222 protein-coding genes, 2 tRNA genes, 1 other RNA gene, 1 pseudogene and 1 other annotated feature (2 of these 227 running past the window's edge) are annotated in these 230,686 nt (G+C 35.0%); of the genes and pseudogenes, 53 read left to right on the top strand and 173 right to left on the bottom strand.

Annotated elements, in window-relative coordinates:
- The 3 genes from cas1 to E5Z56_RS09820 form a co-directional block, all read right to left on the bottom strand.
- Positions 1-422: the start of a type II CRISPR-associated endonuclease Cas1 gene (gene cas1, locus E5Z56_RS09830; protein ID WP_138157629.1), read on the bottom strand. It extends 454 nt beyond the left edge of the window; the window shows 422 of its 876 coding nt (coding positions 1-422); the start codon lies at positions 420-422; the stop codon falls past the left edge of the window.
- Positions 423-445: 23 nt separating this feature from the next.
- Positions 446-4,426: a type II CRISPR RNA-guided endonuclease Cas9 gene (cas9, locus tag E5Z56_RS09825; RefSeq protein ID WP_138157628.1), complete on the bottom strand. Its 3,981-nt coding sequence runs from the start codon at positions 4,424-4,426 to the stop codon at positions 446-448.
- 391 nt (positions 4,427-4,817) lie between these two features.
- The gene (locus tag E5Z56_RS09820) at positions 4,818-5,144 is read right to left on the bottom strand and encodes a winged helix-turn-helix transcriptional regulator (protein ID WP_138157627.1); all 327 of its coding nucleotides are present in this window, start codon (positions 5,142-5,144) and stop codon (positions 4,818-4,820) included.
- A gap of 291 nt (positions 5,145-5,435) precedes the next feature.
- Here E5Z56_RS09820 and E5Z56_RS09815 point away from each other — a divergent pair.
- The 14 genes and pseudogenes from E5Z56_RS09815 (at position 5,436) to E5Z56_RS09755 (ending at position 16,799) form a co-directional block, all read left to right on the top strand.
- Positions 5,436-6,610 (top strand): annotated as a pseudogene (locus E5Z56_RS09815) (IS110 family RNA-guided transposase).
- A 288-nt stretch (positions 6,611-6,898) separates the two neighbouring features.
- On the top strand, positions 6,899-7,276 hold the full coding sequence (locus tag E5Z56_RS12085; protein ID WP_332870307.1) for a pyridoxamine 5'-phosphate oxidase family protein: 378 nt from the start codon (positions 6,899-6,901) through the stop codon (positions 7,274-7,276).
- Positions 7,203-7,502, top strand: coding sequence for a 4Fe-4S binding protein (locus E5Z56_RS12080; protein WP_332870306.1), 300 nt, complete (start codon positions 7,203-7,205; stop codon positions 7,500-7,502). The genes E5Z56_RS12085 and E5Z56_RS12080 overlap by 74 nt, the downstream gene beginning before the upstream one ends.
- Before the next feature lie 19 nt (positions 7,503-7,521).
- Positions 7,522-9,060, top strand: a complete 1,539-nt coding sequence (locus E5Z56_RS09805; RefSeq protein WP_138157626.1) for an ABC transporter permease/substrate-binding protein — start codon at positions 7,522-7,524, stop codon at positions 9,058-9,060.
- 10 nt (positions 9,061-9,070) lie between these two features.
- Positions 9,071-9,868 carry an ABC transporter ATP-binding protein gene (locus E5Z56_RS09800; protein WP_138157625.1) on the top strand — a complete coding sequence of 266 codons (798 nt, stop codon included), beginning with the start codon at positions 9,071-9,073 and terminating at the stop codon, positions 9,866-9,868.
- Between the two features lie 8 nt (positions 9,869-9,876).
- Positions 9,877-10,650 (top strand): protein-ADP-ribose hydrolase, encoded by a 774-nt coding sequence (locus tag E5Z56_RS09795; RefSeq protein ID WP_138157624.1) that lies wholly within the window; start codon positions 9,877-9,879, stop codon positions 10,648-10,650.
- Positions 10,622-11,470: an SIR2 family NAD-dependent protein deacylase gene (locus E5Z56_RS09790; RefSeq protein WP_138157623.1), complete on the top strand. Its 849-nt coding sequence runs from the start codon at positions 10,622-10,624 to the stop codon at positions 11,468-11,470. The genes E5Z56_RS09795 and E5Z56_RS09790 overlap by 29 nt, the downstream gene beginning before the upstream one ends.
- A 227-nt stretch (positions 11,471-11,697) precedes the next feature.
- Entirely contained in the window at positions 11,698-12,030 is a 333-nt protein-coding gene (tnpA, locus tag E5Z56_RS09785) for an IS66 family insertion sequence element accessory protein TnpA (RefSeq protein WP_138157622.1), read from the top strand.
- Positions 12,023-12,379, top strand: coding sequence for an IS66 family insertion sequence element accessory protein TnpB (gene tnpB, locus E5Z56_RS09780; RefSeq protein ID WP_138156313.1), 357 nt, complete (start codon positions 12,023-12,025; stop codon positions 12,377-12,379). Before tnpA ends, tnpB begins: the two co-directional genes overlap by 8 nt.
- A gap of 49 nt (positions 12,380-12,428) precedes the next feature.
- Entirely contained in the window at positions 12,429-12,710 is a 282-nt protein-coding gene (locus E5Z56_RS09775) for an IS66 family transposase zinc-finger binding domain-containing protein (RefSeq protein WP_138157621.1), read from the top strand.
- A complete protein-coding gene (tnpC, locus tag E5Z56_RS09770; protein WP_138157620.1) occupies positions 12,710-13,741 on the top strand; it encodes an IS66 family transposase in 1,032 nt (343 codons plus the stop codon). Before E5Z56_RS09775 ends, tnpC begins: the two co-directional genes overlap by 1 nt.
- Before the next feature lie 649 nt (positions 13,742-14,390).
- The gene (locus E5Z56_RS09765) at positions 14,391-14,966 is read left to right on the top strand and encodes a TetR/AcrR family transcriptional regulator (RefSeq protein WP_138157619.1); all 576 of its coding nucleotides are present in this window, start codon (positions 14,391-14,393) and stop codon (positions 14,964-14,966) included.
- A complete protein-coding gene (locus E5Z56_RS09760; RefSeq protein ID WP_138157618.1) occupies positions 14,966-15,658 on the top strand; it encodes an ABC transporter ATP-binding protein in 693 nt (230 codons plus the stop codon). The genes E5Z56_RS09765 and E5Z56_RS09760 overlap by 1 nt, the downstream gene beginning before the upstream one ends.
- Positions 15,659-15,662: 4 nt before the next feature.
- A complete protein-coding gene (locus tag E5Z56_RS09755; RefSeq protein ID WP_138157617.1) occupies positions 15,663-16,799 on the top strand; it encodes an FtsX-like permease family protein in 1,137 nt (378 codons plus the stop codon).
- A 46-nt stretch (positions 16,800-16,845) separates the two neighbouring features.
- On the opposite strand, the gene E5Z56_RS09750 is transcribed toward E5Z56_RS09755, so the two are convergent.
- Positions 16,846-17,208 carry a TnpV protein gene (locus E5Z56_RS09750; RefSeq protein ID WP_138157616.1) on the bottom strand — a complete coding sequence of 121 codons (363 nt, stop codon included), beginning with the start codon at positions 17,206-17,208 and terminating at the stop codon, positions 16,846-16,848.
- A 319-nt stretch (positions 17,209-17,527) separates the two neighbouring features.
- On the opposite strand from E5Z56_RS09750, the gene E5Z56_RS09745 reads away from it, so the two are divergent.
- From E5Z56_RS09745 to E5Z56_RS12030, 13 genes are all read left to right on the top strand, one after another.
- Positions 17,528-18,202, top strand: coding sequence for a CPBP family intramembrane glutamic endopeptidase (locus E5Z56_RS09745; protein ID WP_232842431.1), 675 nt, complete (start codon positions 17,528-17,530; stop codon positions 18,200-18,202).
- A gap of 141 nt (positions 18,203-18,343) precedes the next feature.
- Positions 18,344-18,658 (top strand): TfoX/Sxy family protein, encoded by a 315-nt coding sequence (locus E5Z56_RS09740; RefSeq protein ID WP_138157615.1) that lies wholly within the window; start codon positions 18,344-18,346, stop codon positions 18,656-18,658.
- Positions 18,659-18,807: 149 nt separating this feature from the next.
- Complete coding sequence (locus E5Z56_RS09735; protein ID WP_232842430.1) at positions 18,808-19,326, top strand: flavodoxin domain-containing protein; 519 nt, start codon at positions 18,808-18,810, stop codon at positions 19,324-19,326.
- Between the two features lie 144 nt (positions 19,327-19,470).
- Positions 19,471-19,956, top strand: a complete 486-nt coding sequence (locus E5Z56_RS09730) for a hypothetical protein (protein ID WP_092965553.1) — start codon at positions 19,471-19,473, stop codon at positions 19,954-19,956.
- Positions 19,957-20,229: 273 nt separating this feature from the next.
- Positions 20,230-20,742 carry a GNAT family N-acetyltransferase gene (locus E5Z56_RS09725; protein WP_138157613.1) on the top strand — a complete coding sequence of 171 codons (513 nt, stop codon included), beginning with the start codon at positions 20,230-20,232 and terminating at the stop codon, positions 20,740-20,742.
- 23 nt (positions 20,743-20,765) lie between these two features.
- A complete protein-coding gene (locus tag E5Z56_RS09720) occupies positions 20,766-21,200 on the top strand; it encodes a C-GCAxxG-C-C family protein (protein WP_092965555.1) in 435 nt (144 codons plus the stop codon).
- Between the two features lie 91 nt (positions 21,201-21,291).
- Complete coding sequence (locus tag E5Z56_RS09715; RefSeq protein WP_138157612.1) at positions 21,292-21,945, top strand: nitroreductase family protein; 654 nt, start codon at positions 21,292-21,294, stop codon at positions 21,943-21,945.
- A 309-nt stretch (positions 21,946-22,254) separates the two neighbouring features.
- The gene (locus E5Z56_RS09710; protein ID WP_138157611.1) at positions 22,255-22,506 is read left to right on the top strand and encodes an MATE family efflux transporter; all 252 of its coding nucleotides are present in this window, start codon (positions 22,255-22,257) and stop codon (positions 22,504-22,506) included.
- The gene (locus tag E5Z56_RS12230) at positions 22,445-22,699 is read left to right on the top strand and encodes a histidine kinase dimerization/phospho-acceptor domain-containing protein (RefSeq protein WP_138157610.1); all 255 of its coding nucleotides are present in this window, start codon (positions 22,445-22,447) and stop codon (positions 22,697-22,699) included. Before E5Z56_RS09710 ends, E5Z56_RS12230 begins: the two co-directional genes overlap by 62 nt.
- A 131-nt stretch (positions 22,700-22,830) precedes the next feature.
- Positions 22,831-23,196 (top strand): ATP-binding protein, encoded by a 366-nt coding sequence (locus E5Z56_RS09700; protein ID WP_138157609.1) that lies wholly within the window; start codon positions 22,831-22,833, stop codon positions 23,194-23,196.
- Positions 23,197-23,516: 320 nt separating this feature from the next.
- Positions 23,517-23,717, top strand: a complete 201-nt coding sequence (locus E5Z56_RS09695; protein WP_138157608.1) for an AbrB/MazE/SpoVT family DNA-binding domain-containing protein — start codon at positions 23,517-23,519, stop codon at positions 23,715-23,717.
- A gap of 17 nt (positions 23,718-23,734) precedes the next feature.
- Positions 23,735-24,682, top strand: a complete 948-nt coding sequence (locus E5Z56_RS12035; protein WP_138157607.1) for an amidohydrolase family protein — start codon at positions 23,735-23,737, stop codon at positions 24,680-24,682.
- Positions 24,672-25,691, top strand: coding sequence for an amidohydrolase family protein (locus tag E5Z56_RS12030; RefSeq protein WP_138157606.1), 1,020 nt, complete (start codon positions 24,672-24,674; stop codon positions 25,689-25,691). The genes E5Z56_RS12035 and E5Z56_RS12030 overlap by 11 nt, the downstream gene beginning before the upstream one ends.
- 237 nt (positions 25,692-25,928) lie before the next feature.
- Here E5Z56_RS12030 and E5Z56_RS12225 read toward each other — a convergent pair whose 3' ends face one another.
- The 7 genes from E5Z56_RS12225 to E5Z56_RS09650 all read right to left on the bottom strand — a co-directional run bounded on the left by E5Z56_RS12225 (position 25,929) and on the right by E5Z56_RS09650 (position 30,734).
- Complete coding sequence (locus E5Z56_RS12225) at positions 25,929-26,126, bottom strand: DUF3021 family protein (RefSeq protein WP_408638893.1); 198 nt, start codon at positions 26,124-26,126, stop codon at positions 25,929-25,931.
- A gap of 28 nt (positions 26,127-26,154) precedes the next feature.
- Positions 26,155-26,532 carry a TnpV protein gene (locus E5Z56_RS09675; RefSeq protein WP_138157605.1) on the bottom strand — a complete coding sequence of 126 codons (378 nt, stop codon included), beginning with the start codon at positions 26,530-26,532 and terminating at the stop codon, positions 26,155-26,157.
- Positions 26,533-26,556: 24 nt separating this feature from the next.
- Entirely contained in the window at positions 26,557-27,711 is a 1,155-nt protein-coding gene (locus E5Z56_RS09670) for a plasmid recombination protein (RefSeq protein ID WP_175405448.1), read from the bottom strand.
- Between the two features lie 293 nt (positions 27,712-28,004).
- On the bottom strand, positions 28,005-29,126 hold the full coding sequence (locus tag E5Z56_RS09665) for a helicase RepA family protein (protein ID WP_138157604.1): 1,122 nt from the start codon (positions 29,124-29,126) through the stop codon (positions 28,005-28,007).
- A 2-nt stretch (positions 29,127-29,128) separates the two neighbouring features.
- The gene (locus E5Z56_RS09660; protein WP_138157603.1) at positions 29,129-29,449 is read right to left on the bottom strand and encodes a plasmid mobilization protein; all 321 of its coding nucleotides are present in this window, start codon (positions 29,447-29,449) and stop codon (positions 29,129-29,131) included.
- A 3-nt stretch (positions 29,450-29,452) separates the two neighbouring features.
- Positions 29,453-30,529, bottom strand: a complete 1,077-nt coding sequence (locus tag E5Z56_RS09655) for a site-specific integrase (protein WP_138157602.1) — start codon at positions 30,527-30,529, stop codon at positions 29,453-29,455.
- Between the two features lie 7 nt (positions 30,530-30,536).
- The gene (locus E5Z56_RS09650) at positions 30,537-30,734 is read right to left on the bottom strand and encodes a helix-turn-helix transcriptional regulator (RefSeq protein ID WP_138157601.1); all 198 of its coding nucleotides are present in this window, start codon (positions 30,732-30,734) and stop codon (positions 30,537-30,539) included.
- Between the two features lie 273 nt (positions 30,735-31,007).
- On the opposite strand from E5Z56_RS09650, the gene E5Z56_RS09645 reads away from it, so the two are divergent.
- The gene (locus E5Z56_RS09645; protein WP_138157600.1) at positions 31,008-31,520 is read left to right on the top strand and encodes a helix-turn-helix domain-containing protein; all 513 of its coding nucleotides are present in this window, start codon (positions 31,008-31,010) and stop codon (positions 31,518-31,520) included.
- Between the two features lie 186 nt (positions 31,521-31,706).
- Here the strand turns inward: E5Z56_RS09645 and guaA are convergent, their stop codons facing one another.
- Genes guaA through purC form a run of 5 tightly spaced genes read right to left on the bottom strand, consistent with a single transcriptional unit; the run spans position 31,707 to position 38,225 of the window.
- Positions 31,707-33,251: a glutamine-hydrolyzing GMP synthase gene (gene guaA, locus E5Z56_RS09640; RefSeq protein ID WP_138157599.1), complete on the bottom strand. Its 1,545-nt coding sequence runs from the start codon at positions 33,249-33,251 to the stop codon at positions 31,707-31,709.
- A gap of 14 nt (positions 33,252-33,265) precedes the next feature.
- Complete coding sequence (locus E5Z56_RS09635) at positions 33,266-34,546, bottom strand: adenylosuccinate synthase (protein ID WP_022505167.1); 1,281 nt, start codon at positions 34,544-34,546, stop codon at positions 33,266-33,268.
- A 44-nt stretch (positions 34,547-34,590) separates the two neighbouring features.
- Positions 34,591-36,024: an adenylosuccinate lyase gene (gene purB / locus E5Z56_RS09630; protein ID WP_138157598.1), complete on the bottom strand. Its 1,434-nt coding sequence runs from the start codon at positions 36,022-36,024 to the stop codon at positions 34,591-34,593.
- The gene (gene purF, locus E5Z56_RS09625) at positions 36,024-37,499 is read right to left on the bottom strand and encodes an amidophosphoribosyltransferase (protein ID WP_138157597.1); all 1,476 of its coding nucleotides are present in this window, start codon (positions 37,497-37,499) and stop codon (positions 36,024-36,026) included. Before purF ends, purB begins: the two co-directional genes overlap by 1 nt.
- An 18-nt stretch (positions 37,500-37,517) precedes the next feature.
- A complete protein-coding gene (gene purC / locus E5Z56_RS09620) occupies positions 37,518-38,225 on the bottom strand; it encodes a phosphoribosylaminoimidazolesuccinocarboxamide synthase (protein WP_022505170.1) in 708 nt (235 codons plus the stop codon).
- A 241-nt stretch (positions 38,226-38,466) separates the two neighbouring features.
- Between purC and E5Z56_RS09615 the strand changes: the two genes are divergently transcribed.
- Together E5Z56_RS09615 and pyrB are read left to right on the top strand one after the other, a co-directional pair.
- Positions 38,467-38,553, top strand: a tRNA-Leu gene (locus E5Z56_RS09615).
- Positions 38,554-38,581: 28 nt separating this feature from the next.
- The gene (gene pyrB, locus E5Z56_RS09610) at positions 38,582-39,652 is read left to right on the top strand and encodes an aspartate carbamoyltransferase (RefSeq protein WP_138157596.1); all 1,071 of its coding nucleotides are present in this window, start codon (positions 38,582-38,584) and stop codon (positions 39,650-39,652) included.
- Between the two features lie 55 nt (positions 39,653-39,707).
- Here pyrB and E5Z56_RS09605 read toward each other — a convergent pair whose 3' ends face one another.
- Positions 39,708-40,793, bottom strand: a complete 1,086-nt coding sequence (locus tag E5Z56_RS09605) for a YeiH family protein (RefSeq protein ID WP_138157595.1) — start codon at positions 40,791-40,793, stop codon at positions 39,708-39,710.
- A 101-nt stretch (positions 40,794-40,894) separates the two neighbouring features.
- Between E5Z56_RS09605 and E5Z56_RS09600 the strand changes: the two genes are divergently transcribed.
- Positions 40,895-41,749: a LysR family transcriptional regulator gene (locus E5Z56_RS09600; protein WP_138157594.1), complete on the top strand. Its 855-nt coding sequence runs from the start codon at positions 40,895-40,897 to the stop codon at positions 41,747-41,749.
- 65 nt (positions 41,750-41,814) lie between these two features.
- Here E5Z56_RS09600 and upp read toward each other — a convergent pair whose 3' ends face one another.
- The 5 genes from upp to E5Z56_RS09575 are packed head-to-tail and all read right to left on the bottom strand — an operon-like array spanning position 41,815 to position 45,713.
- Positions 41,815-42,447 (bottom strand): uracil phosphoribosyltransferase, encoded by a 633-nt coding sequence (gene upp, locus E5Z56_RS09595; protein WP_138157593.1) that lies wholly within the window; start codon positions 42,445-42,447, stop codon positions 41,815-41,817.
- 21 nt (positions 42,448-42,468) lie between these two features.
- Positions 42,469-42,921, bottom strand: a complete 453-nt coding sequence (gene rpiB / locus E5Z56_RS09590; RefSeq protein ID WP_022505173.1) for a ribose 5-phosphate isomerase B — start codon at positions 42,919-42,921, stop codon at positions 42,469-42,471.
- Positions 42,921-43,625 (bottom strand): tRNA (adenosine(37)-N6)-threonylcarbamoyltransferase complex dimerization subunit type 1 TsaB, encoded by a 705-nt coding sequence (gene tsaB, locus E5Z56_RS09585; protein ID WP_138157592.1) that lies wholly within the window; start codon positions 43,623-43,625, stop codon positions 42,921-42,923. The genes rpiB and tsaB overlap by 1 nt, the downstream gene beginning before the upstream one ends.
- Positions 43,625-44,044, bottom strand: a complete 420-nt coding sequence (gene tsaE / locus E5Z56_RS09580) for a tRNA (adenosine(37)-N6)-threonylcarbamoyltransferase complex ATPase subunit type 1 TsaE (protein ID WP_138157591.1) — start codon at positions 44,042-44,044, stop codon at positions 43,625-43,627. The genes tsaB and tsaE overlap by 1 nt, the downstream gene beginning before the upstream one ends.
- A 1-nt stretch (position 44,045) precedes the next feature.
- Positions 44,046-45,713, bottom strand: a complete 1,668-nt coding sequence (locus E5Z56_RS09575) for a formate--tetrahydrofolate ligase (protein ID WP_138157590.1) — start codon at positions 45,711-45,713, stop codon at positions 44,046-44,048.
- 157 nt (positions 45,714-45,870) lie between these two features.
- Between E5Z56_RS09575 and E5Z56_RS09570 the strand changes: the two genes are divergently transcribed.
- The gene (locus E5Z56_RS09570; RefSeq protein ID WP_175405447.1) at positions 45,871-47,058 is read left to right on the top strand and encodes an FtsW/RodA/SpoVE family cell cycle protein; all 1,188 of its coding nucleotides are present in this window, start codon (positions 45,871-45,873) and stop codon (positions 47,056-47,058) included.
- 39 nt (positions 47,059-47,097) lie between these two features.
- On the opposite strand, the gene E5Z56_RS09565 is transcribed toward E5Z56_RS09570, so the two are convergent.
- The 18 genes from E5Z56_RS09565 to E5Z56_RS09480 all read right to left on the bottom strand — a co-directional run bounded on the left by E5Z56_RS09565 (position 47,098) and on the right by E5Z56_RS09480 (position 66,231).
- The gene (locus E5Z56_RS09565; protein WP_138157588.1) at positions 47,098-48,273 is read right to left on the bottom strand and encodes an isochorismatase family protein; all 1,176 of its coding nucleotides are present in this window, start codon (positions 48,271-48,273) and stop codon (positions 47,098-47,100) included.
- 13 nt (positions 48,274-48,286) lie between these two features.
- Positions 48,287-49,159 (bottom strand): DMT family transporter, encoded by an 873-nt coding sequence (locus tag E5Z56_RS09560; protein ID WP_138157587.1) that lies wholly within the window; start codon positions 49,157-49,159, stop codon positions 48,287-48,289.
- Positions 49,160-49,244: 85 nt separating this feature from the next.
- Positions 49,245-51,416, bottom strand: coding sequence for a cytosine permease (locus E5Z56_RS11710; RefSeq protein WP_175405446.1), 2,172 nt, complete (start codon positions 51,414-51,416; stop codon positions 49,245-49,247).
- A gap of 66 nt (positions 51,417-51,482) precedes the next feature.
- A complete protein-coding gene (locus E5Z56_RS09550) occupies positions 51,483-53,264 on the bottom strand; it encodes a hydantoinase B/oxoprolinase family protein (protein WP_207668585.1) in 1,782 nt (593 codons plus the stop codon).
- A gap of 33 nt (positions 53,265-53,297) precedes the next feature.
- Complete coding sequence (locus E5Z56_RS09545; RefSeq protein ID WP_138157586.1) at positions 53,298-55,376, bottom strand: hydantoinase/oxoprolinase family protein; 2,079 nt, start codon at positions 55,374-55,376, stop codon at positions 53,298-53,300.
- Positions 55,377-55,479: 103 nt separating this feature from the next.
- A complete protein-coding gene (locus tag E5Z56_RS09540; RefSeq protein ID WP_138157585.1) occupies positions 55,480-56,214 on the bottom strand; it encodes an isochorismatase family protein in 735 nt (244 codons plus the stop codon).
- A gap of 353 nt (positions 56,215-56,567) precedes the next feature.
- Entirely contained in the window at positions 56,568-58,259 is a 1,692-nt protein-coding gene (locus tag E5Z56_RS09535) for a sulfate adenylyltransferase subunit 1 (protein ID WP_138157584.1), read from the bottom strand.
- Positions 58,259-59,158 (bottom strand): sulfate adenylyltransferase subunit CysD, encoded by a 900-nt coding sequence (gene cysD, locus E5Z56_RS09530; protein WP_022504949.1) that lies wholly within the window; start codon positions 59,156-59,158, stop codon positions 58,259-58,261. The genes E5Z56_RS09535 and cysD overlap by 1 nt, the downstream gene beginning before the upstream one ends.
- Positions 59,159-59,178: 20 nt before the next feature.
- Positions 59,179-59,493, bottom strand: a complete 315-nt coding sequence (locus E5Z56_RS09525) for a 4Fe-4S dicluster domain-containing protein (RefSeq protein WP_022504950.1) — start codon at positions 59,491-59,493, stop codon at positions 59,179-59,181.
- Complete coding sequence (locus E5Z56_RS09520; RefSeq protein WP_138157583.1) at positions 59,477-61,156, bottom strand: adenylyl-sulfate reductase subunit alpha; 1,680 nt, start codon at positions 61,154-61,156, stop codon at positions 59,477-59,479. Before E5Z56_RS09520 ends, E5Z56_RS09525 begins: the two co-directional genes overlap by 17 nt.
- Before the next feature lie 23 nt (positions 61,157-61,179).
- Complete coding sequence (locus tag E5Z56_RS09515; RefSeq protein WP_138157582.1) at positions 61,180-62,091, bottom strand: NAD(P)/FAD-dependent oxidoreductase; 912 nt, start codon at positions 62,089-62,091, stop codon at positions 61,180-61,182.
- Positions 62,092-62,102: 11 nt separating this feature from the next.
- Positions 62,103-62,513: a M67 family metallopeptidase gene (locus tag E5Z56_RS09510; RefSeq protein ID WP_138157581.1), complete on the bottom strand. Its 411-nt coding sequence runs from the start codon at positions 62,511-62,513 to the stop codon at positions 62,103-62,105.
- Between the two features lie 21 nt (positions 62,514-62,534).
- Positions 62,535-63,344 carry a thiazole biosynthesis adenylyltransferase ThiF gene (gene thiF / locus E5Z56_RS09505; protein WP_138157580.1) on the bottom strand — a complete coding sequence of 270 codons (810 nt, stop codon included), beginning with the start codon at positions 63,342-63,344 and terminating at the stop codon, positions 62,535-62,537.
- On the bottom strand, positions 63,344-63,550 hold the full coding sequence (thiS, locus tag E5Z56_RS09500; protein WP_138157579.1) for a sulfur carrier protein ThiS: 207 nt from the start codon (positions 63,548-63,550) through the stop codon (positions 63,344-63,346). Before thiS ends, thiF begins: the two co-directional genes overlap by 1 nt.
- A gap of 14 nt (positions 63,551-63,564) precedes the next feature.
- Positions 63,565-63,882, bottom strand: coding sequence for a thioredoxin family protein (locus E5Z56_RS09495; protein ID WP_138157578.1), 318 nt, complete (start codon positions 63,880-63,882; stop codon positions 63,565-63,567).
- A gap of 1 nt (position 63,883) precedes the next feature.
- Positions 63,884-64,129: a sulfurtransferase TusA family protein gene (locus tag E5Z56_RS09490; protein WP_022504957.1), complete on the bottom strand. Its 246-nt coding sequence runs from the start codon at positions 64,127-64,129 to the stop codon at positions 63,884-63,886.
- Positions 64,122-64,982, bottom strand: a complete 861-nt coding sequence (locus E5Z56_RS09485; RefSeq protein ID WP_138157577.1) for a 4Fe-4S binding protein — start codon at positions 64,980-64,982, stop codon at positions 64,122-64,124. Before E5Z56_RS09485 ends, E5Z56_RS09490 begins: the two co-directional genes overlap by 8 nt.
- A 22-nt stretch (positions 64,983-65,004) precedes the next feature.
- Positions 65,005-66,231 carry an O-acetylhomoserine aminocarboxypropyltransferase/cysteine synthase family protein gene (locus tag E5Z56_RS09480; protein ID WP_138157576.1) on the bottom strand — a complete coding sequence of 409 codons (1,227 nt, stop codon included), beginning with the start codon at positions 66,229-66,231 and terminating at the stop codon, positions 65,005-65,007.
- 243 nt (positions 66,232-66,474) lie between these two features.
- Here E5Z56_RS09480 and E5Z56_RS09475 point away from each other — a divergent pair, with 243 nt between their 5' ends.
- Positions 66,475-66,927 (top strand): RrF2 family transcriptional regulator, encoded by a 453-nt coding sequence (locus E5Z56_RS09475; RefSeq protein ID WP_022505594.1) that lies wholly within the window; start codon positions 66,475-66,477, stop codon positions 66,925-66,927.
- A gap of 76 nt (positions 66,928-67,003) precedes the next feature.
- Here the strand turns inward: E5Z56_RS09475 and hemL are convergent, their stop codons facing one another.
- The 17 genes from hemL to E5Z56_RS09390 form a co-directional block, all read right to left on the bottom strand.
- Complete coding sequence (gene hemL / locus E5Z56_RS09470; protein WP_138157575.1) at positions 67,004-68,266, bottom strand: glutamate-1-semialdehyde 2,1-aminomutase; 1,263 nt, start codon at positions 68,264-68,266, stop codon at positions 67,004-67,006.
- A 1-nt stretch (position 68,267) separates the two neighbouring features.
- Positions 68,268-69,236: a porphobilinogen synthase gene (gene hemB, locus E5Z56_RS09465; RefSeq protein WP_138157574.1), complete on the bottom strand. Its 969-nt coding sequence runs from the start codon at positions 69,234-69,236 to the stop codon at positions 68,268-68,270.
- Between the two features lie 11 nt (positions 69,237-69,247).
- Positions 69,248-70,720, bottom strand: a complete 1,473-nt coding sequence (gene cobA / locus E5Z56_RS09460; RefSeq protein ID WP_138157573.1) for a uroporphyrinogen-III C-methyltransferase — start codon at positions 70,718-70,720, stop codon at positions 69,248-69,250.
- On the bottom strand, positions 70,720-71,574 hold the full coding sequence (gene hemC / locus E5Z56_RS09455) for a hydroxymethylbilane synthase (RefSeq protein ID WP_138157572.1): 855 nt from the start codon (positions 71,572-71,574) through the stop codon (positions 70,720-70,722). The genes cobA and hemC overlap by 1 nt, the downstream gene beginning before the upstream one ends.
- Positions 71,571-72,179, bottom strand: coding sequence for a precorrin-2 dehydrogenase/sirohydrochlorin ferrochelatase family protein (locus tag E5Z56_RS09450; protein ID WP_175405445.1), 609 nt, complete (start codon positions 72,177-72,179; stop codon positions 71,571-71,573). Before E5Z56_RS09450 ends, hemC begins: the two co-directional genes overlap by 4 nt.
- A gap of 1 nt (position 72,180) precedes the next feature.
- The gene (gene hemA / locus E5Z56_RS09445; RefSeq protein WP_175405444.1) at positions 72,181-73,293 is read right to left on the bottom strand and encodes a glutamyl-tRNA reductase; all 1,113 of its coding nucleotides are present in this window, start codon (positions 73,291-73,293) and stop codon (positions 72,181-72,183) included.
- A 61-nt stretch (positions 73,294-73,354) separates the two neighbouring features.
- A complete protein-coding gene (locus tag E5Z56_RS09440) occupies positions 73,355-74,413 on the bottom strand; it encodes a sulfate/molybdate ABC transporter ATP-binding protein (protein ID WP_138157569.1) in 1,059 nt (352 codons plus the stop codon).
- 1 nt (position 74,414) lies between these two features.
- Positions 74,415-75,236 carry a sulfate ABC transporter permease subunit CysW gene (gene cysW, locus E5Z56_RS09435; RefSeq protein ID WP_138157568.1) on the bottom strand — a complete coding sequence of 274 codons (822 nt, stop codon included), beginning with the start codon at positions 75,234-75,236 and terminating at the stop codon, positions 74,415-74,417.
- Position 75,237: 1 nt separating this feature from the next.
- The gene (cysT, locus tag E5Z56_RS09430) at positions 75,238-76,074 is read right to left on the bottom strand and encodes a sulfate ABC transporter permease subunit CysT (protein ID WP_138157567.1); all 837 of its coding nucleotides are present in this window, start codon (positions 76,072-76,074) and stop codon (positions 75,238-75,240) included.
- 37 nt (positions 76,075-76,111) lie between these two features.
- Positions 76,112-77,149 (bottom strand): sulfate ABC transporter substrate-binding protein, encoded by a 1,038-nt coding sequence (locus E5Z56_RS09425; protein ID WP_138157566.1) that lies wholly within the window; start codon positions 77,147-77,149, stop codon positions 76,112-76,114.
- 232 nt (positions 77,150-77,381) lie between these two features.
- Positions 77,382-78,296 carry a TIGR01212 family radical SAM protein gene (locus tag E5Z56_RS09420; protein ID WP_138157984.1) on the bottom strand — a complete coding sequence of 305 codons (915 nt, stop codon included), beginning with the start codon at positions 78,294-78,296 and terminating at the stop codon, positions 77,382-77,384.
- Positions 78,296-78,958, bottom strand: a complete 663-nt coding sequence (locus E5Z56_RS09415; protein WP_175405443.1) for a TIGR03936 family radical SAM-associated protein — start codon at positions 78,956-78,958, stop codon at positions 78,296-78,298. The genes E5Z56_RS09420 and E5Z56_RS09415 overlap by 1 nt, the downstream gene beginning before the upstream one ends.
- Entirely contained in the window at positions 78,945-80,795 is a 1,851-nt protein-coding gene (locus E5Z56_RS09410; RefSeq protein WP_138157564.1) for a TIGR03960 family B12-binding radical SAM protein, read from the bottom strand. The genes E5Z56_RS09415 and E5Z56_RS09410 overlap by 14 nt, the downstream gene beginning before the upstream one ends.
- On the bottom strand, positions 80,788-81,384 hold the full coding sequence (locus tag E5Z56_RS09405) for a site-2 protease family protein (RefSeq protein ID WP_138157563.1): 597 nt from the start codon (positions 81,382-81,384) through the stop codon (positions 80,788-80,790). The genes E5Z56_RS09410 and E5Z56_RS09405 overlap by 8 nt, the downstream gene beginning before the upstream one ends.
- Entirely contained in the window at positions 81,377-81,706 is a 330-nt protein-coding gene (locus E5Z56_RS09400) for a hypothetical protein (RefSeq protein ID WP_138157562.1), read from the bottom strand. Before E5Z56_RS09400 ends, E5Z56_RS09405 begins: the two co-directional genes overlap by 8 nt.
- Positions 81,707-81,742: 36 nt before the next feature.
- Positions 81,743-83,128, bottom strand: a complete 1,386-nt coding sequence (locus E5Z56_RS09395) for an MATE family efflux transporter (protein ID WP_138157561.1) — start codon at positions 83,126-83,128, stop codon at positions 81,743-81,745.
- Complete coding sequence (locus E5Z56_RS09390; protein WP_138157560.1) at positions 83,115-83,597, bottom strand: VanZ family protein; 483 nt, start codon at positions 83,595-83,597, stop codon at positions 83,115-83,117. Before E5Z56_RS09390 ends, E5Z56_RS09395 begins: the two co-directional genes overlap by 14 nt.
- Positions 83,598-83,722: 125 nt before the next feature.
- On the opposite strand from E5Z56_RS09390, the gene E5Z56_RS09385 reads away from it, so the two are divergent.
- The 3 genes from E5Z56_RS09385 to E5Z56_RS09375 all read left to right on the top strand — a co-directional run bounded on the left by E5Z56_RS09385 (position 83,723) and on the right by E5Z56_RS09375 (position 87,175).
- Entirely contained in the window at positions 83,723-84,328 is a 606-nt protein-coding gene (locus E5Z56_RS09385; RefSeq protein ID WP_138157559.1) for a COG2426 family protein, read from the top strand.
- A 61-nt stretch (positions 84,329-84,389) separates the two neighbouring features.
- The gene (locus E5Z56_RS09380; protein WP_175405442.1) at positions 84,390-85,583 is read left to right on the top strand and encodes an aminoacetone oxidase family FAD-binding enzyme; all 1,194 of its coding nucleotides are present in this window, start codon (positions 84,390-84,392) and stop codon (positions 85,581-85,583) included.
- Complete coding sequence (locus tag E5Z56_RS09375) at positions 85,580-87,175, top strand: NAD(P)/FAD-dependent oxidoreductase (protein ID WP_138157557.1); 1,596 nt, start codon at positions 85,580-85,582, stop codon at positions 87,173-87,175. The genes E5Z56_RS09380 and E5Z56_RS09375 overlap by 4 nt, the downstream gene beginning before the upstream one ends.
- 613 nt (positions 87,176-87,788) lie before the next feature.
- Here E5Z56_RS09375 and E5Z56_RS09370 read toward each other — a convergent pair.
- The 12 genes from E5Z56_RS09370 to E5Z56_RS09315 form a co-directional block, all read right to left on the bottom strand.
- Positions 87,789-88,328 (bottom strand): flavodoxin family protein, encoded by a 540-nt coding sequence (locus tag E5Z56_RS09370; protein ID WP_138157556.1) that lies wholly within the window; start codon positions 88,326-88,328, stop codon positions 87,789-87,791.
- 64 nt (positions 88,329-88,392) lie between these two features.
- A complete protein-coding gene (locus E5Z56_RS09365; protein WP_232842428.1) occupies positions 88,393-89,379 on the bottom strand; it encodes a helix-turn-helix transcriptional regulator in 987 nt (328 codons plus the stop codon).
- Between the two features lie 29 nt (positions 89,380-89,408).
- Positions 89,409-90,224 carry an oxidoreductase gene (locus E5Z56_RS09360; protein ID WP_232842427.1) on the bottom strand — a complete coding sequence of 272 codons (816 nt, stop codon included), beginning with the start codon at positions 90,222-90,224 and terminating at the stop codon, positions 89,409-89,411.
- Positions 90,225-90,320: 96 nt separating this feature from the next.
- Positions 90,321-93,866, bottom strand: a complete 3,546-nt coding sequence (gene addA, locus E5Z56_RS09355; RefSeq protein WP_138157554.1) for a helicase-exonuclease AddAB subunit AddA — start codon at positions 93,864-93,866, stop codon at positions 90,321-90,323.
- Positions 93,859-97,215, bottom strand: coding sequence for a PD-(D/E)XK nuclease family protein (locus E5Z56_RS09350; RefSeq protein WP_175405441.1), 3,357 nt, complete (start codon positions 97,213-97,215; stop codon positions 93,859-93,861). Before E5Z56_RS09350 ends, addA begins: the two co-directional genes overlap by 8 nt.
- Before the next feature lie 71 nt (positions 97,216-97,286).
- Positions 97,287-97,880 (bottom strand): stage II sporulation protein R, encoded by a 594-nt coding sequence (locus E5Z56_RS09345; protein WP_138157552.1) that lies wholly within the window; start codon positions 97,878-97,880, stop codon positions 97,287-97,289.
- Positions 97,881-97,927: 47 nt separating this feature from the next.
- Positions 97,928-98,803, bottom strand: a complete 876-nt coding sequence (gene ispE / locus E5Z56_RS09340) for a 4-(cytidine 5'-diphospho)-2-C-methyl-D-erythritol kinase (RefSeq protein ID WP_138157551.1) — start codon at positions 98,801-98,803, stop codon at positions 97,928-97,930.
- Positions 98,787-99,971: an aminotransferase class I/II-fold pyridoxal phosphate-dependent enzyme gene (locus tag E5Z56_RS09335; protein WP_175405440.1), complete on the bottom strand. Its 1,185-nt coding sequence runs from the start codon at positions 99,969-99,971 to the stop codon at positions 98,787-98,789. The genes ispE and E5Z56_RS09335 overlap by 17 nt, the downstream gene beginning before the upstream one ends.
- Positions 99,971-100,453, bottom strand: a complete 483-nt coding sequence (locus E5Z56_RS09330) for an Lrp/AsnC family transcriptional regulator (protein ID WP_138157549.1) — start codon at positions 100,451-100,453, stop codon at positions 99,971-99,973. The genes E5Z56_RS09335 and E5Z56_RS09330 overlap by 1 nt, the downstream gene beginning before the upstream one ends.
- A gap of 9 nt (positions 100,454-100,462) precedes the next feature.
- Complete coding sequence (locus E5Z56_RS09325) at positions 100,463-100,951, bottom strand: LURP-one-related/scramblase family protein (protein ID WP_138157548.1); 489 nt, start codon at positions 100,949-100,951, stop codon at positions 100,463-100,465.
- 22 nt (positions 100,952-100,973) lie between these two features.
- Positions 100,974-102,269, bottom strand: a complete 1,296-nt coding sequence (locus E5Z56_RS09320) for an O-antigen ligase family protein (RefSeq protein WP_138157547.1) — start codon at positions 102,267-102,269, stop codon at positions 100,974-100,976.
- Positions 102,270-102,453: 184 nt separating this feature from the next.
- Complete coding sequence (locus E5Z56_RS09315; RefSeq protein WP_138157546.1) at positions 102,454-103,143, bottom strand: sugar transferase; 690 nt, start codon at positions 103,141-103,143, stop codon at positions 102,454-102,456.
- A gap of 188 nt (positions 103,144-103,331) precedes the next feature.
- On the opposite strand from E5Z56_RS09315, the gene E5Z56_RS09310 reads away from it, so the two are divergent.
- From E5Z56_RS09310 to E5Z56_RS09300, 3 genes are all read left to right on the top strand, one after another.
- Positions 103,332-103,634 carry a DUF1292 domain-containing protein gene (locus E5Z56_RS09310; protein WP_138157545.1) on the top strand — a complete coding sequence of 101 codons (303 nt, stop codon included), beginning with the start codon at positions 103,332-103,334 and terminating at the stop codon, positions 103,632-103,634.
- 10 nt (positions 103,635-103,644) lie between these two features.
- A non-coding RNA gene (gene ssrS, locus E5Z56_RS09305) (6S RNA) lies at positions 103,645-103,829 on the top strand.
- Positions 103,830-103,862: 33 nt separating this feature from the next.
- A complete protein-coding gene (locus E5Z56_RS09300; RefSeq protein WP_138157544.1) occupies positions 103,863-104,825 on the top strand; it encodes an NAD(P)H-dependent glycerol-3-phosphate dehydrogenase in 963 nt (320 codons plus the stop codon).
- 56 nt (positions 104,826-104,881) lie between these two features.
- Here the strand turns inward: E5Z56_RS09300 and E5Z56_RS09295 are convergent, their stop codons facing one another.
- From E5Z56_RS09295 to E5Z56_RS09135, 33 genes are all read right to left on the bottom strand, one after another.
- Positions 104,882-105,469 (bottom strand): VanZ family protein, encoded by a 588-nt coding sequence (locus tag E5Z56_RS09295; protein ID WP_138157543.1) that lies wholly within the window; start codon positions 105,467-105,469, stop codon positions 104,882-104,884.
- 195 nt (positions 105,470-105,664) lie between these two features.
- Positions 105,665-107,293, bottom strand: a complete 1,629-nt coding sequence (groL, locus tag E5Z56_RS09290; RefSeq protein ID WP_138157542.1) for a chaperonin GroEL — start codon at positions 107,291-107,293, stop codon at positions 105,665-105,667.
- A 19-nt stretch (positions 107,294-107,312) separates the two neighbouring features.
- Positions 107,313-107,597 (bottom strand): co-chaperone GroES, encoded by a 285-nt coding sequence (locus tag E5Z56_RS09285; RefSeq protein ID WP_022506180.1) that lies wholly within the window; start codon positions 107,595-107,597, stop codon positions 107,313-107,315.
- A 172-nt stretch (positions 107,598-107,769) separates the two neighbouring features.
- Complete coding sequence (locus E5Z56_RS09280; protein ID WP_138157541.1) at positions 107,770-108,894, bottom strand: THUMP domain-containing class I SAM-dependent RNA methyltransferase; 1,125 nt, start codon at positions 108,892-108,894, stop codon at positions 107,770-107,772.
- 61 nt (positions 108,895-108,955) lie between these two features.
- On the bottom strand, positions 108,956-109,486 hold the full coding sequence (hpf, locus tag E5Z56_RS09275) for a ribosome hibernation-promoting factor, HPF/YfiA family (RefSeq protein WP_138157540.1): 531 nt from the start codon (positions 109,484-109,486) through the stop codon (positions 108,956-108,958).
- A 17-nt stretch (positions 109,487-109,503) separates the two neighbouring features.
- A complete protein-coding gene (locus E5Z56_RS09270; protein ID WP_138157539.1) occupies positions 109,504-109,959 on the bottom strand; it encodes a S1 RNA-binding domain-containing protein in 456 nt (151 codons plus the stop codon).
- Positions 109,960-109,981: 22 nt separating this feature from the next.
- Complete coding sequence (locus tag E5Z56_RS09265) at positions 109,982-110,350, bottom strand: FtsB family cell division protein (protein ID WP_138157538.1); 369 nt, start codon at positions 110,348-110,350, stop codon at positions 109,982-109,984.
- A gap of 87 nt (positions 110,351-110,437) precedes the next feature.
- A complete protein-coding gene (gene yabQ, locus E5Z56_RS12220) occupies positions 110,438-110,794 on the bottom strand; it encodes a spore cortex biosynthesis protein YabQ (protein ID WP_138157537.1) in 357 nt (118 codons plus the stop codon).
- Positions 110,794-111,048: a sporulation protein YabP gene (gene yabP / locus E5Z56_RS09255; RefSeq protein ID WP_022506186.1), complete on the bottom strand. Its 255-nt coding sequence runs from the start codon at positions 111,046-111,048 to the stop codon at positions 110,794-110,796. Before yabP ends, yabQ begins: the two co-directional genes overlap by 1 nt.
- Before the next feature lie 54 nt (positions 111,049-111,102).
- Complete coding sequence (locus E5Z56_RS09250; RefSeq protein ID WP_022506187.1) at positions 111,103-111,345, bottom strand: S4 domain-containing protein; 243 nt, start codon at positions 111,343-111,345, stop codon at positions 111,103-111,105.
- Between the two features lie 61 nt (positions 111,346-111,406).
- Complete coding sequence (locus tag E5Z56_RS09245) at positions 111,407-111,682, bottom strand: HU family DNA-binding protein (protein WP_138157536.1); 276 nt, start codon at positions 111,680-111,682, stop codon at positions 111,407-111,409.
- A 20-nt stretch (positions 111,683-111,702) separates the two neighbouring features.
- Positions 111,703-112,488 (bottom strand): nucleoside triphosphate pyrophosphohydrolase, encoded by a 786-nt coding sequence (gene mazG / locus E5Z56_RS09240; RefSeq protein ID WP_138157535.1) that lies wholly within the window; start codon positions 112,486-112,488, stop codon positions 111,703-111,705.
- Between the two features lie 45 nt (positions 112,489-112,533).
- Complete coding sequence (locus E5Z56_RS09235) at positions 112,534-114,306, bottom strand: putative polysaccharide biosynthesis protein (RefSeq protein ID WP_138157534.1); 1,773 nt, start codon at positions 114,304-114,306, stop codon at positions 112,534-112,536.
- Positions 114,307-114,393: 87 nt separating this feature from the next.
- The gene (locus E5Z56_RS09230; RefSeq protein ID WP_138157533.1) at positions 114,394-114,903 is read right to left on the bottom strand and encodes a zinc ribbon domain-containing protein; all 510 of its coding nucleotides are present in this window, start codon (positions 114,901-114,903) and stop codon (positions 114,394-114,396) included.
- Positions 114,904-115,021: 118 nt separating this feature from the next.
- The gene (hemZ, locus tag E5Z56_RS09225) at positions 115,022-116,479 is read right to left on the bottom strand and encodes a coproporphyrinogen dehydrogenase HemZ (protein WP_138157532.1); all 1,458 of its coding nucleotides are present in this window, start codon (positions 116,477-116,479) and stop codon (positions 115,022-115,024) included.
- Positions 116,463-117,107: an MBL fold metallo-hydrolase gene (locus tag E5Z56_RS09220; RefSeq protein WP_138157531.1), complete on the bottom strand. Its 645-nt coding sequence runs from the start codon at positions 117,105-117,107 to the stop codon at positions 116,463-116,465. Before E5Z56_RS09220 ends, hemZ begins: the two co-directional genes overlap by 17 nt.
- Positions 117,104-117,559 carry a D-aminoacyl-tRNA deacylase gene (gene dtd, locus E5Z56_RS09215; protein WP_138157530.1) on the bottom strand — a complete coding sequence of 152 codons (456 nt, stop codon included), beginning with the start codon at positions 117,557-117,559 and terminating at the stop codon, positions 117,104-117,106. The genes E5Z56_RS09220 and dtd overlap by 4 nt, the downstream gene beginning before the upstream one ends.
- 15 nt (positions 117,560-117,574) lie before the next feature.
- Positions 117,575-119,767: a RelA/SpoT family protein gene (locus E5Z56_RS09210; RefSeq protein WP_138157529.1), complete on the bottom strand. Its 2,193-nt coding sequence runs from the start codon at positions 119,765-119,767 to the stop codon at positions 117,575-117,577.
- Positions 119,768-121,816 (bottom strand): single-stranded-DNA-specific exonuclease RecJ, encoded by a 2,049-nt coding sequence (gene recJ, locus E5Z56_RS09205; RefSeq protein ID WP_138157528.1) that lies wholly within the window; start codon positions 121,814-121,816, stop codon positions 119,768-119,770.
- Positions 121,817-121,823: 7 nt separating this feature from the next.
- A complete protein-coding gene (gene recN, locus E5Z56_RS09200; protein ID WP_138157527.1) occupies positions 121,824-123,482 on the bottom strand; it encodes a DNA repair protein RecN in 1,659 nt (552 codons plus the stop codon).
- Between the two features lie 15 nt (positions 123,483-123,497).
- Entirely contained in the window at positions 123,498-123,944 is a 447-nt protein-coding gene (argR, locus tag E5Z56_RS09195; RefSeq protein ID WP_022506198.1) for an arginine repressor, read from the bottom strand.
- Entirely contained in the window at positions 123,944-124,804 is an 861-nt protein-coding gene (locus E5Z56_RS09190) for an NAD(+)/NADH kinase (protein ID WP_138157526.1), read from the bottom strand. Before E5Z56_RS09190 ends, argR begins: the two co-directional genes overlap by 1 nt.
- Before the next feature lie 18 nt (positions 124,805-124,822).
- Positions 124,823-125,626 (bottom strand): TlyA family RNA methyltransferase, encoded by an 804-nt coding sequence (locus tag E5Z56_RS09185; RefSeq protein ID WP_138157525.1) that lies wholly within the window; start codon positions 125,624-125,626, stop codon positions 124,823-124,825.
- Positions 125,623-127,482 carry a 1-deoxy-D-xylulose-5-phosphate synthase gene (gene dxs / locus E5Z56_RS09180; protein WP_138157524.1) on the bottom strand — a complete coding sequence of 620 codons (1,860 nt, stop codon included), beginning with the start codon at positions 127,480-127,482 and terminating at the stop codon, positions 125,623-125,625. The genes E5Z56_RS09185 and dxs overlap by 4 nt, the downstream gene beginning before the upstream one ends.
- A gap of 27 nt (positions 127,483-127,509) precedes the next feature.
- Positions 127,510-128,391 carry a polyprenyl synthetase family protein gene (locus tag E5Z56_RS09175; protein WP_138157523.1) on the bottom strand — a complete coding sequence of 294 codons (882 nt, stop codon included), beginning with the start codon at positions 128,389-128,391 and terminating at the stop codon, positions 127,510-127,512.
- Positions 128,391-128,612: an exodeoxyribonuclease VII small subunit gene (xseB, locus tag E5Z56_RS09170; protein WP_175405439.1), complete on the bottom strand. Its 222-nt coding sequence runs from the start codon at positions 128,610-128,612 to the stop codon at positions 128,391-128,393. Before xseB ends, E5Z56_RS09175 begins: the two co-directional genes overlap by 1 nt.
- Position 128,613: 1 nt before the next feature.
- The gene (whiA, locus tag E5Z56_RS09165; protein ID WP_138157521.1) at positions 128,614-129,534 is read right to left on the bottom strand and encodes a DNA-binding protein WhiA; all 921 of its coding nucleotides are present in this window, start codon (positions 129,532-129,534) and stop codon (positions 128,614-128,616) included.
- 12 nt (positions 129,535-129,546) lie between these two features.
- A complete protein-coding gene (rapZ, locus tag E5Z56_RS09160; RefSeq protein ID WP_138157520.1) occupies positions 129,547-130,413 on the bottom strand; it encodes an RNase adapter RapZ in 867 nt (288 codons plus the stop codon).
- Entirely contained in the window at positions 130,413-131,306 is an 894-nt protein-coding gene (gene murB, locus E5Z56_RS09155) for a UDP-N-acetylmuramate dehydrogenase (RefSeq protein ID WP_232842426.1), read from the bottom strand. Before murB ends, rapZ begins: the two co-directional genes overlap by 1 nt.
- A 33-nt stretch (positions 131,307-131,339) precedes the next feature.
- Complete coding sequence (hprK, locus tag E5Z56_RS09150; protein WP_138157518.1) at positions 131,340-132,311, bottom strand: HPr(Ser) kinase/phosphatase; 972 nt, start codon at positions 132,309-132,311, stop codon at positions 131,340-131,342.
- Between the two features lie 140 nt (positions 132,312-132,451).
- Entirely contained in the window at positions 132,452-132,991 is a 540-nt protein-coding gene (locus E5Z56_RS09145) for a Ger(x)C family spore germination protein (RefSeq protein WP_138157517.1), read from the bottom strand.
- A complete protein-coding gene (locus E5Z56_RS09140) occupies positions 132,984-133,958 on the bottom strand; it encodes a hypothetical protein (RefSeq protein ID WP_138157516.1) in 975 nt (324 codons plus the stop codon). Before E5Z56_RS09140 ends, E5Z56_RS09145 begins: the two co-directional genes overlap by 8 nt.
- Positions 133,939-135,390 (bottom strand): spore germination protein, encoded by a 1,452-nt coding sequence (locus E5Z56_RS09135; RefSeq protein WP_138157515.1) that lies wholly within the window; start codon positions 135,388-135,390, stop codon positions 133,939-133,941. The genes E5Z56_RS09140 and E5Z56_RS09135 overlap by 20 nt, the downstream gene beginning before the upstream one ends.
- A gap of 92 nt (positions 135,391-135,482) precedes the next feature.
- Here E5Z56_RS09135 and E5Z56_RS09130 point away from each other — a divergent pair, with 92 nt between their 5' ends.
- Positions 135,483-136,151: a DUF421 domain-containing protein gene (locus E5Z56_RS09130; RefSeq protein WP_138157514.1), complete on the top strand. Its 669-nt coding sequence runs from the start codon at positions 135,483-135,485 to the stop codon at positions 136,149-136,151.
- Positions 136,152-136,532 (top strand): DUF4363 family protein, encoded by a 381-nt coding sequence (locus tag E5Z56_RS09125; protein WP_138157513.1) that lies wholly within the window; start codon positions 136,152-136,154, stop codon positions 136,530-136,532.
- Between the two features lie 35 nt (positions 136,533-136,567).
- On the opposite strand, the gene E5Z56_RS09120 is transcribed toward E5Z56_RS09125, so the two are convergent.
- From E5Z56_RS09120 to pgeF, 17 genes are all read right to left on the bottom strand, one after another.
- Positions 136,568-137,377, bottom strand: coding sequence for a metal ABC transporter permease (locus tag E5Z56_RS09120; protein ID WP_138157512.1), 810 nt, complete (start codon positions 137,375-137,377; stop codon positions 136,568-136,570).
- A complete protein-coding gene (locus tag E5Z56_RS09115) occupies positions 137,377-138,123 on the bottom strand; it encodes a metal ABC transporter ATP-binding protein (protein ID WP_138157511.1) in 747 nt (248 codons plus the stop codon). Before E5Z56_RS09115 ends, E5Z56_RS09120 begins: the two co-directional genes overlap by 1 nt.
- Positions 138,110-139,036 carry a metal ABC transporter substrate-binding protein gene (locus E5Z56_RS09110; RefSeq protein WP_175405438.1) on the bottom strand — a complete coding sequence of 309 codons (927 nt, stop codon included), beginning with the start codon at positions 139,034-139,036 and terminating at the stop codon, positions 138,110-138,112. The genes E5Z56_RS09115 and E5Z56_RS09110 overlap by 14 nt, the downstream gene beginning before the upstream one ends.
- Positions 139,037-139,113: 77 nt before the next feature.
- Positions 139,114-140,064: a protein translocase subunit SecF gene (gene secF / locus E5Z56_RS09105; protein WP_138157509.1), complete on the bottom strand. Its 951-nt coding sequence runs from the start codon at positions 140,062-140,064 to the stop codon at positions 139,114-139,116.
- On the bottom strand, positions 140,054-141,460 hold the full coding sequence (secD, locus tag E5Z56_RS09100; protein WP_138157508.1) for a protein translocase subunit SecD: 1,407 nt from the start codon (positions 141,458-141,460) through the stop codon (positions 140,054-140,056). Before secD ends, secF begins: the two co-directional genes overlap by 11 nt.
- A gap of 235 nt (positions 141,461-141,695) precedes the next feature.
- Positions 141,696-142,979: an aminotransferase class I/II-fold pyridoxal phosphate-dependent enzyme gene (locus E5Z56_RS09095; protein ID WP_138157507.1), complete on the bottom strand. Its 1,284-nt coding sequence runs from the start codon at positions 142,977-142,979 to the stop codon at positions 141,696-141,698.
- A gap of 145 nt (positions 142,980-143,124) precedes the next feature.
- Positions 143,125-143,907: a CpsD/CapB family tyrosine-protein kinase gene (locus E5Z56_RS09090; protein WP_175405437.1), complete on the bottom strand. Its 783-nt coding sequence runs from the start codon at positions 143,905-143,907 to the stop codon at positions 143,125-143,127.
- Complete coding sequence (locus E5Z56_RS09085) at positions 143,891-144,688, bottom strand: YveK family protein (RefSeq protein WP_138157505.1); 798 nt, start codon at positions 144,686-144,688, stop codon at positions 143,891-143,893. The genes E5Z56_RS09090 and E5Z56_RS09085 overlap by 17 nt, the downstream gene beginning before the upstream one ends.
- Before the next feature lie 189 nt (positions 144,689-144,877).
- On the bottom strand, positions 144,878-146,128 hold the full coding sequence (locus E5Z56_RS09080) for a sodium ion-translocating decarboxylase subunit beta (protein WP_138157504.1): 1,251 nt from the start codon (positions 146,126-146,128) through the stop codon (positions 144,878-144,880).
- Between the two features lie 20 nt (positions 146,129-146,148).
- The gene (locus tag E5Z56_RS09075; RefSeq protein ID WP_138157503.1) at positions 146,149-146,574 is read right to left on the bottom strand and encodes an OadG family transporter subunit; all 426 of its coding nucleotides are present in this window, start codon (positions 146,572-146,574) and stop codon (positions 146,149-146,151) included.
- 144 nt (positions 146,575-146,718) lie between these two features.
- Positions 146,719-148,197 carry a stage IV sporulation protein A gene (gene spoIVA / locus E5Z56_RS09070; RefSeq protein WP_138157502.1) on the bottom strand — a complete coding sequence of 493 codons (1,479 nt, stop codon included), beginning with the start codon at positions 148,195-148,197 and terminating at the stop codon, positions 146,719-146,721.
- A 112-nt stretch (positions 148,198-148,309) separates the two neighbouring features.
- The gene (locus tag E5Z56_RS09065; RefSeq protein ID WP_138157501.1) at positions 148,310-149,824 is read right to left on the bottom strand and encodes a DUF3794 domain-containing protein; all 1,515 of its coding nucleotides are present in this window, start codon (positions 149,822-149,824) and stop codon (positions 148,310-148,312) included.
- Positions 149,825-150,617: 793 nt separating this feature from the next.
- Positions 150,618-151,220 carry a protein adenylyltransferase Fic gene (gene fic / locus E5Z56_RS09060; protein WP_138157500.1) on the bottom strand — a complete coding sequence of 201 codons (603 nt, stop codon included), beginning with the start codon at positions 151,218-151,220 and terminating at the stop codon, positions 150,618-150,620.
- A 133-nt stretch (positions 151,221-151,353) separates the two neighbouring features.
- Complete coding sequence (locus tag E5Z56_RS09055) at positions 151,354-153,300, bottom strand: starch-binding protein (protein WP_138157499.1); 1,947 nt, start codon at positions 153,298-153,300, stop codon at positions 151,354-151,356.
- Positions 153,301-153,453: 153 nt separating this feature from the next.
- Positions 153,454-153,546 carry a stage V sporulation protein SpoVM gene (gene spoVM / locus E5Z56_RS09050; protein ID WP_138157498.1) on the bottom strand — a complete coding sequence of 31 codons (93 nt, stop codon included), beginning with the start codon at positions 153,544-153,546 and terminating at the stop codon, positions 153,454-153,456.
- A gap of 195 nt (positions 153,547-153,741) precedes the next feature.
- The gene (locus E5Z56_RS09045) at positions 153,742-154,695 is read right to left on the bottom strand and encodes an RluA family pseudouridine synthase (protein WP_138157497.1); all 954 of its coding nucleotides are present in this window, start codon (positions 154,693-154,695) and stop codon (positions 153,742-153,744) included.
- A 2-nt stretch (positions 154,696-154,697) separates the two neighbouring features.
- Positions 154,698-155,531 (bottom strand): peptidoglycan editing factor PgeF, encoded by an 834-nt coding sequence (gene pgeF / locus E5Z56_RS09040; protein WP_138157496.1) that lies wholly within the window; start codon positions 155,529-155,531, stop codon positions 154,698-154,700.
- Positions 155,532-155,636: 105 nt separating this feature from the next.
- On the opposite strand from pgeF, the gene E5Z56_RS09035 reads away from it, so the two are divergent.
- The gene (locus E5Z56_RS09035; RefSeq protein ID WP_138157495.1) at positions 155,637-155,837 is read left to right on the top strand and encodes a hypothetical protein; all 201 of its coding nucleotides are present in this window, start codon (positions 155,637-155,639) and stop codon (positions 155,835-155,837) included.
- 55 nt (positions 155,838-155,892) lie between these two features.
- On the opposite strand, the gene E5Z56_RS09030 is transcribed toward E5Z56_RS09035, so the two are convergent.
- From E5Z56_RS09030 to typA, 7 genes are all read right to left on the bottom strand, one after another.
- Positions 155,893-156,183: a sigma factor-like helix-turn-helix DNA-binding protein gene (locus E5Z56_RS09030; RefSeq protein WP_138157494.1), complete on the bottom strand. Its 291-nt coding sequence runs from the start codon at positions 156,181-156,183 to the stop codon at positions 155,893-155,895.
- Positions 156,176-156,409 (bottom strand): hypothetical protein, encoded by a 234-nt coding sequence (locus E5Z56_RS09025; RefSeq protein ID WP_138157493.1) that lies wholly within the window; start codon positions 156,407-156,409, stop codon positions 156,176-156,178. The genes E5Z56_RS09030 and E5Z56_RS09025 overlap by 8 nt, the downstream gene beginning before the upstream one ends.
- A gap of 248 nt (positions 156,410-156,657) precedes the next feature.
- Positions 156,658-157,401 (bottom strand): amino acid ABC transporter ATP-binding protein, encoded by a 744-nt coding sequence (locus tag E5Z56_RS09020; RefSeq protein WP_138157492.1) that lies wholly within the window; start codon positions 157,399-157,401, stop codon positions 156,658-156,660.
- On the bottom strand, positions 157,391-158,122 hold the full coding sequence (locus tag E5Z56_RS09015; RefSeq protein ID WP_232842425.1) for an amino acid ABC transporter permease: 732 nt from the start codon (positions 158,120-158,122) through the stop codon (positions 157,391-157,393). The genes E5Z56_RS09020 and E5Z56_RS09015 overlap by 11 nt, the downstream gene beginning before the upstream one ends.
- 74 nt (positions 158,123-158,196) lie before the next feature.
- Positions 158,197-158,970, bottom strand: coding sequence for a basic amino acid ABC transporter substrate-binding protein (locus E5Z56_RS09010; RefSeq protein WP_138157491.1), 774 nt, complete (start codon positions 158,968-158,970; stop codon positions 158,197-158,199).
- A 106-nt stretch (positions 158,971-159,076) separates the two neighbouring features.
- Entirely contained in the window at positions 159,077-159,970 is an 894-nt protein-coding gene (locus E5Z56_RS09005; RefSeq protein ID WP_138157490.1) for a 3'-5' exonuclease, read from the bottom strand.
- Positions 159,970-161,790, bottom strand: coding sequence for a translational GTPase TypA (gene typA / locus E5Z56_RS09000; protein WP_138157489.1), 1,821 nt, complete (start codon positions 161,788-161,790; stop codon positions 159,970-159,972). Before typA ends, E5Z56_RS09005 begins: the two co-directional genes overlap by 1 nt.
- Before the next feature lie 289 nt (positions 161,791-162,079).
- On the opposite strand from typA, the gene E5Z56_RS08995 reads away from it, so the two are divergent.
- The 3 genes from E5Z56_RS08995 (at position 162,080) to E5Z56_RS08985 (ending at position 165,980) form a co-directional block, all read left to right on the top strand.
- Positions 162,080-164,011, top strand: a complete 1,932-nt coding sequence (locus tag E5Z56_RS08995; RefSeq protein WP_138157488.1) for an aconitate hydratase — start codon at positions 162,080-162,082, stop codon at positions 164,009-164,011.
- A gap of 81 nt (positions 164,012-164,092) precedes the next feature.
- Positions 164,093-165,301, top strand: coding sequence for an NADP-dependent isocitrate dehydrogenase (locus tag E5Z56_RS08990; RefSeq protein WP_138157487.1), 1,209 nt, complete (start codon positions 164,093-164,095; stop codon positions 165,299-165,301).
- A gap of 19 nt (positions 165,302-165,320) precedes the next feature.
- Positions 165,321-165,980, top strand: a complete 660-nt coding sequence (locus E5Z56_RS08985) for a redox-sensing transcriptional repressor Rex (protein WP_138157486.1) — start codon at positions 165,321-165,323, stop codon at positions 165,978-165,980.
- 81 nt (positions 165,981-166,061) lie between these two features.
- On the opposite strand, the gene E5Z56_RS08980 is transcribed toward E5Z56_RS08985, so the two are convergent.
- The 26 genes from E5Z56_RS08980 to yfmF all read right to left on the bottom strand — a co-directional run bounded on the left by E5Z56_RS08980 (position 166,062) and on the right by yfmF (position 194,818).
- Entirely contained in the window at positions 166,062-167,816 is a 1,755-nt protein-coding gene (locus tag E5Z56_RS08980) for a leucine-rich repeat domain-containing protein (RefSeq protein WP_138157485.1), read from the bottom strand.
- Positions 167,817-167,983: 167 nt separating this feature from the next.
- Entirely contained in the window at positions 167,984-169,738 is a 1,755-nt protein-coding gene (locus tag E5Z56_RS08975; protein ID WP_175405436.1) for a leucine-rich repeat domain-containing protein, read from the bottom strand.
- A gap of 247 nt (positions 169,739-169,985) precedes the next feature.
- Positions 169,986-171,359: a uracil-xanthine permease family protein gene (locus tag E5Z56_RS08970; protein WP_207668584.1), complete on the bottom strand. Its 1,374-nt coding sequence runs from the start codon at positions 171,357-171,359 to the stop codon at positions 169,986-169,988.
- Positions 171,360-171,454: 95 nt separating this feature from the next.
- Positions 171,455-171,835 (bottom strand): aspartate 1-decarboxylase, encoded by a 381-nt coding sequence (panD, locus tag E5Z56_RS08965; RefSeq protein ID WP_138157482.1) that lies wholly within the window; start codon positions 171,833-171,835, stop codon positions 171,455-171,457.
- Positions 171,836-171,919: 84 nt separating this feature from the next.
- A complete protein-coding gene (locus tag E5Z56_RS08960) occupies positions 171,920-173,104 on the bottom strand; it encodes a nucleotidyltransferase family protein (protein WP_175405435.1) in 1,185 nt (394 codons plus the stop codon).
- A complete protein-coding gene (locus E5Z56_RS08955; protein ID WP_138157480.1) occupies positions 173,064-174,818 on the bottom strand; it encodes an ABC transporter ATP-binding protein in 1,755 nt (584 codons plus the stop codon). Before E5Z56_RS08955 ends, E5Z56_RS08960 begins: the two co-directional genes overlap by 41 nt.
- Complete coding sequence (locus tag E5Z56_RS08950) at positions 174,815-175,285, bottom strand: S24/S26 family peptidase (RefSeq protein WP_138157479.1); 471 nt, start codon at positions 175,283-175,285, stop codon at positions 174,815-174,817. Before E5Z56_RS08950 ends, E5Z56_RS08955 begins: the two co-directional genes overlap by 4 nt.
- Positions 175,278-175,541 (bottom strand): PqqD family protein, encoded by a 264-nt coding sequence (locus E5Z56_RS08945; RefSeq protein WP_022506073.1) that lies wholly within the window; start codon positions 175,539-175,541, stop codon positions 175,278-175,280. The genes E5Z56_RS08950 and E5Z56_RS08945 overlap by 8 nt, the downstream gene beginning before the upstream one ends.
- Position 175,542: 1 nt before the next feature.
- Entirely contained in the window at positions 175,543-176,256 is a 714-nt protein-coding gene (locus E5Z56_RS08940; protein WP_138157477.1) for a hypothetical protein, read from the bottom strand.
- Positions 176,257-176,412: 156 nt separating this feature from the next.
- Positions 176,413-177,291, bottom strand: coding sequence for a leucine-rich repeat protein (locus tag E5Z56_RS08935; RefSeq protein ID WP_138157476.1), 879 nt, complete (start codon positions 177,289-177,291; stop codon positions 176,413-176,415).
- Positions 177,292-177,352: 61 nt separating this feature from the next.
- Positions 177,353-183,802 (bottom strand): hypothetical protein, encoded by a 6,450-nt coding sequence (locus E5Z56_RS08930; protein ID WP_138157475.1) that lies wholly within the window; start codon positions 183,800-183,802, stop codon positions 177,353-177,355.
- A gap of 321 nt (positions 183,803-184,123) precedes the next feature.
- On the bottom strand, positions 184,124-184,324 hold the full coding sequence (locus E5Z56_RS08925; RefSeq protein ID WP_138157474.1) for a hypothetical protein: 201 nt from the start codon (positions 184,322-184,324) through the stop codon (positions 184,124-184,126).
- Between the two features lie 269 nt (positions 184,325-184,593).
- Complete coding sequence (locus E5Z56_RS08920; protein WP_138157473.1) at positions 184,594-186,102, bottom strand: 4Fe-4S dicluster domain-containing protein; 1,509 nt, start codon at positions 186,100-186,102, stop codon at positions 184,594-184,596.
- Positions 186,103-186,263: 161 nt separating this feature from the next.
- Positions 186,264-186,500: a 30S ribosomal protein S18 gene (gene rpsR, locus E5Z56_RS08915; protein ID WP_022505004.1), complete on the bottom strand. Its 237-nt coding sequence runs from the start codon at positions 186,498-186,500 to the stop codon at positions 186,264-186,266.
- 45 nt (positions 186,501-186,545) lie between these two features.
- Positions 186,546-187,037, bottom strand: coding sequence for a single-stranded DNA-binding protein (locus tag E5Z56_RS08910; protein ID WP_138157472.1), 492 nt, complete (start codon positions 187,035-187,037; stop codon positions 186,546-186,548).
- 51 nt (positions 187,038-187,088) lie between these two features.
- Positions 187,089-187,385 carry a 30S ribosomal protein S6 gene (gene rpsF / locus E5Z56_RS08905; protein WP_022505002.1) on the bottom strand — a complete coding sequence of 99 codons (297 nt, stop codon included), beginning with the start codon at positions 187,383-187,385 and terminating at the stop codon, positions 187,089-187,091.
- 129 nt (positions 187,386-187,514) lie between these two features.
- Positions 187,515-187,913, bottom strand: a complete 399-nt coding sequence (locus E5Z56_RS08900; RefSeq protein WP_138157471.1) for a Mini-ribonuclease 3 — start codon at positions 187,911-187,913, stop codon at positions 187,515-187,517.
- A gap of 8 nt (positions 187,914-187,921) precedes the next feature.
- Positions 187,922-189,193, bottom strand: a complete 1,272-nt coding sequence (gene obgE, locus E5Z56_RS08895; protein WP_022505000.1) for a GTPase ObgE — start codon at positions 189,191-189,193, stop codon at positions 187,922-187,924.
- Positions 189,194-189,196: 3 nt separating this feature from the next.
- The gene (locus E5Z56_RS08890) at positions 189,197-189,520 is read right to left on the bottom strand and encodes a hypothetical protein (RefSeq protein ID WP_138157470.1); all 324 of its coding nucleotides are present in this window, start codon (positions 189,518-189,520) and stop codon (positions 189,197-189,199) included.
- 60 nt (positions 189,521-189,580) lie between these two features.
- Positions 189,581-189,865: a 50S ribosomal protein L27 gene (rpmA, locus tag E5Z56_RS08885; RefSeq protein ID WP_022504998.1), complete on the bottom strand. Its 285-nt coding sequence runs from the start codon at positions 189,863-189,865 to the stop codon at positions 189,581-189,583.
- Position 189,866: 1 nt separating this feature from the next.
- Positions 189,867-190,184, bottom strand: a complete 318-nt coding sequence (locus tag E5Z56_RS08880; protein ID WP_138157469.1) for a ribosomal-processing cysteine protease Prp — start codon at positions 190,182-190,184, stop codon at positions 189,867-189,869.
- Positions 190,184-190,480: a 50S ribosomal protein L21 gene (gene rplU, locus E5Z56_RS08875; RefSeq protein ID WP_022504996.1), complete on the bottom strand. Its 297-nt coding sequence runs from the start codon at positions 190,478-190,480 to the stop codon at positions 190,184-190,186. The genes E5Z56_RS08880 and rplU overlap by 1 nt, the downstream gene beginning before the upstream one ends.
- Before the next feature lie 13 nt (positions 190,481-190,493).
- Positions 190,494-190,569: a sequence feature (ribosomal protein L21 leader region), on the bottom strand.
- Between the two features lie 58 nt (positions 190,570-190,627).
- Positions 190,628-191,479 (bottom strand): bifunctional methylenetetrahydrofolate dehydrogenase/methenyltetrahydrofolate cyclohydrolase FolD, encoded by an 852-nt coding sequence (gene folD, locus E5Z56_RS08870; protein ID WP_138157468.1) that lies wholly within the window; start codon positions 191,477-191,479, stop codon positions 190,628-190,630.
- Positions 191,463-192,281: a prolipoprotein diacylglyceryl transferase gene (lgt, locus tag E5Z56_RS08865; protein WP_138157467.1), complete on the bottom strand. Its 819-nt coding sequence runs from the start codon at positions 192,279-192,281 to the stop codon at positions 191,463-191,465. Before lgt ends, folD begins: the two co-directional genes overlap by 17 nt.
- A gap of 9 nt (positions 192,282-192,290) precedes the next feature.
- Complete coding sequence (yfmH, locus tag E5Z56_RS08860) at positions 192,291-193,553, bottom strand: EF-P 5-aminopentanol modification-associated protein YfmH (RefSeq protein ID WP_138157466.1); 1,263 nt, start codon at positions 193,551-193,553, stop codon at positions 192,291-192,293.
- Positions 193,550-194,818, bottom strand: a complete 1,269-nt coding sequence (gene yfmF / locus E5Z56_RS08855; RefSeq protein WP_175405434.1) for an EF-P 5-aminopentanol modification-associated protein YfmF — start codon at positions 194,816-194,818, stop codon at positions 193,550-193,552. Before yfmF ends, yfmH begins: the two co-directional genes overlap by 4 nt.
- 136 nt (positions 194,819-194,954) lie before the next feature.
- Here yfmF and E5Z56_RS08850 point away from each other — a divergent pair.
- The 3 genes from E5Z56_RS08850 (at position 194,955) to E5Z56_RS08835 (ending at position 196,185) form a co-directional block, all read left to right on the top strand.
- Positions 194,955-195,038: transfer RNA gene (locus E5Z56_RS08850), tRNA-Leu, on the top strand.
- A gap of 302 nt (positions 195,039-195,340) precedes the next feature.
- Positions 195,341-195,649 carry a DUF6809 family protein gene (locus tag E5Z56_RS08845; protein ID WP_138157464.1) on the top strand — a complete coding sequence of 103 codons (309 nt, stop codon included), beginning with the start codon at positions 195,341-195,343 and terminating at the stop codon, positions 195,647-195,649.
- Positions 195,650-195,828: 179 nt separating this feature from the next.
- Complete coding sequence (locus tag E5Z56_RS08835) at positions 195,829-196,185, top strand: TnpV protein (protein WP_138157462.1); 357 nt, start codon at positions 195,829-195,831, stop codon at positions 196,183-196,185.
- Positions 196,186-196,263: 78 nt separating this feature from the next.
- On the opposite strand, the gene E5Z56_RS08830 is transcribed toward E5Z56_RS08835, so the two are convergent.
- From E5Z56_RS08830 to xerA, 5 genes are read right to left on the bottom strand one after another with little or no spacing between them, the layout of a single operon-like run.
- Entirely contained in the window at positions 196,264-198,108 is a 1,845-nt protein-coding gene (locus E5Z56_RS08830) for a DUF262 domain-containing protein (protein ID WP_138157461.1), read from the bottom strand.
- A 35-nt stretch (positions 198,109-198,143) separates the two neighbouring features.
- The gene (locus E5Z56_RS08825) at positions 198,144-201,200 is read right to left on the bottom strand and encodes a type I restriction endonuclease subunit R (RefSeq protein WP_138157460.1); all 3,057 of its coding nucleotides are present in this window, start codon (positions 201,198-201,200) and stop codon (positions 198,144-198,146) included.
- A gap of 11 nt (positions 201,201-201,211) precedes the next feature.
- Entirely contained in the window at positions 201,212-201,709 is a 498-nt protein-coding gene (locus tag E5Z56_RS08820; RefSeq protein WP_138157459.1) for a hypothetical protein, read from the bottom strand.
- A gap of 35 nt (positions 201,710-201,744) precedes the next feature.
- Positions 201,745-202,959, bottom strand: coding sequence for a restriction endonuclease subunit S (locus E5Z56_RS08815; RefSeq protein WP_138157458.1), 1,215 nt, complete (start codon positions 202,957-202,959; stop codon positions 201,745-201,747).
- 10 nt (positions 202,960-202,969) lie between these two features.
- Positions 202,970-203,956: a site-specific tyrosine recombinase/integron integrase gene (gene xerA / locus E5Z56_RS08810; RefSeq protein ID WP_138157457.1), complete on the bottom strand. Its 987-nt coding sequence runs from the start codon at positions 203,954-203,956 to the stop codon at positions 202,970-202,972.
- A 139-nt stretch (positions 203,957-204,095) separates the two neighbouring features.
- Here xerA and E5Z56_RS08805 point away from each other — a divergent pair, with 139 nt between their 5' ends.
- On the top strand, positions 204,096-204,716 hold the full coding sequence (locus tag E5Z56_RS08805) for a restriction endonuclease subunit S (RefSeq protein ID WP_207668583.1): 621 nt from the start codon (positions 204,096-204,098) through the stop codon (positions 204,714-204,716).
- Here the strand turns inward: E5Z56_RS08805 and E5Z56_RS08800 are convergent.
- From E5Z56_RS08800 to E5Z56_RS08785, 4 genes are all read right to left on the bottom strand, one after another.
- Complete coding sequence (locus E5Z56_RS08800) at positions 204,713-205,288, bottom strand: restriction endonuclease subunit S (RefSeq protein ID WP_232842423.1); 576 nt, start codon at positions 205,286-205,288, stop codon at positions 204,713-204,715. The two genes, E5Z56_RS08805 and E5Z56_RS08800, sit on opposite strands and share 4 nt — an antisense overlap.
- Complete coding sequence (locus tag E5Z56_RS08795; RefSeq protein ID WP_138157454.1) at positions 205,278-206,783, bottom strand: type I restriction-modification system subunit M; 1,506 nt, start codon at positions 206,781-206,783, stop codon at positions 205,278-205,280. Before E5Z56_RS08795 ends, E5Z56_RS08800 begins: the two co-directional genes overlap by 11 nt.
- A 412-nt stretch (positions 206,784-207,195) precedes the next feature.
- Complete coding sequence (locus E5Z56_RS08790; protein WP_138157453.1) at positions 207,196-208,239, bottom strand: HipA domain-containing protein; 1,044 nt, start codon at positions 208,237-208,239, stop codon at positions 207,196-207,198.
- Between the two features lie 9 nt (positions 208,240-208,248).
- Positions 208,249-209,565 (bottom strand): ATP-binding protein, encoded by a 1,317-nt coding sequence (locus tag E5Z56_RS08785; RefSeq protein WP_138157452.1) that lies wholly within the window; start codon positions 209,563-209,565, stop codon positions 208,249-208,251.
- Positions 209,566-210,202: 637 nt separating this feature from the next.
- On the opposite strand from E5Z56_RS08785, the gene E5Z56_RS08780 reads away from it, so the two are divergent.
- The 3 genes from E5Z56_RS08780 (at position 210,203) to E5Z56_RS08770 (ending at position 212,451) form a co-directional block, all read left to right on the top strand.
- Positions 210,203-210,985: a replication initiator protein A gene (locus tag E5Z56_RS08780; RefSeq protein ID WP_138157451.1), complete on the top strand. Its 783-nt coding sequence runs from the start codon at positions 210,203-210,205 to the stop codon at positions 210,983-210,985.
- 12 nt (positions 210,986-210,997) lie between these two features.
- Positions 210,998-211,174, top strand: a complete 177-nt coding sequence (locus E5Z56_RS08775; RefSeq protein WP_138157450.1) for a helix-turn-helix domain-containing protein — start codon at positions 210,998-211,000, stop codon at positions 211,172-211,174.
- 104 nt (positions 211,175-211,278) lie between these two features.
- Positions 211,279-212,451 (top strand): tyrosine-type recombinase/integrase, encoded by a 1,173-nt coding sequence (locus E5Z56_RS08770; protein WP_138157449.1) that lies wholly within the window; start codon positions 211,279-211,281, stop codon positions 212,449-212,451.
- 1,297 nt (positions 212,452-213,748) lie between these two features.
- On the opposite strand, the gene E5Z56_RS08765 is transcribed toward E5Z56_RS08770, so the two are convergent.
- The 5 genes from E5Z56_RS08765 to E5Z56_RS08745 form a co-directional block, all read right to left on the bottom strand.
- Positions 213,749-215,074: a hypothetical protein gene (locus E5Z56_RS08765; RefSeq protein ID WP_138157448.1), complete on the bottom strand. Its 1,326-nt coding sequence runs from the start codon at positions 215,072-215,074 to the stop codon at positions 213,749-213,751.
- A 45-nt stretch (positions 215,075-215,119) separates the two neighbouring features.
- Positions 215,120-216,424 carry a hypothetical protein gene (locus E5Z56_RS08760; RefSeq protein ID WP_138157447.1) on the bottom strand — a complete coding sequence of 435 codons (1,305 nt, stop codon included), beginning with the start codon at positions 216,422-216,424 and terminating at the stop codon, positions 215,120-215,122.
- 271 nt (positions 216,425-216,695) lie between these two features.
- A complete protein-coding gene (locus E5Z56_RS08755; protein WP_138157446.1) occupies positions 216,696-217,946 on the bottom strand; it encodes a hypothetical protein in 1,251 nt (416 codons plus the stop codon).
- A gap of 328 nt (positions 217,947-218,274) precedes the next feature.
- Positions 218,275-218,748, bottom strand: a complete 474-nt coding sequence (locus E5Z56_RS08750; protein WP_138157445.1) for a hypothetical protein — start codon at positions 218,746-218,748, stop codon at positions 218,275-218,277.
- Positions 218,749-218,983: 235 nt separating this feature from the next.
- On the bottom strand, positions 218,984-219,955 hold the full coding sequence (locus E5Z56_RS08745; RefSeq protein ID WP_138157444.1) for an Ig-like domain-containing protein: 972 nt from the start codon (positions 219,953-219,955) through the stop codon (positions 218,984-218,986).
- Between the two features lie 187 nt (positions 219,956-220,142).
- Between E5Z56_RS08745 and E5Z56_RS08740 the strand changes: the two genes are divergently transcribed.
- Positions 220,143-220,364 carry an RDAC family protein gene (locus tag E5Z56_RS08740; RefSeq protein WP_138157443.1) on the top strand — a complete coding sequence of 74 codons (222 nt, stop codon included), beginning with the start codon at positions 220,143-220,145 and terminating at the stop codon, positions 220,362-220,364.
- A 48-nt stretch (positions 220,365-220,412) separates the two neighbouring features.
- Here the strand turns inward: E5Z56_RS08740 and E5Z56_RS08735 are convergent, their stop codons facing one another.
- The 7 genes from E5Z56_RS08735 to E5Z56_RS08705 form a co-directional block, all read right to left on the bottom strand.
- Positions 220,413-220,910 carry a superoxide dismutase family protein gene (locus tag E5Z56_RS08735; RefSeq protein WP_138157442.1) on the bottom strand — a complete coding sequence of 166 codons (498 nt, stop codon included), beginning with the start codon at positions 220,908-220,910 and terminating at the stop codon, positions 220,413-220,415.
- A gap of 97 nt (positions 220,911-221,007) precedes the next feature.
- Positions 221,008-221,394, bottom strand: coding sequence for a DUF2752 domain-containing protein (locus E5Z56_RS08730; protein ID WP_138157441.1), 387 nt, complete (start codon positions 221,392-221,394; stop codon positions 221,008-221,010).
- 5 nt (positions 221,395-221,399) lie between these two features.
- Complete coding sequence (locus E5Z56_RS08725; RefSeq protein WP_138157440.1) at positions 221,400-221,945, bottom strand: DUF4234 domain-containing protein; 546 nt, start codon at positions 221,943-221,945, stop codon at positions 221,400-221,402.
- Positions 221,946-222,083: 138 nt separating this feature from the next.
- Positions 222,084-225,122 (bottom strand): CDP-glycerol glycerophosphotransferase family protein, encoded by a 3,039-nt coding sequence (locus E5Z56_RS08720; RefSeq protein WP_138157439.1) that lies wholly within the window; start codon positions 225,120-225,122, stop codon positions 222,084-222,086.
- A gap of 202 nt (positions 225,123-225,324) precedes the next feature.
- A complete protein-coding gene (locus E5Z56_RS08715) occupies positions 225,325-228,405 on the bottom strand; it encodes a CDP-glycerol glycerophosphotransferase family protein (protein WP_138157438.1) in 3,081 nt (1,026 codons plus the stop codon).
- Between the two features lie 82 nt (positions 228,406-228,487).
- Positions 228,488-230,215, bottom strand: a complete 1,728-nt coding sequence (locus tag E5Z56_RS08710; protein ID WP_138157437.1) for an ABC transporter ATP-binding protein — start codon at positions 230,213-230,215, stop codon at positions 228,488-228,490.
- Positions 230,215-230,686, bottom strand: the final stretch of a protein-coding gene (locus E5Z56_RS08705) for an ABC transporter ATP-binding protein (RefSeq protein ID WP_138157436.1). It continues 1,238 nt past the right edge of the window; only the last 472 of its 1,710 coding nucleotides appear in the window; its start codon lies off the right edge, out of view; it ends in the stop codon at positions 230,215-230,217. Before E5Z56_RS08705 ends, E5Z56_RS08710 begins: the two co-directional genes overlap by 1 nt.

Here is a 230,686-nt window from a genome sequence, read left to right as displayed (position 1 = left end):
TTAAACTCAATTTCATCAATATATTGCAATAATTGAGTATATTGAGTCAACTGAAATTGCTTTAATACTTTTGCTTGATTACTGATTTTTTCTGCGACAATATTTGTCCATATATATTGTTTGATGTGGTCATCCCAATCAATCTGTTGTTTCAGTTTCAGGCTAGACTTACAACTATCATAATATGGGGTTAATTCAAATGATGGACTATGCTTTTCATCACAAAAAATAACTTTGACACTTTTCTTGGTTAATTCGTTTAGGAGAGCAACAGTTACTGCCACAGATGTACTCTCAACAATTAACATACTAATTTCGCTAATATGTATCTTTGCAGTTTTTTCAACATCACGAACAACCAGATAACCCATAGAATAATCCAGTTTACATGTTTTTGTTATTACAACTGTTCTCCAGCTCATAGTTACTCTCCTAAATAATAAATTTACATATTCAACAAGTCAATTTTGTTTTCAAATAATCCTGTTACTGACTGATTAACAAGATAAATAGATTTTACATTCTTAATATCTGTTAATACAGAATTAGAAGTAAGTGCACCAGATTTTTTAGCCAGACCTATTTTCGATAAATCTCCCATTAAAACATTACAATGTAATATTTTTAAAATTTCATTTAAAACAAAACATTGTGTTCTTAAATCAAGAGAAACAAATACATCTCTCTTTTGATTAATCTTTTTTCCCATATCTGAATATTTTACTTTTAAAATTGTATTACACATTTTGTTCACTAAAGTATCAAATAAAGCGATGTTTTCATCAATAGAAACACCATCAAATTCAGTGATAGTATGTTCTTCAGGGCTTTCAAGTAATTTTGTAATATTTCTTACATACAACTCACCTTGGTAACCCAAAACAAGAGGCATTGCTGATTTATATACTATTGTCTTACCACCATTTGACTTACTGCTAATATTCATTCTAAATCCATCAATCTCGATACAAGCATTGTACTTCACAACCGGAATAAGAATTTTCGGATTAACTAGACCTAATCTTTCTGTTAAATACTGAATAGGATTATCCTCATATTCTTTTCTTAAGTAGCTGTCAATAGGAACAAGTTGACGACTTTTCTTTCCTTTCTTACCTTCATATTCAACATATGAGAAGTAAGAAGATGTTGGCTTATCATAGCCACCGTACTTGTTAATATCAGAAAGTGGTGAATTTCCCTTTAATGGTGCTTGTCCTTTACCCTTTTTAAGAGGTAAAACTTTAAAGAGTGCTCCATGTTGAACAAAAGCGTATCTCCTGTAGATAGGATTATTCTTATTCATTGTTTTCTTTACAATATTCAAAGAATAATTATCTTCAGCAATCCATGCATTTTTAACATCATAGCTAAACATTTTGTTCATACTATATTTCTTAGTTTGCAAACCCTTTATAAAGTTAATCTTATTATGTGTAAATCTTTCGTTATACACATTACCAACAACAATATTAAGGTACGAATCCTTTGCATGGTGCATATCATTGACTGTTCTACATTTTAGCATTTTATATTCTTGCTTATTTCTAATGTCAGAAACATATCTAGCTTTAACATAGACAATTTCAGTATTTGGGTACAAAACCTTAAGAATATTAGCAACAGCTTTGGTTGACTGTGAAGTTTCTACAAGTTGACGAGCAATAAAGTCAGAAAGCTCACTGTCTGTTAAGCTTGTTGACCTTGTAAGTCTTTCAAACTTTTTCTTACTGATCAACTCTTTAGAATAAAGTACATACCAAAAAGATTTCATCTTATCTCTAATAGACTTATCTAAAGGATAGTCATTATCCTTATGAGAGTTCACTGTTCTCTTAACTAATACACGGTTATCAAGGCTATCATCTTTTACCTTTGATCTAGGAAAAATGTGGTCAATATCGTAGATATTTTTATTAAACAAATCTGAAATATCTATACTTTCTCCTGTGTACATACATTTTCCAAATTGAGTGTAGTACAAATACAACTTGTCCTGTTGAAATTCATTGTCAGGTGTTTTCTCTAGACTTTCCCAAAGTTCACCGGAATCTTCTTTGCAATTTTTGTAAAGTTCTTCAAGACGCTTTTTACGAGAGTGTTTGCGTCCTTTATCTCCTTTAACACCATCACTACGAGTCATTTCCACAAATATTTTCTTAGGCTGGCTCTTTTGAATCTTCTCAATTTCTTTCATAATAAGTAAAGACTGATAAATAGGTCTTTTTATCTTTGGAGATACATATAATGCTTCAACCATTTTTCTAATTGAATTACCTTGCTGAATTCCCTTGTTGGCACTTTCGATACTCTTTTGGAAATTATATTTTGAACCTAAAAGTTCCATAAAGTTATCATTCGTATTCCAAAGGGAATTAATGATATTATCCTTTACTTCACCGGTATTTTCATCAAAATCATAAATTTCAGTTAATAATTCTTTAGAAAATCTTCCCCAATCTTTATATTTTAACTTGCTTATCTTCTTAATATCATCATTTGATAACTTATCTACAAAGTTTTTCTTCAATCTCTTTTTTAGTAACTTTTTATCGTCACCAAAAATGGTAATAGAAGAAATAATTACTTCCTTTTCTTCTAAAGATAAATCATAAGAAGAAAGTTCAATAGCTGAACGCATACTTGTTTTGAAGTCACCATCAATTCCTGTAATGTCAGGTGTTTCACCTGTCTTTGCTTTGATATAGTTTACAAGACTCTTTCTTGTCACTTTTTTGTGATGCATAAAAAGGTCATTAAATATATCTTGCTTAAACTGAACATCAGGTTTCTCACCATCAAGACGCAAATTATTAAGTTCATTAAGAACCATAAACTTGCTATATAAAATTGAGTTCTTAGGAATAACATCTTTATCAAACAGATATGTACACTTGCTTGTTAGATTTGTAATAAAAGCCTCTGCTGACTTTTCAACATCTACAACCTTATCAAAATTCCAAGGATAAATTTTTTCTTTACCTCTAATAAGCCAAGACTTATCACTATGAGTATTTAAAGGACCAACATAGTAAGGAATTCTAAACTGAAAAATCATTAGAATTTTATCAATAACTGTAACTCCGTCACAATCCTTTTCACTTAGAAAAGGAAGGTATTTAGAAGCATTTTTAAGAATCATCTTTACTTCTTTTTCGTTAACCTGCATCGGAATAACACCATTATCTTTTACCACAATCTTAGGCATAAATGTGTTATTCTCAATTTTTAGAAACATATCTTCATAACCAGAATGGTCAAAATTTTTAAAGGACTTCAATAGGTATGAACAAAATTCTTCCTGTGTTGCTTTGCTCTTTCGTGGTAAAACTCCTGTTTTACCGTCTTCCTTATACTTTCCACTATATGATGTGTAATTTGGAATATCAGATGATACCCTAAAAATTTCATCATACATATCAAAACATCTTTCTTTAACATAATCCTTCAACATTTTCAAATCATTCTTATGTTCTTCATATGTTTTAACCTTTGCAAAAGATATATAAGATTCACCGTTTAGAATATCAGCTAAAACAGCCCAATCATAAATTGCTTTTACTTTTTCAATAAGTTCATATCTGTCTTGCAATATAGCAATGTAATCGTCTTCATTTTCATCAAAACTGTTATCAAAAACAATTTTATTTTTTTCGGCCTCGTCCAAAGTTTTATCACTAAAAATAGTAGATAAAGTTCCTTTCAATCCACAAAGCAAAGTAATAATCTCAAATTCCTGGGGGTTGTACTTCTTAGTAATTTGAAAATAATTACTAAGTTCTTTTCTCTTATCACTTCTACTCTTGCTTTTATCCTTGAGAATATCAGCAACTTTTGAAGAATCAATACATTCAAGTATAATACCCATTTCTTCTTTTAAATAAGTAACCAAATCGTCATAAAGAAAATCAAAAGAAGAATCACTGTCATAATCAGAATTAAGATTATCAAACAAAAAGTGACCTCTATTCTTAATTAGATGGTGCAATGCAAGATAAACCAATCTAACATCATGTGGGTCCTCACTTTCAATAAGCTCTTTTCTAAGGTGATAAATTGTAGGATAATTCTTATGATAATCAACATCAGTATAATCTTTATCAGCAAATACTGCATAAGGCACATTGGTTGATTTATCTTCAAGATAAAGATTACTTTCTTTTAGTCTTTGAAAAAAAGCAATATCTACTTTAGAAATTTCCTCATTAAACAACATTTGTAACCATGCAATTCTTTGTTTCTTTCTATCAATTCTTTTTCTTGAATTTCTAAAGGTTCTCCTATCAACAGCAGTATTACATTCATCAAAAAGCTCATAGCCCCACATAGACTTACCATGAAATTTACATAGATTGTAGTAAAAATCAGACACTGCCCATCCTACTGATTCAGTACCAATGTCAAAACCAACATAATAATCTTTCATAAAATTTCTCCTTTTGTATTGACAATAAAAAAATTTAAGTATATAATTAAGACAATCTTAAAACCTTATGAGATTACACTACGAGTTCAAATAAAAATTTATTCAACTCGTTGCATTAATTTGCAACCGTCACGTTGTGTGATTTAAGACCTGCTAAAGCAGGTCTTTTTTTTATTTTACTGTCCCATTTATGGGACTTATCTTTTGTAATTTCACACAGATAATATATTGTATATAATTATTTTTTATATAATTTTAACAATTTAGTGATATTATATCATAGTACAATAAACATTTCAATATGTATTTGCATTTTTTTAATTATATATTGAATTATATTCACAATTCATATATAAAAAAGACTCAAGTATTAAAAATTCTTGAGTCTTTTTTATTCCAAACTTTTCTTATACTCTGTTCCCCATTTTTCCATTGCATCCATAATTGGTCGCATAGATTCACCTAATGGTGAAAGAGCATATTCTACTCTTGGTGGGACTTCTGCATACACAGTACGGGTAACAATTCCGTCATCTTCCATTGAACGCAAACTATCGGTAAGGACCTTTTGGCTTATGCCATCAAGGTCTTTTTTTAATTCATTAAATCTCCAAGGTCGGACCAATAGGTTACGCATAATTAATATTTTCCATTTACTTCCTATGAGTGAAACTGTTGTTGCAACAGGACATGCAGGTAATTCTTCTTTTGTTTTCATTCTTATATTAGTAGTAATAGTTTATAAAGCTATACTACATTCTCCTCGTATAATAAAGTAGTAGTATTTATAGACCCTCCAAGGTCTGTGTGCTATAATGATAGAGATACTGTGGATTGTTTACAATCTCCTACCACTTGATGGTTTTTGAAAGGCTACAACCACAGTCTCTTTGTATATTTGTTAATTAGTTAGATACCGCATGACGGTTTATTTAGAACGAGGTTACAATCGCAAGGAGTACCAGTGGTCTAAACAGTATCAAAAATACACTCACAAGGAGTTTTCATTATGATTTATATTGGAATTGATGTTGCTAAAGATAAACACGACTGTTTTATTACCAATTCAGATGGTGAAGTCTTATTTAAATCTTTTACTATCTCTAACAATCGTGAAGGCTTTGAAACCTTATTTCAGAAAGTACAATCCATTTCAGATGATTTAACAAAAGTAAAAGTAGGACTTGAAGCCACCGGACACTATAGTTACAATCTTCTGGGATTCCTTCTTGATAAAGGTTTGCCGACCTACATTATCAATCCATTACATACAAATCTATACAGAAAAAGTTTAAGTCTTAGAAAGACGAAAACAGATAAAGTTGATGCCCGTACAATTGCTTCTATGATTATGTCTGATGTAAACTTAAAGTCCTACTCAGATACATCATACCACAATGAGGAGCTAAAGTCACTAACTAGATACCGTTTTGATAAAGTAAAAGAAAGAGCAAAATTAAAATCTTCTATTTCTAGACTTGTATGTATCCTTTTTCCTGAATTAGAAAAACTCGTTCCTACACTTCATATGGCTTCAGTTTATGCCTTATTATCTGAATTTCCATCTGCTAATGCTATTGCATCTTCACACCTTACCAGACTTACCAATTTGCTATCTGAAAATTCACATGGACGATATGGTAAAGATACAGCCAATCTAATTCGTAATGCTGCCAGAAATTCTATTGGTTCACATATGCCGCAAAATCCTTAGAACTAAAACACACTATTAAGCTTATCAAAGAATTAACTACTGAAATTAATGAAATTGAAACAGAAATCAAATCTATTATGGATAAAATTGATTCTCCAATACTTACAATCCCAGGTATCGGTTATAATACAGGAGCTATGATTATCGCTGAAATTGGAGATTTCAATCGCTTTGATTCAGCTGATAAAATACTTGCATATGCAGGTATGTCACCTTCTACCTACCAATCCGGTCAATTAGAGAACTGCCATTCTCATATGGAAAAGCGTGGTTCAAGGTACTTACGATACGCTCTGTACAATGCAACAAAATATGTTTGTTACTGGGATGAATCTTTCGGTGTATATCTTGGTAAGAAACGCTCAGAAGGCAAACATTACAATGTTGCATTATCCCATGCAACAAAGAAACTTGTTCGCTTAATTTTTGCAATGGAGAAATCTAAACAACCATACCAACCAACAGTTTAATTCTATTTTTGAGCACCATTTATGATGCTCTTTTGTCATGCTATTTTTACGATTCCAATACGATCTAAAGGATTTTTTTGATTAATTCAAAATATCTTCATTATAGCCTTGACTTTTAATAGTTAGTCTTTATTTGACACTATAATTCATTCTATATTCAATTATATACTATTAAGCAAAGCAAATCAATAGGTTACTTTTAAGTAACTATGTAATAAAAAAGTGCGTACTTGTTACATAGTTTAACTTCAATTAAAATGAAACTAGAAACTTAAAGGAGAGTTAAATATGAACGCTGAAAAATGTTTACAGATACTAAGAGAAATTAAGGATGTTGCTTTTGCTACTGTTGATGAAAGTGGCAAACCACAAATTAGAATTATTGATATTATGCTTGTTGACAGTGAGAAACTTTATTTTTGTACTGCAAGAGGAAAAAGTTTTTATCATCAGTTAATGAAAGGCAGTAATGTTGCCATTACCGGAATGAACAAAGATTATCAAATGATTAGGCTTAACGGTAAAGCACATAAACTTGATGAACAAAAAGTTTGGATTGACCGTATATTCAAGGAAAATCCTTCAATGAATAATGTTTATCCTAATGATAGCAGATATGTACTTGAAGCTTTTTGTATTGATAATGGTGAAGTTGAATTTTTTTGATTTAGGTAAAGAACCGATTGTCAGAGAGGTTTTTCCTTTAGGTAATAGCGAAGTTATTAAAAATGGTTATGAGATAACTGACAAATGTATTAAGTGCAAAAAATGTGAGAAAATATGCCCTCAAAAATGTATTAATGATTTTAAAATCAATCAAACTCATTGCTTACATTGTGGTCTTTGCTATGAAAAATGTCCTGTAAATGCAATTAGGAAATTAGGTAATTAAATAATAAGGAGGAAGAAAAATGATAAAAGAAATGTGGGTTTTATTAATTGATAAGAAAGATTTTTTCTTTAACTTACTTTTAGAACATATAGAAATTTCACTACTTGCAATTTTTATTGCAATAATCTTTGGTGGTACAGTAGGTATTTTAATCAGTGAATATGAGAAGTCATCTAAGCCTACTCTTGGTGTAATCAATTTCTTATATACCATTCCCTCAATATCAATGCTTGGTTTTTTAATTCCATTTTCAGGTGTTGGTAACGTTACTGCTGTAATAGCTTTAACAATTTATGCACTACTGCCTATGGTGAGAAGTACATACACAGGTATAACTAATGTTGATAAAAACATTCTTGAGGCTGCAAAAGGTATGGGTAGTACAAAACTGCAAATTCTATTTAAAATCAAATTGCCACTTGCAATGCCTGTTATACTTTCAGGTATTAGAAATATGGTAACTATGACAATTGCACTTGCCGGTATTGCCTCTTTCATTGGAGCCGGTGGACTTGGTGTTGCTATTTACAGAGGTATCACTACTAACAACACTGCAATGACTATGGTTGGTAGTTTGCTTATTGCTATACTTGCTTTGGTATTTGATTTTATCCTTGGATTTATTGAAAAGAGAATTTCTAAAAGAAGTATTAAAGCTAAGAAAACTAACAAAATTATGGGCATTGTTGCTATTATTCTTGTTGCTGTAATTACAATAGTTTCTATTGTTCCAAGTGGCAAAAAAGAAACAATCAATATTGCAACTAAGCCTATGACAGAACAATATATCCTTGGTGAAATGATGGACATTCTTATTGAACAAGATACTGACTTGAATGTTGAAATTACACAAGGTGTTGGTGGTGGAACATCAAACATTGAACCTGCTATGGAAAAAGGTGAATTTGACATTTATCCTGAATATACAGGTACTGCATGGAATATGGTACTAAAAAAAGATGGACTATATACAGAGGACCTATTCCCTACGCTGGAAAAGCAATATAATGATAAGTTAAAAATGAGTTGGGTTGGAATGTATGGTTTTAACAACACATATGGTTTAGTTGTTAGAAAAGAAATTGCTAATAAATACAATATTAAAACTTATTCTGACTTAAAGGCTATATCTAACAAATTAAATTTTGGTGCTGAATATGATTTCTTTGAAAGAGAAGACGGTTATGATGCACTATGTAAAACATATGGTTTTGACTTTAAGAAAACTATGGATATGGACATTGGGTTAAAGTATCAGGCAATTAACCAAGGTAAAATTGATGTTATGGTTATCTTTACTACTGATGGTCAACTTTCTGTGTCTGATGTAACAGTTCTTAAAGATGATAAAAACTTTTATCCATCATATTTATGTGGCAATGTTGTTAGAAATGAAGTTATTGAAAATCATCCTGAAATTAAAGATGAATTAGAAAAACTAACTAACACAATCACAGACAGTGATATGGCAAAAATGAACTATGAAGTTGAAACAAATAAAAAAGAACCTAGGGATGTTGCAAAAGACTTTTTGAGCAACAAAGGACTTTTAAAGTGAGGTGCTAAAAATGAGTAATGCTATTGAATTCAAAAATGTAAAAAAGTGTTATAATGATAAGGTAGTTATTGATAACCTTAATCTTGCAGTTGATAAAGGTGAATTTGTCACAATAGTTGGTTCTTCAGGTTGTGGCAAAACTACTGCACTAAAGATGATTAATGGACTTATTGATGTAACAAGTGGTGATATTTTTGTTAATGGTGAAAATATCAAAAATAAAGACCTTATTCAGTTGCGTAGGAATATTGGTTATTCTATTCAAGGAAGTGTATTATTTCCTCACCTTACTGTTGAAAAGAATATTTCATATGTTCCTAATTTACTGAACAAAAAGGACAAGGCAAAAACTAAATCTGCAGTATCTAAATGGATGATGATAGTTGGTCTTAATGAGGATATTAAGAATAGGTATCCTAATGAACTTTCAGGTGGTCAACAACAAAGAGTTGGCATTGCCAGAGCATTGGCAGCATCACCGGCAATTCTGTTAATGGATGAACCATTTGGTGCAGTTGATGAAATTACAAGAAGTCAACTGCAAGAAGAAATTAAGAGAATTCACAAGGAAACAAACATCACCATTATGTTTGTAACTCATGATATTTCTGAGGCACTAAAACTTGGAACTAAGGTTCTTGTAATGAACAATGGCAACATTGAACAATATGATAAACCAAGTGAAATTCTACAAAATCCGTCTACTGATTTTGTAAAGCAACTTGTATATAGGCAAAGACACATTTGTAATCTACCTGATGACAAGTTAAATGGCTGTGAATTTAGCAATGTTGCACAGATTAAATAGGAGAAATTATGACACAAGAAGAAAGAAGATTATACTTAATCAATGAACTTATTAAGGAAAATTCTAGGTATTCAGATATAGTTATACCTAAGAATAAAGTTGAACAAAAGGCATTATTGAGAGGTTTACTGAATGTTCGTATGCCTAATGAAATAAGCAAGGAATTTTTACAAATTCAAGATGAATATTTAAAAGAAGAATGCAAATCAAAAGGTATAACTGATTTAAAGGACTTAGAGCCAATTGAAAATGACATTTATTTATGGCAAGGTGACATTACAACACTAAAATGTGATGCCATAGTAAATGCTTGTAACTGTGATTTATTAGGTTGTTTCTATCCTAACCACAAGTGCATTGACAATGCTATTCACACTTTTTCAGGTATTCAACTTAGGTTAGCTTGTAATGATATTATGGTTAAACAAGGTCGCAAAGAAGAAACAGGAATGGCTAAAATCACTTTTGCTTTTAACTTACCTTGTAAATATGTTATTCACACAGTTGGTCCTATTGTTAGAGGTAAACTGACTGAAAAAGATTGTGATTTACTGAAAAGTTGCTACCTTTCTTCCCTAGAAATTGCAGAGAAAAATCACCTAAACAGTATTGCATTTTGTTGCATATCTACCGGTGAATTTCACTTTCCTAATGATAAGGCAAGTGAAATTGCAATTAACACAGTTAAGGAATACAAAGAAAAAACACATAGTAAAATCAAGGTGATATTCAATGTTTTCAAGGATAAAGACTATGAAATTTACAGAAAGTTACTTAAATAATATAAAAAAGTTAAAAGAAGAATTTAACACAGCTGATGCAATTTTGATTGGTGCAGGTGCAGGTCTTTCAGCATCTGCCGGATTTGATTATAGTGGTGAAAGATTTGAAAAATATTTTTCTGATTTTAAAGAGAAATACGGCATTACTGATATGTATTCCGGTGGGTTTTATGATTTTGATACACTTGAGGAATATTGGGCTTGGTGGTCAAGGCACATACTGATTAACCGTTATGATTGTGAAGTTGGTAAGCCTTATAAGGATTTATTCTCTATTGTTAAGGATAAAAATTACTTTGTGCTGACAACTAATGTTGACCATCAATTTCAAAGAGGAGGTTTTGACAAGAAGAGATTGTTCTACACTCAAGGTGACTATGGATTATTCCAATGCAGTAATGGTTGTCACAATAAAACTTATGACAATGAAGAACTTGTTAGAAAGATGGTTACTCAGCAAAAGGATATGAAAATATCTACTGAATTAATACCTAGATGTCCTAAGTGCAACAAGCCTATGACTATGAATTTAAGATGTGATGACTTATTTGTACAAGATGAGGGTTGGTACTTAGCATGTAACAGGTATCAAGACTTTATCAGAAGAAATGGAAATTCACATATTCTTTACCTTGAATTAGGTGTTGGTATGAACACACCAAGTATTATTAAATATTCATTTTGGCAAATGACTGCTAAAAATAAAAATGCAGTCTATTGCTCTGTAAATTCAGAATTGTCCTATGTCCCAAATGAAATTCAAAATCAATCTGTTGTTATTAAGAGTGATATAGCAATGGTTTTGGAGGGGTGTGTATAAAAATCATCTTGTTCCATTGGGTCAAGATTGGGACAAGTAAAATAATCACTATAAAACAGGTAGTAGAATATTCTGCTACCTGATTAATTGTATAACGAAAAGAGCGTAACCGTCAAATAAGCCAGCGTCTTGAAGCGGATTTGAAAACATGCGAAAATATCCAAGTAAATAAGTTGTAGACGAACATCTACAATAGACTACAACAAAAAACGATTGGAGAGTTTCGTATGAACAAAGGTATCAGAACATTAAGACAAGAACAGAACCTGGCTCTTTGGGCAAACCAAGTAGAGAAATGCAACAACAGTGGGTTAAGTGTTGCGCAGTGGTGCAGAAATAACAATATTCCTGTAAGTACATTTTGGAGCAGACAGAAAAAGGTATACGAAGCCTACACTCAAAAAAACAGACCTCAATTCATAGAAGTGTCAGTAGAACCAGAAGTAAACGCTAACTCACCTATGATTTCTATCAAAAGAAATGATTTCACAGTAGAAATCAATAATGGTGCTGACGAAGCTACAATAACAGCTGTGTTGAGGGCAATGGAAAATGCTTAATGATTTTAATTGTAATTGCCCGATATACCTTGCAAGTGGATATACTGATCTACGCAGAGGAATAGACGGACTTGCAACAATAATAGAAAAGCAGTTTAAGCTTGAGTCTTGTACAAATGCTTTGTTTCTCTTCTGTGGACGAAGAACGGATAGAATTAAAGGTTTGTATTGGGAAGGTGACGGATTTCTGCTTCTGTATAAAAGGCTTGAAAAAGGTAAGTTTCAATGGCCTCGAAAATCTGAAGAATGTGTCACAATAACACCTCAGCAATATCGTTGGTTAATGGAGGGACTTAATATAATCCAGCCTAAGTCAACACAAAAAATAAGTGGAATAAAGTTCTCATAAAATGGCTTAAATACTGTACTTTTGCCTTGTTTTGTGGTATAATATAGGTATGATAATCAAGGATAAAAAAAAGAAAGAAGCTACTCTTGACAAATTACCAGAAAACATCAAGACAGTTGTTGTAGAGCATACTCTTCCCGAAGAAGAAAAGGTATGTCCTAACTGTAATGAACAGCTTGAGGTTATTGGTAAGGAAGTAAAGAAAACATTAAAAATCAAACCTGCTGAGGTGATTATTCAGGAGGATGTATATTACACCTACGCCTGCAAGAATTGTGAGAAAAACGGTATTGAGACCCCAATAGTAAAACACCACAGGAAAAGCCAGTAATCAAAGGCAGCTTTGCTTCACCAGAAGCAGTGGCTCACATTATGACACAGAAGTTTGTGATGTACTCACCACTCTATAGACAAGAACAAGACCTGAAAAGGCAAGGTGTTGAATTAACAAGACAGACAATGTCTAACTGGATACTTAAAGCGAGTCAGCTGTGGTTAGAACCAATATATGAGAAGTTAAGAGAGCTTCTCATAAAAGAGGAAGTAATCCATGCAGATGAAACAACACTGCAGGTACTGAAAACCAAAGAGAAGCCTACTCCAAAGAAAGCATATATGTGGCTGTACAGAACGAGTGGATGCTCTGAAAAGAATATCGTACTGTATGATTACAAACCAAACAGAAAGATTGAAAATGCGGAGAACTTTCTTGAAGGTTTTAATGGCTACATACACGCAGATGGTTATCAGGGATATCACAAACTTGGAGATAACTTCACAGTTGTTGGTTGCTGGGCGCATTGCAGAAGAAAATTTGCTGAAGCATTAGAAATGATAAGCAAGGACGAACGAGCAAACTCAACAGCTGGAATTGCTTTAGATTACTGCAATCAGCTATATGCAATAGAAAAAGAAATAGCTGATAAAAGCTATGAAGAAATACTAAAGGTGCGACAAGAAAAATCAAAGCCAATTCTTGACGCTTTTTTGTGCTGGGCTGAAAAGCAAAGCATAGCATTTAAAAGCAAACTTGGTGGTGCGTTTACCTATCTTAAGAATAACGAGAAATATCTCAGAAGATATTTAGAGGACGGCAGATTAGAAATTGACAATAACCGAGCCGAAAGAAGCATTAAGCCTTTTGTGATGGGCAGAAAGAATTTCCTGTTTGCCAATACTGAGTCAGGAGCTACTGGCAGTGCTGTTATGTACAGCATAATCGAAACAGCCAAAGAGAACAATCTGAATCCGTTTAGATATCTGACCTATATCTTCAAAAAGTTCCCTAATATTAAGGAAAATGAAACGGCTGATATTCTACTGCCTTGGAATGCACCAGAGGAGTGCAAAGTTAAAATTTGATACATATGTGGAAATCCCTGCGAGAACAAACTCGCAGGGATTTTTTAGGATGATTTGACGGTTACAAAAGAGCTATCTAACTTCTCTAACAAAGTTTAGATAGCTCTTAATTCTTAAAGAATCTTAAATGTTATTATTTTATTGCTAAGAAGCAAGACCTAGGCACAAAAGTCCCATAATTCTAAGGCTTTTCAAGCCTTTATGGAATCATTCCCACTCGATAGCACTTAAACAATTTCGTGTAGGTGTTATTATCTGTACTATCTGTGGTTCTTTTGATTATTTGATATATCCATATTCTCCTGCCTATATCCCCTCTTGTTATCATTTTGTTATCAGCGTTGATAACAGAGTAGGGATTTAGCTGTGTTGGATAAACTTTTCTGTACGGTTATTATATCGCATTTTAGCTTTGTTTTCAATAGGATTTTTTCATTATTCGTATCTTTATTGCCATCGAAATAGTGTAACGCTTTTCAGCTTCAAAAATCACTGTTTATTCGCTTTCCGGGGAGTAATTCTTGGTAAGTAGGGTATTTTCATTTCATTGCGAGTTTGGGCGTTACAAATCCAGCTATTGACAAAACGATTATTATACTTTATAATAAAACAAATGATTTAAAACGCTGGTTTTAGAAAGGAGCTTATTATGCCCCCTAAAGCAAAATTTACAAAAGAAGACATTATCGACGCAGGCTTAGCAATTCTGCGTGAGCGTGACATTTCTGCCGTTACTGCAAGAGAAATCGGCAATTATCTTGGCAGCTCGGCAAGACCGATATTTACCGTTTTTGATAATATGGGCGAGGTGCTTAACGGGATTGAAGCAAAAGCTCGTGAGATATATTCCGAATATGTTGAGCAAGGATTACAGCAAACCCCTGCCTTTAAGGGCGTTGGTCAGTCATATATTCAGTTTGCAATAGATGAGCCGAAGCTGTTTCAACTTTTGTTTATGCGAAAAACATCCGGTAATATAGGCGTAAATAGAATACTCCCCGAAATTGATGACAACTATACCGATATTCTAAAATCAATTACCGATGGATATCCTGTATCGGCAGATGACGCTGTAATATTGTACAGACACCTGTGGATATATTCTCACGGCATTGCCACCCTTTGCGCAACATCTATGTGTCGTTTTACGGAAGATGAGATCGGCATAATGCTGACGGAAGTTTTCAAAGCATTGCTGACAGAAAGACTGAAAGGAAAATCATAATGATAGAGATAAATGATTTAACAAAGTATTACGGAAAAGGCGAAAGTCGCTTTAAAGCGCTGGATGGTGTTTCCGTTCGCATTAATGATGGTGAGTTTATCGTAATTCTCGGCGCTTCGGGTTCGGGAAAATCAACCTTTCTCAATGTCATTTCGGGCTTGGAAACTCCGGACGGCGGTTGTGTTGCTTATGACAGCCAAGAACTCGGCAATATGAGCGAAAAGGATCTGACGAAATTCCGACGTGAGAACACGGCTTATATCTTTCAGCAATACTATTTGCTCCCACATCTAAATGTAGAAAAGAATGTAAGGATGGGCGCTGACCTCGACAATAACAAGGATTATCTGAAATATATCGAAGCGGTCGGCTTATCTGATAAGCGCAGAAAATTCCCATCAGAACTCAGCGGCGGCGAACAACAGCGTGTAGCGATAGCAAGAGCGCTCGCAAAGAATCCGAAGGTACTTTTTCTTGACGAGCCGACAGGAGCATTAGACGAAGAAACAGGCAGACAGGTACTCGACTATATCATCAGGCTGCACGAGGAACAGGGCTTTACGATGATTATGGTAACGCACAACAGCAATATAGCCGAAACCGCCGACAGAATCATTAAGATGAACAGCGGCAAAATCGTCAGCGTTACCGAAAACACGGATAAAAAGACGGCTTACGAGATCGGGTGGTGACGGTATGATTGTCAGTATCAAGGACAGCGTAAAGTTGTTCGGAATTTCCATTATGACCTGCTGTGCGGTAACCGTCTGCAATATGTTTTTAAACTATTATTTGGATTTAACTGCGATAGCAGGTCTGATTGACAACCCCTACGCGCAGATGTTCTACGACGCACAGATTATGACTTCAAAGGTCGTTTGCGCCGTCAGCGGCGGCTGCTTGGCGATCACTACCGTTGTGATGCTGTTTTTCTATATCAAGCATTACATAGACAGCCATTCAAAGGAAATCGGGATATTAAAGGCTCTCGGTTATTCTGATTTCAAAATTGCAAAGGGTTTTTCTGTTTTCGGCTTGAGTGTATTTCTTGGCTGTTTCGTCGGTTATTTGCTGTCATTTGCGTTAATGCCGCAGTTTTATGAGTTACAAAATAAAGACGGTTATTTGCCGGAGCTTTCTATTGGTTATCATTGGATATTATTCGTCCTGCTGGTAATTGCTCCCACTTTGGTCTTTGCTTTGATTGCAGTATGCAACAGCCTGTTAAAGCTTCGCCAGCCTTGCGTCAATCTATTGAAGGGTATTGTAAAGGTAAAGGGGAAAACCAAAAACACAAAAGATAAAAAGACCTTTGTTGCCGAAATGAGGAGCTCTGTATTAAGAAGCCGCAAAACATTGGTGTTCTTCATCGCTTTTTCCTCGTTCTGCTTCTCAGCTATGATACAAATGTCGGCAAGTATGAAGGATTTGTCAAGTGAAATGATGGGCTTGATGATGTTGATTATCGGCGTTGTTTTGGCGTTTACCACGCTGTATATTGCCGTGACCACTGTCATTCGCTCCAACCAAAAGAATATTGCTATGATGCGTGTATTCGGCTATGATAGCGCTGATTGCAAGCGTTCTGTTCTCGACGGTTACCGCCCGGCGGCGTATATCGGCTTTATCATCGGTTCTGTGTATCAGTATGCATTATTGAGAATTATGGTTGATATTGTTTTTTCGGGCGTCGAGGGTATTCCCGAATATGAGTTTGATTTTCTGATGTTCTTTATAACGCTTGCTGTTTTTATCGTTGTATATGAAGGCGTTATGTTTGCTTATGGTCAGTCAATGAAAAAAATATCGTTAAAACAAATTATGAGCGAATAAAAAGATAATCGAGCGAAGATGAATAATTCACCTTCGCTCGATTTTATTATACATAAATCAACTCTGCATTAACGATTTCCGTTGCACGATTTCGGATATTGTTCATTCGCTGTACCCACAGCATTTGATTTTCTGCTTTGAACTGCTCAGTCGCACCTTCCTTTTCGGCAAGTTGTTTTACCAACCGAAAGAACATCTCCTCTGCCTGCTCATCGATGTCGGCGAGATATGCGGTGAGCTTACAGCTTGTCAGCAGATCGGTATAGCGGATTTTGTGGTGCTGCTTGATGTACCGTAAATGCCGTTTGCCCCATATTCCAATCTCAACCTTCGGCTGTTCGGGTAATCTCAGGTCGGGCAGAAGATAATCGCCCTGTTGTGTATAGCTAATTTCAAAATTGTGTTTCATTATAGAATCCTCCAAAAATATATTCATACATATATCACAGCACCTTGATTGCCACATTTTGTTATAGCTTATTATCAGTTTTTCTTTCCCTCATCTTTGCCCTTACGAGCCGTCGGGAACGATATAATAAAATGTGAAATCATATGTCCGCATAAGGTAAGCAAACTGCGATAAATCCACTGTTTATCAGGCTTTTGGAGGACTTTACTAACAACCTATGATATGCTATAATATCCATAGATTATTTCAAATTCAAATCGGAATTTGTCTAATAGGTTATTGAGAGAAATTTAGAATTAAACACTTAGGAGATATTTTAATGGAACAAGCAAACAAGCGAAACGCTCTGATTAGTTTGATTATAGCTATTGCAGGAGCCATAGCAGGACTGTTTGGTGTCACGGCATTCAATCAATATGTTTTAATGAACCTGCCGCTTGCGGCGAGAATGGTATCAGCGATTGTCACATATTGGTTGATAGCTATTATTCCGATAATTATAATGTTTGTTTCTAAGGACAGATTACTTGATTACGGATTTGAGAAGGATAAAATAGGTATTCAGCTTGCTATCGGTGTAGGTCTGGGTATCGCAATGTCTTTGATACTTACGCTGATACCCCATTTAGTTGGATTTGGCAATTATGTGGATAGCGGGAAAAGATATGAATACTTGTGGCAATTCATATATGAATTTGTTTATTGCATACTTGCTGTCGGAGCGGTTGAGGAATTTGTCTTCCGAGGCCTTATATATACTAAGGCAAAGCAGATTATCCAGAAGGATTGGTTTGCTGCTGTTATATCATCAGTTTTGTTCGGCATTTTTCACATTCTTAGAGGAGATGCTGTGCAGATGATAATGACAGTACTTATGGGAGCTTTGTTTTGTCTATTTCGGTTAAAAATAAAAAGATGCTCAACACTTTCTCTCATAATTGCACATGGCGTTTATGATGCGCTTATTACAGTCTGGGTGTCATTATTGCTGTAAATTCTGATATATCGCATTTACTATTATTGCAATCGCAGGCAGCCTTATGTGAGGTCGCCTGTTTTATTTGGGGATAGACAAAATCAGGCTGAAATGATATAATGATAGAAAGATAAATCAGAATTTGTGGAGGTAATCACAGTGAATGAATTTAACGAATATATTCGTGAGGTTTTTTCAGCAGCCGGTGATATTGTCATAAAATCCATGATGGGCGGATATCTTGTATACTTCAACGGTAAGCTGATAGGTGACGTTTGCGATAATGAACTGTTTTTGAAAAGAACGCCGACGTCGGACAGGCTGCTTGCAGATTCCGAACTGCGTTATCCGTATGAAGGCTCAAAGACGCTGATGCATGTATTTGATAGATTTGAAGATACGGCGCTTGTTTTGGAACTTCTGGACGGTTTGTATAAAGAGCTTCCGGAAAAGAAACTCGCAAAAGGCAGATAAGAAAGACAAACTGGGATTTACAGCATTAATCTATACTATAGCAGGCAGCCTTATATGAGGTTGCTTGTTTTATTTGGGGTATAGACAAAATCAGACTGAAATGATATAATTTCAAAAAGACAAATCGGAAAATATAGGAGCGCAGAATTATGAAAGGTATTATTCTTTATCAATCCAAATACGGTGCTACAAAAAAATACGCCGATTGGATATCGGAAGCTACGGGATTTGAATGTGTCGAAACGAAAAAAGCGAATATAAAAGAAGTCGAAAAATATGACATCATCGTATTAGGCGGTGGAATATATGCAATGGGTATAGCCGGTCTTTCTTTTTTGAAAAGGAATATCGATGTATTATCCAATAAGAAGATAATCGTGTTTTTCTGCTGTGCGTCCCCATATGACGAAGATGCTCATAAGCAGATCAGAAGTCATAATATGAAGGATAAACTATCTGATATTCCGATTTTTTATTGCCGTGGTGCATGGGATATGGATTCAATGTCGTTCAAGGACAAGACCCTGTGTAAAATGCTGAGAAAAGCAGTAAGCAAAAAGGATCCTGCCGATTATGAAATATGGGAGAAAGCAATAATGGATGCCGGAGAAAACAAGTGTGATTGGACTGATAAAAAATATATCGATCCAATTCTCGAATGTATTTAGCAACTTGTACTGACGCATATTTAATGAATTTGACCTTGATGGATTCGTTTTCATCAAGGTCTTTTTTGTTTGACGGATAGACAAAATCAGGCTGAAATGATATAATGATAGAAAGATAAATCGGAATTTGTTGAGGTGAAGGTTATGCATTTTGGCTTTTCTTATATTGGTTTGATTTTTCTTTTAATGCTGTTTATACCTAATTTCTTCTGGACAAAAAACAAGCCTAAGGACTATGACGAATATGCAAAGTGTGAAAACAAGGTGTTATTGATTTTAGAACGAATAGGAGAAGTAGCTGTTTCATGTCTTATTTTGATTTTCAGCGACTTTAACCCGCAAGGACTCTCAATTTGGCTTCTTTGGCTTTTTGCTTCGTTTGGTTGCATGATTCTTTATGAACTATACTGGATTCGCTACTTCAGAAGTGAAAAAACGATGAAAGATTTTTACAGCAGTTATTTAGGTATCCCTGTGGCAGGCGCAACCCTGCCTGTTTTATCAGTCTTATTTATTGCGGTTTATGGGAAAAATCCTTTTCTTTTTGCAGCCGGTATCATTTTAGGAATCGGGCACATCGGTATTCACCTGATGCACAAAAAGGAAATTACCAGTCGGGAAAAGCGATAACACAAATTCTGATTTACAGCATTAATCTATACTATAGCAGGCAGCCTTATGTGAGGTTGCCTGATTTTTTATGCCCAAGAACGAATCGCAAACTTCGATTTTCTCCTGTTTCTCATATAATATAGGTAAGATAAACAATCGCATATTTTAATGAATTTGACCTTGATGGATTCGTTTTCATCAAGGTCTTTTTTTGTTTGACGGATAGACAAAATCAGGCTGAAATGATATAATGATAGAAAGATAAATCGGAATTTTGAAAGTAGGCTGAAAATGATAATACGATATTTACAACAAAAGGATGATCTCCTTGAAATAAGCAATATATATGAATGCAGTTGGAAATACGCATATAGAGACATTATTCCGCAAGATTATCTCAACAGCATACCCAAAGGTCGCTGGGCAAACACCGTTACCAAAACAGGACTTCATACACTTGTATTAATAGAGAATGAAATGATAATCGGAACTGCAAGTTTCTGCAAATCCAGATGGGAAAAGTTCAGCGAATATGGAGAGATCGTTTCAATCTATTTTCTGCCTGATTATATAGGTAAAGGCTATGGTAATCATCTTTTGAGAAAATGTATAGAAGAATTAAACTTGCTTGGATTTACGAAACTTTTGCTGTGGGTTTTAGAGGATAATTGGAGTGCAAGAAGGTTCTATGAAAAAAATGGTTTTTGGTGTTCTAATGAATACATGACTGATAATATCGGTGGAAAAGATCTTCGGGAAATAATGTATACTTTTCCTGTTCAAAATTCTGATTTACAGCATTAATCTATACTAAGGAGAGGATTTAAATGACACACGAAGAAAAAGCGTTATCCTATTTCAAAGATAAATTTCATTGCTCACAGTCTGTTCTTGCCGCATATGCCGACGAGCTCGGATTAACGGAAGAACAAGCGTTGAAAATCGCCGCCTGCTTTAACGCAGGAATGAGAAAAGGCGAGGTGTGCGGAGCTTGTTCGGGAGCGTTGATGGTGCTCGGAATGATGTACGGTCAAGCCGATAAGGACGATCTCGACAGTCGAAACAAAACCAATCAGATGACTAACCGTTTTCTGGATCGCTTTAAGGAACTAAACGGAACATATATCTGCAATGAGATACTCGGCTGTGATATTACCACGCAGGAGGGAGTAGAATACGCTGTAAAGCACGAATTATTCACCACGACCTGCAGAGATATGGTAGCGCTTGCCGTTCGGGTTCTTGAGGAAATCATTGAATGAAAATGATATAATAATCAAAAGAAAAATCGGGATTTGTAGGAATATTCATTTCTCTTATAAACAGGCACCGAGGTGCGAGGAGGTAAATAACATGGATATGAAGCAGGCAATGAAAGAACGTCATATGGTTCGAAAGTACACTGATGAACCTATTCTGGAGGATATCGTAGAAAAGTTGAATCGTCGGGTAAGAGAGAATAATGAGCAGTATGGACTATCTATCAAATTGATGACCAATGATGATAGTGCTGTTCCCGGTGTGATCAAACTGATCCTCGCTAAGGGGGTCAACAATTTCTTTATCATGGCCGGGCCTGATGGTGCAGATGAACTGTGTGGATACTGTGGAGCTGATCTGATGCTTTACGCACAGACGCTGGGACTGAATACATGGTGGGTCGGCGGTACCTATAATCGAAAAGGAGCACAGAAAAAAATCGAAGGTGCAAAGCCTGTAGGAATCATCGCTGTTGGTTATGGCCAGACACAAGGTGTTCCACATAAGACAAAGACAGCAGAACAGGTCAGTTCATACGACGGAGAAGCACCACAGTGGTTTAAGAACGGCATTGAAGCAGCACTCTTGGCACCTACCGCACTGGCAAAACAGGCATTCACCATCAAAGGTAAAGGAAATAAGGTATCTATCTCCTGCGATAACGGCATCTTTACCGGTGTGGATACAGGTCTTGTGAAATACCACTTTGAACTTGGAGCGGGTAAGGATTGTTTTGAATGGGTGTGATCCCTATGGGTGAGCATTACAAAAGCATTTTTCTGTCTGTAATTATTATCTGACAAATTCTGATTTAGCGACCGGACGGTAATACAAATAAAGAACAGCTACTTGATATTTGTTTGCTTTTATGCTATAATGCAATTTAGTTAATTGAATAGTTGTCATCGGAGGATAGAGCATCGCAATGCTACGGGTTAGCAATAACCCTAATCAGAAGAAGATGTCGAGTGCGCTCGGTTATTCATACAGAATAACCGGGCGCTTTTTATTAACAGAGAAGACTTGTTGTAATCTGACAAACAGGAGGCTAACAATATGGAAAATTCAAGAGTAAAAAATGCTTGGAAGTATGTTCTTCCCGCAATGCTGAGCCACATTTGCTTTTCATTGTTTTCAATCGTAGACGGTGTTTTTATCGGCAACAGTATAGGCACAAACGCTCTTGGGGCGATCGGTCTTGTTATGCCGTTTGTAAATGCAATCGTTGCAATAATGATGTTAATCAATGTCGGCAGCGCAACTATATTTGCTGTTCAAGTGGGCAAGGAGGACACAGAGAAGACTTGATTTTACCAATATGCTGGCGCACGATATCAAAACGCCTGTTTTTGTCATCAGCGGATACGCTTACAGCCTTAAGGAAGATATTGATATATCCGAGCGAAATTTTTATCTTGACAACATCATTGAGGAAGCGGATGAAATCACGATCTTGTGCAAAAAATGCTCAATTTCAGCAAGCTCGATTCCTATTCGATGAAGCTCAATAAAACGGAATTTGATTTGTTTAAGGCTGTTCAAAAGACAGCCGAAAAATATACCCTGTCTGAGAACAAAACCATTGCTCTCACGCAAAGCGGCGACAATATGATATGAGCGGACAGAGAATTGATGGAAACCGTTATTCAAAATCTGATCGACAACGCGGTAAAGTATTCTCTGCCGGATACCGAAATAATGATAGATGTAAACGGTAAAACACTTTCCGTCAGCAATCAAACGGAACCACTCACAAAATCCGAGCTCAAACAGATGTGGCAGCCTTATTTTCGCAAGGACAAAAGCCGAAGTCAAAAGGGAAACGGCTTGGGCTTGTCGATCGTTAAATCAATTTTGGACTTGCACGAAGCTAAGTACAGTGTTGAAATGACTGGAAACATTTTGGCGATTACAGTTAAGCCTGAGACATCGCAGAAAAAACGGAGTGACGTACAGTCAGTTGATGAAGGCGGCAGGTTACAGCAGCGCGAACGATAGAATAGAACAGGAAATCCGCGAGAGTACAGAGGCAGTAGTTGCAGCGATATCCGAATTCTATCCTAAAGAAAAGCAGAAAGTGAATATCCGACCCGAACAGCCGCACCACGAAAGTGCTTGAGCTGAGGTGTTTAAGGAGTTTCTGTATATTTTTGTTTGAGATAAAAAATCAAGAAAATATAATTTTAAGCGGACGAAGATAAGATTGATCATCTTCGTCCGTTTTCTTTTATGTGTTTTTCACTTGACAAGTTATGTATTATCCGTTATATTAAGTAAGTAAAGTATGAAAAAACATACTTTTGAAAGGAGCGTTTTTTATGGCAAGACCTGAAGGCAAGTACGCGTGGACGGTTACCGTCGGCACAAAAGGACAGATTGTTCTTCCAAAGGAAGCGAGAGATGTTTTTGACATCAAACCCGGTGATACCTTGATTATTTTAGGTGACAAGGATCAGGGAATGGCGATACCGCCCAAAAATCAATTTTCCGATTTCTTCGGAAAAATTTTCGGCAAATAATTAAGGAGTGAAATGTTATGCCAAGTATATTAGGTATTCCGCTTATCGGATTTGTTCAAATGGTTCTCGGAACCGGGATTATAGTTTTTTTATTGATCAAATTCCTGACCCGTCCCAAAAAGAACAAAAAGGACGAGTATATCATCAATGACGTTCACGTCATCGTCGGTGACGGAACAAAGCAGGAGCATCAGAACGTCTATATCAAAAACGGCTTGATCACGGAAATCTCCGCGCAGCCCATTCAAAAGAAAAACGTGCAGATGATTGACGGCGCGGGCAAAACGCTGATGCCCGGTCTGATTGACAGCCATATTCATATTCAGGGCGGCTTTTCCTGTCACAATGAAGATGAAAGCGACGTTTTTCTGGGCGAAAAAATGCCGCAGATTTTCAATGAGAATGTGCTGCCGTATGGCATAACAACTATTAAGGATTTAGACGCGCCGAAGCATTTTATCTATAAGCTCCGTGATAAAATCAGATCGGGAGAAATTCAGGGTCCCGACTTATTGATAGTAGGTCCGAACTTTACGGCTCCCGACGGGCATCCTGCCAATACGCTCGGCTCCAACAGCGAATGGGCAAGGTCTGAGATGGCGATTGAGGTCAATACTCCCGAGCAGGTTTCCGCGGGAATTAAAGAGCTCAAAGAAGCGGGTGTTGATTTTTTGAAATTCACCTATCAAGGCGGCGACTACTGGTATTTTGATAATAAGCTGACAATCCAGAAGATAGACAAGGAGTTAATGAAGCAGATTATCCGCGAGGGTAAGGAAAACGGACTGAACTCTACCGCTCACGTTTTTTATTATGACGACGTAAAGGAACTGCTTGAAGCGGGCATATACGGCATAGAACACGGCATTCTTGACAGAGATATTGAACCCGACGACCCGATCATCACTCTTTGGAAAAAAATCGGGCGCGCACTTTGTTCCGACCGTCAACGCCATGACATATGAGAAAGACCCGACAAGAATGGAGCACAGCATACACAATCTCAAGGTGCTGTACGACGCGGGAATTCCGATTGCTATGGGTACAGACAATATGCTTGAGCAGATGTCGGGCGAGGTCGAGCACAAGGAGCTTGCTTACTATGTCGAAGCAGGACTGACGCCAATGCAGGCTATCGTGCTTGCCACCAAAAACGGCGCGGAATATTTAGGCATTGCCGACAGAAAAGGACAGATAAAGGCAGGTATGGAAGCGGATTTGATTCTGCTTGATAAGAACCCTGCCGAGAACATCTCTAACATTCAGTTTATCGACAGAGTGTTCTTAAAAGGTAAGGTTGTATATTCTCAGAAGCCGATTCAGTCCTTTGATATACCCGACTACACATATCCCGAGGGATTACTATCTGCCGAGTATGTAAGCACAGACGGCAAACAGCGTCGTGTTATCAATTATGACCGTTACGAGAGCGAGCAAATTATTACCCAAATCACTTTTAAGGACGGTAAAAAATGGGCGGAGGAAGAATTCACGGTTGACCGCAGCCTTTCGGCAACAAAATGGGTATATAACCGTCCGTCAGACAATACCGAAATCAATGCGGTTAAGGAAAACGGCGTAATAAAGTTGAGCGGCAGCTTCAAAGGCAAACCGCAGGACAAGAGCTTCCAGATTGGCGAAGGCTTATGGTATCAGATGATGGATATGTGCTTCCCTGCTTTTGCTAATTCAAAGCTTGACGAGATCCTGTTCTATCCGATTGGCACAGGTGATAACCGCGGCGCTATGTCGCTCGGTGAATTTGCCGCCAAGAAAATCGGCACGGAGAACGTGAGCATTGACGGCAAAACCTACTCTTGCGTCAAAATCAGCATGGTGCTCACCATGTTCTCGTGGGCATGGACGGGGCTTTTCTGGGTCGATACCGCAACCGGGCAGTTAGTTCAAAGCGGTGTAAAAAAAGGAAATAAAGAAAAACCGGAATGGCAGTTAAAGGAATTGACCTATAAATAATAATATCACGCCGCCTGAGAGAATCAAAAAGCCGCTGTTTTATCTTGTGCTCGGCGCGGTAATTGCTGTCATATATGTTCTTACTATGGTGATGATGTGGCTGCAAAAGGTTCAGCAATCCAAAAAGCTCACCGAACAGCTTCAAAATCTTCAGAATAATTTGGCAAAGAAAATATTAATCAATAAAAGAAATCGCCGTCAAGCAGGAGATTATCCCGCTTGGCGGCTGAATTCTTTTCAGTTGTTCACAGAATCTGATTTGACTTTGTTGTTAAACTCCTGAATTCTTTTCTTCATAGCGAAATACTGGCTGAACCAGATGAAGAAATAAATAAAGAAGAAGATAGCAATGTAGCCCGCAATACCCCAAAAGTTATGCGGCATCCAGTACATACAATAAGTGGTTATTGGTAAAAAAACAGAGCCGCCAAACAGGAGATGATCCCACTTGGCGGCATTGTCTTTAGGTATAAATCAACTCTGCATTAACAATCTCCGTTGCACGGTTACGGATATTGTTCATTTGCCGTACCCACAGCATTTGATTTTCTGCTTTGAGCTGTTCGGTTACACCTTCCTTTTCGGAAAGTTGGTTTACCAACCGAAAGAACATCTCCTCTGCCTGTTTGTCAATGTCAGCGAGGTAGGCGGTGAGCTTGCAGCTTGTCAGCAGATTGGTATAGCGGATTTTGTGGTGCTGCTTGATGTACCGCAAATGCCGCTTGCCCCAAATGCCGATTTCTACCTTTGGCTGTTCGGGGAGCGTCAGGCACGGCAGATAATAATCGCCTTGCAGCTCGTAGTAAATCCCTGTCTGCTTGTCGTAAATTCTTTTCTCCATTGTCCATCAACCTTTCTGTATTTATTAGCGTGCGTCACGCTGTTTTGACTTTTTGAAACCTCTCGCCTGCTCGATAATCTCATTGAGCTTGTGCTTTCCGAAAACCTTTTCCAACAAGCGATAGGCTTTGTTTTGTTCACGGAGCATACCGTTGACCTCTTTGAGCTTGGTGTTTTCATATTTCAGATGTTCGTTCTCACGGTGCAATCTGCCGTTCAGATTATTGATACGGTGGTAATTCTCCCAACCCTCATAGCTTCTGGCGAGGACTGTTCGAACAAGTTTTTTCAGCCGGTTAATCAGCGGTTCTACAAACTTTTTCTTGTAGCTCTTTGCCGTCATCAAGCCTTGCGGCTCAGGGAGTTGCAGCTGCGGATCTTCGTCAAGCTGTTTTTCGACGTCGCCGAGAAGCTCCTTTGCTTCCTCGATTTTCTCAACCGTAGCTTTCAGACCTTTGACCTCAAGCTGCTTTTCTTCAATCTCCCTGTCAAGCTCGGCAACCTCTTTTACTCGCTCCTGCTTTTTGTAATCAAGGACAGACAGGTGCTGCTCGTGAGTATCCTTCTGCTCCCATTCGATACCGTGCCGCTCCATAATCTGAGCGAGGACTTTCTTTTCGGAAAGTATCCAGCGATTCAGTTCGTTGTCGCTCCTGCCCTCGCCTTTGAAGCCCATATTGAGCAGAGCCTGTTTCAGCGAAACTCGTGTTTCCAAACCTCGATTGCTGCCGGTGGTGAACGGTACAAAGTCGATATGGATATGCGGCGTCGCTTCGTCCATATGAAGGTGCGCCGAGAACACTCTCAGGTAGGGATTGCGCTCTTGGAAGCCCTGGTAGTATTCGTCGAGGACTTTCCTCGCAAGCTCGGCGTGCTCTCCCGTTGCTGACATATCGTCCTTGTTGCCAATTTGGAAGATGATCTCGTGGAACAGCTTTTCCTGCTTTCCGGACTCGATGTGCTTGTAGTAATCTGGAATTATTCTATCCTTGCGTTTCTGCTTATCGTTGTACTGTTTCAGAGCTTCATCAAACATTTCGTGATACACTTTCTTGATTGGCTCGTTACAGTAATCTATATTGAGGTGGGTACGCTCGCTGTCCACATTCTCAGCCGTAAACGTTCGGCTGTTATGTGTCACGGAGCCTTTACCCACCATTGCGCTAATCGTTCTCTTCATTTATCTACCTCAAATCTATATTAAAATATTGTTATCTCACTGAATTATCACTAACTCGGGTTCTGTTACTCTTGCCAAGAGTAACGCAAAAGCACTTTTGACAGCAGGGCTATCAAAAATGCAACCTGCAAGCAGGTTTTGCGCTCTTCGAGGAGCAGGGCATCCCTTTGAAAAGGGCTCCCTGCACCCCGCCTAAACTTTAGTGCGTGACGATCCGTGACGGTGGTGACGATGTTTTTGACACAGCGCTATCTCTAAAAGACCGTCACGGTCGTCGCACATCGTCACGCCGATTAAACTTCCGCTTGCTGTTCACGGTGAAGCGTGATTACCCTGCCGCTATGAGTATGTCTGTTTGAATAGCGGATACCATATTCATTGAACAGCCTTGCGGCATTGATATTCAGCTTTAGCGACAAAGCGTTTGGTTTCATATCTACGCCGAGCCAACTGACAAGCTCTGTCGGTGAGCCTTGCCAAGCAGGACTGTTCTCAGAAAACTTCTGAGAGATAACTTGGAGCAACGGCTCCGGCGGCTCTTTCCATAATTCGGTTTCCGTCCTCTCGAGCTCCCATATCAGATTATCGGGATTGCGATTAAGGTATAGCTTCTGATCCTGTTGGTCTCTGCCGGATATTTCAAGCGTAGCTGCGTTTGCAGTCCGCTTTTCTTTTTGCAGAACAAACGCTCCGTCGGCTGCGCCGAGCAAGCCATTGGTTCCCGAAATCATATCAAAGCTGTCATCAGACTTTTGCTTGCGTGTATGATGAACGAGTATCATACAGATTTTGTTATTGTCGGCAAACCTTTTTAGCCTGCTGATAATCTCATAATCATTCGAGTAGCTGTAATCAGAGCTTACCTCACGCACCTTTTGCAAAGTGTCGATGATTATGAGATTGGTGTCGGTGTGCTTCGTGATAAAACTTTCCAACTGCTTGTCCAAGCCGTCATTCAACTGACTTGCCGAAACGGATAAGTACAGATTGTCGGCGCTGTCGGTACCAAACATCTGATACAACCGCTTCTGCAAGCGACTGTAATCATCTTCAAGGGCAAGGTAAAGCACCGTACCTTTGCTGACCTTGTAATTCCAAATCGGCGTTCCGGTGCTGATATGATAAGCAAGCTGCGCCATCAAAAAGCTCTTGCCGATTTTCGGCGAGCCGACAAACAGATACAGTCCGCTGTACAGCAGACCGTCAATGATCGGCGGTCTGTTTTCATATACAGTGTCGTACAACTCAGTCATAGAAACGGTGTGCAGATAATTTTCGTCAAAACAATTTAAGTCCAAACTATTGAAATCAGACAAATCATCTGCTATACTTGTATCAAGATATTTTGTTGATGACTGCTCATCACCTGCTCCAACAGGTGTGCTATGAGCGGTCATTTCATTTTCACAACTCATTTTCATTCCCCCTTCATTCCGCCGAGGGTAACAGCAATCAGGTTGAGCGTATCGAGTATTTCATCTGAAACCGCTCCGCCATTGCTGATACGCCGCAGCTCCCCGTAAATATCTTGCATTTGATTTTTGAGAGCCTTATACACTCTCGGATTACCCTGCACGATAATATCACGCTGCAAAGTGCGCTCAATGAGGTAATCTTGCTTGGATAAGCCTGACAGAGCGACGATTTTTTCAAAATGCTCCCATTCTTCCGGCGATACTCTGAACGCCACTGTCTTACTGCGCCAGCGGTTGTGGCGGTCTAAATTTTTAGCTGACATATTTTAACCTGCCTTTCCGAGATCATTAAGCCTATCTGCCATATCCTTTTGCTTGGACGGGAACAAGTGTGCATAGCGATAAGTAACATCTATGCTTTCGTGTCCCAACCTATCGGCAATGGCTAAAGCTGAAAAGCCCATTTCAATCAACAAAGAAACGTGTGAATGTCTAAGGTCGTGTATTCTGATACGCTTAACCCCGGCTTGCTTCGCTCCTCTGTCCATCTCGTGATGAAGATAGCTTTTTGAAATCGGGAATATACGATCGTCTTCGCCACGGCTGTAAAACATTGATAAATAGTCCTGCATTTCTTCACAAAGGAAATCAGGCATATTTATCGTGCGATTGCTCTTTTTGGTTTTCGGTGACGTAATAATGTCCTTACCTGCCAAATGCTGAAATGATTTGTTGATGGTGACGGTTTGAGCTTTGAAATCAAAATCCGCCGGTGTGAGAGCTAACAACTCACCCAATCGAATACCCGTCCAATACAGCATCTCAAACGCATAGTATGAAACAGTCTTGTCCATCATCGCTTCCGAGAAGATTTTATATTCTTCAAGCGTCCAAAACTTCATCTCCTTGCTTTCCTTTTCACCCATATTTCCTGCGATGGACGCAGGATTGGTACGCAAGCCGTAATAACGCACAGCGTGATTGAACATAGCGCTGAGCTGATTGTGAACGGTACGGAGATACGTCTTGGAATATAGCTTCCCGTGCTTATTTTTGAGTGTCCTTATCTCGTTTTGCCATTCAATCACGTCCGTTGCGGATATGTCACAGAGCTTTCTATCCTTGAAATAAGGAATAATTTTACCCTCGATGATGTTTTCCTTTGTCTGCCAAGTGTTTTCTTTGAGCCGAGGCTTTATATCCTTTTTATATAGCTCATAGAAGCTGCCAAAGGACATTGTTACATCCGTTTGTTTCTGCAATAGGAACTCACGTTCCCACTCCAGCGCTTCGTGCTTTGTTGCAAACCCACGCTTAAGCTTTTGTTGGCGCTTACCCTGCCAATCTGTATAGCGGAATTGAACATACCAGCTTCCGCTTTTCTTATCTTTAAATGCGCCCATTTACACATCACTCCTTTTCACTATTTGTTCTGGTCGCATAAATATGATCGTGAAAGAATTTACGGTCAATTCTTCCCGGAAGTGTAAGGCATCCGGTTGCCTTCAGTTCTTTATTCAGCTTTTGAATGAGTTTATATGCGTAAGATTCGGAAACGCCCAATTCCTCCGCAACTTCACTCACTCGCATAAACATAGTTCCTGACATAGACAAACCCCCTTTCATAGTAAATTTCAATTTATTTCGTGTCGGAATACTTTCTGACCGCCAACCGATTCGCCCGGGCGGACATACCTTTACTGTGATATGTGACAGATAACTAAACTATATTGCTTAGTCTATTTCTATTATACTAAACATATATAGTTAAGTCAAGCGGATTGAGTTAGAAAAAATAAAACTTTTTTGTTTAATTTTTGTTGACAAGCACTAAACATATATGCTATACTATGTGTATCATATTATTTGAGGTGATTTGAAATGGCTATCGGCGAAAGAATCAAATACATTCGTAACTTAAAGAATTTCACACAAAAGTATCTCGGTCAGCTTATCGGATTTCCCGAAAAAACTGCTGACATTAGAATCGCTCAGTATGAATCGGGCACAAGAACTCCGAAAGCAGATATTACAAAGGAGCTTGCAAAAGCGTTAGATGTTTCACCTCTTGCGTTGGATGTTCCCGACATTGACTCAGAGCTTGGGTTAATGCATACCTTATTCGCACTTGAGGATATCTACGGTTTACAAGCCGAAGAAAAGGACGGAGAAACCAAGCTGAGTTTTTCAAACGCTTCTGTTCTTCGGGCGGTAAAGGCGTGGGCAGAGCAAAGCGCCAAATTGAAAGCCGGAGAAATAACCAAGGAAGAGTATGACGAGTGGCGTTATAACTATCCTAAATATGACACTGACAGCGAATATGTAAAGCTGCTGTCAGATGACCTGAATAACGCTATGTTGGAAGCATTTGAGGACAAACTGAAAAATCAATAAAAGCAAAAAAGGCATTACCGACTGCAACAAGTCAGTAATGCCTAAACTTTTATTATATAATTGTACCTGCAAACCGGAATAAACCTTAGAATAAAGGTGCTTTTGAGGGTGCTATCATTTTGCTATCATTCTTAACGCTAACCACTCAAAAAGCCACTGTTTATGCGGTTCCCTCTCGATTTTGCCTTATTCCCACTCGATTGTGCCGGGTGGTTTTGATGTAATATCGTAAACTACACGATTGATATGTTCGCACTCATTAACGATACGGTTAGAGACTCTTGCAAGGACATCATAAGGGATTCTTGCAAAGTCGGCAGTCATAAAGTCATCGGTTGTAACTGCACGAATTGCTACAAGGTGGTCATATGTTCTATGGTCACCCATAACACCAACTGTTCTAACATCCGGTAGTACACAGAAGAACTGGCTTAAATCCTGAGCGATACCACTCTTTGCAATTTCATCTCTGAAAACTGCATCGGCATCTTGAAGAATTTTAATCTTTTCTTCTGTGATTTCGCCAATAATTCTAACACCTAAACCAGGGCCTGGGAATGGTTGTCTCCAAACAAGTTCCTTGGGGATACCCAGTTTTTCGCCAACTACTCTAACTTCATCCTTAAACAGGTCGCAAAGTGGTTCAACAACATCATCAAACTTAATATCTTCAGGCATTGCAACCTTATTGTGGTGAGTTTTGATTTTATCTGCGTTACCCTTACCACTTTCGATACAGTCAGGATAAATTGTACCTTGAGCAAAGAAACCACCATCAGCTTCTTCTCTGATTTTATCCCAGAATACTTTATAGAATTCTGTACCGATAATCTTTCTCTTATCTTCAGGATCTGTTGCACCCTTTAGTTTTGAGATAAATTCGTGGCCACAGTTTACACGAACAAAGTTCATATCAAATAACTTTGTGAAAGTTTCTTCAACAAAGTCACCTTCATTTTTACGCATTAAACCTTGGTCAACAAATACACAAGTTAACTGCTTACCTACTGCCTTACTTAGAAGTGCAGCAGCAACAGAACTGTCAACACCACCGGAAAGACCTAGGACAACCTTTTTGTCACCAATCTTTTCTCTTAGTGCATTAACTGTATTGTCGATAAAGCTATCCATCTGCCAGTCACCTGAACAATGGCAAACTTCATAAAGAAAGTTCTTTAGAATAACATTACCATATTCTGAGTGAGTAACTTCAGGATGGAACTGTACTGCGTATAGGTTCTTATCTACATTTTCAAAAGCTGCACAAGGACAGTCCTTTGATGATGCAGTAACTTCAAAACCTTTTGGAATTTCACTAACATAGTCAGTGTGGCTCATCCAAACAATATTTTCCTTAGGAACATCCTTAAACAGTTTGCTCTCAGACTTTGAAATATCAATTTGGATTTTACCGTATTCGCTATTAATAGCTGATTCAACCTTACCGTCACACATCCATGTGATTAGCTGACAACCATAGCAAATACCAAGAACCGGAATACCTAGTTCAAGGATTTCTTTTGAATAATGAGGTGAACTCATATCATAAACTGAGTTTGGTCCACCTGTGAAAATAATGCCCTTATAATTTTCGGCCTTAATTTCTTCTATATCTGTAGTGTACTGCTTAATTTCAGCATATACATGGTGATCACGAACTCGTCTTGCAATAAGCTGGTTGTACTGACCACCAAAATCAAGAACAAGAACTTTTTCTTTTGCTTTCGCCATTACACACCTCAAAATTATCTGTAAATAATATCTTCTCTTGCAGGACCGTTAGAAACCATAGTAATTGGCACACCGATTTCTTTTTCTGCAAATTCAATATAGTTACGGCAGTTCTCAGGTAGGTCTTCATAATTCTTAATGCCACTAATGTCGCACTTCCAACCTGGAAGTTTCTTAAGAATTGGCTTACATCTCTTTAGCTTTGTTGTTGATGGGAAGTAGTCGATTTCTTCACCGTCTAGTTCGTAACCAACACAAACAGGGATTTCGTCAAGATAACCAAGAACATCAAGAACAGTAAATGCAACCTGAGTAGCACCCTGTACACGACAACCGTATCTTGTAGCAACTAGGTCTAACCAACCCATTCTACGAGGACGACCTGTTGTAGCACCAAATTCGCCACCGTCGCCACCTCTTCTACGAAGTTCGTCAGCCTCTTCACCAAAGATTTCAGAAACAAATTCACCTGCACCAACAGCACTTGAATATGCTTTAACAACTGTAACAATATCCTTGATTTCGTATGGAGGAATACCACCTGCACCAACTGCACCATAACCTGCAATTGTGTTACTGGAAGTAACCATTGGATAAATACCAAAGTCAGTATCCTTTAGTGAGCCTAGCTGACCCTCTAATAGAATATTCTTACCATCTTTACAAGCATCATGCAAGAATGTAAATGTATCTGCAACATATGGAGCAAGAGCATCTCTGTATTCCATTAGCTTGTTGAAGATTTCATCAACTGAAATTGGAGGTTTGTTGTATAGATTCTTAAGTGTTGCATTCTTAACTTCAAGAGTTCTTGCAATCTTTTCCTTTAGATAATCAATATCATCATAAAGTTCATTGATTTGGAAACCAATTTTGCTATACTTATCTGAATAGAAAGGAGCAATACCACTCTTTGTTGAACCAAAAGAGTTCTTGCCTAGTCTTTCTTCTTCATAGCAGTCAAATGCAACATGATAAGGCATTACGATTTGTGCTCTGTCAGAAATTAAAATCTTTGGTTCAGGAACACCTCTGTCCTTTAATTCCTTCATTTCTTTTACAAAATTCTCTACTGAGAATGCAACGCCATTACCGATAATATTTGTAACATTGCTATTAAATACACCTGATGGTAACTGGTGAAGTGCAAACTTACCGTATTCATTTACGATAGTATGACCTGCATTAGCACCACCCTGAAAACGAATTACTACATCAGAGTTCTGAGCTAATACATCAGTAATTTTACCCTTACCTTCATCGCCCCAGTTAGCACCAACTATAGCTTTAACCATTTGTTTGACATCCTTTCAAAATGCAAATAATTTGCATCATTTGTTTATACTGTGATTTCTGCCTTTTCGTCCTCAACATTTTCGTAAGGAGCAATAGCAGGATATACAACTTCGTTTAAGAAGTCTGTTGTCTGCTCAGGAGCACGACCAACATATTTTGAAGGCTGAAGAATAGCCTCTAGTTCTTCAAGAGTAACACCAAATGACTTATCATTTGCAATTCTTTCAAGAAGATCATTTTCGCCACCCTCTTCTTTGACTACTCTGGAAGCAGCCATAGAGTGTTGTCTGATTTTTTCGTGAAGTTCCTGTCTGTCACCACCACGCTTTACGGCATCCATCATAATATTTTCTGTAGCCATAAATGGTAGTTCTTTTCTTAGACGCTGTTCAATAACCTTTGGATAAACAACAAGACCATCTGTAACATTAGCATATAGGTTAAGAATTCCGTCAATAGCTAGGAATGCTTCAGGAATACTTAATCTCTTGTTAGCAGAGTCATCAAGTGTTCTTTCAAACCACTGTGTAGCAGTTGTAAATGCACCGTTAAGTACATCAACCATAACATATCTTGATAGAGAACCGATTCTTTCTGAACGCATAGGGTTTCTCTTGTATGCCATAGCAGAAGAACCGATTTGGTTCTTTTCAAATGGTTCTTCAACTTCCTTTAGGTGTTGAAGTAGTCTAATATCGTTAGAGAACTTAGCAGCACTCTGAGCAATACCTGAAAGAACATTTAGAACCTGAGTATCAAGTTTTCTTGAATAAGTCTGACCTGATACTGCAAAACAAGCATTATAGCCCATTTTCTTTGCAATTCTTCTGTCAAGTTCCTTACACTTTTCGTGGTCACCTTCAAATAATTCAAGGAAACTAGCCTGAGTACCTGTTGTACCCTTACAACCTAGTAACTTTGCCTTACTTAGCTGATATTCAACATCTTCAAGGTCCATTAGTAGTTCCTGTAACCATAGAGATGCTCTCTTACCTACTGTAGTAGGCTGTGCAGGTTGGAAATGTGTAAAAGCAAGTGTAGGTAAATCCTTGTACTTATCGGCAAACTTAGCAAGTTCACGAATAACAGTAACAAGTTTATTTCTAACTAACTTTAGACCTTCTGTCATAATGATAACATCTGTGTTGTCACCAACATAACAAGAAGTAGCACCTAGGTGAATGATACCTTTAGCCTTTGGGCATTGCTGACCATAAGCATAAACATGGCTCATTACATCGTGACGAACAAGTTTTTCTCTAGCTTCTGCAACTTCATAATTAATGTCATCAGCATTAGCCTTTAGTTCATCAATCTGTTCCTGTGTAATAGGAAGTCCTAGTTCCATTTCACTTTCTGCAAGAGCAATCCAAAGCTTTCTCCATGTACGGAACTTCATATCCGGACTGAAGATATACTTCATTTCTTTACTTGCATATCTTGAAGACAATGGGGATTCGTAACAATCTTTACTCATTATACTTTCTCCTTGATTTTTGTATTTTTAAAATTCATACCACCACGTTTTTTACCCTCAAGCTGGTTGTGGGTAATGTCTGCTGGGTATTGTCCTGTGAAACAACCGTCACAGTAACATACATCATCAGAGAAAGTAAGTTCTCTAAGATGTTCAACCGGCAAATATCCAAAGGAATCTGCACCACTAATTTGTCTGATTTCTTCTATAGTATGGTTACAAGCAATAAGCTCACCCTTTGAAGGAATATCTGTACCATAATAACAAGGCCACATAAATGGTGGAGAAGAAATTCTCATATGTACTTCACTTGCACCTGCTTCTCTAAGCATGGTAACAATTCTATCAACAGTAGTACCTCTAACAACTGAGTCATCAATTACAACAACTCTCTTACCCTTAATAGAACTTAGTGGGTTAAGTTTAATTTTAACACTCTTCATTCTTTCACCCTGGGTTGGTTTGATAAAGGTTCTACCGATATAGTTATTTTTAACGATACCCTTTTCATAAGGAATACCTGATTCTTCACTATAACCTATTGCTGCGTCAATACCGGACTCAGGAACACCGATAACAAGGTCAGCCTCTACAGGATGACATCTTGCAAGAATTCTACCGGCTTCTTTTCTTGATTCGTAAACAGAAATACCGTCAATATTACTATCACTGCGAGCAAAATAAATATACTCAAAAATACAAATTGACTTTTTCTTGCCACAATGGGTTTTATCACTTCTGATACCGTCTTCATCAACAATAACGATTTCACCCGGTTCTACATCTCTGACAAAATCAGCACCAACTGCGTCAAGGGCACATGACTCACTGGCAAAACAATATGAATTGTTAATTTTGCCAATACAAAGTGGTCTAAATCCGTTAGGGTCTCTGGCAGCAATAAGCTTTCTTGGACTCATAACAAGTAAGCAATAAGCACCTTTGATTGTGTTCATAGTATTTCTTACTGCTTCTTCAACGGAATGAACCTTTTGTCTTTCACGAGCAATAACATAAGCAATAGCCTCAGAATCAATAGTTGTCTGGAAAATAGCACCTCTATGCTCTAGATTGTGCTTAATTTCGGCAGCATTGGTAAGGTTACCATTATGTGCAATTGCAAGTGTGCCTTTTTTATAACGCATAACAAGCGGCTGTGAGTTTTCACGCACAGAGCCGCCTGCAGTTGAATAACGGACATGACTAAGTGCAATCTGTCCGTCAAGTTTGTCTAATATTTTATTGTTGAATACTTCGGTAACAAGTCCCATATCTTTGTGGTAATCAATAACACCACAATCACTTACAGCAATACCACAACTTTCTTGTCCACGATGTTGAAGTGCAAGAAGTCCGTTATAACAAGCATACGATGGCTTGATTGCATCGTTGCCATAAATACCAAATACACCACATTCTTCGTGAAGACCTTCACTGTGATAATTGTTAAAATTTATGCTCAAGGGAGTCACCATCCATTAATAAATTAAAAATTAAGCAAGACCAATTCTCTTCATCATTTCAGCGTATGCTTCTTCAACGCCACCCATATCACGACGGAAACGGTCTTTGTCTAGTTTTTCATGAGTATCTAGATCCCAGAAACGGCATGTATCAGGAGAAATTTCGTCAGCAAGTACGATTTCACCGTGGAAACGACCGAATTCTAGCTTAAAGTCAACTAGTTCAACATTACACTTCTTGAAGAAGTCAATCATTAGCTGGTCAATCTTTAGAGCCATTGAAGCAATAGTATCAATTTCTTCCTGAGTAGCTAGGCCAAGAGCAAGAATATGATAGTTATTTACAAGAGGGTCATCCAGAGGGTCACTCTTATAGTCAAATTCAAGAATAGGAGAAGCAAGGTCAGAACCTTCAGGAACGCCATACTTCTTTGAGAAAGAACCAGCTGCTCTGTTTCTTACGATAACTTCTAGTGGAACAATTTCAACCTTTTTAACAACAGTATCTCTGTCATTTAGTTCTTCAACATAGTGAGTATGAATACCGTTCTCTTCTAGCATTTTGAACATAAAGTTACTCATTCTGTTGTTTACTACACCTTTACCAACGATAGTACCCTTTTTCTTACCGTTAAAAGCAGTAGCATCATCCTTATAAGATACTACACATAGATCAGGGTCATCTGTAGCAAAAACTTTCTTTGCCTTACCTTCGTAAAGTTGTTCTTTAATTTCCATCCTTTATTCCTCCTATATGTTTTTAAACATAGATTAACAAATTAAGTGTTTCATAAAAACACAGATATATTATATAATAAAAATGCTCCATAATCAACAAAAAACATCATAAAACTTAAAATTTCTGAAAAAAACAGTATTTCACTAGTATAAAAATACAGTTTTGTCCTTAAATAATAAAAAAATTAAAAAAATTCTTGCTTTTGGCCATACTTATTATATAATAACATACGGTTGATTTGCCGGTGTGACGGAATTGGCAGACGTAGTGGACTCAAAATCCACCGATAGCGATATCGTACCGGTTCGAGTCCGGTCACCGGCACCAAATTTAATAATTATTGGGGGAAGTTGTCATGAAACATAGACATGTCATTGATCTTGAGGATTTAACTTTTGCACAGCTTCAGCAAACTATTGAGTTGGCTGGAAAGATAAAGGCAGATCCGGTAAAGTATAGCCATGTTTGTGATGGTAAAATCATGGCAACTCTTTTTTATGAGCCATCAACTCGTACACAGATGTCTTTCCAAACTGCTATGATGCGATTAGGTGGTAAAATTATCGGCTTTGATAACCCACAGAACTCATCGGTTTCTAAAGGTGAAAGCCTAAAAGATACTATCACTATTGTTAGTGGTTATGCTGATATTATTGCAATGAGAAATCCTGTTGAAGGTTCTGCAAAAGCAGCTTCACTTTACAGTAGCGTACCTGTTATTAATGCAGGTGATGGTGGTCACCTACACCCTACTCAGACACTTACAGACTTAGTTACACTTTCTAATGAAAAAGGCAGATTAAACCACCTTAAGATTGGTCTTTGTGGTGACTTAAAGAATGGCAGAACTGTTCATTCACTTATTAAGACAATGAGCCACTTTGAGGGTAATTCATTTGTGCTTATCTCAACTAAGGAACTAAGTATTCCTGACTATATTAAGGATATTATGGATAAGGCCGGTTGTCCTTATGAAGAAGTTGATGACTTACAAAGCAATATTGCAGACCTTGATGTTCTTTATATGACAAGAATTCAAAGAGAAAGATTTGCCAGTGAAGAAGATTATCAAGCACAAAAAGGTCAATACATTCTTGATACAGAAAAAATGTCATATGCTAAAAAGGATATGATTGTACTTCATCCACTACCTAGAGTTGATGAAATCACTGTTGAAGTTGATGATGACCCAAGAGCTTGTTACTTCAAACAGGCTGTTTATGGTATGTACGGCAGAATGGCACTGATTATGCTACTACTTGAAGATAAAGATTACTTCTTCCATAGCAATGATAAAAAGTTTATTTCTGATGTTAAGTGTAAAAACCCTAGATGTATTGTAAATCAAGAGGCTTACCTACCTAAGAAATATTACTTAAAGGATAATCATAAAATTTGTGATTACTGTGATAATGAAATTGAATAATTCTTTTACAGAATAAAGTTACACCCACACTTAATTGTGTGGGTGTTTTTGTATATTATAGATTTGATGTATAAATTCCTGTAATACTTTGGATAAATAATGACACTAAAGTAATGCCACACCAACAACAGAAACCAAGAAAAATCGGTTTCTTTCCATTTTGTATTAGCTGAACTATATTTGTATTTGTACCTACTGCAAACATTGCCATTGAAATAAAGAACTTTGCAATACATTTCATAGCACAAACAAAATAATCATTATATAGTGTAGTGAAAGCATCACATGGAATTAATCCTACTAAACTTGTAATAATTGATGCACCTAGAAAATAAAGAATAAACCAAGGGAAAATCTTTTTGAAAGAAAAGTTATTTTCTTTATTAGAATTATTCTTAGCTTTCTTCATTCTATAAAAAGTTAATGCTAAGGTGATTGGAATAATTGCAAGTGTTCGTGTAAGTTTTACTGTAACTGCATATGACAAGATACCACTTGTATTATAAATATTTTCAGCAGTTGAGGCAGTAGCAGTAACAGATGATGTATCATTTACTGCAGTACCTGCAAATACTGCAAAACCCTCTGTACCAAGTCCAATGGTATGTCCTATTGTAGGAAAACTCAAAGCTGCCAATACATTAAAAAGAAAAATTACTGATATTGACTGTGCTACATCAGAGTCATCAGCATCAATAACAGGAGCAGTTGCTGCAATAGCTGAACCACCACAAATTGATGAACCTACACCGATTAGACAAGAAGTTTTCTTATTAACTTTCAATACTTTCATCATAATAAAAGCTATGATTAGTGAAATTGAAATTGTGGAAATAATAACCGGTAAGCTCTTTATTCCCACCTTTGCAATAGTGTTTAGATTTAATGAAAAGCCTAATACAATAACTGCATATTGCAAAATCTTTTTTGATGTAAACTTTATGCCTGAACCCATATATGTATTTGTTTTGATATTTGGAAAAATTAAGGTTAAAATCATACCAAATAAAATTGAAAATACAGGTGCACCTATTAAATCAAAAGAAAATGAACCTATTGAAATTTTTGTTAATAAAGTAGCTATTAAAGCAAAAATTCCACTAAGCAAAATGCCACAACCATTCTTTTTTACAAAATTCATAATAACCCTCCTATTTGTTACATATTGATTGTAGCACAGATTTATGATAAAATATAATTATCATTTAATATAAGACGATAAGATATATTTATGAGGTTGTTATGATTGATTATAGAATTAAGACATTTTTAAAATTATGTGAAACTATGAATTACAGAAAAACTGCTGAACAGTTAAATATGACACAACCGGCAGTTACACAACACATTCACTTCTTAGAAAACGAATACAAATGCAAATTATTTATATATGATAGGCATACTTTGCAAATTACTAAAGAGGGTATTTTGCTAAAGAATTATTCAGAAAATTTACAGTATCAAGAAGAAAAGCTACTTGAACAAATGGAAATTGCTAAGCAAAAGGAATATGCAATCGGTGCTACTAAAACCATTGGTGAATATGTAATTACAGATAAAATTGCTGAATACTTAAAGACACCAACCAACAATATTTTGATTGAGATTGACAATACAAACAGGCTACTTAGCAAACTACAAAAAGGTGAACTTGACTTTGCTTTAATTGAGGGATTTTTCGACAGAAATGAATTTGGCAGTGAGATATATAAAAGTGAACCTTTCGTTGGTGTATGTAGCAACACACATCACTTTGCTAACAAAACTATTCCACTTGAAAGTGCATTTTCCGAAACTCTATTTATCAGAGAAAAAGGTTCAGGTACCAGGACAATTCTTGAGCAAGTTTTGGCTGAACAAAATTACACAACAAGTAACTTTATGAGAAATATTTGTATAAGTAACTTTGGATTAATGTCACAACTTATCAGGGAAAATCTTGGAATTACTTTTGCATATGAGGCAATACTTAAGAATCAGCCTTACCTCTCACCTTTCTATATTGAGGGACTGAATATTGTGAGAGATTTTAATTATGTTTACCTTGATAATCCTAATTCAATCAGCATTGTAAATAAATTTAAAGAAATTTTGTAAAAGAAAAGTCGGTACACTAAAAATGTACCGACTGTTTTTTTTAAGTTTAAAGTTCAGAATACAAATTACTTTGTACCGAAAATTCTGTCACCTGCGTCACCTAGACCAGGCATAATGTAGCAGTTTTCATTTAGGCCTTCATCCTTAGCTGCACAGAATACCTGAACATCAGGATGAGCCTCAGTTAGTGCCTTAATGCCTTCAGGAGCTGCAATAATGCAAAGGAACTTAATTGAATGAGGATGGCTCTTCTTAATAATGTTGATAGCATCAACTGCACTGCCACCTGTTGCTAGCATTGGGTCAAGAACAAATACATCTCTTTCTTCAATGTCTGATGGTAACTTGTTGTAGTATTCAACAGGTTCATGAGTTTCTTCATCTCTATAAAGACCGATATGACCAACCTTTGCAGCCGGTACCATCTCTAGCATTGCATCCAGCATACCAAGACCTGCTCTAAGAATAGGAACAAATGCTAGTTTACGACCTGCAATAACCTTTGACTTTGTCTTTACTAGAGGAGTTTGCACTTCAACTTCCTTTAGTGGTAAATCTCTTGTAGCTTCATAGCACATTAGCATTGAAACTTCTGATACTAATTCTCTAAATAGTTTACTACCTGTTTTTTCATCTCTCATATGAGTCAACTTATGTTGAATTAGAGGATGGTCAAAAACTGTAACTTGATTTTCCATATTAATCCTGCTTTCTAATAATTATTTATCTTCATAAGTACCGTTTTCGATAGCACTTACCATATCCAATCTTCTGTTGTGTCTGTCACCTTCAAATGGTGTGTTTAGGAAAATATCGGCAAATTTAACTGCCTGTTCTTCATTAATAACTCTGCCACCCATACATAGGATGTTTGCATCATTATGACGGCGAGTCATTTCTGCACAGAATTCGTTACTAACAACTGCTGCTCTGATACCCTTAACCTTGTTTGCTGCAATAGAGATACCGATACCTGTACCACAACATAGGATACCTAGTTCAGCCTCTTTATTAGCTACTGCTGTAGCTACTTTATAAGCATACTTAGGGTAATCAACACTTTCTGATGTATAACAACCGTAATCCTTATATTCAATACCATTCTTCTTTAGGTATTCGATTACTGCATTTTTAATATCAAGACCACCGTGGTCGCAACCAATAGCTATCATTACTTTTCCCTCTTCTTTCTTAATTCTTGTTCAGCTTGAGTTAGCTTTAGGTACTGAGGCAAAATATCCTTACCTTTCTTCTTGCTAGACTGATTATTATAAGCAATCATAGCAGTATTAGTACCTCTCTGAACATTCTCTAAATATTCCGGAAACTTAAAGTTCTCTTTAAGCATATCATTTTCTGAGAAATAATCAAGTACTTTATCCTGACCATCACCAACAAAATAAATATTTTCTTCCACATCTTTAAGTTCTTCGTACAAATCCATAATAAGTATTGAACGGTCATTAACTTCTTTTGTAAGTTTACCCTTTGACACAGAATAAACTGCATTAAAAACTTGGTTTCTTCTTGCATCAATACAAGAAACAACTTTGCCTTCTTTATCAATACAGTTATAAGCAATAGAGTCAAGTGTAGAAACTTCATAACAATCTTTGTTGTCCTTAAAAGCCATACCCTTAACTACTGCAACACCTATTCTAACACCGGTAAATGATCCGGGTCCGTTATTAACTGCATAGGCATCTATATCATCAACACTTATGTTATTTTGTTTTAGTAATTTGTCAATCATAGGCATTATTGTTTCACTATGAGTTAAACCCTCATTGACAAAAACTTCATCTACTACCTTACCATCTTCAACAATACCTACTGAGGATGTTTTGGCTGAAGTATCAATACCTAAAATTTTCATTAAAGTTCAATTCCTTCAATTTTAATAATTCTGTCATCATCATTTTCGCCTTTTTCGATTTCCACACTGATATAGTCATCAGGCAAAGCATTCTCTATATTTTCGCTCCACTCAATAACAAGAATACCTGTATCAAGATAATCAAAAAATCCTGTACTGTACAAATCGTCATAAGTATTTATACGGTACATATCAAAGTGGTAAACAGTATAATCTGCATTATACTGATTTACCAATGAAAATGTTGGACTTTGTACACCATCAAAGTAATTCAGCCCTTTACAAAGACCTCTGGTAAAAGCCGTTTTGCCCATACCTAAGCCACCAAAGAATGCAATAACTTCTGTACCCTTTAGCTTCTTGGCTAATTTACTTGCTAGGTTCTCTGTTTCTTCAACAGAATGAGTTATATATTCCATATTAGAACAATCCACTAATTACATTATTTTCGTCAACATCAATGTTGTTTGCTGCAGGTACTTTTGGTAGACCAGGCATTGTCATAATGTTGCCTGTATAAACAACTACAAAACCTGCACCGTTAGAAATTCTAACATCTCTAACTGTAATATCAAAGCCCTTTGGTGCACCTAGTAGTGCAGGGTTATCAGATAGAGAATACTGTGTTTTAGCTACACAAACAGGAAGTTTGTCGCCACCTAAAGCAACAACATCCTTTAGAGCTTTTTCTGCTTGTGGTGTATAGTTAACTTTATCTGCACCGTAAATTTCTGTAGCAATACGGTTCATCTTTTCCTTGATAGTTAGGTCGTTATCATATAGTAACTTAAAGTCTGATGGCTTTTCACAAGCCTCTACAACCTTTTTAGCTAGGTCAACACCACCGTTACCACCTTCACAGAATACATCAGAAAGAGCAAACTCTGCTCCTCTTTCGTGGCAATAGTCTTCGATATATTTTAGTTCTTCATCAGAGTCAGTATAGAAACGGTTAATAGCAACTACTACAGGTACACCGTACTTATTCATATTATCAATATGAACACCTAGGTTTACAATACCATTCTTTAGTGCTTCTAGGTTAGGTTCAGAAACCTCTGTCTTTGGCACACCACCGTTATACTTTAATGCTCTGCAAGTAGCAACAATAACAATACATGATGGAGCAATACCGGCATATCTACACTTAATGTCTAGGAACTTTTCTGCACCTAAGTCAGAACCGAAACCTGCTTCTGTAATACAATAGTCACCTAGCTTTAGTGCAAGTTTTGTTGCTCTCACTGAGTTACAACCATGAGCAATATTTGCAAAAGGACCACCATGCATAATAGCAGGTGTACCCTCTAGTGTCTGTACTAGGTTAGGCTTTAGGGCATCCTTTAATAGTGCAGTCATAGCACCATCAGCCTTAATATCCTTACAGAATACAGGATTGCCGTCATATGTATAAGCAACAAGAATGTTGCCCAATCTTTTCTTTAAATCAGAAATATCATTTGCTAAACATAGGATAGCCATAACTTCTGATGCAACAGTAATGATGAAACCATCTTCTCTTGGTACACCGTTAACCTTGCCACCTAAACCGATAACAACATTTCTAAGTGCTCTATCGTTCATATCAAGGCATCTCTTAAATAGAATTCTTCTTGGGTCAATACCAAGAACATTGCCTTGTTGCATATGGTTATCAAGCATAGCACATAGTAGGTTGTTAGCTGAAGTGATAGCGTGCATATCACCTGTAAAGTGTAGGTTAATGTCTTCCATAGGCAGAACCTGTGAATAGCCACCACCTGCTGCACCACCCTTGATACCAAATACAGGACCTAGGGAAGGTTCTCTTAATGCAATAATTGCCTTCTTGCCGATTTTAGCCATAGCCTGACCTAAACCTGCTGAAGTAGTTGTTTTACCTTCACCGGCAGGTGTTGGGTTAATAGCAGTTACAAGAACAAGTTTACCGTCTTCATTCTTGCTAACTCTTTCTGAAAGTTCATCAGAAAGTTTAGCTTTATATTTACCATAAAATTCTAGTTCATCTTCATTAATATCAATGTCAGATGCAACATCCTTAATAAGTCTTAGTTTAGCCTGTTGTGCAATTTCAATATCTGTTAGCATAACAACTCTCCTTATATCAAATTTGAATACTAAATTAACATTTTGATTATATCATAGAAATAGTAATAATAAATTGTCTTAAAAGAAATATAAATCAGTTATTTCAATAATTTCTTGATTATGACATATTTTTTTATTATAATATTTTAGAAAGGTGGTGGCACAGATAAAAAACTTAATAAACTCTGTTAAAGATTACATAGCAAATACAGACAAGTTGTTATGGCTTTTAACACTAAGTGCTACCGTATATAGCTTTATTTTGATTTATAGCTTACAAAGGGCTACTGACTCAAACTACTTGCAATCTCAAATTATTGCTGTAGGTATTGGTATTTTGGGAGCAATAATTTTTTCTGTTATTGATTACATTAATCTTTTGAAATACTGGTACATTTGGGCTATTGTTGGGATACTACTTGCAGTTTCAGTATTTTTATTTGGTATTACAGTTACCGGTACTGATGATACTGCTTGGATTAGACTACCGGGTGGTATGACATTTCAGCCATCTGAATTAATGAAGATTTGCTTTATTATCACCTTTTCTAAGCACCTTGCCTATACTGTGGAAAATGGCCTTATTAAGAATATAAAAGGTGTATTACTTTTATTTATTCATGCAATGATACCTATTGTTATTATTCACTTTCAGGGTGATGACGGTTCTGCATTAATTTTCTTAATGATGTTTGCTATTATGGCATTTACTGCCGGTGTACAGTTAAGGTACTTTGCCATTGCTTTAGGTGCAGTAATTATTTGTATTCCATTTATTTGGAGATTTGTAATGAATGATGAACATAGAAACAGAATACTTGCACTGTTTGACCTTGACGGTAATGCACTTACCGACTATGGTTGGCAACAATATCAAGGTAAAGTTTCTATTGCTTCCGGTGGAATATTCGGTTCAGGAATTGGAAAAGGTACTAGAGTACAGAACAACATTGTACCTGAACAACAAAATGACTTTATTTTTACTGTAGCCGGTGAAGAATTGGGATTTGTTGGGTGTATTGTGCTTATACTAATTCTGATTTTGCTGATGGTTAAGATTATTGTAATTGCCATAAAATCAAAGGATATTGCCGGTAGGTGCATTTGTTACGGTCTTTTCGGTATGCTGACAACTCAAACAATTATAAACCTTGGGATGGTACTTGGATTCTTGCCTGTTGTAGGTATTACACTTCCATTCTTCTCACAAGGTGGTACATCAGCAATGTCAATGTTCTTTGGTGTTGGACTTGTACAAAGTGTTTATCTCCATAACAAAATGGAAATTGATGATAAACTTTCAGGCAAATATAAATTGCTACTTAAAAATGAATTTTTCGATTAAAAAACCTCCCTATTGTTTACACACATTAGGGAGGTTTTCTTATGAATACTGTTCAATTAATTTAATTGCATTATCTGTTGACATAGTCTTGGCAAAGTTCATTTCCATATCAAACAAATTCCAATACACTGCACCGGGTATTCTATCGGCTATTGCATCTTTTACTACAATAACATTATAACCTCTACAGTGGGCATCCATTACAGTATATCTAATTGCACCTGAAGCAGTTACACCTGCAATCATTATAGTATCTATATCCATAGTTTGAAGATACTTTTCAAATTCAGGTTTGCCAAAGCAACTCATACAGTACTTTGTCATTACCATTTCACAATCTTGTACATCAAGAGTATCATCAATTTCTGTCCAATAATTTTCCACTTCAAGGTTTTCTGCCGGAATTTTTCTACCATTTAGTTTTAATTTTTCTTTGCCTTTTTTATGGAAACAAGTTTTTGTGAACATTAACGGAAGTTTATTTGTTTTGCGTATTGCATCACAAATTTTCCTTGCATTTACAACTGTATTGCCTATATCACAAGCAAATGGATGACCCGGTTTTGTCCAACCATTTGCCATATCCACCATTACAACGCAAATGTTCTTGATAGGTTTTCTATGGGTATAAATTCTGCCACTTTCTATGTACTTTTGTTCGTAAGCCTTAAAGTAATTTTTAAGTTGTTTATCAACAGAAATAAATAGTTTTTCTGAGATAAGGTGTCTTTGTTCCATCTTTTCTCTTAGAACTTTTCTACTTCTTGAAAGTAACATTTTCACTGCACTTTCTGTTTTGTTTTCGTTAAGTGCAATTTGTCTTATACTCATATCTTTGTAATAAAAATTCCACAGTACATTTCTGTTTGAGTCCGGTAGAGTTTTTATTATATCATAAATATCATCTTCAACAACATAGTTGTCTTCATAGGAAAAGTTAGAATTTGCACCCTCCATAGCACCAAGAAGTTCGTCTGTCATATAGGTTGTGTTTTTGTTCCAACCTGATGAAATCTGATGTAAATAGGTATTGATTGTAACCCTGATTAGCCAATTCTTAATATGGTCATCACTATCAAACTTTTTGTCTGACTGAAGATATTTTAAAAATACTTCTTGTGTTAAATCGTCAGCATCATTAACATTTTGAGTTTTGCTATAAGCAATTTTATGAACCATATCGTAATACTGATTGATAACATTCTTTATATCCATACAAATACCTCCATTACTTTGCTTTTCTTATATTTATATTTAAAAGTACGATTGCAAATAAAATTAAAACCATACCTATAATTTTTTCTACTGTTATACTTTCGCTAAATACTGTTACACCAATTATTGCTGCTACAAATGGTTCTACTGTTGCAAGGATAGATGCTTTACCTGCCTCAACTTTCAGTAGACCTTTTGTATATAAAATAAAAGGTAAAATTGTACATACTAAAGCTAGACCCAGTGACCACAAAAGGCTTTCTGTATTTAGCATTAAATTATAGTCTTTGATTATTCCTGAAAATGGAATTACTGCTACAGATGCTACAACAAATGTATATGTTGTGATAGTCATAGAGTCATATTTTTTCAATAAAAGCTTTCCGAAAATACTGTAAAGTGCATACCCAAAACCTGCACCTAAACCATATAAAAAACCTTCTAATGTAATGGTTTCTTTTCCTGAAAATACACCTGTCAAAAAACACATTCCAAGAATAGTTACTAAAAGTGAAATTACTTTCTTTACTGTTATATTTTCTTTAAATAAAAACAGTGACATAAACATAACAAATATAGGAGCAGTATAAAGCAACAATGCCGGAATTGCTGCACCACCAATAATTTCTATTGACTGAAAATAACAAAAATTAAAGAACACTATACTACAAATACCTGTACCACAAAATAGAGGTATATCCTTTAGCTTTATTTTTAATTTACTTCTATCAGTAACTAGTAGGTATATTACTAGAATAATTGCTGAAAAGATAACTCTTAGGGCTACTACTTCCATTGAAGAAAAACCTATTGACTTTAGAGTTGTGACAAATACTGAAATTATCCCCCACAATATACCTGCAATAATTATAAAAATTGAACTCATAACAATTCCTCTATTTTCATTTTATTTATGATATGGCTATAAGGAGAACCTTCCTTTAGAAAATTCTCCTTAGCCTTTATATCTATTACTTTTTTCCAATATGATTACTTATATTCGTATTAATATAAGATTCTACATGATCAACCAAATCATCTAAATCCATACTACTTGTATTTACACACAAGTCATAATACTGAGGTTTACCCCATTCATAGGAAGTATAGTAATTGAAATATGATTCTCTGCACTTTTCCTTTTTGATTAAGTGGTTCTTTGCCTTTTCATGGGACAAGTGCTTTCGCTTCATTATATTCTTGATTCTGTCTTCAAGATTTGCTGCAACAAACACATCTATTGTTGGTATCTTGGCATTTTCAAGAACATAGTTTGAACATCTACCAACAATAATACAAGGCGATTTCTTAGCCAGTTCCAAAATAATTTGGGACTGTACCATAAACATTTTATCTACATTTGAGCCTTCATATTCTTTAGCTGCAAACATACCACCTTTTGTAAGTGCTGTCTTAAGTTCACTTCTCGGTGTTTCTTCTTCCTCTGCCAAAACAGTTTCAGAAACATTAAGTTTTTGTGCTGCAAGTTTAATCATATCTTCATCGTAATAGGGTATATCCAGCCGTTTAGCAAGTAAAGCTGCAAAATCTTTACCTCTACTGCCATATTCTCTACCAAATGTAATTACAAGTTTATGACCTGTAGCATTTTCGTATTCTGTACCACCATGATAAGAAGAAACATTTACATTTTCTACCAAAGAAGAATCAATATCAGGAATAACACCGGCAAACTTTTCGTAACCGGGTACTACCCAATCGTGACCCACTGACATTCCAAGAAATTCTTCTGAATAGTTAGAGGTAACTTCTGCTTGAGGGAATTTCTTTAGATACCAAGTTTTCATAAGAAGTAAATAAACTAAGAAACCTGTTGGTAGTCCAAACAAATAACCATAATCAGAAAATACATTTGCAATTATTGTACCTGCTATCCAAGCTATAAGACCTGCAATATTGAAACCTTTGTGGTAACGATACTGACCATCTGACTTAAACATATCAAGTACATTTAACCTTCTGTGACGGATTACATAATAATCACAAAGCATAATACCTGCTAATGCTGATAAGAATGAACCAAAGTATCCTAGGTAAGTATAAAGCTGATCTAGGATTTCCCAAGGCATTACACAAACACCGATTAAACCTGCAATTAATACTGCTACCTTATATGGTAAGTTCCACTTTGCACCGGCATTTGTAAAGCACATTGCCGGTGGCACTAGGTTAGCTGCTGTATTAGTTGACCACTGTGCTAAGATAACCATTATCAGTAAGATAATAAGTGTTACACCTTTAGCTTGTGACTGAATAACTTCAACCGGATTCCAGTTGCCTGTTGTTAGGTAGGAAATAGCACCAATAGCTGCAATGAAAGTTTCAATAATAGGTAAGGTTGCAAACTGTGGAATCCAGTTGTTACGGTTACGCTTTAGCCAATTTCTTTCACCCATAGTGGACTTTAGACTTCGTGTAAAGTTTGGAATATCAGCTGCAAGTGCTGCCCACATACCAATATTGGCACACATTGTTGTAATCCAACAAGTTGCTGATGGGTGTGGTGGCTTATAGCCAAAGATTGAAACATTGTTAATTACTGCAATGTTGTTAACCTTATAAAACATCCAACAAGTAATTAGGATAATACAAGGTGCTGCAAATGATGCAAACTTATCAATACCTTTTAGACCAAGCATTGTGTTACCAATCTGAACTATTGCAAAAATAATAAACCACAAGAACCAGTTGTCTATTCCAAACAGAGCAAGTGTAAAGTAGTTAATTGCTGTTGAACCAATGTAGGTGTTAATACCAAACCAACAAGAAGCAACAATACCTCTTGCAATAGCCGGCAGATGAACACCAACTGTACCAAATGGGGCTCTTAGATAAGTAGCAAAGGAAATACCATGTTCAACACCAATATCACCGGTTAAGCTACCAACTACTGCAATGATTATATTTGCTACTAATGTAGCAGACATAACACCCCAAATATTCATTCCATCAATACCACTAGCACCAAAACTGAAAACTGAAATTACGATTGCCATACCAATCCAAATATTAGCAAAACCAAGTCCACCTAAGGTTCTTTTGCTAGAGGTTATTGGAAGTATATCTTCAGAAATAAGAGAAGACTTTCCCATTTCTTTTACTTTTTCTCTTTCCTTTGACATTTCTCTCACTCCCCAATAAACAAAAACAAGGGTGAATACCAATGTAAACACCCTTGTTTATAAAAATTATTTCATTGAGTTTCTTAGAGCTGTTGTTTTTTCAACATCAACTGTCATTGTAGATGTATCAATTACAACACCATAAGATTTTTCAGCATCCTCAACTGTTGTAAAGTCGTCAAGAACATCTCCAAGCACCATTTCAGGATCTCTTTCAAGTGGGTTGCCGTAGCCACCACCACAAGGAGTACAAATCTGCAAAACATCGTTGGCTGCAAATTCTTCATCAGATAGTTTTGATTCCAATGACTTAGGATTATCTGAATCAGGGTTCTTAGTCATACTTGCTGATGTACCATCATAACCACCAAAGATACCCTTAGGAGCTTCTTTGTGACGGTCACCTTCACAAGTAACTGTACCTTCTTGTAAAAATCTTGTTTCTCTTACGATACCAAGACCACCTCTCCACTTACCGGGAGCAACCTTTGCAGGGTTAAGTTCATATCTTTCAACTCTTAATGGATAGTGCCACTCAATTTCCTCAATAGGAACATTTCTTGTATTGGCTACAAGTGCATCACAAGAGTCAATAGCATCTTTGCCATAACGACCACCATATGAACCCTCATCAACTTCAAGATAAACCCAATATTCACCCTTAGACTTATTAAAGCCGTTGTAACTTACAAAGTGAATATGTGCTGATGTACCGGCTGAAACTCTTTCCGGCATAACACCTGCTAATGAACGCATTACACAGTCAGCAAGTAAATTAGCCTGATTAAATCTTGAGAAACTTGCTCTTGGGAAGTTAGGATTAAAGATACAACCCTTAGGAGCAATAATTGTTACAGGTCTAGCCATACCGTCATTCTGAGGAATGTACTGTTCATAAATATCATCATCAAGGAATAATGCATGCATAATGTAGTTAATTGAAGTTTTTGTTGTACCTTCAAAAGAAGCATTAAACGCTGTATAAACTTCATCTGCACTACCTGTTAAGTCGATTGTTACTGAGTCTCCCTTGATAGTAGTTGTTGTACAAACTTTAAGCATTTTATCAAGGTGCTTACCGTCATTATCCAACCAACCTTCTGCATAATATGTGCCGTCAGGTACTTTACTAATTGCACTACGCAACATTCTCTCGGAATAATCCATCCAATCTTCAATAGCAGAAAATACAACTTCTACACTGTATTTATCAAGTAGTTCTGTAAAACGCTTGATACCATGTTTAGCTGAAGCAATCATAGCTTTTAAGTCGTTTTCGTTCATTGACGGAGTACGAACATTATCAAGAATCATCTGCCATAGCTGGTCGTTTCTCTTGCCCTTTTCATATAGCTTTAAGCCATAATAAATTCTTGTTTCAGCATATACATCTCTGGCAAATACATCCATACCGGGTGTATGAGAACCATTATCAAGCAAGTGAGCCTGAACACAAGAGAAACTGATTAATTTTCCTTTATAGAAAATAGGGATGCAAATATGAATATCAGGTGAATGAGAAGTACCATGGAATGGGTGGTTGTGGATGAAAATATCACCTTCATGAATATCTTCAAGTTTCCATCTTGTTAAGATACCTTTAACATTACCACCGATTGAGCCAACATGCATTGGTGTACTTTCACTTTCACAAAGCTGACGACCAACTGTATCAACAATACCGGCACCAATATCTTCTGATTCACGAATGATACTTGAATATGACATTCTATATAGAACCATACCCATTTCCTGTGCAATCATCTTAAATGAACCACCAAGAACCTGTAAAGTAACCGGATCAACTTTTACTCTAGGAATATTTAAACCTTCAATAACATTTTTCATAAAAAATCTTCCTTTCCTGTTATTTATCAATGCTTATTCTTCAACATTAATATCAATAACAATAATACCGTAATCGTTTACACGACCTACACAGCCCGGTTCAACAACAATAGTTGTATCCATCTGGTTGATAATAGCCGGACCGTTAATAACATCACCGGCACCAAACTTTGTTCTGTCATAAACCTTAGTTGACATTTTAACCGGCTTTTCGTCAACCTTGAATGTAACCATTCTTTCGTCAACAACTGCATCTTCAATATTGCCGGAACTCTTCTGAATTTTAATTGGTTCTAGGTCTTCGATTTCACCTGTACCAATTACACGGATATTAACAATTTCAATGTCAACTTGTCTATATGAACGACCAAACTGCTTTTTGTGGGCAATATGGAAAGATTCTTTCATTTTTTCAATTGTTTCTTCTGTTACTTCACCACCGATAACAGGTACACGCATTTCATAACCTTGACCTTCATATCTACAGTCAGCAACTCTCTGAATAACAATTTCGTCTTCTGACATATTATCTTCAATAAGTCTATCGTGAGCTTTCTTTTCAAGGGAAGCATAGTCTTTCTTAAGTGACTCTAAATCAACATTTGATGCAAGTTGCATTTCTGTCTTAGAGAAGTCATACATCAAATCAGTATTAACAAGACCAACTGCACATAAAGCACCTGGGTTTAGAGGTACAACAACCTGTTTCATACCAAGCTCTCTGGCTACACTACAAGCATGAAGTGAACCGGCACCACCACAAGCAAATAAAGCAAATTCTCTTGGGTCAAAACCTCTACGAACACTTTCCTTTTCAATTTCTTGAATCATATTGTTGTTCATAATATCAATAATACCAAGTGCAGCCTCATCAAGGTTTTTGTCTAGTGGTTCACCGATACGGCTCATAATAGCCTTTTCAGCTAATTCAGGCTTGATTTCCATTCTACCACCAAGTAGCTTTGTACCTAATCTGCCAAGGATAATATTGGCATCAGAAACTGTTGGTTCTTCACCACCACGATTATAACAAGCCGGACCCGGTACAGCACCTGCTGACTGTGGACCTACTCTAAAGAATCCACCTTCATCAATATATGCCATTGAACCACCACCGGCACCGATTGTACCAACATCAATCATAGGTACCATAGCAGCATAGCCACCGACTTTAGTGTCTAGCAAGTGTTTCATACTTGGTTTTAGGTCAGCAAGAACAGAAATATCAGCTGATGTACCACCAATGTCAAGAGTGATAACATTGTTGATGTCTGTTAATTTAGTTGTCCAGATAGCACCAAGAACACCACCAACCGGTCCGGATAAAAGAAGATTAACCGGCTTTTTCTGGGCAGCTTCTGCTGATGCAACACCACCAAATGATTGCATTAAGTGCACATTAGCTGTATATCCCTGTTCAACAAGAGTCTTTCGGAGCTGTTTAATATATCGTGAAGTTGTAGGTCCGATATATGCATTAAGACCGGTTGTAGTAAATCTTTCATATTCTCTAAACTGAGGGAGTACTTCAGAGCTTAATGAAATATATACTTCCGGGTATTCTTCCTTAATAATTTCTTTTACCCTTTGTTCATGGGCAGGATTTAAGAAAGAGAACAAGAAACATACTGCAATAGCTTCTACTTTATCTTTCTTCATCTTTCTAACAGCTTGTCTTACTTCTTCTTCATTTAGAGGAATAAGTTCATCACCATTAGGAGAAACAACTCTTTCTTCTACACCATATCTATCTCTTCTCTGGCATACCGGGTATTTCTGCCATGGAATGTCTTCTACAATTGAAAAGTTAGTAGGTCTCTTGTGTCTGGCAATATGGATAATATCTCTATATCCTTTTGTTGTAATCATACCGGCTCTTGCACCTTTATGTTCAAGAACCATATTTGTTGCAATAGTTGTGCCGTGGAATATTTCATCAATTTCGCTATGTTCAATTCCAAGTTTGTCACAAACTGCATTAATACCTTCCATCATACCGATTGATGGGTCATGAGGTGTTGTAGAAGTTTTGTACACCTCGATTTTACCGTCATCATCAACATAGATAAAGTCAGTAAATGTACCACCAACGTCAACGCCGATTCTCTTCATAACTCAATCACTCCATTTCAAAAACAAAAAAAGCAGAGGCAACAAAGTTCTAGATAGAAACCTCATTGTCTCTGCTAATATTTCATATTATAAGAATTTTTAATTATTTGTCAAACTTTCTAGCATGTTTAGTATAAACTGATGGGTCAATACCTTCAAGATACTTAACAACCTCATCAACCGGAACAACATCAGCAAATTTTGCTTCCATATCAAATAAGTTCCATTCAACAACACCGGGAACTCTATCACCAACTGTTCCTTCAGGAACGATTGTTCTGAAACCATAACCTGTTGAATCCATTACTGTGTGTCTAACACAAGCACAAGCTGTAGCACCCATAACAATAACTGTATCAACACCTAAGTAGTTAAGTGTCTGTGCTAAATGAGTACCAAAGAAATTAGAAGCAAATTTCTTGTGAATAACAGGTTCTTCAGGTCTTGGCTTTAACTTAGGATCAATGTCCATCCAATCACTGTTAATATCAAGTGTACTAACCGGAATTTTTTCATCCCATCTTGGAAGATCCCACTGTTCTTTACCAACAAAACCTGTTGTTGTGTGGAAAATCGGAACACCAACTTTACGAGCTGCTTCAAGAACTTTTAAAGCCTCAGCACAAACTTCTTCTGAATGGTCACAAGTGAATGGATGACCTTCTGACATCCAAGCCTTTGCCATATCAACTGTTGTAATAGCAGGTGCTTTACCAAAGCCCATCTTTCTCATAAAACCACGTTCTTTGTACACTTCTCTAGCTTCAGCAAAAGCTTTCTTTAGAAGGTCCTCATCGAATGAATAATGGTCTACAAACTTATAATCCTTGTTTGACATAAAAATCTTCCTTTCTTACTCTTCCTTTATCTTTCTTTTTTGAAGGACTCTTGTTTTGTCCTTTCACAAGCTAATACCCTTTAAGAGCCTAAAAGGTAACACAAAATAACATAAATTTTTCTTTTCTTGCATTATGTATAATACATCTTAACAAACTGATAATTTTTAGTATATTATAAATTATAGGTGTTTTATTTATAAAATAAACAAGGCATAAAAAATTGCTGATGCATTATACATCAGCAATTTTGAGAAACAATTATTCAATTTAATTGAAAATAATCTTAATTATTAGATAATCCGTTTTTAAATAATCATTTTCAGATAATCTTAATTTCTTGTTACAGATAAACTTACTTTACGCTGAAAACAACCTTACGGTATGTATCAAACTTTAACCACTTAGTAAAGAAGTCCTTATCGTTAGGGTCTTCAAGTGCTTTATATTCAGCTAAGAAATTCTTGATTTCTTCATTAGAAGTCGCTTTAACTTCAAAGCCTCTACCGTTGATTACAGGTACATCAGAATACTCATACTTATCTACAGGGATAATATCAGTAATCTTCTTATCTCTTACCTTAACTGCGACATCATCTCTTAGTACGATAATGTCAAAGCTGTCAGGATAATTATAAGATTCACCTGAAGTTGGGATAGTGTCACCTACAGAATAAGTGTTGTTAACAGGCTGATATTTTAGAACATTTAGACTAGCTGAGTCGTAGTAGAATTCTTCAAAAATATCGCCTCTGGCTTCAACTTCACCATTCTTAAATGATGCCTTATGTGAACCGTAATCAGCCTTTTCAAGAGTATCTTCTACAACACCACAAGCTGATGTCATATTAGTAACTCTGTCAATAAGGATAAGTTCACCTAGAGTTTTGTGGTTATCAAACTTATCTACAACGATTGGCTCTGTTAGAAGAATGTCACATAGAGCAATCTCGTTCTTATTTAGTTCATCCTTCTGAATATGTTCACCAGTATTTACATCTACTGCATATTCAATCTTTGTAACAATAGCAGGAATAGTCTTTGTACCTAGCTTTACAAGGTAGTCAGTACCTTCTGTTAGTGTATTATCATCCATCCATAGAAGAGAAGCCTTTAACTTCTTATATACACCGATTTCAGAATCTTTAGTTAGTACACAACCTCTTGATACATCCACTTCCTTATCAAGTGTAATTGTAGCAGGTTGACCAACCTTTGCAGTTTTGCTGTCTCTGTCAACAACAAGAATCTGCTTAACCTTAGCCTTTTCATTACTTGGAAGTGTTGTGATTTCATCACCCACAGAAATTTCACCTGACTCAATCTGTCCCTGGAAACCTCTGAATGTATGGTCAGGACGGCATACTCTCTGTACAGGCATATAGAAACCTTTTTCGTTATCTGATGACTTAATATCAACAGTTTCAAGATAATCAAGAAGTGTCTTGCCATCATACCAAGGAATGTTCTCTGACTTAACAGTAACATTGTCACCTTCAGTAGCTGATAGTGGGATGATAACAACATTTTCAAGGTCTAATTCAGCCTTTAGTTCGTTAATTTGGTCTGTGATTTTATCAAAAGTAGCTTTGTCATACTTTACAAGGTCCATCTTGTTAACTGCAAAGACAAAGTACTTAATACCCATTAGTGAGCAAATTCTGGCATGTCTTCTTGTCTGTACAAGAACGCCTTGAGAAGCGTCAATCAGAATAACTGCAAGGTCAGCAAATGATGCACCAACTGCCATATTACGAGTATATTCTTCGTGACCCGGAGTATCGGCAACAATGAAAGAACGGTTATCTGTTGTAAAGTAACGGTATGCTACATCAATTGTGATACCCTGTTCTCTTTCTGCCATTAGACCGTCAAGAAGAAGTGAATAGTCAATTTTACCGTTTCTTGAACCAACCTTACTGTCTAGTTCAAGGGCTTTTTCTTGGTCTGCATATAGTAGCTTTGAGTCATAAAGAATATGACCGATTAGAGTAGACTTACCGTCATCAACACTACCACAAGTAATAAATTTTAGTAAACCTTTCATTAGAAATATCCCTCTCTCTTTCTTCTTTCCATACTACCGGCAGCCTCATTGTCAATAACTCTTGAAGTTCTTTCTGATGATACTGCACTTAATGTTTCGTCAATAATTTCGTCAAGAGTATGAGCAGTAGATTCTACACCACCTGTTAGTGGGTAACAGCCAAGTGTTCTGAATCTAACTGACTTCATCATTGGCTTTTCACCTTCTTTTAGACGCATACGGTCATCATCAACCATAATTAGGTTGCCATCTCTCTCAACAACAGGACGAACATCAGCAAAGTAAAGAGGAACAATCTCAATATTTTCTCTCTTAATATACTGCCAAATATCTTTTTCTGTCCAGTTTGAAATTGGGAATACACGAATTGATTCGCCTTTTTCAATCTTTGTGTTATAAAGTTTCCACATTTCAGGACGCTGATTCTTAGGATCCCAAGCCTGTGCTTTGTTACGGAATGAGAAAATTCTTTCCTTTGCACGAGACTTTTCTTCATCTCTACGACCACCACCAAAAGCAGCAGTAAAGCCGTATTTATTTAGGGCTTGTTTTAAAGCCTGAGTTTTCATAATATCTGTATAAGATGAACCATGGTCAAATGGGTTAATACCCTGTTTTACACCGTCTTGGTTAGTATAAACCAGCATATCAATGCCATACTTCTTAGCAATTCTATCACGGAACTCAATCATTTCCTTAAACTTCCATGTTGTATCAACATGAAGGAATGGGAATGGTGGTTTTTCAGGATAGAAAGCCTTCATAGCAAGGTGTAGCATTACTGAGCTATCCTTACCGATTGAGTAAAGCATTACTGGTTTTTCACACTCTGCTGCAACCTCTCTCATTATGTAAATTGCTTCTGCTTCAAGAGCATCAAGATGTGAATCATAACTCATAATCTTTCCTTCTTTCCTCTTTAATACTTATTTGACTCTTTCTGATTAATGTCTATGTTTATTGTTTTGCCATCAGGTTTATTGATTATCCAATGGAGAATATCTCCTTCTTTTTCTGTATGAACATTGCTACCCATACCACCAATGTCTGCACCTAAGAAAAAGTTAATTGCATAGACAGGACACTCCTTAATACAGGAAGTACATCCCCAACAATCTTTTGGATACTTTATATATGCTTTTTTGTTTTCATCCATTTTGATTAGTGTACCGGGACAAACATTTCTACACTTACCACAACCGATACATTTATCCTTATCAATTGATATGCTCATAGTTTGTACCCTCCTCCACTAATTCTCTTGTAATAATCTTAATTTCACCATCTTCAAGAATAGAGTTAACATACTTATTCCAATGTTCATTATCCTTTTCAGGGTAATCAAGATTTTCTGCAAAGCTATGCCAACGAGTTTCTTTTCTTGCTTTTAGGTGAGCGATTACACTTCTGCAAACAGTAAGTCTTTCTCTTAGTTCATAAATATACATAAGTTCTTGGAAATCTTCTGCATATAAATCCTTTGAAAGTTCCATTAACTGCTTGATTTTGTAATCTGCTATTTCAAGTTGCTTTTCATTGAAACGATAATTTGTCTTGATACCACCGGCATATGAGTCCATTACTGTCTGCATAGCCTCTTCAAGTTGCTCTGTAGTAAACTTACAATGTTTATCCTTTAGGAAGTTTTCTACCTCATCAATATGGTTATCAACTACCTTATCATCAATAGTAGCAACATTTTTATCTTTGATATATTCAACTACAGAAAGTGCTGCAATTTCACCTTCGGCTAATGCACCTGTAACATACTTCTGAGGACAACCACCTGCAACATCACCTGCTGCATAAAGTCCGTCAATAGTAGTCTTTCTGTTAGTATCTACCCAATAGCCACTTGCTGTATGACCACCAACTATGTAAGGTTCTGTACCCTCAATTTCAACATTCTGCTGACTAGGGTTCTTGCCACTTTCAATCCACTTAATGGTTTGAGATGGTGCCATATTTAAGTAAGCCTTTAGCAAAGATTCGTCTTGTTCTTCTGTTATGCCCTCTGTCTGTAAATAACAAGGACCTCTACCGTTAAGGTTTTCGTTTACTGTACCGTAAACTCTCTGAGATGTTGTAATACCGTACTTAGTTTCATACACTTCACCAAGTGAATTAATCTGTTTAGCACCAACACCCTGAGCTAATGTACCTGTAGGAGCAATTGTATCTTTACATCTTAGTGCAATAAAACGCATCTCAAATGTTGTCATTTCTGCACCGGCATTGATACCCATTGCAAAACCTGCACCGGTATTAAATGGTGGATACCACATTTTGTGTCGTGAAAAACCGGGATTGTTAGGCTTATAAAGACCTGCTGCACCACCGGTTGCAATAATAACTGCTTTCGCTTTGATAACATAGAATGTATCATTCTCGATACCAATACCAAAAGCACCGTTAATGTGGTTATTTTCTACTGCATAATCAGTAATGTTAACTCTGTTAAGAACAGTAACATTATCTAATTCATTTACTGCATCAGCCAAAATAGGCTTAATGTTTTCACCATTGATTTTTAGGTTTCTGTTACCTCTTGTAACATACTTACCCTCTTTATCTTTTAGAATAACAAGACCAAGCTTTTCCAGTCTTTCTGTTACACTATTAAGTCTTTCGGACATTGTAAGCAGCAAGTCACCTCTTACAATACCGTCAGCATCTTTTCTGGCATAATCAACATAATCTTGAGGAGTTCTGCCCTCTACTATATAAGCGTTAAGTGCATTAACACCTGCTGCAAGGCAACCACTTCTCTTGATATGTGCTTTTTCACAAATAAGCACTTTTGCATCACTATGTTCTGAGATAGTCAGTGCTGCATAACATCCGGCAGTGCCACCACCAATTATCAGAACATCAGTTTGTAAATTTTCTATCCTCATAGTTAACTCTCTTCTCCCGATATTTACAAGTTATTTTTTAGCAAATAATCTTCAGCAGACATTACTGCATTTGCACCGTCTGATACTGCTGTAACTACCTGTCGCAACTTCTTGGTGCGAACATCCCCTGCAACAAAAATACCATCTGCTGAGGTAACACCGTCTTCTGAGGCTACAACATAGCCATTATCTAACTTTACCAGTTCTTTTAATAAATCTGAATTTGGAACACTGCCAACTGCAACAAATACACCTGACACAATGATTTCTTTATCACTGTTATCTTTAGTAACAATGATTTTCTCCACTTGATTTTCCCCTACAATTTCTTTAGGTGTAGAAGAAAGTACAAGTTCAATATTTTCTGTATTTCTAACCTTTTTGGAGAGAATTTTGTTTCCACGAAATTCATCTCGTCTATGGATTAAATACACCTTAGAGGCAATCTTTGAAAGTAAAAGTGCATCCTGTAAAGCTGTATCTCCTCCACCTACTACTGCAACCGGTAAATCCTTATAAAAAGCACCGTCACATATTGCACAGTAAGTAACACCTTTACCGGTAAGTTCCTTTTCGCCTTTAATTCCCAACTTTCTACGGCTTGTACCGGTAGCTAAAATAATAGTTTTTGTTTCTATATTTTCGCCATTTGAAAGTTTTAGGTTATAGTGATTATCTTGTTTAAGGATACTTTCCACTTTACCTTCAACAAACTCTGTACCCAGCTTTATGGCATGGTCACGAAACTTCTCTCCAAGGTCATAACCACTTTCGCCATAAAGACCTATATAGTTATCAACTCGGTCACTTTCTGCAATTTGACCTGTGCCCATAAATTCTTTTTCTATTACTATTGAATTGAGCATTTCTCTTTTTGCATATACAGAAGCAGATAATCCTGCCGGTCCACTACCTATAATAACTATATCGTACATAAGTCCTCCAATTATTCTATCACAAGTTCTTCCTTTTGTGAAGTATTGTTTTCAATATGGAATGAGTTTAAAACAGGGTTTTCTCTATCCATTAATGAAAGAATCATATAACTTGCCTTGCTATCATATGCAAGACGCTTGTCCTCTTCAGAAGGTCTTGAAGGTGACTCAGGATGACTGTGCCAATTGCCCAGTGGCACAAATCCGTTCTGACGCATATCTTTAACAGCCATTAACTGTTCCTTTGGGTCAAGAGAAAAGTGTTCGTTGGAATGGTCAATATTTGTTAGAAGGTAAACCTTCTTAATGATTTTGTCTTCACCTTCAACTGTACCGGCTATTAAGCCACAAGCCTCATCAGGCAAGTCCTTAATAGCATGGTCTAGTATTTTATTATAATCTGATTTTGATAGTTTAATCATAACAACCTCAATTTTTATAAATTATAATACACCATCACATTCAGCTTGTTCGTAGTCGATTAATTCTGTGATAGTTGGGTGGTCACCACATACTGCACAAGAATGAGTATCCTGTGGTAGCTTAACCTTTCTAAATTCCATCTTTAATGCATCATAAGTTAGTAGGTAACCTGTTAGCAAGTCACCAACACCTAGTAGATACTTAACTGCTTCCATAGCCTGTAGGCTACCGATAACACCACCCATTGCACCGATAACACCGGCTTGTTTACAAGTTGGAACCGCATCCTTTGGTGGTGGATTCTTGAATACACATCTGTAACATGGACCTTCACCGGGTACATAAGTCATTAGCTGACCTTTGAAACGAATGATACCGGCATGTGAGAAAGGCTTTTTAGCCATTACACAGGCATCATTAATTAAGAATTTTGCCGGAAAGTTATCTGTACCGTCAATAATAAAGTCATAGTCCTTAATAAGGTCCATAATGTTTTCACTTGTAACAAATGTATGGTAAGTAATAACCTTTACATCAGGGTTCATTTCTTCCATTGTTTCCTTAGCTGACTGAACCTTTGGTTTGCCAACATCCTTAGTTGCGTGGATAATCTGTCTTTGTAAGTTAGATAAATCAACTTCATCAGCATCTGCAATACCGATTGTACCTACACCGGCTGCTGCTAGGTACATTGCTACAGGAGCACCTAAGCCACCTGCACCGATAATCAACACCTTACCGTTAAGAAGTTTCTTCTGGCCTTTTGCACCAACTTCTTTTAGGATGATATGGCGTGAATAACGTTCAATCTGTTCGTTAGTAAACGCCATTACTGTCCACCTCCCATAAAGTATAGAAATTCAACTGTATCTCCATCTTTTAGGACAGTTGATTCAAATGTGCCACTTTCAACAAATTCATCGTTGATTGTTACAGTTACATATTCAGGTGTTTCTACCTTTTCATCAATAACTAACTGTGCAACTGTTAGGCCGTCTTTTACTTCTTTCTTGTTTCCTGCTACTGTAATAACCATTATATTGTTCTCCTTTATACTAATGTATCAATAATTTCTGTTAATGAGTCTTTAGGTTGTAGACCATTTAGTCTTTCAACTTCTTCACCCTTATCAAAGAATACTACTGTTGGTACTGAAAGCACACCGTATTCTTTTGCTAAATCGGCATCAAAGTTAATGTTAACTTTTACTACCTTTAGGCTATCACCATACTGACTTTCAATCTGTGAAAGCAGTGGTGACATTCGCTTACAAGGAATACAACTGTCAGAATAAAATTCTGTTAGTACAGGTGTTTCTGATAAAAGCACCTGTGTTTCAAAATCGTCACTGCTAATTCTTGTTGCCAAGTTAATCACCAACCTTTTTAACAATTAAGTTATAAGTACCATCCTCGTTATCAATTAGCTTTAGAATCTGATGACCTTCTTCTTTGATACTTCTTGGTACATTCTGTACAGGTTCACCGTCATTCATCTTAACTGAAAGGATTTCTCCTTCTTCAAGTTCTTCTAGGGCAATCTTTGCCTTTACAAATGTTGTTGGGCAAACAACATCAGTAATATCTACTGTATCATCAATCTTAAAATCAGCCATTATAAACCTCCAAAATCTTATCTACAAATTTTTCTCTGCCTACTCTGTCAAGAGTAAACTTAAATCTTTCTCCAGGGTTTGCATTTTCGTTAAAGAAATTAATTGTTGTGTCACAAATTTCAAATAACTTTTCTTTGTTATCAATGAAAGGAATGATTGTTTCACCCTTATTGATTGAGTTACCGAAAAGACCACCAAATGAAACAATGTAACCTTCTACTGTATCGTAAGCATCTGTTGGACAAGACTTAACACATCTGCCACAGAAGTTACACTTTGACTTATCAATTTTGATTTCATCATTTTCAATTGTAATAGCTTTACTTCTACAAACCTTTTCACAAAGTCCACAATGAATACAGTCGCTTTCTCTCCAACTTACATTCATACCACCCTTGATACCAAGGTCGTTTTCTTCTGTCTTTAGACAGTTGTTCTGGCAACCTGTAATACCAAACTTAAACTTATGAGGTAGTTCCTTTGCGAAATATCTTTCATCAAGTTCTTTAGCTAAAGCGTATGTATCAATACAACCACTAGGACAAATCTCTTTACCCTGACAAGCTGTGATTGTTCTAACTCTTGGTCCACAAACCCCGGGTTCAACATTGCCTTCTGCTAAAGCATTCTTTACATCTTCAATATCATCAAGTTTTATGAAAGGAATTTCTACACTTTGACGAGAAGTTAGGTGAACATAACCGTCACCGTACTTTTCAGCAACTTCAGCAACCTTTGCAAGTTGAGTTGCAGTTAAGTTACCACCAACTACTCTTAGTCTTAGTGAAAAATTATTCTTTTGCTTTTGTCTCATAAAGCCACCCTTTTTTAGGGTTTTGTAATCTACTGCCATACCTTTTCTCCTAATTAATACCTTAAATATTTTTTATAGCCTGACTAAAGTCATCTATAAGATCCTCAATATCTTCAATGCCAACACTGATTCTGATTGTATCGTCATACACACCTGCATTTTCCATTTGTTCCGGTGTATTGTGTATATAAATTGTACTGGCCGGATGAATTACCAAGGTTCTTGTATCTCCTATATTAGTCGCTATTGTAGGAATTTGCAAGTTATTCAATAACTTAAATGCTCTTTCCTTACTTCCGGTACGGATTGTTACAATAGCACCACCCTTGCCGTTAAAGTACTTCTCAGCTAAAGAGTAATAAGGACTACTCTCTAGACCGGGATAATTAACTTCAAGAGGAGTTTCGTCTTCAAAAAACTTTGCAAGTTTATAGGAGTTACTACAAAGTCTTTCCATTCTTAAACCTAAAGTTTCAAGGCCTACACTATTCATAAAGGCATTCATTGGTGAAAGACAACAACCTGTGTTTCTCCAAATGCCATTTCTTAATTTTGCTAAATAAGCAAACTTGCCATACTTTGAATATTCCTTTAAGTTAGGATACTTTTCATAATCCCATTTAAAGTTACCACTGTCAACAATTACACCACTGATTGAGTTACCACCACCGTTAATGTACTTTGATGATGAATGGATAACTATATCAGCACCATACTTAAATGGATTAATAAGATAAGGTGTTGCCGTTGTGCTGTCTAAAATAAGAGGAATACCCTTACTATGAGCTAAAGAAGCTACACTTTCAATATCTACAATATCAAGTGCAGGATTACCGATTAGCTCAGCAAAAATCGCTTTTGTCTTATCAGTTATTAAAGGTTCTACATCTTCTACTGTAATATGCTTTGCAAATTTAGTATTGATTCCAAAACTACTTAGGTCACCGAACAAATCAATTGTTCCACCAAAAAGTCCTGAACCTGCAATAACTTCATCCCCTGACTGCAAAATGTTTAGTAGTGACATTGTAACTGCTGCCATACCGGAGGCACAAGCAACTGTACCTATACCATTTTCTATTGCAGTTATTCGATTTTCAAAAGAAGAAACTGTAGGGTTGCTAATTCTTGTATAAGCAAAACCCGGAGCAGTGTTGTTAAAAACCTTTTCTAGTTTTTCAGGTGACTCATGCTTAAAAGCACTTACCTGATAAATTGGGGTTACTGTTGCTCCGGTTTCTTTGTCGCCATTAAAACCCTTATGAAGTAACTTAGTATTGAACTTCATTATATCACCCACTAATTTTTATTTCCTACGTTTTCAGTAGATTTTGTAGTTATTATAATATAGTAATCCTATTATTTCAATAGGTTTAGTGTATTTTCAGTAATTTATACACAATTTTCTTTATTTCTACAAAATTCTTCGTGATTAATACTGAAAACTACCATATTGAATATAAAAATCAGGTGTGTTATAATACTAGTAAGTTGATATGTATTGTATGTATTGTAAGAAGGGAGGATTTGTATGAAAATCTCTACTAAAGTTGAATTTGGAATTATTGCTCTTGTAGATATTGCTCTTAACTCCGGCAAGAATGAGGCAGTTACAATGTATAGCATTTCTCAAAGACACAACATATCAAGCAAATACCTTGAACAGATAATGACAATTCTAAGGCAAGGTAATTTGATTAGAGGTATCAAAGGTTCTCGTGGTGGATATAACATTGCAAGACCAAGTGATGAAATCACATTAAAGGAAATTATTGATACACTTGATATTTCTGTACTTGAAAATGTAAACTTCTATAATGTTAATGAAGACTCTGTCATTGTAAAAACCTTAAAGTCAGAAGTTTGGGATAACATTACTGCTTTTCTTCAGAATTTTACAGAAAAAATTACTCTTGCTGATATTACAGAAATGTGTAAACAGAAGAGTGGTAAAAAAGAATCTGAGTTTATGTATTATATTTAATCTACTATTATACTCCTAAAAATGGGGACTACTTAAATTAATAAGTAGTCCCCACTTTTTTGTTATATAAAATTCATTATAGCTTAAATGATTTAATTACATCACAAGTGTAATCAATATCTTCATCAGAATGAGCCATTGAAACAAACATTGCTTCAAACTGTGATGGTGCTGAATAAATACCGTTACTTTGCATATGGTTAAAGAACTTTGCAAAATTCTTTGTATTTGAAGTTACTGCTGTATCGTAGTCGGTAACCTTTTTTTCAGTAAAGAATGGTGTCATAATTGAACCTACTCTGTTAACATTAAGTCCTGATTCTTTCATAGCTTTTTCAATCTTTGCTGACTTTTCATTTAATACATCATACTGAGATACATTGCTTTCAAGAATTTTGATAGTTTCTATACCGGAAGTAACTGCTACCGGATTACCTGAAAGTGTACCGGCTTGATATACTGAGCCTAGTGGTGCAACACACTCCATTACTTCCCTTTTACCACCATAAACTGCAAGTGGCATACCACCACCAACAATTTTACCCAGTGTAGTAAGGTCAGGTGTTATATTGTAGTACTTTTGAGCACCACCGATTGAAAGTCTAAAGCCTGTAATAACTTCATCAAAAATCAGAAGTGCATTATTCTTCTTGGTAATATCTCTTAGAAACTGCAAAAAGCCTTCCTTTGGTGGTACAACACCCATATTAGCTGCACAAGGCTCTACAATAACACAAGCAATTTCATCTTTATTTGCATTGAATAATTCTTCTACAGAATTTTCATCATTGTACTTTGCAAGTAAAGTTGTATCTGTATAACCCTTTGGTACACCTGCACTATTAGGAATTGAGTTTGTTAAAAGTCCAGAGCCACCCTTTACAAGTAGTCCATCGGAATGACCATGGTAACAACCCTCAAACTTAATAATCTTGTCCTTACCTGTATAGCCTCTTGCTGCTCTGATGGCACTCATAACTGCTTCTGTACCGGAATTAACAAGTCGCAACATTTCCATTGATGGGAAGTGCTTTTGAATTAATTTTGCTAAAGTAATTTCTCCCTTATGACAAGCACCGAATGTTAGCCCTTTGTCACAAGTTGCTTTAACTGCGTTAATAACTTCTTCCCTACAATGACCTAAAATATTAGGACCCCAAGAACAAATGTAGTCAATATATTTATTGCCGTCAACATCATAAATATAACTGCCCTTTGCTTTGTCAATAAACAGTGGTGTTCTGCCTACTGAACGACAAGCTCTTACAGGACTGTTAACACCACCGGGCATAAACTTTTGTGCTTCATTATATAAATTTTCTGAATTTGTAGTAATCATATTATTCCTCTTCATCAAGCCACTTTGCTACATCTAATGCGTGATATGTAATAATAATATCAGCACCGGCTCTCTTCATTCCAATCATATTTTCCATTACGATTTTCTTTTCATCAATCCAACCGTTTTGTGCTGCTGCTTTTACCATTGAATACTCACCACTAACATTGTAAGTAACAATAGGCTTGTTGGTATATTCCTTAGCTTTAGCAATAATATCAAGAAAAGCTAAAGCAGGTTTTACCATTAACATATCAGCACCTTCATAGTCATCAGCTAAAATTTCTCTTAAAGCCTCTCTACCGTTTGCCACATTCATTTGATATGACTTTCTGTCACCAAAATGTGGGCAAGAATCTGCTGCATCTCTAAATGGTGAATAGTATGCTGATGCAAACTTTGCACTATAAGCCATAATAGGTGTGTTAATAAAACCGTTATGGTCAAGGCTGTCTCTGATAGCCTCTACTCTACCATCCATCATATCTGATGGTGCAATAATATCTGCACCTGCTTTTGCTAGACTAACTGACATTTTGCAAAGTAGTGGTAATGTTGCATCGTTTAGAATTTCATCACCGTCTACTACACCACAATGACCATGAGAAGTGTATTCACATAAACATACATCTGCAACAACAATCATATTAGGGTACTTTGACTTAATATATCTAATGGCATTTTGGGTAATACCGTTATCGTCATAAGCTGATGAACCTACTTCATCCTTATGTTTAGGTACACCGAAAATTAAAAGTCCTGAAATTTTGCTATCATTTATTTCCTTTAAAATTGGGTCAAGGTTATCTATTGAATACTGATAAATACCGGGCATTGAGTCAACAGGTGTTTTGATATTTTCACCTTCAGCAACAAAAATAGGATATATTAAATCCTTTTTGTTTACTCTTGTTTCCTCCACCATATCACGAATTGCTTTTGACTGACGAAGTCTTCTCATTCTTTCCATTTTCTATTCCTCTATTTCCTAAATTTCACATCATTAATTATAGCACTTAAAAGACCATTTGTATCGGCTACTTGTGAAGTTATAAAGTCCTTTACATTATGCTTTAAAAGTGACTTTGAAGTTATGTTACCGATTGAAACAATCTTTGTTCTCTCTGATATTGTAAAATTGTTTTTGAAAAATTCTTCTACACCGGAAGAACTTGCAAAAGTAATGTAATCGGTTGTTACTTCCTTTTCCATACTTTTGCTACTGTTAATTACATCATAAGTCTTTATATCGTCATAGTCAATATTATTTTTCGACAAAACTTCTGTTAAATCCTTTGAGCCTTTCTCTGCTCTTAGGATTAGTACTTTTCCATTTTCATAAGTTTTTGCAATTAAGTTGCCTAGTGCCAATGAAGTAAATTCTGCCGGTACTAGGTCAGGAATAATACCATGGTTCTCCATAGTTTTGGCAGTACCTGAGCCTATTACTGCAAACTTAATATTGGATAATTTTCGTACATCAATCTTATATTCAATTAACTTTTCAAAGAAAATTTCTGCACCGTTAATACTTGTCAGCACTATTAAAGAATAGTCAGATAAATTCTTTAGTGCATTTTCTAAATTTCTATTTTGGTTATACTTTTCTACCTTTAGATAATTTAGGTGAGTTACAGATGCACCCTTTTCATAAAGTTTCTGTTGTAATTTTTCAGAAAATCTCTTAGTACCTGTAACTGTAACTGTAGTGTTATCAAGTGGTAGTTTAATTGTACGAGAAAAGTCATAGGAAGAAGTTTCTCCTACCGTTATAATTGCAGGTGATTTTACATTATTTTCTTTAACCTTTTCTGCAATATTTTCTAATGTACCTTTTACTACAACTTGATTTTTAGTTGCACCATTAGAAATTACTGCTGACGGTGTAGATTTTTCTTTGCCATTTGCGATTAAACTTTGGGTGATTTTTTCAATATTATTTAGTCCCATCAAGAAAACTAAAGTACCCTTTAACTTTGCAAAATGCTCCATATTCTCAGGCAACAAATCATCCTTTGTATGACCTGTAATTACGGTGAAACTTCTTGCAGTTTTTCTGTGGGTTACAGGAATACCTGAAAGTTCAGGTACTGCTACTGAGGAAGTAATTCCCGGTACTACTTCATATGGAATATTATTTTCTTTTAAAGAAATAATTTCTTCTCCACCTCTGCCAAAAACAAATGGATCACCACCCTTAAGTCTTACAACAATGTTGTTTTCTTTGGCTTTTGTAACTAGGATATTGTTTATATCTTCTTGTTTTGCACTTTTTTGACCGGCTCTTTTGCCTACAGGAATTTTCTCACAAGTATCCTTTACAAAGTCAAGAAATTTACTGTCTATTAGGCTATCGTAAACCAATACATCACACTTCTTGAGCAGTTCATAACCTCTCATAGTGATTAGGTCATAATCACCACAACCTGCACCTACTAAATATACTACTCCCACTATCTCACCACACTTTCTGCAAGGTTAAATCTATTTTCTATTAAATCACTTTTTGTGATTATCTCTTTACTGTCACTTGTATATACTACATTGATTTTATTATTTTCTACAAAGCTATATGCACCTAGTGGCATTCCACAATCTGCATTAAGAATGTTTAAAATATGTCTTTCGGTTTGGAATGCATAAAAGGTATCTTGATGATTTATTTTAGATAGGATTTCTGTTAAATCATTGTTTCTTGACTCAATAGCAATTATACCTTGGCATGGTGCCGGTACAAAATCTTTATAGTCAAATGGTGTGAAAGTAAATCTACTGTCACTTAATAAATCTAATCTTTCTAGTCCTGCCATTGCTAAAATAATACCGTCATATTCACCGGTATAAAGTTTATTAAGTCTAGTATCTACATTACCTCTAATATCCTTAAAAGTAGCATTTGGATATAAATTTTTAAAAGCTAACTTTCTACGGTTACTGCCTGTTCCGATTACAGTTTCCTTAGAAAAATCTATTTCTTTCTCTTTAACAGTTACTAAAGTATCTCGATAATTTCCTCTTTTCAAAACTGCAGAAATAGTTAAATTATCTTGCAACTGTAAAGGTAAATCCTTAGCACTATGGACTGCCAAATCAATTTCTTTATTTATTAAAGCATCTTCGATTTCTGTTACAAAGACACCTTTGCCACCTATATTTATAAGTGGTTTATTAAGGACTTTATCACCTTTAGTTGTAAAATGTACCACTTCAATATTAATTGATGGGAAGTACTTTTTGATTTCATTTACAACCATATTTGTTTGGGCAAGTGCTAATTTACTTTTTCTTGTACCTATCTTTATACTCATACTGACAAACCCTTAATTATTTTATCTACTAAATCATCTGTAATATTTTCATTATTTAGAGAATAGTCAAGTAGCTTTTCAAATGCTACCTTTCTATTTTCTTCTAAAGAAATTTCATCCTTGATTTTCGCTCTGTATTTGCTTAAGTTATCAACTATACTTTCGCTATCTTGGATTAAATTTTCTATCTTTTTACGAAGATACTTTGCGTATAGAGGGCTTTTTCCTGATGTTGAGATTGCAACAGTTACACCCTTATTCCTAGCAAGTGCAGGGAAAATAAAAGAACAATTATCCTTATCATCAACAGTATTTACAGGAATATTATTTTCTTTACAAGAATTATAAATTTCCTTATTGAGAGCTTTATCATTAGTTGCAGTTATTACAAATGATTTTCCCTTTAAATCATTAAAATCAAATTTTCTCTTAATTATATTTATATTTTCTATTGATAAAATTTCTTTATGTACTTTAGGAGAAACAACAGTAATCTTTGGGTTAAAAGGCAATAGCTTTTCTATCTTTCTCAAAGCTACTACACCACCACCTACAACAAGGCAATTTTGATTTTCTACATCTACAAAAAATGGAAAATACCCCATACTAACTCTCTTTCTCATATACTGAAATAAATTCTTCAAATGATTTTGAAGATAGATTTGACTTCATTTTATAAATAACTTTCTTCTCTTTATCATCCATATTCTTCATCTTAGGCAAAAATGAATGAAAGATAATATCTTTCTTTAGTTCATCAATTTCTTCACCTATAATTTTTAAGGCTGACTCAACACTTGATTCTTTGATTTTGTTATTATAATTTGCTATTTCTTCAAAGTGGTCAATATTTAAAATTGAAAAACCATTATAACCGTCAAGTTCACTGTCAATATCAGGAGGTACTGCAAGGTCAATAAGAAGTCTTGACTTTGCCTTTATATCACTATTATCAACATCATACTTAGTAATAGTATAGTGAGGGCTTTTTGTTGCACTTACAATACAATCAGAATTGTTAATATAATTATATCTATCATTATAAGGTACAACCTCTATATTATCATCAACAGTTGACAGTTGCTTATTATGTTCTCTCATAGTTATTTTTACATTTATATTTTTATGTGAAAGAAGATTCTTTACAACTGTTGTACCGATTTTACCACTTGCACCGATTACAAGTACATTTGTGTTGTCCCCTAATTTTGACACAACATTGCCCACTAATGTGGCTACTGAAATTGATGTTGTGGATAAAGGTGTTTCATTCTTAATAATCTTTGCACATTCAAATGACTTTTGGAAAATCATATTGAACTCATAACTTGTAAAGTTATTATTCTTGGAGAACATATATGCACTTCTTGTTTGGCTAAGGATTTCATCCTCACCCATAACCATTGAGTCAATTCCACTTGTAACTTTAAAAAGATGGAAAGTAGCTTTTTCATTTTCAAAGAACATTGCATACTTTTTGATTGCATCTTTTGACACATTAGAATACTGTGACAATACTTTTATTACATAATCAAAGTACTTTTTGCTACCGTCAAAATAAACTTCTGTACGGTTACAAGTACATAGTAAAATGCACTGGGTGATCTTGTCACCCAGTGTAAGTTGTTTCATAATATTTAGTTTTACATTATCATCAAAAGCAAATGACTTTCTAATATCAAGTTTAATTTGCTTATAGTTAAGACTAATACAATTCAATATTTTCACCCATTTAAAATTCTAATGTAAATTTTAATACTTGAAATGAATATTGTCAATATTAGATAACCATTGAAACCTCTGTTAGTGCTAGGTTATCTAGGATATGGGCCTTGTTGCCAACTGTTACAATAGTTTTGTATAGGAACACTCTTACTTCCTCACCTACTGAAACTGAAGGTTCATCAAGTCCTCTTGTGGCAACTAATGTGCTACCGTTACTTTCAACTGTGATTTCAATTCTGTCACCCATAAAGGCAGTTTTCACTACTTTACCGATAGAAGCAGAAGTCTTGTACTTTAGCTTTTCACCATATTTATAAATCTTCACAAATTCAGGTCTTACAATTGCTTTTTCTGCACCTTCAATTCTCTCAAAGGTATTGAACTTTGTATAATCTTCCAGGAATGAAGTTTTGCCAAAGAATGTTGCTGAAAAAGCAGTTTCAGGCTTTTGGTAAATTTCAAAAGGTGTTCCCTTTTGTTCAATCCTACCTTTGTTGGTGATGATGATTTCATCAGCTACTTCAATTGCCTCATCTTGGTCATGAGTTACGAAAATACTTGTAACACCCAGCTTTTGAATCATCTCTTTTAGCCATGAACGAAGTTCCTGTCTTACCTTTGCATCAATAGCTGCAAAAGGTTCATCAAGTAAAAGTAAATGTGGGTTTGGTGCTAATGCTCTTGCAAAAGCTACTCTCTGTCTTTGACCACCTGAAAGCTGACTTGGATAACGGTTATCAAGACCTTCAAGACCAATTAACTTAATAAGTTCTTTTACTCTTTCTCTGATATACTTCTTACTTTTCTTCTGAATTTTCAGACCGAAAGCAATGTTATCAAAAACTGTCATATATCTAAACAAAGCATAGTTTTGGAATACAAAACCGATACCTCTTTTACTTGCCGGAATATTGTTAACAACTTCACCGTCAATAATAATTTCACCACTATCAGGATTTTCAAGTCCTGCAATCATACGAAGGATTGTAGTTTTGCCACTACCGGAAGGACCTAATAAGCCGATAAGTTTACCTTTTTCTATGCCGAAGTTTACATCACTTGATGCTTTGTAATCACCATATGTTTTGTTAATATTCTTTAATTCAACATACATCTTATAGTTCCTTCTTTCCTCTATATTCTACAACACTTCTTATTACAAGTATTGCCACAGCCATTAGCACAAGTATTGCTGAAACTGCAAATGCCGGTACATATTTAAATTCGTTAAACAAAATTTCTACATGTAGTGGTAGTGTGTTTGTTCTTCCTCGTAAGTGACCTGAAAGAACTGATACTGCACCAAATTCACCCATTGCTCTTGCTGCACAAAGTACAACACCATATAGGAATGCCCACTTAATATGAGGGAAAGTAATCTTTCTAAAAATTGTAAAACCATTTGCACTCATCAAAGCTGCTGCCTCTTCTTCATCACTGCCTTGTGACTCAAGAACAGGAATAAGCTCTCTTGAAATAAATGGGAATGTAACAAATACTGTTGCTAAAATAATACCCGGTACTGCAAAGATAACCTTAATATGAAGTGCATCAAGTATTGGATAAATAGGACTTTGTCTACCGTATGTTAATACGAAAATTAAACCTGCAATAACCGGAGAAACTGTTACCGGTAAGTCAATTAATGTAGTTAAGATTTTCTTACCTTTAAACTGAAACTTTGTAATTGACCATGATGCAAAAATACCGAAAAGAGTATTTACAATAACTGCAATACCTGTTGCTTCAAGTGTTAAGACAATTGCATCTACTGTATATTTATCTGTTACTGCTTGGTAAAAGACCTTTATACCATCTTTAAATGCCTCTGTTAAAACTGTAATCAAAGGTAGAATAAGCATAATTGCTATGAAAAGAAAGCTGACTCCAATTAGTACCCATTTAACTACTTTTGAGCCTTTTGAACTGTTTTCCATTTTATCTACCTCCCTTTAGAATTTTTGTGTTATGAATTTGAACTAGGTTAACTAGGAATAATACTAAAAATGAAACTATCAGCATTACAAGTGCAATTGCAGTTGCTGATGAATAGTCAAATTCTTGTAACTTAGACATAATAATTAATGGTGTGATTTCTGTTTCAAATGGTTTATTACCGGCTATGAAAACGATACTACCATATTCACCAAGGCATCTGCCAAATGCTAAACCAAAGCCTGTTAGTACTGATGGGAAAATTTCAGGAAAAATAATCTTCCAAAATATTTTTACTCTACTTGCACCTAATACACCGGCTGCTTCTTCATAAGTTGAGTCCAACTTTTCAAGAATAGGCTGAACTGCTCTTACTACAAATGGAATACCTATAAATACTAAAGCTACTGTAATACCAACTTTTGTATAGGCAATGCTGATACCGAACTTAGCAAAGAACTTACCTACCAGACCGTTATCGGCAGTTAGACTTGTTAAAGCAATACCGGCTACTGCTGTAGGTAAAGCAAATGGTAATTCGATAATACCATCTAAAATTCTTTTGCAAGGAAATTTATATCTTATAAGTACCCATGCTAAGATAACACCCATTACTGCATTAATAAGTGAAGCTATGAAAGCAGTTATGAAACTTACTTTATAACTTGCTACAACTCTTGGAGCAGTAATTGTTGCAATAATTTCGCTAAAACTTAATTTTGAAGTATAAATAATTAGGGATGCAAGAGGTATCAGAACAACTAAACTCAGCATTGTTACTGTGACACCCATTGACAATCCAAAAAAAGGAATAACCCTTTTATTTGCCTTTTTCTTCATTTTGTTACACCCAATTCTCCGTTATTTCTTCTATACATTACTTTGCATAAATTTCATCAAAAATTCCACCGTCTGCAAAGTGCTTTTTCTGAACCTTTTCCCAACCACCAAAATCTTTGATAGTTACAAGTTTCATTGATAAATCAAATTTATCACTAAATTCTTTTAGAATTTTCTTATTAGTAGGTCGGTAATAATTTTTACCGGCTATACGCTGAGCATCATCACTGTAAAGGTACTTTAAATATTCTGTTGCAACATTTCTTGTACCTCTGTCATCAACTACATCATCTACAACTGCTACTGATGGTTGAGCCAAAATACTGATACTTGGTGAAATAATTTCGTATTCATCCTTATAATCCTGTAATGAAAGGTAAGCCTCATTCTCCCAAGCAATAAGTACATCACCTTGACCGTTTTCTATAAATGAAGTTGTTGCACCTCTTGCACCGGAATCTAGAACTAAAACATTCTGATATAACTTTTTGATAAATTCCTTAACCTTGGTTTCATCACCGTTATACTTTTCATTTGCATATGCCCATGCACCTAGGTAATTCCACCTTGCACCACCTGATGTTTTAGGGTTTGGTGTAATTACTCCTACACCATCCTTTACTAAGTCATCCCAATCGTGAATATTCTTAGGGTTGCCTTTATGAACAAGGAAAACTATTGTTGATGTATATGGTGCTGAGTCGTTCTTGAAGTTATTTACCCAACCTTTTTTAATTAAACCGGCATCCTCAATTGAATTTATATCATATTCAAGAGCTAAAGTTACCACATCAGCCTCTAGACCGTTTGCAACTTCTAGGGCTTGTTTACCTGAACCACCATGTGACTGAATAACTTCAACATCTTGCTGATGGGTTTTGTACCAATGCTTTGCAAAGATTTTGTTATATTCTTCGTAAAATTCTCTTGTAGGATCATAAGACACATTTACAATAGACACTTCACCATTCTTTGCTTTTGATGAACTACAACCTGAAAAAACTACTGCTGAAGTGCATAGTAAAGTAATTACTAAAAGCAATGATATTAAGTTTTTGGATAATAATTTTTTCATTTGGTTCACCTCAATAATAATTTAATACATTACCTATCTGTTTAGTATGCTATGTTGTATATTATATTATCACATTACTTAAATGTCAAGAAGTATTCCTATTATTTCGATATGTTTTGTGTATATTCGTAATATTGTATAATATGTGAAAATATCAATATAATAATTTGTAGTTATTGCTAATATTATTAACAAAAGAAAAGAACAGTAGGTTTTCTACTGTTCTTACGAGTTAAATATAATCTTGCAAAGTTTTTGAACCTTGAATAATATTTCTTTCTTCAAAGGTTTTGTTGATTGTGTTTAGTACAACCTTTTTGTTGCCACTCCATAGAGGTGCAACTAATATTTTTTTATCACCATCACCTGTAAGTCTATGGATAATCACATTCTTAGGAATGATAGAAACTGCATCACATAGAATATCAATATACTGTTCCATAGTTAAGGCATTGAATTTACTGTCTTCATAATCTTTCAGTAAGTCTGTACCTTTTAGAATATGAAGTAGTTGAAGTTTAATACCGTCAGAATATTTACAGGCAAAATCAACTGTTCTTAACATATCAAGTTTACTTTCATTAGGTAGTCCTAAAATAATATGGGTTATAACTTCTATGCCTATATTTCTGAGTTTTGTTGCTGTATCAACATATACAGAATTTTCATACCCTCTACGGATATAATCAACTGAACTTTCTTTAATAGTTTGAAGTCCAAGTTCCACCCATACAGGTTTAATTTTATTTAGTTTTTCTAATAAAGATAAAACTTTTTCATCGACACAATCAGGTCTTGTTGCTACTGACAAGGCTACAATATCCTTATGGTTTATAGCCTCAGTAAATTTACTTTCCAGCACCTCTATCGGTGCATAAGTATTTGTAAAGGCTTGAAAATAAGCAATAAAGCAATTGTCTTTAGTTTTACTTCTTACTCTCTCTTTGCCTTGTTCAATTTGCTGTGTTATGGAAAGGTTTTTACTTGTTGCAAAGTCCCCTGAACCTTTTGCCGAACAAAATATACAACCACCTGTAGAAATTTTACCGTCACGATTAGGACAAGTAAAACCACCGTCTATGGAAATCTTGTAAACCTTTTTGCCTAATTTATTACGCAAATAATTATTTAGAGAATTGTACCTCATCACTTGAAACTTTCACCTTTATCGTTAAATACATCAAGTCTTGTAATACGATAAATTACATCATCACTATACTTTTCATTATAAGCATTAATAAATAATGTAGGGTTAATGTTGGTTGTACTACCTGCAGGTAGTAGCATATTGCACTTAACACAATCATCTTCTTTAGTTACATTGACCTTTAAGATATGAGGTTTTATGTCAATTTCTTTCAAACCTTTTTTCTTAGTTTTCTTCATAACAAGAATTTCAGGTTGATTAAGTAATTCTGTAAAGTTATTGTATAGAGTATCCAGGTCAACTGTTTCAGGATATAAAGTGATTTCAAAAAGTGCCTGAGCAATTTTACCGGCTTTCATAACAGGTTCAGTAACATCATAAACCTTGATACCGGAAGGTAGGCAATTATTAAGGGCAGAAATAATTTCTTCCTTATTATAATCATCATCAAGTAGCTTAATATCCATTGTTTCCTTTACACCTTTAAAGCCAAGAGAAAGTGGCAAAGCAAAGGTTACAAATGGGTGTGGGTTAAAACCTTCTGTATGCCAAATGTTAAGTTTGCTTTTGTGTAATGCTCTCATTACAACTCGGTTAAGGTCAAGGTGACTTATATACTTACATTCATTATCTTTAGTAAACCAAATTCTAACGGGTTTCAAAACAAACACCTCCACCATAACGATTTGCACCACATTTGCTACATTCTTGCCTACAGTTTGGTGTAGTTGTAGAGCAATAGGCCTTGTGACATTCGTCAATTAAAAATTGTTTTTTGATACCATAATCAATATGGTCCCAAGGTAAAACTTCATCAAAACTTCTTCTACGGTTAGCATAGAATGATGGGTCAATTCCACATTCTTCAAATAAATCTAACCATTTCTGTAAGTCAAAACATTCATTCCAACCATCAAAGTGGAAACCTCTTTCACAAGCAAGTTTCATAGCTTTACATAGTTTTCTGTCACCTCTTGCAAATACACCTTCTAGGAAACTTGTATCTGCATCATGGTAGTTAAAATTGATTTTCTTGCTTTCAATATGGTCAAGAATACTTTTCTGCTTTTCGTGAATTGTTGGAATAGTATCCTGTGGTTCCCATTGGAATGGAGTAAATGGCTTTGGTACAAAGCTGGATGCTGAAACTGTAACACTAACTGACTTACCCTTTGGTCTATCCTCAGTTTTGTAATATTCATCAACAACAGTTTTGCCAAGTGCCGGAATTGCATTTACATCGTCCATTGTTTCTGTAGGTAAACCAATCATAAAGTATAGTTTTACTCTTGTCCAACCACCTGAGAAAGCAGTTCTGCAAGTTTTTAGTAATTCATCTTCTTTTACATTCTTATTGATTGCATCTCTTAATCTTTGTGAACCGGCTTCCGGTGCAAAGGTTAAACCACTTTTACGAACTGTCTTAATCTTAGACATAATATCATCAGTAAAGCCGTCAACTCTAAGGGATGGTAATGAGATACTTACTTGTTCATCGACTGACCATTTATTTAATTCAGTAAGTAGTGGAACAATCTGAGTGTAGTCACTTGAGCTTAAAGATGAAAGTGAAACTTCATCATAACCTGTATTATTACATAGGTCGTGACATTGTTTGTTGATAGTTTCAGGTGACTTTTCTCTAACAGGTCTATAAAGGAAACCTGCTTGACAAAATCTACATCCACGAATACAACCTCTGAAAATTTCTTGCATTGCTCTATCGTGGACAATCTCAGTATTTGGCACAACAAAGTTATCAGGATAATAACTTTCGTCCATATTCATCATTAATCTTTTTTCAATTTTCTTTGGTGCACCATGGTTTGGTGTTACTGCTTTTAATGTACCGTCTTCGTTATAAGTTACATCATAAAGGGATGGCACATAACAACCCTTAATCTTAGATACTCTGATTAAGAATTCTTCTCTTGAAACATTTTCATCTCTGCATTGACGGTAAAGTTCCATAACTTCCATATCAACTTCTTCACCTTCACCAACAAAGAAAATGTCAATAAAGTCTGCAATAGGTTCAGGGTTACATACACATGGGCCACCTGCTACAACAATATTCTTTAGACCTAAGTCCATTCTGTCCTTTGAACAAATAGGAATATTGCCTAGCTTTAGCATATTAAGAACATTTGTAAATGAAAGTTCATACTGCAAAGTAAAACCGATAAAGTCAAAGTCAGATAGTGGGTCGCCACTTTCAAGTGCATATAGAGGAATGTTATGTTCTGTTAAAACTTCTTCCATATCAATCCATGGTGCAAAAACTCTTTCACACCAAATATATGGCACACTGTTAAACTGACTGTAAAGAATTTTCATTCCTAAATGGGACATACCTACTTCGTAAGTATCGGGAAAACAAAATGCAAATCGTACATCTACATCTTCCTTATTCTTTACAACTGCATTAAGTTCACCACCAACATATTTTGCCGGTTTCTGAACTTTTAATAAATATTTTTCTACTTCCTTATTAATCATAGTTACCTCTTGAAATAGCCTTTCTGTTGTAGATAGGTGTTAGGAATAAATACACACCTAAAAGTAAGAAAGAAAAATTATATCCTGTGTTAAATAATACTATTATACCTAAAGTGAAAATAGGTATTGCAAAAATCACTGTAAGTATATTTAAGATTATAACAGATTTTTCTTCAGAAATAAACTTATTTAATATAATATTTATTGCCTGTCCCCCATCTAATGTGGAAACAGGCAATAAGTTGAAAATTCCTATAAATAAATTTGATAAGGCAAATATCTTTATTGTTCTTATAAAGAATAAAAATAATATAAAGTTAAAAGCTACACCACTAAGGGTTATAATAAGTTCTTTACTAAAGCTAACATAATAATTAGACTTTATCTTTATATCAAATAATGAAAATTCTATTCTATCTACCTTTTGCTTTAAAACTAAAATGGCAAGAAGATGTCCTATTTCGTGAAAGAAAGAAGATAAAAAGCAACAGAAAATTCCACCACTTTTATCAAATATAAGGACTATAGTAAGTAAAGCAAAATAGTAAAATTGAAAAGAAATTTCTACACCTAAAAACCGTTTAACCATTATTTACAAAATAATCATTAAGGTTATTACCGTCAACAACCAATGAATCGTTAATCATATCACTGACACTGTTCATAATATTGCTGAAAAGGTCAGGTGCATAAGTTCTGGAACAATAAAGGAAAACGCCAAGAAGAATACATATAATCAGCTGACACAAAATAACAGTTGGCAGTGGTTTTTTCTTTTTTTCGGAAAAAACTTTTTCTTCACTACAAAATTCGTCATTATTCTTGTAGTCCTCGGGATTATAATATTCTCTGTTAGTGGTTTCTAAGAATTCTTTGTCATAAACAATTTCATCATTTCTATCGTACTGCATATTATCACCACTAAAATATATGCAATAAAAGGTTAATTATTCCTTGTGGTCAAGTCTTTTAAAGTCACCCTTTACAAGAGTGATAAAGAAGATAATACCAACAATAAGTGAACCGATTTCAGCTAGAGGGAAAGCATACCACATATCCTTTAGGCTGATACTTGATAGGAAGTAAGCAATAGGAACAATTAAGCATAGCTGACGAAGTAGTGACATAATAAGACTTCTGACGCCCTTACCTACTGCCTGGAATACACCTGAGAATACAATACCAAGTGCTGCAGGAATAAAGCATAGAGAGATAATTCTTAAAGCTACTGTACCAATATCAAGCATTTCTTCTGTTGGGTTAAACAGACCTAGAAGTACATCCGGAACAATTTGGAATACAATAAAACCGGCAGTCATAATAATTACTGCAAAGAGAATTGCCCACTTAATAGCACTGTACATTCTCTTTTTATCTCTAGCACCGTAGTTAAAACCGATAATAGGTGTTGAACCTTGGTTTAGACCGAATACAGGCATAAATACAAATGACTGAAGTTTGAAATAAACACCAAATACATTTGTTGCTGCATTCTTAGCTGCTACTGTGTCATTAGCTAATGAGATAATAAAGTTAATACCCATAACCATAAATGAACCGATAGCTTGCATAACCATTGCAGGTAAAGCAACTACATAAATGTTCTTTACTGTTTCTGCCTTAAATCTAAATCCTTTAACATGGATTTTTACAAGTTGTTTCTTGCCAAATAGGAAGAATAAGCAAAGTACTGCACTAATATGCTGAGCAATAATTGTTGCAATAGCAGCACCGGCTACACCTAAATCAAATGTGTAAATAAAGATTGGGTCAAGGATAATATTGACAACTGCACCTGTTAACTGACTAAGCATTGGCATAATCATATTACCTGTTGACTGCAAAACCTTTTCCAGCATACAAGTGATATTTGAACCTAATGAACCGATAAGTACAATTCTGATATAGGCTACACTGGCATCCATAATAGCTTGGTCATTTGTATATAGTGAGATAAATGGTTTTGCTACAAATATACCAATAAGAACAAATATAAACCAGTCAATAAATGTTAAGAAAAATCCATGAGTTGCTGCTGAGTCAGCTTGTTCTTGATGTTTTGCACCAAGTCTTCTGGCGATTAGTGAGTTAACACCAACACCTGAACCAACTGCTACAGAAATAAGAATCATCTGTAATGGATAAGCAATATTAACAGAAAGTAGTGAGTCATTACCGGTTAAAATACTGTTGCTATAGTTACTAACGAACATACTATCAACAATGTTGTATAGTGCCTGAATAAGCATACTAAACATTGCAGGTAAACTCATACCTAAAATAAGTTTGAACATTGGGGCAGTACCCATTTTATTTTGTTTAGTTCCTTCCATTTTTCATTTCCTTTCCTTTTTTATATAGTAAGTAAATCAAAATCAACAAGGTGGATACTATTATACCCGTAACTGCACCTGAAAAATCAAGTAGCACATCTGTTACTTGTCCACTTCTACCGGGTACATTAAGTTGTATTGTTTCGTCAATTACTGCTGTAAAAAGAGTAACAAACAATTTTATGAAAATTCCACCGGTTGGTTTCTTGAAGAAAGAATATACAGTAAAAGAGGTTAAAAAGCCAAGAACTGAATATTCCGTAAAGTGTGCCATTTTTCTGACAATATGGTCTGTTAACTGAAAAGGTATTAAATTAGTTAGCCAGTCAGTAACTGCACCTGACTCCTCAGCACTGAGAGTTGCCGGGGTTAATGAATGCATAAAAATAAAAGCAACAACACATAAAGTCAAAATTATGAGTATAATTGCTTTTAATTTATCTTTTTTGCTCATATGTAAAGATTTCATAGCACACTCCTTCACAATACACTATTATTTTACAAAGATTTAACAAGAAAGTCAACGAAATCTATTGATAAATTGAATAAATTAATATATAATATTTTAGTAATAATGACCGATAGGAGAATGTTATGGAATCATTTATTAATATGTTAAACGATACGCTACATATGAACGGACAGTTGTTCTGTTTCTTAGTATCATTGTTTCCTATTTTGGAACTTCGTGGTGGACTGATTGCTGCTGCTCTATGTAAAGTACCACTATGGCAAGCATTGCCAATTTGCATTATTGGTAACTTCTTACCAATCCCATTCGTAGTACTGTTTATTGAAAAGCTACTAAAGTTCTTGAGAAAAACTAAGTTAAGTCCTGTTGTTAAGTTTGTTGACTTCCTAGAGAATAAAGCAAACACAAGTGCTCCAAAAATTATGAAGTACAAAACCTTCGGTCTTACAGTATTTATCGGTATTCCACTTCCTGTAACAGGTGCTTGGACAGGTGGTCTTGTAGCCGGTTTATTTAATTTTAGTTTAAAGCAAACATTTATTGCTACTATTTTGGGACTATGTATGTCAGCAACTATTATGACAATTATCACTTACGGTATTCCTTGGATTGTAACAACATTTAACATTCCATCAAGTGTTGTTGTAGCTGCTCTTTGTGGTATTGTTGCAGTAGTAATTGGTATCTTTGTTGTAAGACATATTCTAAAGAAGAAAAAGGCAAAATAAAATTATATTAAAATTTTAGATAGTGGGAGCAATCCCACTATTGTTTTTTATGAGGAAATATATGAAGTATGATGTTGTAATAATCGGTGGTGGTGCATCAGGTATTGTAGCAGCTATTGAAGCTAAAAAGCAATACGAAAATGTTGCCATTATTGAAAAGGAAAGTAGAATCGGCAAGAAAATTTTAGCTACAGGTAACGGTAAATGCAATATGACAAATATAGGTGCTAAAATCAAAGATTATCACGGTAGCTTTAGCTATGGGATTAAAAATTTATTTTCTGAATATTCTCCTAAATATATAGTAAATTATTTTAACAGTATGGGTTTATATACCTTTGCAGATAATTGTGGCAGAGTTTATCCCAAATGTAAACAAGCCTCAGCAGTTTTGGATATTCTTAGAAACAGACTTTATCAAGAGGATATTGAGGTTTATACAGACTGTAGGGTAACTGATATTTCAGTTGGTGAAACCTTTGAAATTAAGACTAATCTATATAAATTCAGTTGTGACAAATTAATTATTGCTACAGGTGGCAAAAGCAGTCCTAACCTTGGTAGTGACGGTAGTATGTATTCACTTGTAGAAAACTTAGGCCACACTATTACCAAGCTAAAACCTGCACTTTGCCCTATTAATGTAAAGTCTGATATTCTAAAAACTATCAAAGGTGTTAGGGCTGACGGCAAAGTATCTGTTATGAAAAAAGGTAAAGTAGTTAAAAGTGATAGTGGTGAAATTCAGTTTACAGGTGAAAGTATTTCAGGTATTTGTGCATTTAATCTTAGTTATCTTGACTATGATACAGTAAGAGTTTCCTTAATGCCTGACTACAGTAAAAATGAAATTATTGATATTTTAAAAGAAAGAAGAACTTTATTTAAAGACAACAGTATTGAGGACTTTTTCCTTGGTATGTTTAACAATAAACTTTCTGTTGCATTATTAAAGGTTGGAAAAATGGGTTCTTTCAACAGAAAGTGTAATGATATATCAAACAAAGAAATTGAAAATCTTGCAAGACTTATAAATGAATTTGACTTTGTTACTACCGGTAAAAATGACTACTCAAAAAGTCAGGTTACTTGTGGTGGTGTATCAGGTAAAGAAATCAACACTAATACTTTGGAAAGTCTATATATTCCTAACCTATATTTTTGTGGTGAGATTATTGACATTGATGGCATTTGTGGTGGATACAATTTACAATTTGCTTTTGCCTCAGGAATGAAAGCCGGTGCTTTAGAATGATAAGAATAAATAATTTACGACTATCTCCTAATTACAAGGAAGATGAACTAATTAAGAAAATAGTTAAGGAACTTAACTGCAAAAAAGATGAAATAGTTAGCTATGAACTTTTCAAGTTATCTATTGATGCCAGAAAGAAAAGTGATGTTCACTTCTTGGCTACTGTTGATGTTAAGGTTAAGAATGAAAATTCCACACTAAAGAGAACAAAAAGCAAAAAGGTTTCTGAAAGTAAAATCTACAAATATGAGCAACCTATTTGTAAAAATAACAGTAGCAACACAGTTGTTGTTGGAGCAGGACCTGCCGGATTATTTGCAAGTTTAATACTTGCAAGGTCAGGTGCTAAAGTAACTCTCATTGAAAGAGGTATGGACATTGACACTAGGACAAGTGATGTTGATACATTTTGGAATGGTGGCAAGTTAAACACTAATTCTAATGTTCAATTTGGTGAAGGTGGTGCAGGTGCTTTTTCTGACGGTAAGTTAACTACCGGTACTAAGGACAAGAGAGTTAGAAAGTTATTTGAAGAATTTGTCAGTCATGGTGCACCTAAAGACATTATGTACAATGCTAAACCTCACATTGGTACTGACAAGTTAAAGCCTACTATTAAAAACATTAGAGAAGAAATTAAGTCACTTGGTGGCACTGTTTTATTTGGCACTTGCTTAAATAGAATTAATCTTAAAGACAACAAAGTTAAGTCAATTATTGCTACAAGTGATGGTCAAGAAAAAGAGATTTTTTGTGACAATATTATTCTTGCAATCGGTCATTCGGCTAGAGATACCTTTAGGATGATTAAGGATATGAACCTTTCTATTGAGGCAAAACCCTTTGCAGTAGGTGCAAGAATTGAACATTTACAAGAAAAAATTGACATTGCACAATATGGTGAATTTGCAAAATGCAAAAAACTGACACCATCAGTATATAAGCTAAACAGTCACCTTGAAAACGGCAGAGGTGTTTATACATTTTGTATGTGTCCCGGTGGTTTGGTTGTACCGGCTCAAAGTACAGAAGAAACTGTTGTTACTAACGGTATGAGTTATTATGCAAGAGATGAAGTGAATTCTAACTCTGCCCTACTTGTTGGGGTCAATCCTAATGACTTTGGTGATGATGTACTGTCAGGAATGTACTTTCAAGAAGAAATTGAGAGAAAGGCATTTTTAGTTGGTGGCAGTGATTACAAAGCACCTGTACAAAAGGTTGGGGACTTTCTCAACAATAAAGTTAGTGACAGCTTTGGTGAGGTGTTGCCATCATATAAAATCGGTACAAAGTTCTGTAAAATGTATGATGTGTTACCGGAATTTATCACTAATTCTATGAGAAGTGGTATTATACAAATGGATAAAAGGCTTAAAGGCTTTGCTGACAATGATGCATTACTAACCGGTGTTGAGTCAAGAAGTTCATCACCTATTAGAATTCTTCGTGACAGAGAAAGCCTTGAAAGTGTTAGCGTAGAGGGGCTTTATCCTTGTGGTGAAGGTGCAGGTTATGCAGGTGGTATTGTTTCTGCCGGTGTTGACGGTATTAAATGTGCAGAAAAAATCATTGAAAAATTGAATAGGTGATTTATATTTTTTGTTGTAAATTATAAATCAATGATATAAATTTATGGCTCACAGATGTAGGGGCGAACATTGTTCGCCCGTTTAATAGTAAAATGTTTTATGTAACTTAGTCCTATGTAGAAACCAGAAATTACCACTTGCTACACAGGACATAATACCTTTATAAAGGTTGATTTGCTCGGTCCAACAATGTTGGACCCTACACCTGTGAGTCAGAGTATAATATGATTTTAGGTAAGTATTCTCACTATGAATTTTCCTTTACACTCAATAAAAAATAAACTCTTTTACAAGCACAATACTAAAAACAAATTTACCTGTACGCACATACAAAATTGAAAAACCCTAATTTATCTAACTAGCCTTAACACAAAATTTAATTTAAAAACTAATTCATAACATAAAGAGAAAAGCTCCCGATTGGGAGCTTTTTGTTTTAATATTTTGTTTTAATACTTTTATTTTTAATCGGTTGTAAACAATCGTATATTTTATGCTTTATATTGGCTAAATCTTATTCTTATGAAATTAGTAACTACTGATACATAACATAACTACAACAATCAATCGCACCACACAATTAAGCACACTAAAAAATAGAGCAATTACACAATCACTTTATTGACATTCCTAAGTTATATGCATCAAGTAGGGATTTATTTTCTTTGATTGCACCTTTCTGTCTAACATCTGTTACTAGGACTTTGCCTAAGTCATTAAGTTTAAAGTAACTAAGCACAAGGCTATACTGAACTAGGATTGAGTCAAAAACTTGTGGAAGTGATGCACCGGCAACTAAAAGCAAAGCCATATTCTTAACAGAAAAAGTATTTCTCATTGGAGTATGTAGTCTGTCAATAAGTGCTTTCAGTTGTGCAGAAATTCCGTAAAAATACACAGGAGAAGCAATTACTAATGTGTCACATTCTTTCAATTTTTCGTAGATAATTTTCATATCATCATTTTGTGCACAAACATTACCATCACTGTTTTGGCAATATTCACAACCTACACAAGGATTAATTTTGTAGTCTGCTACTGAAATAATTTCCACAGAATTGTGCTTTTCTGCACCTTGTTTAAAGGCATTTGCTAAAAGTTCTGTATTGCCGTTTTTCCTGACGCTACCTACTAAAATAAGAATTTTACTCATAAAATCACCTTGAATATAAACTACCTAAATTATATCACATAAAGGTAATTTTGCAAAATAGAGTTTATACTTTATTCTCTAACCTATATTCACTGACGGTTTTACCTGTCCATACTGTAAAGGCTCTAATAAATGAAGTGATTTCTTGATAACCAAGTAAAAATGCAATATCTTCTGTTGTCATATCAGTATTAGCCAAGTAAGTTTTGGCAAGTAATTCCCTTGTATGGTTAAGTTGCTTTTGGAATGATGTTTCTTCTTTTTGGAGATTTCGTTGCAATGTACGCTTACTGTAACCTAGTTTCCTAGCTACATCATCAATAGTACATTCACCTGTTGGAAGTAACTCCATTAATGCACTACGAACTTTGGCAGAATAAGTATCATCAGTTTCCATCATTGAAAGTCTGCGTCTTAATTCCGGTTCAAAAAATTCCCACATAGACTCGTTATAACTGATAAAAGGTTTTGGTGCATCTTCCTTAGAAAAAGTAATAGTGTTTCTGTCTGTAATGACAATAGGAGTACCGATAAATTCTTCATAAGAATTATTATGGAATTTCTCAGTTGTTGTTACTTTGATAGGAATTATATTTTCTTTAGTTGCTTTACGAATTAGGTGAGTGATAAATACAAACTCTATACCGATTAATATTTCAGGTAATTTTAATTCTTTATCAGAAGATAAAATTTCTACTGTTACTTCATTCTCATTTTCTTCAACATTATATATCAAAGCACCGATTAACGGTTTATACTGAGCTAATCGTTTAACACAAGCTAAGGAATTCTTGCTACAATAGGAAGCAAAAATAGGTGGTGAAAAGGTTTCTATTCCCTCTGCTGATGCCAAAATAATTGGTGTTTTAGGATTTTCAGAAAGAACATCTATGGCATTCATAAAACGGAAATACTCTTCTGCTGTTAAACTTGGTGATTGTCTGGAAAACAAGTCTTGAGGCAGTATAGCTTTTCTTAAGACTTCATCAACAGACATTCCCATATTTGTAAGATATGTGCCATAGTTCTTATCAATTAAAAAATGTTTCACCTTTATCTCCTTAATAATACTAATTCAGATTAACTAAAATGTTTAATAACCCAATCAAACATTCTGTCACCAAAAATTTTATGTGTCCATACCATTGGTTTTGCACCAAAACCAACAAGGTATCTTGTTCTTGGTTTGCGTTTTGTTACTGCTTTACGAACTGTTTTTGCAATCAATTCAGGTTTTGAAAGCATATTACCGGAATAATTTTTAATCATACCAACGGAAGCTTTATTAGCCATTTCTGCATATGCACCTTTGGCTGAAGTTTTCTTTAAATTATTGGCTGCTATAATGCCCCAATCAGTCTTGATTCCACCCGGCTCAACAACAACTACATCAATACCAAAAGGCTTTAGTTCCATTCTAAGGCAATCAGATAAACCCTCAACTGCATATTTAGTTGCATGATACCAACCACCGAATTTTGTCCATATCTTACCACCCATTGAGGAAATATTAATAATTTTGCCGTAATGATTTTTTCTCATTGATGGTGTAACAAGTTGAATAAGTCTTGCCATACCAAATAGATTTACTTCAAACTGTCTTTTACCCTCACTAATAGGTACATCTTCAATAGCACCATAAGAACCATAACCTGCATTATTAACAAGTACATCAATTGTACTTTCTTTAGAAAGTATTGTATTAACACAACTGACAATTGAATTGTCTTCTGTTAAATCAAGTGAAATGGGTGTGATGCCAATTTCTTTTAAATCATTCATTTTTTCAGTTCTTCTTGCACCGGCATAAACTTTAAATCCGATACTTTGCAAATCTCTTGCAATCATTTTGCCTATGCCACTTGATGCTCCTGTTACTAAAGCTACTTTTCTCATAATGATAACCTCCGTTATTTGATGGTTTCATTATAAATGAAAAGCAAGGCATACTACATATCATAGTATGCCATTATCTTTGCAATTTGTGCCAAGTTACACTTCTACAAAATCACCTAAGGTGATTGAATAGATTATGCATTTAGAAACTTTGTATGGAGTACACTGTTCCATAGCATTTTTGTAAAGTAAAAGTTGCTGAGAATACAGTTCCTTTAGTTCTGAGACATCCTTAATTCTATCGGTTTTGTAGTCAACAATTACTAGTGAATTATCCTCTACAAATGCTAAGTCAACTGCACCTTGTAGGATAATTTTTTGGTCAGAGAAATTATCCGGTACATTTTCTAATGCATCTTTTGCTAAGATTTTTGTATAGAACTTAAACTCACGATATACCTTTTCGGAATTTACAATTCTATCTGTTAAAGGTGAATTTACAAGGTTTAGTAGTTTATTACGGTCAAGTACTTCACCTTGTCTTTTAGTGATAAAGCCTTTAGAAATTAATCTTTCTATTTCACTGTCAAAGTTATTTCTTGCATTTTTAAAGTCAATATACTGCAATGCTGAATGTACTGCTGTACCTCTTTCAGTTGGTGTCATTGACTTTTCGGACATAAAATCAGGTCGTGCAAGAACTTTCTTAAACCTTTCCTTAGAAATATTGTGGCTAATATCAGATACTGCAACTTTTGTTGGGATAGTATTGATACCATCATTCTTGTACTTATACTCAATTCTGTCTTTGATAATAGTATCAATATAATCATCAGTTACTTCTGTATCTTGGGTAGTGGTAGTTTCACATTCTTCCTGAACTTTTTCCTCACTATTCACACCTTTAATATAATTTATATCCCACTTAGGGCAAGGTTTGAATTTAGAGAAATAATTAATATCTGCAATTTTCCTAAGTTCACTGCCATCTGTTTGGATAAGACCACACATAATTAACCAATCAGAAATTTTGTTAGCTGAAGACACTGCATAAGGTGAAATCTTCTCAGTATCTGAAATATATGCACCCATCTTGTTAATATAATTTGCCATATTCTTATCGGTACATATCATATGAAGTTCTTCTCTTGCTCTTGTTAGGGCAACATAAAGGACTCTTAATTCCTCAGCCTTTTCACTGTTCTTAATTTCAATAGAAGTTGCAACCTTTGGCAAGGTGTTGTATCGGATTGAATTTTCATAATCTTTAGCTTTTAGTGAGAAACCTAAATCCTTATGAATAAGCACATTGTCGTTAGAGTCGCTGACAAACTTTCTTGTAGTATTGGCTAAGAATACAAATGGAAATTCAAGACCTTTACTACCGTGAATACTCATAATTTTTACTGCATTTAGGTCACTGTCTTCACCTGTTTTACTGGCATTTAAATCACTTTCTTGCTTAACAAGGTTATCAATATAAGTTACAAATGCTGATAGTCCTTTGTAGCCACTTGACTCATAATTTGTTGCATATTCTTTAAACAGAAGAATATTGTTGTATGGCACATCTGTTTCTGACACACCATCAAAAATTGAAGTATAGAAGGTTTCTTCAAAAATTCTGTCAAGTAAAGTATGAACAGGCATTGTTACTGCATATGTACGAAATCTGTCTAAGTCATCAAGCAATCTTTTTGCCTTTTCACTGCCATTTTCTGCAAAGGTTACTAGTGAATTATAAATTCTTTTCTTCCTATCTTCTGTACGCATTAAAGCAAGTTCATCACCTGTAAAGCCATAAAGAGGACTTGCCATAACAGAAAGCAAAGGAATATCTTGTAATGGGTTATCAATAATTCTTAGTAGATTGGTGATAATAACAATTTCACGATTTTGTAGAAAACTTTCGCTAACTGTTGAAGTGGCTTGAATACCCCACATTTTCAATCTATTAACATAAATATGGGCATACTTATTTGCACTTCTAAGTAGGATTGCAAAGTCGCCGTCATTAGCAGGTCTTAACTCTCCTTTATCATAAACACTTCTCCGGGCTTTAATACGGAAAATTTCTTTTGCTATAAAGTCAGCCTCTACAATACACTTATCGGTTTCTTCTTCATAGTCCATATCAATTAGATTTAGAGAAACTTTGGTTTCATCAGTATCGTTATAAGTTGCACCACAAACTAAAGTTTCTTCCTCATTATATTCAATGTCACCACAATCCTTAGACATTATTGAGTCAAAAACAAAGTTAACTGAATCTGTGATTTCTTTTCTGGATCTAAAATTCTTTTCAAGAACTATTCTTCCCGGGTAGTTGTCCTTTTCTGCTACATAAAGAGGATATTTCTCTTTTCTGTCAATAAAGATTTTAGGCATAGCTTGTCTAAAGGAATAGATGCTTTGCTTCACATCACCTACAACAAACAAGTCCTCTTCCTCATTTGATACTGCTTTAAAAATAATATCCTGAACTTCATTTGCATCTTGGTATTCATCAACCATTACTTCATCAAACTGAGAAGCAATTTTATGTGCCATTTCTGTTAGAACTACCTTACCATCTTCCTCTTTCACAAGCAGTTTAAGAGTATAATGTTCAAGGTCACTATAATCAAGAATATTCTTTAGTTTCTTAAGCTCTTGGAATTTATGGTCAAACAAAAGAACTGTATTGAACATTTCTTCTACTACAGGTTTCAGTAAATCTAAATCAGCCTTACAACTTTCTTCATCATAGATAAAATACTTTGACAAATCAGAAACTATTTTCTTGTATTTATCACGATTTTCACTGATTTTTATTTTTGTTGGGTTATCCTTGTAACCTCTAACACTTGGAAATCTGCCAAAAGAACATTCAGAAACTAATTTATAAGCATCATCCCAGTTTCTGTCCTCAATAGCTGACATAATACCGGTTATAGTCATTTTATCTTCTGTAAGTGCAGTTGTTAAAGCTGACTGTAGCTTTTCATCAGTTGCAGAAAGTTCAAGGTTACTTTCAACTAAAGAAATTCCATAAGCAAGTGCTTGATAAGAATACTTAAAAATAATTTCTGCCCATATGGAAGTGGAAATATCAATATTGCTATTGTAGTAAGAAAGTTTTTCTTCAAGCCATGTATGAGGAAAAGGATGTGAACGCAAAAATTCATATAGTTTAAACACAACTTGCTTTAGTGCTTTATCGTCCTTGTTGTCGGAAAAAGCCTCTACAATATTTAGGAATGATAAATTATTTTCTTTAGAATAAAGAGTATCAAAAACATCATCAATAGCGTCATTCTTCAGTACAGAAAGTTCCCCATCATCAGCAATTCTAAAGTCTTTGCTAACACCTAGACTATAGAAATTTTCCCTTACTAACTGACTACAAAATGAATGGATTGTTGAGATATGGGCATTTTGTAGCTTTAGTTGCTGATAACGCAAATGAGAGTCATATGGATTTGCTTTAATTAAATCATAAAGTCTTGCAATAATTCTTTCTTTCATTTCGGCAGCTGCTGCTTTTGTATAGGTAACTACCAACATTCTGTCTGCCGGTGTTGGGTTCTTCTTGTCGGTAATTCTGTTGATTACTCTTTCAACAAGTACTGCTGTTTTACCTGAACCTGCTGAGGCAGAAACAAGAATAGAACCTTTAGTTGAATTTATGGCATTTTGCTGATTTTGTGTCCAATTAGGCATTTTCTTCTTCCTCCTCTTGTAGCATTTTCATTACTTCTTTTCTGGATAGCTTTGCAATATTTCTGCAATTTTTGCCGTCCTCATATCCACAAATTGAAAGGTAAGGACAGTATTTACAAGCATCATAATTATCACTTGCAGAAGTAAAATCTTTGGTTGGGTTATACTCAATATTACCCTTATGAAGTGTCTTTGCCATTTCTGTTAAGGTGTCATCAATGTTCTTAAAAATCTTGCCAAGTTCTGATAGGTCATAAAGATAATCAGCACCTGTATATCCACCTCTTGAGGACTTTTTCACCGGTATATACTTGGCTTTCTCTGTACTATCCATACCGATAATTACAGAGTCATTATTTAGGATAATACCGTTCATACGCAAGTTTTTGTCAAATTCATTAAGATTTTTTTCTGAATCATTTTTGTCATCAGAAGAAACAAACTTAGCCTTTGCCGGTTGATAAAGTACACCACAAGGCACAATATTATCACCAAAATAATCCTTACCGTTAGCCTTAATGGCAGAAAGATAAATAAGCATTTGCAAGTTAAGACCATACATAATATCACCGATTTTAAAGGTTTTTGAACCGGTTTTGTAGTCAATTACTCTTACAAACTTTTCACCGTTTTTATCCATTACATCTACTCTGTCTACTGAACCTCTCACAGAAAGTGAAGAGCCATCATCAAGGGTCAGCTTATAGGCAGGTATATCCTTACCTACATTTAATTCAAATGCAGTTGGTACAAATTCACTTTGGGAAAGTTCCTTTATAATATGAATCAGTAGCTTAATTGCATTGTCCTGAATTCTATAGAAAAGATACTTAAACCTTGCCGGTTTGTTGTCTATTCCACCTAATTCTTCCACTGCATAGTCGTTTAGATACTGAGAAATTATCTTTGCTATGTCCTTATTGCTTAGAGATACAAAGTCGGTTTTCTTATATTCTCTTAAAAATCTTTCCAGTAAATAGTGGGTTAAAGTACCATACTGTAAAGAATCTATTTCTGCCTTTTTTCTTTCTTCTGCCTTTAGTCCATACTGACAGAAATATTTAAACTTACACAAATGATAAGTCTCTACTTGAGAGGCTGAAAGGAATAAATCTTTGCCGAATAATTTTTCTGCAATATTTTCATCTTTAATTTGGATAGGATTATCCTGTAAAGTGTCTTTAATTGTAGCAATTTTTTCTTTATAATTTTCTTCTTGAGAAAAATAATTTTCCAAAGTTTTTTCTGTAATACTGTTGGACTTAATGTTATTTGCTACAAACTGAAAAGCTGAATTCTTGCTCCACAACATATCATCGGCAGTTAGAGAGTAATCACTTAAAGTAGTTACCTTTGGATATATTTCTTTCACTTCTCTTACTAATGATGATGGTGTTAGGAGTTCTCCTTGCAAGTTACTTGTTGAATAACTTACAAATAATTTATGTGATGGCAAGGTTAATGCATAGTAAGCAAGGTACATTTCTTTATAATTAAGTTCATCTACCGAGTCATTGACTTCCATACCTTTTTCAAGCAAAATCTTTCTTTCACTATCTGTAAAAACACCGTTAGCTGATGGTACTTGTGGGAAAATACCTTCGTTACAACCTATTACGAAAACTGCCTTTTTCTGTGGCATACGAACTCTCTCTACACCTGAAACAACAACTTCATCCATTGCTTTTGGGATAAATGCAATTGTACTGTTGTTGAATTGTAGCATCAGCAGTTCTGTATATTCTTTTAAAGAAAGTTTTTTGTCAGAAAGTAGATTTATCATTTTATCAAGGATATTCATTAGAATTTCCCATAATCTTCTTTGTTCTTCTGACAAAGGTAGGTTGCCACTTTCTTCTAAAGTTTCGCACATTGATACTATACTTTCAGGAATGTTGTAGTTTAGAAGTAGGTTATACAAATTCTTAGTAATAGTTGTGGCATTAGTATCCTTTGATTTTAACTGAAAATCTACTAATGGATTAATAACACCTTGTCTTACCTTGTTGATAATTTCCAGAGTCTTTCTGTCATCATCACTAAAGTCAGACACTAAACCTTGTGGATTATCTATAAAGTCATTCTTAAAATTACTGCCTTTAATATCCCACATTAGGATATAATTTTCGAATAAAGAAATTTCTTCTGAAGTAAATGGCATTAATCCTGACTTTAGGATATTTAGTACATTTTCTCTCTGATAAGAATTATTGATTGTTTCTAGGATTGAGGAAACTAATTTTATTAATGGTTTTGTGAAAATATCTTCCTCTTTATCCATAAAATAAGGAATATTATATTTATCAAAAACACTGTCAATAATGCCATCATAGGAATTGTCTTGTCTGTAAATAACTGCAATATCCTGATATGTATAGTCGTTATCAATAATTAATTCTCTGATATTTCTTGCTACAAAATCACATTCTGTATATTTATTTTTGCTTTCATACAGGAGAATATTATTAGTTCCTTGGTCAAGTGAAGTCTTTTCAATTCTATAAACATTCTTTAAAATTGGTATAAGTTCACTTGTTTCAAACCTATGATTTTCTGCTAAAACTATTGGAGAGGCAATCTTCACATCATTATCTCTGGCAATTTTTTTTAACTGATTAACTGTTCTTTCAGTTGTAAAGAAAAGTTCATTGTTGTTGGTTGAATCGGTATTTACGGTTATGTAAAAGTCTTTAGCATCTACCATTAATTTTGATAGAAATTCAAGTTCTACATTTGTAAAACCACTAAAAGAGTCAAGGGCAATTATGTAGTCCTTGAAAATATTATTTTCTAATAAAGAATTATATCCTTGGGTAATATAGTCATCAGGATCAACATAACTTTGACTTACCAATGCGTCAAAAGTATCACGAATTAGGCAAGTTTCTTTCAGCTTTGTTTTAAGGGTTTCATCCTCAATTTCACTTGCAGTTTCAAGAATTTTTTCACTTGTAATATTGCAAGTTTTGTATTCACTGACTGCTGAAAGCATAAGATTAATAAGTTCATTTTTATTTTTCGTATGAGAAAACAGTGGCAAGTTGTCCTGACATTCATCAATTGCCAATGACATAATAATTGACTTACCACCATCATCAAGTGGGATTTTGCCACTTGAACCGTTTACTGAAAATATATAATCACACAGACCTGTAAAGCCTTGTACATTTATATTAAGAGAGTCCTTTGGACCTAATAAATCAAGGAAAGTTCTCTGGGTATCAAAGGAACTTTGATCAGGTACAATGTAAAGAATATTTTTTTCACCGTTTTTCACCATATTGGCAAGAAGATTTGTTATATAAGTGGTTTTGCCTGAACCACTTTCGCCTTTAATAAAATTTAGCATTTTCATCACCATAAATATTGTAACAAAATTCATGTACCAAAAATAGTACTTAATCTATTTTAATTGTCAACTTATTTACAAAAAAATGATTTGAACTTTTCAAACCATTCAACTACTTGGAATTTTATTTTATAATTATCATCATCAGATATAAGTTTTTTCTCATCATCTGTTAAGTTGGAATTTTCCAAGTCACTGCTTTCACCTAAACAGAATGATGGGTACATTACACACCACCAATTATGACCTTCGCCTTTACCTATAGTTATACGCAATGCATCATAAAAACCTGATGGTACAGTAAATTTTCCATACTGTCTTGTATTGAAATACATATTGGTAATTTCACCTTTTACCTTGTAATCATAACCTAAGTTATACACTTCTTTCTGTGCTACATTTAGGATGTTGACAAGGTTATTTTCTGTTACCTTTATAGTATCTTCCTTAGTTTCACAATCTCTATACAAATCTTCTGTATAAGAAAGAATCTTATCTCTAACTTTTAGCTTAAGTTCTTGGTCACTTTCTAAGTCGGAATTTGCTAGGATATGTAACCTAAAAATATCTTTCTCAAGTGACTTACATTGTGCAGTAAAAGGAATTAAAGAAAAAATAACTGTTAAGATTAAACCTAATGATAATGATTTTAATAATATTTTCATAATACAAAACCTGCCCTTCGATTAGAATATGGACAGGTTTATAAATTTTATTCAGTTATAATTGAGCAACCAATCTTGATTGGTTTGCATAGGAATGTTTGTGGGTAGGTTTCTTTTAACTTTTCTACACACTTAATAGCATTCTTTTCTTTTTTAAACACACCAAAAACTGCTGAGCCTGAACCACTCATACAAGCACCGTTAGCCTTTAGTTTATACATTAATTTCTTAATATCGTTAACTTCCTTAATATCAAGAAAAACATCAAAGTCATTGTACATTGAAGTACAAACTGAATTTAGGCTACGCATATAAATACCCTTAATAAGTTCATCGGAATATTTAAACTGTTTAGGTGGTTGAGCATCTATAGCGTCATAGGCCTCTTTGGTGGATACATTTACATCAGGTTTACAAATTACTATTGTACATTCAGGCATAGAATGAAGTTTCTCCATATCTGTACCGATACCTGTTGCAAGTTGAGTACCACCATTAATAAAGAATGGCACATCTGCTCCAATATAAGAACAAATTTCTTCCATATCTTTATCCTTTAGTCTGGTGTTATATAGCTTATTAAGACCCATTACAGTGGCAGCACCATCTGAGCTACCACCACCAAGACCCGCTTGTGAAGGTACAACCTTGTGAATATCAATATTGATACCTTCATTCTCAACCTTAGTATATCTGAAAAATCTTTCTGCTGATTTATACACAATATTTGTCTTATCAGTTGGCACATTACTATCGTTACAAGTAACTGTAATTTCTTTAGTATCTGTTGTAGTGATAGTTATTGTATCACTTAAAGAAATTGCTTGTAACACCAAACTGACAGAATGATAACCGTCAGGTCTTTTGCCAAGTACATCAACTGCAAGATTTACCTTTGCCGGTGCGTTAACCTTTATTTCCATCTTTTAACTCCACTAGGAATTCTTCAATTCTTCTCATAGCCTCAGCAATATTCTTTAGGCTATTACAGTAAGAAACTCTGATAAAGCCCTCACCACATTCACCAAAAGCATTACCGGGAACAACTGCAACATGCTTTTCTTTAATAAGTCTTGTACAGAATTCTTCTGATGAAAGGCCTGTACTTTTGATACAAGGGAAACAGTAGAAAGCACCCTTTGGTTCAAAGCAGTCAAGTCCAAGTTTATCAAATGAACCAACAATAAAATGCTTACGCATTTCATATTCATCTTTCATACTTTCAATATCATCATCACCATGACGAAGAGCCTCAATAGCAGCATACTGTGCAGTTGTTGGCGCACTCATAATACAGAACTGATGTAGCTTAGTCATTTGGGCAATAATTTCCTTAGGACCAAGTGCATAACCAAGTCTCCAACCTGTCATTGCGTATGTTTTACTGAAACCATTAACAACAATAGTTCTCTCATACATACCCTCAATATTAGCAATTGAAGTATGCTTGTCCTTTGTATATGTAAGTTCTGCATAGATTTCATCAGAAAGAACCATTAGGTCATGTTTCTTGATAACTTCAGCAATTGCCTCTAGGTCTTTCTTTTCCATAATACCACCGGTTGGGTTATTAGGATATGGAAGAATAAGTAGTTTTGTCTTGTCTGTAATAGCTTTTTCCAGGTCTTCAGGAACAATTCTGAATTCATTCTCAACCTTAGTATCCATTAGTACAGGAGTAGCTCCTGCCATTTCTGTTAATGGTTCATAGCATACAAATGATGGCTGAGGAATGATAACTTCATCTCCCGGACCTGCTAAACAACGAATTGCTACATCAATAGCTTCACTGCCACCTACAGTAACAAGTACCTGTGAAAGTGGTTCATATTTAATACCGAATCTACGGTCATAATACTTAGTAATTTCATCTCTTAAAATAGACAAACCTCTGTTTGGTGTGTACCAAGTTTTGCCCATTTGTAGTGAAGAGATACCTTCTTCTCTAACATGCCAAGGTGTCTTAAAATCAGGTTCACCTACTGAAAGAGAAATAACATTGTCCATCTCAGCAGCAATATCAAAGAACTTTCTGATACCTGATGGCTTAACAGAAACGATTTTACTGTTGAGTACCTTTGAATAATCCATTATAATACAAGGCTCCTTTTATCTTCTTCTTCAATAGTTTCTGCCATAATAACGCCACCCTCTTTGTAGTTCTTTAGGATAAAGTTAGTTTGGCATGATAGAACATTTGCTAAAGGTGATAGTCTTCTGCTAACAAATGATGCAACATCATTCATAGTCTTACCTGTAACAACTAGAGAAAGGTCATAAGAACCTGCAATTAGGTTTACTGTTTCAACTTCATCAAAAGCCATAATCTTCTCTGCAATCTTGTCAAAGCCTGTTTCTGGTTCAGGAGCAACCTTAACTTCAATAATAGCAGAAACATCTTTGTCTTCTAGCTTTTCCCAGTTAACAACTGCCTTGTAACCTTTGATGATACCTTTTTCTTCATATTCCTTAATCTGAGCCTTAATGTAGTCTTCAGGCTCACTTAGAATTAACGCAAGTTCTGATGTTGTATATTTTGAATTTTCGGATAATAATTTAAGTAACTTATTCATAATAATACCTCACACTTTTACTAATTGTTTCTTTTCGTTTGTTTCTATTAAATGAACACATACAACTGATGCAAGAAGAAAAACCTCTCTCCCATTATCGGTTATATTGATTTCATAGCCTTTTGATAAATCTGCCCATTTCTTGTAATGAGTTAGGAGAACTGAGTTATCTGTATCTCTTATTTCAAAATTTTTACCAAGAATATCGCCACAAATTCTCCAACTAATACCGTAATAATAGCACATTGGTCTAAACTTATTTTTGTTAAAAACAAGTCTTATGGTACTATTATTATTCTTAATTGTAAAAGCCTTCATAAATGGCAATGGTACAGAATTAATTGTACACAGCTTATTAAAGCTAATGTCTGTAATAACAAGATTCCAATATGAATGACTATAGTCCCTTAGCACATAGTACTTAATATGACCCAGTTCATCATAAATTACAAATCTTGAATTTACTGTTGAAGTATCTTTGCTAAAATAGAACTTCATAAAAATCACCTTTTGCTAAATTTTACAATAGGTTTTTTCTAACACTTTCTTTAAAGGAAAATTCCTTGAGTGGTTCTTCCTTTTCTCTTACATTATAGCACATAATCTGACCTAAAATAAACCAGAAAATTATTACCATAAATGATATATCAAAAACCAGTGCTTTCTCAAAACAAGCAAACACCAGATATGACACAATAAAACTGAATAAACATGGGAAAATGCCATGTTCAAGCTCTTTACCTTTTCTAAACAGATACTTTGTAATTGATATACCGTTTCTAAAGGCAAAAATCATAAATAACAAAAATCCGATTACACCTGAACATACAAGAATAGTTATGTATGCGTTGTGAATATCTGTAGTAAATGAGGCAAACATACTTGCAAAGTCACCACTGTATAGGTTAGCAAAATGCATACCACCATCAATATATTTGTAGCTATAGCTTAGGATATTACCCTTACCGATACCCATTACAGGATGATGGGAGAAAATAGTCATTGCTTGATTCCACAAAGTAAATCTACCGGAATCAACATTAGAATTTTCATGTTCAAAAGTAACATCAGAATTTTCAGGCAATACTGTTGTAATATTTGAACCTACATCACTGTCTGAAAGGATAATATTGCTATTGGAATTAATAAGTGTTGATACACCGATTTGGCAAATACTTCTTAGGAAATATGTGCAACAAATAATAACAACACCGGCAACTAATGTTGAAAGAAATCTCAATATCAATTGTTTCTTCTTATAGTCACCTCTTGAAGTGATAAACTTTGTAACAACAAACACAATAACATAACCAAGGAACAGAACCATACTTGCATTACTGTCACATAAGAATAAAGTCAGAATGTTGATAAAAAGACCTGATGCAAGCCAAATTCTTGATGTAGCAGGTAAAGCAGAATACTTACTGTCAAACTTATGTATTGTTAGTATATGCACACAAAATACAACAAATACAGATGCAAAACCACAAAGGTTAGGGTTAATAAAAAGACCTGTAAATCTATTTTCGTATACAATCAAGTCTATCCATTCATTGTGGTAAGAAACATTAAACACAAGACAAGCAATACCCACTACTTGCATTAAAGTCACCATATATAGAAAAATTCTTGCAACTGTATAAAGTTCATGCTTTATGTCGGTACTTTTCTCAATATATGCCCCGTAAAAAACAAAGAAACATACCGAAACAAAAACAAGAAATAATAAATTTATTAAGAAATTGTCAGTAATATGGATAAGGGCAGTAATAAGATTAACACCTAAAAAAGCCATTGCCCACAAACCAAATTCCATTTTCTTATATGCTTTATACTTAACTATATTTCTAACAGTAAGATAAATTCCCCAAATAGCAAGGACAACTAAAAAACAATAAGCCGGTATTTGAAGAAAGGCTACATTTGTAAAAAACAAACATAAAATAAAACTTACTCTAAAATAGCTTGAGTTATTCAGTAGGCTAATTTTGTCCACCTCCCTATCGTTTAAATACTTCTTTAACAGTCTTTAGCATTAAGCTAAAATCTCTTCTTAATCTAAATCTTTGAAGATACTTTAAATTATATCGCATTTTATCCGGTAGAATTTTGTTGATATATGTTGCATCAACATCATCACCTTCTTTAAGGAGTTTGTTCTCATCTTTATACTTAATAGAAGCAAAACTTGTAATACCTGCAGGTAAAAGAAGTGTTGCATAATACACCGGTTTATACTGTTCAACATATTTTACAACTTCAGGCCTAGTACCTACAATTGTCATTTTACCTGTCAGTACATGGAAAATCTGTGGTAATTCGTCAAGTCTATACTTTCTTAAGGCTCTACCGATTAGGGTAACTCTTTCGTCACCTTCCTTGGTAAGAAGTTCACCACACTGGTCAGAACCAACAATCATTGTTCTGAATTTCAAAATCATAAAGTGCTTACCGTACTTAGTAACACGCTCTTGCTTATAAAATACAGGACCTTTGGTGGCACTAATCTTGATAATAAAAGCGATTACAAGCATTGGTATTGCAAGTAATATAATCAAAATAATTGACAAGATAATATCAGATATTCTCTTAAGAATAATACTTGTTTTTTTCTTTTTTAATATATCGTAATATTTCTTAACTTCCGGACATTGGAACTCCTTAGGGAGTTTATCAAAATCTTTTAACAAAATAAATTCTCCGTTCTAGAATAAAATGCACATACATAAGTTATATTATATATCAAGAAAGCTATTAAATCAATAAAAAATAATTAATTCGTAAATTTAATTATTTTTTGAAATTTTACACATATTTTCCCTTGACTTATGGCACTTAGTTGGGTAAAATATATGTATAGAAATTGAGGTGAAGCTAAATGAACAATGAATTTGCACCTGATCTTATCACTCTTATTGATGATGAAGGTAACGAACACAGCTTTGAAATTCTGGACACTATTGAACATGAAGATAGTGAATATTATGCACTTTATCCATTTTACGAAAATCCGGAGGATAGTGTAAACGATGCCGGAGAATACTATATTATGGAAGCTATCATCAACGATAATGGTGAAGAAGAATTTGCTGAAATTGACGATGAAGATTTACTAGATTATTTAGCAGAAAAGTTTGAAGCTAACTTTGAAAAACTTTTCGATGACGAGGATGAAATCTAAGATTTAGTTTATCCCCCTACCTGATTTGCGAATATGCGAAAATAACCCTACAACTTTTTAAAAGGGAGCACGGACTCCATATGCGGTGTTGAAGACCTTATGATTCATTAGGGATCCTAAAGCTGTTGGGAGTGCACCCACCTGTCATTTTGTAGGCAGGTTATATTTAAGCATTTACGGTCAGGTGGGGTTTTTCTATAATTTTTTAAATTTGCGAGGACTTTATATATGAAAATATCTGTACTTGGATGTGGACGCTGGGGCAGTTGTATTGCCTGGTATCTTGACAAAATCGGTCATGATGTACTTTCCGGAGGACTGGAAAATGCACCTGAATTTATTGCTCTAAAGAACAACAGAAAGAACGACTACCTTTCCTACCCTGACTCTATTGAGGTTTCTTCTGACCTTAAGTATTCAGTCGAAAGGGCTGAGGTTATTGTTATTTCTATTAGTTGTCAGCATCTTAGAGAATATATGACTGATATTGCTAAGTACGACCTTACCGGAAAAACTATTGTACTTTGTATGAAAGGTATTGAAGAAACTACCGGTGAAAGACTTAGTGAAGTTGTCAGTGAGTTTATTGACAAAGACAAAACTAAGGTTGCAGTTTGGGTTGGTCCGGGACATCCTCAAGACTATGTTAGAGGTATTCCTAACTGTATGGTTATTGACAGTGAGGATGAAGAAGTTAAGAAAAAGCTGGTTAAAGAATTTAACAGTGAGCTTATTCGTTTTTACATAGGTACAGATTTAATCGGTACAGAAATCGGTGCTGCTGCAAAGAATGTTATTGGCATTTGTGCCGGTATGCTTGATGGACTAGGATATACAAGCCTAAAAGGTGGTTTAATGGCCAGAGCACCTAGAGAGGTTGCTGCCCTTATTAAAGTTATGGGTGGTAATGAAATGAGTGCATATGGACTTTGTCATCTTGGTGACTATGAGGCTACTTTGTTCTCTAAATGGAGTCACAACAGAATGTACGGTGAACAACTGATTAAAGGACAAAAGTATGATAAACTTGCTGAGGGTGTTATGACAACTAAGGCAATTTACAAATTAGCTAAGAAGATGGGTGTGGAAATGCCTATTGTTAATCAGCTATATGAAGTTCTATTTGAAAATAAAGAAATCACTCCTGCACTGGACGCTCTGTTTAAGAGAGATGTGAGAAGTGAATTTTAATTAAAATTTTATATTTACATAAAAAAGACCTGAATTATCAGGTCTTTTCTTTATGCTTATTTTCTTTTTACTATATCTACTTTAGTTAATCTAAAGAATAGATATGCTAAATTCATACCAATCATATAACAAACAATATCAATAATATCAAAGAAACCTCTTGCAGTTACATACTGCATAATTTCTATACCGAATGAAATTGCTAAGAAAATAAGTTCTGTAAAAATAACACCCTTATTCTTAAAGAAATATGCAATTGGCATTAGCACAATTATGTTTAGTATAAACTGTAATAATGATTCTGAGTCGGTAGTTAGTTCTTGTAAAGATGCAATTAAATTGAAATTCATTTCTCTTATGGAAGAATTACGACCATAAAGCACAAATAATAGGAACAAAAAGTATAAGGCTACTACAACCTTAAATACAATTGGGTTAACCTTTAATCCTGTAATTAAATACACGATAAAAGTACAAGCTACCATTGACAATATCATTGTCAATATACTACTTAGCATATATATTGTATCACCTAACATAGTAGGAACTTTATCCATTAGTGCAAAGTTATACAATAAATATCCACCTACTACACCAATAACAATTGAAATTATTAGCTTAATAACATAAACTGTCTTGTTCATAACCTTCTCCTTTCGATAAGCGTTTGTAATTATACCATATATTTTACAGAATATATCATAATAATAAAAATTTTTATTATTTTTGGTAGTAATTTAGAATAATTTATAACATTGGGTATAAAAATAGTGAATTAACACAAAGAAAAAAGTCCACCCAAAAGGATGGACTTTAAGTTTATAATTTTAAGTTTGGTATTAGTACATACCGCCCATATCAGGCATTTGTGGCTGAGCAGGAGCAGCAGGTTCTTTAATATCACTAACAAGTGATTCTGTTGTTAGAACCATTGATGCAACTGAGGATGCATTCTGTAGAGCTGAACGAGTAACCTTAGTTGGGTCAACAATACCGTTCTTCATCATATCCATATATTCACCTGTTAGAGCGTTGTAACCATAGTTTACTTCGTTCTTTTCTAGGATATTATTTAGGATAACTGAGCCTTCAACACCGGCATTAGCAGCAATCTGACGAACAGGTTCTTCAAGAGCCTTAAGAACAATCTTAACACCTGTTAGTTCGTCACCTTCTGTTTCGTTAACTAGTTCAGAAACTGCACTGATTGTATTTACAAGAGCAGTACCACCACCGGCTACGATACCTTCTTCAACGGCAGCCTTTGTAGCAGCTAGAGCATCTTCAATACGAAGTTTCTGTTCTTTCATTTCGATTTCTGTAGCAGCACCTACTTTGATAACTGCAACACCACCGGCTAGTTTAGCTAGTCTTTCCTGTAGCTTTTCTTTATCAAATTCAGATGTTGTTGTTTCAATCTGTGAACGGATGTTGTTTACTCTATCCTTGATAGCCTGAGAGTCACCTGCACCATCAACAATGATTGTGTTTTCCTTGTCAACCTTAACCTGACGAGCAGTACCTAGCTGATCAATTGTACAATCCTTTAGTTCAAGACCTAGATCTGATGTGATAACCTGACCACCTGTTAGGATAGCAATATCCTGTAGCATTTCTTTTCTTCTGTCACCAAAGCCTGGGGCTTTAACTGCAACACAAGTAAATGTACCACGAAGTTTGTTAAGAACTAGAGTTGTTAGTGCTTCACCTTCAACATCTTCAGCAATAATTAGAAGTTTCTTACCGGCCTGAACAATCTGTTCAAGTAGAGGTAGAATTTCCTGAGTTGTTGAAATCTTTTTATCAGTAATAAGAATTAGACAATCATCAAGTTCAGCAACCATCTTGTCTGTATCTGTTACCATATAAGGTGCAATGTAACCTCTGTCAAACATCATACCTTCTACAACTTCTGAATATGTTTCAGCAGTCTTTGATTCTTCTACTGTGATAACACCGTCAGTAGAAACCTTTTCCATTGCTTCAGCAATTAGCTTACCGATTAGTGGGTCAGCTGATGAGATTGTTGCAACTCTTGCAATATCTTCTGTACCTGAAACAACCTTAGAATTCTTCTTTAGAGTTTCAACTGCCTTATTAACTGCCTTTTTGATACCATTCTTTAGTACCATTGGGTTTGCACCTGCAGTAACATTCTTCATACCTTCACGGATAAGAGCCTGTGCAAGTAGAGTAGCAGTTGTTGTACCGTCACCGGCAACATCGTTAGTCTTTGTTGAAACTTCCTTAACTAGCTGAGCACCCATATTTTCAAATGGGTCTTCTAGTTCAATTTCCTTAGCAATAGTAACACCATCATTAGTGATTAGTGGTGCACCGAATTTCTTATCTAGAACAACATTTCTGCCCTTAGGGCCTAGTGTGATTTTAACTGTATCAGCAAGTTGGTCAATACCGGACATTAAAGCCTTTCTTGCCTCTTCGCCATAAAGCATTTGTTTAGCCATAATTTATTAACCTCTCTTCTTATTCAACAATAGCAAGAATATCTGACTGTGAAACGATAGTGTATTCTTCACCGTCAAGTTTGATTTCAGTACCACTATACTTAGAAGTAACTACCTTGTCGCCTACTTTAACTGTCATTTCTACCTTTTCACCGTCTACTACACCACCAGGACCTACTGCTACTACTGTTGCGAAAGCAGGTTTCTCCTGTGCTGATGTAGAAAGAACAATACCGGAAGCTGTTGTCTGTTCAGCCTCTTCTACCTTAACAACTACTTTGTCTGCTAATGGTTTAATTGTCATAATATTTATCCTCCTTAAAGTTGTTAACTACTTGGTTTAGCACTCTCTATCTCTGAGTGCTAAATATATTGTAGCACCAGTTTTTCATACAGTCAAGACCTTTATAGGGATTTTTTTCAAAATCTTATATACATTTTTCTATTTACTGTACATATTATCACATAAGTTTCACTTAACGCTTAAAATACATATATGCTTGGCACTTTAACATACCGTTATATAACTTTCTTCTCTTGTCAGCTTTGCGACCAAAGATTTTTTCAAATTCATCATCCGGTGATATTATAGTATAACTCCAACCGTCTTTTTTGACGAATTTTTTACCCATAATTTTATAAAGTTCTCTTGCCCTATCAATATCAAGAAGTCTTTCGCCGTAAGGAGGGTTGGTAATAACTGTACCTCTCTCAGTATCATGGACAAAGTCCCTTATATCTCTATGCTCAAATGTAATTCTATCGGCTACACCGGCTTTTTCTGCATTTTCTCTGGCAATATTCAGGCTTTCTTCATCAATATCGTAACCGATACCCTTAAATGCACAATCGGTATTGATTTCAGATTTCGCCTTTTCTCTTTCCTGTTCCCACACTTCATTAGGAATTTGTTTCCAGTTTTCTGCTGAAAATTCTCTATTTAATCCCGGTGCAATTTTCATAGCCTTTAAAGCACTTTCGATTAGAATTGTACCACTGCCACACATAGGATCAATTACAGTATGGTTGGCTCTAACCATAGAAAGTTCGGCCAAAACTGCTGCTAAAGTTTCTTTGATAGGTGCATCATTTGAATTTTCTCTATAACCTCTTTTATAAAGACCTTTACCTGTTGTATCCAGCATAATAGAAACTTTATCTTTAAAGATTAGGAACTGAATTTGGTGCAAGTCACCATCATCATTTAGCCATTCCACTCCATAAGCCTTAGAAAGTGACTTTGCTGAGGCTTTCTTAATAATCTTTTGGCAGTCAGGTACTGACATTAGCTGACTTGATAGACAAGTGCCTTTTACCGGAAAATTGTCATCCTTATCAATATATTCAGACCATTTGATTTTGCTTACACCGTTAAAAAGTTCTTCAAATGTTCTGGCATAAAAAGTGCCTAAAAGAATCATAATTCTCTCGGCATATCGGCTACAAATATTGGCTCTTGCAAGAATGTTGTAATTACCCTTAAAAATTACTCTGCCGTTCTCAGGTGTTACTTCTTTAGCACCCATAAATTTTAGTTCATTAGCTACAAGGCCCTCTACACCTAAAAGGCAAGTAGCAACATATGTTAGTTCTTTCTTCATAAAAATCTCCAAAAAATATAGAGGCTCAAATGGGCCTCTATATTCATTCACTTAATTGTTATTAATATTCTTCAGGTTCTAGTAAACCGTAAGTGTTGTTCTTACGCTTGTAAACAACATTTGTTTCATCAGTATCAGCATTGATGAAAACAAAGAAGTCATGGTCAAGCATATTCATCTGTAGGATAGCTTCCTCAACAGAAACAGGCTTAATAGGAATTGTCTTTGTTCTAATGTCGAATTCCTGTTCGTCCTCAATATCTTCTTCAGGAAGAAGAACAGCAAAATCAGCTGTGTTATCTCTAAGTCTTCTTGCTAGACGAGTTTTGTTCTTTCTCATCTGACGACCTAGAATGTCAACAACCTTATCTAGAGCATCGTTCATTTCGTCCTGAGTATCCTCAGCACGGAACACCATACCATTATCTTTTACTGTAACTTCAACAGTCTGACGGTTCTTATATAGTGTTACAACAACAGAAGCCTCTGCATCTTCAGAGAAAATCTTCTGAAACTTTGCTAATTTCTTTTCGCATAATTCTTTAAAGTTGTCCTTTAAATTTACTTTTCTTGCAGTATAGGTGATTTTCATTAAAATTCCCCCAGTATTTATTTATTACGATTACCTCTGCGTGAGTAACCGCGACTTTCATTTCCACGCTTTAAGTCGGAAATTTTGTCCTCGGAGGTTCTCTTGAATTTATTCATCATATCTTCAAAGGAACTACTGTCGTCCTTGGACTTTTCCCACTGAAAGTTTCCAGGTGAAGTAACCTTTGGAGCAGGCACATATGGTTTTCTAGGCCTACGCTGTCTAGGCTTTGGTGCCGGTTTCTCAATATTTGCTTTAATTGATAGTGAAATCTTGCCATTATCAATAGAAACAACCTTTACAGTAACCTCGTCACCAACCTTGATTACATCATTAATATCATTTACGAATTCATGAGAAATTTCAGAAATATGAACCATTCCTGACTTATTCTCCGGCAAAGCAACAAATGCACCAAACTTCATTACACCGGTTACTTTACCTTTTACTACACTACCTACTTCCAGAGACATACTCTACCCCTTGCTCCATTCATCAGTCACCTGATATATTTACGAATACTCTTTCTCCGGCATGAAGATAACCATCTTCCTTTGCCTTCTGTTCTATATAATCCTCATTATCCTTATCGGATAGGTTATATATATTTGTTATTTCGTCATTCTTGATTTCTTGAACAGAAATTTTCTTGTTCAATTCAGTAAGTTGACTTTTCTTCTTGTCAATCTGACTATACTGTGTTACCAAAGCATACACTGCATAAACTGCAAAAACAAAAACAGCAACATAAAGTAAAATAAACTTCTTCTTGCGTTTCTTCTTAGGTGTAACTTCTTTTACAACACTATCAGAATCAGTAACAATTTTTTCAGAATTGTTTTTAGTTTTATTTTCTTCTGTCATTTTTACTACCTTTGTTAATAAAAAATAATACTCTTTTTTCTTTACATAAATTATACACTAAAGGGGTAAAGAATTTCAATAGTTTTGCTAAAACTTTTTTGAAAAATTTAATAATTTTTCGGGAAAAAGTACAAAATATTGAATAAAACTTAGTAAAAGTACAATAGATAGTCTTCCTAAGGTCAATCTCAGCACTATAAATGAAAGGAAAAATCCCACAATCATATATATTCTCAGCTGACCGAAATTATAGGCTAAAGAAAACATAAAAGCTACTATAGCAGAAAAAATCATAAACAGTAAGTCGGTTACAAAGACTACAGTTTTATTATTTCTTGCAATCACTCTAATAAACCTTAGAACTTCATATGCTATGTAAATAAATATACCCCACAAAAGTGAAAATAAAAAGACAATTGGATGAAAAGTTTGGTATAGTGCCATTATCTCAACAACCTTTTTAGGAAACTTTTATCTTGGTTTTCCTTAATATATTGGAGAGAATTTACTTTACCGTCAACATCAACCTCTCCACTTTCTAAGTCAAGTTTGCTGATATGGAGAGTTTCTCCTCTAACTACCAAAGATGAAGTTTCAAGTGTTAAAATTACACTTTCTTCTGTAAAAGCATTTACATCTTTCACACCGGTTACTGACAAAAACTTTCTGTCTTTTAAAATTATTTCATTTGCAGACATAATAATCCCCCATATATTAACTTAAATAATAAATTATATGGGGAAAAAATTAATTTATGATATTGGTTTATAAAGTGTAACAGCATCTTCTTTTCTCACTGTTTCTTTAACAGAAACAACTTCTACCGATACTGTTCTTTCACCTAAAGTAAGGTCAATTCTGTCCCCTTCGTTAATCTTTGTTGAGGCTCTTGCCACCTTACCGTTTACCAAAACTTTACCTGCATCACAAGCTTCATTTGCTACTGTTCTACGCTTAATGATACGGCTAACCTTTAAATATTTGTCAAGTCTCATAATAATCACCTATATATAAAAATAAAAGGCTGACATAGAGTCAGCCAAAATAAAAGCAAAATTACTTGTTTACAGTATTCTTGAATTCCTTACCGGCCTTGAAAGCAGGAACTTTAGAAGCAGGAATTTCAATCTTGTTACCTGTTCTTGGGTCACAACCCATTCTTGCATTTCTCTGACGCTGTTCAAATGTACCGAAACCTGTAATCTGAATCTTATCACCGGCTGCTACTGTTTCAACGATTGTATCAAGTGTAGCTGTAAGTGCTGCTTCAGCATCCTTCTTAGTTAGTCCACTCTTTTCTGCAATTGCAGCAATTAGTTCTGTCTTTTTCATTTTGTTTTCCTCCGATAAAATTATTTAACTTCATTCCATAGTGAATCAAGTTGGGATAAAGTAGTAGAGTCCATATCTATATTACGCTGTTTCGCAAGTTCTTCCATCTTACGGAAACGCTGAGTAAACTTATCACAAGCAAAGTAAAGTGCCTGTTCGGAATCTACTTTTAAAAATCTTGAAACATTTACAACAGAAAATAGTAAATCTCCAAGTTCTTCTGCCATATTTTCTTTGTCACCCTTTGAGATGGCTTGTTCTAATTCATCAGTTTCTTCCCTAACCTTTTTGAATGCTTCCTGAGCATTTGGAAAATCAAAACCAACCTTAGCAGCCTTTTTCTGAAGTTTCTCACTTCTCATAAGAGATGGAAGTGACTTAGAAACACTGTCCATTGCTTCTGACTGAGTTTTCTGGGATTTTGTTTGCATTTTGATTTTGTCCCAGTTGTTCAAAACTTCTTCTGTAGTATCTGCTGTGACATCAGCAAAAATATGGGGATGACGGATGATAAGCTTTTTGCAAATACCATCACAAACATCATCTATATTAAAGCTACCGATTTCACTTTCCATTTCTGAATGGAAAACAACCTGTAAAAGAACATCACCAAGTTCTTCCTTTAGAAGTTCTTTATCTTTGGTATCAATAGCTTCAATTACTTCATAAGTTTCTTCAATGAAATTTTGCCTAATTGATTCATGAGTTTGTTCTTTATCCCAAGGGCAACCGTTTGGTGCTCTAAGGAGTTTCATAATCTCAATTAAATCTTCAAATTTATAATTTGGCTTTTTCTCAAATGACAAAACAATTCCTCCCTTTAGCTTTTTGCTAAAAGATACTAGACTATTTTACTTCAAAACCCTGAGTTTTGCAAGTATTTTAGCCAATTTTTCATTATTTTTTATCATTCCAAGGTCATTTTCATCAAAAGTTCTTAGAATTATTATAGCTAATACATAAATTATTGCTGCAACAACAATAGAAATCAGTGTTGCCATATAAATATTCATTCTACTACCCAGTAGATAATATGTTAAAAATGCACCACCACCACAAAGAATTGCACTTACAAGTGGCTTAATAATTGCATTGGAGAAGTTAGGTCTGATACCTGTTGCCTTTACAAGTACATACATAGCAATTACACAAGCTACTAAGAAACCGACAAGTGTACCTGTAGCAGCACCACGAATATTTACATTTACATTGCTAACTAAAGCAAAGTTCATAACAACCTTAATAATAACTGCAAGTGAATATAGCTTAACCGGTGTACTAACCTTACCTACACCTTGTAGCATTGAGCAGATAGGAGTGATACCTGCCATAAACAGTACGGCAATACCCATAATCTTTAGACATTCACCACCAACAATAGCAACATTACCACCATAGACAATTTCCATAATTGGGTCAGCCAAAACTGCAAGACCTATACCACAAGGGAATGTTACAAGACAAGTTAACTTAAGTACTCTGTTGATAGCTACCTTTAGCTGTTGTCTGTCACCCTTAGCATATGCACTTGTTACCATAGGCATAGCAGTTGTACCAAATGCCTGAGTGATAACAGTTACTAACTGCATTAGTGTTAAGGCAGTACCGTAACAACCCCAAAGTTTTGTGTGGATTGTACCATCGGTTACTGCATCGGCATACATAGGATACTGTGCAGCAAGTTCAGAACCATGAGTTGTTGATAAATCAGAAATAAGGTTCTGAATAATTAAACCGTCAATAGTACCGGAAATATTCATTACCAAAGCACCTAAACCGATTGGAATAGCAGTCTTGATAAGTACTTTAAATGTTTCATTCTTACTACGAGCATCAATAGATGAGTCAAGTTCAGCCTGAGTGATACCACCACCGACTCTCTTATACTTAATAAGCAAGTATAGGAAGCTAAGTACAGAACCGATTGTGATACCCATTACTGCACCTGATACTGAGAAACCTACTAAAGTATAAATAGCAGACTTTTTATCAGCAAAAGTAATGCCAAACACTGTGCCTGTTGACTCATAGCTATCTAAACCGAACTTCATAATCAAATAAGCAAAGGTTAAACCAAAAATAAGTTTTGATGCACCTTCAATAATTTCAGAAACAGAAGTTGGTGTCATATTTCGCATACCTTCAAAATATCCACGATAGATTGAAACCAAGCAACCAAAGAAGATAGTCGGAGACAAGCAAATCATTGATGGCAATGCATATGGTGAATGGATAATTCTAATATAGAAAAAACTACCACCAAACATAAGCAATGAGAAAATAACACCCATTACGATAAAGAAAGGAATTGACACCTTATGTATCTGTCTAATATCCTTATATCTTTTATTTGCATTACTCTCTGAAATTAATCTTGAAACTGCAATAGGAAAACCTGCTGTAGCAAGTGTAAACAATGGTACATATATTTCATAAGCATTGTTAAACAGACCTGTACCAAATGAAGCTAATTCATCACCAAAAATGCCATACACTCTTGTTAGTGCAACTTTGTAAATCATACCACAAAGCTTTACTATAATAAGTGCAAGTGACATTATCATTGCACCTTTGACAAATGTTTGGGACTTTATACTTTTATCTTTTACTTTTTTTCTGCTCAAATTAAATCACCTTTTACAGATAAAAAAGGCGGATTTGGACCGCCTTTTTCATATTATTACTTGTTAATTAATAATTTAAGTTAAAAATTATTCCTCAGACTGAGGTGTCTTTAGTGTTACAGAAGCATCTTCTAAATCAGCATCTTCATCAGAATCGCTCTTAACAACTACTTCCTTAAATGGGTCTTCTACAACAACCTCTTCTTCTGTTGGGTCTTCATCAGGAACAAATGGTTCAGACTCAATCTTTGCACCACATTTGTTGCAGAATAGACTGTCTTTGTTAAGTTCAGCCTTACATACAGGACAGATAATCTTGTTCTTAGCATAAGTAATCTGTTCCTTAGTTGACTGAAGCTGAGCCTTTAGTTCATCAATTTCTTTAATAAGAAGTTCGATAGACTTAGTGTCTTCTGAACCAATCTTTGTGCTGGTATAAACTTCTTCACCAAGAGTCTGATACTTCTTGCGAATTTCGTTAGTTAGACCTGAAGCAGTGAAACGAAGTTTTGAATAATCAACAATTTCATTAGTCTTTTTGCCAACTGAATTGGCAGCAGACTTAACATTTACCATTACATCATCTAATAATCCCATAACCGGATACTCCTTTCATATAGTAAACCGAAAATTTGACTAAATTGTATATTAAAATAAAAATACACTTGTCATATATTGCCTAAATTATATCATCATTAGGTAAAATATTCAACCTTTATTTCAATTCTTTGAAAAAATTATTTACTTTATCCTTACGATTAAGTATTTCATCAAAGTGGTCAATATACTCATATGGAAATTTGTAGTTAAAAATTCTTGTTAAACAGTTGGTTTGATGATTTTTTAGCTTTGTTGCACCACCTGCACCACAAGCTAAAATTGAATGGGTTTCATCCATAATGAAAACATTGTAAAGTCCTTCTTTACCAACTTTTGACCAACCTACATTTTCAAAATTCCCTACCATTCTGCTTTGACGATACAGATAATAAGGGACATAACCCTTGTTAAACAAGGTTTCTTCTGCATATTGTAGCATTTTGCCTGTTCTTTCAGCATCCTCTTTATTAGTAGTTAGTCCTTGTTCTGTATAATCGGCTGAACGCTTAATTGACAAAGTATGAACTGTAATATTTTCTAGATTTTTTTCCACCAATTTATCAAGTGAATGTGCAAAACTTTCCACTGTATCAGTAGGCAGTCCTGCAATTAAATCAGCATTTGTGCAGTTAAAATCATAAGTTCCGGCTAAATCAAACATTTCAAGTGCATTTTGGGCAGTATGCTTTCTGCCTATCTTTTCAAGCACACTATCGTTTAATGTTTGAGGATTAATGCTGATTCTTGTAACACCATTATCTTTTAGCACCTTTAGTTTATCTGCTGTAATGGTATCAGGTCTACCGGCTTCAACTGTAAACTCTCTACAGGTTTCCATATTAAAGGAACTGTTAATAGCCTTAATCATTTTTTCCAACTGATTAGGGTTAAGTGTTGTTGGTGTGCCACCACCAATATACACAGTTTCCAGGTGCAAATTATTTTCCTTAGCTATATTACCGGTATATTCAATTTCTTTACAAAGTAAATCAACATATGGTTCTATTAAATGTTTTGTTCTTGCAACTGATTGAGAAACAAAACTACAGTAACTGCATCTTGATGGACAAAATGGAATTGAAACATAAAGGGAAAATGAATTTTCTTTAGAAGAATTAATAATATCTTTTTCGTACTTTTCGGTAATTTTTGCAAGGTTAATCTTTTCATCACTTACAAAGTAAGAGTTTTTGAAATATTCCTTTGCATATTCTTCAGAATAATTTTCCTTTAAATTTCTAAAATACTTTACCGGTCTAATGCCTGTAATCATACCCCAAGGCATTTTGATACCTGTATATTCTGTGAGAAGATTATAAAGTACACTAGAAATTAATCTTTCATTTTCTTTTTCATCTTCTGTTTTTGTAGTTGTTTCAGTTTTCTGAAAGTTTCGGAAATTTACTGTAACAGAAATTTCATCATTAATTTCTGTTAAAATATATGGACTTTCATATTCAGTTATTTCATTATCAATAAATTTTACTACCTGTAACTTTTCATACGGAAAGAATAATCTTGTAATATTCTCAATTTCATAATGAAAAGGGTGGTTCTTAATATATATCTTCATAGTTACTCATCATATAAGGGTTGTATTTCTTCTCGTGAGAAAGTGTTGTATTCATTTCGTGACCCGGATAAATTGTGTATTCACCCTCTATTTCTGCAATCTTTCTTAGGCTTTTAATCATCTTTGCTGATGAGCCGTTTGGAAAATCAGTTCTGCCACATGATTCGCAAAATACTGTATCACCTGAAAGAATTTTATCATCAAAAATGTAACAACCACTACCCTCTGTATGACCCGGAGTTTCAATAAACTTGATTTTAGTATTACCTAGAGAAATTTCTTCATTGTCCTTTAGTGGGATTGTAGGGAATTTTTCCACTACAGTTCTACCCATTTTTGCACTAAGGTTCAGCTTATCATTCTCTACACATTCAACATCTTTTTCACCAATATACACCTTGGCATTTGGGAATAATCTTAGGAAACTTGCTACACCACCAATATGGTCAAAATGACCGTGAGTAAGCAAAATCATCTGTAGGTCATCACCTAAAGAATGTATATCATTTAAAATTTCTTCGGAAAATTCTCCCGGGTCAACTAAGGCAAGAGCCTTTGTATCTTTATCCATAAGAAGAAAAGAATTTGTACCCATTATACTAACTACATACTGCTTTAATTCTATCATTTCATTATTTCCTCTGTATCTAAAATTATTGTAACAGGTCCGTCATTTAAAAGACTAACTTTCATATCAGCACCAAATTCACCTTTTTCTACAACAGAGATACCCTCTGTATGTAGCTTATCACAAAAATACTCATAAAGTGCATTTGCTTTATCAGGCTTTTCAGCATTAAGGAAATTCGGTCTGCGACCATGGGAGCAATCTGCATGTAAAGTAAAGTTTGAAATAACTAATGTTTCACCCTTAATGTCAAGTAAAGAAAGATTCATCTTGTCATTTTCATCAGTAAAGACTCTAAGGTTAGCGATTTTCTTTGCCAGAAAATCAGCCTCTTTCTCACTGTCACCAACTTTAACACCAAGTAAAATTAGGAAACCGTTACTGCATTTTCCTTTTACTTCACCGTCTATTGTAACACTTGCATCCTTTACTCTCTGTAATACTGCTCTCATAAAAATTCTATTCTCCTATATTCTTGTTACGGAAATTATACCGTTAATACTGCCTAAATGGGTCATAACACCCTTTAGGTGGTCAATACCGTTTGTATCTATTGTGGCAATTACAACTGCATTGCCGTTTTTTGCTTCTCTTGAAGTTAAGTTACGAATGAAAATGTGCATTTGTGACAGCTTAATAGTAACATCGGCAAGTAGGCCTGTACGGTCAGTAGCAACAATTTCAAGTGTACTACGGTAGCTGTCTTCTACATTATCAATCCAAGTTGCTTTTACCCATCTTTCCGGTTCAGCTGAGTGTTCAATATCCTTAGGAACATTTGTACATTCCTTTTTGTGGATAGAAACACCATAACCCCTTGTAATGAAACCGATAATATCATCCCCCGGTAGTGGGTTACAACACTTAGAAAACTTAATCAAACAATCGTCCATACCCTCAATTCTAACACCTGAAGATGCTTTTCTGGGCTTTGGAATTTCTTTAGGTGGGACAAATTCTTCAACTTTCTTTTCATACTTCTTCTGATATTCTTCCTTAATTCTAGGCATAATCTTCCAGATTTGAATACCACCATAACCAATAGCAGCATAGAAATCTTCTAGGTTATTACAATGTTGCTTAGAATAAATTTTAGGGAAAATATCTTCCACATCACTATCATTAAAGTAAAGACCTGACTTTCTAAGTTCCGAGTCTAGCATTGACTTACCTTCAACAATGTTTTCGTCACGTTTTTCACGCTTAAACCACTGTCTAATCTTGGTTCTGGCTTCAGAAGTTTTGACAATATTCAGCCAATCTCTCTTAGGGCCTGAGCCTTCCTTTTGGGTGATAATCTCAACAATTTCACCATTCTTTAGCTTATAGTCAATAGGTACAATTCTTCTGTCAACCTTAGCACCAATCATTCTGTTACCCACTTCTGTATGAATAGCATAAGCTAAGTCAATAACAGTTGAACCGTTAGGTAGGTTCATTAAGTCACCCTTTGGAGTAAATACAAATACTTCATCTTGGCTAAGGTCATTCTTGATATTCTTAATAATATCTGTTGCATCTTCTGACTGAATTTGATTTTCGATAGTTCTACGCAAAGACTCAATCTGTTCCTGCATAGCCTTTTTGTCACTTTTACCCGGACCTAAACCCAACTTGTACTTCCAATGGGCAGCAATACCATATTCGGCAGCGTAGTGCATTTCCCAAGTACGGATTTGTACTTCAAAAGGTACACCGTCTTTACCGATAACAGTAGTGTGAAGTGACTGATACATATTCTTCTTAGGTGTACTGATATAGTCCTTAAATCTATTAGGCAAAGGCTGATAAATATCGTGTACAACACCAAGAACATTGTAACAATCAAGGACAGAATCTACAATAACTCTTACTGCAAATACATCATAGATTTCATCCATTGTTTTACCTTTCATAAAGGTTTTACGGTAGATTGAGTTAATAGACTTTACTCTACCTGTAACATAAATATGCTTAACAGTATCACCGATTCTTTCGGTGATTTCATGTTTAATTTTTTCTATGAATTTATCTCTTTCTTCTTTCTTTAGTTGTAGGTCATTTTCAATTTCTTCATAACCTACAGGATCAAGAATTCTGATAGAAATATCTTCCAGTTGTTCTTTCATTGCTTTCATACCTAAACGGTGAGCAATCGGAGCAAAAACCTCCATAACTTCTAGGGCTTTATCCCTTTGTTTCTGAGGTCTCATAACATCAATAGTACGCAAGTTATGAAGTCTGTCGGCTAATTTTACGATGATAACTCTAATATCGTTACTCATAGCTATTAGCATTTTACGCAAATTCTCAGCCTGTCGTTCCTCACGATTAGAATATGTAATCTTGGAAAGTTTAGTTACACCATCAACAATTTCTGCTACTGTTTCACCAAACTTCTTCTTTATTTCGTCAAGTTCAACATCGGTATCTTCTACAACATCATGGAGCAAAGCAGCTACAACAGACTCTGTATCCATACCCATCTGAACCAAAATACAAGCAACTGATGTTGGATGAAGAATATATGGTACACCGGAAACTCTCCTTTGGTCTTTATGAGCTGAACGAGCCAATAAATATGCCTTTTGAATTAACTGTAAATCAAAGTCATTTTCACTGTCATTGATAAGTTCAACTAAGTCATTAAAGTCCTGATAATTTGGATAATGTTCAACCATTTATATTCCCTCCTTAAGTTTTTTGATAAAAACAGAATCTTCTAGGTTTACCTTGCCACTTTCTTTCATTTCAATGATACTTTGGTAAAGTCCTTGCTGCCAATTTATTAAGCCAAGTTCTTTCATTGAATAAAGAATAACAATAAGTTTACCCATAGAAATCTTGTAATTTAGGGCATTTACCAAGGCATATTCACCATAGATAAAGCCTTTATTCTGTTTTAAAAATCTATATACATAGGCAAAGTCATTTCTTGTTGGAAGAATTGACATTACTTCATTTTTAGTAAGTCTATACCTTTTTGCAAATTTATCAAAAATTCTTTCGCTATCAATAAGTTCTTCATTGTTGCTTTGGCTATACTTAATATCCTTAATAATAACACTTAAATTTTCTTGACCGTTATATATGTTTCTGTCAAGGCTTACTGCCACATCAACTATATCACCGTTTCTATATGAACAAGATTGAAAATTGTGATTAAAATATACTGCATATACAGGTACTTGTCCTTGTCCCCTAGAAAGAGTAATACGCATATGCTTGCCGTTACCCATTTCTTTGGTAGCAATAACAGTCATATTATATAAACCAAAAATCGGTGAAGGATTACTTGCACCACAAGGTTCAATATAGCTTAAAGAATCTAGTATTGACAAATCAAGCTGATTGGGATTTAGCTTACAATCTATATGTAATATATTATAAGGCATTTTTATATCTTTGCAATAGGCATTAATAGCTTTTCTGAAATCATTGATTTTTTCTTTTTCTAAGCTGATACCTACTGCCATAGGGTGGCCACCATAATGAGTAAGGTGTTCAGAACAGGCAAAAACTGCATCACATAGGGAAAAACCCTCTACACTTCTGCCACTGCCTCTTGCTACACCATCATCATCAATTCCGATAATAATTGTGGGTTTATCGTAAATTTCTTTTATTCTAGAGGCTACTATACCAACAACACCTTGGTGCCAACCTTTTCCGGCAAATACCAAAATTTTGTCATTGACAATGTTGGGAGTTCTCCTTACTTCTTCATCAATTGAAGCAAGAATTTCTTTCTCTATACTTTGTCTTTCTCTATTATCCATTCCCAATTTATCGGCAATGGTAACTGCCTCATCTTCATCTTCTGTTAAAAGTAGATTTACACTTTTTTCTGATGAACCAAGCCTACCACCTGCATTTATTCTAGGAACTAAAGTAAATGCAACATTGCTTGAATTTATTTCTTTCTCAGCAATGCCTGACTCTTGTTTCATAGCATTAATGCCTATTCTGTCGCTATTTTGGATATGTCTTAAACCATTCTTTACTAAAGTACGATTTTCACCAACTAAAGGAACAATATCCCCTATTGTACCTAAGGTTGCTATATCACTAAAGTTTTCAAGTAAACTATCAACATCAGCATATTCACCCTCAATAGCCATTACAAGTTTAAATGCTACACCAACACCTGAAAAGTCTTTAAAGGGACTTTTGTCATCCTTTTGGTGGGCATTAACTACTGCTACTGCCTTTGGAATTTCACCTGAAGGCATATGGTGGTCGGTTATTACTGTATCTATACCTAAAGTATTTCCATAGTCGATTTCTTCTCTTGCTGAGATACCGTTATCAACTGTAATAATAAGGGTAACACCTTGTGAATGAATTTTATCTAAAGCACCCTTATTCATTCCGTATCCCTCTCCTGTACGAGTAGGAATATAGAACATTACATCAGCACCTAAGCTATCCCTAAGGTAACTATAAAGTAGTGAAGTACTTGTTACACCATCAGCATCATAGTCACCATAAACACAGATTTTCTCACCGTTTTCTACTGCTGTAGTTATTCTTTCAACAGCCTTGTCCATATCTTTCATAAGAAATGGATCAGAAAAATCTTTATTCTCTTGAAGAAAATTAATAACATCTTCTTCTTTGGTAATTCCACGAATATCCAGCATCATTGCAAGAAGTGGTGGGATTTCTAGCCTATTAGCCATAGCTATTGCCCTTTCTTTATTCACTTTTGCAACTGACCAAACTTTCATAATTACCTCAATTATTATTTAGCATTTCTTCTGCTAATTTCTTTGTATTTTCTGTTATTTCTATACCACCCATAATTCTGGCAAGTTCTTCAATTCTGCCGTTGTAATCTAGGGTAGTAACATCTGTAAAGGTTCTTTCACCCTTAACATTCTTTCTAATTAGATTGTGGTTATCTGCTAAGGAAGCAATCTGCACCTGATGAGTTACACAGATAACCTGTCTATTCTTGGAAACTTCCTTTAGCTTTAGTCCTACTTTTCGTGATGCTTTACCTGAGATACCTGTATCTACTTCATCAAAGATTAAGGTATCTATAGTATCACTTTCCGATAAAACAGTTTTAATAGCCAACATCATTCTGGAAAGTTCACCACCGGATGCAATTTTAGAAACCGGTTTTGGTGTTTCTCCCGGATTGGCTGAAATTAATATTTCTACTTTATCCTTACCCTTTGAGTAAAGTGGACTTTGCTCTATGCTAACTGTAATTCTTACATTTGGCATATCAAGAAATTTCATTTCTTCTTCAACTCTATGAGAAAATTCCTTACCTGCTTTTTTACGCAAAGAGGTTAAGTTCTCTGCCTTTTCTAAAGTAATATCATATAGCTTTTCGTACTGCTCTTTAGCTTCAGCCATATCTTTATCATAGTTTAGAAGTTTTTTAAGTTTCTTCTGAGCCTTTTCTCCATACTCTAAAATTTCTTCAATAGAGTTGCCGTATTTACGCTTTAGTTTATATATTTCATCAAGTCTTATTTCAATTTCTTCAAGTCTTGATGGGTTAAATTCAAGTTCATCTATTAAGTCGGAAATTTCTGCTGAAATATCCTGTAGTGCATATGAAAGGTCACTTAATCGATTACTGACATCCTCAGCCTCTTCAAGAAAGTTTGATGCTTTAATAAGGTTTGTACTAGCCTCATCAACCATTTCACAAGCATTTCCACCATTATATCCTGACAAAATTGACTTTGACTTATCAAGATATTGGCGAACTTTCTCGCTATTTTGGAGCAACTTCTTTTCGTTTTGGAGTTCTTCCTCCTCACCTACAGTTAAAGATGCGTTGTTGATTTCATCAACTTGGAAAGTCAATAAATCTATTTCATAAAGTCGCTGACTTTCATCTCCACCATTTTCTTTAAGGAGTTTATTTAGCTTTTTTAGTTCTTTAAAAGAAACATTATAGTCATCAATTACAGAAGAAAGTTCTGCGAAATTGTCAATATAATTTATATGTGACTCAGGTGACATTAATTCTAAACTTTCATGCTGTCCATGAATATTGATAAGTTCAATACCGATTTCCTTTAATGTAGAAACAGTAGTAGGTCTGTCGTTGATTCTACAAGTATTTCTGCCGTTTAGAGAAAGTTCTCTGCTAAGGATTAAAGTATCATCATCTACTTGAAAACCAAGGTCAAGGACTTTCTCCTTAATTTCCTTAGAAATATTAGTAAAAGTAGCAGAAACAAATGCACTGTCACTACCTGTTCGGATAATATCCTTACTTGTTCTGTGACCTGTTACTGCGTTGATCGAATCAATAATAATACTTTTACCTGCACCGGTTTCACCGGTTAGTACATTTAGTCCTTTTGTAAAATCTATATTTGTTTTTTCTATAACTGCTATGTTTTCTATATAAAGGGTGCTGAGCATAGAAAAAGTTTCTCCTTAAATTAATTTTCTGAATTTATTAAGCATTTCTTCCGTTGCTTTTAGGTTTCTGCACAAAACAAAAATTGTATCGTCACCGGCAATAGTTCCCACAATATTTTCAAAATCAATATTGTCAAGTGACATACAAACTGCTTGTGCCATACCTGTCATAGTTTTTATAACTACAATATTCTCTGCACTATCCACTTCTTCTACAGAAGAAGCAAATAGACTTTCAAAACCACTTGTTTTGTCAAGGGCATTTCTGCCACCTGTTGAGTAACGATACTTACCGTCTTTGCCAAGTGCTTTGAAAATTCTCAATTCTTTAATATCCCTGGAAACTGTAGCTTGAGTAACCTTGAAACCTTGTTTCTGCAAGTTCTCCATAAGTTCCTCTTGGGTATTAATATCTTGGTTATTTACAAGGTCAATAATAGCCTCATGTCTGCGTAATTTCACTAGTCATCACGCTCCTTTAGCTTTTCGCTAACTCTACGGTAAAAATTCTTATTCTTAAATGAAATCATCTTTAGTATGTAAGGTGACTTCTTGATAATTACTTTATCTCTACTTGAAAGTGGTATTACAATTTGTCCGTCAATAGTAAGGTAGCTTTCGCTAGTACCGTAACTTTCGGAATAAACAGAAAGCACAGAATTACCGTTAAAAATAACTGTTCTGTCAACAAGTGAATGTGGGCAAATGGGAGTAAGCACAACACAACTCATTGTTGGTTCAACAACAGGACCACCTGCTGAAAGTGAATAGGCTGTACTGCCTGTTGGTGTTGCAAAGATTAGACCATCAGCACTATAATGTGTTGCCTTTTCACCATCAACATATAGGTTCAAGTCAATAATTCTTGAAAGCTGACCTCTTGAAATAACTGCATCATTAATGCAAGAGAAAGTCTTTGTGCCTGTTTCTTTCACAACAGAAACTTCAATAACCATTCTTTCATCTGTTGTGTAGTCATCAGTTAAAAGTCTTTTTAGTTCGCTGACTTCTTCCGGTTCAATCTCTGCTGCAAAACCTAAATGACCACAATTTACACCGATTAACGGAATATTATTTTCTGCTGCATGACGGGCATTGTGAATAATTGTACCGTCACCACCTACTGTTACTGCCTTATCGGCATTTGCGAACAATTCATTATCACTTTTGTAGTAGATAATATCCTTAAAAGACTCAAAATGTTCTTTTGCATCTCTTTTCATAAGAATTGTTGCACCACATTCAGTAAGCAAAGTTATAATTTCTTTTGCACATTTTACTGCATGACCTTTGTCGGTATTTACCTTTAAACAAATGTTCATATTACCACCTATTTTCTTTTACTTGGAAAGTATAGAGTGTGATTTTTCTACTAATTCTTTTGGGTTTACATCAGTTAAAAGTTCCGGTTTATCGGATTTTCTTAGGTGTATTAGATATTCAATATTTCCCTCAGGTCCTTTTACCGGTGAAAAATCCAGGTTAAGTACTGAGTAACCGTTATTAAGACAAAAGTCCATAATATCTGTTACAACATTTTCGTGAACCTTTGGGTCACGAACAACACCTTTCTTGCCTACATTTTCTCTACCTGCTTCAAACTGTGGTTTGATTAAACAAACTGCTTCACCGTTTTCTGTTAGCAAGTTTCTTGCTACAGGTAAAAGTAGCTTTAGTGAAATAAATGAAACATCTATTGAGAAAAAGTCAATATCATCCGGTACTTGTTCATGAGTAACATTTCTAAAGTTAGTTCTTTCTAGGTTTACAACTCGTTCATCGGAACGAAGTTTCCATGCAAGTTGACCGTAACCAACATCAATAGAATATACCTTTTTTGCACCATTCTGTAGCATACAATCAGTAAAGCCACCTGTTGATGCACCAATATCCATAGTGATTTTGTCCTTTAAAGTTAGGTCAAAGTTTTCCATAGCTTTCTCTAGCTTTAGACCACCTCTTGAAACATACTTTAAAGTACTGCCTCTAACTTCAATATTACATTTTTCATCATACTGTGTGCCACATTTATCAGCTTTCTGATTATCCACATAGACAATGCCGGACATTATAATTGCCTTTGCTTTTTCTCGTGACTCACAAAAACCTTTTTCATATACTAAAACATCTAATCGCTTTTTCATTTATCCTCTAATATTTCCTTTGCTATACTTTCGCTGTCAAAATGAAGTTCCTTTAGTGCTTCATTTACTGTTTGATGGGTTACAAATTTATCGTCAATGGCAATAATCTTTAGGTTGCCCTTGTAGTCAAGTTCAGAAAGTTCTGAGTTGAAACTACAAGCAATACTGCCATTGTACATACCTTCTTCATAAAAATATATTTTCTTAAACTTCATTGATGCCTTTACTGCATCAAGAGGTAAAGGCTTGATTCTGTTAAGTTTAAGAATACAGATTTTCTTGCCTTTTTCTTTTAGAATTTCAAGTGCTTTGCAACAATTTGAGAAAAGTCTGCCGTAAGTTACAATTAAAGTATCACTTGATAAATCACCGTAAAAGTCAAAGTCAACTGAAACCTCTGTGTAATCCTTTGGTCTATAAAGTTCTCCACCTCTAGGGTATCTGACTGCTACCAAACTATCTGTGTGATAAACTGCTTGGTTAAGTGCTTTCTTTAGTCCCTCAAAGTAACAAGGTGAATAAATAGTAGTATTTGGAAATGAATTTAGCATTGAAACATCAAACACACCTTGGTGAGTTTCACCATCATCACCAACAATACCGGCTCTGTCTATACCGATAACAACATGGAGTTTTTGCATTGCTACATCGTGAAGTAGCTGGTCATATGCTCTCTGTAAAAATGTACTGTACACTGCAAAAACAGGTACCATACCTTTTGCTGAAAGTCCACCTGCAAAGGTTACTGCGTGTTGCTCGGCAATACCAACATCAAAAAATCTTTCCTTATATAGTTCTGCAAATTTATCTAAACCAACACCGGGACCCATCGCTGCTGTAATGCCACAAATTCTCCTATCATTTTGGGCAATATCACACATATACTCGCCAAATACAGAAGAAAAACTTTCTTTGCTTTGTGGTGACTCACCTGTTTCAATATTAAACTTATTGATACCATGGAAAGTCTTAGGGTCTTTCTCGGCATATTCGTAACCTTTACCCTTTTTGGTTACTACATGAACAAGTACAGGACCATTTACCTTTTTTGCTGCCTCAAAAGCATTTGACATATCTTCAATATTGTGACCGTCAATCGGTCCAAAATAGGTAAAACCAAAGTTCTCAAAAATTGTGTTTTTATAAGCCATTCGCTTAACATTTCTTGTTGACCTTTGGATAACCTTTAGTGCTAAACTGCCAAGTAGTGGTATCTTTAAGAAAATTCTTTCAAGTTTATTTTTTAAACGAAGATACCAAGGGTTTACCCTAACTTTGGTAAGGTACTTAGCAAAAGCACCTACATTCTTGGTAATAGACATTTTGTTGTCGTTAAGCACAACAATAAATCTCTTTGCGTATCTACCGGCATTGTTAAAGCCTTCAAGTGACATACCACCTGTAAATGAAGCATCACCTATTACTGAAACAGTATAGGACTTATCACCTTTGATTCTCTTTGCTTCACTTATACCTAAACCGGCTGATATTGAGGTACTACTGTGACCTGCATTAAATTCATCATATTTACTTTCGCTACGCTTAGGGAATCCTGAAAGTCCTCCCTTTTTGCGTATTGTGTCAATTTTATCAAATCTACCTGTTAGCATTTTGTGGGTATAGGACTGATGACCTACATCCCATACTATGCTATCGTATGGAGTTTTGAAATTCTTGTGTAAAGCTACTGTTAGCTCAACTACACCTAAATTAGAGGCAAGGTGACCTCCATTTACAGACACTACTTCTATTAACTTTTCTCTTATCTCACTACAAAGTTCCGGCAACTCCTCATCAGGAAGTTTCCGTAAATCTTCCGGAGAATTAAGTTGAGATAGAATCTTAAAATCTGACATTTCCTTACTCTGAACTAAGTCTAATAATTAGTTCTTTCTTTCTGACATTTTTACTGCAAGAGCCTTTAACTGAGAGGTATCTCCGTTGATACCATCAAGGGATTTGATGGCTTTTTCAGTATATTCATTTACAAGTTCATAACACTTATCAAGTCCAAGAAGTGTTACAAAAGTTGATTTTTCATTTTCTGCATCACTGCCAATTGGCTTACCAAGGGACTTTTCATCACTGACAACATCAAGAATATCATCCATAATTTGAAAAGCTAAGCCTAGGTTTTCACCATATGTTTCGGCAATTTTGATATGTTCTTCATTGTTACTGCCAACTATAGCACCCATCATACAAGCACATTTAATAAGTGCTGAAGTTTTCTTAAGGTGCATTTGTCTGATAGTATCAATAGGTACTTTCTTACCCTCAGACTGTAGGTCGATAACTTGACCACCTACCATACCTGTCATACCTGAAAGTGTAGCTAAAATTCTACCACACTTTGCTGACTTTTCTCCACCTACTAGGGAAACTGTCTCTTCTGAAAGTACAGTTGCAAATGCATTTGTAAGTAATGCATCCCCTGCAAGTAAAGCTATATCTTCACCATATACCTTATGGTTTGATGGTTTTCCTCTTCTTAAATCGTCATCATCCATACAAGGTAAATCATCATGAATCAGTGAATATGTATGTATCATTTCAATTCCACAAGCAAATGGCAAAGCCTGTTCTACAGTACCACCACAAACCTCACTAAACATTAAAGTTAATGTTGGTCTGATACGCTTACCACCTGCCTCTAAGGAATATTCCATTGAGTCAATAAGGACTTTTTCAATTAGAGAGTCCTTTTCCTTACCTTGCGGAAAATATGTTTTCAGTTTATTTTCTATTAATTCTAAATAGTTCATTACAGTTCATCTCGTTTCATACGCAATTTGTCAATTTCTTCATTAATATCGGAAAGGTGACCTTTTGCTTTATCAAGAGAATCATAACACTGTTCAAGTGTAATTGCTGCCTCTCTATATACTTCCATTGCTTCATTTAGTGGGATAGAATTATCCTCTAGTTTAGCAAGTTGGGATTTTAATTTAGCAGTTAATTCTTCTATTGTTAGTTCACTACTCATATTATACCTCATCAATATATGACATAAGTTTCTTTAATCTATGGTTTACACCACTACGACTAACCTTGTCACTTGTTAATTCTCCTAATGCTCGTAAAGAAAGTTCCGGATTATCAAGCCTTAACTGTGCAATTTCTTTTAGTTCCGGTGAAAGAGAATTATATATATTATCGCATTTCATTATCTTTTTAATTGCATTAATCTGCTTAGCAGATGCCTCTGCTGTTTTATTAATATTATGTATTTCGGAATTTACCTTTCGGACTGCATTGTTCTTCACTTGCTTAGTGATTTTGGTGTTGATTATATTCATTGAGCTTGAGTATGCTCCAATATAAGCAAGAAAATCTGCTATTTGTTCAGAGTCCTTAAAATACACAATAAAGTAACCTTGCCTTGTAACAGACTTTGGAGTTAAGTTACACTCCTCAATTTCACAAAGCAAAGTAAGTAAATCATTTGCAAGATTTCTAAAAGGTACTTTAAACTCCAGGTGGTAGCCTTTTTCAGGGTTTGTTACGCTACCACAAGAAAGAAATGCACCTCTTAAAAATGCTGAAATCTGTCCTTCTTCCGATATATTTGCTCTATTAAGTCTTAGTGACACATCACTTTTAGAATAACCAAAACTTTCAAAAATCCTATTGCAATCATCTTCATTAGGCAACTTTACTGTTATTAAAGGATTCTTGGAATTACGAACCCTTAGCCCTGAAGTCTTTTCAATCATTGGTGTATATAGGTTAGTCAAAAGGTTTGATAAATTGTCACAAACATATTTATTTTCTGTTGTAAACACAAGTTCATTGTAGGCAAACTTCTTAGAAAAAAGCAACATACCGTAACATTGTGCTAAAGAAAGACTATTTATTTCCGGTACAATTTCAGTCAATTCTTTTTTTGTATCATAAGAAAATGACATTTTGTATCATCCTTACTGTTTAGTAATATCTCTATGGGCTATTGTTACTGCATAGCCTTTTTCGTGAAGGTGATGATGAATGTTTCTTGCTAAAGTAACAGAACGGTGCTTACCACCTGTACATCCTACTGCAATTACAAGTTCACTTTTGCCTTCCTTTTTGTATAATGGCAAAGAAAAGTCCAGCATATTAAGTATTTTTTCAAGGAATGTTACACTGTCTTCTGATGCCATTACATAGTCCCTTACTTCCTTATCAAGACCTGTAAGTTGCTTTAGTTCAGGCACATAATAAGGGTTGATAAGACATCTTGCATCAAACACAATATCAGCCTCTAGAGGGATACCGTACTTAAAGCCAAATGACATTACAGTAACCTTCATTGAGTCTGTAATACTTGTTGAGAAAAGTCCTGTTACTCTTTCTCTAAGTTGCTTTAGTGACATATATGTTGTGTCAATAACATAGTCGGAATGAGCCTTTAGGATACCCATAAGCTCCTTTTCTTTCTTAACTGCCTTTTCAACAGAACGGTCAGGAACAAAATCAGCTAACGGATGACTTCTTCTTGTTTCTTTATATCGAGTTATTAAAGTTTCTGTCTTTGCATCTAGGAAAAGAACCTTAAACTTTCTACCATGATGTGAATTAGCCTTGATTTCATCATAAAGATTTGTCATAGCCGATACACTACGAACATCAATAACAACTGCACATTTCTTCATTTTGGCATCAGTTGACTGTTCACATAAATCATAGAAAGTTCCAAGTAACATTGGTGGCATATTATCCACACAGAAATATCCAATATCTTCAACTGCTCTAAGTGCAGTTGATTTACCTGCACCTGACATACCTGAAATTATTAAAAGTTCCATTATAGTCTGATCACCTCTGTTTCAAGGAAGTAACCTGTTTTTTCTTTTACTATTTTTTGTACATCTTCAATTAATGTATTAATATCCTTAGAAGTAGCATTTCCGATATTGATTACAAAACCGGCATGTTTCTCTGAAACCTGAGCACCACCTACTGTATAGCCCTTTAGTCCACAAGACTCAATAAGTGTACCGGCAAAGTTACCCACAGGTCTTTTAAATGTACTACCTGCTGATGGGTACTCAATAGGTTGCTTTGATTTTCTTCTGCCAAGTAGGTCTGTCATTTTTTCTTTAATATCTTCTTTATCTGCTTTATTAAGAGAAACTGTACAACCTACAACAATATTTTTGTTAGATTTAAAGATTGAAGTTCTATAACCTAGCTGTAGGTCATCAAGGCTATATGTGCCAATTTCACCACTAGGAGTTATGTAATCAACTGACACAATACAGTCCTTCATTTCTCCACCGTAAGCACCGGCATTCATAAATACTGCACCACCTACTGAACCTGGAATACCATAGGCAAATTCAAGTCCTGAAAGGCTATTATCTAGGGCAGTTCTGCACATTTTTGTTAATGATGCACCTGCTCCGGCAGTGATAGTTTCTTCATTTACTTCAACCTTTTCAAAGTCACCGTCAAGGATAATTACAACACCCTTAATACCCTCATCGGAAACAAGCAGGTTGCTACCCTTACCAAGAATAAAATAAGGAATGTTGTTCTCAGTAATAAACTTAATTAAAGCAGAAAGTTCATCAACACTTTTTACTTTAACGAAAAATTCAGCATTGCCACCTACTTTAAAGGTAGTGTGATTTTTCATAGGTTCATTACAAATATATTCAATGTTTTTTTCTTTTAGAAAAGAAAGTAAGTTCTCCATATAAATCTCCATAAGTTAAATAACAATAATTATTTATTCTCCCAAACCTGCATCAACCTTGATGTTCTGAACATGCTCTTCCTCAACACTCATACCAAGGTTCTCAAGTAGTTCCATAGCAGCGTTATAACCCATCTTCTTTTGTCTGTTGTTCATAGCAGCAACTTCAATAATCATAGATAGGTTTCTACCGGGACGCACAGGAATTGTAGTTACAGGTACATCAACACCTAAAATTTCTGTATATTCACTGTCAAGACCCATTCTGTCATAAGCTCTGTTAGAGTCCCACAGTTCCATATTAATTACCATATCAATCTTTTCACTTTGTTTGATAGCACCCATACCAAAGATTCTTCTTGCATTAATAATACCGATACCACGAAGTTCAATAAAGTGACGAATGTTCTCAGGGGATGTACCTACTAAAGTGTTCTTTGAAGTACGGCGAATTTCAACTGCATCATCAGCAACAAGTCTGTGACCACGCTTAATAAGTTCAATGGCAGTTTCACTTTTACCTACACCACTGTCACCTGTGATTAAGCAACCTTCACCATATACTTCCACAAGAACACCATGACGAGTAATTCTTGGAGCAAGAACATTGTTAAGATATGAAATAAGGTTTACAGAAAGTTCACTGGTTGTTTCTGATGTAACCAAAATAGGCACACCACATTCTTCGGCAGCAATTAGCAGTGGGTTTGATGGTCGCATATTACGAGTAATAATAACTGCAGGTGGTCCCAGTGAAAAAATGGCATTAAGTACATGGTGCTGTTGTTCTGCACCAAAACGGTTAAGGTAACTGTATTCAGTATAACCTAAAATCATTATTCTTGTTGAGTCAAAGAAATCAAGGTAGCCGGTAAGTTCCAGTCCCGGACGGTCAATATCGGCAGAAACAATGTCGATTGTACTGGCATCAACCGGCATATAAACTGTTTTCAGTGATAGTTCCTTGATAACTTTATCAAGGGAAACTTTATATTCAGTTGCCATAATAAAAATCCTTTCGATAAAATTCTATACTTATAATTATACATCATTATTATACTATATATTTCGGCATTTTAAATGCTGATTAAGAATTATAAACACATTAGTATTAAAAATTTATCAACAGAATTTGGACATATTCACTAAATTGTTATTCTTTTTATGTTAACATTACCGTCACTTTCGTATAGTAAAGGAAATTTTTGCCCTAACAGATTATTCTCATAAGTGCAAATTCTACTGTCATTTTTAAATGAATTTTTTATATAAATATTCACTTCTTTAATTCTCAGCTTTCCTTGTTCTATCTTTTCAATTGTATCATTCTCTGCTAATGCTACCTTTATATCAGGTGGCATTTGATAATACTTTTTCAGTTCTTCAATATAATGAGCAAGTTCATTTACTGTGATTTCTGCTGAAATTACCACTACTTTTGAATGTGACAGAAATGGTGTTAAGTCATACTTTTTCTTAATTTCCTTTACTGCGCCCTTAAAATTTCTGTATGGACTTTTGTATATTATTGGCTTTTTACCTGTATCGGTTATTAGCATTAAGCTGTCATCCTTGATTACAATACCGTCTGTTATAATCTTTAAATTAATTTCATTACTTTCACACCCTGTAAATGAAAACAGAAAAATTAATAAAAATACAATTGACAATAATTTCTTATACATTTTTCTTCCCCTTTATTGTTGCAAAAATCGGTGTTAGCAAAGTGATAATCAGATAAAGACTCAGCAAAAAATAATTATTTAAAATTATTTTTCCCACATCAGGCAATGCAATTGTTAATACTGAAACTATCATTACTGCAAAAATAAATATTAATGACATTACTTTACTGTGGTTATCCATAATATTCTTTACTGATAAATTAAAATACAGAATTCCAAAGAAAATGCAAATTAATGACAATACTAGGAAAAGTCCCGATAAACCCATAGGTATCATTTTGAAAGAAATTTTTGATAATGTATATAAAGGATAGCTATATTCGGAAATATTAAGTAGCTTTACAAAACACATTAACAAAGCAATCACAATAGAAACTATTGCAAAAGGAAGTAAATTTGCCCTTAGTTTCTTGCCTTTATAATTTTTATTAAATGCAAATGAAACTACAAGTGGTGCAAATACAAATAATAAATTTAAACCATCAGTTATTTTTAGAGTTGACTCTCTGTCTGTAAACATAGACATATCAGTATATGGCACACAAAACATTATGAGAATCAGTGAAATTAATGAGAAAAATCCACCGATTATGCTACCTCTTGAGATTGACTCTATTCCCTTTAGTGATGGATAAATTAATGCAAGTGAAATTAGAATTGCAATATAAATTTTTGATTGAGTGGGATTGATTGATGTTACAAAAAAGTCTGAAAAAATATTTATAAGTCTTACTGAAATTAAAATTGAAAATACTGCTGTAACGACCTTGAAAAATATAGGGATAGGTAAATCATTGTTTCTAAAGGCTACTAGTGATGGAATTTGCAATAAGAATGATATGATAACAGAAATTATCATAGAAAAGCAAGAAAAAGAATTGGGCAAAAGAGTAACACCACATAGAATTGAAAGTGAAAGTAATATTGAATACTGCAATGCGTTTATTTTACTTTTCAAATTTATCATCAACTCCCACCATATTTTGTAACTTAACTTTGTGTTTAGTAAGTCTGTGCCAATCTGACCTTATAAAATTATCGGAAATAACACCTTTTGAAATCGGCACTATAGGTGCCAAATATGGCACACCAAAACTTTTAAGTGAACAAACAGAAATTGTTGCAATTAGTGATGCAAGGATAATTCCTATTACACCGAAAATTCCTGAAATGATAATGTAAATAAATTTTACTACTGTAATTGTACCGTAAAGTTCCGGAATAACATATGAACATATTGCAGAAAAGGCAACTATTATCAATGTTGTGGGACATATTAAACCGGCTGAAACACCTGTTTCACCAATTACCAATGCACCTACTATACCTACTGCATGACCTAAAGGTTTAGGCAGTCTTAGTCCTGCCTCTCTCATAACCTCATACATAAAGGCAACAAACAGTACTTCCAGCATTAAGGGAAAAGGTGTGGTTTCTAAGGAGTCGGATATATGGGTTAACAATCCTACCGGTATATACTCAGGGTGAAAGTCAGTTATTGCAATAAAAAGGCTAGGTAAATAAATTGCAAAGAGGAATGACATATACTTTAAAATTCTAATAAATGATGCAAAGTAAGGTCTATTAGAATAGTCGTCAAAACTTTGGAAATTTTCAATAAACAAATGTGGAACAAGTATTGCTGATGGTGTACCGTCTACTAAAATACCGATTCTACCCTCAGTTATTTTGCCACACAATGTATCAGGTCTTTCAGTAACACCTACTGTGGAAAGTAAAGTATTTTTATCTTCATCACCTAAGTAAGAAACTAAATATCCTGATGCTAAAACTGTATCTAGGTTAATACTATTTAGCCTTCTCTTTAGTTCTTTAAGTATTGATTTTGAAACTGCTGACTTTAGGTAACACAAACATATTTGAGTTTTAGAAAGATTACCTATTGTCATTGTCTGAAACACTAAATCAGGGTTTTTCATTCTTCTGCGAATTAGTGACATATTAATTCTCAGTGGTTCTGTAAAGCCCTCTCTGCTACCTCTAAACACCATTTCAGATGACGGTTCTGATACACTTCTAAATGAAAAGCCTTGTAATCCGATTACAAGCATTTTTTCATATCCGTCTATTCCCAGTACTGCAAAGCCTGACATTGAAAAATCAAGCAATTCATCAAAGGTATTTATCTCAATAATTTCAGGAGTTGATAGCACTCTATCCCTAATAAATTCATATTTATTTACACCGGTTGGTATAGTTGCAGAAAGTAATGGGTCTGATACTGCTAAAGTTAAACCGTCTTTATTTACCATTCCCTCAATAGTGAAAATTGCAACAAATGTGCCGTCATTGAGCTTCATTTTCCTAACCGTAAAATCTGCTGATGAAGAGGTTACATCTTGCAGATAATTTATATTTTCTTTCAAATTTTTAAACATAAAATCACCATTATTATAGTTGAACAAAATTCTTGAATTATACATTTATGTATTATTTTACCCATTTGAGAAAAACTATTAACGGTGATGATATGTTAATTTCAATTATTAGAACAGTGATACTTTATATTTTTATTATGTTTTCCTTGCGAGTAATGGGCAAAAGGCAACTTTCGGAAATGCAGACAAGCGAGCTTGTAATTACTCTGCTAATTTCAGACATTGCAGTAATGCCTATGCAAAACACAAGCACTCCCCTTGTTTCAGGAATTGTACCTATACTTATACTTATTTCTCTTGAAATTGTATTTTCCGTTATTATGCTGAAAAGTGGAAAGTTCAGAAAAATTGTATGTGGTTCTCCTGAAATGGTAATAAAGGATGGCAGAATACTGCAAAATCAACTTAGAAGGCTAAGGATGACTACTGAGGACTTATGTGTACAGTTAAGGCAACAAGGTATATTTTCTCTTGAAGATGTACAGTACTGCATTGTAGAAACTAACGGTGATGTCAGTGTACTTGAAAAGCCTGAGAAAAGAACACCATCTGCTGAGGACTTAGGTATTGAAATTCCCGATACGGGTATTGAGGCAGTTGTTATTAATGACTCTAGGTATCTTTCCAATTCACTTGAACTTTGCAACCTTGACACCAAATGGGTGGATAAAATTCTAAAACAAAATCACATTAAACTTGAAGATGTTTTTATTATGACTGCCAACAGAAAGAAAGAATACAACATTATTAGGAGAGATTAAATGAAACGGTTATGGTGGGTTGCTGTCCTTGTTACAATAGCTTTTGCCATTTGTTTTACTGAAATTTACGCAATAAAAAACAGCAGAGATACTTTCACAAAAACTATTGATGAAAGCAGAATTGCTATGGAAAACAAGGATTATGAAAAAGCAAAAGAACTTAGTGAAGAACTGATTAAAAAATGGGATAAGCAAGAAAAGAAACTAAACTACCTTATGGAACACTCTTTACTTGATGAAATCAGTATGGATATAGAGCAGTTACCGGAATACACAAATGAGGACGGTAAGGAAGATTATTTATCTGCAAATGACAGAATAAAAAAGCAGTTCAATGTGCTATACACAAATGAACTGCCTTATGGTGATAATATTTTTTAGTAGAAAAAATGCCCCTAAAACTAGGGGCATTAATTTTATCTTTTTAGAATTTTTGAAATTATCCAGAAAATAATGAACATTGCTAAGTTCACTAAAACAACTGTTGCACCGGTAGGTGTGTCAAAATTAAAGGACACAATCATACCGGTAAAGAAACAGAACAGTGAAATTACAACTGAACTGATAATAACACCCTTAAAGTTTCTAAACAATCTCATTGATGTTAATGATGGGAAAATAATAAGTGCTGAAATCAGTAGTGTACCCATTACTCTCATACCGATTACAATTGTTAAAGCAGTAAGCACTGCAATAACCATATTATAAACATTTGTAGGAGTACCTGTTGCCTTTGCAAAGTCATCATCAAATGTTACTGCAAAAATCTTATTGTAGAAAATAAAGAAACTAACAATAATAATTACTGCCAAGATAATTGCAAGAATTGCATCTTCTTTACTTGTTGCAAGGATTGAACCGAACAGATAACTGTTAAGGTCACTATTCATTCCTGTTACAGAACAAACTGTAATACCTATTGCTAAAGCTGATGAACTGATAATAGCAATTGCTGAGTCACCACTCATTTTGCTATTTGATGATGAAGAAAGTTTCAGCAATATAAAAGCTGAAATAATCATCATTGGCAAAGCAAAATACATTGGTGTTAAGTTAGCAGCAGCACCAATTGCTATTGCACCAAAGCCAACATGACTAAGACCGTCACCAATCATAGAGTAACGCTTTAGCACAAGAATTGCACCTAAAAGTGCAGCACAAAGGGAAACTAAAGCACCTACAATCATTGCTCTTTCAATAAAACCATAGGAGAAAAATTCTATCATTATTTTACCTCCTTATTATGACTATGAGTACAAACATCACAAGGACATTCAGTAAGCAAGAATTTGCTACCAACACTACTGTGCACATACTGATGAGCAGTACCAAAGAAGTTTGTACCCTCTGTACCGGCAGAAATATGAAGAATATGACTTGCTTGTCTAACTGCCATATTAATATCATGAGTAACCATAATTACCGTAATGCCTTTATGGTTAATATCTTTAATAAGTGAATACATATCGGCAGTAGCTATTGGGTCAAGACCTGTTACCGGTTCATCAAGTACAATAACCTTTTCTGTAGCACATAATGCTCTGGCAAGTAAAATTCTCTGTTGCTGACCACCTGAAAGCTGACTAAATGAATGTTTCTTGTAGTCAAGCATATTTACCATTTGTAAATGCCTAATAGCATTCTCTTTATCCTTTTTGTTGTGGAAAATATGATACTTTCGATTTATACAACCTGAAAGCACAACCTCCATAACAGATGCAGGGAAATCCTTTTGGATATTTTTCTTTTGAGGGAGATAACCTATTTCATTCTTATCAAGGCCATTATATTTAATTGAACCTTTTAGTGGTGGGTTTAGTCCTAAGATACCTTTCATCAAGGTTGTTTTACCACTACCGTTTTCACCCACTATACAAACATAGTCCCCTTCATCTATCTGGAATGATAGGTCTTTGATTACAGGTACACCCTCGTAACCCATAGTAGCATTTTCAACTTTAATTTGTGTCATTTGAGAGTGCCTCCTTTAAAGCATTGTTATTTCTTTTCATTAAGTCAACATAGGTAACATTATTTGCAAAGTCTTCTTTTGAAACAGACTCAGCACTATAAAATGTTCTTACCTTTGTATTTGTTTCATCAGCCAAAGTGTCTGCAACTTTATTTTCAGACATTTCAAGCTTTAGGATAGTTTTTATTTTATCTTTTTCAATAGTATCAGTTAATTTTGAAAGTCTATCCAAGCTAGGTTCGGTTTCTGTACTACATCCCGGGAATGCACATTCCCAATCAAGAGAAAATTCTGTTGCAAAATATAGAAGTGGAAATCTATCACCCACAACTATTTTTTTACTTTTTGAAGAATTTACAGTATTTTCAATTTCAATTTGTACTTTACTGATTTTCTCAATGTAATCAAGACTATTTTTATTATAAACCGTTTTATGCTTTTGGTCTAGCTTAGAAACTTCATCACTGATTTTTGAAACTAAAGTTTTTGCATTGTCAAGACTTGTCCAGATATGTTCATCCTCTTCATCTTCAGCATGATGGTCAGCATCCATTTCGGCAAGAGGCTTAACATAATCGGTCATTTTCATAACAACCGGCTTGTCGGTATCTCCAAGTGATTCAAGAATAGAGTCTACCCATTCATCACTTTCACCACCATTATAGATGAACAAATCTGCATTTCTGATTTTTATAATATCAGATGGTGTTGGTTCAAAAGAATGTACATCACTTCCCGGTTTTAGTAACATATCAACATCACAAGTACCCTTTGATACACTTCTTGCAAAGTCATAATAAGGGAAAATTGTTGTTACTACAGAAATTTTATCTGTTGACTTCTTAACTTCACCACATGAACAAAAAGCAAAAGTAACAACAAACAGAAGAAATATTGAAATAATCTTTTTCAAAAACAACCCACCTTTAAAATCTTATAATTATAAAATAAGGGTGGCAAAAACCACCCTTATATGTAAAGCATTAATAATTATTTACTAGCCTTAGCTTTCTTCTTGTGTTTCTGCCACATAACCCATAGAGGACCTGCGATACATACAGAACTGTAACAACCTGAGATAACACCAATCATCATTGGAAGTGCGAAACTTGTAACTGATGAAATGTTGAAAATCATTGAAACAACAAGAACTGTACCGATAGCAATAAGTGTTGTCAGAGAAGTAAAGATTGTTCTTCTAAGAACCTTAGTTGCACTGTAATCGAATACATAGCCAATGTCTTCCTTAGCACCGAAGTTACGGCGTTCTTCACGAACTCTATCGTAAATAACGATTGTATCGTTAAGTGAGTAACCTAGAATCATAAGAACAACGGCAATGAAGTTTGAGTCGATAGGCATCTGGAAAATTACATACATAAAGTAAATCATAGCCACATCGTGGAACAAAGCTACAAGAGCCATAACACCGGCTGATAGACCACCAATCTTACGGAATCTAATTGTAACATATAGAACCATAAGAATACTTGCGATAGCAACAGCTGTTAAACATTTTAGTAAGAACTTAGAACCCATTGAGCTTTCGATAGCTGATGCTTCAAGAACCTTGAAGTTGTTATCAGGGAAAGCCTTCTGAACTGTCTGTGTTAAGTTCTTTTGTTCATTAGTTGAAATAGCCTTAGTACCGGCAAATTCAACACGGATTGTATAAGCGTCACCCTTCTTAGAGTTAGAAAGGATATCTGAGCTAATTGACATTGTAACTTCTTGCTTAGTATTTGTCTGGATAACATCCTTTAGCTTATCTGTATCAACATCGCCTACATAAGAGTATTTAATGTAAGAACCACCACGGAACTGAATATCTAGCTGAGTGCCAAATACAAAGTTACAAATGATACCAATAAGTATGATACCCAAAGAGATGCCAAAAAATACTTTACTGAATTTAGTAAAACGAACTAACTTATTCTTCATTATTTTTTGCACCTCCAAATAGCCATTTCTTTCTTACACACTTAAAGCCTACAACACTCTTTAGCATTACTCTTGAAAGTAGAACACCCATAATAAAGTTAGAGATAACACCCATTAGTAGTGTGTAACCAAATGCGTAAATTGTACCTGTTGTGGAAGCACCAAACATAAATGATAGAATGTTTGCAGTACCAAATACAAGTAGTAGAATAACAGAAACGATAACAACTGTCATATTACCATCCACGATAGCTGATAGTGAACTCTTAGTACCTCTATCAATTGCACCGTCAAGTGTCTTACCGTTTCTAAATTCTTCCTTAATTCTTTCAGCAGTGATAATGTTAGCATCAACACCCATACCAATTGACAAGATAATACCGGCAATACCAGGTAGAGTCATTGTAAAGGAATTAAATACTGTGAAGTATCTTGAGATTGCTGCTACTGATAGACCCATCTGACCGATTAGAGCAATAACTGTAATTACACCAGGAAGTCTATATATTAGAATTACAAAAATTGCAATAATTGCAAAAGCAATAACTGCAGCAATTGCCATAGCTGTTAGAGAGTTATCACCAAGTGTTGGTGAGATACTACCATTTGACTTTGTTTCTAAAGCAAATGGAAGAGCACCGGCCTTAATCTGGTTAGCAAGTTTTGTTGCTGATTCAACAGTAAAGTTACCGGAAATCTGAGCCTTACCACCTGTGATTGCTTCATTAATTGTTGGAGCTGAAAGCATTTCATCATCCATCCAAATTGAAACAACTTGGTTTACATACTTCTGTGTAATGTCAGCAAACTGCTTTGTGCCTTCACTGTCAAATTCAAGGTTAACAACATAGTTACCTGAACCGTCAGTATTCTGAGCAACAGAAGTGTCCTTAACATGAGAACCGTCCATTAGGACTGTTTCAGTGTCACCTGTTGGTGTCTTATAAACAGGTTCACCGTCTGCTCCCAAAGAAGTTTCTTTGTAAGAGTTACCCGGACGGAAAGTTAGCTTTGCAGTAGAACCAATTTCTTGAATTGACTTTTCTGCGTCAAAATCTTTTTCGTCTTCTTTCCATGGAAAACGAACGATAATACTACTAGTACCGCTATCAGTATATAGTTCGTAATCTGTGATACCGTTTGAAACCATACGAGTTTCAATAATTGCCTTAGCTGAATCAAGTTGTGAGTCAGTGGCTTTTTTACCGTTGGCTGGAACAAATGTTGCTTCCACGCCACCCTGAATGTCAATTCCCCATCTAATGTCGTTAACACCTTTTATAACTGTGTGCTTTACGTCACCTGTGTAATAAGATACACCAAAGATTGCTGTATAGCTAAACAGTAAAATTAGAATTGCGACAATGAAGAATACAGGCTTTGGAATTCTTTTCATGCCTTTTCCTCCAATATTTTTTTATTCTATTCTGTTGGCAAATAAAATACTCTGCCACATTCTGATAGAACACAACAGAGTAATTATACTTTTATTTAGTGAAAAAGTCAATGATTCATCAAATATTTAATATTTATAAAAGATAATTTTGTCATATAACACAAATATTTAAGTAATTATTGTGCAAAGAGATAAATATAATTTAAAATACTGTAACATTTGATTAATATCTTATTTACATATTTTCAAGAATTTTATTAACTGCTGCAAGTTTTGTTGCTACACAGAAAATCTCCATTGCTTTTTCCAGTTCATCAAGTGTTGGATATGATGGAGCAATTCTGATGTTGCTATCCTTAGGGTCGTTGCCATATGGATATGTTGCACCTGCACCTGTCAGAACAACACCGGCTTCTTTACAAAGTTCTACAACTTTCTTTGCAGTACCTTCCATAACATCAACTGCTACAAAGTAACCACCGTTTGGTTCAAACCAAGTTGCAACACCTGTTGGACCTACACTTTCCTTTAAATGCTTTAGAACAATGTCAAACTTAGGCTTTAGGATACTCTTATGCTTATCCATATGAGCCTTAACGCCATCAATATCCTTAAAGAATAGGATATGTCTTAGCATATTAACCTTATCAAAGCTGATTGTCTGATATTTATATTTTTCCTTAATTACTTTCATATTGTTTTCATCAGCAGCCATAGCAGCAACACCACTACCTGGGAAAGTAATCTTAGAAGTTGAACAGAAGATAATTGGTAAATCTGTTTTACCTGTCTTCTTACATTCATCCATTAGGGAAATAAGCTTATCAGGAGTTTCTGTAACATCATGAACACAGTAAGCATCATCCCAGAAAATTCTGAAATCTTTTGCCTTTGGATTTAGGTTAGCAAATCTCTTTACTGTTTCATCACTATATGTGATACCCTGAGGGTTACTATACTTAGGAACACACCAAATACCCTTGATTGAGTCATCTTCGGCAACTAGCTTTTCAACCATATCCATATCAGGACCTTCACTAGTCATTGGAATTGTAATCATTTCAAAGCCAAAGTATTCTGTAATACCAAAGTGTCTGTCATAACCCGGAGCAGGACATAAGAACTTTCTGTTCTTAACTTCTAACCATGGCTTTTCACCCTCTACAGGTGACTTAGTCATAAATAATGAAATTGTATCAAACATCATATTAAGTGATGAGTTACCACCAACCATAATCATATCAGGGTCAACCTGCATCATTTGTGCAAAGATTGGCTTGATTTCTGTAATACCGTCCATTAGACCGTAGTTACGGCAGTCAAAACCTTTTTCTGTTGAACAATCACTTGTTGATGTTAGAATATCAAGGATACGAGAAGAGATGTTAAGCTGTTCTGTGCTTGGCTTACCTCTTGACATATCTAGCTTTAAGTTCATTGCTTTGTAATCTTCATACTGTTTTTCCAGAGCAGACTTTTCGTTAAGAAGTTGTTCTTTTGTCATTTCTGAATAATTCATACCTATTCCCCTTCAAATATATTATATATTACTTTATTATTCTAATACTATTTTATCAATAATGCAAGTATTATTTTTAATCTTGCAAAATCTTGCTAATAATCTACAAAAAAAGACCCTGCAACAATGTGCAGGGTATATATTATTAATAATATCTATAATATTCGTAAGAGTTATATTTGTTGTATCTATTGTACTTTTTGTACTTATACTTGCCACTTTTGCCTTCACTTGGGTCACAACCAACCTTTAAGAAGCCCATTGGTTTTGCACCTGAAGTTTCCATAGCTTTTAAAAAGTTCTGAATGTCACCATGGGTTGTTACACCTTCACGAACAACAATTAAGTAACCGGCTACTAAGTCCTTTACAAGCAAAGCATCCGTAACAATACCGATAGGAGCTGTATCCATAATTACATAATCATACTTTTTCTTTAGTTCTCTGATTAAATTAGCAAAATTGTCTGAACCGATAAGTTCTGATGGGTTTGGTGGTATTGTACCAACTGTAAGTACATCAAGATTAGGTAAAACTTCTCTCTGTACTACCTGATCAAATGTTTTATCATTACACAAAACAGATGTCATACCGGCAGTATTCTCAAGTTTTAGAAGATTGTGAATATTAGGTCTTCTAAGGTCACAATCCAGTAAAATAACCTTTTTATCCATTTTTGCAAATGAAATAGCTATATTAGAGGTTGAGGTACTTTTGCCCTCACCCTTACTCCAAGAAGTTACTGCAAAACAGTTGTCATTACTTGCTGAAAGTGAGAATTGAATATTTGTTCTTGCAATCTTATAACCTTCAATAATAGCAAATTTACCTGCGTCACCTGATTGAGCTGAATTTGCCATATAGCTTTGGCTATGACCAACAGAATATCCACTATCAGATCTTCTTCTACCTTTACTTCTTAGCTTCATCTGTGTCATCTCCATTCTGTTCAAAGTCCATTATTTCACCGAATACAGGTATCTTATACATTTTAAATAGGTCATCATCATGCTTAACTGTTGTATCAACAAGTTCAAGAATAAATGAAATAACAAGTGAAAGTGCAAGTCCACCAACTAAACCATAAAGGGCATAGTTCTTAACATTTGGATATGTGCTTGAGGATGGTACTGATGCATACTTAACTGCAGTTACACCACCGGCTGAGAAGATTTCATCAAACAAACCTTGTTCATTCTTAGTACCTGTGATTTTATTTACAACTGCGTTACAAGTATCGGCAGCAGTCTTAGGATTTGATGAAGTCATTGTAATCCATAGGAAGTTACTGTCTTGTTCCTGAGTAATTTCCATACCACAACCATTAAGCATATTCTGAATTTCAACATTATTCTTGAAAAGAATTGTACAGTACTGAGCAAGTGTTGATGAAGCATTAAGGTCACTGGCATAAATCTTAACATTGCCATCGTTAAAGCTCTTTGCATTTGTTGTATCCTGTATATCTTCTTGCTGACTTTGATCGGTAACACCATTTTCGGCAGCCTTTTGAGCCTCATCTGCTGCTGCATCTGCTGCAGTATAGTTCTGAACAATTACCATTGCTTGAGCAGAATATGATGGTGTAATAAAGAAATTGGCATATAGTAAAGTAAGTATTCCACCTACTAATGTAAGCAAAATAATAAATTTAAGTCGCTTTAGTATCATTTTCAAGAAGAATGATACTGTAAAATCCTTATAAAACAAGAGAAGTCCTCCCCTAAATAATTTAATAAATGTTGCACAAAAATATTTTGTTATAAATTATTTATTTTGTATCTACACTATTTTAACAAATAAAACAGAAAATATTATTCTTAATTGGAATAATAATATATTTTGACAAAGAAAAATGCCCCAACATAGTTGAGGCATTTATTAGGTTATATTTATTAATTAGTGAGGGATAACACTTAGCAGAACACCGGCTGCAACAGCAGAACCGATAACACCTGCTACATTTGGTCCCATAGCGTGCATTAATAGATAGTTTGTTGGGTTTTCTTGCTGACCAACCTTCTGTGATACACGAGCAGCCATTGGAACGGCAGAAACACCGGCTGAACCGATTAGTGGATTAACCTTACCCTTAGTTAGAACGCACATTAGCTTACCAAATAGAACACCGGCAGCTGTACCTAGACAGAAAGCGATTAGACCTAAAAGAATAATCTTTAGTGTGTTTAACTGTAGGAAAACTGTACCTGTTGCAGTAGCACCAACTGTTACACCTAGGAAGATAGTAACGATGTTCATTAGTTCGTTCTGAGCTGTCTTTGCGATTCTATCAACAACGCCTGATTCTTTCATTAGGTTACCAAGCATTAGCATACCAACTAGTGGAGCAGCATCAGGAAGTAGAAGTGCTACAAGAACGATAACAACGATTGGGAAGATAATCTTCTCTAGCTTTGAAACAGGTCTTAGCTGAGACATCTTGATTGCTCTTTCCTTCTTTGTTGTTAGAGCCTTCATAATAGGTGGCTGAATAATAGGAACAAGTGCCATATAAGAGTAAGCAGCAACTGCGATAGGACCTAGTAGATCCGGAGCAAGTTTACTTGTTACGAAAATAGCAGTAGGGCCATCAGCACCACCGATAATACCGATTGAACCTGCCTGAGCCTGTGTAAAGCCTAGGAAGATAGCACCGAAGAATGTGAAGAAGATACCTAACTGAGCAGCAGCACCAAGGATGAATGACTTAGGGTTAGCAATTAGAGGGCCAAAGTCAGTCATAGCACCAATACCTAGGAAGATTAGTGGTGGGTAAATACCCATCTTAACACCCTGATATAGGTAGTAAAGTAGGCCACCGTAAGTAGGCACATTATAATAAACCTCACCATTCATTACAGTAGTTGCATACTGTACTGATTGGGACGCCACATCATGGGTTTTCAGATACTCTGATTGAAGTACAAACTCTGTTGAAGGAGCACCCATAATTGATGGACATAAATTTACAAGTAGCATACCAAATGCTAAAGGTAAAAGGATTAGTGGTTCGTATTCTTTTGCGATAGCCAGATAAAAAAGTACGAAAGAAACTGCGACCATTACATAGTTCTGCCAGCCTAGTGATACAAAGCCGGAAGATTCTACAAGGCCGATGATACCTTCTAGAAAACCGTCAATAATTCCCATTGTTTAAACTTCCTTTCCGACTAAAATGGTCTGGTGTTATCAATAACACCAACTTGACCCCAAGCAGGTCTGCCACTTGATGGTGACTTCTTGATGCTCTTAATCTTTGCGTTACCAACGCCGTATGTACTGTCTACGGCTGCTGCAATAACTGCAACGATTTCGTCAGTCAGACCGTTGCTAGGAGCAACTTTCTGAACAGGAGCAGGTGCTGGAGCTGATTTTTCTGTTGCCTTAGCAGCTTTTTCGGCAGCTGCTTTGGCTTCTTTCTTTGCCTTTGATTTGTTTTGAGCAGATGAAACTATCTTACCATAAGCGGCAATGATTAGGATAAGAAGAATCAAAACTGTAAAAACAACTACGAAACCAGTAAGAATAACTGTGAAAGAAATATTGAATTTCTCACTGACACTCAAACCGGCTGCCATGATAGTTTTCAAATCCATGAAAATCCCCCATATTTACATTTTTATACACTAGTTATTATACAATGAGTTGATGATTTTATCAATAAAATATAGGGGATTTTATTTTTTTGTGATATTTTTCACAAATATGTTTAGTGGTTTAAATAAAATTTGTGCTTTTTATTAGAGTATAATACAAATCAATCCGTTACATCCATCATTAATAATTCTTTGTATTGTTTCCCCTATTTTTTTACGGGCATCTTCCGGCATTCTGTACAGTTTATTGTGCAATCCTTCGTTTACAAGTTCATGAACTGACTTTCCGAAAATGTTGCTTTCCCATATTTTTGCAGGGTTTTCTTCAAACTCTTTTAGTAGATAAGAAACAAGTTCTTGGCTTTGTTGTTCACTGCCAACTATTGGTGTAACTTCTGCCTCTGTATGTATTTTCATCATATGAATTGATGGTGCTGAGGCTTTAAGTCTGATACCATACTTGCCACTTTGTTTGATAATCTGAGGTTCATCAAGGGAAAGTTCCTCTAAAGTTGGCATTACTATGCCATAGCCCTTTTCTTCCACATCTTTATATGCTGCTGCAATTTTATCAAATTCCTTTTGTTTAGCAGAAAGCATACTGATACTTTCCATCAGTGCCTCTTCATCAACAATTTCTGTACCTGTTTTTTCTGACATTACTTTATAGAAACAATTGTTGTTAACTACAATCTTAATATCGGCAATGCCTTTTCCTAGGTCAAGTTCTTTAATTTCGCTTGTATCTACAAATTCATCTTTGCCTATTCCTTGACAAGTTTCTTGTACTTGACGAAGTTTCTCCATTGACATTGCATTTTCTTTTATAGTTGTGAAAATTTGTTTCTTTAGCCAATGTTCTTTATCCAGGTTTACAACCCACTTTGGCATATCAATATTAATTTCCTTAATCGGAAATTCAAATAGCACTTGTGCTAACACTCTCTTGATTTCATTTTCTTCCATTGTAAGGCAATTCACAGGAATTACAGGCACTTGGTACTTACCGGAAAGTTGTTCTGAAAGTGAAATAACTGACGGTGAGGATGGCTCAATTGAATTAATTAGTACAACAAATGGCTTGTTGATAGCCTTTAGTTCTTTTACCACTCTCTCCTCTGCTTCTTGGTAGGACTCTCTTGTAATATCACTGATTGAACCGTCTGTTGTGATTACAAGACCGATTGTACTATGGTCGTTGATAACCTTTTTTGTGCCGATTTCTGCTGCTTTATCAAAGGGCATTTCTTCCTTTGACCATGGAGTTTTTACCATTCTAGGCATATCATCCTCCATATATCCCATTGAGTCCTTTACAACATAACCCACACAGTCAATCATTCTAACCTTTAGGTGGGCTTTATCCGGTAAAGAAATTTCCATTGCTTCTTCCGGAATAAACTTTGGTTCGGTAGTCATAATTGTACGACCACCTGATGACTGAGGTAATTCATCATTTGTGCGAACCTTTAGGGAGTCATCTTTTATATTAGGAATAACAATAGTATCCATAAACTTTTTGATAAATGTACTTTTTCCTGTTCTCACAGGTCCAACTACTCCAATATAAATATCTCCATTTGTTCTTTGTGAAATGTCACGATATATGCTTCTCTCTGTCATTTTCATTCCTCCATATGTTTTTAATAAAATATATGATGGACTTGCACAAATTATAACCACTTTATTTAGATTATAAACACAAAAAGTGCCACCCTATTGGATGGCACTCAAACTATCTTCTAATTATAAGCATTTCTTTTTCAGGTAATGTTTCTTCTTCAAGTTCGTTATCCTCTTTAATAAATGCACAGTCTGTTGAATATCTTTTACCTATATCCCACACAGTTTCACCTTTTTCGGCAAAATACAGGGTTAATGCTGAGGAATTTTTCTCAATTTTCTTATCCTCATAAACAATAACATCCTCAACAAAACTATCGTTTTCAACTGTTGTAACAAATGCCGAAACTGAAAATTCCACACGAATTTCCAGAGTTCTGTCGTCCTTAATTCTGTAACTGACTGATACAACAGAGACACTGCAACTTTTTACCGGCGAAAACTGTTCATCTGTTGTTTCGGAAAAATCCATTGTACGCTCTATGTAGAATGGTGTTCCCTCTTTATCACAAGCTACAATACAGATAGAACCTTTACCCACAAATGTTATAAAACCTTTTTCATCAGATACATTTACTGAGGCAGTCTCGTTATACACATCAATAACCTTGGTAAAGTCCTGGTCATTGGAAGAAATATCCATTTTCTTAATGAAGTTCCTTTTTATTTCTCTTACAGAATTAACAAGTGTAACAGGCTTATTCTTTAAATCACAAAAGTAATCACGAGAATAAGCATCAACTAAAAATGACTGTTCTCTCTCTTTATAACAAACTGCAGTCATATTTACCCTTGCATCAAGGAGAATTGTTTTCTCTTCATTTTCCTTTGTAATCTTCACATCATAGGAAAGCAGTTTACAATTCACATTATTTACTGTATCTTCACCTGCACCAACACAAGAGACAATCTGATTAAAAGGAATCATATAATCAATACATTCAGTTTTGCCACTATCTAAATCGGATAAATAAAGAAGTCTTAAGTTGACTTCACCTTTAAGCACAATCTTGTCATCCATAGACTTATGGTCGGTAACATTGATTTTTACAATTGACTTTATCACCTGTTCAATTGGTGGCTTATTGTAAACACTGATAGTTTCGTTAATATTGAAAGTTTCTTCTGTTACAGAAGTTACATCCATATACTTCTTAGTACAACACTTCTTCTGAAAATTTGAAAAACTTTCTGATGATGGAATAATTGTAGTTGTTTTCCCTACAATATCAACCTTAATACTCAATGCACCTTTGATAACCAATCTGCGTGGTGACAATGCTCTGCAATTCACATATTCAGTTGTGGCAACTGTATCCAGAAAATGATTTTCCGGATAATCCTTAATATTAATTGCACGATTGAAAGGAACTGTCTGTTGGCTTGTACGCAAGGTTTTTCGCACACTGTCAACATACATAACCTTGATTACAGACGCACCCTCTATCTCCAGTACACCACCTGAAATATTACGAGAAAAAATTTGTGGTGTTAAAGTGCATTTCAGTATTTTCTCTATATCAGGACAATAGTCAGGTAATGTTAGGTCAACATCAACCGGTTCTTCTATTGCCTGAGTTACCATAGTATCTCTACCACATAATTTTATATTATTTTCAAGTTCCATAGTTTTCTCTCCTTTTTGCTTATATATTAATTGTATTAAGGTGAGAATTATTTTAGAACTTTTTTATTTTATTTTATGGTGTAAATAAATTTGATTGCAATATACAAATTAGGGTTTGTAGTGCTATTTGATAGTTTCAGTTAATATGGAATTGTAAATAAATTTACAATTCCAATCACTCCTTCCGTCACCATTCGGTGACACCTCCCTCAGCGAGGGAGGCAAAATAGTCAGTGCAAATCTAAAATTAATACGCAATTTTTAAATATCACAGACTTTATAAATTTGAAGAAATTTAGATAAAGACAAAGGCTCCCTCGCTGAGGGAGCTGTCGATTGTAAATTGCCGGTACGGCAATTTACCTTTTATAAATCGACTGAAGGAGTGGTTGATATTTTAAACTTGTTTAAAATATCATCATAGCTGAAACTCTCATTTATTTCTAACTATTAAATGTAATAAGAATTATGAGTTACACAGTAGGGGCGAACATCGTTCGCCCGTTTAATAGTAAAATGTTTTATGTAACTTTGTCCTATGTAGAAACTAGAAATTATCACTTACTACATAGGGCAATATGCCTATATAAAGGCTAGTTTGTAACGGTCCAACGATGTTGGACCCTACACCTGTTAGCCATACTATTGTGATAATTATAAGGTATGATAATTTTGCAAATTTTCCTTTATACTCAATTAAAATTAACACAAATTTACCTTTACCCACAATCAAAATTGAAAAGACAAACCCTAATTTACCAAACTTATCTTACCAACAAACAAATTTAAAAAATTATAACTCATCGGTTGCAAAGGCATTATAGCCTTCATAATAATAGCTATGGTCGATGCCTTTCATATATAATTCACGGTTATTGATTTCATTTGTTAATGCATTTTTTAAGACATACTTAATCTCAATATCTTTGATTGGACTACGTTCCATTGCAAGCAAATAATCTTCTTTATCTATCCTACTCCAATCAACAACCATACCTATTTCATTTTTTAGAATATGGTCTAGCCATATTCTTGTACTTCTGCCGTTACCTTCTCTGAAAGGATGGGCAATATTCATTTCTACATATTTTTCAATTATTTCATCAAAAGTTGATTGGGGCATCTTATCAATATTTTCTAAGGCAGTCTTTAGATACATTACAGGTGCAAAACGAAAATTTCCTTTTGCAATATTTACAGTGCGAAGTTCCCCGGAAAAATCATAAATATCTTCAAATAAATACTTATGGATTACTTGTAAAGTTGAAAACTTGCCACTTGGTAAATTATTTAATACACCATTTTCAAATAATTTAACTGCTTTTTTCTTACTGAGTCTCTCTTCTTCACGAGCAAGTTCAGCAGAATTTTTTATTCCTAATTTATTTTCAAGCATAAAACTACCTCACTAATAATCATACACTTATTTTACCATACATAACTTTACTTATCAATAAAAACGAGATAAACAAAAAGACGAACAGAATAAACTGTTCGTCCTTTAAATTTAAGTTAATAACTAATACTGATTAGTTTAAGAATGCAGTAGTTTTTTGAATATCAGTTGCATCCTTAACATTAACATTGCCGTCTTTATTATAGTCAGCTAACTTTAAGTTCAATTCAACTGTCATTTCAGCAGCATATTTTTGAATAAGTGTTGCATCCTTAACATTAACTACACCATCACCGTTTACATCACCTAAGATACCGGTAGGCTCTGTTACTGTTGTAGCAGTAGTTGGCTTTGTTGTAGTTGTAACTGTTGTTGGTTTTGTAGTTGTTGTAACTGTTGTTGGTTTAGTTGTAGTAGTTACAGTTGTAGCTGAAGTAGCTGTTGTTGCTGTAGTTGGCTTTGTTACAGTTGTTGGCTGTGTTGGGTCTGTAGAACCTAGAGTACCAATCTTAGCAAATGGAACTGTAATGTTATCAACATCATCCTTTTCAGCTGATGTACTTGGGTCAGCTGAGTAGTCACCTGTTACATTATCTAGCATTGATGGGTCGTGAGGGATACAGTCAAGAGCAGATTCACCACGAGTTGCAACCAGCATTGCACCGATACCGTTATTTGTTAGGTAGCTTGAGTCAATACCCAGAGTATCTAGAGGAATCTTAATTTCGTAGAATGAATCATACTTTGTATCGTGAGTACCTGCAGAACCCTGGAATGTCTTGTAGTCAACCCAATCAGCACCGTCATCATAACAATCCTGAGGGTCATCAGAAGAGTTTAGACCAATGATAGAATCTGTGATACAAGTTGTCGCCATCTTGTATTCGATACCACCATTTTTAAAGCCTACCATACCGTCAGTATAGTTTGTGTTACCTTCTTCATCAACTGCTGAGAACATAGCAGGTTCACCAAGACCAGGCTTACCACTCATATATAGAAGTCTGTCAACATGAGTTGTAAATTCAAGACCCATCTTACGACCCCAAATTGGATTACCACTTGTGTTCTTGTTAGACATCTTTGTTGAGTTATTGTCAATGCTTAGAGCAAGGATTAGTGGAACATCAAGAACTCTACCACCATCAGATAGAGGACCGTCACCTGATTTAGCCCATGTATCAGTTGTGTTAACCATCTGCCAACCGATGTATAGGTTATCGTCATCCCATGCACCATATAGAGAATATGTATCTAGTACACAGTTTTCGTGACCACCCTTCCAGTGGTTAGCAACATCCCATGCAGCACCCTGAGCAATTAGCATATCATCTGACCAGTCACTTGCGTCACCGTCAATTGTGATAGATGCCTTTTTACCAACTTTACCGTTAGGGTTTGTTGCATATTTGCCTGTTTCAGCAGGTGTAGTAGAACCATCACTTCCACCACCCTGGCTTGATTCTTTCTTAGTTAGAGTGATTGACTGATTAGTTGTACCGTATTCGTTAGTAGCAGTAACAGAAATTGTTGTTGAAGTACCAACAGAAACACCTTCACCGATTGTTACAGTTGTTTCACCTGAGAAAGAAACAGCACTGCCGTTGTCAATCTTGTATGAAGCACTTGTAGCTTTAGATGTTGTAATCTTAACATTTACAGTATTTGTGTATGTAGCACCGTCTTTCTTGCTGAAAGTAACAGTTGGTGGGTTTTCGCTACCTGCATACTGTTCCCACTTACCTGTTGACTTATCATAAAGCATATTAGCTCCCTGATAAACCAAGTTACCTGTTTGTCCGTTGCTATCGTTGAAAATAACATTTTCAAAAGAACCTGTTAGAGTGTAAGAATAAATGTTATCCTCAACCTTTGTCATTTTTGCACCGGGCCAAGCACCGTTGTTAGTTGTAGTACCACCTGAAGTAGTCCACATATAACATGTTGGGTTTGAGCCTGTTGTTCTTACATAAACTGTCTCACCGGATGCACCTGTTACAGCGTTAACTGTAAATGCAAATGCTGAAGAAAGAATTGTAAGAACAAGGATTATTGATAAAAATCCTTTTTTCTGTTTCATTATATTTCCTCCTTGTAAAAAATTTACATTTCAATTATATCAAATAAATCTTAAAATGTATATGAATAAATTATGAATAAAGAAAAGGTACGCATAATTTGTTAATTATGCATACCTTTGATATGTTATATTTGTACAATTTTACATAATAATTTATGATTGAAGAGGTTTTTGCTTTTTGATACCATAAATTTTTCTAAGAACAACACCTAACACCTTTGGATTGTCAATTACTATAACTTTCATACCATTACCTCCTACATAATGTACATGACAAAAGGATGATTATTAATGCACAACAGTCGGTTATTAACCAATAAGGAAAAATTGATGCTACAAGCAATCCAAGTGCAAAAGCAAGGTAAATTTTCCTTTGTGTTCTCCAACATCTCATTTAATCACCCCTTAATAGATTATACAATTATTGGGGTTTGGTGAATATTATTTTAAGTAATCCATAAACCAAATATCATTTGTGGAAAACTCTTTCTTGTCTAAGTAACTTAAAATTCCACTATCTGTAGTAAAATCAAAGGCTAATTTATAGCTATACAAACATTGTTTTGAAAGGTTATACCTTTGGTTTAGCTTTTTGTTGCCATATTTATTGTCACCTAAAATAGGACAACCTATTGAGGACATATGGGCTCTAATCTGATGAGTTCTACCTGTTAAAAGTTCAACTTCACACAAGGTTAAATTGTTGTTAGTTTCCAACACGGAATACTTTGTTAAAATCTTCTTAGCACCTTGCTTTTCATTTTTTAGGACAGTTACTTTATTGGTTTTTTCATTCTTAATTAAGTAATCGGAAAGAATTGCATTATCCTTTTTAGGTCTGTTAATAAGTAAGCAAAGATAGAATTTGTGAAGTTCTCTATCTTTCATTTTTTGGTTAAGAATACGCAATGATTCTGCATTTTTAGCACCAATAACTATACCACCGGTATTTCTGTCAATTCTATTTACAAGTGCAGGTGCAAAGCAGTTTTCTTCCTTAGGGTTATACTCACCTTTATCATAAAGATAATGTTGAAGTCTAAGTAAGAGGCAATCAAAATGATAGGACTTATCTTGATGCACAATTACTCCCGGTTTCTTATCCAATAGGATAATATTTTCATCTTCATAAATTATCTTTAAAGTCTTTGGAGCTTTTAGGAATTCATAATTTTCTTCTTGTATATTATCGAAAAATTCATCTTTAATATAGAAAGTAAGAAGGTCATTTTCTTTTAGCATAACTTCAGGTGTAACCTTTTTGCCATTTACCTTTACACACTTTTTTCTAATATACATATAAGCCATTTTCTTTGGCATAGTTTTAAATTTCTTCAAAAGAAATTTATCCAGTCGCTGATTAGCGTCATTTTTCTTTACTACTAATTCTCTCATAATTACTTTTCAATACACATAAATGCACACATTGTACCACGATGACCGTTAGTTGCTCTATGACTCCATAATAAATCTGAATTACACTTTGTACATAGGTCAGACAATGTGATATTTTCTTCCTTTACTCCTGCTTTCATTACAATTTGCTTATTTGTTTCTAGCAGGTCAATCATATATTTTCCATCTTCCTTAGGGAAAATAAATTTTGAATTATCTAAGTCAGTTAGAGCATAAAAATTATCTGCACAATCCTTATCCACTTCATAGCAACACTTAGAAATTGCAGGTCCGATACAAACAACAATATCTTCAGGATTACTACCATATAAATCAGTCATTTTCTTAATTACTTCTTCACCGATTCTACCAACTGTACCACGCCATCCGGCATGAGCAAGTCCAATGGCTTTCTTCTCTTTATCAACAAAGAATAATGGTGTACAATCTGCATAATGAGTTACAAGGGTAACACCCTTTTCATTTGTAATTAATGCATCTACAGACTGAATGTCCTTTTCTCTCCAAATGCCAATGCCACATTCTTTCTTAGTTACAGGTCTGACAAATGTATGGTGGTCTTGGGAAGAAGTTACCAGACTATCATAATCAAAGCCTACTGCATCGGAAAAGATTTTATAATTTTCAATTACATTTTCAGGCTTATCTCCCCTAGAAAATGCGAAGTTCATTGAAGTCCATTCATCTGTACTTACACCACCATGCTTAGTTGAAAAGGCATGTCGGATAAAATCAATATCTGAAAGTACATTGTATGTTAAAAACGGAACACCTTTATTTTCGTTTAGTGTCATTGTTTTACTGTTAATTTTCATAATTTATCACCAAACATATTTTACAATATAATATTACCACTTGCAAGTATCATTAAATAAGTTTATAATAGTTATATAATATTGTAAAATAACTGAGGAATTATTATGAAATTATTTGGAAATAACATTGAAATTAAATGTGAATACTGTGCCAACAGTGCTGATGCACCTAGTGGTTACATTTGTAAACTTAGAAAAAGTATTAAAAATGGTAAATGCAGAAAATTTAAATACAATCCTACCCTTAGAGTACCCAAGAGTACTGAGGCTTTACCTGAATTCAAAAAAGAAGATTTTGAGATTTAATTAATAATAAAATCATAATAAATAAAAAAGACTATTTTGGTCTAGTCTTTTTTCGTTATAAGAACACACTTAAGATTGATAATCTTTTCTTTGCTAACTGAATTGTGCGAGTTACTGTTGAGGGACAAACTCCTAATTCCTTGGCAATTTGTTTCATAGGCTTTTTCTCAAAGTAATGCATAATAACACATTTTCTTTGCTTTTCAGTTAGAATATTATCAATACCTACTTTCAGCATTTTCTTTATATTGTTTCTATCTTCTGTATTTGAATAACCGGTTTGGTTATATAGATTATAAGCCAAAAGGTTCTCAAAATCTTCTGTCATATGTACTTGATTACGCAACCGACTCACCTACTAATTCATCTAAATCTTTCGCTTTAGATTTTAAAAGTCTTGCAGTTAGTCTACATTCATAATACATTGACTTTAGAATTTGTATTCTTCTGTTTATACTTTTTACCTGATCAAAGTTCTTAGCTTTGTTAAGGTTATCCCTTTCCTTATCAATAATAGATTTTAGGTTTAGGGATTCTTTCTCATAATTTTCTGACCATTCTCTATAATTCATACAATCACATCCAAATAATTTTAATTTTTATTTGCTAAATAGATTGGGGCTATTTGTTATTTAGCAATTATAATTGTAGCGATTGTTCACTATAATTGCAATAAAAATTAGAACATTTGTTCTAATTTTCTTTTATAAGTCCAAAATATAGGTCAGTAAATTCATTATTATTCTTTTATAGAATTATTAATAATAAAAAATAACTCCCACCTTACAAAGTGAGAGTTAAATAAAATTTTAAATTTTATTTAAAGAACACACTTTAGGAAGTCGATTGTTCTTTCAGCCTGTGGATTTTCAAAAATATCCTCAGGTGTACCTTCTTCAACAATTTTACCGTCACTCATAAAGATAACTCTATCAGCAACTTCTCTTGCAAAGCCCATTTCGTGAGTAACAACAACCATTGTCATACCGTCCTTTGCAAGGCTCTTCATAACATCAAGAACTTCACCAACCATTTCAGGGTCTAAAGCTGAAGTTGGTTCGTCAAACAGTAGAACCTCAGGTTCCATACACAAAGCTCTAACAATAGCAACTCTCTGCTTTTGACCACCTGAAAGCTGACTAGGATAAGCATTTGCTCTATCGGCAAGTCCTACTCTCTCAAGTAGTTTCATAGCTTTTTCAGTTGCTTCTTCCTTAGACTTCTTAAGAAGTTTCATAGGTGCAATAGTCATATTCTTAAGAACATTCATATTGTCAAAAAGGTTAAAGTGCTGGAACACCATTCCCATCTTCTGTCTATGAAGATTAATATTATTCTTTGGGTCAGTAATGTCAACATCATCTAATAGGATTTTGCCTGATGTTGGGATTTCAAGTAGGTTAAGTGAACGAAGTAAAGTTGACTTACCACTACCTGATGGTCCGATAATAACAACAACTTCACCTTGGTTAATGTGGCAGTTTACACCGTCAAGTGCCTTAACCTTGCCACCGTTATAATGTTTCTTTAGGTTTTCAACCTTAATTAAAGCCTTATCTTTCATTCTTTCTTAACCTCTTTTCCAGTTTACCAACAAAGTAAGATAGAATCATAACCATTACAAGGTAAATAGCTGCAACAGTTAGTAGTGGGATATAGTAAGAATATGTTACACCTGCAATAACATTACCTGCCTTTGTAATATCAATAACACCAACATAACCTACAACTGAAGTTTCCTTTAACAGTGCGATAAATTCATTACAAAGTGTTGGTAATACAGACTTAAACATCTGTGGCACAACAATATATCTCATAGTCTGGAAGTAGTTGAAACCTAAGCTACGGCCGGCCTCAAACTGACCATTATCTATTGACATAATACCGGCTCTGAAAATTTCTGCAACATAAGCACCGGAATTAATACCAAAAGCAAGCATACCGACAGGTACACCGTCTTTTGCTGAAACAAAAACAATGAAGTAAGCAATCATTAACTGAACTACTACAGGTGTACCACGAATAATTGTTAGGTAAATCTTGCAGATAAAGTTAAGAAAAGCAAGTATGTAGTAACCAATGCCACCACGCATTTTTAATGATTCTTTATTTTTATCAAAAGAGGAACGAATTGACGCAATAACTACGCCAATAACAATACCAATTACTAAAGCACCGGCTGTAATCAGTAATGTGTTTTTTAGACCAGTTAGCATTTGCTGATACCTATCTCCCTCAACAAATACAAACTTAAACTGGTCAATTAAGTTTTGAAACCAATTCACCTATTTCACCAAACCTTATTATAAAATAAACAAATAGGGGCAGTTAGGTAACTGCCCCCTTAATTACAAAGTAATTAGTCAGCTTTGATATATTTATCAACAATCTTCTGAACTGTACCGTCTTTCTTAAGTTCCTTTAGAGCTTCGTTAACTTTCTTCTGAAGTTCTGAATTATCCTTAGAGAAACAAATTGCATAATCTTCTACTGCATAGTCAGTATCAAGAATCTTTAATGCACTACCGTTAGCCTTTACATAAGCCTTAGCAGGTTCGTTATCAATAATAACACAATCAACCTTGCCAACCTTTAGAGCGTTAACTGCTGCGTTACCACTGTCAAACTTCTTAACATGGTCTGCACCGTAATCATCAGTAGCATAAAGGTCACCTGTTGTTGATGTCTGAACACCAATGTTCTTGCCCTTAATGTCATCTAGAGATTTAATCTTAGAATCCTTAGTTACGATAACCTTCTGGATACCTGTAGCGTAAGAATCAGAGAAGTTAACACTGTTCTTTCTTTCAGGTGTTACAGTCATACCAGCCATACCCATATCGTATTTGCCACTCTGTACACCCGGTACAATTGAGTCAAATTCAATATCAGCAATTTCAAGTTCAAGATTAAGTTTCTTTGCAATTTCAGCAGCAACTTCAGCATCAATACCAATAATTTTCTTGCCTTCATAATATTCATATGGAGGGAAAGTAGCATTTGTAGCCATTGTTAACTTACCTTCTGTTACAGTTTCAAGTCCGTCTTTTTTGTCATTGCTTGAGCTTCCACAACCTGCAAGTGCTACAACCAGCATTAGGCATGAAAGTACAAGAGCCAATACTTTTTTCATTGTTTTATCCTCCTATAATTAAACATAGTTTAAATGTACTATGTTAATTGTTGTTTGTCAAGAAAAACACAAAATTATTAACGAAATCATAATAAATTTTAGTATATTATTCCTTTTCTTGTTTTTCTTCATTATTATTGTCATTTTCTTTAGTTTCAGGTGGTCTAGGAATTGTCAGCTTTTTGTTCACTGTTACTCCCTCATAACGCAACTTACAAATTACTCTGGCAATAAATTCTTTGTTACATTTTTCGCAAACAAACTTTGCCCTAAAAGAACGATTCTTCACTGCCCAATCGGAAACCTGCTTTACTGCTGTATGACAATCAGGACAGGTAAAGGTCCAAAGTGACTTATCAATTAAAGGATTCTCTATATCGGTAATAAATGTTGTTCTGAAAGTCATTTTCTTATAAAACTCTAAGTCACAATTACTAATATACTTTTTAATTTTTTCTTCATCATAACATTTTCTGAAACATAAAAGACTAAGCTCAGCATCAGTTAATGCTCTATGAAGGACTAAATCGTTTCTATCTATATTTAATAAGTCGGCACAAGTAGATAATCCAAGTTGCTTACCTTTATCGTGAACACCTAAAGCAAATTCACAATAAATCTGCAAATCACAATACTTAGTTAAGTATGGAGGTCTATCGTCACCAAAATAGTAACCATAGTTCTCCATTAATGCGTGAATGTCGCTATTGCCCCAAGTTAAGAGAACAGCATCCCCAAGAAATTCACCGAACTTCTCAGAAACATCAGCAAAAGTATTGTGGGCATCTTTCAACTGTTCATTTGTTATATTGGTAAGTGCTTTAATTCTTGAATTAAGTTTCTTTCCAATTGTAGGAGTAACCAGCATTGAAAAGGTGTCAATAATATTTAAGTTGCTGTCTGTTTTTACTGCACCAAATTCTATAATTTCGTTATAGAACTTTTTATCTCTCTTACTATAAGAGCCGTTCCATTCTAAATCAAGTATTACAAAATTCATTATTTATTACGGTTTTGATTCTTCATTCTCTGTTCACGGGATAGAATCATCTTTCTCATACGGATATTTTCAGGTGTAACTTCAACAAGTTCATCATCACCGATAAATTCTAGGCACTGTTCAAGTGACATAATTGATGGTGGTGTTAGCTTTAGAGCATCATCAGAACCTGATGCACGAGTATTTGTCATATGCTTTTTCTTACATACATTAACTGTTAGGTCCTCAGCCTTTGGAGATGCACCAACAATCATACCTTCATATACAGGAACACCCGGACCAACAAATAGTCTACCTCTTTCCTGAGCAGCATTTAGACCATAAGCAACTGTATCACCTGTTTCCCAAGCAATAAGTGAACCCTGATGACGAGTGATAATTTCACCCTTCCATGGTTCATAAGCATCAAATACATGGTTCATAATACCGTTACCGTTTGTATCTGTTAGGAATTCAGGTCTGTAACCCATTAAGCCTCTTGATGGAATTCTAAATTCAATATGAGTTGTACCACTACCGTTAGTGTCCATATTAACAAGTTCAGCTTTTCTTGTACCTAGCTTTTCCATTACTGCACCAACATATTCGTCAGGTACTTCAATCATTAGGATTTCGATAGGTTCGTTACGAACACCATCAATTTCCTTAGTGATAACCTGTGGACGAGATACCTGGAATTCGTAACCCTGTCTTCTCATTGTTTCAATAAGGATAGATAGGTGAAGTTCACCTCTACCTGAAACCTTAAATGTATCTGCTGAGTCAGTTTCTTCAACTCTTAAAGCAACATTAGTTTCGATTTCCTTAAATAGTCTGTCTCTTAGATTTCTTGATGTAACGAACTTACCTTCTCTACCTGCAAATGGTGAGTTGTTTACAATAAAGTTCATTGTAACTGTTGGTTCATCAATCTTTACAAATGGTAATGGTTCTACACAATCATAAGAACAAAGTGTTTCACCGATATTGATTGAGTTAATACCACTGACACAGATAAGGTCACCATAAGTAGCAGTTTCTGTTTCTACTCTCTTTAGACCTTCATACTGATAAAGTTTCTGAATTCTAACATTCTGTCTTGTACCATCAATACCACAAAGTACAGCACCCTGACCGTTCTTTACAGTACCTCTTTCAACTCTACCAACACCAATACGACCTACATAGTCATCATAGTCAATGTTAGAAATAAGAATCTGTAAGCCACCATCAGGATCACCCTCAGGAGCAGGGATTTCTTCAACAATTTCCTTAAATAGTGGTTGCATATCTGTACCCTTATTGTGTGGGTCAAGAGAAGCATAACCACCCTTTGCTGATGCATAAACTACAGGGAATTCAATCTGGTCTTCATCAGCACCAAGTTCGATAAATAGGTCAAGAACTTCGTCAACAACTTCTTCAGGACGACTTCCTTCTCTATCAATTTTATTTACAACAACTAAAGGCTTTTTCTTTAGACCAAGAGCCTTTTTCAAAACAAATCTTGTCTGAGGCATACAACCTTCAAATGCGTCAACTACCAGTAAAACACCGTCAACCATTTGTAGGATACGCTCAACTTCACCACCAAAGTCTGCGTGACCCGGTGTGTCAACAATATTGATTTTTGTATCGCCATACATAACAGATGTTGTCTTAGAAAGAATTGTAATACCTCTTTCTCTTTCGATGTCGTTACTATCCATAACTCTTTCGTCAACTACTTCGTTAGCACGGAATGTACCACTTTGCTTTAGAAGTTCATCAACAAGTGTTGTTTTACCATGGTCAACATGGGCAATAATAGCGATATTTCTTAGATTTTCTCTTGTAGCCATAATATCATTTCCTTACATTTAATTATCTTATATATTACATTTACCACAGTCGTTTATTATATCACAACCCAATTATAATTACAAACAAAAACGCAATTACTGTTATTTTGTAAAAAAAAGAAATAAATACACCCCTATATTTAGTAGAAATATTTAAATATTGTTATAAATTTAACATTGATAAAATCACAAATTTATTGTATAATTAAATTATATTTTATTCTTGTTATTAGAATTTTCTTACAATAAGGAGATTACGAGAAAATTTAACTAAAAGGAGACTAAAAACATGGGTTACACACTCGCAGAAAAAATCATTAAAGAACACATTGTTGATGGTGAAATGGTTAAAGGCACAGACATTGGCCTAAGAATTGACCAGACACTGACTCAAGATGCTACAGGTACAATGGCATACCTGGAATTTGAGGCAATGGGTGTTCCAAGAGTTAAAACAGAAAAGTCTGTTGCATATATTGACCATAATACTCTACAGACAGGTTTTGAAAATGCTGATGACCACAGATTCATTCAGTCTGTTTGTAAGAAACACGGTATTTATTTCAGTAAACCGGGTAATGGTATTTGTCACCAAGTACACCTAGAAAGATTCGGTAAGCCTGGTAAAACTCTTATCGGTTCTGACTCACACACACCAACAGGTGGTGGTATCGGTATGCTGGCTATGGGTGCCGGTGGACTTGATGTTGCAGTTGCTATGGGTGGTGGTGCTTACTACATCACAATGCCTAAGATGGTAAGAGTAAACCTAACAGGTAAGCTACAGCCTTGGGTTGCTGCTAAGGATATTATTCTTGAAGTTCTAAGAATTATGTCTGTTAAGGGTGGCGTAGGCAAGATTGTTGAATACGGTGGTGAAGGTGTTAAGACACTTTCAGTTCCTGAAAGAGCTACTATTACAAATATGGGTGCTGAACTTGGTGCTACTACTTCTATCTTCCCTTCTGATGAACTAACTCGTCAGTTCCTAAAGGCTCAAGGCAGAGAAGAAGATTGGGTAGAACTAACTCCTGATGAAGATGCAGTTTATGATGAAGTTATTGATATTGATTTATCAACACTAAAGCCTATGGCTGCTTGTCCTCATTCTCCTGATAACATTAAGACTATTGAAAGTCTTGCAGGTCAAAAGGTAGATCAGGTTTGTATCGGTTCATGTACAAACTCATCATACAGAGATTTAATGACAGTTGCTCACATTCTAAAGGGCAAGACTGTTGCTGAAAATGTTTCACTTGCAATTGCTCCCGGTTCAAAGCAGGTATTTAATATGTTAGCACTTAACGGTGCTTTAGGTGACCTAATTGCTGCCGGTGCAAGAATTCTTGAGTCAGCTTGTGGTCCATGTATCGGTATGGGTCAGTCACCTAACTCAAAAGGTATTTCACTAAGAACATTTAACAGAAACTTCCTAGGTCGTTCAGGTACTAAGGACGGTCAAATCTACCTAGTATCTCCTGAAACTGCTGCTGTATCAGCACTAACAGGTGTATTCACTGACCCTACAACACTTGGTGAAGGTTACACTGTTGAAATGCCTGAAAAGTTCCTTATCAATGACAATATGGTTATTGATCCTGCTCCTGTTGAAGAAATGGACAACATTGAAGTACTAAGAGGACCAAACATTAAGCCTTTCCCAGAAACTACTCCACTTGAAGAAACAATCAATGCTACTTGTGCATTAAAGGTTGAAGACAACATTACAACTGACCACATTATGCCTGCAGGTGCAAAGATTCTTCCACTTCGTTCTAATATTCCGGCTATCAGTCAGCATTGCTTTACTGTATGTGACCCTGAGTTCCCTAAGAGAGCAAAGGAACTAGGTTCATCAATTATTGTTGGTGGTGCTAACTACGGTCAAGGTTCTTCAAGAGAACATGCAGCACTTGCACCTCTATACCTAGGTGTTAAGGCAGTACTTGTTAAGTCATTTGCAAGAATTCACAGAGCTAACCTAATCAATGCCGGTATTCTACCACTAGAATTCTGTAATGAAGCTGACTATGACAAGATTAACCTAAATGATGAAATCACACTACCTGATGTTAAGGATATTATCGCTAATGGTGGAGATGTTAAGGTTGTTAACAAAACTACCGGTGAAGAAATTATGGCTAAGTGTGAACTAACAGATAGAACAAAGGCAATTATTATTGCCGGTGGTCTACTAAACTACACAAAAGAAAACGGCTAATTGTACATATTGAAAACCTATTTTCTAATGAAGATAGGTTTTCATTAAACTATAAATAAATACATAAGAAGGAGAATTACTATGGCTAAAATTCCTATGACCACTCCATTAGTTGAGATGGATGGCGACGAAATGACAAGAATCATTTGGAAAATGATTAAGGATATTCTTATCACTCCATATGTTGACCTAAAGACAGAATACTATGACCTAGGTCTTGAAAACAGAAATGCTACTAACGACCAGGTAACTGTTGACTCAGCAGAAGCAACTAAGAAATACGGTGTTGCAGTTAAGTGTGCTACAATCACACCTAATGCTGCAAGAATGACAGAATATGACCTAAAGGAAATGTGGAAGTCACCTAACGGTACAATCAGAGCAATTCTTGACGGTACAGTATTCCGTTCACCTATTATTGTTAAGGGTATCACACCATATATTCCAACATGGAAAAAGCCAATCACTATTGCAAGACATGCTTACGGTGATGTTTATAAGAATACTGAAATGGTTGTTAAGGGTGGTTCAAAGGCTGAACTTCTTGTTACTAAGCCTGACGGCACAACTGAAACTTCACTAATTCACGACTTTAAGGGTGACGGTGTTATTCAGGGTATGCACAACCTTGACAGCTCAATTTCTTCTTTTGCAAGAGCATGTTTCAACTATGCACTTGACCTAAAGCAAGACATTTGGTTTGCTACTAAGGATACAATCAGCAAAAAGTATGACCATACATTTAAGGATATTTTCCAGGAAATCTTCGACAATGAATACAAAGATAAGTTTGAAGAAGCAGGTATTGAATACTTCTACACACTAATTGATGATGCTGTTGCAAGAGTTATCCGTTCAGAAGGTGGCTACATTTGGGCTTGTAAGAACTATGACGGTGATGTTATGAGTGATATGATTGCTACTGCATTCGGTTCACTTGCTATGATGACATCTGTTCTTGTTTCTCCAGAAGGTATTTATGAATATGAAGCAGCTCACGGTACAGTTCAGCGTCACTACTACAAGCACCTAAAGGGTGAAGAAACATCAACAAATAGTGTTGCTACACTATTTGCTTGGACCGGTGCATTACGCAAGAGAGGCGAACTGGACTCTATTCCGGAACTATGTGACTTTGCTGATAAGCTTGAAAAAGCTACAATCACAACTATTGAAGACGGTGTAATGACAGGTGACCTTTATCTACTATCTACTCTTGAAAACAAGAAGAAAGTAAACACAGAGGAATTCCTTGTTGCTGTTAACGAAAGACTAAAGGCAATTCTTTAATTGAAAGGTGGCATTAGTAGTGCCAAAAAGTAATAAGATTTCTATGTCTGTTATCAGAAGACTTCCTAGATATTACAGATTTATCTCGGAACTTGCTGATAACGGAGAGCAGAGAATAAGCTCAGGTAAACTTGCTGAACTGATGAATGTTACTGCCAGTCAGATTAGACAGGACTTTAACTGCTTTGGTGGTTTTGGTCAGCAAGGTTATGGATACAGTATCTCATATCTAAAAAGTGAAATGGAAAACATACTTGGACTTAACAAGGTAAACAATGCTATTATTCTTGGTGCAGGTAACCTTGGTAAAGCAGTTGCACTTCACATTAACTTTGCTGAAAGAGGCTTTAACATTAAGGGTATCTTTGAGACTAACCCTAATATTATCGGTACAAAGATTAATGATATTGAGGTTATGCCTGAGTCACAAGTTGATGAATTTATCAAGAACAATGATATTTCAATAGCTATGCTATGTATTCCGAGACAAAGTGTTGCAACTATTATTGACAGACTTTACAACTGTGGAATTAAGGCATATTGGAATTTCTCTCACTTTGATATTGCCAGAAAATACAGTGATACTGTTGTTGAGAATGTTCATATGACAGATAGCTTAATGACTCTCTCATATAGAATGAACGAAAAATTAAAATCAGAAGAAAAAACTGAAGAATAATTATTAGGGCAGAAATTTTACTTTCTGCCCTATTTTTCTGCAACATAAAGCCTCCTACAGTACTACTATAGGAGGCTTTGTTTATTTAGCTATGAATTTTACATTTTTAGGAGCTTTTCCATTACTTTTAATTAGCTTTTTGTATTTCTTTAGTTTACTCTTTGGCACAGTAAACTTTGCTTTTGAATAAATTTTTGAAAACGCTGATTTTCCTACTTTACTCAACTTTGTTGATTTTATGTTTACTGACTTTAACTTTCTGTTGTTATTAAATGCACTATCCCCTATTGATTTTAGATTTTTGCCTAGAGTGATACTCTCTAGTCTTGTACAATCTTTAAAATCATATTTTCCAACATTAGTTAAAGAAGATGATGTTATTTTTTTCAGCTTAACGCACTTTTCAAATGTACCACGATAATACGGTGTTTCAATTAAAGTATACTTTTTATTAGGATTTTGTTTATATACTTTCCAAGCAGAAGAATGTAATTTTTTTAATTTAGGAATATCTACCGTTGACAAGTTTATGCAGTTAAAGAACGCAGATGAACCAAGTTCTTTTACCTTAGGCAACGATATTTTCTTTAAACTTTTACAACTATAAAATGTTCTTGCTCCTACAGTTTTTACATTAGGAACTGAAATGCTCTTTAACCTTGTACAACCTTCAAATGTACCATGATATTTATATCCTAAAAAGTGTGATTCAAATTCACCGTAATAGTGACCGGCACTATTTTTTGTAATATCGGTAACATCATGTTCTGCCCATTTCAGCATATACAATCCATCAACTTTTGGCAATGTGATAGTTTCCAAACTTTCACATTTTGCAAATGCTCCTGCACCAAGATAAGTTACATTATTAAGTTTGTTATTTGCATTTATTTTCTTCAATTTTTTACATTGATAAAACGTATCTGCACCTATAACTTTTGCCTTTGGAATATTGACACTTTCAAGTGAATAACAGTTGCTAAATGTACCCTCAATAAAAGACTTTTTACCATTTAGAGTATCTTCATCTACAACCCTACCACTATTCAATGTGGTAATATTAGGTAATGAAATATTCTTCAAGCTTTTACAATTATGAAATACTGACACACCCAAACTTGTAACATTATTTAGTATATTATTCTTATTGATTGTCTTTAACTTTTGACAGTCAAAGAATGTTCTGTCACCTAATTTTTTTACTTTAGGTATGTAAACATTTTCTAAGTTTTGACAATGCATAAACGCACCTACATAAACCCAAGGACTATAGTAATCACCAATAAGACAAACATCTGTCCCATCCTCAAAACCATTATAATGGGAAAATAATTTAACCTCATTATCATCTAGCTTTTGCAAATTTGGAAAAGAAATATTTTTTAGATTTTTACAATTCATAAATGCACCACCGTCAATTTGTGTTACATTTTTACCACCTTGAATACTTTTTAATTTTATCAAATCAAAGAAAGCACATTTTCCAATATGTTTCATTGAATTTGGAAGAATCAATGTTTCAACATTTTGAAAACCAATAAAGGTAAAGTCATCAATGCCTGTAATACCCTCAGAAATAACAATTGTTTTTGTATTATCTAATGCAATTTCATCCCAATAAAATGGATTTCCATTATTATAATCACTAGAAGAAACTCCACTATCAAAAAAACCTTTACCGGTAATTGTTAGGGTATTGGTAGTTTTATTATAAAATGCTTTAAAGATCTTACTATAAACATTAATCTCTATCTCATCAGTATCAGCTAATACATTAAACGGAACAACAGTAACCAATAACATAAATACTAAAAATAAGCTAATTAATTTTTTCATAAAATCACCTTCTAAGTGGCAAAAACTATTTTATAAATACACTATCTTATACATAAAATTATATTTTATATTGTATTTTTTGTCAATACTGTATAGTAATTTAGTAATTATAATACTTAAAATCTAAATCATAAAGCCTCCTACAGTATAACTATAGGAGGCTTTGTTTATTTAGCTATGAATTTTACATTTTTTGGAGCTTTTCCATTACTTTTAATTAGCTTTTTGTATTTCTTTAGTTTACTCTTTGGCACAGTAAACTTTGCTTTTGAATAAATTTTAGAAAATGCTGATTTTCCTACTTTACTCAACTTTGTTGACTTTATGTTTACTGACTTTAACTTTCTGTTGTTATTAAATGCACTATCCCCTATTGATTTTAGATTTTTGCCAAGAGTAATACTCTCCAGTCTTGTACAATCTTTAAAATCATACTTTCCAACATTAGCTAAAGAAGATGATGTTATTTTCTTTAGTTTAACACACTTTTCAAATGTACCACGATAATAATACTTTCTCTTAACCTTTTTAGGAATATATTCTGTTCCTTCATTTAGAAGTTTAAATTGTGTCCATTTTGTTGTTTGCAGATTACGCAACTTTGGCATATTAACTGATGTTAAATTAATACAATTAAAGAATGCAGATGAACCTAGAGTAGTTACCTTTGGTAAAGAAATTTTCTTTAAGCTTTTACAACTATAAAAAGTCCTTGCTCCTACAGTTTTAACATTAGGAGCTGAAATGCTCTTTAACCTTGTACAACCTTCAAATGTACCATAAACTCTGTCACAGGAACGCAAATCACTAATACACTCATAGTAAAAGTCAGTTGGTTGTTCATTATAGAACCGTAAATCACTTGCTTTATACTTTGTCATTTTTAGTTGCTGTACCTTTGGCAAAGAAATCTTCTCTAACTTTTCACATTTTGCAAATACACCTGAACCTAGATAAGTCAGTTTAGAAAGGCTGTTATTCTTATTTATACTTTTTAAGTTTTTACAATTGTAAAATGAGTTATTACCAATGACTTCTACATTTGGAATATTAATTTTTTCTAATGATGAACAATTTTCAAAAGCCCCTTCGCAATGCAAGTCACCACTAGGAAGTACAATTCCACCACTATCACCTTTTTTTATCAACGCACTGCTTTTTACTGTCTTTATCTTCGGTAAAGAAATACTTTTTAGGCTTTTGCAATTATAAAACACAGATACACCCATATCTGTAATATTATTCAAATTATTATTCTTGTTAATTGTCTTTAGTTTTGGACAATCAAAAAATGTTCTATCAGCAAGTTTTTTTACCTTTGGAATATAAATGCTTTCAAGATTTCTACAATGCACAAATGGTCCTACACTAAAACTCTTTTCTAATAACCACAAATATTCATCAGCTTCATCACTAACGGTAAATACACGAACCCTTGAATTATCAATTTTCACAAGATTTGGGAAAGAAATATTCTTAATATCTGAACAATATAAAAAAGCTCCACCGTCAATTTGGCTAACATTCTGTCCACCAATGATTTTTTGCAAACTTAAACAATTCAAAAATGAGGCTTTGCCGATTCTTTTCAGGCTTTTAGGTAAAGTAATTTTTTTTGCATTATAGGAATTAATAAACATATAGTCACCAATTGCAGTTATTCCTTCACCTATTACAATATTTTCTGCATAAGTTGTTGGTGGAAAGTAATCCTCTTTCCAATCCCAATACATTGGATTACCTAAATTATAATTGTAAAGCTCTGAAAAACCTAACTTGCCAAAACATCCTTTACCTTGAACTGTTAATGTCTTTGAAGTTTTATCATAAGTAATTTGAAAATTCTTACCTAAGTCATAACCAACTGTTATGCCTGCACTATCCGTATCAGCTAATGCATTAAATGGTATAACAGTAACCAATAACATAAATACTAAAAATAAGCTAATTAATTTTTCATAAAATCACCTTCTAAGTAGCAAAAACTATTTTATAAATACACTATCTTATATATAAAATTATAATTTATATTGTAATTTTGTCAATACTGTATAATATATTACATTAACTTTTTTATTTTTAAATCATGAATATTAAAATTACAAACAAAAAACCTCCCATTAAGGGAGGTTTAATCAATTAATATTGAATTTATATGGAATATTAAAATTACATTTCTCTTGTATCTTTTTGAATTTCGTTAGCACCTAAGTCTTCATCAGTTTGGAACTTATAGTCATTACCCGGGATGATAGCATTTAGGATAATACCAACTAGAGAACCTACTGCTAGACCTGAAAGCTGAATTGTTACAGAACCGATTGTGAAAGAAATATTACCGGCAGTTGAGAAAGTAATACCTAAAGCTAGTACAAGGATAATAGCCATAATAAGAACATTTCTCATACTTGTAAAGTCGATTTTGTTTTCAACAATGTTTCTAACACCAACTGAAGAAATCATACCGTATAGTACAAGTGAAACACCACCAACTGTAGCTGATGGAATTGATGTAACGATTGCTGCAAACTTTGGTGAGAATGAGAATAGGATTGCAAAGAATGCTGCAATTCTGATAACTCTTGAGTCAAATACCTTTGTAAGGTTAAGAACACCTGTGTTTTCACCATATGTTGTGTTAGCAGGTGCACCGAATAGTGCTGCTAGAAGTGTTGCTGCACCGTCACCAAGAAGTGTTCTATGTAAACCCGGGTCAGCAATACAGTTCTTGCCGATTGTTGATGAAATAGCAGAAACATCACCGATATGTTCAACCATTGTTGCAAGAGCAATAGGAACAATTGTGATAATTGATGTTGTAATTAAGCCCCAATCAGTGTCGCCTGTAAAGATGCTGAATACTGTTTGGTCATATGTAAAAGGCAGTCCAATCCAATCAGCCTTTGCAACTGAAGTAAAGTCAACTAAACCTAAGCAAACTGCTACAACATATGAACCAAGAACACCACAGATAATAGGGATAATCTTAATCATACCTTTACCGAAGATGTTACAAATAATGATAATTGCAATTGCCACAATAGCAACTATCCAAGATAAACCGGCATTGTCACCGGAGCTTTCACAGTTGTTGATAGCTGATGGTGCAAGTGTTAAACCGATAGCAATGATAATGGGACCTGTTACAATAGGTGGGAAAAACTTCATTACTCGGTGAGCACCGAATGCTTTAAATAATGCTGACAAAATAAAGTAAAGAACTGATGCACAAGCTACACCAAAACAAGCGTATGGTAGTAGGTTTGCTTCACCCTTAGGTGCAATTGTTGCATAACCTGCAAGGAATGCAAATGAAGAACCTAGGAATGCAGGTACTTTACCTTTCGTAATAAGGTGGAATAGTAATGTACCAAGACCTGCAAATAGCAATGTTGATGATACAGAAAGACCTGTAATCAGTGGTACAACTACTGTTGCACCAAACATTGCAAACATATGTTGCAAACCAAGGACAACCATTTTGCCTTTACCCAATTTACGGGCATCGTAAATTGCTTCATTGTTGATTTTTTGTTTGTTCATACTCATACTCCCTAACATTTATTTAAAAGACTAAGCCTTTTATTGCAAAAATTAACCCCAATGCAATAAATGCTTTTTGCAATGGGGTAAAACTTTTATTTGCCGACAGTTCTCTTACATTCTTTTTCTTCACAAGGGTTGTTGTCACTATCAAGGAAAACAACAGTTGGCGTGTGAGACTCAGCATCTTTTTCTTCAATTAATTTATAAGCCATAATAATAACATGGTCACCAACTGCAACAAGTCTTGCTGCTGCACCGTTAACACAAATGATACGGCTACCTCTTTCACCGGCAATAACATATGTATCAAAGCGTTGACCATTTTCAACATCTACAACACTAACTTTTTCATATTCATAGATGCCTGACTTTTCCATTAAATCTTTGTCAATAGTTATACTACCTACATAGTTAACATCAGCTTCTGTTACAACTGCTCTATGTAGCTTACTTTTTAACATAGTAATCATCAAATCACCCTTAATTATTTCTCTATCTTATCTATTATACCACCTAGTTAACTAAAAATCAATGTTTGTAAAAAATTGTTATAAAAATCAGAAACCTGACTTTTTCATAACATTATCAAGGAAATCAATTTCTTCTTTGTTGTCATACTTTTTATATTCTGACATATTCTCTTGATACTGTTTTAGGTTCTTTGAAGTTAAAATTTTGAAATCTCTATGTAGCCAATATAAAGGTAAAAGCAATTTTTTATTCTTTAAACTTGGATATTCCTGTACCATCCTTTTGTATGGTGGGAAAATTCGAGTTTTAATATAATTTTCTTCTGTAGAATTATTATATTCTTCATTGTACTTTCTTCTCTCATTAAGAATTTTGTTTTCTTCTGTACCGAAAGTCATATTTGAAAGAATATAAACATCAACATCATCAAAGTCTTTAATTCCTTTATTGAAATATAAATCAGCTTTTTCAAGTAACATTTCATGGAATTTTGTAAGGTTATTTTCTTTTAACTTTTCATTTATAAAGTTAAAGTCAGCATTATTATTTTTCAGATATTTATTTAAGAAATAAACATCAATTATCATTCTGACACCCATACCACCTAAATCACGATAATGCTTAGCAAAATGCTCAACAATATAAATATAGTGGTATTCATCAGTGAACTTATAGGTGTGGTTGGTGTTATCAATTAGATTTGCATTACTGAACAGATTTTCTGTAAATGTTGAATTTCTAAAGTTACCGTTATCACAATGAATTTCAAGCTGTACAAATGGGTCTTGTACTGCAACAATTAAATCATCAGTTGACTGAATTATTCTATAATCTAGGCTAGAAAGTATAGTCCTAGCCTTTTCAATATCTTTATTTTTAATATGAATATCAACATCATTTGTTACCCTAAAATCCGGTTGAGGGTAGGTATCTTTAATAAACTGACCCTTCACAAGTAGGTTGTCTATTCCCTGCTTTTCAAATTCAGTAATTAACTTTTTGGTAGCAGAAAACTGAGATGCATCCTTCATCAACATAAACTTTCTGCACCTAATGAACATATCCATAATTTCTTTTGGCACATTGATTTTGCTTTTTTCTAAGGCATAGGAAACCATATTTGCAACTCTGCTTTTTGCAGAGGTAAAGTACAACTCCCTAAAATCAATTTCATCATTATTCTTTAAAGGAATATTAGAAAATAGAAAGCCAAGTACATTAAGTAGAAATTTATATTGAGTTTTTTCTTTTGGAGAAAATTTCTTTTTCACATTTATTTTCCTTTACAATAATTTTCTTATCTTCAATACAAACTTCTTTGTTACAAATTGAAAGTGCAGCTTTTTCATGAGTGATAATCATACAAGTTTTGTTTTGTAGATTTACAAGATTTTGAAGTAATCTTTTTTCTGTTTCTTCATCAAGTGCTGAGGTACATTCATCAAGTAATAGAATAGGTGACTTAGTAAGGATTGCCCTTGCAATAGCAAGTCGCTGAACTTGTCCCTCTGAAAGTCCGATACCTCTCTCACCTAACATTGTGTCAAGTCCACTAGGCAAAGTATCTACAAAATCAGCACAAGCAATTTTTAGTGAAGAATGGATTTCTTCATCAGTGGCATTTGGTGATACAATCAGCAGATTATCCCTAATTGTACCTGAAAGTAGGAAGTTACCTTGTGGCACATAGGCAAACATTTTTCTTGAATTTTTATCAATATAAAGCTTTTTGTTATCCTTTAAATCAAGATAAATTTCACCACTTGAAACATTGAAAACTGACATTAGCAGTTTCATAAGTGTGCTTTTGCCAATACCGGTAATACCCATAATGGCAACAAAATCGCCTTTATTGATTTTTAGGCTTGTATTTGAAAGGACTTCATCTCTACCATAACTAAAAGTAATATTATCAAAATTGATGGACTTTAGGTTATTATAAATGTTTTCCACATTAATTTCACTTTTGTTAAACTTTCTTTCCTGTGGAAGTGACTCAATTTCCATAATTCTTTCTGCTGATGCAGTAGCAGCAAAATAAGTAGGAAAAATTCCTGTAAGTCCTGAGATTGGACCTTGAATTTGTGACACTAAGGCTATAATTTCTGTTAGCACACCGTATGTAATATTGCCATGAACAATATTATAAGCACCCCAAATCAGACCAAAAGCATAGCCAAGCATAAACACAAATGAAAATGCTGAGGAACTTATGACAGAAAGTGTGTTTCTCTTTCTACGGATCACATAGTTCTTTTGTTGCAAGTCTTTTGCATCTTTTAGAACTTCATCTTCAATATCAAAGGACTTAACTAGGAGTAAACTTGCAATAATTTCTTGCAAAAAGCTTCTTACCTTGCCGTCAGTTTCTTGACCTTTCTTGTGAAAATTTTTCATCTTAGTTCTATACAAAGATGCCACAAAAAGTGCCAATGCACCACCAACAACAAACACCATTGTAAAAGGGATACTTATTTGTATCAAAACAATAAACACACCTGCAAGTTTTACAATCATATATGTAAGCTGGGGAATAATTGTAACGATAGCATTTGTAATTGTGCTAATGTCACTGGTAAGTCTGTTTAACAATTCACCGGAATGATAAGCTGAAACATCGGCAAATTCTTTTTCCAATATCTGTTGAAACAAATCTGTTTTGTAGCTGATTTCCAGCTTAGCACTAATTCTAAAAACAAAAATTCTCTGTAGTACACTAAAGAAAATATCTGCACACACTATACCACCAAATATCAAACCATAATGTGTAACACCTGAAAGAGGGTCATTTGCATAACTTGGGTCATTACCTGTTGCAGCATTTACAAGGTATTTACTGGCAATAGCTAGGTACACACCGATTATTGCAAGGATTGCATAAATTACAACTAGAAGAATAATTGATGGTAGCTGAGATTTGCTTTTCTTCAATATCCATCTTAATGCAGTTTTATTCACTTTTTTCTTGTAAGTTGAAGTATTCATTTTCCTTTTATCTTTCTATAATATGGATATAATTTTTCTTTTATAGAATAATATTTCCATCTAATTTTCTTCTTTGCAACACATTTTCTGGAATAAATCTTATAGTTAAGGTCAGTGATTTTATGAGTAACATTGTCCTTAGTAAAGGCAGTTACAACTGCAAAAATATCTTTCTTAGGAACATTCACTTCACAAACCATTCTATTATCACCACAAATATTATATGTACCGTCACTATTAACTTTCACAATTCTATGAAGAACATAGGAGTTAGTTGGTTTATGATAGAAAAATACAACATCATACTTTTTCAGTTTAGTTGGTTTTGATAAAGTAACAGTGTCACAATTATCCCTTAACATTGGCAACATTGACACACCCCTAGGAGTGAAATTCACATTGCTACCACTATTAAGAATTTCCTTGAAAATGGGTACAAGTTCACTAATAGGCACTTGTTTATTCAAGTAAGTTACCGTCCTTTAGCTTTGTAATAAAGTTGTCTATATCTTTCTTTGCTATATCTTCAGTTACTTCATATTCATCAAGCATAGCCTTTAGCAGTTCTTCTTTTGTTGTATCATTTTCTAACTTTTCCCATAGAAAAGCACCGGTTTCGTTAAGATTCATCATTCCGTTAAAGTCAACAGTTGCCTTGCCTACAGGCACAACTACATAACAATCTGCTACTTTTCGTAGTAAAAAATCTTCCTTAATTTTCATATTAATCTTCCTTTACTATAGTATCATGAGAAAGTATTGCTGAACTTTTATCCATATTGCACTTCAGTTTATAGAACTTGCAATTTTCCAAAATTATATTAATCATATTTAGAGAATCATTCATTTTATTTTTGCTGATTCTTCTCATAGTTTCTTTAAACAAATATCGCATTGCTTTTTGTGGTGATAATTCTTCAATAGAATTATTTTCACTTCTTTCCAAAAATACAATTGCTCCTAAAATAGCACTGTCATCTTGGAATTTCATTGTGCCACCTGCAAATGGTGAACCATATACTATTAATTTATTATTCTCTAATCGAATTATAGGCTTGTCATCATTTATAATCTGTACCTTGTCACCATAAACTTCTTGCCACAATGAAGTATGGGTTGACTTACCTACACCACTATCAGCAGAAAAAAGATAGCACTTTCCATTATATTTTAATGCTGACGAATGAACCATAATTGCATTATACTTTAAGATTTTTTCAAAAAAATCAAAAGATAAATATACATGTTCTGCTTCATCAATAGGTACTTCCGGATGAAGTGAGTTATATTTTTTGTAGTCATCAACAGTGAATTTATCCCCTACTGTTATTACATCAGAAGTAGGTGTTTCATCAGTTTCAAAAAACTTAATCATCTTCTTTGTATAGTCATACAGAGGGTTAATCTCAACAAAGAAGTTTGCAAATTTACAAAGCATAATACCCTCCAAAATAATCTATATAATAGCACAATACACATCAAAAATGATATGACTTATATACATTTAATTATAAATGAAAAGTATGAATAAATCAAGGAATCGCAAAAAGTAACAAAAAAAGAGCTACCGTAAAGGTAGCTCTAAAATATTCACTTAAAATTTATCAATCATATGCATTGCATACTTCTGAATAAGTGTTGCATCGGTAACATTAACTTTACCGTCACCGTTTACATCAGCTCTCTTAAAGATTGGTGTATTTTCAGGTATTTCATAACCTGACTGTAAAACAGTATATCTCATAATATAAACTGAATCACGAACATTAATTTCACCATCATTATTAACATCACCGATTAGCTGTGGACTTTCTTCAAAAGTAATGTTGTTGTCCTTAGCATATTTCTCGGCATATGAACCAATATTGGCGACAATTTTTAAAGTAGATGCACAACCATTAAAAGCATCACTTGAAATAGATGTAACATTATCGCCTATTGAAATACTACTTAGTTTTGTGCAATTAGCAAAAGCATTTACATCAATTTTTTCAACAGTTGAAGGTAAAACAATACTTTCAAGTGAAGAACAATTACGGAAAACTGACTCACTGACAGTTTTAATTTTACAATCCATTGTTATATTCTTTAGTGATTTGCAGTTAAAGAAAGTAAATTGATTAATATTGCTAACAAATTCAGGAATATTAATTTCCTTCAAAGAAGTACAACCACTAAAAGAATATTCATCAAAACTAGAAACAAGATAAGGAACTTCAACTGTTTCAATATTAGTGTTATTAGCAAAGGCATAACTGCCTATTTTAGTAACAAATCTGCCGTAAACCATTTCCGGAATTTTTACATTTTTATCATTACCCACATAGTTTACAACAGTATAACTCTTTGATGTTGAATTATATTCAAGTTCAAAATTATCATAAGAAGTTACTGCACTTGCACTTGTGATTGATATTGAAACCAAAATTGTAATAAACAAAAGTAGTGAAGTTATAGTTTTTATTTTCTTCATAAAATCACCTTATAAAGGCAACACATAACACCGAAGTGTTATGTGTTGTAAAATTTAGTAATTAAGAGTTAGAAGGTGCTACATATTTACCATTTTCATCAAACTTATACTTTACAAAGTTGTCACTGGTAATGTAAGTAATACCGGCAGTACCGTTATAACCCTTATAACCCATAGTAGCAAATACATAGTATGTATAATTCTTTAATGTAGATGTTGTAAATGTTGTAGTAAACTGACCTCTGTTCTTGTTTGATAGGCTAGTTTGTAGTTGTGTTGAACTTGATGATGGAGTATCAACAACCTTGAACTTAAAGCCACTAGCTGTACTACCACTAATCTGTACAATCTGCTTGCTAGCTGCGGCATCAACATCACCACTCTTGAACTTTTTGTAAGAAGCCGTAGATACAACAGTAGAAATCTTAGTTCTTAGTTCCTGTAAATCAGCATCAGTTAAGTTATTAAGTGAATTTTCAGTAACTGAGTTAGCAACTCTTAGGTAAACAACAGAAGCACTATCAATATTCTTGTCATTATCCTTACAATTATAAGGGTTGAAGATTGTATTGATACGAGTTTTTGAAATGTTGTTACTATCGAAGAATGTATCAGGAGTTACTTCTTGAACTGTTAGACCCGGAGCATCAAGTTCAGCTTCGCCATAGATTGCGTATAGTGTAGTATTATTAGTAATTCTTAAACCATACTGAATGTTAGTAGAAGCTACCTTCTTACCGGCTTTATCATAAGCCCAATATAGGAACTTAAGAGTAGTACCGTTGTTAATAGTTTCAGCAGTATTAATAGCCTGACCTGTATAGCCCTGTTCAACACCGTAAGCCTTTGTATATGGAGATACTGCATCAGAAACTTCTCTGTCGGAACTAAATAGACGAGTGTTGTAGAATAGTTCACTTGCAGTCTGAGGAACTTTTCCGTAATAAGTACCGTCACCATTATTACCAAGTTCACTTTCACTTGATGAATTAGCAGTGTTTAGAGTGTAAGTATATTTCTTTGGTGTGTTGAAATACCAAATTGAAATACTTGAAACTGTTTCTGCATTTGCTTTATCTTCATCAACTTCATCACCGTTTCTGTCGTAGTAAGTCACCCACTTTTCACCACTTGACTGAACATTACCATACCGGTCTGTATGATAAGGAGTTGCCACATATTTAGCACCTGTGTGGTAATTTGTATAACCTACAATACCCTTTAATGCATCTTCCTGTGAATTCCAAGAAACATATGTTTCGATCATATTATCAGGCTGTTGAGAATGGTTCTTAGCATACTCAATTAGATCTGGAATACTTAGAGTACCATCCTTTAGAACATCTTCTGGGTAGCTGGTAAATCTGTAAGAATATGATGTTGGAGTTGAATCCATATCAGCAGGTTTACCGTTTTCTACCTTACGGTTGTAGTAGTTCATCTTAACAGTAATATTATTTGTCTGTAAATCTGAATAGAAGTCAACTTTTGATGTTTTCATTGTATCGCCATCAAAAATATCACTTGCGTTGATTGTATTTTCTACAACAGCAGGGTCACCTGATGAACATACCTTATCAACATGGGATAAATCAGTAATTGCCGTATTTTGATAGTTATAAGTAGCCTTATATCTACTACCGTTTACAGAATAAACAATTAGCTGAACAACAATTTTACCGGAATTTTCTGTATAATTCGGAATTGTTACACTACCTTCTTGGTAATATGTACCAATTACCTTATCAGTATCAGTAGCATCATATAACGTAGCTTGAACGAAGTATCTACCTGCACCACCAAATGCATCCTTACCTGTATATGCTTCATGAGTAATAAGTAAATCACCTTCAGCAACAGGAATGTATAGAGCATACAAGTCCATATTTGTTGAAACCTTGATTGTTTGTGTACTTTGGGTCATATCAGGATTCTGAACAATTGTATATGAACCGTCTTTACCCTTAGTTGCATTAGATGTCCAACCAATGAACTTATACTGTTTCTCAGCAGTACCCTTTGACAGAGGAGAAGCAGAAATAGAAACTTCTGAGTTACGGTCAACAGAAGTTGTTCTTTCTGAACCGACTAGAGCCTTAGCACCTGTAGTTACACCGGAATCATCAGAACTATAAGTATCTTCTTTCCAATCACTCTTATCAGCACCGGCATATAGAACATGAGTATTAACCTTAACTTGGTCTACTGCACGAGAATAGTACCAACGACCATCGGAACGGATACCGGTGTTACCTTTATCAGTAGAAGAACCTGCATCCATTTCACTTTCGTAAGTGATGTAAGCACCTGTGTATTCAAGACGTTTTTCTTTGATTGCATTATAAGCAGCAGTCTGTGTAGTACTTTCAGTACCATCAGAATTTAGTCTAGGAATAAAGTCAGATGGCAAGCCTTGAGTTACATAATTACCAGCACTATCATATACATACCAAATTGTTGACCAATCACCCATAGATGTATCAATATTACCAACTGAAACAATATGAAGTTTATCAGTGCTGTTAAATGTTTGTCCTTTAGGAACAGTTTTTGCAGTATAGCCAAGTATGCTTACTTCCTCGCCGTCCATATTAGTTAATAAATCCCAACCGTTATGAGCAGTTGTATCTTTATAAGTATCTACATTAATAGTAGAACCTTTCATATCCTTTTCAGTTGTTGAGTCTCCAACTAAAGTTTTTTGGTTAGAATTTTCAGCCTTTCTGTACTGGAAGTCAAACAAAACTGTATCGTAGCCGGCTGCTGCAATGTATTTAAAGTCATCGTAGTCGTATGTCTGGAAGTTTTTGTTCTGGTCAGGAGTTAATGTCTTTTGGTGAATCTCTTCACCCTCTTTATAGTTATTAAATGTAATACCGGAAACTTCATAATCTGAAAGCTTCTGGAATTTACCATCTTTAACATCCCAAGCATTTTTAGGAACATATGCAACATACAAGCCACTGCTTGTTTTCATCATAGGTTCACCAGGGTAGGCACTATTCATTGTTTTGTCCGTGTTTACATTTTGCTTACCATCTTTATAATAGTAAGAGTAAACAGAAATTGTGTTACCCCAAGCATTGCCTAAAGAATCGGCATTAGCATAAAGTGTGATATAGTCATTATCAGCTTCAATATATCTATTCTTGTAAATAGGTGTAATTTCAATGATATTCTTTGTTTCTTTACCTGTTACAGAATATGGAGTTGTGATTGTGTATGCAGCACCTGTGTGAGATTCAGAAGATACTGCTTCGTAACCAACACCGTTGATTACATAGTTAGATACATACCAACCTTGTTTAGCCTGAGTATCGTTAACAACTGTAGTAATTGTTAATCTGTCATTTGCAAGAGCCTTGTACTGTTTATATTTTCCAAGATCCTTTGTAAATGAAGTACAATCGTCATTGATACCTGTTACTGTTGTGTCACCATAAGCATATGTTGTCTTTAATGTACCATTCTTTGCATATACATCAATAGCACCTGTTGGTGGCTGAATTACTTTTGGTTGCATTAGATATTCAGTACCATTATCACTAGGTGTAACCTTTAGACTTAAAGCTCTTAGGTCATCATAGTTACTAATAGAGAACATACCATAATTAGTAAATTTATCACTACCAGCCCAATATTCAGGTTGATTTTGGTTCTTAACTACAGAACCAGAACCGTCAGCTGATTTATAAGACAATGTACCATCATGGAAAATCATATCACTAGGAGCAATAGTACCTGTTTCTTTACTAGTGATTGCATAGTAATGGTTACCCTTTGTAATTGTAGAAATATCAAAGTTTACATAATATGAACCATTCTTTTCATATACTGGTAAACGAGTGTCCCATGATTTAGGGTTACTATCTGTACCAGTAATAAACCACTTATCAGTACATAGAGTACCTGGGTTTTCAACAATCTTTACATATACATTTGTTGCACCAGTAATTCTTGTTGTGTAAGAAGTAGCGCCATCTTTTACGCTATCAATCTTTGTTGTATATGTTGAGTCAGAATACCAACCATTAACTTTGTAATCATCACTATTTAGTTTAACTTCAAAAGTAACAGATGTATCTTCTACAACTCTTGAACCGGACTTGATAGTTGTTTCTCCGGATTTTGCAGTAATTGAACCACCTGTCTTATCACTGACATTAAAGTTCACAGCATAGTTACTCTTTGCAACAACATCAACTGTGATTGTTACATCAGAGCTTGGCATTGTAAATGAGTAACTATTATTGCCCTGATTTGTAACAGGGACATCAGTTGTACCTGATGTTACAGTAACCGACTTAACCTTGTAACCATCGGTAATATCAGAAACAGTGATGCTTGCATTTTTATTTTCAGGGAAATCACCGTTTGCACCCTCATTGATTGTTACATCCTTACAAGTAGCAGTAACTGTTGCATTATCACAAGGATTTAAAGTAGCCTTGTGGGTTGCAACTACAAGAGATTCAACAGTTAAATCTTTTTCATAAGTAACTGTATCAATACCATCTGTAATAGTAAAAGTATATTTACCACTATCTGTTAGTGTTAAGTTATCAATTGTTACTGTTGTATTATCGGCTGAATATGTAGCTGTTTTAGTGCCAACTTGCTTACGGCTTGGGTCAGTAATTGTAACTGTATATTCAGGCTTAATTGTTGTTGACTTAACAACATTCTTGAAGAAGTTTGGTAAACCACCACCAACAGTAAATACAAACTTAGTAGAATTATCATCGTTGATTTCTGTTGGAACATTTAGCTTTGTAAATGTTAGAGGTGTGTATTCAGCAGCATTTGCATCAACTTGTTTACCCTCTTTAGTACCGTAGAAATACCACTGTTTACCCTTAATGAATTTATCCCCACCAAGGTCACTTGATTGATTGTCCCAATTACCGACCTGTTTAATAATAAACTGAATACCGGTAGAGGCACTTGTAACATAATTATCAAGTTGTTTATAGTATAGACCAGGAATATCACTTTGTGAATACTTAGTCATCTTTTTATATGATTCAGCAGCATCATCAGCTATTGAAGCACCACCCCAAGCAAAAATAGCGTTTCTTTCATTATTTTTGCCAGCGTAAGCCTTATCATAACTGATAACCATTGTCTTACCAGATGTTGCGTTGACAGCTTCATCATGATAAGCCTCAGAAACAGTAACTATTAAATCTTCTGTACTTTTAATAGACTTAAAGTTTGTACCGGAAACTTCAACAGAAATATAATGCTTACCAACAGAAAGGTCACTTGTAAAGATTTTTGCTGAACCGTTATTTGACTGTACTGACTGAATGACACCGTTGGCATTAGTTTCTTTAAATGTATAAGTAAAGTTACCTGGCTGAATATCGCCTTGAAGTTCAGCAATGATTGTAACTTCATTACCAAACTTAACATTAGTAGGAGTAGCAGTTAGTTTAACTGAAGTTGCAACTTGTTTCTTAATAACTGATGCAGAGATTTCTTCACTCTTTACAGTATTATAGTTTTCAGCAACTGCCTCAGCATAGAATTTAACTGTGCCTTCATCACTTGCAGTAAAGTCATAAGTAACCTTATTAGGTGTTGCAGAACCGTTAATCTTCTTACCATTAATATAGTAATTATACTTAACAGTTACACCTTCAGGAGCATCTTCACATGATGCTTTTAGCTTAATGCTATCGCCAACTTTATATTGCCAACTAGTAACAGGACCGGTTAATGTTACCTTTGAAGTAATATCAATTGGGTTTACTGTAACTGTAACTGTAGCTTCACTACTGGTAACCGAAGTATAACCATTAGCAGAAACCTCTACTTTATATTTATGTTCACCCTCTGATAGGTCAGTAAAAGTAGCCTGTGCTGTACCATTAGAAGATTTTATTACTTTTGGGGTTGTTGTTGCACCTGAGGTTGTTTCTGTAAAAGTATAAGTTAGTTCACCTGAAACAGGAGTATTTGCAGTAGCAGTAAGTTTTACAGATTCACCAGTATTCTTTGTAGCACTATCAGGTGATAGATTAACTGATGTTGCGACAGGGTCAATAGCTAATCTGTACCATAAATATTTTTTATCAGTACATAGCTGATACTTAGTACCATTAGGAATTGTACCCGCTGATATCATATATGCTTTGCTATCTCTAGGAGAATTTAACTTAGTTTTTTCATCATTCTGTGATGTACTGACTGTAGTTCGGTCTGTAGCAGGACCATACTGTAAATTACCATCCCAAATGGCAAAAAAGTTCTCTTCACCATTTGATACGATAATTGGAGAAGCATAATAATTCTCACCGGAAACCTTAGTCATTGGCATTTTCTTTGTAGGATTTGTCCAGTCGTTATTATAGCCACCAAATACATATAAATCAGCTGAAGGTGTTTCAGCATTAGTTTTTTCCACATTAGTTGTAGCAGCGAGAACTGAAAAAGAAGAAACTACCATCATAAGGGCAAGAATCAACGCCCAAGTGCTAGAACTAATGCGTTTTATTTTTTCTTTCATTTTTTATACCTCCATTACAAATAATTGCATAAGAAGTTGTGAACATTTGCACATTTATTTCGATTCTACTGCCTGACCATCAATAGTTTGCAACCGAAAAAAGGGTGCAAAAACCCACAATTATTTATTATCATAATAACATTTTTATTCAGTAAAATCAACTATTTTCGCAAAATAACTTTGATTTGTATATGTTTACTAAACTTAATTATCTTAAAGAATTATAATAACTAACATAGAAATACTTTTATACATATTGCACAAAGAGTGGTAAATATAAAAAAACAGACCTCATAAGAGGTCTGTAAATAGTATTGATTATTAGAACAAATCGTCACCGTCACCGGTATCAATGATAGGAACATTACCTTCGGCACTGCTTGCACCGACAGTTCCTCCACCGATAGCATAAAACTCCGTACTTCTTTTATTATGGTTTGAGCCATATAGGTTTGCGCATACAAGTGAATCAAGTTCAAAATCATCATATTCTATTGTTGGAGTTTCATAAACTTTTTTCATACTTATCCTCCTCTACGACTACCGTAAATATCTAATAGTATAATAACATATTTAGATACAAAAATCAATATATTGGGCGAAAAAATTATAGATACACAACTAAAAATATTTGTGTTACCTTATAAATATATCACTAAGTATCTAAATATTCAAGGTTTTATTAATAATTTAATAAAGTTTGTGCAATATATAAAAATAATTGACTTGGTTATTAGTTACCTTGTATAACATTTTACATATATAATATCTGTTTGTTACAATGTTGTAAATCAATTTTCTTCAAGAAGTGGCAAATATTCCTTATATTTTGACATTGATGGTGTTAGGTGTTCCGAGTCTTTCACCTTTTTATTAACTGCTTGAGTGGTCTTGTTAACCGGTGCAATTGTACCGGCACCTGCAACACAACCTCCCGGACAGCCCATACCCTCTAATAGATAACCGTCATACTTACCGGCTTTGGCAATTTGGAGCATTTTGCGACATTCAGGCAGTCCCTCTGCTCTAGCAGTTAGGACTTCTCTATTAGGGTCAATCTCTTTAATAATATTTTCAACTGCCTTTGCTACACCACCACTTACTGCAAAGCCGTTGCCATCTCCACTGCCTTCCTTGAATGGTTCACCGTCTTCACATTTAGAAATATCAATTCCTTTTGCATCAAGAATTGCACTAAATTCTTCAAAAGTTAGTACAAAGTCAACATCACTACGGATTGACTTTCTTCTTGCCTCTAACTTTTTAGCAGCACAAGGACCAACAAAAACAACCTTGCAATCAGGGTACTTTTTCTTAATTAATCTACCTGTTAGCACCATTGGAGTCAGTGCCATTGAAATATATGGTGCAAACTCAGGGAATAATTTTTTCGCCATAACTGACCATGCAGGACAACATGATGTTGCCATAAACGGTTGCTTCTCAGGTACTTCCTTAATAAAGTCGTTAGCCTCTTCAATTGTACAAAGGTCAGCACCGATTGCAACTTCTACTACATCGGTAAAGCCAAGCTCTTTAAATGCATTACGGATTTGACCTTGTGTTACATTGCCAAACTGACCTGAAAAAGCCGGTGCAATTGCAGCATAAACCGGTGTTTCACTTTTTAATGCAGAGATTGTTTGGAAAATCTGGCTCTTATCAATAATTGCTCCAAATGGGCAATTAACTAGACACATACCACAAGATACACATTTATCATGGTCAATTTCTGCTCTGCCATATTCATCGGACTTAATTGCTTTCATACCACAGACTTTAGCACAAGGTCTTTCGTGACGAACTATTGCATGATACTCACAAACATTAACGCATCTACCACATTTTATGCACTTATCTTCATCAATATGTGACTGACCATCTACAATGGAAACTGCTTTTTTAGGGCAAATCTCTACACAAGGGTGTTCAAGACAATTTTGGCAAGCATTTGTAACAAAGACTCTGTTCTCGGCACACTTATTACAAGCAAACTTAATAATATCAATTAGAGGTGGCTCGTAATACTTATCATTAAAAAGTTCTTCCTCGATACCCTCGGTTATTGGAGAAAATTCGTTATAATCTCTAAGTGGAAAGCCCATTGCTGCTCTCAGTCTTTCCCCTACTACTGCTCTTTCAACAAAAACACTATCTCTATAGTGGGCAATTTCACCTTTGATAATTTTGTAAGGTAGGCTCTGGAATTTGTCAGCATCCCAACCTTCAAAAGCAAGTTTTGCAATTTCGGTGAAAATCTGCTTTCTTATTCTTGACTTTGATGTTTTTACTCCTCGCATACAATACTCCTTTTCATATAAATACATTATATAAAATTTTGCATATAATTATTTTATTTATGTAAACTCTTTTCATTGATATTATACAATGATGAATTTAGTTAGTCAAGAATAACAACAAAAAAAGCGACCCCATAATGAGGTCGCAAAATAATTTATAATCAGTCGCTTGTGTAAGGAAGAAGAGCGATCTGTCTTGCTCTCTTGATTGCTACTGTTAGTTCTCTCTGGTGAGCTGCACATGTACCTGTAACTCTTCTAGGAAGAATCTTAGCTCTTTCAGACATATAACGACGAAGTCTTGCGATGTCTTTGTAGTCAATCTTTTCTACCTTATCTACGCAAAAGCCACAAACTTTTCTGCGTGACTTTCTGCCACGGTTTGGTCTATCTGCCATTGTAGTTAATCTCCTTTATAAAATTAGGTTTTAGTAAAATACTAATTAGAATGGTAAATCGTCATCAAGTGGCATTTCTTCAAAATCTGAAGAAGTACCGTTTGAATAAGATGCCGGTTGTTGTTGCTGAACAGGAGCTTGATTGTAAGACTGCTGAGGAGCTTGGTTATAGTTACCGTAACCGTTGTTGTTACCATAACCGTTATTGTTTTGATCTCTTCTTTCGCCTGTAAATGAAACATTATCAGCAACTACTTCTGTTACATAACGGTTTGTGCCATCTTTTGCTTGGTAAGTTCTTGACTGAAGCTGACCTTCAATGGCAATCATTGAGCCTTTGCCAAAATAACGACAAACAAACTCAGCCTGTTGACGCCAACAAACAATATTAATAAAGTCTGTCTGACGCTGTTCACCTTGTTTAACATAATTTCTATCTACAGCGATAGAAAATGATGTTACAGAAATACCACTTGCTGTTGTCTTTAATTCTAAATCTTGAGTAATTCTACCCATTAAAATAACTCTGTTTAACATAACTTACATCCTTTCACATTCAGCTATAAAGCCTACTTCTTGATTATTCGATTAGTCTTCCTTCTTAATGATCATTGAGCGTAGAACGCCATCAGTAATCTTGTAGATTCTGTCTAGTTCTGCTGGGAACTCTGCATTTGATTCAAAGTTAATTAGAACATAGTAGCCTTCTGCTTCTTTGTTGATTAGGTATGCAAGCTTACGCTTACCCCATTCATCAACTTCCTGCAGTGTGGCATGCTTTTCAACAAGATCCTTGAACTTAGCGATTGTGCTCTGGATACCTTCTTCACCTAATTTCATAGAAAGTACCATAACTGTTTCGTACTTAGCTGTAATTTCTGCCATTTATCTGCACCTCCTTCTGGACATATTGGCGTGTATTTCCTACACGCAAGGATTGTGTACTAATTCACACACTAAATTATTATAACAAAATATTTCAAATTGTCAATAGAAAATATGAGATATTTTTTGTTATTCTGTAATTTCTCTGCTTTCCACTATTTTATTGAAAAGAGTTTCTATTCTGTCGGTTTCACCCTTTAGATATAAGAAACCGAAAAGTGCTTCAAAACCTGTTGCACTGTGATAATCCCCTACTGTGCCATGTTTTGGTGTACATTTTGGGGAGGCATTTCTGCCACGCTTATAAATAGAAAGCTCTTCTTCTGTTAAAATAGGCATTAGCATCTTTGCAAACTCAGCTTGGCTTTTGCAGTTTACAAACTTAACTTTCATTTTATTTAATTCACCAACATGTAGGTCGTGGTGATTAACAAGGTACTTTCTAACAAGTAAATCATATACACCGTCACCTACAAATGCCAATGTTAATGGTGAAATCAGCTTTGGGTTATTGTTTTCTAAATTCATAAGCTACCTTATTCTACAAAGTCAAATTCAAGGTCATAAATAGAAACTGTATCACCTTCGCTGATACCGGCTTTTCTAAGTGCATCAATAACTCCACCATTTGTAAGAACTCTCTGGAAGTAGTTCATACTTTCGTAATCGTCAAAGTTAACTGACTTCATAACCTGTAGTAACCACTCACCTTCAACAAAGTAAACATCATCTTGAACTGTGATTTTAACTTCATGAGGGTTGATTTCTTCTGCAGGAATAATTGGAGCAGGTTCTGCTTCAAATTCACGAATTGGTGGTAATTTACTTAATGTTTCAAGGGTTTTGTTCATTAAAGCATCTACACCGTAATGAATTTCTGCCATAATTGGGAAGAAAGAATAGCCTTGATCCTCTACAAACTTTCTAAAGTCATCAATCTGTTCGTCTGTTGCCATATCGCATTTATTACCGGCAACAAGCATTTCTCTCTCTGCTAATTCAGGGTTAAACTTTCTAAGTTCATTGTTGATTGTGACAAAGTCTTCCTTAGGGTCTCTGCCTTCACTGCCACTTACATCAACAATATGAATTAACATTCTACATCTTTCAACATGACGAAGGAACTGATGACCTAGGCCTGTACCTTCCCATGCACCTTCAATAAGTCCGGGAATATCTGCCATAACAAATGAGTTACCTTCACCCATTGATACAACACCAAGAACCGGTGTAATTGTTGTAAAGTGATAGTTAGCAATCTCAGGCTTAGCCTGACTTACTACAGAAACAAGTGTACTCTTGCCTACATTTGGGAAACCTACTAAACCTACATCGGCAAGTAGCTTTAGCTCAAGTACAACATCATATTCTTCACCGGGTAGTCCCGGCTTTGCAAATCTTGGTACTTGGCGAGTTGGTGTGGCAAAATGAACATTACCCCAACCACCTTTACCACCTCTTGCAACTAAAACAGGTTCTTTGCCTGATACATCCGCAAGAATTCTGCCTGTTTCAGCCTCTTTTACTACAGTACCGATTGGTACTCTAATAATTAGGTCTGGTGCTTTTTTACCGAATTTACGACCACTTCTACCGTTTTCGCCCTTTTCGGCATTATACTTTCTTTTATATCTAAAGTCAGCCAGTGTGGAAATGTTACTGTCAGCTTGGAAGAGAATATCTCCACCTTTGCCACCATCACCACCATCAGGTCCACCGGCAGCAACATACTTTTCTCTGTGGAAAGAAACTGCACCGTCACCACCGTCACCGGCTTTGATTTTAATTTTCGCTACATCTACAAACATATATTATTCCTTATTATCTTTAAATAATGGTTCTATATTTTTTACTTCTCTACTAATTTGATACTTCTTTTTGTTCATTTTTACTTTAAATGTTGTAATAAGAAGAATTCCACCTATAACAAAAAAGAATACTCCGGATACTATTTTGCCAAAAATAAAGAACAACATACCTATTAAAAATAGAATAACCGATAAAACTATAATAACTCTTTTATAACCCTTAGTGTCACCACTGTCACCGATAAGGTCGTTGACCATATTAACATTCTTAACAGTAGGGTTATTGTTCATTATCTTCTTATCGCCTTTGTTTACATCATAATTCATAAAAATGACTCCTTGGATAAAAGAAAAGGGTGGTAACTATATACCACCCAAATACATTAATTACTGTTCAACAGGATATACGCAAGCACGCTTTCTGTCCTTGCCTACTCTTTCAAAACGAACAACACCATCAATCTTAGCAAATAGTGTATCGTCAGAACCTCTGCCTACATTTTCACCTGGATGAATATGTGTGCCTCTCTGCTTTACTAGGATATTACCTGCAAGAACAAACTGACCGTCTGCTCTCTTAACGCCTAGACGCTTTGATTCGCTATCTCTACCGTTCTTTGTAGAACCCATACCTTTTTTATGAGCAAATAACTGAATGTTAATCTTTAGCATGTTATACCTCCGAAATTTTTATCTTAATAAATTCATCATATTCTTCTTTAAGTCCTTGAATATGAAGTTGAAAGCCATCTAAAATTGTTTTAGCTTTCGGTGCATCTTCTTCCTCTAACTTAACTTCCATATAACCATCCTTGACCTCAACACCAACTACTATACCCAGAATATCTGTAATAGTATTTACTGTCATATAAGCTGCTGAACTAATTGCTGCACAAAGAATGTCTGAACCTTCTTCGCCGTATTCAGCATGGTCTGTAATGGTAAAACCTGTAATTAAGCCATCGTGAAGTAAGAAATCAACTTTCGTCATTAGTTAATCTTTTCGATTGTAACCTTTGTATATGGCTGTCTGTGACCCATTTTTCTCTTTTCGCCCTTCTTTGGCTTATAAGTGAAAACTGTGATCTTCTTGCCCTTGCCGTTCTTAAGAACCTTTGCTGAAACTGTCTTGCCTTCAGCAAAATCAAGAGTACCATCTTCGTTACCTACTGCAACTACTGGGATTTCTACTGTTTCGTTTTCTTCAGCTGTAAGCTTTTCGATGAAGATTTCCTGACCTTCAGTAACCTTATACTGCTTACCACCTGTTTTGATAATAGCGTACATAATTAAGTACCATTCCTTTATTTAGACTCGCTACCGTTAGGTGAAACCTAAGTTTACTTATAACCCACAATATGCGGTTTCTATACTATATCACAAAGTACAGTATTTGTCAATGTATATTTGAAAATATCTTGAAATATTCTTGAATTATAGGTTATTTTGGATTTTACAAGCCTTTAGTGTGTTTTTCATTAGCACTGCAATAGTCATAGGACCTACACCACCCGGTACAGGAGTAATTGCAGAACACTTTTCCTTTACATTTTCAAAGTCAACATCACCACAAAGTTTGCCGTTTTCATCTCTGTCCATACCAACATCAATTACAACTGCACCTTCCTTAACCATATCGGCAGTAACAAACTTTGGCTTACCGATAGCAGCAACAAGAATGTCAGCTCTCTTAGTAACTTCTTTTAGGTTCTTTGTACGGCTATGAGTGATTGTAACTGTACCGTTTTCGTGAAGTAGTAGCATTGCCATAGGCTTACCTACAATATTACTTCTACCGATAACTACACATTCCTTACCTTCTACAGGAATATTGTAGCTATGTAGCATTTCCATAACACCGGCAGGTGTACATGGTAAAAAGTCATAGTCACCAATCATAATTTTACCAACATTTGATGCATGGAAAGCATCAACATCTTTTAGTGGTGAAATTGCCTCAATAACAGCCTTTTCATCAAGACCCTTTGGTAAAGGTAACTGACAAAGAATACCGTTGATTTCTTTATCTTCGTTAAGTTCATTTACTAATGCAAGTAGTTCTTCCTGAGTAGTTGTTGCAGGTAGTGCAAATTCTTTTGACAAGAAACCTACCTTTTCACAAGCTTTTTTCTTGTTGTTTACATAAACTCTTGATGCAGGGTCATCACCAACAATGATAACTGCAAGACCGGGCTTAATACCCTTTTTAATCAGTTCTTCTGTTTCAATTCTTACCTGTTCCTTTACTTCGGCAGAAACTTTCTTACCGTCAATTATTATCGCCATTTTTTACATTCCTCTTTTTTCTAAATATTATTAACAGAACAATGCCTGTTACAAAAATACAAGCTGAAAGCACTTGACTTACTCTTGGAGTATATCCAAAAATTGAGAAAGTCATATAAAGACTGTCTGTACGAAGTCCCTCTACAATCATTCTTTCAAATCCATACCATACCATATAGCATAGGAAGATTTGACCTTTAAAGTGATACCACTTTTTACTTAAAATATGGAGTACAAGTACACCTAATAAACACCATATTGACTCATACAAAAAACAAGGATGAACACCAACATTGCCTGTGTTTTCACTTACCATTCTCCATGGTAAATCTGTTTGTGAACCAAAAGCCTCTTGGTTAAAGAAGTTACCCCATCTGCCTATGCCTTGACCGATTAAGAAACCGATTGAGGCAACGTCAAGTACAGGTAACAGTTCTTGCTTTTGAAGTTTACAAGTAATGCCACCACCTAAGATAGCACCTATAAGGCCACCATAGATAGCAAGTCCTCCCTTATTTATATAGAAAATATCCATAAGGTTGTTTTTGTAATCGTCCCAACTAAACAGTACATAGTAAAGTCTTGCACCTATTATAGCACAAATGATACCTACAATAACTGTATTTAATAATTTATTCTTATCAATCTTAAAATAATCAGCTCTCACAAATGCATAGATACAAGCCAAAACAAGACCTGATGCAATAATAATGCCATACCAATAGACACTTAAACTACCTATGCTAAAAGCCTCTCTGTTAATATTAAACTCCAGTCCTAAACCCGGAAAGGTTACTTCCATAACTACCTCCTACTTTACTACTGACAAAGCAGAATTGTTGTAGTCAAGAATTTCATTAAACTTACTTTCTACATCACTAAACTGTAAATTATGAATTTCGTCAACATAAGAGAAAAATTCTCTATTTGTAAAGTGACTTTCCATTAGACCGTTACCAATAGAATTTACTGAATTTAGTGAAGAAATTGCATCACCATAAACAGCCTTCTTAGATATTTCATAATCTTCTTTAGAAAGACCCTTTTCCTTTAAATCCTTAATGTAGTTAAGGATAGTATCATAAACTTCCTTAGGTTTTTGACTTTCACCGTCAAGAAGTACACAGGAACAACCCTCAGTTTCAAAATATTCATAACTAAAGGACTGATTAATAAGACCTTTATCAAGCATATCTCTGTAGATTTTACTTGTTGAACTAAATAGCATTGCAAGTAACACATCAACTGATGCCATATCTTTGCTAGAAGAAAGACCTGTGTATTTATTCTTGAAACCAATATTAAACAGTGGTACTGCAACAGGTAGGTTACATTCTACATAGTCCTTAACCACTTCATATGGTTCATCTTCAAAATAATTTTGAATTGTAACATCTTCAGCAGGTTTTAGAAGTCTATCGGCTACTTCAAGAACTTCATCTAACTTTGCTTTACCACAAACACAAAGTGCCATATTGTTTAAGTTATAGAAAGTGTTGTAGCATTTGTACAAAAGCTCAGGTGTGATTTTGGCAATACTTTCAACTGTACCTGCAATATCAATTTTTACAGGATGATTATGGTACATAATTTCAAGCAAATTGAACATTACTCTCCATTCAGGAGAATCATCATACATCTTGATTTCTTGACCGATAATACCTTGTTCCTTTGCTACTGTTTCTTCAGTAAAATAAGGTCTTTGTACAAAATCCAAAAGAATTTCAAGACTTTCCTTAAAATTATCTGTTGTTGAGAAAAGGTAGCAAGTTTTATCAAAGCTGGTAAATGCATTTGCATTTGCACCTGTCTTTGCATATTTCGCAAAGGCATCTCCATCTTCACATTCAAATAGTTTATGTTCAAGATAATGAGCAATACCATCCGGTACTGTCATTTTCTCTCCACCATTTGAGCTGAAAGTTGTGTTGATTGAGCCATATCTAGTACCAAAAACTGCATAGGTACTGTTGTAGCCCTCTTTTTCATATACATAAATGTTAAGACCTGATTTATGCTTAACCTTATAATACTTGTCCCCTGTTAGTTGGGATTTTATTTCTTGTACACTCATTCTTTACTCTCCAATGTATAAACTGTATCTAGTTTTAGTTTCTTAGCCATTTCAATAATTTCTTCTCTTGTAACTGAATTTACTTCCTTACAAGCATCTTCAACAGAAGAAATTTTGTTGGAAAGAACTTGAGAAAAATACCATGTTTCAAGACCAAATTCATTATCGGCAATTGTAATAAAGCTATTGCACATTGATAACTTTGTAGCATTAATTTCAAAGTCGGTAAAGTTGCCCTTTGCTAGGTCATCAAGTTCCTTTAGGATAGCTTTCTTAGCTTTCTCAATATTCTTCTTTTCTACACCTGACTCAATAAACATAATACCTTTGTTCTTAATAAATCTTGATGAGCAATAGTAACATAGGCTAAGTTTTTCACGAACATTGTTAAACAGCTTACTGTGGGCAGTACCACCTAACATTGCTACTGCAAGACGCATTGGCATTGTGTTATCCTTGTTATCAGAAATATCTGTACGAAAAGCAAGAATCATTTTGCTTTGAGAAAGTTCCATTTCTTCTTTCTCAGTTTTCACTTCTGTAACTTCACCTGAAACAATGTTCTGAATTTCACATTCTGTACGGTCATACTTGCTAAACTGAGCTTTTAGTTCATCAACAACTGCATCGGATGAACTATCCCCTACATAGAAAATTTCTACTCTGGAATTATTTAGTAGTGACAACCAACCATTGTATAGGTCTTCACCTGTTACCTTATCAATATCTTCTTTTGTACCGAATTTTGATAGGCTATAAGGTTCATCCTTACAGATAATCTTAACTGCTTGGTTAATGGAATAAGTTCTCTTGTCGTTAAATTCAGAGTCGATAACTTCCTTTAGCTGACGCTTTTCTTGAGTAATTTCTTCTTCACAGAAAGAATTGCCATCTAACTTAGGATTGAAAATAATATTGCAAAGTAAATCTGTCATATCCTTTGAAATATTATCTCCGTCAAAGGCATATTTATCATCAATGCCACTGATAGAGAAAGTTACAATCTGATTATCACCGGTTTTACGAACAAAACCACCTAAATGAGCACCATATAGGTCGGAAAGTTTCTTAGAAAGTAAAGTAAAATCCGGATACTTACTAGTTGTACGAGTCATAACACCTGAAAGAAGAGCATTGACTGATGCAGTTTCTTCCTTTAGTGGAACAATAAATGACACACTAATCTTTGATGTTTTGAAACGATTGTCCTTTATTGAATTGAAATAGACACCCTTAGCTATTTCTAATCTATTTATGGAATCCATATAATTCCTCCTAATACACATTATCAAGATTATTATACCATAGTGATAGGAATTATAAAAGTATTTTGGAAAAATATATTTTAGGTTGACATATGTAATATGTAATGCTATAATTACTGTTGCTAAAAGTTAATATGCGAGTGTGCTGGAATAGGCAGACAGGCACGTTTGAGGGGCGTGTGTCTTTGACGTACGGGTTCAAGTCCCGTCACTCGCACCATTTTGAGGCAGTTTTTAACTGCCTCTTTTGTTTTGCCAACTTTTCCTAAAATGCCCGAAAACGGCTTAAATACTGAGCTTCTGAACACTTGCATAGTAAAGTTGAGGAAAGTTGAAATCGCTTAAAACAAGATAAAGTGCAGTCAAAATCACAGTCAACTGCAGTCACGAATGCAGTCAAAAACATAGATTTTTCGTGAAAACATATAGACCGGACAGCAAAAAAGTGCTGTCAAATTAAAGAAAATGACCTTAATTCACTGAATCGTTTGTTTGACAAATCTATTATCGGAGGTCATTAGATTGAAGAATGTAATCTCGGAACTGTACTACGGCAATATTGACCCGCAGGCGCGCGGTTTCAAGAACGGTAGTTTTCTGAAAAAGCAATTGGCAGTTCTTTCGGAAAGCGAAGCGATGCTGACCGAAAAGCTGACAGGTGAAGAAAAGAAAGCGTTTCTCTCTTTCGTAAATGCTTCTGACGTTATCTTAGGAGAATCAGAGCTTGACAGTTTCATCGTCGGATTCAGATTAGGCGCAAGGATTATTTACGACACCTTTGTAAGTGACGATACGCCGTATGAGGATTTCTTAAAGGAGCAGAGCGATTGAGGAAGCAGAAATATCATCTTTATCTGACGCACGATGAACGGCGAACCGTTATCAACAGTTTGATTTGCTTGAAAAACGACCTTATTTTACAAGGCAGATACACTGATGGCGTTGATGAGCTGATAGTCAAACTCACAAAGGCAAAGGTCAAGAAAATCAAGATCAAGGAGGTTTGAATTATGCCAACAACTATTACATATACGCAGCAGGGTGACTATCTTCTCCCTGATTTGAAGTTACCAGAACAGCCGAAGGTTGAAATCGGCGTTTTCGGACAAAGGCACAAGCGTTATCTGAAAGAGCATCACCGACTTATCTATTTCAATCTGCTCACCTCGTGTAAGCTCGCGGCATATCTCGCTGACATTGATTCTCAGGCAAATGAAATGTACGATCTACTTGTCCAGCAGCTTTCCGAAAAGGAAAACATCACCGAACAGCTCAAAGCGGAGCATCCAGTGGAATGGACGCGTAAAATGAACGCAATCCGCCTCACAGCCAACGAAATCGTCAACCGAGAGATAATCTACACATAAGCAGAATAACGCAAAAACACCCGAATTAGAACAGAGCGTGTAAGCAGGAGTTGATTCTGCTTACACGCTTGTTTCTTATTATTCGCCAAAAATAAACTTTACTATTCTATTGGTTGCTTTTTCTGTTGCATCGTCAATATCTTGTTTGCACCAGTATGGTTTACTATCATTCTCATATTTTTTTACTAAAGTAGTGGCAATAGGATATTTACTATCTATATATCCTGTTTTTGCGGAAAGCTTTGTTGATACTTTCGCTCTAAACCATTCATTCCCAATAGACCTATTGATCTTTTCTTCGAGAACAATCTTATTGCCTAATTTGTTAACGGTATGATTAAACTCGTCTTTTGTTTCTATTTGAGCATCTCTGCGAATAATGTCAAGATTTGCACCGCTTATAGGCATTATATGTTCAATGTCATATTTTGCTCCAAGTGTAAATGCAAGATTCTGTTCTTTAGCAAAGAGGTACTCGTTTAGATAAACTAAGATGTTCTTTTCGTATTCTGATACATAGTTTTTGATTTCATCTTTATTCCATTTTTCGGAAATATGTTTATCAAAATCAGCTACTATTTCATCGTCAGAAAAAGTTTCATCTGCAAGTTTTACTTCTTCTCCAAAAAGGAATGTTTTAAAGGCGCTGCTCGAATAACCTATATCAACTAATTCTAACAAAGTAAATAATCGCAATAGACTGGTTGCTATTTGAGTTATTGATTCTACAGTTATGTTTTCCTCAGCAAAACGATAAAAATAACTGGCAAGGAATAGTTTAGCGTTATCATTGAATTTCAAAAGGACTTGCAGTATTGGATAAGCGGAAACTTTTTTCCATATCTTTGCGAGATTTATCATCTGCTTACACAGTCCGATAGGATCGCTAAGTAAACTTTTGTTAATCTCAGTGAAGTATCTCCTTAATCCGGGTGTAGTAACGTTGATAGAACCTGTATCGGTAATAATCTCTTTGCGTTTTGCTCTTTCATAGTACATTTGCTGCATAAAAATTGAGTCAATAGTAGCAATACCATTCTGCTTCAAATCATCAATTAATTCTATTAACTCTTTCCAAAGCTTTGTAAATTCTTCACCTACTCTTTGTTTCTCAGCTTCAGCATACAGCTTTGCCGAAATAATATCGGCATCATACAAAGGAAGTCCATCTGAATTCAAAGAATTGAACATAGTGATAGCCTGTTCAACTTGCCAACTTTTAATTTCGATTACCTCACAACTATCTGTAAGTGTTTTAGTAAATTTGTTAAGTTGGGTTTCGGTTAGTTCTGCGGCTTTTTCGTAGAAAAACTTAAAGTTTCTGAAGAAGTTTGTATACTTGTTGTCTTTTTGCTTTCGTGGAATCTTATAGACATTTGATTCTGCTTCAGCGTAGTCAACCGCACTTAGAATAGTGTTTAGCTCATTCTTGTAAAGCTCATTGATGGAATAGTTTTTTAGAATAATGCTTCTATTACAAATTTCTTTATCTGTATGGTCAGGTTTATCTGGAATATCCTCAGTTTCTGCCTTGTAGAGAATTCCCATAATTTTTCTTCTGCGTTCTTTTAAACCTCTACACAAATTTTCGGATTCTTCATCCTGACTGGTTGTGCCAATGGCAACATTTATATTTACAAGAAGGGCTTTGAGAAGTAAAAGGAAGGTTGTAGTCCTTTGCTGACCATCAATCAGCCCGAATACAGTATCGTTGTCCTGACAATTGATGATAATAGTGCCAAAGAAGTATCTGTCCTTACTGTCACTATCTAAAAAGTCGGTAATATCTTGCCAGAGTTTATCGCAGTGACTTATTTCCCAAGAATACGGTCTTTGATATTCCGGTATTGTGAATACAGTATCTTCTTCAAGTTTTAAGTAAGCTCCGATTTTTCTTAGTTTAGGTTCGATGCTTTTTGCCATGTGGTATTTCCTTTCTGTTCCCAAAAATGAATTTATTAAATATCCATTGAATTATCCGCCCATAATTCGCACTGGCTCATTACGGTGCTGACCGCATCCTCCATACCCTCGGGCGGATATTTGTGATCCTTTAAAAGCTTGCGTATCATCATACGCATTTTTGCTCTGGCACTGTCGCGCTTTTGCCAATCAATCGTGCGGTTTTTCCGGAGCTTATCGGCAAGCTCCTTGGTAATGGCGATTAACTCCTCGTTTTCATAGAAATCCTTAATCGCCTGTGGCTTTGTGAGAGCGTCATAAAACGCAAGCTCATCCGCTGTTAATCCGAGTTCCTCGCCTTCTTCTTTGGCTTCACGGATTTGCCGTGCGAGATTAAGCATTTCCTCAATGACTTCTTCGTTTGTCAGCATTCCGTTCAGGTAGCGATTCATAGCGCTTTGCATGATTTCACTGAATTTCTCAGACTTAACAAGGTTAGTTCGTTTATAAATCTGCACCTGCTCGGCAATCAACTTTTTTAACAACTCAACAGCAAGATTCTTTTCTTTCATCCTTGCGATTTCTTCAAGGAACTTCGGATCAAATAACGAGAACTCCTGTTCCTTATCGGAGAAAAGATTGATTACGCCATCGCTCTTAATGCTCTGCTTCAAAAGCTCATTGATTTTAGCGTTGATTTCAGGCAGCGAGAGTTTTTTGTTTCCACCCTGATTTTGGATACGCATTATCAATACTCGAACCGCTTCAAAGAATGCAGCTTCTTCACGCTCCTGTTCCTCTGCAATAGACGAACAAAGCGATAACGCCTGTTTCAGCAATAACGCTTCTTTAACGTAACTCTCCTTATCATTCTCACGGCTTCTGTCCAACAAGAAGTTGACAGCGCCGGTAATCGTTCTTCCAGCAGTCAATTCATTGCCGCCAAAGAAAGCGGAATAATCATAACCGTGCAGCAGGTCACGACAAACCGTGAGCTTTTCAATAAACTTCGGATAGGCAACCTGCGCAATATCGGTGTTGCCGTAGTTCTTGCGGTCACGGACGGTGTAATCGTTCATCGCCTGTTTCAGCGCAGAAGCGATACCGATATAATCAACAACCAATCCGCCTTCTTTATCACGGAAAACACGGTTGACGCGGGCGATCGCCTGCATCAAATTATACCCTGCCATCGGCTTGTAAACATACATTGTCGCAAGCGACGGTACATCAAAGCCTGTCAGCCACATATCAACAACGATTGCGATTTTCAAGGGGCTGTTATTATCCTTGAACTTCTTCGCCAATTCTTCTTTATGGCGTTTGTTGCCGACGATCTCGTGCCATTCCTCGGGATCTTTGTTGGAGCCTGTCATCACGACAGCGACCTTTTCTGTCCAAGAAGGACGAACCTCCAGAATCCGCTTGTAAATCTTCATAGCGATCGCCCTTGAATAAGCGACGATCATTGCCTTGCCCGTCAGAAGATCCTCACGGTAGTTCTCATAGTGGTCGAGAATATCATCAACGAGCGATTTGATCGTATCGTCGTGTCCGAGAATCGCTTCCATTTGTCCGAGCTCACGCTTGCTTTTCTCGATAACATCAGGATCGGCACTCTGCGCCATAATATCATATTCCGTATCAATAAGGTGCAAAGTGGTTTCGTCTAATTTCAGTTTCATAACGCGGCTTTCGTAATAGACAGGGCGTGTTGCGCCGTCCTCGACAGCCTGCGTCATATCATAGATATCAATATAATCACCAAATACCTCACGGGTGTTTCTATCCTCGGTAGCAATCGGCGTACCGGTAAAACCGATATATGTAGCGTTCGGGAGGGTATCACGAATAATGCGGGCTGTGCCGATTACCTTTTTGGCAACCAGCTCGCCTTTTTCGTTCTTGGTCATCTTGATTCTTTCGGTCAGACCGTATTGTCCTCTGTGCGCTTCATCGGCCATCACAATAATATTTCTGCGCTCGGAAAGAGGCTCTCCCGATTCCTCAAACTTCTGCATGGTTGTAAAAATGATACCGTTGGCTTTTCTTCCTTCCAATAACGATTTCAGGTGCTCACGGCTTTCTGCGTGAACAGGCTCCTGACGTAGAAAATCCTTGCACTTGGCAAACTGCGAGTAGAGCTGATCATCAAGGTCATTTCTGTCGGTGATAACAACGATCGTCGGACTTTCAAGCTCGGATTGCAGTAAATGGGCGTAGAACACCATAGACAGCGATTTTCCGCTGCCTTGCGTATGCCAGAACACGCCGCCTTTACCGTCTGTTACAGTCGCTTTCTTTGTCGATTCTACCGCTTTGCGCACGGCAAAGTATTGATGATAACCGGCGAGTATTTTATATTGCTTCAAGCCCTCGTTGGAAAACAGAATAAAGTTTTTGAGAATATCAAGCAAACGCTCTTTTTGGAAGATACCTTCAAAGAATGTGTCAAACTGAGCGTACTGCGTGTTCTCATAGCTTCCGTCCTTCGTTTTCCATTCCATAAAGCGATCTTCACCGGAGGTGATCGTGCCTGCACGGTTTTCTGAAAGGTCGCTCATTACGCAAATGGCGTTGTAGATGAACATCGACGGAATAGCGTGCATATAATTCCGGATCTGTGTATAGGCTTCGGAAGCGTCGGTTTCCTCACGGGAGGGAGATTTCAGCTCCATCAGCACCACAGGCAAGCCGTTGATAAACAGCAGCACATCCGGACGTTTTTCGGAGTTTTCAATATACGTCCACTGATTTGCCACAACAAAGGAGTTGTTGTCAATATTGGAATAGTCAACAAGATAGCAAAGAGCTGAGCGTTCCTCGCCCTTCTCGGTATAACGCACCTCTACACCGTTTTGCAGATAATCCATAAACACGGCATTCTTCTGCACCAATTCGCCGTTCTCATAATTTGTCAACTTGTAAAGCGCGTCGGAGATGGCTTCTTCAGGCAGCGACGGATTCAGCCGGTATAATGCCGCGGTCAGCTCGTCCGCATAATATGGTACTTTATAATCACGCTCAATATCCGGTCCGTAGGCATGGGTATATCCCATTTCTTCAAAAAGCTGTATGATAGCGTTTTCATAGCTTGATTCGGTGTAGGGCATAGCTCTCCCTCCTATTTCATAATTTCCTTCTTTAATCTTGCTAAATCTGCTTGGGATAGTAGTATTATAGAGCTTTGTTTTTTGGTTTTATTAAAATCCTCAAAAAGAATATATTTTCTATTACCCGCATCATTCATATATACGTTGCTGTGTGCGATTGCATTGCGAAGGTGTCTCAATACACACTCATAGTCTTTTTCCGTATTCACTTTGCGCTTACAAATAAATCCTTTACTACGTCTGTTTATATTCGCTTCATTATGTAAATTATATTTCTCAAAGTAACGTTCAATAACACAATTTGGAGCTAAAAAAACAAAGCAGTCATTTGACACGCTTGAGATGAAAGTATCCCAATTTCTCTGTAACCGTCCAGAATCAATTATTGAAGCAGATGCACTGTCAATAGTAGGTGCTGTATGCAGAAAAAAGCTAAACAAGCGAGTCAGTTTGTCGTTTTCAATTTCGAAAGGCTTTATTTGATTAGATTTTATATCACTTATCTGCATTTTCTCAATCCTATCATAAATGAAAATTTAGCGGCTTAAATCTTGACCTCTGACACATCAATCTCGCCGCTCATAAGCTTAGGTAGGAGGGTATCACGGAGAGCGCCAAGGTGTTGATTTTCATATTCGTTTGTTTTCATAGTTTGAATAATAGGAATAATTAATCGGTTGTAATTATCTGTTGTTTCGTTTGATAACATTGCAATAGGCAACGATTTGATTGTGGTAAGGCTAAGATTAGCTTGAACAGCTTGTTGAACTCGTTTTTTATAGTAATCATTATGCCAATTGCCTAAAAAGAAACTATATAAGTATTCAGGAAGGAGTTTAGTTTTATTGGCTCTAATAATAGCAACAGCTTGATTTGTATTTGCTGGTAAAACTGTATCATCGACAAGCGCAAATCTTCCAAGTGTACCTGCGATGGTGAAAACAATATCGCCTTCCTTTATAATAGATCGTTTTAGAAGAGAATTTGTCTCTTCATCGATATACGCAAAACGTCCTCTATCCAAAGAATGATTGTTGAGAATTGATTCAGCCTTTATGAAATTTATACCTTGATTAGAAAACGATTTTCCCAAAGTGGTTGGGGTTGTTCCTTTTGTAACCACCTCACATAGATCTTGCAACGGAACTAATTGCATTTCATCAGGCACAACCCCACCAAAAGGCTCAAAATCCACAAACCAAGACTTAAAAATCGCCTGTGCCTGCTGCTCTAAATTTTCATTTATCTTTTTATTTATCGTAATCTTATCGTCAATAGATTTGAGTATCAAACCAATTTTATCTTGTGTTTCTAAGTCAGGAACACATATTTCAAGGTTCTTAAGTACATCGGTTTGCACTCGTTGCCGCCCTGATGAACCAACCATTGACTTTATTGCCGACTCCCTCACAATTGGACTACAAACAAGATAGTATACATAATCTTCATTCGATAATCCTTCAATGGCTCGGAATACAATATACTCAGTTGAACCAAATCCTACCTCATTATCACCTAAAATGTTTATTTTAGCAGTCTTACCGTTTTCAAGGCAAGGGGTTATTCTTGCCATTATCGTATCACCGTTTCGGAACTTAGTACCACCGTTAAACTCTGTGATCTCGAAGCTCGGGACATCACGACAAAAAGGGACAAGATTATCCATAGCAATCTTTTTTGCAAGAGTTCCCCTTTTTATTGTTTCTCTTGGATTAAAACTTACAATTTCACTTAGTTTTTTCATAGTCCAATTACTCATATTAGTCGCCCTATCCTATATATTTCCTATGTGCTATTTTTACGTTGCTTTGTTTTACCATTGCGTATTGCAAGGTAGTATCAATTCTTTGATGTCCAAGCAAGCGTTGTAACTGCTCTATCGGCATGCCTTTATCTATCGCCATTGTTGCGAGCGTTCGTCTGAATTTATGCGGATGTACCTTGTTGATTCCCAAACGCTTGCCCATTTCTCGCAATCGAAGTTCCACTCCGCCGATTGATAAGCGATTATGAGGAGAGCGAAGGGAAACAAACAGCGCCGGGTTACTGTCTGATCGTGAATCTATATAATTACGTAAATGGATCTTTGTACGAGCATCAAAGTATACTATTCGTTCTTTGTCACCCTTGCCGAGTACGACGCATTCACGCTCGGTAAAATTGATATCTTCACGATTAAGCAAGACCATCTCACCAACACGCATACCTGTAGAAGCCAACAGATCAATCATCGCTAAATCACGCAACTCAACACAGCTGTCGCGCATCAGCTCCAAGTTTTCATCAGTATAGGTTTCTTTGATTGTTTTGCTTGTCTTAACCTTATGGATCCGTCGAACAGGACTTTTAATAATATAATCCTCGTCCTCTAACCAAGAGAAAAAACTTGATAGAATACGCCGGATATTATCCATTGTCACCTTGCTTGATTTCTTTTCTTCCTGATATTTTGTAAGGTAACCGCGTAGATCATCCGTAGTAATATGCTTTATCCCTTTATTGATGCTATTTAATGCAGCTGTGATTGTTTTACAATAGTAATTCAGCGATTTCTCGGAACAACCTTCAATCCGCTTAGCAGAAAGAAACTCAGAAAGGATATCACTATTCTCCGGTTCATCGTCATTGGAATTTGTTTCGCTTATTTCATACTGCTTAAATGTCTGAATAAGCACTTTGTGCAGAGCTTCAAGCTGTGCATTATCCAGTTGCTTGAGCATTTTCTGTTCGATTTCAGTAATTAATTGTCGTTTCATTGTCGTTCTCCTTAAGTATAATTGAGAACGACAAGCAACGGCAGTTCTGTTTGTAAAACCTCGCCGTTGATAAGGCTTTATTGATAATATAAATGAAAATTTAGAGCAGCAAGCTCAAGCGATTTTTAAGTCGTGGTTTGTGGATTTTGAACCGTTTGGTGGGATTACGCCTGATGATTGGCAAAATATTTCAGTATATAACCTTGCTGATTATATAAATGGTGCAGCTTTCAAAAAGTCTGAATACGGTGATTTTGGCTTGCCTATAATCAAAATTGCTGAATTGAAAAATGGAATTACTGATTCAACTCAATATTGCTGTATAGATAAAGACGATAAGTATTATATTGATGATAGAGATATTCTATTCTCGTGGTCTGGGAATCCCGATACATCAATAGATACCTTTTTATGGAGTAGTGGAAAAGCAATTCTTAATCAGCATACATTTCGTGTGGTATCAAAATATGACGCTCCAGCTTTCACGTACTTTTTATTAAGATATCTAAAGCCACAATTTTCTCATATTGCAAGTAATAAACAGACAACAGGGCTCGGACACGTTACTGTTGCTGATCTTAAACGGCTTCAATTCTGTTCCAATGAAGTCGCAATTATTGAGTTTAATTCCCTTGTTGCTCCTATCTTCGAAAAAATTTTTTCAACAAGTAAAGAAAATCAACATCTTGCCGCTCTCCGTGATACACTCTTACCAAAACTAATGAGCGGGGAGCTTGACGTGTCTGAGGTTAAGATTTAAGCCGCTAAATTTTCATTTATCTTTTTATTTATTTCAACTTTTTGCGATAACTTAAAATAATAGTCTCCAATAATTCTTTGTATTTCCATAGGAGGAACAGGTATATACAGATCTTTTAGAAAGTCTTTTTTAAAATGAGGGATTGTATCTCCAACACTCGTAATCCGGATTTGCTCTTGTATTACCCTACTTCTAAGGACGGAAAGCAAATACTTATTATACAATTTGTTTGAATTAACCCTAAAAGCCATCATATCCTGAGCAATGCAAAAATCAATTTTATCAGGACAAAAACAAACTCGTCCTGGCGTGCCTTTGTTTACGAATAAAATATCTCCAGAAACCGGATGTGATCTAAACCAAGTTTTATATGTTTCTTCTGAAATATACCGGATCTTTTCATAAACAGGGTAAAGGTTTTCATTTCTAATACAGTTTGTAGCAATCAAAACTATATTACAAGCCTCAGTTTGATTAACCGTTGGTACGGTTTTTCCACGATTATCTACGATGAAATCTAATAATTTAGGTAGAGGAATTTGTCTACAATCTTTCCATATATTATACTTCAAATCCAATCGCCCCCAACTTCTCTCTGATTTCATCTTCGAGCTCGTGCGATTTCTTGAACATTTCCGAAAGCTCAGAGGTCAGGCGTTTCATCTTTTCGCCAAACGGTTCGCCGTCGTCCTCCTGTTCCTCGATTCCGACATAGCGACCGGGTGTGAGGATATAATCCTGCTTGGCGATCTCCTGTGTTGTTGCCACAGCGGAAAAGCCCTTGACTTCCTCTAATGTTCCGTCTTGAAAGGCGTGGAAGGTGTCGGCTAACTTCTGAATATCCTTCTTGTCGTCAAAGTCGCGGTGCTTGCGGTCTACCATATAGCCCATTTTGCGGGCGTCGATAAAGAGCGTCTTGCTCTTTTGCTTTTTGTTCTTGCTGATAAACCAGAGCGTAACGGGAATGGTAACACTGTAGAAAAGCTGGGTAGGCATAGCGACAATGCCTTCTACCAAATCCGCTTCGATGATATTCTTGCGAATCTCACCCTCGCCGCTCGACTGTGTAGAAAGCGCGCCATTCGCCAGCACCAAACCGATCTTACCGTTTGGAGCAAGGTGATGAATCATATGCTGAATCCAAGCATAGTTGGCGTTACCGGCAGGGGGTGTGCCGTATTTCCAGCGCACGTCATCCTTGAGCTTGTCCTGTCCCCAGTTGGAAAGATTGAACGGCGGATTCGCCATGATGAAATCCGCTTTGAGCGTTTTATGTAAATCATTAAAGAAGGTATCGGCGTGATACGGTCCGAAATCGGCGTCGATTCCACGGATCGCCATATTCATCTTTGCCATCTTCCAGGTATCGGCGTTGCTCTCCTGACCGTAAACGGAAATGTTGCCACGATTGCCGCTGTGCGCCTGGATAAACTTTGCGCTCTGTACAAACATACCGCCGCTGCCGCAGCAGGGATCATATACACGGCAATTTTCAAACGGATTGAGAATGGCAACAATGGTTTTTACAATGCTTGACGGTGTGTAGAACTCGCCGCCCTTTACGCCCTCGTATGCTGCAAACTGAGCGATGCAGTATTCATATGTCCTGCCGAGCAAGTCCTTGCTGTCCTCGGTGTCGGACATATCCATATTGGTGAACAGGTCAACGACGTCACCCAACACTCGCTTGTCGAGATCGGGGCTTGCATAGTTTTTGGGAAGAACATTTTTCAGCGTTTTGTTCTCGTCCTCGATGGCTCGCATAGCATCATCTATGACAGTGCCGATTTCCGGAGTGTGCGCTGCGGCAGAGATAGTTGACCAGCGCGCTTTTTCGGGAACAAAAAAGATGTTTTCCATCAGGTATGCGTCCGGCTCGTCCTCAAACCCGTCACCTTCGGCGACAAGCTCATTGTATCGCTTCTCAAACGCAGAGGAAATGTAACGCAGGAAAATCAAACCTACGATAACCTTTCTGTATTCAGCCGCAGGAATATGCCCCCATAACACACAGGCGGCATCCCAAATCTGTTTTTCAAACCCGATGTTAGCGTTGTTTTTTGCCATATTATCGTTCAACCTCACAAACTGCATATTAATAGAAAAAACAATTACTTCCAAATTATTTCTGTACAACTTTTCTATACATATTTATTATACCATATTTTTGTAATTCTTCAACTAAAGTTCGACAATAAATTTACTTCTATTAATCTTCTGTTTGTATCAGGTTCAAGGGTGTCCCTTGCGAGCGTGTTTTTACGGGTAGGAGTAAAAACGCACTGCTTGTTCAGAACTGACATAAAGATTTCTTTTTTAATATGTCACGACTATACAAGCAGACTGTTTTTACTCCGCGCAGCGAAAAACAGTGATATTTGTTAGGGAGAAACCCTAAGTCCCCTTACCTAAAACTTCAAAACTTTTTAAGAAAAATCGACCTGCAAGTTAGCCTCGCAGGTCGATTTTTCTTTAGGTTTTATTTCTGAATCAGCGCGTATCTTTTCATAATTAGGTCAACAATTTCTTTGCCGCGCACCTTCATGTTGACGGTTTTGAGGACGGTTTGCAGGAGTGTTTCGGTGACGATTGGCAACCTATTTTTATACTCGGAATGGTTGCTGATGAAGTTGTTGAACAGTTTGATGAGGATATCATTTTTCGTCGGAGTTTTCGGATATCCTCTTGCGATCAGCGCCATATTATGATCAAACAGCGGAGCAAAGCCGATGAGTTTTCCTGTGTTTATATCACGCAGCAGACCGAAATTCGCCGTGTGTCTGTCGGGATTTGCAACGATTGTATCGAGGAAAATCATCTTTACAAAATCAGCCTTTGCCTGCGGACAAAGCTCCTCCAGCTTTGCCAATACGTCTTCATATTCTTCATTATCTCCCATAAAAGCAAACGCAGGCTCGAAGTTGACGCTCGCATTATCGGTAAAGTCAAGCGACTTTATACACTTGTCGCCGCGCTTATAAACTGCCATATTCATCCCTAATTCCTTGCCGAGATGATAGATAAAAAGTTCAGAAAACAGTTCGTCATGCGTTGCGGATTTATACATCCACCACTTGCCGTCAATCAGCTTCCAGCACTTTTCAAAGCTGCCGATATTCGTCAGTTCAGGCGTTTTTGTGCGCTTGGAATTAGCAACTCGATTGAAGCTTGAATAACTTCCTTTGAGTGCAAGAACGGAAAAATAATCGTCGGTGAAGCGCACGTCTTGATAGGTTAAGTCACTATCAAGAGGCTTTATCCAATAGTTGTCTGTGATAGTTGCGGCGTTGACATAAAGAGCTGTACTAAGGTCGTCTTTTTCCTTTAATCGCAGGGCTTTTTTCAGCAAACGCGCGTTTGCACGGTGTGAATCAATCGCTCGCGACGCGATCCAATGTTGAGCATTGTGATGTTGTTTTAGATACAGCGGCAATAGATTTTCTTTAAAAACTGTAAGTGTTTTGTTTTCCCATTTTGCAACGATAGTATTGCCTGAGAGAACATAAAACTCGTAATTATTCATACTAAAGCATCAATAATCAAGCAGCCAATCGATCACATTGACCGACTTGATTCCGTCAAATTCTTTTTCCAATCCTGTGTCGAGTGACAGGATTATCTTCTCATAATTGTCTTTGATTTTTTGCAAAGGCGCAAGCTCACGCATCCTGACAGCTTCACTGTTCATGGATTCCGTGACCTGAAAGTAAATCTTTTCGTTAGCATTTGAAGCGATAAAATCAATCTCGGAATCGCCGAGTTTGCCGATTGCAACGTCATATCCGCGGCGCAAAAGCTCAAAGTAAACAACGTTTTCCAAGATGTGTCCGCTGTCACGATTGCGGAAGCCGAGCAAATAATTGCGCAGTCCGATATCAACGATATAATATTTGCCGAGCGTGCGCAAATAGTCCTTCCCTTTGATATCAAAGCGTTTGATTTCATAGAAAAAGTAGGCTTCAAGAAGCGCGTTGACATACGCCTGAACGGTGTGCGCGCTGGGTTTGTTCTTTCTGCCGTCGTCGAGCAAACCCTCGTTGACAAGCGTATTTCCGATGGATGAAACGGAAATTGAGCTGCCGATATTGTCCGCCAAAAACAGAATAATCTTGCGCAGAAGTACGGCGTCAGTTATCTGGCGTCTGCCTCTGCGCTTTTCTCTTTCGAGAATATCGCGCACGATGACGGTCGAATAAATGCCGTCAAGAAGCATTAACGCTTTCTCCTGATCCAAGCCGACATCCGCTATACCGGGCATACCGCCAAATCGCAGATACGCTTCAAAAAGCTCTTTCAGCTCATAGCTTTCGCCGTGCAAATCATAGGCACGTCTGTGTGTTCCGCCAAGCGCGCTTGTGCTCTCGCGTATTTCAAATCCGTGGAAATCTATGAACTCCGCAAAGGAAAGCGGAAGCATTTTGACCTCAACGCTTCTGCCCGAAAGATAGGTGGAGTATTCCGAGGACAGCAGAAAAGCGTTGGAGCCGGTGATATAAATATCGCAGTTTATATCCACGCGCAGTGCGTTGACGGCATCCTCCCAAGCCTCGACGCGCTGTATCTCGTCGAAGAAAAGGTACATTCTTTTATGGGGGAGCAGCTTTAACTTAATATACTCGTAAATCCCGTTTGAGGTCATATCCTTGAAATCATAGGATTCAAAATTCATTTCAACAATCTGCTCAGACGAAACGCCGCTTTCAAGTAGATGTGCCGCCATTAGCTTCATAAGGCTTGACTTTCCGCAGCGCCGGATACCGGTAATTACCTTTACAGGTTCGGTGTCCTGAAAAGCAATGAGCTTATTCAAATAAAGGTCGCGCTTTTTCAATTCCTTTGTCGGTATCATACACTCCGCCTCCTTTTATACAATCATAGCATAAATCTTATTGTATGTAAAGTATTTGCAATGAATTGCAAAAATATTTATTTTTGTAAATAGGTTGCCAAATCGAAAAAAATTGTGCAATAGAAAGTAGAGGAGGTTTTACATTTGTTGCAATACTGCACTAAGTTATCGAAAAACACATAATAAAATTTGTGCTATATATAGAAAATTTTATAATTTCAAAAATAGCAGGTTAAAAATACGGAAAAAAGTGTGGAATACAGAAGTAGAGGGGTTTTTAGAAAGTATTGCTTATGTTTTGGGTGATTTAGAAAGCTTTAAAGCAGTTTGATAACTGATTTTTTTAATTTCTTTGCAAAAAATTCCGAAAAAGTGTGGAATAAAGGGTGAGAGGATTTTTCTTAAAATATTAGATAGTTGAAAAAAATAATAGGTTGTCAAATTGAAAAAAGTCAGCAATACAGTAATAGAAGGTTATATAGACTGTATTGCATACGTTTCAGATGATTTTGAAAGCTTTAAGGCAGTTTAATAAGTGAAATTTGAAATTTCTTTGCAACAAATCCAAAAAAAGTGTGGAATAAAAGGGTGAGAGGGTTTTTCTTCAAATTAACATATTCTAGGAGGATTGATTATTATGAAATCAAGTTATCGGTTCTTAAAGGTACCGTTATGTTTGTTTTCGGATTCGTATTCACAGCTATCTGTTGAAGCAAAGATACTGTACGCATTTTTGCTGGACAGGCTGACGTTGTCTGAGAAGAATGGATTTTTGGATGAAGACGGCAGTGTGTTTGTGTACTATACAAACAGCGAGGTGTGCAGAACGTTTTGCTGTGGATCTCAAAAGGCGACGCGATTATTTCGTGAGCTTGAAAAATATCGGTTGATTAATCGTAGAAATCAAGGCAGAGGTAAGCCGGATGCTATTTATGTTAATCAGTTTGAAGAATCTCCAAATTCACTATTCAAGAACAATGATAATCAACATTCAGGAGTAATGAAACCCCACATCCTGGAATGCGGAAAATCACCACCAATCAATACTGAATATATTCATACTGAAGATAGTCATATCAATCTATCCATCTCCTACAATGTGGTAAAAGAGGAGATTATGGAGCAAATCGAATATGATGTGCTTGCGCAGCGTGATTTCGGCGGCGTACTGGAAGAAATCGTCAGTTTAATAACCGATACATATTGCTCAAATGAAAGCTATGTACGGATTGGAAAGCGCGAAATTCCGATAGCAACCGTTCGCCAACGCTTGTTAATGCTAACCGCTGAACACATTGAATATGTTATTAATTCACTTGAAAGAAATACAACCGAAATAAAAAATATGAGAGCCTATATGCTGACTTCACTCTATAATTCGATAGATACACTGGAAGCCGACGGCTTATACGGCAATTAACGGAGGTACATTATGGAAGCACAAATCAAGTTTTTAAGCACAAAGGAAGTCGCCGAGGCACTCGGCTGCAGCCTGCCGACAGCAAGGAATATCATGATGAGAGCAGATTTTCCGCTTGTCAGAGTGGGCAAGAATTTTAAGGTCAGCGAGCAGGCGTTCATAGAATGGAGTAAAAATCGCAGAGTTTAATGCTTTAAAGTGAGAAATTCTATTGACGTTGAGTCGTTTTTGCGTTATCATAAAGACAGTCAAAAACGATTCAGTGTCTTTAGGCTTTGGAAAGGACGGATAATTTGAAAACCAAAGGCACAAAATCAAAGAAAATCAAATTGCCTTACGGCGAAGGCTCTATTTATTATGTGGAGAGCCGCAAGCGGTATTCCGGGCAAATCAATCTGGTGATTGACGGCGAACGCGTTCGCAAGACCGTTTACGGCAAGACCGAGCGAGAGACGCGGAACAAGCTAAAAGAACTGCAAATACAGGCTCTTGCCGGAAATCTCCATAATGAGAAAAAACAGCAAATGCCGACTGTTTTCCAGTATGCGGAAAAGATGATGGACGAGCAGCTTGCGCTGAATGAGATTAGGCAATCAAGCTATGACAGGAAGATGGAAACGCTGAAAATGCTTTCCGCAATTTCAGATAAACCGCTTAACGAGCTGAGCGAGGACGATATCATCGCGTTTTTCAAAACACAGCTTGACTATTCGCAGTCCTGCATAAACAAGATGTATCAGCTTCTCGGCGCAGTCCTCAGCAAGGCGACACACCGTAAGATTATCGAGGACAACCCGATCAAGGAGATCAAATGCCCGAAGTCCAACAAAAAGACGATCCCCGTTCGGGCACTGACGGTTGACGAGCAGAAAAAGCTCCTTGACGTGCTCAAAAGCGAGGATATTCGTTACAGTGATATTATGCTGTTGTCGATGTTCACGGGCATGAGGATCGGTGAGTGCTGTGCTCTGATGGTGGAGGACATCAACCTCGATGACAGAACCATCAGCGTGAACAAAACGGTTGCGCGCGGTAAGTTTGGAAAGAACGTGTTTAACGAAACCAAGACTTCGGCAGGAACACGCACGCTCTTTGTCAATGAGGATGTGGCAGATTTCCTGAGAACCATTATCGGCAGGAAGAAAAGCGGCTTGCTTTTCCTGTCGCGCAATCAAAATCTTGTCACCACCAATCAAGTAAACTATTCTTATTCGGCGGCTTTGAAAGCGTATGGGATCGTCGATAAAACCGTATATGGAAGAGTGGATTTACATTCGCTCAGACACACATACGCGACAAGATGCATCGAATCCGGAATGCCTGCAAAGGTGTTGCAGAAGATTTTGGGACACACGGATATCAACATCACCCTGAATACTTACTGCTCCGTTTTCGAGAAATTCCGCAATGAACACCTCGCCGTCGCCGACGAATATATGAAAGCCAACAACCTGCAAATCGCGTGAAAAAATGTAGGATTGGCACAAACTGCAGTCAAAAGTGCAGTCAAACCGCGAAAAATTCAGGCTTTAAGCCATTCGCAGCGGTTACTCGCACCATAAAAAGACCTAATACATAAGTATTAGGTCTTTTTATTATACCAGCAATGCGATAACGGGTCTTAAGGTGTGACGAGAACGACTGCTGCCGGTGGCAGATGAAAGGAGTTCGAGGAAGAGCTACAACAGGGAGTTTGAGGAAGTGCATTTATGCACAACGCTAAACGACTATGTTGTACTTGAAGTTAAGAAAACAGTCCGGTGGACTGTTTTTAGGGAGAGCGTTGATGCCTCTTTCCTAACGCATTTGTGCTTAATAAGCGAGGTAGGCACTTTCGCTAGTGCAAACACCGTTACTCGCACCACTAAGCAAGGAATAACGGGACTTGAGGTGTGACGAGAACGACTGCTGCCGGTGGCAGAAGAAAGGAGTTCGAGGAAGAGCTACAACAGGGAGTTTGAGGAAGTGCATTTATGCACAACGCTAAACGACCATGTTGTACTTGAAGTTAAGAAAACAGTCCGGTGGACTGTTTTTAGGGAGAGCGTTGATGCCTCTTTCCTAACGCATTTGTGCTTAATAAGCAAGGTAGGCACTTTCGCTAGTGCAAACACCGTTACTCGCACCACTAAACAAGGAATAACGGGACTTAATATTTACTTACAAATTAGAGTTTGTGGGTGTGAATTATAACAAAATTCTTGGCTCACAGTCGTAGGGGCTTCACTACAAAAGTTTTTTATTCAAAAACTTTTGCATAAGTTCACATTAGCAAATCAAACTTCGCCTATGGCTCATTTTCTTTGATGTTCACTTAATTGTTCGCCCGTTTAATAGTAAAATGTTTTATGTAACTTAGTCCTATGCAGAAACTAGAAATTATAACTTACCATATAGGACAAAGTACCTATATAAAGGCTAGTTTGTAACGGGACATCAATGATGTCCCCTACACCTGTGAGTCAGAGTTTAATATTATTTTAGATACACATTCTCACTATGAATTTTTTATAGTCGATTGAATTTAAAGGAAATTTTCCTTTACACTCAACAAAAATTAAAAAGACAACCCCAAATTTATCGAAATCATATTTAAAAACAAACATAATCGAAAAATAAATTCATAGACAAAACTGATAAAAATAAATAAATGTTCAATTTTTTTGGTATAACAAAAGCCCTAACAATTTATTTGTCAGAGCTTTTACAATAGGATACTTAATACTTAACACTAAATATTATATATTAAATTTAAAATAATTATCAATAAATATTAACAGAAACCTGATAGCTTTTATATGATGAGCCGTCTGCAAAATGGATAGTATAGTTGAACAAAGCTGAACCGGCTTTCTTAGCAGTTACTACACCGTCATTATCAATTGAGATAAGGTCTGTGCTATCCTTATCCACACTATAAGTGATAGTGTAATCAGATGGAGCAAAATAAACACCTGTATAACCGTTAAATGTGAAAGCATCTTGGATTTTATCCTTAGTTTCATATTTATTATTGTTATTAATGTCAATGCTGATACTGTTCTTTGTACCAAATACTGAAGGTTCTCCGTAATATTCAGGACAATTTTCATTTAAATTCATTAGGGCATAATCAGCCATCTTGTTGTTATCCTTTACATTAACTGTAAAGTTACCTACCTTATATTTTTTGCCACTAATAGTAGCATATACAGTATATGTTGACTTACCTACTGCTGTAGAAATTAGGTTTCTGCCAACAAGCTTAACTACTTTTTTACCGTTAGTTGTAATAGAATATCTTGCATTTGGCTTATCGTTACTAACCATATCATTAATGCTGATGTTTGCATCATTATAAGATAGTGCATAGCCACAATCTGCTTTACTGTAATAATTCATATTAAAACTCTTATAACTATTTTTAATATATGGTGGGTAGTTACCAACCTTTACAGTAAAAGTAGTAAGAAGTAATCTTTTGTATGACTTAAAAGCATCCATATTCTTTAGGAATGTTTTTGTTAGGTAAACCTTAACCTTTGTTGTACCCTTTGCCTTACCATACACATAATTTCTGTTACTGTAGCCTGTTGATTCTGTGTTAAATGAGGCAACCTTCTTATTAGTAAATTCGTAAGTGGTACAACCCTTTACATTTGAGTCATAACCACCTGATGTAAAGTTATTTTCAACAGTTCTCTTATCACGAACATTCATAAGAATATCGTCCATTCTATACTGTCTAACAGTTACCACATACTTATTTACAACAACTTTAGTTTTGCCATTCATATAGTAAACTGTAATAACAGGCTTTGTATTACCGGTTACTTTTAAACCACTATACCAAAGTGTATATTCACTACTATCATTATTATCATCAACAAAAATATATTTATCCTTGTTGTTGCTAACTGAATAACTAAACTTAAATTTTTTCTGTTCAGTTGTTTTCTTAATGTTAATTACATTCTCTTGACATCTATATACTGAAACATTCTTTGTTACTATTATGTTGGAATTTTCAGCAGCAGATACACTAAATGATACTGCCATTGTTGGAATAATACAAACAATAGCTAAGATAATTGCTAATAGCTTTTTCATAATTTTACATCCTCACTTTACTTTATTAATACAAAATCACCGATATTACTTTTCTACAGTAATTGTTTCATAACCATAGTTAAAAGTAGAACCGTCACTAAACTTAATTGTGAAATTAAACTTTGTTGAGCCTACTTTCTTTGCAGTAACAATACCATTACTGCTTACTGATGCAATCTTTGGATTTGTACATTTAAAAGTAATCTTATAATCTGATGGGTTAAAACTGAAACCATTAGTATTTAAAAAGTTATACATAATTGTATACTTAGAATTAAAAGTTTTTACATTACTTAGTGAAAGTGTTACATTGCCTTCGTAATAAGGATCAAAAATATCACATTCACTGTTTTCATACTTAATCTGTGCTATCTTAGCCATTGAAACTTTCTTTACATTTACAGGTAATGAACCGTAATTTACAGTCTTACCATCTGACTGAATACCATAAATATTAGCAGTTGTTTTGCCTACCGATTTAGAGTAAACTCTGTTACCGTATAATCCAACAATACCGGACTTTTTAGCAACAATCTGATATTTTAAACCGGGAGTTTTTTCATTAAAATATGATGTAATTCCCTTTGCAAAAGTAAAACTATTTTTACCTTCTGTATTTTTGTCATCATTATATGTTCTTATATTATCTATTCCTGAGAATTGATTGAAAGCCTTGCAATAATATAATGAGATTTCAGCATTTTCTTTGATACTTGGCTTATATTCACAAACACGAATTCTAAATGCACCTAATAGTACATCTTTGTTGCTCTTAACACATTTCTTGTTGCTAAAGTAAGATTTATTAAGATAAAGTTCTGCTTTAGTTGTACCTACTGTCTTACCTTGGATTACATTACCATTGGCAGTAGCTTTTCTTTCGTTTGTAACTTTAATAGATAAGTCCCTTGTCTTTGACGGAAAATCTACAGTATGATTAACTGTTTTGTCAACATCAACAAATGTATCTGTTGGTCTAAACTGCTTAACTGTTACATTAAACTTCTGTACATCAACTTTCTTTTTACCTTGCTTATAATAAACTGTGATAACAGGTTTTGTTGATGAAGTTACCTTGTTACCACCTACAGTTAACTGTAGTTTTGATTTTGAGTCATTCTTTGCAACAACAATATTTTTTCCATTGTTATTGCTAACTGTGTAACCGTAACTGTACTTTTGAGTTGACTTTGACTTATTTACTGTATAAGTACTTTCGCCATACTGATAAAGTGAAACATTAGTTGTTTTCACTTGATTTGAAGCTGCTTTAGCTGATACGCTAAATGATACTGCCATTGTTGGAATAATACAAACAACAGCTAAAATAATTGCTAGTAGTTTTTTCATAATTATGCCCTTCTTTTTTTCAAAATTGAATCATCTTTTTAAGCTTGTTAACTGCTTACATATATAACACTTTGTAAAAGTCCAAAAGGTTACATAAAAAATAAATTTTTTTGAGATATTTTCAAAAGTTATTTTATGCTTATTAACTGCTTTCATATATAACACTTTGTAAAAGTCTAAAAGGTTACATAAAATAATAAATTTTTCATAAACAAAAACTCCGGTAATTTATATACCGGAGTTCCTTAATTTCTATTCAGTTATTTAATTATTAATATACACCAAGTTCAGCAAAATCGCTAAATGTTGAGCCATCAGAGAATTTAATTGCAAATTCAAACCTAGTATCTCCAACTTTTTTGCCCTTGATTACACCCTTACTGTTGACAGTTGCAATACTTGTATCCTTAATTTTATAAGTAATCTTATAGTCAGCAGGTTTAAAGTTGATACCGGTATAAGAGTCAGTTAAAACTGCCTGCTTAATTGTTTTAAAGGCATCTACTGTGCCACCCTTTTTTACACCAATTTGGTCATTGTAGAAAATACCATCATCGTATTCAATTGTATTATAATCAGCTAGTTCTCTCATTGGAATATCAGTTACCTGAACTGTAAATGTACCAATTACCAGTTCTCTATTGTTAGTCTTAGAATAAAGAGTATATGTAGCCTTACCTACTGATTTAGTATCAAGATTATTGCCATTTACAGAAACAACACTTTTATCCTTAGTTTCAATTCTGTACTGAGCCTTTGCCTTTGAATCTACATTGTAAAGCATTGAAGGAATATCTGCATATAGGTTGTATAGTTCATTCATCTGTTCATTATGCTTTGAAAGATCTACAACTTTAGAATAATGTAACTTTAGGTTTCTTGCATTAATCTTTAACTGTGGTCTATAGTTACCAACATTAACATTGAAAGTACATAGTAGTCTGTTGTCAGGCTTAAAGCACTTACTGTTCTTGAAGAATGACTTATTAGCATAGAAAGAAACCGGTGTTGTACCTTTTGATAAAGCATTTACCTTAAACTGATATTCACCTGAACCATTCCAATATGTTAGGTGGTTTTCTCTTGTAAATGTTGAAACTTTCTTATTCTTAACAATGAAAGAAACCTGTTCTGCATTTGCAGGGAATTTGTAGTCAACACTATCTGATCTACCTACACCCATATTGATGTTCTGGAATTTGTACTTTGCAACTTTTACAACATACTTCTGAACAACAACTTTCTTGCTACCGTTCTTGTAGTAAACTGAAACAACAGGTCTGTTAGCAGAAGTTTCTTTGTTACCACCAATAGTTACCTGAAACTTTGTTTTGTCATCATTCTTTACAACAATAACACTATTGTCACTGTTGTTGCTAACTGAATAATCAAACTTATATTTCTGTTGTGCTTTAGTTTTCTTAACAGTATAAGTTTTCTCAGAATACTGATACATAAATGCATCTTTTGAATTTACATTGCTTGTTGCTGCTTTAGCTGATACGCTAAATGATACTGCCATTGTAGGAATAATACAAACAACGGCTAAAAAATAATTGCTAGTAGTTTTTTCATAATTATGCCCTTCTTTTTTTCAAAATTGAATCATCTTTTTTAAGCCGGTTAACTGCTTACATATATAACACTTTGTAAAAGTCCAAAAGGTTACATAAAAAATAAATTTTTTTGAAATATTTTCAAAATTTATTTTTGCTTATTAACTGCTTTCATATATAACACTTTGTAAAAGCCTAAAAGGTTACATAAAATAATAAAAAATCAGAAATTTATTTATGGACACATAAAGCCCCAACTACAATAGTTAGGGCTTTTGTCTATAGACTTTATAATTACCAATCTTTACTGAAAGTATATTCTTTGTTTAGAAGATAATCATACTTTTTGTTATTAATTTTTGTAAACTTAACTTTTGCCTTATTTGTATCTGTTTCTGAATTATATTCATATGTACCCTCAGCAATATCCTTATACTGAGTATCGGTTGTATCATTATCCAAAGTATCAATTTCCTTTTTCAGTAAGAATTTATTGTTATCTTTAGGAACATAGCAAAATTTTTCACCATAAATTTTCGTTGTATTATATGTATCTGTCATTGTAGGGAAAGTATCGGAATCCACATCAAGGCTGATAGCATCCTCACTGCTTACCCATCTGGAGGAAACATCATCACCGTTACCACAAGTGGTATCAGCTTGATATTTCTCAATTAAAACAGCACCTAGGTAGGTCATTGATAATAATATAGCTACACATAAAATTCCACAAAATGCAAAACGAAAAATTTTCTTATTTTTACTCATAAAATCACCTTCCTACTAATAATACTTTTCAAAAAGGAAAAGTGTTGCAAACTTTCAAAATATTTCTCTACTGAAATATTACAGTGATTATACTCCTAAGAAAAGAAAAATAATATGGGTAAAATGTACAAATTTTCTCATTATTTTTTAGCATACAAAAGGTAAAAGACTCTGACTAAAAAGTCAGAGCCTTTTGGGAGGAAATTGAGATTTGGTTATATCGAAATTTTAGGAATTATATAACTAAAACATTTACACTATTTGTGTAAACTGACTTATCGGCAAAGGTGATTTTGAAAGTAAGCTTTGTTACACCTTTCTTCTTACCTGTTACAACACCTGACTTGCTGACAGTAGCAACCTTAGAATTCTTAACAGTATAAGTAACCTTATAATTTTTAGGAGAAACATAAACACCACAATTTTTGCTTGTTAGTTTTTCCTTAATTACTCTATTTGTAAAGTTATATTTTTCATTAACAGATAAATCTTCAATATCATCTACTGAATAGTAATCAAAGTCATTGTTTACATTATTCAGCTTTACTGCTGTAGCAGTTTTAATATTTACATTCTTTACTGTTGCAGTAAAGTCACCTACCTTAGTAGCCTTGTTATTGCCAATTTTCTGATAAAGAGTGTATGTAGAAGTACCTACACCAACAGTATAAATTTCATTATTAGCTATTTTTAGGATTGACTTACCTGTAGTCTTGATAGAATACTTAGCACCTTTCTTTGGGAAAGAAATCATAGTACTTAACTTTTTGTATGACTGATACTTAGTATAATACTCACTATTGTTAAATGATACATACTTATTATATGATAAGTTAAGTTTCTTTGAATTTGATTTTAGAACTGTCTTAAAGTCACCAACAATAATCTTTACCTTGCCAATACACTTACCTTCATCATATACATTAGCAATATAAGTACCCTTTTTTGCAGCATAGTAAATTGTATCACCATACTTATCTTTCTTTGACTTGATAACTGAATTAGGCTTAATCTTAATAATAGGACCACCTTCATCACCAATCCAAGTACCGATTGTACTGCCTACATTGTATCTACGGGTTTGTAAATACTGACTTTCTGATGAAGTAGATTTTACTTCTTTTTCTTCTGCAAAACATGATGTTGTGCAGATACTTGCTGACACTAGGCAAAGGATTGCCATTAAAATTGAGATTATCTTTTTCATAATAATATTCCCTTCCGAATAAAAATTTGTTTGACATAATCTTTATCAAACATATAATAATAATTAGAAAGTGTTTATAAAGAATTCTTTTATAATTTAACTGCTTTCACATATAACACTTTTCAAAAGTCAAAAAGGTTACATAAATTTATAAAAATTTATAAAAATTTTTTTCTGAGGTGGTTTTATGGTAATAACATATGATGTTGCAAAGAAGATAAAGGACATAGTTTCTAATGATTTTGACCTTTATTTACATTTTCACGACAGTTGTGGTGGTCAATATTTTAATTTTGATGAAAAGCCAGGTGATGAGGTTTACACAGCTATCAAAAAGTTCTTTAGCGAAATTGATAAAAATATAGTTGTAAAAATCAGCAATGACAAAATGAGCTTTTACCTACAATAATTATAAGAAAACCGACCTTAGTTATAAGTAAACTTAGGTCGGTTATTTTTATCTTCTGTTACAATTACGGTTTATAACACCACAAGCTATTTTTTCACCGGAATTACCTGATGGTTGGGTAGCAAAGTCATCAGGATGAAGATGAATTATAACAGTTTTTCCTATCACTTCATTTACGGTAAATCTATCTGTCATAAACATAGAAAAAGCCTTCCCATCAGTACCCATTAGTGGTGGCATATCTCCTGCATGGTATGGATGCTTACAATTATTTGGGTTGTAGTGAGTACCGGCATTTTTAAATGAATCGGTTTTGTCACCTGTACATTCTTCACCACTATGAATATGAAATGCAAATATAGGGCTTTCACAAGGTTTATCGCATTTTGGCAATCCACTAACCTCTGCCCTAACAATTACATAATCCCTTAGCTGATAAAACATTACCCTACCTTTAATATCACTATAACTTTCGCTACCATAAACACAAGCCACTGCATTTGGTGAATGGTTTAGCACATAACAAAGACCATTAAAATTTCTCATAGCATACCTCCTACTAAGTATATTATGCTAGGAATACAATTAAAGAACTTTTTACAAAAGAAATAAGGATACTTGAAAACAAGTATCCTCTAATTTTTTAGTTTATGTGAACATAAATATTTTTAATTACTGCGTACAAGATTAATGCACCTATCATAACATACATAGAAATATTTTCTAGTTTATTAAAAGGCTTTTTGTTATTGTGAACCACATAATGATATTTGTGATATATATAATCACCTAACATTATTGGCAAAATAACTGTTATTACCGGATTGGTGAAAAATGCAGTTTTAAAATCAAGTCGCAAATAAGAAAGAAGAACCCTAGAAATACCACAACCGGGACAATCAAAACCTGTTGCAAATTTAATTGGACAAGGAATCTTGAAGCCTGTTGTGTATATTAGCACTACATATATACCACCAACAATTAGCAGTAAAAATATAGGCTTTAGAGTTTTATACAATCTTTCTTTCATAAAAATTACATCTGTCCGTTATTATTCTGGTTGTTGTTATAATTTGCCTGAGAATTATCTTGGCCATTGCCGTTGTAGTTAACACCGTTATAACCTGTGTTATTCTGATGAACACTGTTATAACCTTGACCGTTCTGGTTAGTGTAACCGTTGTTGTAGCCATTATTATAACCATTGTTATAACCGTTGTTACCGTTAAAGCTGTCATAATCAGAGATTTTATTTAGGGCATCCTGCATTAATGCAATAGCGATAATGCCTAGACCAAGAATATCAAGAACTAAGTAAAGAATATTAGAATTTGATGATGGAATACCACGCATATTCTTTGCATTATCAAGCTTTTCCCCTTGTTTATAAGCCCAATAAATTCCGTAAATACCACAAGTAACAATTGATAGTAATACAACAATACCACCGGATGTACCGTTAGGGTCGTTTACTGCTTTGTTAGTATCATCAGTAACAACTACCATCCAGTAGATACCGTAGATACCACAAGTAATAATTGTGAATAGGATTGCTAATCCTATATTTCTTTTAGTTATCATAACATAACCCTCCTATTTCTTATTGGTTATATATTACCATAGTACAAATATATGGTCAACAAGCAAACATTAATATTGTAACATTTCACAAGTTTACATACTGTTTTATGTTAATGTTTACTATTTTATATTCTAATATTATTCCATAACCTTTTTAAGTTCTTGAATAATTCTCAGAGAGTTATTTCTGTCAAAATAAGTAAAACTATTGTCCCTCATTAATTTATATTCATAAGGAAGTCTAAAATTACTCTTTGCCATTTTGTTTATATCATTACACAAGTCAATTGCACTGATACTTCTGTCACCCATTAAGTCTTTGTCCATATTAATATATGTGCCTACTGAGTTAATGAACTTTTCATAGTCGAACTGATAGAACAGTACAGGCTTACACATATAAAGCATATCGTAACATACTGAACTGTAATCGGTAATAAGCAACTTGCTTTTCATTAGGATTTCATTTAAAGGCTTTTCACCAATAACTGAAATATGAATTCTCTTGTTATCAATCTTATCACTTGTAAAGTAATCTTTATATTTACTGCTGATACAGAAGTTTAGTTCTAGGTCATTATTAGCCAAAACTGTCTTTAGTTCAGGAGAATTTAGCAGTTCCATATATCTATTATAGAAGTCACTGTCTAGGAACTTTTCACTAGGTACATCATCAAGCCAATTTCTTGTTGTTGGTACTAAAGCAATTTCGTTAGAACCATTTGACTTATCCTTTAATGCATCCCATCTTGCCAAACCGGTAATAGGAGTTTGTTCCTTTGAATAGCCAAACCATTTGTTTACAATTTCTCTTTCTTTCTTAGAAGAAACAACAAATACATCAGTATCACCGGCTTTACCTTTACCGTAAAATTTATCAATTCTCTTTAGTGAGGTTACACCGTGTTGTAAGAAAATATGTTTCTTAAATCTTATTCTCTCGGCAATTACCGAGTTGTTTGGTCTCCAAATATAACAGTCATTCTTGGAATGAGTATATACTAAGTTCTTTGCACCTAACAGATAAATCATATGCTTAAATGACATAAAGTTAAGCACATTACCCTTGTATGGTTCAACATTTTTATAGTCAGGTGATGATGGGTCAATAACATAACAAATCTTTGACTTTAACCTTTTTCCTACTCTGTGGTCCATACAATGTTTAAAGAAATAGTAACCGTTATCCTGAGCAGTTTGTGACTTTCTTTCATACACTAAGGTAATGTTCTTGTGGCTATAGTACCACTTTAGAACCTTATGACAACATACTGCTAAAATTTCTTTCATCTTAAATTTTCTTGAGTCACAAGGGCTAATCTGTCTAATCATAAAGGCAAGTGTATCCCTTGTAGTAAAGTAAGGAAACAGAATATCTGTATCTTCCTTATTAGAAAATCTGTAGAAATTTTCACTCATTGACTTGTGATACAGATAGTCATACATTTGTCTTTTATCTACATACACATTGGCAAAATAAGCAGTTCTGCCATCATTAAATACTGCATAAACATCCCATACAGACTTTTGTAATTCAATCTTAGATAAATCAAATCTACCTTTAAGATGAGTGTTGTCACCACTTGGAATAAGCTCTGCACTTGTATAGTAAATTCTTCTGTCTTCACTGTCTTTAAATCTATATGACAAAGCATAGCCTGTGAAATGTTCTTTGTTATTAGTAATATCAGTTACAATATATAGGTACTTATCCTTGAAATATGCCTTTTGGTAAGAAACAGAAACTTTATCCTTAAATAAAGAAAGTCTGTCCTTTACTCTAACATAGAAAGTACCGTTACTGCCGTACATAGGTTCAACAACTGCTATTGTATCTTTTATAGTTAAGGTTTCTACCTCTTGAAGATACTTTGTACTTTCATCTTCTTTATAATCAGGTGCAGAAACTTTTCCACAATACATATAACCGTTATAGGAAAACGCAACACAAATTGAATATGTACGGGAAGTAATATCCTCCATAGCTTCCTTAAAAGCTGAGAAGTCAACTATAAATTCATTTTTCTTAGGGTTAAATTCTGTAACATCAAGAATAATTTTTTCTTTAATTGAGGTACAATGGGCAAATACACTTAAATCGCTGATACCACTTAGGTCTGTGTATAAAGAAATACGATATTGTCCCAACTGGTCAACTGACTGTGCACCGTAAAATACTCTTGTAGCTACAAAATTTGGAGAGAACAAAATTCTCTTTGCAGTATTTTCCGGAGTAATCTCAACACCATTGTAAGGTAAAATAGTAGAGAACTGTAGCTTATAACTTTCTGTTGCTGTAAAAGTTATTTCATCAATTAAAGTTCTGTGCTGAAGTTTATCTGTAGCAGATAATTCAAGAATATTGTCATAATTTTCTTTATCCTTAATCTGTACAGTTGAATAATATCTTTCACCGTCAATATCGTAATATGTATGTAGGTTAAACACATCAGGCTTAATACCCTGAAAATATGTTCTAGGCAATCTACATTCCAGAACAAACCTATCCCCCATATCACGAACTAAAGTCGGTTTAAAGTCATATATAGTATTTACATTAGGTAAAGCTGACTTAAAGCTAACACCAAAATTAGTAAACTTAGAAATTTTCTCTAAGGTAACATCAAAGCAAAAATCATCTTGAAAAATCTTAAAATTATCAACAGTATTGCTGACAATATAATCAACTCTGCTGGATTTGTTAATTAAGATAAAACCAAAATAACCTGATGTTGTAATATTTGTAATTAGATTAACTTCTTCTTTTCTATATTCGGCAGAAGAAATTGAACTGTAATACAGTAATCTTTTATCTTTAGTCAGTCTGTATTCGTCCTTAATACTCTTTGAATACAATCTACAGAAAGTTAAGTGACCGTTACCCTGAAATACAAGGTATAGTTTAAATCTTAGTGGTACATAATCAATCTGTAAATAATCAAAGCCATCAAAATTAATAGTACAAAGGTCACTGTTTATCTTAGTGTCCTTATACCACAAATATTTGTTGTGAGAATCAAGAAGTGCAAAAGCAACTGCATCTTTATAGTTAACATCTTGATGAGGAAATCTAATAGTTACCTTGTTTTCTCCTTCACCGATTAACTCTGCCTTTATACGATCTTGTATTATTATTTCTTTATCAGAAAATTCATCCAGCAAACCAAAATATTTCACAGCTTTTGCCTCCTCTCTTGAAAATTATAGCACAAAAAAATAATGAAATATAGTAGATAAATTAGTTTTTTGTAAATTTATACATTCTACATAAATAGGTAGAATATTTATAATGGCTTTTATACAATAATAAATTTTATATTTTTAGTTAAATTTTCCAAAGAAAAGCACCTCATTGAGGTGCTTATAACTTTTATATGATTTAATCAAAGATTTTCATTTTCTTAATTTCAAGAACAATTCTTGAGGAATTATTTTTGTCAGTAAAAGCAAAAGTGCTTTCTCTCATTTCGTCAAATTCCTTAGGTTGTTTGAAATTATTTTTAATAGCATTTTCAAAGTCATCAAGAAGTTTATCCATAGTTAAACTACGATAACCGAACAAATCTTTCTCCATATTAATGTAAGAACCATGAACCTTGTTGTATAAATCATAGTCAAACTGATAGAAAAGAATTGGCTTGTTCATATAGTAAACATCCCAACATACTGAGCTATAGTCAGTAATCAGAAGTTTACATCTCATCATAAGTTCATTCAGAGGTTCTTCACCGTAAGGAATAAGTCTCATTCTCTTACTTGTAACATCAAAGTTACCGATATAGTCCTTAAACTTAGGGTGAATATAGAAGTTAACCATAAGGTTATTATCTTCAAGTAGCTTATTTAGTCTTTCACTTTCAAGTAACTTAGAATAGTTCTTGTAATAATCGCTATGCAAGAAAGTGCTGTTCTCAGCTTCATCAAGCCAGTTACGCCATGTTGGCATAATCAAAACTTCGTTATAATCCTTAGATTTATCAACAAGTTCATCCCATCTGGCAAGACCTGTCATACAAACTTCGGTACTCTTATATCCAAACTTGTTAATGATAATTGACCTTTCAAGTGGAGTAGAAACAACAAACTTGTTAACCGGATTACCACCATTCTTGCCAAAGATACCATCAACTCTCTTTAGTGCAATAACACCATGTTGTAAGAAGAAAATCTGTTTTTCCTTTAGCATTTCTGAAACAAATGAGTTGTTTGGTCGCCAAGCATAACTATGTGGCTTTGAGTCTGAAGAAACAAGTAACTTTGATGCCAACAAATAAACCATATGGTCAATTGAAAGAAAATCAAGTACATGGTCATCATACTTCTTTACTCTTTCATAGTCAGAAACGCTCTTGTCGATAATATAATAAATCTTAGCATTTAAGATTTTTTCAACATTATGTTCCATACAATGCTTAAAGAAACAGTAACCGTTATCTTGAGCACAAGCACAGAACTTCTCATAAATAAGAATAATATTTTGACTTAACAGTTTCTTTTTATTTCTTTTAAAGATTTTTAGAGCCTCAAACTCTTTAGCTCTAAACTCACTGGAGTCAATGTTTGACTTCTCTCTCATATTAAAAGCAACTGTATTGATAGATGTATGATAAGGGAAAATAACATCCTCACCTTCATCTGTTTTGATTGTACAATCAACTTGCTTTTTAACTCTCTTTTTGTCGTAAAGTACCTTTTCTATCTGCTTATCTGTAAGAGAAATACTAGCACCGTATCTTCTGCCATCTTCTTCAAAGGTAGCATATAAGTCCCATATAACTCTCTTTAAATCAAGTTTTGACATATCAATACTTGCTGATAAATATGTGCCAAAAAGTTTCTTGGTGATTTTGCCTTCAATGAAATAAGCACATCTATCATCACTTTTCTTGTATCTGTATGTGAAAGCAAAACCTGTATATTTACGGTTATCTTCCTTAGGTATCTTTACAGTAACATCCATAAAGTTATCGTGGAAATCCAAATTTTTGTAATCAACAAATACAAGGTCCTTCTGAGAAAGTAAATTCTCTCTGATTCTAATATATATATTACCGGAAACAAAGTAGATTGGTGCAAGTGACACTTCAACACCATTAATATCAAATCTCTCAACAACCGGGAATAATCTTTTTTCAAGTGGTAAAAGTTCAGGAGCAGTTAGCTTTCCGTGGTAGTTAGGGTTCTTAAGTTTAGCAGGATATACAAGACCTTCATATAAAAATGCTATACATAGCATATATGACCTTGCAGTAAAGTCCTTGCAAGATTTCTTAAGGTTTGAAAGATTAAGGGATAAGTTCCCTGTATCTTTGTCCCAACTTACTACATCAACAATAACTTTTTCCTTTGTTTTAGGAAAATAACAATAAGCCCACATTTCCTCAACTTCACTCATATCAGGGTTAAGGTGAAGATTGTATTCACCCTTTTCCGATACACTTTGAGTACAGAACAAAACTCTGGAAACATTAAAGTCCTCTGATAAAATAGTATCTTTAACACTATTATTTACAAGTTCATAACCGGTAGAAGGTGCTACAGAAACAAACTGAATATCATTATCAAGTGAACGAATTGTAAAAGCCTTTAGGTCATCATTTAGCTGTAAAAATTCTTCATAAGAAATTTTACGAATTTTCTTAGAAACCTTTGGAGATGATACAGAAACTCTGGTGTAATATGGCTTACCGTCTACAACATACTTTGTGTAAAGGCTTAGTGTAGTTGGCTTAGGCAGTTTAATAAAATCTCTTGTTAAACTGCAATGACTGATAAAGAATTCACCGTCATCATCAAAGGGTTGTGGTGGCAAATCATAATAAACAGGTTCTTCACCTGATTTATCCATACCTACAAGTGCCCATTCTGATGCTTCCTTAACCTTATTAACCTTTACATCAAAAGTCAATTTACCGTCAACAACCTCTACATCATCAACAGTATTTGTAAATCTAAAGTTGTAAATATCCTTTTTATTAAATACTAATAAGGCAAAGTAGCCACCTCTGGTAACACTTAAGCAAGTACAATAATCTTCATCTTCAAATCTACCTTCAGCTATTACATCATAATAAAGTAAATTTCTGTCATATGTTGCTTTATACTTTTCCTTGATTTCTTGACTGTAGAATCTACAAAAATGAAGAACACCATCTTCTTCAAAAACTGCATATAGCTTATATCTTATAGGTGCTCTATCTGCTACAAAATAATCAAACCCATCAAAAACAACTGTGTTCTCGCCTTCAGTAACTTCTGTTTCATTATACCAAAGAAATTTATTATCATAATCTAAAGCTGCAAAGCCAATAATTGAATCCAAGTTAGAATCTTGCTGTGGCACATTTATAGTAATAGAATTTGAACTACAGCTTATAATCTCAGCAGAAACTGTGCCTTTAATTATAACCTCTTTCTCATTCTTATCAGTAAATTCATTTAAAAATCCACAGAAATTCATTTCTATACCCTCCTGTATGCATATGATTATATCATATAAAACCTATTTATTGCAATATATTTCATTAAATTCGCAATATATACTAGTCAAACTGGCTTTGATATAGTTCTTTGTAGAAACCGTTTTGCTCCATAAGTGACTTATGAGTACCACTTTCAATAACTTTACCGTCTTTCATAACAAGGATAAGGTCACTTTCCACAATTGTCTTTAATCTATGAGCAACAACAAAACTTGTTCTGTCCTTCATAAGTTTCATAAATGACCTTGTAATTCTCTGTTCTGTCAGCAAGTCAATTGATGAAGTAGCTTCATCAAGAATTAAAATCGGTGGTGGGCTAAGCATTAGTCTTGTAATACAGATTAACTGCTTTTGACCTGTTGACAATGAACCACCGTCTTCACCGATAAATGTATCGTAACCGTTGTGAAGTTTCTTGATAAATGAATGTGCATGGCTTTTCTTAGCTGCTTCAATAACCTGTTCATCAGTTACATTTTCATTACCGAAAACAATATTTTCTTTAATAGTACCACTTTTTAACCATGTATCTTGTAGCACCATACCAACATTTTGTCTTAGTGACTTTCTGCTAACTGTATTAATATCAACACCATCAACCTTAATTGAACCACTGTCTATATCATAGAAATGCATTAGTAGATTGATTAAAGTTGTTTTACCACAGCCTGTAGGACCTACTACTGCAAGTCGCTGACCACTCTTTAGTTCAAAGGATAGATTTTTAATAAGTTCTTTATTTTTATCATAAGAAAATGCCACATCACTAACAGTAAAGTCACCTTTAACATTGGTAGGTAATTGACCTTTTGCATCACTTTCTTTTTCTGCATCAATAACTTCAAGCAATCTACCTGCACAAGCAATGGCATTTTGCAGTTCGGTAATAACACCTGTAATATCGTTAAATGGCTTTGTGTATTGGTTTGCATATGCCAAAGATGCTGACAAGTTACCAACTGTAATAATTCCGTTAATTGCAAACAATGCACCACTTAAACCAACTACTGCATATACAATAGAATTAACAAATCTTGTACAAGGGTTAGTCAGTGAGGAGAAGAAAGTTGCATTTAGAGAGTCTTTGCCAAGTTCTTCGTTGATAACATCAAAGTTTTCAGAATTTTCATCTTCCCTATGATAGGATTTTACAACCTTAATGTTACTTAGCATTTCTTCAATATAGGAAGTTTCCTTACCTCTTTGTTCACTTTGTTTCTTAAAGTATTTATAAGTTCTCTTTGAAATAAACTTAGAAACAAAAAGTGAAAGTGGAGTTAATACAAGTACAATAAGTGCCAACCAAATATTGATTGTAAACATAAAGAACAATGTACCTAAAATAGTAATAACACCTGAGAATAGGTTTTGGAAACCTAAAATTAAACCGTCAGAGAACTGCTCTGCATCTGCAATAACTCTACTTACAATGTCACCTGTATTTCTGCTGTCAATATAAGAAACAGGAACATACTGCAAATTATTAAATGCATCGGTACGCATATCCTTAACAGTATTGTTTGCCATTCTGTTGTTTAAAGTATTTGTAAAATACTGAGAAATACCACCAATAATAATAGCTACTAAAATAAGAATTAAAATCTTAGTTAGTCCTGCAAAGTTAACATTACCTTTGCCAACAATCATATCAATTGCTTCACCGGCAAGTACAGGAATATATAATGTACATACTGTTGAAAATAAAGTTAACACAAGTGAAATTATAAATGAAAACTTGTACTTACCAATATACTTTAATACTCTTCTAATTACATAAGAACTTTTCATTATGATGTCTCCTTGTTACAAGACTCATAAATATCCTTATAGGTTTCACAACTCTTTAGTAATTCTTCATGAGTACCTACACCCTCAAGAGCACCGTCATTTAGTACAAGGATTTTGTCACAATGTTCAATAGTAGATGTTCTCTGTGAAATAATAAATGTTGTTCTGTCACCCTTTGAGTCAGCAAGGGATTGACGCAAAGTTTTGTCTGTCTTATAGTCAAGTGCTGAGAAACTGTCGTCAAGAATAAGTATAGGAGTATTTCTTACGATACCTCTTGCAATAGAAAGTCTTTGCTTTTGACCACCTGATAGGTTCTTGCCTTGTTCAAGGATAACTTCATCAAGACCTTTGCTTTTGTTACTGATAATTTCTTTTGACTGAGAAATTTCAATAGCCTTTTCAATATCTTCTGCTGTAGCATTCTTAGCACCGAAAGTAATATTTTCTTTAACAGTACCACTGAACATA

The organism is Ruminococcus bovis, from assembly GCF_005601135.1.
GTDB classification, from domain to species: domain Bacteria; phylum Bacillota; class Clostridia; order Oscillospirales; family Acutalibacteraceae; genus Ruminococcoides; species Ruminococcoides bovis.
This window is presented reverse-complemented; position numbering and strand designations above follow the sequence as displayed.

Excerpts from the sequence above, each read along its gene's own strand:
- E5Z56_RS09395 (WP_138157561.1), bottom strand. The coding sequence starts at position 83,128 with ATGGAAGGAACTAAACAAAATAAAATGGGTACTGCCCCAATGTTCAAA.
- E5Z56_RS08785 (WP_138157452.1), bottom strand. The coding sequence starts at position 209,565 with ATGATACCGACAAAGGAATTGAAAAAGCGCGACCTTTATTTGAATAAG.
- whiA (WP_138157521.1), bottom strand. The coding sequence starts at position 129,534 with ATGTCATTTTCTTATGATACAAAAAAAGAATTGACTGAAATTGTACCG.
- E5Z56_RS08945 (WP_022506073.1), bottom strand. The coding sequence starts at position 175,541 with ATGAAAATTAAGGAAGATTTTTTACTACGAAAAGTAGCAGATTGTTAT.
- E5Z56_RS09210 (WP_138157529.1), bottom strand. The coding sequence starts at position 119,767 with ATGGTTGAACATTATCCAAATTATCAGGACTTTAATGACTTAGTTGAA.
- E5Z56_RS09800 (WP_138157625.1), top strand. The coding sequence starts at position 9,071 with ATGAGTAATGCTATTGAATTCAAAAATGTAAAAAAGTGTTATAATGAT.
- E5Z56_RS09115 (WP_138157511.1), bottom strand. The coding sequence starts at position 138,123 with ATGACACAAATTAAAGTTGAAAATGCTACTATGGGTTACGAGGGTGTA.
- tsaB (WP_138157592.1), bottom strand. The coding sequence starts at position 43,625 with ATGAAAATTTTAGGTATTGATACTTCAGCCAAAACATCCTCAGTAGGT.
- E5Z56_RS09715 (WP_138157612.1), top strand. The coding sequence starts at position 21,292 with ATGGATATGAAGCAGGCAATGAAAGAACGTCATATGGTTCGAAAGTAC.
- yfmH (WP_138157466.1), bottom strand. The coding sequence starts at position 193,553 with ATGAGTGTACAAGAAATAAAATCCCAACTAACAGGGGACAAGTATTAT.
- murB (WP_232842426.1), bottom strand. The coding sequence starts at position 131,306 with ATGGAGAACTTACTTTCTTTTCTAAAAGAAAAAAACATTGAATATATT.
- E5Z56_RS09425 (WP_138157566.1), bottom strand. The coding sequence starts at position 77,149 with ATGAAAAAATTATTATCCAAAAACTTAATATCATTGCTTTTAGTAATT.
- dtd (WP_138157530.1), bottom strand. The coding sequence starts at position 117,559 with ATGAGAGCAGTATTACAGAGAGTAAAGGATGCAAGTGTTACAATAGAC.
- cas9 (WP_138157628.1), bottom strand. The coding sequence starts at position 4,426 with ATGAAAGATTATTATGTTGGTTTTGACATTGGTACTGAATCAGTAGGA.
- folD (WP_138157468.1), bottom strand. The coding sequence starts at position 191,479 with ATGGCGATAATAATTGACGGTAAGAAAGTTTCTGCCGAAGTAAAGGAA.
- E5Z56_RS09300 (WP_138157544.1), top strand. The coding sequence starts at position 103,863 with ATGAAAATATCTGTACTTGGATGTGGACGCTGGGGCAGTTGTATTGCC.
- E5Z56_RS09795 (WP_138157624.1), top strand. The coding sequence starts at position 9,877 with ATGACACAAGAAGAAAGAAGATTATACTTAATCAATGAACTTATTAAG.
- E5Z56_RS08970 (WP_207668584.1), bottom strand. The coding sequence starts at position 171,359 with ATGAACAAACAAAAAATCAACAATGAAGCAATTTACGATGCCCGTAAA.
- E5Z56_RS09755 (WP_138157617.1), top strand. The coding sequence starts at position 15,663 with ATGATTGTCAGTATCAAGGACAGCGTAAAGTTGTTCGGAATTTCCATT.
- E5Z56_RS09725 (WP_138157613.1), top strand. The coding sequence starts at position 20,230 with ATGATAATACGATATTTACAACAAAAGGATGATCTCCTTGAAATAAGC.
- E5Z56_RS09270 (WP_138157539.1), bottom strand. The coding sequence starts at position 109,959 with ATGTCTCTGGAAGTAGGTAGTGTAGTAAAAGGTAAAGTAACCGGTGTA.
- E5Z56_RS08740 (WP_138157443.1), top strand. The coding sequence starts at position 220,143 with ATGGTAATAACATATGATGTTGCAAAGAAGATAAAGGACATAGTTTCT.
- E5Z56_RS08995 (WP_138157488.1), top strand. The coding sequence starts at position 162,080 with ATGGGTTACACACTCGCAGAAAAAATCATTAAAGAACACATTGTTGAT.
- E5Z56_RS08880 (WP_138157469.1), bottom strand. The coding sequence starts at position 190,184 with ATGACGAAAGTTGATTTCTTACTTCACGATGGCTTAATTACAGGTTTT.
- E5Z56_RS12230 (WP_138157610.1), top strand. The coding sequence starts at position 22,445 with ATGTCGGCAGCGCAACTATATTTGCTGTTCAAGTGGGCAAGGAGGACA.
- E5Z56_RS12030 (WP_138157606.1), top strand. The coding sequence starts at position 24,672 with ATGACATATGAGAAAGACCCGACAAGAATGGAGCACAGCATACACAAT.
- E5Z56_RS09090 (WP_175405437.1), bottom strand. The coding sequence starts at position 143,907 with ATGAAGCTAAGAAGTAAAGGTAGAAGAAGATCTGATAGTGGATATTCT.
- recJ (WP_138157528.1), bottom strand. The coding sequence starts at position 121,816 with ATGAAAGTTTGGTCAGTTGCAAAAGTGAATAAAGAAAGGGCAATAGCT.
- E5Z56_RS09805 (WP_138157626.1), top strand. The coding sequence starts at position 7,522 with ATGATAAAAGAAATGTGGGTTTTATTAATTGATAAGAAAGATTTTTTC.
- E5Z56_RS08940 (WP_138157477.1), bottom strand. The coding sequence starts at position 176,256 with ATGCTTTGTAAATTTGCAAACTTCTTTGTTGAGATTAACCCTCTGTAT.
- E5Z56_RS08990 (WP_138157487.1), top strand. The coding sequence starts at position 164,093 with ATGGCTAAAATTCCTATGACCACTCCATTAGTTGAGATGGATGGCGAC.
- E5Z56_RS09140 (WP_138157516.1), bottom strand. The coding sequence starts at position 133,958 with ATGATAAATTTGAAAAGTAAAATAAACGCATTGCAGTATTCAATATTA.
- E5Z56_RS08890 (WP_138157470.1), bottom strand. The coding sequence starts at position 189,520 with ATGAATTATGATGTAAACAAAGGCGATAAGAAGATAATGAACAATAAC.
- E5Z56_RS09535 (WP_138157584.1), bottom strand. The coding sequence starts at position 58,259 with ATGAAAGGTTTACTAAAATTTATTACTTGTGGTAGTGTTGATGACGGT.
- E5Z56_RS09720 (WP_092965555.1), top strand. The coding sequence starts at position 20,766 with ATGACACACGAAGAAAAAGCGTTATCCTATTTCAAAGATAAATTTCAT.
- lgt (WP_138157467.1), bottom strand. The coding sequence starts at position 192,281 with ATGGAAGTAACCTTTCCGGGTTTAGGACTGGAGTTTAATATTAACAGA.
- E5Z56_RS08790 (WP_138157453.1), bottom strand. The coding sequence starts at position 208,239 with ATGAATAATTACGAGTTTTATGTTCTCTCAGGCAATACTATCGTTGCA.
- E5Z56_RS09700 (WP_138157609.1), top strand. The coding sequence starts at position 22,831 with ATGGAAACCGTTATTCAAAATCTGATCGACAACGCGGTAAAGTATTCT.
- E5Z56_RS09450 (WP_175405445.1), bottom strand. The coding sequence starts at position 72,179 with ATGGGGTATTTTCCATTTTTTGTAGATGTAGAAAATCAAAATTGCCTT.
- tnpA (WP_138157622.1), top strand. The coding sequence starts at position 11,698 with ATGAACAAAGGTATCAGAACATTAAGACAAGAACAGAACCTGGCTCTT.
- E5Z56_RS09120 (WP_138157512.1), bottom strand. The coding sequence starts at position 137,377 with ATGATAGAATTTTTCTCCTATGGTTTTATTGAAAGAGCAATGATTGTA.
- E5Z56_RS09385 (WP_138157559.1), top strand. The coding sequence starts at position 83,723 with ATGGAATCATTTATTAATATGTTAAACGATACGCTACATATGAACGGA.
- spoVM (WP_138157498.1), bottom strand. The coding sequence starts at position 153,546 with ATGAAAGTTATAGTAATTGACAATCCAAAGGTGTTAGGTGTTGTTCTT.
- E5Z56_RS09095 (WP_138157507.1), bottom strand. The coding sequence starts at position 142,979 with ATGAATTATTCAGAAATGACAAAAGAACAACTTCTTAACGAAAAGTCT.
- E5Z56_RS09360 (WP_232842427.1), bottom strand. The coding sequence starts at position 90,224 with ATGAGAAAAGTAGCTTTAGTAACAGGAGCATCAAGTGGCATAGGCAAA.
- E5Z56_RS08920 (WP_138157473.1), bottom strand. The coding sequence starts at position 186,102 with ATGCGAGGAGTAAAAACATCAAAGTCAAGAATAAGAAAGCAGATTTTC.
- guaA (WP_138157599.1), bottom strand. The coding sequence starts at position 33,251 with ATGGCGAAAGCAAAAGAAAAAGTTCTTGTTCTTGATTTTGGTGGTCAG.
- upp (WP_138157593.1), bottom strand. The coding sequence starts at position 42,447 with ATGGAAAATCAAGTTACAGTTTTTGACCATCCTCTAATTCAACATAAG.
- E5Z56_RS09480 (WP_138157576.1), bottom strand. The coding sequence starts at position 66,231 with ATGAAGTTCAATACTAAGTTACTTCATAAGGGTTTTAATGGCGACAAA.
- E5Z56_RS08735 (WP_138157442.1), bottom strand. The coding sequence starts at position 220,910 with ATGAGAAATTTTAATGGTCTTTGTTATGTGCTAAACCATTCACCAAAT.
- rpiB (WP_022505173.1), bottom strand. The coding sequence starts at position 42,921 with ATGATAGCTATTGGTTGCGACCACGGTGGTCTTGATATTAAAAATGCA.
- E5Z56_RS11710 (WP_175405446.1), bottom strand. The coding sequence starts at position 51,416 with ATGTCAAAGGAAAGAGAAAAAGTAAAAGAAATGGGAAAGTCTTCTCTT.
- tsaE (WP_138157591.1), bottom strand. The coding sequence starts at position 44,044 with ATGGAATATATAACTCATTCTGTTGAAGAAACAGAGAACCTAGCAAGT.
- E5Z56_RS09330 (WP_138157549.1), bottom strand. The coding sequence starts at position 100,453 with ATGAATAAGTTACTTAAATTATTATCCGAAAATTCAAAATATACAACA.
- E5Z56_RS09175 (WP_138157523.1), bottom strand. The coding sequence starts at position 128,391 with ATGAACTATTTAGAATTAATAGAAAATAAACTGAAAACATATTTTCCG.
- E5Z56_RS09035 (WP_138157495.1), top strand. The coding sequence starts at position 155,637 with ATGAAATTATTTGGAAATAACATTGAAATTAAATGTGAATACTGTGCC.
- E5Z56_RS09475 (WP_022505594.1), top strand. The coding sequence starts at position 66,475 with ATGAAAATCTCTACTAAAGTTGAATTTGGAATTATTGCTCTTGTAGAT.
- E5Z56_RS08835 (WP_138157462.1), top strand. The coding sequence starts at position 195,829 with ATGCCAACAACTATTACATATACGCAGCAGGGTGACTATCTTCTCCCT.
- E5Z56_RS08750 (WP_138157445.1), bottom strand. The coding sequence starts at position 218,748 with ATGAGTAAAAATAAGAAAATTTTTCGTTTTGCATTTTGTGGAATTTTA.
- E5Z56_RS09390 (WP_138157560.1), bottom strand. The coding sequence starts at position 83,597 with ATGAAATCTTTACATATGAGCAAAAAAGATAAATTAAAAGCAATTATA.
- hpf (WP_138157540.1), bottom strand. The coding sequence starts at position 109,486 with ATGAAAATCACCTATACTGCAAGAAAAGTAAATTTAAAGGACAACTTT.
- E5Z56_RS09735 (WP_232842430.1), top strand. The coding sequence starts at position 18,808 with ATGAAAGGTATTATTCTTTATCAATCCAAATACGGTGCTACAAAAAAA.
- tnpB (WP_138156313.1), top strand. The coding sequence starts at position 12,023 with ATGCTTAATGATTTTAATTGTAATTGCCCGATATACCTTGCAAGTGGA.
- E5Z56_RS12085 (WP_332870307.1), top strand. The coding sequence starts at position 6,899 with ATGAACGCTGAAAAATGTTTACAGATACTAAGAGAAATTAAGGATGTT.
- E5Z56_RS09525 (WP_022504950.1), bottom strand. The coding sequence starts at position 59,493 with ATGAGCATATCAATTGATAAGGATAAATGTATCGGTTGTGGTAAGTGT.
- cysW (WP_138157568.1), bottom strand. The coding sequence starts at position 75,236 with ATGGAAAACAGTTCAAAAGGCTCAAAAGTAGTTAAATGGGTACTAATT.
- E5Z56_RS08730 (WP_138157441.1), bottom strand. The coding sequence starts at position 221,394 with ATGAAAGAAAGATTGTATAAAACTCTAAAGCCTATATTTTTACTGCTA.
- E5Z56_RS09550 (WP_207668585.1), bottom strand. The coding sequence starts at position 53,264 with ATGAAAAATGTTATTGAAGGTTTAAATATTCCTAGAGTAAAAGTTGAT.
- E5Z56_RS08765 (WP_138157448.1), bottom strand. The coding sequence starts at position 215,074 with ATGAAAAAGCTATTAGCAATTATCTTAGCTATTGTTTGTATTATTCCA.
- E5Z56_RS09005 (WP_138157490.1), bottom strand. The coding sequence starts at position 159,970 with ATGAATTTTGTAATACTTGATTTAGAATGGAACGGCTCTTATAGTAAG.
- yabQ (WP_138157537.1), bottom strand. The coding sequence starts at position 110,794 with ATGGCACTATACCAAACTTTTCATCCAATTGTCTTTTTATTTTCACTT.
- E5Z56_RS09420 (WP_138157984.1), bottom strand. The coding sequence starts at position 78,296 with ATGAGGTACAATTCTCTAAATAATTATTTGCGTAATAAATTAGGCAAA.
- hemL (WP_138157575.1), bottom strand. The coding sequence starts at position 68,266 with ATGATTACTACAAATTCAGAAAATTTATATAATGAAGCACAAAAGTTT.
- ispE (WP_138157551.1), bottom strand. The coding sequence starts at position 98,803 with ATGGAAATAAAGGTTAACGCACCGGCAAAGGTAAATCTTGCAGTTGAT.
- E5Z56_RS09400 (WP_138157562.1), bottom strand. The coding sequence starts at position 81,706 with ATGCAGTACGATAGAAATGATGAAATTGTTTATGACAAAGAATTCTTA.
- E5Z56_RS09660 (WP_138157603.1), bottom strand. The coding sequence starts at position 29,449 with ATGTCAGCTAAAAATTTAGACCGCCACAACCGCTGGCGCAGTAAGACA.
- E5Z56_RS08820 (WP_138157459.1), bottom strand. The coding sequence starts at position 201,709 with ATGCAGATAAGTGATATAAAATCTAATCAAATAAAGCCTTTCGAAATT.
- E5Z56_RS09190 (WP_138157526.1), bottom strand. The coding sequence starts at position 124,804 with ATGAACATTTGTTTAAAGGTAAATACCGACAAAGGTCATGCAGTAAAA.
- hemZ (WP_138157532.1), bottom strand. The coding sequence starts at position 116,479 with ATGAAGATATATATTAAGAACCACCCTTTTCATTATGAAATTGAGAAT.
- dxs (WP_138157524.1), bottom strand. The coding sequence starts at position 127,482 with ATGTCAGATTTTAAGATTCTATCTCAACTTAATTCTCCGGAAGATTTA.
- E5Z56_RS08775 (WP_138157450.1), top strand. The coding sequence starts at position 210,998 with ATGGAAGCACAAATCAAGTTTTTAAGCACAAAGGAAGTCGCCGAGGCA.
- secD (WP_138157508.1), bottom strand. The coding sequence starts at position 141,460 with ATGAAAAGAATTCCAAAGCCTGTATTCTTCATTGTCGCAATTCTAATT.
- E5Z56_RS09745 (WP_232842431.1), top strand. The coding sequence starts at position 17,528 with ATGGAACAAGCAAACAAGCGAAACGCTCTGATTAGTTTGATTATAGCT.
- E5Z56_RS09730 (WP_092965553.1), top strand. The coding sequence starts at position 19,471 with ATGCATTTTGGCTTTTCTTATATTGGTTTGATTTTTCTTTTAATGCTG.
- E5Z56_RS12080 (WP_332870306.1), top strand. The coding sequence starts at position 7,203 with ATGTTTATCCTAATGATAGCAGATATGTACTTGAAGCTTTTTGTATTG.
- hemB (WP_138157574.1), bottom strand. The coding sequence starts at position 69,236 with ATGGAAAGAATGAGAAGACTTCGTCAGTCAAAAGCAATTCGTGATATG.
- E5Z56_RS09265 (WP_138157538.1), bottom strand. The coding sequence starts at position 110,350 with ATGACAGAAGAAAATAAAACTAAAAACAATTCTGAAAAAATTGTTACT.
- E5Z56_RS08710 (WP_138157437.1), bottom strand. The coding sequence starts at position 230,215 with ATGAAAAGTTCTTATGTAATTAGAAGAGTATTAAAGTATATTGGTAAG.
- cysT (WP_138157567.1), bottom strand. The coding sequence starts at position 76,074 with ATGAAGAAAAAGGCAAATAAAAGGGTTATTCCTTTTTTTGGATTGTCA.
- E5Z56_RS09520 (WP_138157583.1), bottom strand. The coding sequence starts at position 61,156 with ATGAGGATAGAAAATTTACAAACTGATGTTCTGATAATTGGTGGTGGC.
- E5Z56_RS09230 (WP_138157533.1), bottom strand. The coding sequence starts at position 114,903 with ATGGGATTATTAGATGATGTAATGGTAAATGTTAAGTCTGCTGCCAAT.
- E5Z56_RS09545 (WP_138157586.1), bottom strand. The coding sequence starts at position 55,376 with ATGAAGAGAATCGGCGTTGACGTTGGTGGTACATTTACTGACTTTATC.
- E5Z56_RS09350 (WP_175405441.1), bottom strand. The coding sequence starts at position 97,215 with ATGCTAAATTTTATTAAAGGCGAAAGTGGTTCAGGCAAAACCACTTAT.
- E5Z56_RS09490 (WP_022504957.1), bottom strand. The coding sequence starts at position 64,129 with ATGGCTGATTTTAAGATTGATGATACAGTAGATATTACTGATGTTGTT.
- E5Z56_RS08900 (WP_138157471.1), bottom strand. The coding sequence starts at position 187,913 with ATGAATTTAGAAAACAATAACCCAAAGCTGATTTCACCATTAACATTG.
- E5Z56_RS09285 (WP_022506180.1), bottom strand. The coding sequence starts at position 107,597 with ATGACAATTAAACCATTAGCAGACAAAGTAGTTGTTAAGGTAGAAGAG.
- E5Z56_RS09145 (WP_138157517.1), bottom strand. The coding sequence starts at position 132,991 with ATGTATAAGAAATTATTGTCAATTGTATTTTTATTAATTTTTCTGTTT.
- E5Z56_RS09605 (WP_138157595.1), bottom strand. The coding sequence starts at position 40,793 with ATGAATTTTGTAAAAAAGAATGGTTGTGGCATTTTGCTTAGTGGAATT.
- E5Z56_RS08725 (WP_138157440.1), bottom strand. The coding sequence starts at position 221,945 with ATGATAACTAAAAGAAATATAGGATTAGCAATCCTATTCACAATTATT.
- thiS (WP_138157579.1), bottom strand. The coding sequence starts at position 63,550 with ATGGTTATTACAGTAGCAGGAAACAAGAAAGAAGTAAAAGACGGCCTA.
- hprK (WP_138157518.1), bottom strand. The coding sequence starts at position 132,311 with ATGGCAACTGAATATAAAGTTTCCCTTGATAAAGTTATCAAGGAACTA.
- secF (WP_138157509.1), bottom strand. The coding sequence starts at position 140,064 with ATGAAGAATAAGTTAGTTCGTTTTACTAAATTCAGTAAAGTATTTTTT.
- E5Z56_RS09750 (WP_138157616.1), bottom strand. The coding sequence starts at position 17,208 with ATGAAACACAATTTTGAAATTAGCTATACACAACAGGGCGATTATCTT.
- addA (WP_138157554.1), bottom strand. The coding sequence starts at position 93,866 with ATGCCTAATTGGACACAAAATCAGCAAAATGCCATAAATTCAACTAAA.
- E5Z56_RS08980 (WP_138157485.1), bottom strand. The coding sequence starts at position 167,816 with ATGAAAAAATTAATTAGCTTATTTTTAGTATTTATGTTATTGGTTACT.
- E5Z56_RS09565 (WP_138157588.1), bottom strand. The coding sequence starts at position 48,273 with ATGGATATAAAGAATGTTATCAATCAGTATTACGATATGGTTCATAAA.
- E5Z56_RS09675 (WP_138157605.1), bottom strand. The coding sequence starts at position 26,532 with ATGGAGAAAAGAATTTACGACAAGCAGACAGGGATTTACTACGAGCTG.
- E5Z56_RS09335 (WP_175405440.1), bottom strand. The coding sequence starts at position 99,971 with ATGGATTATTCAAAGGTACTCAACAGTAAAATCGTTTCTGTTAAGCCA.
- E5Z56_RS09540 (WP_138157585.1), bottom strand. The coding sequence starts at position 56,214 with ATGTCAAACAAGGATTATAAGTTTGTAGACCATTATTCATTCGATGAG.
- E5Z56_RS08760 (WP_138157447.1), bottom strand. The coding sequence starts at position 216,424 with ATGAAAAAACTACTAGCAATTATTTTAGCTGTTGTTTGTATTATTCCA.
- purF (WP_138157597.1), bottom strand. The coding sequence starts at position 37,499 with ATGGTGACTCCCTTGAGCATAAATTTTAACAATTATCACAGTGAAGGT.
- E5Z56_RS09635 (WP_022505167.1), bottom strand. The coding sequence starts at position 34,546 with ATGGTTAAAGCTATAGTTGGTGCTAACTGGGGCGATGAAGGTAAGGGT.
- rapZ (WP_138157520.1), bottom strand. The coding sequence starts at position 130,413 with ATGGAACTTTTAATAATTTCAGGTATGTCAGGTGCAGGTAAATCAACT.
- E5Z56_RS09010 (WP_138157491.1), bottom strand. The coding sequence starts at position 158,970 with ATGAAAAAAGTATTGGCTCTTGTACTTTCATGCCTAATGCTGGTTGTA.
- pyrB (WP_138157596.1), top strand. The coding sequence starts at position 38,582 with ATGAAACATAGACATGTCATTGATCTTGAGGATTTAACTTTTGCACAG.
- E5Z56_RS09560 (WP_138157587.1), bottom strand. The coding sequence starts at position 49,159 with ATGAGTTCAATTTTTATAATTATTGCAGGTATATTGTGGGGGATAATT.
- recN (WP_138157527.1), bottom strand. The coding sequence starts at position 123,482 with ATGCTCAGCACCCTTTATATAGAAAACATAGCAGTTATAGAAAAAACA.
- E5Z56_RS08755 (WP_138157446.1), bottom strand. The coding sequence starts at position 217,946 with ATGGCAGTATCATTTAGCGTATCAGCTAAAGCAGCAACAAGCAATGTA.
- rpsR (WP_022505004.1), bottom strand. The coding sequence starts at position 186,500 with ATGGCAGATAGACCAAACCGTGGCAGAAAGTCACGCAGAAAAGTTTGT.
- E5Z56_RS09790 (WP_138157623.1), top strand. The coding sequence starts at position 10,622 with ATGAAATTTACAGAAAGTTACTTAAATAATATAAAAAAGTTAAAAGAA.
- E5Z56_RS08815 (WP_138157458.1), bottom strand. The coding sequence starts at position 202,959 with ATGAGTAATTGGACTATGAAAAAACTAAGTGAAATTGTAAGTTTTAAT.
- E5Z56_RS09220 (WP_138157531.1), bottom strand. The coding sequence starts at position 117,107 with ATGATAGAATTAAAGCAGTATGTAGTTAGTATAATGGGTACAAATTCT.
- E5Z56_RS09280 (WP_138157541.1), bottom strand. The coding sequence starts at position 108,894 with ATGAAGAAAGAACTAACATATGTTGCTACTTGCCTTTTAGGTGTAGAG.
- E5Z56_RS09440 (WP_138157569.1), bottom strand. The coding sequence starts at position 74,413 with ATGTATGTTGAATTAAAGAATATTAACAAAACATATGGTGATTACAAA.
- E5Z56_RS09655 (WP_138157602.1), bottom strand. The coding sequence starts at position 30,529 with ATGGGCGCATTTAAAGATAAGAAAAGCGGAAGCTGGTATGTTCAATTC.
- groL (WP_138157542.1), bottom strand. The coding sequence starts at position 107,293 with ATGGCTAAACAAATGCTTTATGGCGAAGAGGCAAGAAAGGCTTTAATG.
- E5Z56_RS09055 (WP_138157499.1), bottom strand. The coding sequence starts at position 153,300 with ATGAAACAGAAAAAAGGATTTTTATCAATAATCCTTGTTCTTACAATT.
- purB (WP_138157598.1), bottom strand. The coding sequence starts at position 36,024 with ATGAGTAAAGATTGTTACGAATCCCCATTGTCTTCAAGATATGCAAGT.
- E5Z56_RS09665 (WP_138157604.1), bottom strand. The coding sequence starts at position 29,126 with ATGAGTTGTGAAAATGAAATGACCGCTCATAGCACACCTGTTGGAGCA.
- E5Z56_RS09130 (WP_138157514.1), top strand. The coding sequence starts at position 135,483 with ATGTTAATTTCAATTATTAGAACAGTGATACTTTATATTTTTATTATG.
- E5Z56_RS09045 (WP_138157497.1), bottom strand. The coding sequence starts at position 154,695 with ATGAGAGAATTAGTAGTAAAGAAAAATGACGCTAATCAGCGACTGGAT.
- E5Z56_RS08925 (WP_138157474.1), bottom strand. The coding sequence starts at position 184,324 with ATGAAAAAAGTTTATGAAACTCCAACAATAGAATATGATGATTTTGAA.
- thiF (WP_138157580.1), bottom strand. The coding sequence starts at position 63,344 with ATGGCGTTTACTAACGAACAGATTGAACGTTATTCACGCCATATCATC.
- E5Z56_RS09485 (WP_138157577.1), bottom strand. The coding sequence starts at position 64,982 with ATGGCAGTAGATTACAAAACCCTAAAAAAGGGTGGCTTTATGAGACAA.
- fic (WP_138157500.1), bottom strand. The coding sequence starts at position 151,220 with ATGCTTGAAAATAAATTAGGAATAAAAAATTCTGCTGAACTTGCTCGT.
- E5Z56_RS12035 (WP_138157607.1), top strand. The coding sequence starts at position 23,735 with ATGCCAAGTATATTAGGTATTCCGCTTATCGGATTTGTTCAAATGGTT.
- E5Z56_RS09510 (WP_138157581.1), bottom strand. The coding sequence starts at position 62,513 with ATGATTAAACTATCAAAATCAGATTATAATAAAATACTAGACCATGCT.
- E5Z56_RS09025 (WP_138157493.1), bottom strand. The coding sequence starts at position 156,409 with ATGAATTATAGAGAATGGTCAGAAAATTATGAGAAAGAATCCCTAAAC.
- E5Z56_RS09020 (WP_138157492.1), bottom strand. The coding sequence starts at position 157,401 with ATGAAAGATAAGGCTTTAATTAAGGTTGAAAACCTAAAGAAACATTAT.
- E5Z56_RS08715 (WP_138157438.1), bottom strand. The coding sequence starts at position 228,405 with ATGAATTTCTGTGGATTTTTAAATGAATTTACTGATAAGAATGAGAAA.
- E5Z56_RS09320 (WP_138157547.1), bottom strand. The coding sequence starts at position 102,269 with ATGGAATTTGGTTTGTGGGCAATGGCTTTTTTAGGTGTTAATCTTATT.
- E5Z56_RS09575 (WP_138157590.1), bottom strand. The coding sequence starts at position 45,713 with ATGCTAACAGATATTGAAATTGCACAACAGGCTAAACTAAGACTTATT.
- hemC (WP_138157572.1), bottom strand. The coding sequence starts at position 71,574 with ATGAGTATAAAGATAGGTACAAGAAAAAGTAAATTAGCACTTGCCCAA.
- E5Z56_RS09645 (WP_138157600.1), top strand. The coding sequence starts at position 31,008 with ATGGCTATCGGCGAAAGAATCAAATACATTCGTAACTTAAAGAATTTC.
- E5Z56_RS09125 (WP_138157513.1), top strand. The coding sequence starts at position 136,152 with ATGAAACGGTTATGGTGGGTTGCTGTCCTTGTTACAATAGCTTTTGCC.
- E5Z56_RS09765 (WP_138157619.1), top strand. The coding sequence starts at position 14,391 with ATGCCCCCTAAAGCAAAATTTACAAAAGAAGACATTATCGACGCAGGC.
- E5Z56_RS08745 (WP_138157444.1), bottom strand. The coding sequence starts at position 219,955 with ATGAAAAAGATAATCTCAATTTTAATGGCAATCCTTTGCCTAGTGTCA.
- E5Z56_RS09370 (WP_138157556.1), bottom strand. The coding sequence starts at position 88,328 with ATGAGTAAAATTCTTATTTTAGTAGGTAGCGTCAGGAAAAACGGCAAT.
- E5Z56_RS09670 (WP_175405448.1), bottom strand. The coding sequence starts at position 27,711 with ATGAAGAGAACGATTAGCGCAATGGTGGGTAAAGGCTCCGTGACACAT.
- E5Z56_RS09310 (WP_138157545.1), top strand. The coding sequence starts at position 103,332 with ATGAACAATGAATTTGCACCTGATCTTATCACTCTTATTGATGATGAA.
- E5Z56_RS08825 (WP_138157460.1), bottom strand. The coding sequence starts at position 201,200 with ATGCCCTACACCGAATCAAGCTATGAAAACGCTATCATACAGCTTTTT.
- E5Z56_RS09410 (WP_138157564.1), bottom strand. The coding sequence starts at position 80,795 with ATGATTAATAAGGAAGTAGAAAAATATTTATTAAAAGTTCAGAAACCG.
- E5Z56_RS08830 (WP_138157461.1), bottom strand. The coding sequence starts at position 198,108 with ATGGCAAAAAGCATCGAACCTAAACTAAGAAAAATCGGAGCTTACTTA.
- E5Z56_RS09775 (WP_138157621.1), top strand. The coding sequence starts at position 12,429 with ATGATAATCAAGGATAAAAAAAAGAAAGAAGCTACTCTTGACAAATTA.
- E5Z56_RS09380 (WP_175405442.1), top strand. The coding sequence starts at position 84,390 with ATGAAGTATGATGTTGTAATAATCGGTGGTGGTGCATCAGGTATTGTA.
- E5Z56_RS09405 (WP_138157563.1), bottom strand. The coding sequence starts at position 81,384 with ATGGTTAAACGGTTTTTAGGTGTAGAAATTTCTTTTCAATTTTACTAT.
- xseB (WP_175405439.1), bottom strand. The coding sequence starts at position 128,612 with ATGAGTAGTGAACTAACAATAGAAGAATTAACTGCTAAATTAAAATCC.
- obgE (WP_022505000.1), bottom strand. The coding sequence starts at position 189,193 with ATGTTTGTAGATGTAGCGAAAATTAAAATCAAAGCCGGTGACGGTGGT.
- E5Z56_RS09820 (WP_138157627.1), bottom strand. The coding sequence starts at position 5,144 with ATGAAAACAAAAGAAGAATTACCTGCATGTCCTGTTGCAACAACAGTT.
- E5Z56_RS08795 (WP_138157454.1), bottom strand. The coding sequence starts at position 206,783 with ATGGCAAAAAACAACGCTAACATCGGGTTTGAAAAACAGATTTGGGAT.
- E5Z56_RS09080 (WP_138157504.1), bottom strand. The coding sequence starts at position 146,128 with ATGGGAATTATTGACGGTTTTCTAGAAGGTATCATCGGCCTTGTAGAA.
- rpsF (WP_022505002.1), bottom strand. The coding sequence starts at position 187,385 with ATGGCAGAAATTACAGCTAAGTACGAAACAGTTATGGTACTTTCTATG.
- E5Z56_RS09065 (WP_138157501.1), bottom strand. The coding sequence starts at position 149,824 with ATGGAACTTGAAAATAATATAAAATTATGTGGTAGAGATACTATGGTA.
- E5Z56_RS09295 (WP_138157543.1), bottom strand. The coding sequence starts at position 105,469 with ATGAACAAGACAGTTTATGTTATTAAGCTAATAATTTCAATTGTTATT.
- E5Z56_RS09250 (WP_022506187.1), bottom strand. The coding sequence starts at position 111,345 with ATGAGACTTGACAAATATTTAAAGGTTAGCCGTATCATTAAGCGTAGA.
- E5Z56_RS09375 (WP_138157557.1), top strand. The coding sequence starts at position 85,580 with ATGATAAGAATAAATAATTTACGACTATCTCCTAATTACAAGGAAGAT.
- E5Z56_RS09515 (WP_138157582.1), bottom strand. The coding sequence starts at position 62,091 with ATGTACGATATAGTTATTATAGGTAGTGGACCGGCAGGATTATCTGCT.
- E5Z56_RS08910 (WP_138157472.1), bottom strand. The coding sequence starts at position 187,037 with ATGTTAAACAGAGTTATTTTAATGGGTAGAATTACTCAAGATTTAGAA.
- typA (WP_138157489.1), bottom strand. The coding sequence starts at position 161,790 with ATGGCTACAAGAGAAAATCTAAGAAATATCGCTATTATTGCCCATGTT.
- E5Z56_RS08955 (WP_138157480.1), bottom strand. The coding sequence starts at position 174,818 with ATGAATACTTCAACTTACAAGAAAAAAGTGAATAAAACTGCATTAAGA.
- yabP (WP_022506186.1), bottom strand. The coding sequence starts at position 111,048 with ATGTCTGCAAATGAAATAATTTTAAAAGACAGAAAGTTTTTGTCAGTA.
- spoIVA (WP_138157502.1), bottom strand. The coding sequence starts at position 148,197 with ATGACAGAGAGAAGCATATATCGTGACATTTCACAAAGAACAAATGGA.
- rpmA (WP_022504998.1), bottom strand. The coding sequence starts at position 189,865 with ATGCTAAAGATTAACATTCAGTTATTTGCTCATAAAAAAGGTATGGGT.
- E5Z56_RS08935 (WP_138157476.1), bottom strand. The coding sequence starts at position 177,291 with ATGAAGAAAATAAAAACTATAACTTCACTACTTTTGTTTATTACAATT.
- E5Z56_RS09075 (WP_138157503.1), bottom strand. The coding sequence starts at position 146,574 with ATGGATTTGAAAACTATCATGGCAGCCGGTTTGAGTGTCAGTGAGAAA.
- E5Z56_RS09760 (WP_138157618.1), top strand. The coding sequence starts at position 14,966 with ATGATAGAGATAAATGATTTAACAAAGTATTACGGAAAAGGCGAAAGT.
- E5Z56_RS08930 (WP_138157475.1), bottom strand. The coding sequence starts at position 183,802 with ATGAAAGAAAAAATAAAACGCATTAGTTCTAGCACTTGGGCGTTGATT.
- E5Z56_RS09695 (WP_138157608.1), top strand. The coding sequence starts at position 23,517 with ATGGCAAGACCTGAAGGCAAGTACGCGTGGACGGTTACCGTCGGCACA.
- E5Z56_RS09135 (WP_138157515.1), bottom strand. The coding sequence starts at position 135,390 with ATGTTTAAAAATTTGAAAGAAAATATAAATTATCTGCAAGATGTAACC.
- E5Z56_RS09185 (WP_138157525.1), bottom strand. The coding sequence starts at position 125,626 with ATGAAAAAGCGATTAGATGTTTTAGTATATGAAAAAGGTTTTTGTGAG.
- xerA (WP_138157457.1), bottom strand. The coding sequence starts at position 203,956 with ATGAAACGACAATTAATTACTGAAATCGAACAGAAAATGCTCAAGCAA.
- rplU (WP_022504996.1), bottom strand. The coding sequence starts at position 190,480 with ATGTACGCTATTATCAAAACAGGTGGTAAGCAGTATAAGGTTACTGAA.
- yfmF (WP_175405434.1), bottom strand. The coding sequence starts at position 194,818 with ATGGATTCCATAAATAGATTAGAAATAGCTAAGGGTGTCTATTTCAAT.
- E5Z56_RS09245 (WP_138157536.1), bottom strand. The coding sequence starts at position 111,682 with ATGAAAAAGACAGAACTAATTGCTGCAATTGCAGAAAAGAGTGGACTA.
- purC (WP_022505170.1), bottom strand. The coding sequence starts at position 38,225 with ATGGAAATTAAAGAACAACTTTACGAAGGTAAGGCAAAGAAAGTTTTT.
- E5Z56_RS09600 (WP_138157594.1), top strand. The coding sequence starts at position 40,895 with ATGATTGATTATAGAATTAAGACATTTTTAAAATTATGTGAAACTATG.
- E5Z56_RS09345 (WP_138157552.1), bottom strand. The coding sequence starts at position 97,880 with ATGAAAATATTATTAAAATCATTATCATTAGGTTTAATCTTAACAGTT.
- E5Z56_RS09325 (WP_138157548.1), bottom strand. The coding sequence starts at position 100,951 with ATGAAGTTCTATTTTAGCAAAGATACTTCAACAGTAAATTCAAGATTT.
- E5Z56_RS08780 (WP_138157451.1), top strand. The coding sequence starts at position 210,203 with ATGAAATCAAGTTATCGGTTCTTAAAGGTACCGTTATGTTTGTTTTCG.
- E5Z56_RS09650 (WP_138157601.1), bottom strand. The coding sequence starts at position 30,734 with ATGTCAGGAACTATGTTTATGCGAGTGAGTGAAGTTGCGGAGGAATTG.
- cysD (WP_022504949.1), bottom strand. The coding sequence starts at position 59,158 with ATGAGTTATGATTCACATCTTGATGCTCTTGAAGCAGAAGCAATTTAC.
- E5Z56_RS09710 (WP_138157611.1), top strand. The coding sequence starts at position 22,255 with ATGGAAAATTCAAGAGTAAAAAATGCTTGGAAGTATGTTCTTCCCGCA.
- pgeF (WP_138157496.1), bottom strand. The coding sequence starts at position 155,531 with ATGAAAATTAACAGTAAAACAATGACACTAAACGAAAATAAAGGTGTT.